The organism is Malaciobacter mytili LMG 24559, assembly GCF_003346775.1.
In the GTDB taxonomy this organism is placed as follows: Bacteria; Campylobacterota; Campylobacteria; order Campylobacterales; family Arcobacteraceae; genus Malaciobacter; species Malaciobacter mytili.
Window position 1 is genome coordinate 1,729,056 of the sequence record NZ_CP031219.1, and the last position, 230,686, is coordinate 1,959,741.

Consider the following 230,686-nt stretch of genomic DNA (forward strand, 5'->3'; position numbering starts at 1 on the left):
TATTTTTAAGCTATCTATATTTATTTCTTGAAAATATTTTAATAGTGAAGGTAGCTTTTTTATATTTGTTTTTAAATCTTCTATTGAGTTATTTACTTGAGATTTTTTAGACTCGTATTTTAGCTGTTTTATATCTACAATAAGTTTTTTATCAAATTTAATATACAATTTCGAAACTGAAACTTCACCAAAAGAGATTGAATCAATTTTTATGCCAGAAAATAAGAAAAAAACAAATGCAAAAACAAAACAGACAAGTAGAGTAAAAAAAACTTTAATTTTATTTGACATTACTGAACTTATCCTTGTCTTATCTATAATTATACTTTTTTATTTAAGTCTACCCTTAAGTACTACAAGAGTAATTTTTATACCTAAAGGCTCAACTAATAGTATTATAACATATTTAGATAAATCAGGTTATGAATTAAATATTATAGATAGTATATATCTTCGTTTTTTAGGTTATCCTCAAAGTGGATGGATAGATATAAAACAAAACTATTTAACTAAAGCTGATTTTTTATATAAAATTACAACTTCAAAAGCTGCACTTAAAAATATAACATTAATTCCAGGGGAAACTGCTTATATTTTTTTAGATGATATTGCCCAAAAAATGAATCTTTCAAGACAAAAGCTTCAAAATATTTATGAGAAATATGCCTATAAAGAAGATGGTAATATATTAGCAGATACCTATTCTTTACCATATGGTATGAAAGAAGACCATTTACTTTTTTATTTATTTTCAAATACAAATAAACAGTATGAAGAAATCTCAAAAAAAATCTTTGGAGAATATGATAAAAAAAGATGGTATTACTATATTACTTTAGCTTCTGTAATTCAAAAAGAAGCTGCAAATGAAAAAGAGATGCCAATAGTTTCAAGTGTTATTCATAATAGATTAAAAAAAGGTATGAAATTACAAATGGATGGAACATTAAACTATGGAAAATATTCTCATATAAAAATAACAGCTCAAAGGATTAGAGAAGATAATACTTCTTATAATACTTATAAAACTAATGGTTTACCAGACAATCCAGTTTGTGCTGTTAATATTGCTGCTATTAAAGCAGCAATTTTTCCAGCTAAAACAGATTACTTATATTTTGTAAAAAATGAAAAAACAGGGTTACACACTTTTTCAAAAACATATAAAGAACATATTACAAATATCAACATAAATAGAATTATTAAAAAAAATTTAAATAATAAAACAAAAGAAAAAACAGAAGAAATTAAAAAGAAAAGTGAGAGTAAAAATAGCTTAACAAGCCCAAAAAATGAAGCTTCTGTCTTTCCTGATGAAAATAAAAAAACAAATTCTTCTTCTATTAAATCTCTTTGGGAAAATGTTAAATAATTTTTGTGAAATTATGAAACAAAACTGTTATTCTCTTAAAATAGCAATCCATTTTTAAAAGCTATCAAATAAACAAATGTTATTATTATTTACATTTGAATTTGGTTAATTTAACCCAAATAAATTGAACTAAAACTTGAGGAAGAAACATGACACAACAAAAATCACAGATAATCTATACAAAAGTTGATGAAGCGCCAGCATTGGCTACATATTCTTTTTTACCTATAATTAAAGCTTTTACAAAAAGCTCTAATATTGAAATGGTTTCAAAAGATATTTCATTAGCAGGTAGAATTATCGCAAATTTCCCTGAAAACTTAACAGATGAGCAAAAAATTGAAGACCATTTAGCTCTATTAGGGGAATTAACACAAGATCCAAATGCAAATATTATTAAATTACCAAATATTTCTGCATCAATTCCACAATTAAAAGCTGCAATTGCTGAGTTACAATCAAAAGGTTACAACGTACCAAATTATGACGAATCAGAAGAAATTACTGCAAGATATGCAAAAATCTTAGGTAGTGCAGTTAATCCAGTATTAAGAGAAGGAAACTCAGATAGAAGAGCTCCAGGAGCTGTTAAAAACTATGCAAAAAACAATCCTCATAGAATGGGTGAATGGAAAAAAGATTCAAAGACTGATGTAGCACATATGAATGCAAATGATTTTTATGGTTCTGAAGTTTCAACAACATTAGAAAATGAAGATAACTTTAAAATTACTTTTGTAGATAATGCAGGAAATGAAACTGTATTAAAAGCTTCTTTACCATTAGAAAAAGGTGAAGTAGTAGATGCAACAACTATGTCAGCTAAAGCTTTACAAGAGTTCTATCAAGCATCTATTGATGAAGCTAAAGAAAAAGATGTATTATTATCTTTACACTTAAAAGCTACAATGATGAAAGTTTCAGATCCAATTATGTTTGGATTTGCAGTAAAAGTATTTTTTAAAGAACTAATTGAAAAACACGGAGCATTATTTGATGAGTTAGGAATTAACTTTAATAATGGTTTAGGTGATTTATATGCTAACTTAGACAAAGTAGATGCTGCTAAAAAAGCTGAAATTGAAGCTGATATTGCTGCTATTTATGAAAAACAACCAAGATTAGCTATGGTAAACTCTGCAAAAGGAATTACTAACTTACATGTTCCTTCAGATGTAATTATTGATGCTTCTATGCCAGCTATGATTAAAGGTGGTGGTAAAATGTGGAATGCTAATGATAAAGAAGAAGATACATTAGCAATGATTCCAGATAGATGTTATGCAACAACTTACCAAGCAGTTATTGATGATTGTAAAGAAAATGGTGCATTAGATCCAAGAACTATGGGAAGCGTACCAAATGTTGGATTAATGGCTAAAAAAGCTGAAGAGTATGGAAGCCATGATAAAACTTTCCAAGCAAAAGCTGATGGACAAATTAAAGTTACTAATAAAGCTGGAGAAGTTGTATTTAGCTTTGATGTTGAAAATGGTGATATTTTCAGAATGTGCCAAACTAAAGATGAACCAATTAAAGATTGGGTTAAATTAGCAGTAAATAGAGCAAGATTATCAAATACTCCTGCAATTTTCTGGTTAGATGAAAATAGAGGTCATGATGCAGAACTTATTAAAAAAGTAAAAGAATACTTAAAAGAGTATGATTTAACAGGACTTGATATTTCTATTATGTCTCCACTTGATGCTACTAAAAAATCTTTAGAAAGAATGAGAAAAAGTTTAGATACTATTTCTGTAACAGGAAATGTATTAAGAGATTATAATACTGACTTATTTCCTATTTTAGAGCTTGGAACATCAGCAAAAATGTTATCAATCGTTCCATTAATGAATGGTGGAGGATTATTTGAAACTGGTGCAGGAGGTTCTGCTCCTAAACACGTACAACAATTTGTTGAAGAGTCTTATTTAAGATGGGATTCATTAGGTGAATTTATGGCTTTAGCTGCTTCTTTCGAACACTTAGCAAACACTCAAAATAATGAAAAAGCTAGAGTTTTAGCTACAACTTTAGATAAAGCTACTGGAACATTCTTAGAAAATGACAAATCACCAGCTAGAAAATTAGGTTCAATAGATAATAGAGGAAGTCACTTCTATTTAACTTTATATTGGGCAGAAGAATTAGCTGCACAAAATGATGATGCACAATTAAAAGCACAATTTGAGCCAGTTGCAAAAGCTTTAGCACAAAATGAAGAAAAAATAGTTGCTGAGTTAGTGGCTGGACATGGTAAAGCTTCTGATATTGGTGGATACTATTTACCAGATGATGAAAAAGCAAGTATTGCTTTAAGACCATCTGCTACATTTAACTCAATTATTGATTCTATATAATTTTTCAATAATTACTAACTTTTAAAGGGGAAAAAGTTTTTTACTTTTTCCCCTTTTTTCTTTACATTACTTCAAGAACTAAAGTGCTATAATTGCCCAAACTTAATATAAGTAAATCAAATATTACAACTACAAAGGAATAAAATGAAAAAGACTTTTGAAGTACATAATGTAAAATGTGGTGGTTGTGCAAATACTTTAATAAATTCATTAAAAGAAGAGTTTGGAGAAATTGAAGTTAATTTAGATGTTCATCCAAGACAAATTACTCTTGATATACAAGAGACAAAAGAAGAAGATCTTAAAATTAAACTTAGAAGTTTAGGTTATCCTTTAACAAGTGATGAATTAAGTGGTTTTGAAAAGGCTACAACAACAGCAAAAAGTTTTGTGTCTTGTGCTATAGGAAAATTTAACGTAGCAACAAATAAGAAATAAAAAAGTAGCAATTTAAAATTGCTACTTCTAAATTATTTTAAATAAGCTGCAAGTGGAGCTAAAGCTTGTTTTTTCTCTTCTTCACTCATAGTACCATCTAAAGCACCCTCTTTTACATTTCCTTTTGCAACTTCAAGAATACTACCATCTTCATTTACTAAATAAGCTATATATGAAGTTTTTGCATTATCTGTAACTGCTAATGCATTTACCATATTTCCTTCAAAATCATAAATCATTGGAATATTAGTTTCAGCATTTAATTCTTCAAGTTTTGAAGGAATAAACATCTTTTTTACAAACCAAGGAGCACTTGAAATATTTGCTACCATAACATAAGCTATATCCATTTCATAAAATTTTGGTAAATCTTTTACAACAGCTAATGAATCATGATTTCCCACAACTATTAAAGTCTTAGCTTTCTCTTCAAAAAGTTCATCTCTTGCAATTTTTGTATCTTTACCTACTAGTTCAAACTCTTGTGGTAAATTTTCAACTTTTAAAGAAGAACTATTCACAACTACTTGTTTATCAGAAGCTGGTTTTTCAGCCGTTGCATAAACAATAATTCCAAAAGCTATAATCCCTAAAACAATTAGTTTTAATATATTTTTCATCATTACATCCTAAATATTTTTGAAAATTCTAGCTTATTTTTATTAACCATTATTTAACTTATATTTTTTAACCCATCTTTTAAACAATCTATTAGAAATAATATTTTCATCTAACTTTTTATTATTAATTATACTTTCCACTAATTCATTGGCTAAATAAGGAGATAATACAAATCCTCGTCCCCCAACTCCATTTAAAATATATAAATTTTCTAGCATTAATAATTTATCATCAGTAATAAAACTTCCATTTACTAAGTGGGGATATTTTTCAATTGTTGCTTTTGAATCTACTAATTTTCCTACCATTGGAAAATAATCAACACTACAAGCCCTAGCTCCTATTTTTATATCTACAACTTCTACATCATTTAATTTAATAATATCATTTCCTAAATTTATTAGTTTTTGAGAATCTTTTGAAGTAATATCATTGGTATAACATTTAGCACAACTATTTATATTTACACTATCTATACAATAATCACAAATTTCTTTATCACAGTTAAATCTATGATGGGTAGCCCCAAGAGAAAGTAAATACTTTCCATCATCAAAAGTTTTTGTAACTAAAGATACAGAACACTCTTTATGATAATTTATATTATTAAAAGTTGAAGTTTTTATATCTATTTTTTGTCCCCAAACAGCTCTAATATTAAAATACTTTTCTTCTATAAGTTTTGTATTTGCTCCTGTTGTAAGAATTAGATTTTTTGCTTTAATTTCATTATTGATAATCCAACTTTTTTTTGCATCTTGTTGTAAATCTTCAACTTTATAATTCATAAGTTTTTCGCACTCTTTAGTAAGCAATTTACAAACTAAATTTGGAGTAATTTGAGAACCAATTTTAAAAAAATATCCTTCATTTAACTCTTCATATTCAAAATCAATATAAGGTTTATAGCTTTCAAATTTTTCTTTATCTTCTTCATTTTTAGGGATTCTACAAACTCCACAATTATTTAAAACATCTTCTTCTAAATTTTTATAAAATTGTGTTGAAAAGTTTAAAGAAGTAGTTACTAAATCTTTAAACTCATTTGGTTTTCCAAGAAGTGGAGATAAAAAAGCTCCTGCTGCACCACTTGCACCTAAACAAGACTTTTTATTTTTATCAAGTAATAGTATAGATTTTGAATATTGCTTAAGAAAATAAGCGACACAACATCCAGCAATACCTGCACCAACTATCACATAATCATACTCTTTATACATTTTTTTCAATCTCCTCTAAGAGTTGATAATTTGGTCGCCAATAACCTCTTCCACCTCTTAAACTTACACATTTATACTCTTTAAATTTATTTTTATAATAATTTAATCTTTCTTTAGTAGTTTTTCCTGTATCACAATAAAATACAAAAACTGTTCCCTTAGGCATGGTATTCATTTCAAAAGGATTATAAGTAATAGTTTCAATATTACAAAGAGGTTTTAAGATAGTATCAATTAAAATAACTTTTATACCTTGTTTTTCTAATATTTTTGTATATTTATATAACTCTTCTTGTGTCCATTCCTCTTTTTCAAACATTTTCATACCTATTTAACTATTTTTTGGATAAAATTTATTATCTAAGATAGAATAATTACAAAATAAGGCTTAAAAATATGAATATATTAATTGCAGATGATTCAAAAATGGCAAGAAAAATAGTAATTAAGACTTTAAATGATTTATTAGTAGATAAAAAATTTGATATTTATGAAGCTTGTAATGGAGAAGAAGCATTACAAATATATATAAATAATAATATAAACATAGTATTTTTAGACTTAACTATGCCCGTAATGGATGGATTTGAAGCATTAAAAAGAATAAAAGAATATGATAAAAGTGCTAAAATTGTAGTGGTGTCTGCTGATATTCAAAAAGTTTCAATGGATAAGGTTAGAGAACTTGGAGCAATCGATTTTATCAAAAAACCTATTAATTGTGATAAAGTAAAACTTATATTAAATAAGATATTTAACTAAGTAGTTAGAAAATGAATATAAAAGAAATTTTAAATGAAGATGAAAAAGACTGTTTACAAGAACTAATGAATATAGCATATGGTTCTGCAACAGCGGCTATTACAGAAATTCTTGATGCTTTTGCAACTTTAAGTATTCCTAAAATAGAGATAATAAAAACAAAAGAATTAAAAGATTATTTAAGTAAAGAAGTGTGTTTGGATTCTGCTCATTTTGTTTGTATGCAACAAATAAATGGTGTAATTGCAGGAGAAAACCTTTTTGTTATTGATAAAGAATCAGCTTATAATATAGCTTTAAAATTTGGTTTAGAAGAAGATGAAATTACAAATAATGAATTAAGTGATATTATACTTGAAATTACAAATATCCTATCTTCATCTACTATTAGTAAACTTGCTGAAGATATGCACGTATCAGTATCTTTTTCTCCACCAGATGTAAAAATTCTTGATACAATTTCAAAACTAGATAATCAATTTATTGAAAAATATCAAAATGTAATTATTATCTCTACAAGATTAAAGTTTGAAGATTTAGATATTGATGGGGAATTACTTATATTAACTACTGATAAATCAATAGATTATATAAAAAAAATAATAAATAAAATACTAGAAGAGTTATAAGATGGCTTTTAAAAAATTTGATTTTATTTGTAATACTGTTGATAACGGGGTAATTATACTAGATAAAGAACTTAATGTTTACTTTTGGAATAACTGGCTAGAGTCAAGAACAAATATAAAAGCAGATGAAATTATAAAAAACAATCTAATAGACTTTTTTCCAGAAATAAATAAAAAAACTTTACAAAGAAAAATCAAAGCTTCATTAGCCTTAAATTCTTCTACTTTTTATCATACAGGGATAAATAAATATTTACTTACTATTGAGCTTAGTAAAGTTACAAATAAAGTATTTGACAATATGCAACAAGGTGTTACAATTACTCCTTATGATAAAGAAAAAGGTTTAGTTGTTTTATATATCTATGATAATACTTTATTATGTGAAATAAACTATGAATTAGAAAAAACAAAAAACCATTTAGAAGACTCTTTGGAAGAGATAAATCTTATTTTAAATGCAACTCTTGAAGCTATTTTTTTATTTGAAAATGATAAATGTGTAAATGCTAATAAAATCGCTTTAGACCTTTTTAATTATAGTTCAAAAGAGGAAATTATAAATAAAGAAATAAGTGAATTTATAAATAAAGATTCACTAAAAAATCTAAAATATTTAGATGATAAAGCTATTGAAACTATTATGTCAACAAAAGAAAAAAATAAATTTCCTGCATTAATTAAAATAAAAGATACAAAACTAAAAAATAAACACTTTAAAATCCTAACAGTTGTAAATTTAACAGAATTAAAAGAAAAAGATAAACTTCTTTTAGAACAAACAAAAATGGCTGCATTAGGAGAAATGATAGGAAATATTGCCCATCAATGGAGACAACCTTTAAGCACAATTAGTACAGCAGCTAGTGGTATAAAAATGCATAAAGAATTAGATATTTTAACAGATAATATTTTTGATGAATCTATTGAAGCAATTATTAGAAATTCAAAACATTTATCTCAAACAATTGATGATTTTAGAGACTTTTTAAGAGGTGATAAAAAGAAAGTTAAATTTGATATAAAAGAAAATTTACTTAAAAATATTCTAATTTTAGAAGGAATGTTAAAAAATCAATCAATTGAATTAATAATTACTTGTAATGAAAGTATTGTTATAAAAAGTTTTCCAAATGAACTAACACAAGCTTTTTTAAATATTATAAATAACTCAAAAGATGCTTTTTTAGACAAAGAAATAGATATAAATGAAAGATTTATTTTTATTGATATATATGTAAAAAGAAACAAAGTAATTATCGAAGTAAAAGATAATGCAGATGGTATTAAAGAAGATATAATTGATAAAATTTTTGAGCCTTATTTTACTACAAAACATAAAGATGTTGGTACTGGACTTGGACTTTATATGACACATCAATTAATTGAAATAAGCATGCATGGTAAAATCTATGCAAAAAACATTGAATATAACTATAAAAATAAAACTTATAAAGGTGCAAACTTTATAATTGAGCTTCCTCTTTAAGCATACTGTAGTCAATCATGCTAAAACCTTTCTTTAAACTTGATTGACTTTGACTCAACTTTATGATATAATAATATCAAAATACAAACAATTATATTGGAGAATTTATGGCAAAAAGTTTATATGAAACACTTGAGGTTTCAGATAAAGCAACAATGGATGAAATTAAAAAAGCATATAGAAAACTAGCAAGAAAATACCATCCAGATGTTAATAAAGATCCTCAAGCAGAAGAGAAATTTAAAGAAATAAATGCAGCTTATGAAGTATTAAGCGACCCTAAGAAAAAACAACAATATGATCAATATGGAGATTCAATGTTTGGAGGGCAAAATTTCCATGATTTTGCAAGAGGTCAAGCAGGCTCTGGAATTGATTTAGATGAAATATTAAGACAAATGTTTGGTCAAAGTGGAGGTTTTGCTGGAGGTTTTTCTAGTGCCTTTGGTCAAAATGGTTTTGGAAGTAGCGGTTTTGGTGGATATGAAGAACCCGACCTGGATATGAATGCACAAATTACTATTGCGTTTGATGTATCTATTTTAGGAGGGAAACAACATATATCTATTAATAATGAGTCTTTTGATATTAAAATTCCAGAAGGAATTAAAGATGGACAAAAAATTAGAGCAAAAGGTAAAGGAAAAGCTTTAGGTTCTAAAAGAGGTGATTTGATTATTAAAGTAAATGTTGCTTCTAGTCCTGAATATGAAAGAGAAGATGATACTTTAATCAAAACTTTTGATATTTCACTAAGAACTGCTTTATTTGGTGGAAAAGTTGAAATAAAAACTATTCATAAAACAATAACTTTAAAAGTTCCACAAAATACTAAACAAAATCAAAAGTTTAGAGTTAAAGAGCTTGGAGTTTTAAATAGAAGCACAAATATAAAAGGTGATCTTTATCTAAAAGCAAATATTGTATTACCTAAAATAGAAGAGTTAGATGAAGATTTAGTTGAGATGTTACAAGAAAAACTACCAAAGGATTAATATGAAAAATAATGCTTATAATGAGCCTGTTTATCTAATCTCAGCTGTAGCACAAATACTTAATATACATCCACAAACATTAAGACAATATGAAAGGGAGGGTTTAATTAAACCTTCTCGTACAAATGGTAAAATAAGATTATATTCACAAAAAGATATAGACCATATAAAATATGTATTAACCCTAACAAGAGAATTAGGAATAAATCTTGCAGGAGTTGATTTAATTTTAAGGCTTAATAATAAAATAGAAAAACTAGAAGAAGATATTGATAAGTATAAAAAAAGATTAAGAGAAGCTAATAGATTTGGGGTAGTTCCTGATTCAAAAGCCTTAGTAATTAAAAAAAGCTCTTATGATATTGTAATATTTGAAGAGTAAAACTACTCTTCATCTATTTTATAAGTGATATTGAACTACGTAGTCTCTCATTAAAGGTGGAATATCTAAATAGTTTTCATCATTTACTGATAAATTAACTTTAGTTGTCTCAGGTTTATTATCTTCTAAATCATCATTCATATCATTTTTAGACTCAAATCCTGTTGCTACAATAGTAATTTTAACTTCATCTTTTTCTAAAGTACTATCTGATGTTGTACCAAAAATAATCTCTGCATTTGAGTCAATATTATCATGAATTGAACCCATAACATTATTAATAGCAAATAGTGAAACTTGAGGGTGAATATTAAAGTGAATTAAAATACCCTTTGCCCCACTTAAGGATACTTTATCTAAAAGTGGTGAATCAATAGCATCTTCTAAAGCTCTTTGAGCAGCATCTTCACCCTTAGCTTTACCAATCCCCATCAATGCCATACCTTTATGCTGCATAATTGTTTTAACATCAGCAAAGTCAGTATTTATATCTGAATTTCCAGGATTTAAGATAACTTCACTCATTCCATTAACTGCTTGATATAAAATATTGTCAATTATTTTAAAGGCATCTTTCATACCTACATTTTCATCAATAATATCCAATAATCTATCATTAGGAACAACAATTATAGAATCACTTACTTTTTTAAGTTCTTCAAGACCAAGATTTGCCAACCCTGCTCTTTTTTTACCTTCCCAAGTAAAAGGTTTTGTTACAACAGAAACTGTTAAGGCCCCTACTTCTTTTGCAGCTTTTGCAATAATTGCAGCAGCTCCTGTTCCTGTACCTCCACCAAGTCCAGCAGCAATAAATATAATATCCGTACCTTTTAGGGCATTTTTTATATCTTCATAACTTTCAACTGCTGAATCTCTACCAACTTCAGGTTTCATTCCAGCACCTAATCCTTTAGTTAGTTTTACACCAAGTTGGATTTTTTTAGGTGCTTTTGAAATATTTAAAACTTGCAAATCTGTATTTGCAGCAATTAAATCAATTTTGTGAGTTCCTTCTTGTATCATGTGGTTTATCATATTACAACCACCTCCACCAACTCCAATTACTGAAATTTTTGCTATATTATCTCCAATTGTTTGATTAGGCATTTCCACTGTAATATCATCCACATTAAATAAACTATCCATTAAAACCACTCCGAAACTTTGCTCCAGAATCTAGACATACCTTTACCTTTATCTTTTTTAGATAATGTTGGTAATTTTGTAGTATCTTCTTTTTCTAAAGTATTAGTTGTTTTCTCTTTTACTTTTTCATCTTTAACAATAATCTTTTCTTCTTTTACTATAGATGTAACAATAGGTTCTTCTTTTTTAATAGCTTTTTTAATTAAATTCTTATTTGAATCTAACTCATAAGTTCTATTATCATTTAAAGAATAAAATAGCAAACCAACAATAGTTGACATTGTTGGATCATCAAAATTCATATATCCATTTTTTATATTAATAGGATTTGAAATTTTAACAGGAGTATTTTCAAAAACTTTCATTGCTAGTTCTTTAATACCTGATAGCTGACTCATTCCACCAGTTATTACAATTCCAGCACCAATATTCTCTTGTATTCCACTTTGTTTTAGCTTATTTCTAATAAGGACAAGTATCTCTTCAACTCTTGCATGAATAATTGTTTGAATATGCTCTAAAGAGACTTCCGAAGTATTTTGTTCATCACCAATTCTTGGAATTTTAACTTTTTTTATAGCTAAATCATCATTTTCATTTATTTTTAAAAGATTTCCATATTTTACTTTAAGCATCTCTGCAGCATTAGGAGGAGTATGTAACATTACAGATAAATCATTTGTAATGTGATTAGAACCAACAGGGATGAAACCATTAAAAATAATGGCACTTCCCTTATAAGAGACAAACTCCGTAGTAGTTCCTCCTATATTTATAACTGTAGAACCAAATTTATTTTGTTGCTCATCAAGTAAAGAAATAGCACTTGCATATCCATCTAATACAAAATTAGTAAGTTCAATCCCAGCTGATTTTAAAGCAGATTTTATATTAGTTAAAGCAGTTCTTTTTGCAGTAACAATATAAACTGATACTTCAAGTCTTGAACCATTCATATTTAAAGGGTTTTCAACATCTTTTGAATCATCTACTTTAAAGAAAATAGGAAGTACATGAACCACTTCATATTCTGGAATAATAGTTGCATTATATAAAGCCATTTGCATAACTTGATTTATTTCAGTTTCAGTAATAAGTCCATTTGGAACATTAACTGAACCTAAACTTCTTAATCCTTTTGTATATGCTCCTGAGATTGATACAACTGAAGAATCAATTACTTCTGCTGTACTTCCTCTTGCTATATTAACTGCATTTTTAATAGCTTTTGAAGCCACTTCAATATTAGTAATTGACCCTTTATTTATACCTTCACTTTTACTTGTTCCTGTACCTAATATATTAATCTTACCATCTAAATTATTCTTAGCAATTACTGCAGTTATACTTGAAGAACCAATATCAATAGCTAAAAGAGTCTTACTGCTCAATGATTATTCCTTTGTACCTAATGAAGATTGAATTTCATATCTATCTTCTAAACTTTTTATTAGATTTGTCATCAACTCTGTATTTTGTAGATTTTCAAGTGTTCTTCTTACACTTTCATCTCTTTTTGAATCATATGCTGAAAATCTTGAATCATTAATTTTATAAAGTACCACTTTATTTCCTAAATTAATCTCTCCAAGTTTATTATTTACACTAAATAATTGGTTAAAGAATTGTGCTGCTTCCATTTGGTTTAAACCTTCTATATTAGAAACAGAACTTCTGTTTACCCAACCTATATTCTTACCTTTAAAATTAGCTAACTCTTTCTTAGATAGTGCTTTTAATTTTAAAGATTTTGCATTATTTATAAAATCTTTTGTTACATTTTCTTTTGCTTGTTCAAAACTTAACTCTTTTGGAGGAAGTTTCTTATTAAGCTTAACAATAACATACTCATTTTTAATTAAAAACGGTTTAAATAAAGTTCCTTCTTTTGAACTAATTATATCATTATTATTTTCACCAAAAGATAAGTCAGTTTGGAAAATAATAGAGTTTTTAGAAAATTTCTTTTCATCTTTTTTATATTTAATATATTCTTTTAATGCAATTTTTTTTGTTTCTTGTAAATCTAAAGCTAATTTAACATCATCTAAAGCTTCTTCAAAAGTTTTGATTGTATCATCAGTATTTCTATAATCACTTTTAAATTTTTCATAATAATCTTTTAATTCTTCTTGTGAGTATTCACCTTTTTTTAAAGCAATAACTTCATAATCAATATCATAAGAGTTTTCTGACATATAATTCAATTTATTTTCTGACCAATATTTTTTAATTTCTTCTAAAGAGTTTGATACTTCAATATTATTAATATCTAAAACTTTTACATCAATATTATCTTCTAAAAATAGTAATTCATTTAAAGCTTTTACTTCATTTTCATTTGCTTTTAATTGAAATAATTCTTCAACTTTTTGTAATAAAATATTTCTTTTTAAAGAGTTTTCAAATTCACTTACTGTTGTACCATTTCTATTTAAAACTTTTATATAAGTATCTTTATCAAATTTTCCATCTTTAATAAAAGCTTCATATTTAACTAATTCTTTTGCAATATCTTCATTAGTTACACTTAAGCCTAATTCATCACCATAAGATAAAATAAGATTTTTTTCAATAGCCATTTTATAAGCTACATCTTTTAGTTTTAACTTATCAGCCATTTCTTGATTAAACTCTTTTCCAAAGATTTGTGCGTATTGTTCATAAAGAGTTGAATATTCTCTTTGATATTCATCAATTGTAATAGTTCTGTCTCCAACAACTGCTACTGCTCCACCTGACTTACCAAAGTCATAGCTTCCCCAACCAACAAATCCTGCACCAACAAATGCTATTGTACTAATCCAAATAGTACTAACTAGCCATTTTTTGTGTCTTTGCATCCAAGTTAACATATAATATATTCCTCTAAATTTTTTATAAATATATTACATAAAAGTTGCTTTTAGTTATGTTAAATGCTAATTTGCATTAAATCATTTATAACAGATTCTCGTTTAGTTGTCTCTATTCTTTTACATGCACTTTTAAAAGCATCATCTTCACCTACAATATAACACATTTTTTTTGCTCTTGTAATTGCTGTATATAAAAGTTTAGTATTATGCATAATATAGTGAGAAAAACTCATAGGAATTAAAGCATTTTCATATTCCATTCCTTGAGTTTTATGTATTGTTAAACAATAAGCTAATGATAAAAGAGAGTTTAATTCATCAAAATCATAAAAAACAACCATATCATCATTTGGATATAAAACAATACACTTTTTTTCTTCAAAATCAAGTTTTATAATAAGTCCTAATTGACCATTAAAAACCCTTCTTTCAATAAAATCAATAGAGTTTGATTTATACATACTCATTGTTTGACATTTCATATTTTCATTTTTAATATGAATTACCTTATCACTTAATTTATATTCATAAAGTTTTGCTTTATAAGATTGTTCTCTTGAACTATTAAATAATCTTTGAAGCTGAATATTTAGATTTTCTACTCCTAAAAGCCCACCTTTCATAGGAGTAATAACTTGAAATAAAATCAAGGCTTTTGAAATATCTTTTTGTTTTATTAAAGTATAAAAAGAAGCAATAAAAGAAGCTGAAATATTTAAAATATTATGCAAAATCATATCAGAATTTTCTAATCTTAAAGAGGCAAAATCATTTGAAGAAACTGAGTTTTTTAAAGCATAATAATTATTTATAGAAACATCTATAAATTTAAAATCCTCATAATCTTCTTTATATTCAGGTACTTCTCCTTGCCTAATATCATTTGCAATAACAGCAATTGCTTGATTTTCATTTTGTCTATAAATTTTTGTAAGTTTACAAATAGAAGCTAACTCGTATTTAATAGCATCAGAAAGTATATTCCCTGCTCCAATTGCAGGTAATTGCCCATCATCACCAACTATTATAAAAATCGTATCATCACTAATTTTTGAAATTATTTGATAAAAAGTTACAGAGTTTACCATAGAAGCTTCATCTAAAAGTATAACTTTATAAGGGAAAAAATCTTTCTCTTTATGTTTTACTAATAAAGATTGAATTGTTGAACTTGTATAGCCTGTTGTATCTGATATTCTTTGGCTTGCAATTCCACTTAATGCAATAGTAATAATATCGTCAAAACCAACTATTTCTTCAAGAAGCTCTAAAATTGCCCTACTTGAAGTTGATTTTCCAGTACCTGCATATCCTATTAAAAAAAGTGTATTTTGTCCATCATTTATAAGTTCAACTGCTTTTTTTTGCTCTTGACTTAATTTAAAGCCTAAAGTCTGTTCTTTTCTTAAAAGATATTCATCTAAATTTGCAACAATTTTCCTAAAAAGTCTTTCATCTTTTCTTCTTTTAAAAAACTCTAAAATTCTCTTTTCAGCATAATAAAGCATTGAAGGAGCAATTCTATTTTCACTTGTTACAAAAAGTTCTTCTTTTGCTAACATTTGAACAATACAATCTTCATATAAAAGTTCTTGATTATTAAATCTTAAAGCTTCATCTAAAAGCCTGTATAAATGGTACTTATCAATAGATGAATTTCCATTGTTATCACAAAATTCTCTTAAAGTATAATTTAAACAAGCCATTATTCTAAACTCTGATTTTTCATCAATTCCTAATGATTTTGCTATTTCATCTGCTTTTTTAAATCCAATTCCTTTTATATTTATTAAAATATATGGATTTTCTTTTATTTTTTCTATTAGGTTTTCTACTTCAGAAAAGTTAGAATAAATCTTAGTAATTAAAGTAGAAGTAACTCCATATTTAGATAAAAAACTTCCTAATTCTCTTAAATGTTGAAATTTCTGCCAAGAAGCTACAATAGTATTTAGTTTTTTCTCTTTTATCCCCTTAAACTCAAGTAGTTTTTCAGGAGTTTCATTTAAGATTTTTATTAACTCTTCTTCTTCATATTTATCAAGTAACTCTTTTGCAAATTTTTGACCAATACCTTTTACAATTTTAGTAAGAAAGAAAAAAAGTTCTGCTTCTTTTATCTCTAAAGTATCAAAAACAAACTGTATTCCATACTTTTTATGAGTTACCCAATTACCAGTCATAACTATCTCTTCACCAACAATTTTTTCTATATCAGTATCAAAATAAACGCCACAAACTCTTTGATTATTTTCTAAAACTGCTGTGATAAATTTTGTTTCTTCATTTTTATAAAAAACTTTTTTTAATACTCCTGATAACTTAAACCTTTTTTCTTCTTCCATTAGTATCCATCATTATATTTATGTTTTTTATGCTTATCTTTTTTATAGTTTTTATTGTTTTTTTCTTTTTGTAGTAAATTTGCATCTTTAAGTAAAGTTGCTCTTTCATCTTCAAAAGAAGAAGAGTGTTCTTGAGTGTAATACATAGTTTTATTAATAAAATCTTTTAATTGAGTTAAATAGTTTGAGTGAAGTTCAACAGCACTTACCCTATTCATATCTTCATAATTTTTTTTAGTTCTTTGTATAAATAACTGCTTATCAAAATTTTCTAATTTTAATAAAGAAAGAGTTCTATTAAAAAATTTTTCTAAAACTCTTATATATCTTATTCGTTGTTGTTTTTCATGCATTATGCTAATAACTTTACAATTTTTTCTTTTGGTCTTGCAATAACAGCACTTCCATTTTTTATTACAATTGGTCTTTCAATTAATTTTGGATATTGTGCCATTGCTTTAATAAGTTCAGTTTCACTTGCATCTTTTAAATTTAGTTCTTTGAAAAGCTCTTCTTTGCTTCTAACTAAATCTTTTGCTGATATTCCTAACATAAGTAAAATCTCTTTTATCTCTTTTTCATTTGGTTGAGACTCAAGATATTTTACAATTTTAATATCTAACTTTCTCTCTTCTAAAAAACTTAAAGCATCTCTTGATTTTGAACATCTTGGATTGTGCCAAATTGTCACATCTTGCATATAAATCCTTTGTTAAATTTTAAAAGATTATACCAAAAAAAATTTTATACAATATAAATTATTTCATTTTGAAATATTTTAAAAGTTTGGAAGAAGGTCATTTAAGCCTTCTAAACCCAGCTCTTTTAAGTCTAAATGTATTTGTCCCATTTTCTTTGTCCTATTATTTGTAATAATTGGAGCAAAAGTATTTAAACTATTTTCACTAGTAGCAGATTGTAAGACAAAAACATAGTATATTGAGATTTCTTCTATATTTTGTATATCAAGCTTAGTTTTAAACTCTTGAGGTAATTCAAAATTTAAAGCTTTTAAAGCTCCAAAACTCATTAGTCTAATAGTACTATTTGTCTCAACTCCTTTTATTATTGAAAAAAAATCATCCATTTTTTCAAAAATAAAACTCTTTTCCTCTTCAAATCCATCAATAGTAACTACAACTTCATATTCCATAAGTTTTGCCTTTTTATAAAGTTAAAGCATTTTACAAAAACAAATTGTATAAGTCAATTTGATAAAAGAAGATAATTTTATGATATACTTAATTTTATGTTAATAGGAAATAGTAATACACTTTTAAATATACTTTTACCAAACCAAGATAATAAAGTGCTAAAAGAGGTACTTAAAGAAGCAGATAATAAAGAATTAACTAATATGCTTAAAAATAATACTTCTATGAAAGAGGTATTAAAAAATCTTTTTGAAGATATTAAAAGTGGAAATAAAAGTAATGAAACTATTCAAAATATTTTAAAAAATTCTTCTATATTTAAGGATTTAGGCAGTTTTACAGCAACTTTAAAAACCTTAGTATCCCAATTACAAAATGATGAAAAACTTTCTAAATTTAAACCCTTATTAGAATCATTTTTAACTCAAATTGATAATTTAGATGAAAATACCTTAAAAGATTTAATAGGGAAATCAGGAGTATTTTTAGAATCAAAAATTCTAGAAAAAGCTACAAATTCAAACTTACCACCAAAAGTAAATGAATTATTAAATCAAATAAAAAATATACTTCAAAAGATAAATACTCCTGAAGCAAAACAGATTAATGAATTAATTGATAAATTAGTTTCAACGCCAAATCAAACACCAAATCAAATTCAAACAGATATAAAAAGTGTAATAAATCTTTTGCAAAATATCTCAAAAAATTTAACACAAGATAATACACAAAATTTAAATATTTTAACAAATCAACTAAAAAGTATTACACAAGAAGCTCAATTAGTTGAATCAAAACTTCAAAATACTTTTACAAATGATAGTATTAAAAACCTAGTAGAGCAAATAAAATCTCAATTATCTTTAAATAAAAATTTTGAAGCTACAAATTTACTAAGAACTATAAATACTTTACCAAACAATGATTTTAGCCAACTTGAAACAAAACAAGCTTTACAAAATATACTAATGAATTTAGATTTCCAAGCCCCAAGTATAAAAACACCAACAATTGAATTTTTAACTACAAAATTACAAGAGTTAATTCAAACTCCACAAAATTCAAATATAAATTTAAATGATGAGAAATCTCAAATTTTAAATCAAACAAAACAAATACTTTTTCAATTAAAAAGTGAAGTTTTATCAAATAAAGCAATAGAACCAAATAAGCTTTTATCTCAAATAGATAATCTTTTAAATATGAAAGATATGTTTTTAGAAGAAGCAAAACTTGAACCTAAAAATATTTTGCAACAATTTTTAAATAGTAATGAATTAAAAAATAGTTCTTCATTAAATTCAAATATTTCTAATTTAGTAAATCAATTAAAAAATCTAACAGATGAAATAGGTACTTTAGAAAATAAAATACAAAATAATCAGCCAATTTTAAATGAAAAACCTGCTTTATTAACTCAAATAAAAGAGAATTTAAATCTTTTAAAAAATGAACTTTTATTTACAAATACAATACAAACAAAAGTTTTAAATCAAGTAATTGACAAGCTGTTAAATATACAAAATCTTTTCGATAAAATAGAGCTTCCAACAGATTTTAAAATGTTGCAAGTTCAAAATAATAACATCTCCTCATTTCAAAGTAATTTTGCATCTAATATTAATAGTTTACTTTTAAATTTAAAGGAAAATATTACAAATATTTCTTCAAATCCTAATGCAACAAATCTTCAAAATGAGATTTTAAAAACAGTAGATAAAATAGAAGATATTATTAAACAAGGAGTTCTTACAACTACAAGTTTATCAAAACCTGATAACTCTATTTTACAAGAAGATATGAAAAGCGTACTTTTACAAATGCAAGATATGATTCCAGATAAAAATAGTGAAACTTCAAAAGCTGTGGATAAACTTCTATTTCAAGTGGATTATTATCAACTTCTTTCCCTAACTTCAAATTCAAATTATGTTTATCTTCCTTTTTTATGGGATATGCTAGAAGATGGTTCTATTTCAATGAAAAAAACAAATGAAAAGAAGTTTTACTGTGAGATAAATTTAACACTTAAAGATTATGGACAAACACAGTTACTTTTAGGACTATATGATAAAAATAAACTCGATTTAACAATCTTTGCCTCAAGAGACAGTTTTAAAAAATTAATAAGAGAAAATTTAACATCTTTAAAACAATCATTAAATGCTGCTGGGCTTATCCCTATGGATATAAAATTAATTGATTTAAAGAAAAATGAAGAAAAAAAACAAGAAGTTAAAAGTATCTATGAACAAAATAGTAATTTTGGCTTTGGGGTTGATATAAGGGCTTAAAATGGAAAAAAAATTTATTCAAAAAGCAGCAGCCTTAAAATATGATATACAAAATGACAATGCTCCAAAATTAGTTGCAAAAGGGGAAGCCCAAATTGCTAAAAATATAATAAAAATTGCACAAGATAATAATCTTCCTATTAAAAAAGATGAAGATTTAATTGAATTACTATCAAAACTAGATATTGATAAAGAGATTCCTGCTAGTATGTATAAAGCAGTTGCTGAAATTTTTAGCTTTATTTATAAACTAACAAATCAACCTAAAAAAGATTAGAGCTAGAACCTAAAATTAAGAGTTTTTATATTATAATCTTCGAACTTTTAAAGAAGAAAATGCCTAATGAAGAAAACCATATTTGATAATTTATTAACTGTTATTTTAGTATTTATTTTTCCTATTTTAATAAACTTTTTATCATCTATTTATTTTAATCCAGTATTTTTAATTGGTATTTTATTTTTAACTTTTATAAATATTTTGAAAAAAGAGTTTTATTACAGTGCCTTTTTTTTAGCACTAGGTATATTTTTTATAGAGTTAAATAATGGATTTAAACCTTTTAGTTTAATTCTTCTTAGCTTTTTTATTTATGCTTTTATTGTACCTTATATAAAAAGAGTTGTTTCATATAGTCAATTAAATGATTACTTATATATTTTGATTTTCTATTTTGGATTTACACTTTTATATATAGCAAATAATAGCTATTCCCATGAACTTCTTTTTACAATTTTTATAAATATTGTTATTGATTTTATTATTGTTGGACTTATGATATGAGAAGATTAAATTTTATACTTATTTTTATTGCTATTTTGATGATTGTTTTACTTGCAAGAATATACTTTTTAAGTATTAAATCAAATACTTATTATGAAGAATTATCAAAACAAAACTATATTAAAAGAGTTTATATTGCTCCATCAAGAGGGATTATTGAAGATAGAAATGGTATTCCTTTAGCTATTAATAATCTTGGATTTTCTATAACTATAAAACCTCATTTACGTTCTTATAAAAATAAAGATAAATTACTAGAAATTATAGATTTTATTACAAAACATTTTCCAGAATATGATAAAGATGAATTATTAAAAAAATATAAAAGATTAGATTCTGCATATAAGCATGATTATGTTCAATTAATAGATTATATAGCATATGATGATTTTTTCTCAAAATTTACACTATTTAATTCAATAGAAGATATAAAAGTAGAACCAGCTGTAAAAAGGTATTATCCATATCATAATATAGCTTCTCATGTTATTGGGTATGTGGGAAAATCTTCTAAAAAAGATATAGAAGAGAATGAACTTTCTAAATATAGTGGAATAGTTGGAAAAAATGGTTTAGAAAAATATTATAATAAAAAACTTCAAGGGGAGCTTGGATATAAAGATGTAAAAGTAAATGCTTTAAATAAAGAATTGGAAATTTTAGAAGAGAAAAAACCTAAAGAAGATAATACTTTAAAAACTACAATAGATATAGAACTTCAAAAATATATTCAAGATAATTTCAATCATAAAAGTGGTGCTGTAATTGTTATGAATGCCCAAAATGGTGAACTTTTAGCAGCGGCATCTTTTCCTGAATATGATAATAATATTTTTGTTGGAGGAATTACTCAAAAAGAGTGGGATGCTATGAGAAATAGCTTTGATCATCCATTTACAAATAAACTTGTAAATGGTTTATATCCTCCAGGTTCTGTTCATAAAATGGGTGTAGCTTTAGCTTTATTAGAAAATGGTATTCAACCTGATTATACAGTTTATTGTAATGGTGAACTTCAAATAGGAAATAGAAAATTTAGATGTTGGAAAACAACAGGACATGGAACTGTTAATTTTAGAAAAGCATTAAGAGAAAGTTGTGATGATTTCTTTTATAAAGCAAGCTTAAAAGTTGGTATAAGTAAAATTGCAAATACTTTAGAAAAATATGGATTTGGACAAGAAACGGGAGTTGATCAAATCAATGAATTTATAGGTGTAAATCCAAGTAAAGAGTGGAAAAAAGAAAGATATAACCAACCTTGGTATATAGGAGAGACAGTAATTACTTCTATTGGTCAAGGATATACTTTAGTAACTCCAATGCAAGTTGCTAGATATACTGCTTTTTTAGCAACAGGAAAACTTCCTAAACCACATTTTTATAAAGATAATTATGAAGAACCTGTTGAAATACCAACAAAACCAAGATATTTAAGAATTATAAGAAATGGTATGTATGATGTGGCAAATGAAGAATTGGGTACTGCTTCAAAACATATTAAATCAAAAATTAAAATTGCAGCAAAAACAGGAACTGCACAAGTTATTTCTATTCCTCAATCTGAAAAGAAAAGAATGAAAGAGAGTGAATTGGAATATTACCATAGATCTCATGCTTGGTTAAATACTTATGGTCCATTTGATGACCCACAGTATGTAGTTGTTGCTTTAGTTGAACATGGAGGACATGGAGGTTCAGCAGCAGGTCCTATGGTAACAAAAATCTATAATAAGTTACATGAGTTAGGTTATATTAAAAAATAAGCCTTTAATTGATTTTTAGTTATTATTTTACCATTAAAAAAAGGATATATTTTTGAAATTTTTTGCATATTTATTATTTTTTACTTCATTTTTATTTGCAGCTGATACACCACCTGTTGTAAATCTCTCTGTTGCAGCACTTGAAGAACCTGCACAGTTTGTAAGAACTATAAATATAGCAATTATTTTAGGATTATTAGTATTAGCTCCTACTTTACTTTTAATGGCTACAAGTTTTACAAGACTTTTAATTGTTTTTTCACTATTAAAACAAGCCTTAGGATTACAACAAACTCCTCCTTCTCAAGTAATTGTATCAATGGCTTTAATCCTAACTATTTTTATTATGGAACCCTATGCAAAAAAATCATGGAATGAAGCAATAGTTCCTTATATGGATGAAAAAATAGGATATGAAGAGGCTTTTGAAAAAGGAACTAAACCTTTTAAAGAGTTTATGATAAAAAATACAAGAGAATCTGATTTGGGATTATTTTATAGAATAAAAAAACAAGAAAATCCTAAAAATATTGATGATGTTCCATTAACACTTTTAATGCCTGCTTTTATTGTAAGTGAATTAAGAACTGCCTTTGAAATAGGTTTTTTAATATTTTTACCCTTTTTAGTTATTGATATTATTGTATCTTCTATTCTTATGAGTTTAGGTATGATGATGCTTCCACCTGTAATGATCTCCTTACCTATAAAACTAATCTTTTTTATTGTAATTGATGGTTGGTTTTTAATAATAGGAAATCTAGCCCAATCCTTTAAATAGTCTTTTAAGTATAAAAGTATAAATATAATTCTTATTTTTATATAATTTTGCTATTATTTTATAGCTAAACAATTAAAAAGGAATTAAAATGAAAAGAAGTATTTTAAAAATATTAAGTTCAAGTTTATTTGCTATTTTTATCCTTACAGGATGCGGAATAAATAAAGTATATAATGTACCCTCTAAAACTTTCAAAGAAAAACCAGAAAACCAAACTGTTTACAATGCTATTATTAAAGCAGGAGAGTATTTAGGTTGGAATATGAAACAAGTTGATAATAATACAATTATTGGAAATCTTGTAATTAGAGAACATATTGCAAAAATACAAATAACTTATGATAAAAACTCTTACAATATAAAGCTTTTAGAAGCACAGAATTTAAATTATGATAAAAGTAATAATACTATTCATAATAACTACAATGGTTGGATAAGAAACTTAGAAAACCAAATTGATTCTAAATTGATAGTTTTAAAAATGAATGAAAAATTAAAAATAGAAGAACAACTTGCCGCTAATTATAAAAAAGATCAAATGCCAGCAGGAAATAATAAATATAAACCAATTTATGATGTGGAAAATAAAAGCATAAATAAAAAATATGAAAATATTCAACAAATAAGCCAAAAAATACTTAATGTTGGAGATAAAACAAATTGGGTTATGTCTAAACAAAAAGAGGGATTTATTTTGGCAAAAGTTGTAAGAAGAGTTCATACTGCAATAGTTAGAATTGATTATACTTTAGACTCTTATAGTATTAAATATATTACAAGTACAAACTTAGGTGCAGATACACATTATAATATTCATAATAACTATAATATTTGGATAAAAGAGTTAGAAGAAGGAATAGATTTTACTTTAAATAACTAAAGCTAGAAGAGTTTTCTTCTAGCCTTATAAATCATATACCATAGCAATTTCATTACAAACAGGAAAATGCTTACATCTAATACAGTCTGCCCATATTTTATGTTCTGGAATATCTTCTTTATCTATAACTTTAAAACCTAAGCTTTCAAAGAAACCTTGTTCATAAGTTAGTGATAAGATTTGTTCCAATCCTAGTTTCTTACCTTCTTCAATACAGTGTTCTACTAATTGTTTACCAAGTTTTAAACCTCTATACTCTTTACCTACAATTAAACTTCTAACTTCTGATAATCTAATTGAATGTATATGCAAAGCTGTAAAACCTGCAATTTTTCCATCTACACTTACAACAGTGTATGACCTAATTGTATTGGCCATCTCATCTTCTGTTCTTAAAAGAATTTTTCCACTTTCAACTTCAGGTTTTACTAAAGCTTGCATTTGTTTAATATGCGATACATTTGGTTTAAAAAACTTGATTTCCAAATAGATGCTCCGTTATTGCATTTTGTAAAGAGTCCATACCTTTTTTCTTTAAATTTGAAATAAAAATACCATTAGGATACTCTCTTTTTAATTTTGCTAAATCATTTTGTTTTAATTTATCTGTTTTTGTAAAAGCGTGTATAATAATTTGGTCACCTCTTTTAATACTTGATAAAAATTCATCAACATTTTTATCAATATCTAAAGAAGGATGCCTAGAATCAATTAAATGAACAAATATTTGTAAACAAGGTCTTTGCTCTAAATAATTAGTTAAGTTTCTATTCCAATCTTTTTTTAAGCCTTTAGATACTTTTGCATATCCAAAACCTGGTAAATCAACAAACCTTGCAAATAAATAAGGCATTTCTTCATTTGAAGTTTTAAATTTAATATTAAAATAGTTTATTAACTGAGTTTTCCCAGGAGTAGAAGAAGATTTTGCCAAACCTTTTCTATTTGTTAAAGTATTTAATAATGAAGATTTACCAACATTACTTCTTCCTAAAAATGCAACTTCAGCCACATTGGGATCAGGAGAGTCAGCTATACTTTGAGCTGACTGCAAAAATGTTGCATCAACTATTTTCATTATTTATCAGCCTTTGCACTATCTTTATTATTATCTAAATTTATAATAAATCTAACGGGCTTATCTTCAGTTCCACTAACTTTTGCTTCACCTGTTGTTTGGTTTATAAAGATTTTATCTCCATAGATTTTTCTATCTTCTACTTTTTCTTTTATATATCCATTTCCAATAATCTCATATTCTTCTTTATTTGGATAATATATTACTTTATTACCTTTTCCTTCATACTCTTTATCTTTTGAAATAATATCAAAAGAGACATTTCCAATGGCTATATATTTTAAAGGTACTCTTTTTTCTGAATCTTTTGAAGACATATAGACTTCTAATCTATCCGCATCTAATTTATCTTTAGCTTTTCTAAGTTTAACATCTCCTGTAAAAATAGAAATTCCTTTTGCATCATTTGCTTCAAATTTTTTAGCATCTATAACTAATTTTTCTTGTGCAAAAAGCATTGAAGAAGCTACTAAACTTAATAAAAAATATTTCATATCTATCCTTAATTTTTTGTTATATCAATTTCAAAATGAGAGTTCTTTGATTTCATAATCTCATTATTCATATCTAAATATAAATTTGTTCCATTTAATTTATGATTATAATATGTACCACTAAAATATATTGTATTTCTTGCTATTTTTGTTTTATCATTATAAAAAAGTTCTTGAGTATTTAAAGTCATAAAATTATCTCTTCTAAATTTTACATTATTAATAAAAGTAAACTCTTCTTTTTGCTTTATAATAACATCTGCACTTACATAATCAGTTGCATTTTTTACTTTTTTATCATTTGCTTTTAGTATAAAATTACCTTCATACATAATATCTTTAGTTTCAAATCTTGAAGCTTTTTTTGAATTAACTATTTTTGTAACAGTCTGCTCATTTAAAGTATACATTGTAGAATTATTAAAACTTACAAGAGGTATTTCTTTTTTATTTTCTTTATCTTGTATATTAGCTATTGGTACAAAATATATTAATGTAGAGATTAATAAAATAGCATAAATAAAAGATTTTATAACCATGCTTTTAAAAACTCCTCTTCTAAATTATCTTTTTTTATAATATATTCTATCATTTCTCTTACTGCACCATTTCCACCACTATTTTTACAAACAACATCAACAAACTCTTTTAAATAATGAGTTCCATTTGAAGGAGTAAAAGATAAATTTACTTTTTTTAACATTTTATAATCATTTAAATCATCACCTATAGCTGCAACTTGATCCCAAGTTAAATTCTCTTTTTTTAAAATTTCTTCTAAAATCTCATCTTTATTATGTACTTTTTGATAAAGATGGTTTATTTGTAAATCTTGTGCTCTTTGTTCTACTATTTTAGATGTTCTTCCTGTAATAATTGCAGCTTTTTTACCAAGTTTTTTAGTCCAAGTTGCAATTGCAAGCCCATCAGATACATCAAAAGATTTTAACTCATCTCCACTATTAGTATAAGTTATTTTTCCATCAGTTAATGTACCATCAACATCTAAAACAAGTAGTTCTATCATAAAACACCTTTTGTACTAGGTATTCCTAATTTTTCATTTGGTATTAAAGCTCTTCTTAAAGCTACAGCAACTGATTTAAAAGCAGCTTCTAAGATATGATGTTTATTTTTTCCTCTTTCATACACAATATGACAAGTAAGACCTGCATTTGTTATAAAAGCATGAAAAAACTCTTCAGCTAATTCAACATCAAATTCCCCTACTTTCCCACTTAGATTTATATCATAAACTAAAAAAGGTCTATTACTTAAATCAAGGGCACATGTAACTGCTGCTTCATCCATAACAACTGTTGCATTACCATATCTTTCCACAGCTTTTATAGGAAAAATTGCTTGTTTTAATGCCTTACCTAAAACAATACCACAATCCTCCACACTATGATGAAAATCTATATGCAAATCACCTTCACATATAAGCTCAATATCAATACCACTATGTTTTGAAAGAGCCTCTAACATATGATCAAAAAAACCAATACCAGTTTTTATATTTGATTTACCTACACCCTCTACATTAAGCTTGCATTTTATATCTGTTTCTTTTGTTTTTCTATTAAATTCAACCATCTTCATTCCTATTGTGCAATTATCATAGCACCATTAATTCCAAGTTTAGCTTTAAAGTCATTAGCCTCTTCCTCACTTCTAAACCCACTTACCCAAACTCTATTTATAGGTGCATTTTCAAAATATCCCTCTTTTATAATAACATTATAGTTATTTCCAATAATATTTTCAAATTTTCTTTTTGTAATTTGAGCACCTTCAATTCTTCTAAATGCTCCTACTTGTACATAATATTTACCAACACTCATAACTTCATTTTTCTCTATTGAAGTTTTTGCAATTTTACCGTGGAAACCTAAAACTGTTATTTTTACTTTTGCTGTTCCATTTTTCACCATATCAATAGCATGTGCTGCTTTATTTGAAAGGTCAATAATTCTTCCAGTAACAAAAGGTCCCCTATCATTTATTCTTACAACTATTGATCTTCCATTCTCAAGATTATCTACTTTTACCATTGTATTCATTGGTAAAGTTTTATGTGCTGCTGTCATAGCATACATATTATATATCTCTCCATTTGAAGTCTTTTTAGCATGAAAATTTGGCCCATACCAAGAGGCAATTCCTCTTTGTTCATCTGCAACTTTTGCCAATGTGGGATAATACCACTTTCCAGAAATTTGATAAGGTCTCATCGTAGCTCTATGCATAGCTTGCGAATTTTTCATTTCTTGAGGAGGAATTTTTTTATAACTTCCACCACCATAACTATAACTACTATATTTAGAAGAACATCCTGCTAAAAAGCCACCAACTAAAAAAGTAGTTACTACTATAGAATACTTTGAAAAACTATTTTTTAATAACAATTTTATCTCCAATACCTATTAAATTTGTTCTAAGTTTATTATCAGTTTTTAACTTACTTAGATTGATATTATATCTTTTAGCAATAGAATAAAGAGTCTCTCCATTTTTTACTTGATGAATAATTTTACTCTCTTCTTTTCTAAGTTTTGCCACTTTTAAAACTTCATTTTTCCCACTTTTTGCAGTAATTGGAATAATAAGTTTTTGATTTAAAGATAAAAAATTTGTATTTAATTTATTAAAGTCTTTAATTACATTATATGAAATATTATATTTTTTTCCTATTTTTAAAAGTGAATCGCCACTTTTTACAACATGAACCATATATCTACTATCTTTAATTAAGTCTTTATTTGCTTGAAATCTTGCAAGTCTACTATAAGGAATATAAATATCATAATTTTTTTCATAAGGAGGAATAATTTGTAGCTTTAAATGTTTATTTAAAGCCTTTAATTCTTCATAATTAAGACCAACTGCACTTGAAATAGATTGTAAATGTAAACCACCTTTTACACTAATAGTAGCAACAGAAGAAGTAGCTCCAATATTTAAAAGGTGTGCATTATCATTTTCTGTAATAAAACTTTGATTATTCATCATACCAAGAGCAATAATCTTTCTAATATACATTCTACTTTCACTAGGAATATATTGTCTTGTAATATTATTTTGTTCAGTTAAAAAATCATCAATATCAAGAGAAATACCCCATTGTTTAACTTCTTTATAAATTCTATTAATTTTATAAAAACGTTCATTTCCATTTTGATATGCTGCAATTGTTTTTCTAAACTCTTTAATTTTTTCACTTTTTTCTTGTTTTGGATATAGTTTTACATATTTATCAATAGTAGCTCTTGTAATTGCTTCTATTACTCTACCTTCACCACAGTTATATGCAAGTGCAGCTAAATACCATTTTCCAAATCTATGATGTAAAGACCTTAAATATTTAGTTGCAGCTTTTGTAGATTTAACTAAATCCATTCTTTCATCAACATATAAATTATTATCTAAACCAAAAGTTTTCCCTGTTTCTGACATAAATTGCCAAATACCTATTGCTTTAACATTTGATTTTGCATCAATTGTAAAATCAGATTCAGCCATTGCCATATATAAAAAAACTGAAGGTATTTTTTCTTCTCTTAAAATCTTTTTTATTTTTGGAACAAACAGTGAAGCATCACTTAGTTTTTTTACATAATTATTTTGATTATGCTCTTTTAAAAGATTATTATATGTTCTTTGAAGTTTGTAATCAGTAATAAAAGACGATTTAATATCAAGTTCTTCAAGTATTTGTAAATCTCTTTGACTATAATTAGTACCTATAAGCGAAGCAAACGAATAAGTAATTGTTAATAATAAAAATATAGCTATTTTATTCAAAAAATTTATCCTATTTTATAAAATAGCTAATATTTTATCTAAATAATATTAGATAATGGCTTAAATAAATTTACAGCATTTTTAGTAGTTAATTTTTTAACCTCCTCAATATCCATTTCAAGGAGTTCAGAGATTTTTTCTACAACAAAAGTTGTATATGCTGGTTCATTTCTTTCTCCCCTATGAGGATGGGGTGTAAGATAAGGACCATCTGTTTCAACTACAAGTTTTTCTTGTGGTATTTTATTTAATACTTGTACAAGTTTTCTTGCATTTTTAAAAGTTAGAACTCCACCTATTCCAAAATAAAAATTCTCTTTTGCTAAGCTTAATAGTTGTTCATCTGCATTATAGCAGTGTAAAACACCACCAACTTCCTTAGCATTATAATCTAATAATATTTTTTTTGAATCATTTGAAGCATCACGAATATGCACAATTAAAGGTTTTTTAACTTTTTTTGCAAATTCTATTTGTGCAATAAAAACCTCTTTTTGTTTTCTTATATTTTCATATTTTTCTTCTTCCTCTAAAGGAAGTCTATAATAATCTAATCCACATTCACCAATTGCAATACACTTTGGGTGAGTAGCATATTTTTCCAATATTTCATTATCAAAATATTCTATATCATAAGGGTGAACGCCAACTGCAAAAAAAACCTCATCATATCTTTCAGCCAATTCAACAGCTTTTGGTAAATCTCTTGGATCAGCACCTGGTATAACAAAACCTTTTACATTTGCATTTAAAGCATTAGATATTACTATATCTACATCATCTTGATATTGTTCATTATCAAGATGACAGTGAGTATCAATGATTATGATAGGAATCTCTTTTCAACTAGATTTATAATACCATTAATGTCTTGAATATCTTCACCCTTAATCCAAGCATCAATACCAAAGTTTTTAAAAGCATCATAATCACTATCATCATCGATTATTGCAATTGATACAAATTTTTCTTTACAAGAATCATGTTTGTTTTCTTCAAAATCAAATATTGAATTTATATCTAAAATGGCAATATCTGCTTTTTCACTAATTCCACTATGGAAATGCTCAACAACATGTTTACTATCTATAAGTGAACTATCTACATTACAAAAAGTTACAATATTCATAATTGCTCCCTATTTTCTATCTTGGATTTATTTTAGCAAATTAAAAATTAAAATATTACAAGATATATCTTGCAGTATCTTCATTCTCTACAATCTCATCAAGTTTTTGCTCAACTAGCTCTTTTGTTACAACTATAGTTTCACCACTTTTTTCATCTGCATCAAAACTTATATCTTCTATAACTTTTTCAATAACAGTATGTAGTCTTCGTGCACCTATATCTTCTGTTTTTTCATTTGCAGTAACTGAATATTTGGCAAAAGCTTTAATGGCTTCATCATCAAACTCTAAATTTACACCTTCAACTTCTAATAATGCTTTATATTGTCTAAGTAGTGAATTTTTAGTATTTGTTAATATTTTATAAAGTGCTTCTTCATCAAGAGAACTTAATTCAACTCTTAAAGGAAATCTTCCTTGTAATTCTGGAAGTAAGTCACTTGGTTTACTAACATGAAAAGCCCCAGCAGCAATAAATAAAATATGATCAGTTTTTACTTGACCAAATTTTGTTTGTACAGAACTTCCTTCTACAATTGGAAGTAAATCTCTTTGTACTCCTTCTTTTGAAGGGTCTTGATTTTGAGTTTTAGAGCTTGTTGCAATTTTATCTATTTCATCTAAGAAAATAATTCCACCATTTTCACTTCTTTTAATTGCTTCAATTTTAATAGCTTCATGGTCAAGTAATTTTTCACTTGCACTTGCTTTTAATAATATCTTAGCATCTTTAATAGTTACTTCTTTTTTAATTTTTTCTTTATTTAAGCCACCAAGCATTTTTGAAAGACTCTCTTGCATAGAAGTCATATCAAGAGGAAGTGAAGAATCAATTATTTCCACATGGGTTTTCTTAGGAACCTCAATTTCAATTTTTTTATCATCTAACTGACCACTTAATAACTTCTCTTCCATTTTATTATATGTTTTAATAAATGACTCTTTTGCAGTTTCTGTTGCACCCTCAGGTAGAGGTGGTACAAGTTTTTCAATAATTTGTCTATTTACTTCTTCATCAATTTTATCTACAATTTTTTCTTCAAACTCTTTAGTAACTAAGTTTATTGATTCATAAACTAAATCTCTAATCATAGACTCAACATCTCTTCCAACAAATCCAACTTCAGTATATTTACTAGCTTCTACTTTTACAAAAGGTAATCCCATCATTTTTGCTAATCTTCTAGCAATTTCAGTTTTACCTACCCCTGTACTTCCAATCATTAGAATATTTTTAGGCATTATTTCTTCTTGAAGAACAGGTTCAACTCTCATTCTTCTATATCTATTTCTTAAAGCTAAAGCAATAGTTTTTTTAGCATCATTTTGCCCAATAATATAATCATCTAAATATTCAACTATTTGTTTAGGAGTTAAATCCATATTATTCCTCTATTTTTAATATTTTAATATTTTGATTTGTATATATACATAATTCACCTGCTATCATTAATGACTCTTTTACTAATGCTTCAGGTTCTAAGTTTGAATGCTTATCAAGTGCCCTTGCAGCAGAAATTGCAAAATTTCCACCACTTCCAATTGAAGCTATTTTCCCATCTTCTGGTTCAACAACATCTCCTGTTCCACTTAAAATAAAAATATGTTCTTTATTTAAAACAATCATCATAGCTTCTAATCTTCTTAGAACTTTATCTTTTCTCCAAGCTTTAGAAAAAGCAATAACAGCTTTAAGCAAATCACCCTTTGTTGTTTGTAGATGTTCTTCAAACATATCAAAAAGATTAAAAGCATCTGCTGTACTTCCTGCAAATCCAGCTAAAATTTTTCCATTATATAAAGTTCTAATTTTTGTAGCATTACCTTTTAAAACAGAGTTTCCAAAAGTAACTTGACCATCACCACCAATTACTGCTTGGTTTTCACCTTTATAAGCTAATATCGTAGTTGCTTCAAACATCTATTTTACTCTTCAATAATATCTATTTTTAAAGTTGCATGAACTGCATGTCCTAATTTACAATCAACTTCAAAAATACCTGGTGTTTTAATTTTTTTATCTAATGTAATATGTTTTTTATCTAATTCTATATCAAACTGAGATTTTAAAGCCTCACTAATTTCTTTATTAGTAACTGAACCAATTAAATGTCCATTTGCTCCAATTTTATGTTTGATTGTAAGTTTTGTTGAGTTTATAGTTTCTGCTAAAGTTTTAGCTTCTTCTATTTCTAAAGCTTCTTGCTCTTTTGCTTTTCTTTCTTGAGCTTCATATTTTTTTAATACTTCATTTGTAGCGTGTAAAGCAAGACCTTTTCCTATTAAAAAGTTTTTCCCATATCCGTCTTTTACTTCTTTTACTTCTCCAGCTTTTCCTAAGCCTTTTACATCTTTAATTAATAATACTTTCACAATAACTCCAATTTTTGTTTAATTGGTGGTTATTGTACAATAATTAGTTTAAAGTGAAAATTAATGCGCTCTAGCTTGCTAAATCTAGAGCATTAGGCAAATTTTGTCTAATATTCCTTTTTTTAACATAATTATTAAGTCCTATATGATTATTATAACCAAGTAATTTTGCTATTTTTCTAACTGATAAACCAACAGATAATAGCTCTTCAATTTTCTCTCTTTGATTATCAAATTTAGATTTTTGAATTGTACCTTTTGGTTTTCCTAAACTTGCACCTTCTAATTTTTTTGCAGTTAAAGCCTCTTTTGTTCGAATACTCATTAAATCTTTTTCAAGTTTTAAAGTCATAGAAATTACACCTAAAATCATTTGAGTTAGCATATCATTATCATCTATTAAATCAAGATTTTGACTAACAACAATTATTCTAATTTTATTACTAAGTAAAAACTTAACTATCTCTAAAATCGTCTCAATTGTTCTTCCAAAAACTGTTAAATCTGAAACTAATAATGTTGATTTATTTTGACAGTTTTTTAAAAAATCCAATATATTTTTTTCATCATTTGGAGTATTTATTTCTATTTCAATTGATTGGTATATTTTAATATTTTGTCTTTTGATATATTCATTAATCACTTCAACTTGATGAGTAGTATATTCCTCATAATTCCTATTTATTCGAATAAAACTAAAAATTTTAGACATTAAAAATCCTTTAACAATAAGTAGTATTATAACTAAATAGTTTAGACATCTTGTTATAATTATATTATTTAATATTATACGAAATGTTAATATGTTTTTTATAAATAATAGCTTAATTTTTATTTTCAGTATTACCATTTTTTCAATCTTTTGATTTTTTTGTTATACAACTATTGCTTATACATTTTGAAAAGTTTGAAAAAGGAAAGCCTTATTCCTCTATTTAAGAAAATTATTTTTTCATTTTTTGATTTGCTCTAAAGTATTTTTTAGCTATTATCTATATTTAAAATTTACTAATCTAAAAAGGATTTTGTATTGAAATTAATTGTTGCAATTACTGGAGCAAGTGGAGCAAGTTTAGCTTTGAAATTTATAAATAAACTTCCAAGTGAAATTGAACTTTTTCTAGTTGCTTCACAAAGTGCAAAAACTGCTTTAAAATTAGAAGAAAATATCTCTTTAAATAAATATTTTGAAGATAAAAAAAATATAAAAATATTTAAAGATAATGATATTGCAGCTTCTATTGCTTCTGGTTCTTTTGGAGTTGATAAAATGATAATACTCCCTTGTTCAATGAATACCTTAGCAAAATGCTCAGTTGGAATATCTGATTCATTAATCACTAGAGCTTTTACAGTTATGCTTAAACAAAAAAAAGATGTAATTTTAGCCCCAAGAGAGATGCCATACAATACTATCAATTTAGAAAATATGTATAAATTATCTCAACTTGGAGTAATAATTGCACCTCCTATTTTAGGTTATTATTCAAATCAACAATCATTAGAAGAGATGGAAAACTTTCTAATAGGTAAATGGTTTGATTTATTAGAAATTAAAAATAATTTATATAAAAGATGGGAATAGCTTATGGATAAGAAAGTTGATACAAATAATATAGCTTCATATAAAAAAGCTATATACAGTGGAACATTTGATCCAATTACAAATGGCCATATGGATATTGTAAGAAGAGCTTCAAATATTTTTGATGAAGTTATTATTGCAGTAGCAAAAAGTGAAAGAAAAAGTCCTATGTTCTCCCATGAACAAAGAGTAAAATTTGCACAAGAGGCAACTAAAAATATGCCTGGTGTAAAAGTAATAGGATTTGATACTTTATTAGTTGAGCTTGCAACTTCTATGAAAATAAATACAATTATTAGAGGATTAAGAGCAGTTAGTGATTTTGAATATGAATTACAAATGGGGTATGCAAACTCTTCAATTAATAAAAATTTAGAAACACTTTATTTAATGCCAACTTTGGAAAATGCCTTTGTAAGTTCTACAATTGTAAGGGAACTTATTTTATTTAATGGAAGCTTTTGCCATCTTGTACCAAAAGAAGTTTTAAAATGTATGTAGTAATTGAAGGAATTGATACGGCTGGAAAATCTACTCAATTAGAAATTTTAGCTAAAAAATATAAAGAGGCAATTTTTACAAAAGAGCCTGGTGGAACACAAATTGGAATAAAGCTTAGACAGATGGCTTTAGAAGGTGAAGCAAAATCAAAACTTGCTGAAATGTTTCTTTTTTTAGCAGATCGAGCAGAACATATATATGAAGTAATTTTAGCAAATAAAGATAAGATGGTTATCTCTGATAGATCAATGATCTCAGGAATTGCCTATGCAAAAAATTTATCTTTACAAACAGTAATAGATTTAAATCTAATTGCAACAAATAATACTTTACCAACCCATGTAATTTTATTAAAACTTTCAAAAGAAGAGTTGCAAAATAGATTATCTAAAAAAGAGCATGATTCAATTGAAGCAAGAGGGATTGATTATCTTCTTGAAATTCAAAATAGAATGGAAGAAACAATAAAAAAATTAAATTTAAATTATAGATTTATAGATGCTAGTTTAAGCATTGAAGATATTTCAAAAGATATAGAGGATTTTTTAAATGAGTAATATACAAAGTTTAAGAGGTATGAAAGATATATTAGCAAATGATAGTAAATTATTTACATACTTTTGTGAGAATGCTTCTAAAATTGCAAAAAATTATGGATTTGAATATATAGAAACACCAATATTAGAAGAGACAGCTTTATTTAAAAGAAGTGTGGGTGAGAGTTCTGATATTGTAAATAAAGAGATGTATCAATTTATAGATAAAGGTGACAATGATGTTTGCCTAAGACCGGAGGGGACTGCTGGAGTAGTTAGAAGTTTTATTCAAAATAAATTTGATAAAGCAGGTGGAATAAAAAGATGGTACTACTATGGTCCTATGTTTAGATATGAAAGACCTCAAAAAGGAAGATTAAGAGAGTTCCACCAATTTGGAGCAGAAGTATTTGGTGTAAGTAGTGTTTATGAAGATGCAAATATTATAATGATGATAAAAGATATTTTAGATTTCTTTGGTATCTCATTTAGCTTAAAATTAAACTCTCTTGGTTGTAAAGAGTGTATGCCAACTTATAAAGAAAATTTGGTAACTCATTTAAGCAGTTTCAAAACAGAACTTTGTGAAGATTGCAACAGAAGAATTGAAACAAACCCTATTAGAGTATTAGACTGTAAAAATGAAAAGTGTCAATCTCTTTTACAAAATGCACCTAAAATAACAAATAATCTATGTGCTTCTTGTGATAGTGATTTTGAAAAATTAAAAGAGATTTTAGATTTTAATAAAGTTTCATATGAGATTGATTCAAATTTAGTTAGAGGTTTAGATTACTACTCAAAAACTGCATTTGAATTTGTAAGTAATGAAATTGGTGCTCAAAGTGCAATTGCAGGTGGAGGAAGATACGATAGACTTGTTGAGTTCTTAGGTGGAAAATCAACTGCTGGAATTGGATTTGCTATTGGAATTGAAAGATTACTTGAACTTGTAAAAATAAAAGAAGAAGCAGAAGATATTTACTATATTGGTGCTTTAAGTGAAAAAGCTTTAAATCAAGTAATGAAAGTGGCAAATATTAAAAGAAAAACAAACTTGACTTTTATTGAATATACTTCAAGAGGTTTTGCAAAACATTTTACAAATGCTGAAAAAGTAGGTGCAAATGTAGTAGTTCTAATTGGAGAAGATGAGTTAAATGATAATACAGTGTATGTTAAGAACTTAACTACAAAAATTGAAAATAAAATTAATATTGAGGATTTATAAATTGGATACTTTTGGTATAGATATATGGAGTGATAATAACTTTTTTATTGAAGATGGGTTACTTAAAATTAATTATAAAAGTAAACCCTCACTAATCTCATTAGTTAAAAATATAAGAAAACAAAATTATAAAGGACCTTTACTTTTTAGGTTCCCTCACCTAATAGAAAAGCAAATAAATAGACTTTTTGATACATATAACAAAGCAATAAAAGAAAACTCTTATAATGGAACTTTTAATGCAGTATTCCCTTTAAAGGTTAATCAATTCCCTACTTTTGTTCAACCTTTAATAAAATCTGGACAAAAACATAATTATGGATTAGAAGCTGGAAGTAAAGCTGAACTTTTTATTGCTATGACATATAATAAAAATGCACCTATTACAGTAAATGGTTTTAAAGATAAAGAGATGATTCATTTAGGCTTTATTGCTAAAAAAATGGGACATAATATAACTTTAATTATTGAAGGATTAAATGAACTTGAAACTATAGTTCAAGTAGCAAAAGAGACAAACCTTCCATGCCCAAGTATTGGTTTAAGAGTTAGACTATTTAATAGTGGAAGTGGAGCATGGGCAAAATCAGGGGGAATTGATTCTAAATTTGGATTAAGTTCAACTGAGATTTTAGAAGCTTATGAGATGTTAGAAAATAATAATCTTTGTGAATATCTAACTATGATTCATTTTCATATTGGTTCTGCTATGAATACTATTAAGCCTTTAAAAAATGCACTAAAAGAATCAGGGCATATTTATGCTGAACTTAAAAATCTTGGTGCAAAAAATCTACAAGCAATTAATATTGGTGGTGGATTAGCAATTGAATATTCTCAATTTAATAGAACAATTAACTACTCTTTACAAGAGTTTGCAAATGATGTTGTATTTACACTTAAAAATATTGCAAGACAAAAAAATGTTGAAGAACCAAATATTTTCACAGAATCAGGAAGATTTATCTCAGCTTCAAGTGCTGTTTTAATTGCACCTGTTTTAGAGCTATTTTCTGCTGAATATGAAGCTGAACACTTAAGACTAAAAGATGTAAATCCTCCTTTAATTGAAGAGTTAAATGATTTATATAAAGATATGAAAAAAAGAACAGCATTGGAATATATGCACGATAGTATTGACCACTTAGAGTCATTATTAAAGCTATTTGATTTAGGATATATTGATTTAACAGATAGATCAAATGCAGAAATTTTAGCAAATCTAATTATTAAAAAAGCTATCTCATTTTTAGAAGTTGATGATTATGAGGAGTTAAAAAGAATAGATAATAAAATTCAAGAAAAATATCTATTAAATTTTTCTATTTTCCAATCTCTTCCTGATTTTTGGGGAATTGACCAAGAGTTTCCAATTATGCCAATAACTCATCTAAATAAAAAACCTACAAGAAGTGCTTCTTTATGGGATATTACTTGTGATAGTGATGGAGAAATAGAATTTAATCCAAATAAACCTTTATATTTACATGATGTGGATTTAAATAAAGAGGATTATTTCTTAGGTTTCTTCCAAGTTGGAGCATATCAAGATGTTTTAGGTATGAAACATAACCTATTCTCTCATCCAACAGAAGTAAATGTAAACTTTGATAAAAATGGTGAAGTTAAACTTGAACAAATTATTGAATCACAAAAAATTATAGATATATTAGAAGATATTGATTATGATACTAATGAAATTAAATCAATTTTAAATTCAAAATTAGATGATAAAGAAACTTATGAAATTTTAGAAAAATATTTAAATGATAATTCATATCTAAAAACAACTTGGAGTTAAATATGCATGATACACAAGAAGAGGAATTATCTCTTTGGCAATTAATAAAAGAAGATTTTACAGTTCCAAAAAAAAATGACCCAGCATTAAACTCAACGCTGGAGTTATTTTTTAACTACCCAGGAGTTTGGGCAATAATAAATTATAGAGTAGCAAATGCTTTATACAAAAAGAATTTTAAAAGATTATCAAGAATAATAAGTGGAATTTCTACTTTTTTAACTAAAACAGATATTCATCCAGGATGTCAAATAGGAAGAAGAGTATTTATAGACCATGCAATTGGAGTTGTAATTGGAGAGACTGCAATTGTTGAAAATGATGTGCTTATCTACCAAGGAGTAACACTAGGTGGAGTTTCTTTAAATAAAGGGAAAAGACATCCTACAATTAAATCAAATTGTGTAATTGGTAGTGGAGCAAAGGTTTTAGGAAATATTACTATTGGAAAAAACTCAAGAATAGGAGCAAACTCTGTAGTAATTTGCGATGTTCCAAAAAATTGTACAGCAGTAGGAGTACCTGCAAAAATCATTAAAAGAGATGATAAAAAATGCAAATTATCTCATGATGATTTACCAGATATTAATAAAGAGATGTTTGATTATCTTCTAAAAAGAGTAGCAGTATTAGAAAATGCAGTTAAAAAATATGAAGGTATAGATTTAAGTAGTGAAGATAAAGAACTTGAAGAGATTTATGAAAGATTTATTCAAGCAATGAACTCAATAAAAAAATGATTATTGAACTTTTATTTTTAGGACTTATTACAGGATTTATTTCTGGGTTCTTTGGAGTTGGTGGAGGAATGATATTAGTTCCTTTACTTATCTTTATTGGCTTTACAATGAAAGAAGCTATTGCTATTTCTATAATGCAAATGGTTTTTAGTTCAATCTTTGGAAGCTTTTTAAACCTTAAAAAAAGTCTTGATGTTCTAAAAGATGGGATATTTATTGGATTGGGTGGAACTATTGGTGGATTATTTAGTGGATATATTATCTCTAATGTATCCAATTTATCTTTACAATATTTATTTATTGCCATAGTTGTTTTTTCAATTGTACGAATCTTTTTTTCTCCTGCTGAACCAAAAGAAGAACCAAAAAAACAAAATATACTTTTATTAATGTTTATTGGTTTTATTATCGGGCTTATTGCAATGAGTATTGGAGTTGGTGGCTCAATTATGCTAACACCTATTTTAGTTGGATTTATGAATTATAGTTTAAAAAAAGCAACTTCACTAGGTCTATTTTTTGTAGTTTTTTCATCAATTGCAGGGTTTAGTTCACTTTCATATCATGGTCAAATGTTATATGAAGAAGGATTTTATGTGGGAATTGCTTCTTTAGTGGGAGTATATTTTGGAATAAAAGCTAAGAATTTAATACATTCGAACTCTTATAAAAAATATATTCTTTTCTTAAATCTTTCTGTTTTAATCTTAATGATAAGTAAAACCTTTTAAAATTTAGTTATTTTTTTGTAACATATTAAAGAAATAAATACAAAAAAAGGGTTTACTATGAAAAGTAATTTTATTAGATTATTAAAAGAAAACTCTTCAAATCTTATTTATGAATGGAATCCTAAAACAAAAGAACTTATTTGGCATACAAAAAATAAGTTCTTTTCAATAAATAATCCCAATTCTTCAAACTTTGAAAATTTATTTGCTCAAATAATTTTAGAAGATAAAAAACTCTTTTCTTTTAATAAACTTGAAAATAAAAAAGACTATATAGAATTTACTTTTCATATTTTTGATAAAAATAATAAATCAAAATCTTTTATGGATAAATCAACAAAAATTATTTTAAATAATGAAGAGGTTTATATTGGAAGTATTGAAGAGTTAGCATTTAATAAAACTCAACTTAAAATTAATAATATTCTAAACTCAATTGATGACTTGATTTTTTATAAAAATTTAAATTTCGAATATATAGAGTGTAATGATGCCTTTTGTAAATTTGTAAATTTAGAAAAAAAAGAGCTTCTAGGTAAAAAAGATAAAGATTTTATAAATAAAGAACTAGCACATTTTATTAACTCATTTGATAAAGAGCTTTTAAAAACAGGGAAAACTCAATGTTATGAGTTTTGGATAAAAAATCATAAAAATCAAAAAAGATATATTCAAACAAAAAAAATCTTATTACTAAATGAAAATAACAAACCCTTTGCTATTTTTGCAATTGCTAGGGATTTAACAGATAAAATCAAAAATCAAAAACTTCTTGAAGATAGTAAAAAAAGTTATATACAACTTTTTGAAGCAAATAAAGTTCCTGTACTATTTATAGATCCAAAAGATGGAAAAATTTTAGATGCAAATAAAGCTGCTTTGAATTTTTATGGATATAGTTTAGAAGAGATAAAAAAGATTTTTATTTCTAATATAAATACTTTATCAAAAGAAGAGATTCAATATGAAATGAAATTAGCAAAAGAAGAAAAAAGAGATAGCTTTTTATTTAGACATAAATTAAAATCAAATGAAATTAAAGATGTGGAGGTTTTTTCAGGACCATTAGAATATGAAAACAAAAAAATTCTTTATTCAATTATTCATGATGTAACAAATAAAGTCAAAGTACAAAAGGCTTTAAGACAAGCAAATACAATCTATCAAAATACAAAAGAAGGTATTTTTATTACTAATTTACAAGGAGATATTCTTTCTGCCAATAAAGCTTTTACAGATATTACAGGCTATACAAAAGAGGAAATATTAGGTAAAAATCCAAAGTTTTTAAAATCAAATAAACATCCAATTTCATTTTATAAAGAACTTTGGGAAGAGATAAATAAAAATGGATATTGGGAAGGTGAAATTATAAATAAAAATAAAAATGGCAAATGTTACCCCCAATGGCTAACTATTAATACAGTATATGATTTAGATAATGAACCTATTAATTATATTGCTGTATTTAGTGATTTTACAAAATTAAAAGAGCAAGAAAAGCTTTTAAGAGAAAAAGACCATATTATGTTTCAACAATCAAAAATGGCTTCAATGGGAGAAATGTTAAGAAATATTGCACACCAATGGAGACAACCTTTAAGTGTTATTAGCTCTTCTGCTTCTGGGTTAAAATTAAAACATGAATTGGAAATTTTACATCAAGAAGAGATACCAGAATTTTGTGATGGGATATTAAAATCTTCAAAATATCTTTCTGATACAATTGATGATTTTACTGATTTTTTTAAAAATCAAAATCAAAAAGCAAATTTTAGTATTAAAGATGCTATACAAAGGGCTATTATACTTTCAAGTGCTTCTTTAAAAAATAATGATATTGAACTAAAAACACAAATTGAAGAAGTAAGTATATATGGTGTTGAAAATGAATTTGTACAAGTTCTTTTAAATTTAATAAATAATGCAAAAGATGCTTTAAAAAATATTAAAATAGAAAATAAAACAATAACTATAAAATCACTAATTGAAAAAAATCTTTTAAAAATATCTATAAAAGATAATGCAGGAGGTGTTCCTTTAAAATTTATTGATAAGATTTTTGAACCTTATTTTACAACAAAAGATAAATTACAAGGAACAGGAATAGGACTTTATATGTCTCAAGAAATAATAACAAACCATTTAAATGGAACAATTAAAGTTCTTAATTATAAAAATAAAGAGCAAAAAGGTGCTGAATTTATAATAGAGATTCCCCTATAGCCCTACTTTTAAATCTCAATTCTTTATTATATATTAGTTTCATTTTTATTTGGTATAATAGGCGTTTTTAAAATTAAAATAAGATGGACTATTTATGCAAGATTCAATCAAAATATATAACGCAAAAGAAAATAACTTAAAAAATATAAATTTAGAAATTCCAAAAAATAAACTAATTGTTTTTACTGGATTATCAGGTTCAGGAAAATCAACTCTTGCTTTTGATACTTTATATGCAGAAGGGCAAAGAAGATATATAGAATCACTATCTGCTTATGCCAGACAGTTTTTAGATAAAGTAGGAAAACCTGATGTGGAAAGAATAGAAGGTTTAACTCCAGCAATTGCAATTGATCAAAAAACAACTTCTAAAAATCCAAGATCAACAGTTGGTACTATTACAGAAGTTTATGATTACTTTAGACTTTTATATGCAAGAGTTGGAAAACAACATTGTCATCAATGTGGACAACCAATTTCACAAATGAGTTCTTCTGATGTTATTGAACAAGTTTTATCTTTGCCAAATGAAGCAAAAATAGTAATACTAGCCCCACTTATAAATAGAAAAAAAGGAACTTTTGCTGATTTATTAGAAAGCCTTAGAAATAAAGGTTATGTAAGAGCTATGATTGATGGAGTTATGGTAAGACTTGATGAAGAGATTGAATTAGAAAAAAATAAAATGCATACAATTAAAATAGTTGTAGATAGGGTTGTAGTAAAAGAAGAAAATAGAGATAGAATTGCCCAAGATGTTGAAAAAGCCTTAAAAGAGAGTTTTGGAGAGTTAGAAGTTGAAGTTTTAAACCATGAAGAAGTTGAATGTGAAAAACATATACACTATTCAGAACATATGGCCTGCTTTGATTGTAAAATCTCTTTTGAACCACTTGAACCTTTAAGTTTTTCTTTTAACTCACCAAAAGGTGCTTGCCCTTCTTGTGATGGTTTAGGGATAAGATATACATTAGATATGAAGAAAATTATAGATGAAGATCTAAGTATTAAAGATGGAGCAATAAAAATAATCTATGGATTTAATAAAGGTTACTATTTTAAAATGCTTACTGCTTTTTGTGAAGCTTCCAATATTGATATGAATAAACCATTTTGTGAATTAGAATCACATGAAAGAAAAGCTATTTTACACGGTGGAGTTGAAGATGCACAATTCACATGGAAAAGACATAAGCTTACTAGAAAATGGGAAGGTATTGTAAAAATCGCATATAATATGGTTAAAGATGAAAAAGATATGGCTGATTATATGACAGAAAAAACTTGTGACTCATGTAATGGTAATAGATTAAAGCCCTCTTCATTAAGTGTAAGTGTTGCTAAAAAAACAATTGCAGATATTATAAACTTACCAATTGAAGATGCCCATGCTTTTTTCCAAGATGAAAAAAACTTTAGCTACTTTAATGAAAGAAATAAAATGATAGCTGCACCTATTTTAAAAGAGATAAAAGAAAGAATCTTCTTTTTATATGATGTGGGCTTAGGATATATAACTTTAGGAAGAGATGCTAGAACTATTTCAGGAGGAGAAGCACAAAGAATTAGAGTTGCTTCACAAATTGGCTCAGGATTAACAGGAGTAATGTATGTATTAGATGAACCTTCAATTGGTTTACATGAAAGAGATACTACAAAATTAATTAAAACTTTAAAAGCACTACAAGAAAAAGGAAATACTGTAATTGTAGTTGAACATGATAAAGAGACAATAAAAGAAGCAGATTATATTGTAGATATTGGACCAAAAGCTGGAAAATATGGGGGAGAGATTGTTTTTGCTGGAACTTTAAAACAGATGTTAAAAGCAAATACATTAACTGCTCAATATGTATCAGGAAAAAAACAAATCTCTTATTTACATAATAGACCTCAAGAGGATTTTATTGAAATAAAAAATGTAAATATTAATAATATTAAAAATCTTGATGTACAAATTCCTCTTAGAAATTTATGTTCAATTACAGGAGTTAGTGGTAGTGGAAAATCTTCATTGATTTTACAAACGCTTCTTCCTGTGGCAAAAGAGTTATTAAATCATGCAAGAAAAGTAAAAAAAGTTGATGGAGTAGAAATTACAGGTCTTGAAAATCTAGATAAAGTTATTTATTTAGACCAAAGCCCTATTGGAAGAACTCCAAGAAGTAATCCAGCGACATATACAGGACTTATGGATGAAATAAGAACTCTATTTTCTAAAACAAAAGAAGCAAGTTTAAGAGGATATAAAGTAGGAAGATTCTCATTTAATGTAAAAGGTGGAAGATGTGAGAAGTGTCAAGGAGAAGGTGAAATAAAAATTGAAATGCACTTCTTACCAGATATTATGGTTAAATGTGATGAATGTCATGGAAAAAGATACAATAAGCAAACTTTAGAAATTTTATATAAAGGCAAAAGTATTGCAGATGTTCTTGATATGAGTGTAGATGAAGCTTTAGATTTCTTTGCAAAAGTTCCAAAAGTTTATGCAAAACTTAAAACATTAAGTGATGTGGGATTAGGATATATTACCCTTGGACAAAATGCAGTAACTTTAAGTGGTGGAGAAGCTCAAAGAATTAAATTAAGTAAAGAGTTAAGTAAAAAAGATACAGGAAATACTTTATATGTTTTAGATGAACCAACAACAGGATTACATTTTGCTGATGTTGATAGACTTACAAAAGTTTTACATCATTTAGTAGAAGTTGGAAACTCTGTTCTTGTAATTGAACACAACTTAGATATTATTAAAAACTCTGATTGGATTATTGATATAGGACCAGAAGGTGGAAGTAAAGGTGGAAAAATAATAGCACAAGGAACACCAGAAGAGTTAGCAAGAACACATAAACAAACAAACTCATATACAGGTTACTATTTAGATAAAGAGATTAATGGAAGCAATTGATAAGTTTATAAAAGCTATTGAAGAGCATAATTTTATACAAGCACATGAACTTTTAGAGGAAGATTGGAAAGAGTATAAAAAACAAGGCTTAAAAAAAGAAGCAAAAGCTTTACAAGGCCTTATAAATGCTGCAACTGCCCTTGCACTTTTTTATAATAAAAAAAGGCCTGAGGGCTTTAAAAAAGTTTGGCCTGTTTATATAAAATATAAACCTCTTTTAAAGCAGGTTTCTTTTAAAAATATGCCAAAATACTATTATGCTTCTATATTATTAGAAGAGAAAAAAGAAGAGCTGATTAATTTTTAAGAAATTTCAGCTACTTCATGTTGTGATTTTAATAAATAGGCTTTTAATCTCATCATTTCATCAGTTGGGTATTGATTTTCAGCTTCTCCTCTAATTGCTCTTACAAAAAATTCATTTGAATTATTATTAAATCCAAAATTAAAATTTGTTAAAGTATATTCAATGAAATTACTTTTTGCACTATTTTCAACTTTAGAAACTTTTGTAGTTTCTTCTGCTTTTAAAATCTCATTATTTATAAAACTAGATGATTCTTTTCCTTCAACTACTTTCGAACTATCATTTGAAGGTTGCACTTTTTGAATCTTTTGTGCTTGTTCATTTACATAAACATCTAGTTTTGGTACAACTCCATATTCCATAACAACCTCCTTTTTAAAAGTTTCTATATTAAAATTATATAAAATTATTATAAGCTTTGTCAAATATTTTGTTTTAAAGTTTTTTTTAGATATGATGTGGCGTGTTTTTCTGAAAACTACAAGCAACACAAATTATAACTATCAAAGGAGTATTTATTGGAAGATAGTTCCCAGAGGTGCAATTTAATTACAGGTGAGAAAAAATGGAACTTTTAATTATTCTATTTTTTATTGTAATTGGTACGTCATTCCTATGTTCAGTTTTAGAATCAGTGATTCTATCAACAACAATTTCTTATATTTCTGTTTTGGAAGAAAAAGATCCAACAACAGGGAAATTGCTTAAAAAACTAAAATCAGATATTGATATTTCTATTGCGTCAATTCTTATTATTAATACAATTGCAAATACTCTTGGAGCAACTGCTATTGGAGTACAAGCGCAAAATGTATTTGAAGGTCATGCCACAATAGTAATGATAATATCAATAATTCTAACATTTATGATTCTTTTCTTTGCAGAGATTATTCCAAAAACAATTGGTGCAGTATATTGGAAACAATTAGCATCTATTGCAGCAAGACTAATCAATATATTTGTATTTATAACATATCCAATAATTGTTATAACTCAATTTGTTACAAAGAAAATATCAAAAAACTCTACAAATAATGATTTCTTTTCAAGAGAAGAGTTAATACACTCTACACTTTTAAGTGAAGAAGAAGGAGTTATTGGAGATTTAGAATCAGATATTATAGAAAATACATTAACATTAAATGGAGTTAAAGTAAAAGATATTTTAACACCAAGGTCTGTTATGTATGCTGTACCTAAAGATATTGCTATAAAAGATATTTTAGAAGATAAAAGAACTTTTAAATTTTCAAGAGTACCAGTATATGATGGAACTATTGACAATATCGTTGGGGTAGTTTTAACAAAAAAACTGTTCAAACAAGCTATAAAAGATAAAAATGTTTCAGTAGAAAATATTATGACTCCGGTATTTACTCTAAATGAGAATATACCAGTTGCAAAAGCATTAAATAAATTTATTCAGAAAAAAGAGCATATGTTTATCGTTCTTGATAATTATGACCAAACTGAAGGTTTAGTTACACTTGAAGATTGTATTGAAACTTTATTAGGTTTAGAAATTATGGATGAACTTGATACTATTGCGGATATGAGAAAATTAGCTATAAATAAAATGAAAGCTAAAAGAAAAGAAAAAGGGAATAAAGAGGGGAAATAATCCTTTCTCTTTATTCTGAAATTTCTACCCTATTCTTCCCTTTATTTTTTGCTTTATATAAAGTCTTATCAACTCTAATAAAAAATTCATCTTTTGTCTCATTATCTTTTAATGTAGCAATAGAAACACTAACTGTTAATTCTTTTTTTATTATGTTTCTAATTTGCTTATTTTCTTTAATTACAACTCTTATATTATCAGCAATTTTAAATAAATTATCATTAGAAGTTTCATTTAAAAGAATAATAAATTCTTCTCCTCCCCATCTAGCAATAAAATCATCTTTTCTAAGAGTTGCTTTTAAAATCTTTGAAACTATAATAAGTATTTCATCTCCTATTTTATGTCCATAAGTATCATTTATAAATTTAAAATCATCAATATCAAGTAAAATAATACTAAATTTATTGTTTTTTTCTATAAGCTTTACAAATTCTATATCAAAAATATTTCTATTATATAAACTTATTAATTTATCAATTTTTGCAAACTCTTCTAGATTTTTTTGATAAGTAAAAAAGTAAAAATAAGTAAATATTAAAATAACCACTACTACACTAAAAGCAATTAAAATCTCTGAAAATAGATTTTCATTAAGTTTTTTTAGAAAATCTTTTTCTTTTGTTTCAACAAATAAAAACAAATCTAATTCATCTATATATCTAATATTTAAATAATAGTTTTCATCCTCAAAAACATACTCATAAAACTCTTTATTCCCCAAAGAAGCATTATCAATAATCTCTTTTAATTTTGCAATTTTACTAACTTTTATTTTCTCTTTATCATTACTACTTAATACTACTTCATATTTGCTATTTACAAAATAAATATCATGTTTATACTTTTTTTTATACTGTTTTAATAAATTTGCAACATGATTTGTCTCTAATCCAACACCAGTTACTCCTAAAAAATTTCCATTTTTATCAATAATTTTAAAGTTTGTAAAAATTGTTAAAGCATCATTATTTGCTAAACTTAAATCTATATTTGATTCATAATCACTATGGGAAGCCTTAACCCTATAAAACCAAATATCCCTTTCATTTGAAGCACTTACATATTTTAAAATACCTTTTGAATAATAATAAGCCTTTGTTTTTTCAGAAACTAAAAAACTAATAGAAGCTTGGTATTTTTTTTCTATCATTTCTAAATAATCTTTTATATTATTTATATTTTTTTCGCCATCAATAATCCAATTTTTTAAAAAAGTATCATTTGACATAAAAGAAGAAATTAAATTTGGTTTTATTAAATCTCTTTGAATTTCAGAATAGATATTATCACTACTTAAAGGTAGAGATTTATGTTTAACCTCTTCTTTTGTAATCTCTGCTGCAATTTTATAACTACTATATGAAGTAAAACAAAAACCAAAAAAAAGTAATAGAATTGTAGAAAGAATCATAGTTTGTTTATTTAACATAAAAGTGTCCAATTTAAAATAAATTTTTATAAGTATACTTTATTATTATAAAATCTTTTAAATTTTTAAAGATATAATCAAAATAAAAAGAGAAAAAATGCTAAATAATTTCCTGAAATCTTTTAAAAGTGTAGTCTTATCTACAATTGATGAAAATGATTTTCCTTTTACAAGTTATGCACCTTATATAAAAGTACATAACAAATATTACTTTTATCTAAGCAATATGGCAAAACATTCACATAATCTAAAAAAAACTCAAAAAGTTTCACTATTTTTTATAGAAGATGAACAAAAAACTGAAAATATTTTCGCAAGAAAAAGAGTAGTTTTTCAAGCAAGAGTAGAAGTTATTTCAAAAGATATACTTTTATACAAAGAGGTATTAGATAAATTTGAAAAGCTTGATAATACTATTGCAACTTTAAGAAAAATGAGTGATTTTAATCTATATGAAGCAGAGGTTTTTTATGGAGAAGCTGTTTTTGGGTTTGGAAAAGCTTATGAAATAAAAGGGAAAAATTTTGATGAGTTAATTGCAAAAAAAGCAACAGGACATAAATAGATTAGCTTACGGAGCTAATCTATCTATTTGCCATTTATTATCTTCTTTTAAAGTATAAACAAATCTATCATGCAACCTATGCTTTGCACCTTGCCAAAACTCAATCTTTTGAGGTTTTAAAATATACCCTCCCCAAAAAGAAGGAAAAGGTATCTCCCCTTTTACAAATTTACTTTTTATCTCATTGAATTTTGCTTCTAGAACTGACCTTGAGCTTATAACTTGACTTTGTTGTGATACCCAAGCCCCTATTTGACTCCCTTTAGGGCGAGAAAGAAAATATTTTAAAGATTTTGTTGAAGAAATTCTTTCAATTACTCCTTCAATTTTTACTTGTCTTTCTAAACCTAACCAAGCAAAATGAATTGCTGCTTTTGGGTTTTGTTCTAGTTGTTTTGCTTTTACACTTTCATAATTTGAAAAAAATACAAAACCACTCTCATCAAAAAACTTTAATAATACAGTCCTAATTGAAGGCATCATATCCTCTCCCACTGTTGCTAAACTCATAGCATTTGGCTCAATTAAATCTGCACTCATTGCTTGTTCAAACCACTTTTCAAACTGCTTTATAGGATTGTCATCTAAATCCTTTCTTCGTAAACCTTGATTTACATACTCTTCTCTCATAGAACTTAAGTCCACGAAAATCTCCTAAAGTAAATTTTCAATCTGTTTTTCTAAACTTTCAGGTGTTGTAGAAGGAGCAAATCTCTCCACTATTTTTCCTTGTTTATTAACTAAAAATTTTGTAAAATTCCATTTTATTGCCTCTGTTCCCAATACTCCAGAAGCTTCTTGTTTTAAAAGTTTATATAAATCATGTGTATTTTCTCCATTTACTTCAACTTTTGAAAACATTGGAAAAGTTACATCATATGTTAAAGAACAAAACTCTTTTATTTTTTGTTCATCTTCTGGTTCTTGATTCATAAACTGATTGCAAGGGAAACCTAAAACTACAAAATCTTTAGTTTTATATTTTTTATAAAGTTTTTCTAAACCTTCATATTGAGAAGTAAAGCCACAAAAACTTGCAACATTTACAATAAGTAAAACTTTATTTTTATATTCACTCATTTTTATAGTTTTACCTTCAATTGTTTTAACTTCAATATCATATATACTTTGCATATTCTCTCCTAATAAAGAAGATAAAAATATTAAGAAAATAACTATTATTTTCATATTTTTCCTTCTAAAATATTTTTTGTTACTTTATGACGAAAATCAAACATCTTTTCTAAATCACTTTGAATAAAACTACTAAAAATCCTTCCAATAAATCCAAAAGGAAGTTCATATCTTACCACATCTTTAAGTAAAACTTTATTACCTCTTTTTTCAAAGATATGTTGATGTTCCCAAAATTTAAATGGAGATTTTAAAGCTTCATCTATAAATAACTTTGGATATTCTATTTTTTTTATACGAATAATCCATAAAAAGCTTAAAAAGTTTTTTGTAGTTTTTAAACTAATTACTTGTCCCTCTTTAGGCTGAATATTTTTTGTTAATAAAGTTGCTTTTATATTACTAGGAGTTATTTTTAAAAGATTATTTGTATCCATATGAAAAGCAAATAATTCTTCTAACGTTGTATTTATATAAGTTTCTTTTGTAAATGTTTTCATAAATACTCCTTTTTATTTAATTATAACTAGTAAAGAAGTATTTATATATAGTTTTTTTGTCAGTTAATTTCGTTTATTAAACTTTGTAATTACACTTTTTATTTGTAATTCATTTGCCAATGAATATGCACTATTACCTAAAGTGTCATTTTCATAAATATTTGCACCATTTTTTAGTAAGTAATCAATACAATGCAATTTATTATATAAAACTGCATAAATTAATCCTGTTGCATTTATCTCATCTAAAAAGTTCAAATCAAGTCCACAATTTTTCAAAGTCTTTAACATCTTTACATCATCATTATAAATAGCAAAATGAACTGCTGATAAAGTTGGAGTTACATAAGTATTAATATAATTTTTTATTAAAAGTCTTACTGCTTCATGATTTTTAAATTTAATTGCCCAATATAAAGCATTTCTTCCTTTTTTATCTCTAATATTAATATTAACTCCTAAAGAAATAAGAGAGTTTATATTTTCATTATAGGCTATTGATTCAAAAAGTACGCACCAGCCATCTTTATCTTGATAATTAATATCTAACCCACTAAAAAGAAGTTTTTTTAGTGAAAAACTTTTATTTAAAGATTTATTCTCAATAAAAAAATTTGTACTCATAATATGACCTTTTTATTAAACTAAAAAAATCATAGCAAAAACAAACTTAAAATTAATTGATAATAGTTATCAAAATTAATTTTTGCTTTTAAATTTATTTAAATACTCTTGTATCTCTTCTTTCATTGTATTTTTATACCCATTTAAAGAAGTATAAATAAAAAATACTGATTGGGCCATAAAGAAATAAAAACCATTTGAATATCCCACATATACATATAAAACATCTGCAAGAAAAAATAAAATAAAAGCATACGATCTTCTTATATGACTATGACTTGATAATAAAAAGTTCCCAATAATTGCCATTGAAGCAGCACAAGTATCAATAGGTAAGATTTCAAATTCAATTGATGTAATTGATTTAAAATAAAATGCGATTAATAAAATAAGCACATAAATTAAAGTTATAAAAGCTAAGATTCTAAAATCTCTTTTAGGATTTAAAGACTTTTTTATAACTCCTAAAAAAGCACCAGCATAAAAGAATAGTAATTGCATAATCATAGGAATTTTTCCCTCAAAAAGGAAAAAAGCAAATAAGCAAAGATTTGCACATAAAAAGCTAATAAAGGCTAGATACAAAGGTCTTTGGTTATCTTTTGTACTTAAAGACATTAAATATGCCCCTAAAATAGAAAATACCGCACCAAAAGCCTCAAGAAATACCATTTAAACTCCAAATTTTTTGTCTATTATAATAGCTTTTAATAAAAGCAATATAAAACCTATATTTTGATTACTTTTTAATTACATTGAAGTAATTATGCCCTCTTGAAGTTTTTTACTTATATTATTTATATTTTTAATAAGAAGTCTATGTTCTGGTTTAAATATTTTTGCAATAAATCTTGTCTCTTTATTTGTAAAGCCCTCTGGGTCTTTATCTTCAACTTGTAATTTATCATCTAAAAAAAACACTCTTTTTAATTTATAGTTTGTATGTCTTACATAATAAACTATTGCAAATTTTTTCTGATTTATCTTTTCAATAGTAACAATTACTCTATTTTCTTTTATACTCTCTTTATATGGAACAATTTGTTTAAAATCTTTTATTTGTATATAACCAATATAAAGTTTTGTAAAAACATCAAAATATAAAGATAGTTTATAAGTTCTAAAAAAATTCAAATCTACTGCATGAGTTTTATGAGACCTACTTTTTAATAAAATCCACTCTAAAGTTTGAAAATATGAAAACTTTTTATAATTAACATTTATTGCTTCAATATACTTTTCTTCTGTGTATTTAATTAGTTTTCCATGATTGGTATTTTTAAAAATCAAATCTTTAAGAAGTTTATCATCATTAAAATCTTTTGTTATCCAAATAGTACAATAATCAGGAAATCTACTTATTCCTGTTGAACCCTCTGTTAAAACTATCAAAGCTTTTATTTGAAGATTTGGAAATAGAATTTTTAAAAGTGCTGATTTTTTAAAAAGTCTTTTATTTAAACCTGCTGTTTTTTTTGATTTACTCATTTCTACAAAATAAATACTATCTTTTGTAAAAAATAAAGCATCAAATTCACTTATATCTTTATAAACAGATTTATAAACAATTTGCGCACCTTTATCTATTAGTAACCCATTTTTTTTAAAAATATTATTTTTATTTTGATGGGGACCTTTTAAAACAAAACTAGTAATATTTTCATTTTCTTTAGCATATCTTAGTAAATGTTCATAGATGATATTTTCAAAAACTTCTCCTTTAAAACTATGATAAGCTGCACTTTCATAAGATTCTTCTTTTAAGTTTTTATTTTCATCGTAAAGTAGTGTTAAATTTTTATTATCATATTTATAAAAAAATAGATTATCTTTTATATAATTTAAATCTAAATTTTTTATCTCGTTGCTAATTTTAAATTCTTGCAAAATTCTATTTTAGTATCTTCTGATACGTTTTTTCCTTTTATAATTTTTATGATTATAGCTAAAGGGGAGTTGATTGTAAAGTAAAAAGTTAAAAAAGAGGACAAAAATCCTCTTTTTTAATTAGAATGCTTCTATTATAGCACCTTGGTATTTAGTTCTTATAAATGTTTTAATTTCTTCTGAATTAATAGCTTTATTTAAAGCTTGAATATAAGGTTTATTTTCATTTCCAGCTTTAACTGAAACAATATTTGCATAAGGAGAATCTTTTGATTCAATTGCTAAAGCATCTTTTAATGGATTTAAATTTGATAATAAAGCATAGTTTGTATTAATAACTGCTGCTGTTACTTCATCTAATACTCTTGGTAATTGTGGAGCATCTAACTCTTCAATTTTTAAATTTTTTGGATTATCTAAAATATCTTTTGCAGTTTTTAATTCAACATCTTTAAATGTTAAAAGCCCTTCTCTTTGTAAAATATCTAAAGCTCTACTTTCATTTGTAGGGTCATTTGGAACAGCAATTGTATCACCATCTTTAATATCTTTTAAAGATTTGATTTTACTTGAATAAACACCCATTGGCTCTAAATGAACATTTACAGTTTTAACTATATGAGTATTTTTATTTTTATTAAACTCATCCATATATGGCACGTGTTGGAAGAAGTTAGCATCTAATTCACCCTCTTCTACTGCAATATTTGGAGTTACATAATCAGTAAATTCTACTATTTCTAGTGTATATCCCTCTTTTGCTAAGATTTTTTTTACTTCTTGTAAAATTTCAGCATGTGGAATTGGAGTTGCCCCAACTTTAATAACTGTTTTTTCTTGTTCTTTTGGTTTTTCATTATCAGAACAAGCACCTAAAAATAATGCAACAAGTGCAACTAAAACAATCTTAAAAATGTTTTTCATTTATATCCTTTCTTATTTTTTAGTAATTTTATATAAATAGTCACCTAAACTTTGAAAAATCTGTACAAGCACTATTAAAATTAAAACTGTATATAGCATAATATCCGTTTGAAATCTATAATATCCAAACTTAATAGCCACATCTCCTAATCCACCTCCACCAACAGCACCAGCCATTGCAGAGAAACCAATAACAGTAATCAAAGTCAAAGTTATGGCTGAAATAATACCAGGTAATGCTTCAACTAACATTATTTTAAAAACTATTTGAAAATTTCCAGCTCCAAATGATTTTGCAGCTTCAATCACTCCATTATCTACCTCTTTTAATGCACTTTCAATTAATCTTGCAATAAAAGGTGCTGCACCAATAGTTAAAGGAATTATAGCAGCAGTAGTTCCAATACTTTTCCCCACAATTAGCTTTGTTAAAGGGAAAAGAACAATCATAAGTATAATAAAGGGAAATGACCTTAAAGTGTTTATTACCACATCTAAAACTCTATAAAGTTTAATATTTTCCATAAGTCCATCTTTTTGAGTCAAAATAAGAACTATTGCAGTAAAAAAACCAATAATAACAGCTAAAAGCGTAGAAACTAAACTCATATATAAAGTTTCACCAATTGCTGGCAGTAAAATATCCATCATTTTAAAATCTCCCAAGTAATAGCTCTATTTTCCAAATATTTACAAACAATTTCTTTTTGTTCTTCTTTTATATTTATAACCATATTTCCAATAATATGAGTATTTATCTCTTCTAGTTTACCCCATACAATACTAAAATCAATATCAAGTTCTCTTGCCATTGAAGTAATTAGTGATTGATAAGCATTATCTTTTGGAAAATATAGCTTAATATTAACACCCTCTTTTGGTACAACTTCTTCTTCTCCTAAGAAGTGTTTCATTTTCTCATCAGGTTTTAAAAATAAATCTTCTGTTACATCAAGACCTATAATATTACCATGCTCAAGAAGTAAAGCTTTTTGAGCTATTTGTTTTACAACTTCCATCTCGTGAGTAACTAGAATAATTGTAATATTTAACTGCTTATTAATCTTTTTTAAAAGATTTAATATTGAAGTAGTTGTATTTGGATCAAGTGCAGAAGTTGCTTCATCTGAAAGTAAAATTTCAGGGTCTAAAGTTAAAGCTCTTGCTATTGCAACTCTTTGTTTTTGACCTCCACTTAACTCTTTTGGATAAGAATTAACTTTACTTTCTAAACCAACAAGTTCTAAAAGATTTAAAACTTTTTTCTCTATTTCATCTTTAGAGTATCCCCAAAGTTCCATAGGTAAAGAAACATTTTCAAATACTGTTTTTCTTTGAAGAAGTGAAAAATGTTGAAATATCATTCCAATATTTTTTCTAAACTCTCTTAACTTTAATTTTGTTAAGTTTTTAACCTCTTTTTTATTTACTAAAAGTGAGCCTTCATGGTAATCTTCCAGTCCATTTATACATCTTAAAAGTGTAGATTTACCTGCTCCACTATGCCCAACAATAGCAAAAATATCACCTTTATCAATAGAAAGATTGATATTATTTAATACTTTTATTTGCCCATAGTATTTATTTAAATTTTTTATCTCTATCAAAAGTAAACCTTATAATATTTTTAACTGAATATAATATTAAAATACTACTAATAAAACCCTTTAATAAAAACTTTTAGAAATTTTTCAATAACTAAATGCTTATTTTATACTCAAAAATTTACTTAATCTAAATTTACTAAAAATTTTAATAATATTTAAAACAAAAAGGCTTTTTATGAAAAAAAATATCTTAATTACTGGCTGTAGCTCAGGCTTGGGACTTGCACTTACTAATTTATATTTACAAAAAGGTTATAAGGTATTTGGTCTTTCAAGAAAAAAACCTCCAATAGAAAATAAAGATTTTGAATTTAAACAAATTGATTTATCAAAGACTTTAAAAATTAAAAAACTTTTAGAAGAATATTTACTAAATATTAAAGAGTTTGAATTAGTATATTTAAATGCAGGAATATTAGGTGAGATAAAAACCCTTGATTTATTAAGTTTAGATGAAATGAAAGAGGTTTTTGAAATAAATGTTTTTGCAAATAAAGAAATACTTGATATTTTAGCAAAATGTAAAGTAGAAAAAATATTAGCAATTTCATCAGGAGCTTCAATAAATGGCTCAAAAGGTTGGGCTTCTTATAGTTTATCAAAAGCTGGAATTAATATGCTTATTAATTTATATGCAAAAGAGTTAATAAACACTAAACTTTATGCAATTGCCCCTGGAGTAATAAAAACACCAATGACAGATTATATTAGATTTGAAATTGATGAAGAGATTTTTCCTTCTGCAAAAAGATTAAAAGAAGGTGAAATACAAACACCAAAAGAGGCTGCACAAAGAGTTGATAAAACTTTAGAAAAACTTGAAACTATTCCTAGTGGTAGTTTTATTGATGTTCGAAAAATTTAACAAAAGAGAGTTTCTCTTTTGTTAATTAGTGATTATTTTGTTTTTTAATTTTTTTAATATTAATTAACATTGCAATTGATACAACCAATGCAATACAGAAAAACCCTGCAAAAACATAAAGCGTTTGAGCATAACTTCCTGTCATATCTTTTACATTTGAAATAATTAGTGGTCCAACAAGTCCAGCAGCTGCCCAAGCTGTTAAAATATACCCATGAATAGCACCTAATTCTTTTGTTCCAAAAATATCTCCAATATAAGCTGGTATTGAAGCAAAACCTCCACCATAACAAGACATTATAAAATATAAAATAATTTGAAATAAGATAAGCTCACTAATACTAGGTAATGCATAAAAAGCTATTGCTTGTGTTGCAAAAAAGATAATATAAACAACTGGTCTAGTTAAAAAATCAGAAATACTAGCCCAAAAGATTCTTCCTGCCCCATTAAATACTCCCATAAGACCAACAGCAGCAGCTGCTGCTAAAGCACTCATACCCATTGCTTCTTGTAATAAAGGAGAAGCTACTCCAATAATTGCAATTCCACAAGTAACATTTATAAAAAGCATAATCCAAAGACCATAAAATCTAGGAGTTTTAACTGCTTCATTTAATCCCATAGAAGATAAATCTTTTTTAAGTTTTTTCTTTCCACTTTCTAATTTTTTCTTAAATTTTTTTGGCATATAACCTTCTTGAGGTTTTTCTAAATAAATTGCAGATAAAAACATAATTACAAAGTAAACTGCCCCAAGAATAAAAAAAGTATTTGCAATACCAACAGAACCTATTAAAAGTTTAATTGCAGGCCCTGAAATTGCTGAAGCAAATCCAAATCCCATAATAGCTAAACCTGTAGCCATTCCTCTTTTATCAGGAAACCATTTTACTAAAGTTGAAACAGGAGAGATATAACCTATTCCTAAACCACAACCACCTAAAACTCCATAAAAAAAGTATAAAAGAAGTTTTGATTCCATTAAAATAGCAAGTCCTGAACCTGCTGTTCCAATACCAAAAGCAAAAGCTGCAATAGTTGCAGAAACTCTAGGACCATTTTTTTCTACAAATTTACCCATAAGTGCAGCTGATAATCCAAGAAAGAAAATAGCTATACTAAAAGCAATAGTTACATCTGTTAAATTCCAATTCATCTGTTGTTGGATTGGATTTACATATACACTCCAAGCGTAAACAGAACCGATACAAATATGAACTCCAACAGCAGCTAAAGCCATAAGCCAACGATTTTTTTCCATATATATTTCCCCATGATTTGTGTGTGTAAAATAAATGCGGATTTTATCATAAGAAGAATAAAATCCCTATTTTATATAACTTTTAATTATAATTTATTATATAGAAAAAGTTTTGGAAAAAATTCCCACAATAAATCCAATATTTACTCCAATTGCAATAAGTCTATTGTTTTTATATCTTAAACTTGGAGCTATATCTTGAAAAATAAGATATAAAATTCCACCACTTGCAAAAAGCATTAAAGCAGAAGTTATATTTTGATTTGAAGATAATAAGTAGTATCCTAAAAGTGAAAAAATCACACCTACAAAACTTAATAAAAAAAGTATCAATAAAGTTTTTTTTATAGAAAATCTTGATTTTCTAAGTTCTAAATAAGAGTTAAAAGCTTCAGGAAAGTTTTGCAATCCTATAAATAATGCCAATATAATTCCTATTTTATAATCATATGCAAAAAGAGCTCCTAAGGCTATGGATTCTGGAATAAAGTCTAAAAGCATAGCCATTATTTGTGCTATATTTCCAGCTTTACTTTGTATATAACCATCAATTAAATAAAAAATTATTCCCCCAAATAAAAAAAGAGTAATAGCCAATAAAACTGATGTTTTTTCTAAACCTTGAGGAACTAAAACAAAAGAGATTGCACTTAACATAATTCCCGTACCAAAAGCTATAAAAAAATGAACTATTTCATCTTTTAAAAAACCTTTTTTAAAGTTTTTTTCAAAAAATAAAGAAAAAAGTCCACCTAAAAAAACAGTAATACCAGAAAGAAGAGAATAAAAAATAATTGAAGAAATAATACTCATATACTATAACCTTAAAAATTATTTTAAGATTATAGCATATTAAAATAAGTTAAGACTTTGAAGCACAACAAGCAGTAAATAAAACATCTGTTGAAGAGTTTAGTGCTGTCTCCATTGAATCTTGAACTACTCCAATAACAAACCCAATTGCCACAACTTGAAGTGCAATATCATTAGTAATTCCAAATAATGAGCAAGCTAAAGGTATTAAAAGAAGTGAACCACCAGCAACACCAGAAGCCCCACACGCAGCTAATGAAGCAATAACACTTAATAGCAATGCAGTAAAAATATCTACATTTATACCTAAAGTATGAACTGTTGCTAAAGTTAAAATAGTAATTGTAACTGCTGCTCCTGCCATATTTGTTGTTGCACCTAAAGGAATAGATACAGAATAAGTATTTTCATCTAAATTTAACTTTTTACATAAATTCATATTTACAGGTATATTTGCAGCACTACTTCTTGTAAAAAAAGCAGTAATTGCACTTTCTTTTATACAAATAAATAATAAAGGGAAAGGGTTTTTCTTAGTTTTAATAAATACAATTAAAGGATTTATTACAAAAAGCATAAAAAGCATTGTTCCAACTAATAAAACCAAAATTCTTCCATAACTTAAAAGTGAAGCCATACCTGTTTTTGCAAAAGTATCGGCAACCAAACCAAAAATCCCAAAAGGTGCAAGTCTTATTATAAACTGTACGATTTTTGTAACACCTGTTGAAACATCAAAAAATACTTTTTTAGTTTCAGCACTACTATAGTGCATGGCAATACCAAGTCCAATTGCCCAAGCCAAAATTCCCATAAAATTTCCAGTTAATAAAGCATGTACAGGATTATCTACAATATTAAAAAGAACTCCTTGAAGTACACTTACCACACTATCTGGGGGATTTAAAGGTTCATTTGCTTTTAGTAAAACTAAAGTTGTAGGAAATAAGTAACTAACAATGATAGAAACAAAAGCAGCTAAAAAAGTACCAACTAAATATAAAAATATAATTGGTTTTATATTTGTTTGAACACCCATTTCTTTAGTTGCAATTGCAGTTGAAACTAAAATAAAAACCAAAATAGGAGCAATTGCTTTTAATGCATCAACAAATAATTTTCCTAAAATTGAAACACTAGAAGCAACCTCTTTAAAAAAAGCTCCAACAATAACACCTAATACAATTCCCACTGAAATTTGTAGTACCAAATTTCCATTGAAATATCTACTAACTAAACTATTTTTATTCATGAACATCCTATTAAAAAAGAGAGTATAACAAATTTTTATCTTAAATTAAAAATTTTTGAAACTATTTACTAATTTTTATATTTAAGCTAAAATTTTATAATGAAACCAAAATGTAATAATTAAATTGTAAGATTTCAATATATCAACAATATAAAAAGGAGGAAAAAATGTTAAAAGCTAGTTTATCATTAGTTGCAATTAGTACAATGTTTTGTATTTATGCAAGTATAACTTTATTTAAAGAATATATTTTAACTTCAAATACAAATATAGCCTCATAAGCTGTTATGAGGCTATAAAGAAGGAATAAATTTCTTTTTAAATAATTCTTTATCTTTTAAAAATAAATCTACACAACTTTCACAAATACAGCTTTTTTCTTTAAAAAAAGAGCTCAAAGAGATTAATTCTTTAGGAATATTTTTATTCTTGCACCAGCAGCTATTTATATTTAAACTATTACAGTTATTGTGTTTTTTACAAAAAGGACAAAACAATTTATCTTCTTTTAAATATCATATTTTTTAAACTTTTTTCTTCATTATTTGAAGGATAATTTTCTAAATTTGGTATTCTTTGTATAAATTCAAACTCTTTTGCAAATTCAGTAAAAATATTTTTAATAAAATTTGTATCTAATTCAGGGGCATTTAAAGCACTTAAAATTATAGAATCTTTAGTTGTTAATTCTTCTAATCTTTTTATAATTTTTTCATAATCTTTTGAAGCTGCAAAACTTCCCTTTTGAAAAGAAGGGGGATCTATTACAATAATATCATAAGGAGCATATTTTTTTATTCTACTCCATGATTTTAATATATTATAAGGCAAAAACTTAACTTTTTTGGTATCTAAATCATTTAGGTGATGGTTTATTCTTCCTATTGTTAAAGCATTTTTTGCCATATCTACATTTATAACCTCTTTTGCTCCACCTTTTATAGCACAAACACTAAAAGCACAAGTATAAGAAAATAGATTTAAAACTTTTTTATCTTTTGAATTATTTAAAATATATTCTCTTCCATTTTTCATATCAGCAAAAAAACCTATATTTTTATTATAGAAATTTATAGAATATTTTAAACCATTTTCAACTAAATAATTTTCTTGTTTTAACTTTCCTTTTAAAACCTCATTTTCACCATTATTTAAATATCTTCTTTGAAGAATTAAAACTTCAAAACCATATTTTTCATAAATTTCATCTAATAAAATAAGTAATTGCTCTTCTAAATTCTTTTGTATTTCTTCAAAAAACACAATAAATAAAATTTTATCAATTGAATCTACAGTTAAAAAATTAAATTTTTCATAAAAGTTACCTCTTCCATGGAAAACTCTTTTAAATTCATTTGTTTTATTTTCAAGATTTTTTTCTATAATTTCTTTTAGTTTTTCCATTTACTCTTCTTTAAAATTATATTTTTCTATTTTTATAATTTCATATTCAAAAATCTCTTCATTTATAGAAAATTCAACCTCTTGAAAAACTTTTTTTCCCATTAGTTCCCTTCCTAAAGGAGATTTATTTGAAATTTGATTTTTATTTGGATTTGTTTCATATGTTCCAACAATTATAAACTCTTTTTGCACTTGTGTATTTAAATCAACTAAAGTTACTTTTGAACCAAAATTTACCCTATCATGGGGAATTTCATCAATATTAACAACCTCACTATTTTGAATAATTTTATCTAAAAATCTTAATCGTTTATCTATATTTCTTATTTGTTCTTTTGCACTTATATATTCAGCATTTTCACTTCTATCACCAAATTGTGCAGCAATTTCTTTTTCTTTAACCCAAAAAGGTTTTTCAACTTTTAAAAGATGATTAAATTCATCTAAAAAATTTTTATATCCATATATCGTTATTAAATCTTTTTTCATTTTGCAATTGTATCAAATATGCATAAAAAATGGTTTTAATAACTTATGGTTAAGTTGTAAAAAGCTAAGATATTTACAAAAAAAGGTTTTAAATGTCTAATAATAGTAAAATAAATGAAATATATGAAAAAATAAAAGAACTTGAAGAAGATTTAAAAAAAGAGTATGAAAAAAATAAAGAAAATTTTCATTTTCAAAAAGCTTTTAATAAATTTCAATTTGATACTGAATATATAAAAGAATATAAAAGCAAAGTTATTAATTCATTTAAATATCTTTGGAAAGAAAGAATAAGTATTATTTTAACAATACCAATTATTTGGTCAGTTCTTATTCCTGCTTTTTTATTAGATATTTTTGTTAGTTTATATCAAGCAATTTGTTTTCCAATATATAAAATCCCAAAAGTAAAAAGAAAAGATTATATTATAATAGATAGATATAATTTATTTTATTTAAATAAAATACAACAAATAAACTGTTTATACTGTGAATATTTTAATGGTCTAATAGGATATGTAAGAGAAGTTGCAGGAAGAACAGAACAATATTGGTGTCCTATTAAACATGCAGAAAAAATGAAAGATACACACTCTAGATATAAAAACTTTTTTGATTATGGTGATGCAAAAGCTTATCAAGAAGAAGTAGATATTATTAGAGAAGATTTTAATGATTTAAAAAAGTAAAACAATGAATAAACTAAGATTTAATTTAGAAGATATTTCCCAAATTATAATAGGCTCTTTTGCTTTATGTGTTCCTATCTCTTTTTCACAAGAGGCTTGGGAGATTGCAAAAACTCTACCAAATTTAAATCTATTTTTATTGATATTATTAACTTTGTTTTTTTTAGGATTTTATTCTTATCAAAGTATTTTCCAAACAAATATAAAAAAAAGAATTCCTATTTTTATTTTTAGAATTTTTATAGCTTATTTTATAACTATTATTGTAGTGGGTTTAACTTTACTTGCATTGGATAAACTTCCACTTTTAACAGATGCCTATCTTGCTATTAAAAGAGTAATAATTATTTCAATGCCAGCTTCAATTGGAGCAATAATTGTGGATAGTTTGGATAAAGAGTAGAGATTTTTTCTCTACTTCATATCCTCAAGAGCATCATTTAAATTTTTATAAATAGTTATATTTTCAAAAACCTTTGTTTTATCAACCATTTTAATTTTATCAAGATGCCTTTGTTTTAAAACTAATGAAATCTCAATTTCCAAATCTTTTAATTTTAAAATTAATTCTTCTAAAGTAAAAATAGCCGAAATATCCATAAAAGGTACATGTGTACAGTTTATTATCATCTTTTTTGTATCAAGTAATTTATTTATTTCTTCTTCATAAAAAGAAGCCGAACCAAAGAAAAAAGCCCCATCTATATCTAAAACTCTAATATTTTCAAATATTAAATCACTATTTTCTTTCTTTGCTTGTGTAATAGTTAGTTTTGCTTCTTTTGAAATTCTATAAACAATTAAAATAGAAGCAAGAGTTATCCCCACTCCAACAGCCATAATTAAATCTACAAAAACTGTAAGTAAAAAAACAATAATCATTACAATAAGATCATTTTTAGGTGCATTTTTTATAACTCTTAAAAATTTATAATCTAAAATATCTATTCCAACTTTCATTAAAATCCCAGCAAGTACAGCTAAAGGAATTTGAGAAGCAATTGGTGCTAAAAAAAGTGCAATGATTAAAAGAGTTAAAGAGTGTATCATTCCTGAAAATTTTGTTTGTCCACCACTTTTAACATTTATTACTGTTCTCATAGTTGCTCCAGCCCCAGGAACTCCACCAACTAAAGCAACTAAACTATTACCAAGTCCTTGCCCAATTAATTCTTTATTTGAATTATGTTTTGTTTTAGTAATAGAATCAGCAACCAAAGAAGTAAGTAAAGTATCAATTGTTCCAAGTAAAGCTAAAGTAATAGCTAAAACTAAAATATCCCTACTTTTTTCAAATTCAAAAGAAGGAATACTAAAAGAAGGTAAAGAGCTAGGTATTTCTCCAATTGTACTAACATTAAAGTTTAGAACAACACTTAAAATAGTCATTAAAACCAAAGCTAATAAAGCAGGAGGAAAAACTCTTGCTATACTTTTTGGAGTAATAAACATTATTGTTAAAGTTAATGTAGATAAAATTAAAGCTTCAAAATTTAAATTACTTAAAGAAGAGGGGAACAAATATAAAGTATTTATTACTGAATTTTGAGACTCCAAGCCTATAAAAGGATTTAATTGTAAAATGATAATAATAATACCAATTCCACTCATAAAACCAGAAATTACAGGATAAGGAATATATTTTACATATTTTCCAACTTTTAATACTCCAAATAAAATTTGAAAAATACCTGCAAGTAAAACTACACTCATTACTGCATTTATATCATTTGAAAAAAGAGCAACAGCACTTGCAAAAACTATCGTCATAGGTCCTGTTGGTCCAGAAATTTGAGAAGGTGTACCTCCAAATAAAGAAGCAAAAAAACCTAAAATTATCGCACCATAAAGTCCAGCAACTGCCCCTGCACCACTTGCAACCCCAAAAGCTAAAGCTAAAGGCAAAGCTATAACTGCTGCTGTAATACCACCAAAGAAATCACCTTTAAAAGAAGACAAGACTATTCCTTTATATAATGTTTTTAAAAGCAATTAATAAGTAGAGCTTATCAATTTTTAGTTTTAGTCTACTCCTTTTTTCCTTATAAATATGTTTATTATTGTGGTTTATAGCTTTTTTTATAAATAAGTGATGCTTATATATTCTATTTTTATATTTAATCCAAAATCTATTTTTATCATAAAGAATAAAAAAAATTTCTTTATGTTTAAACTTTAGATATTTTTTCTTTTTTTTAAACTCAATAGTTACTTTATATAAATTTTTATCAATTTTTTTAATATTACTACTATTAAAAATATATTTACCATTGGCAAAACCTGCTATTTTATTTAGTTTTATATAACCATCAACTATATAAAAAGGATTATTAAAACTTTGTATTTGTTTATAAGTAAAAGAAGTAGAACTTTCACTAAAACCAAAAGTGAAAATAAAAATAAAAACTAAAAAGTATTTTTTCATTTAAAATCCTTTTTTATTTGATAGAATGATTTTTACTAAAAGAAGTGAAATAATTGTAAAAGCAACAAAAACTAAACAAAATATTTGTAAAATTATTTATAAAAGGATAAAAGATGAAAGAGTTTGATTTAATTATTATTGGAGCAGGAAGAGCAAGCAACCTTGCAGCAAAAGCTGGAAAACTTGGACTTAAAGTTGCACTTATTGAAAAATCTTCTTTAGGAGGAACTTGCCCAAATAGAGGTTGTGTTCCCTCAAAACTTCTAATTGGGTATGCAAATAAAATAAGAGAGATTAAAGAGTCTAAAACACATTTTATTAAATCAAAAATTGAACATATAGATATAGAAAAAATTTTTAAAGAAACAAATAAATATATAGACTCAATAGATGAAAATTATCAAAAAAAATTTAATGAAAATGTAATTATTTTTAGAGGTGAAGGAAAATTTATTGCAAATAAAATAGTTGAAGTAAATAATGAAAAATTAACAGCACCAACTATAATAATAGCCACAGGAACTAGACCTGCAAAAGTACCATATGAAAAAGCTTGGAGTAGTGATAATATTTTCCCTTTAAAAGATAAAATCCCAAATTCTATTACAATCGTGGGAGCTGGGTTTATCGCTTGTGAACTTACAAACTTTTTTGATGCGATTGGAATAAAAACAAAACAACTAGTAAGAAGCAATACTTTACTTTCAAATGAAGATGAAGAAATTTCTTCAATTTTTAAAGAAGAATATTGTAAAAATATTGATGTTGAATTTGAGACAAATATAAAAGAAGTAAAATACCAAAATGAAAAATTTTATATTACTTTAGAAAAAAATGATGGAACAATAAAAGAACATATAAGTGAAGCTTTACTTTATGCCACAGGAAGAGTATCAAATGCTGATAAGTTAGGCCTTGAAAATACAGATATTGAACTTAATAAAAAAGGTTTTATAAAAAGAGATGAGTTTTTTCAAACAAAAGTAAAAGGAGTATATGTAGTAGGAGATGCAAGTGGAGAGCATATGCTTCAACACGCAGCTGCCTATGAAATAAATCATTTAAGTAAAATACTTTTTGAAAATGAAAAAGAGCCTTTAAAATTTAAATATATGCCCCATGCAGTATTTTCATTTCCTGAAATTGCAAGTGTAGGTTTAACTGAGCAAAAAGCAAAAGAACTTAATATTAATTATATAACAACCACTACAAATTGGCTTGCAAGTGCAAAAGCACTATCTTTAAAAATAAAATATCCAAGAACAAAATTTATTTTAAATCCTAAAACTTATGAAATATTAGGGTGTCATTTAATAGGTTTTGAAAGTGCAACTATGATACATCAAGTTTTAGCAATTATGCATATAAACAATGATATTAGACATTTAAAAGAGATGTTATATATACATCCAGCTTTAAGTGAAGCACTACTGCCAGCAGCAGTTGAAGCAGTTGCAAAGATACAAGAGTATAAAAAGAGTCACAAGAAGTGACTCTTTAAGATTATTTAGCTAAATTTTCAGCTACAAAATCCCAATTTACTAATTTCCAGAAGTTTTCTAAATATGCAGGTCTTGCATTTCTACAGTCGATATAATATGCATGTTCCCAAACATCACATGTTAAAAGAGGAGTTAATTCTTCTGTAATTGGTGTTGCTGCATTTGATGTTGAAACAATTGATAATTTTCCAGCATTATCTTTTACTAACCACGCCCAACCTGAACCAAAGTGTCCAATTGCTTTATTTGTAAATTCAGTTTTAAAGTTCTCTACTGAACCAAAGTTTTCCACTAAAGCTGCTTCAACTTCACTTGAAATTTCAGTTTGTTTAGGAGATAAACTATTCCAGAAAAAATCATGGTTAAATACTTGTGCAGCATTGTTAAAAACTCCGCCTTCTGATTCTTTAATGATTTCAACTAATGATAGATTTTCAAATTTAGTACCTGCAATTAATTCATTTAATTTATTTACATATGTTTGATGATGTTTTCCATAGTGAAACTCTAAAGTCTCTTTTGACATTAAAGGTGCTAAAGCATCTAATTCATAAGGTAAAGTCATTAATACATGTTTCATAATTTATCCTTTTTTATAATAATTTTGTTTTTGTAAAGTAAGAATACTCCGATTTATTTAAAATATATATTATGGATACAAACTAATTTTTTATTTAAGACAAAATTTGTCTTATTTATAACTTTAAGTAACATTTTAAAACCAATATAAAGGATAATGTCTATTTTTACTAATATTATTATAAGTTACTCCCACAAGTATTAAAATAATTGCGCCCAAAGCTGTTGGAAAAATTAAATAATCCCAATTTGCTTGCATTATAAATACAATTAAAGGATTTGAACCAGCAGGAGGATGAACTGTTCTTGTTAATAACATTAAAGAACTAGCACTAGCAAGAGCTAAGGCCATACTCCACCAATAATCCCCAACCAAATGAAAAAATGCTAAACCAACAAAAGTAGAAATAAGATGCCCAAATAAGATATTTCTTGGTTGAGAAAAAGGACTTTTGGGAAAACCAAAAAGTAAAACACAAGTTGCTCCAAAAGAACCCATAACAAAAATATTATTATAACTATTTGTTAAATAACCAACTATTGCTATTGCAATAAAACCACCAAAAAATACAAAAAAAACTTCTAAATAAGAACTTTTTGCAGGTAAAGGTTCTCTTAAACCTTTTATTTTTTTTAAATAATTCATAGTTTTCCTTTTATTCAAACAAACGATTGTTTGGTAAATATATAAAAAAATTTTAAACTTTTTCTTTTAATTTTTTTCCAATTTCTAAATAGCTTGAAGTATTATCAGTTAAATTCATCATAATTATTGCACCTTGTAAAGCACAAATATATTCATAAGAAAAAAAATTTGCTTTATCTTTATCTAATTTTTCATTTAAAATTTGATAAATTGAATCTTGCCATTTTTTAAAATATAAAGTTATTATAGTTTTAAACTCACTATTTTGTCTTGAAACCTCTGAAGCTAAATTTCCAAGTAAACATCCACCTTCACTCTTTAAAAAATACTCATCTGTTTTTGTTACAATCTTTTCTAACTTCTCTTTTGTAGTTATATTCTCATCTTTTATTATAAAAATATTTTTTTCAAAAAACTCATCAATATATTTTAAAGCTTCAAGTCCAATCTCTTCTTTATTTTTAAAATGATGATAAATACTTCCTTTTATTAAACCACAGGCTTTTCCTATATCTGCCATTGAAGTATTGTAATAACCTTTAGTTTTAAAAAGTTTTATTGCTTCAAGAAGTATCTCTTCTTTACTAGTCTTTTTTATTGCCATATATTTTCCCAAACGATTGTTTGGTAAAATTTTATCTTATTTAAATTTTTTTGTCAAATAACTTTATAAAAAGATAAGTAAACTTTTATACAATAAGAAAAAAATAAAGGTTTCTAATGAATTTTGATAAGCTATATAAAGGAAAATTAGTAAAAAGATATAAAAGATTTTTAGCAGATATTATACTTGAAGATGGACAAGAAATAATTGCGCATGTACCAAACAGTGGTGCAATGACCTCTTGTATTGAGCCAAATTGTGATGTTTGGGTAAGTTTTCATAATATTGCTACTAGAAAATTAAAATATACTTTAGAACTTACACAAATAAAAGAAAATTTAATCTGCACAAATACTAATATTGCTAATAAAATTGCAATTGAAGCTATAAAAAACAATATCATAAAAGAGTTACAAGGTTATAAAAGTATAAAACCAGAACAAAAATATGGACAAAATAGTAGAATTGATATTTTATTAGAAAATGAAAATGAAAAATGTTATGTTGAAATAAAAAGTGTAAGTTTAAAAATTCAAAAAGATTTAGCTTTTCCTGATGCGGTAACATCAAGGGGAACTAAACATCTAAATGAACTAATACAGATGGTAAAAGATGGGCATAGAGCTGTAATGTTATATATAATTCAAAGAACTGATAAAGCAGACTTTAGAATTGCAAAGGAAATAGACCCAAAATATTATGATACTTTTAAAGAAGCAATAAAACAAGGAGTTGAAGTATTAGTTTATCAATCATATATTTCACACAAAGAGATTTATATAAGTAAAAGTATTAATTTTTAGATAAGTTATCCTTATAAAATAGTTTTAATTTTACATAAGTTATAATTATGAAAAATTTATAATTAGGATTTATAATGTTTGATAAAATTAGAAAATTTTGCAGACCATTTAGAATTGTATTAGGTTTAGCGCTTATTGCAATTGGATTTATTTTTGAAAATCCTTGGTTTTATCTTGGAATTATTCCATTGATTGTGGGAGTATTGGATTTTTGTCCTTTATGTACAATAACAAAAAAATGTTCAATAAAAAACTAAAGGGTATTTACTCTTTAGTTTTTTAAAGATAAAACTTTATAAATATTTCCATTATCCGTAGAAAAATATAAATCACCCTTACTATTTTGAACTAGGCTTCTAATCCTTTCTTTTAACTCTTTAAATACTCTTTTTTCTTCAATAATTTTAAAATCATTATCTATTTTTATAAGATTTAGATGAGTCATTATTAAGGCACTTGAAAAAAGGTATCCTTCAAACTCTTTAAATTTTTTACCATTATATACAAGTAAAGAACTAGGTGCAATAGAAGGAGTAAAAACTACTATTGGTTCTGCAACTCCTTCTTTTGAATTCCCCTCTCCTACTTGTATAGGTGCCCAATACTCTTTTCCATAAGATACAATTGGCCAGCCGTAATTACTTGCTTTTTTTATAATATTTATCTCATCTCCACCTTTTGGACCATGTTCATTTGAAAAAAGAACTTCTCTTTTTTTATCATAAAAAAGTCCTTGGGGATTTCTATGTCCATAACTATAAATCTCTGCTAGTGCATTTTTATTTTTAATAAATGGATTTGATAAAGGAATTGTTCCATCAAGATTTAATCTTAAAATTTTTCCAGAATGTGTTCTTAGATTTTGTGAATTATTTCTAATTCCCCTATCTCCAATGGAAAAATAAAGATAATTTTTATTATCAAAAGCTATTCTACTTCCAAAATGCCTAGTAGTAGAAGAATAAGAGTTTGTAACTAAAATATCTTTTAATTCCTGCAAACTATCATTTTCAAAAGTAGCTTTTGCCAATGTTGTAAGTCCAATATCTTTCTCATTTTTTACATAAGTAAAAAAAACTGTTTTATCTTTTTTAAAATTTGGAGAAACCTTTATATCCAAAAGTCCACCTTGTCCTTTTGTATATAAATTATTTAGTTGTTTTATAACTTTTAATTTTTTTGTATTTAAATCTAAAAGTGCAATTTGCCCACTTTTAAAACTTAAAATTAATTTTTTATCATCTAAAAAATCCATACCCCAAACAATTGATTTTGTATTAAGAACTTTTTCAACATTTGAAGCATTTAAAATAGTAAAAAAAATAAAACAGCCTATAAAAACTAATTTTTTCATCTTGTTACTTTACATTTTCTTTTTTTATTTTACAATTAAGTTATAAAAAATAGTTTAACAGTAATAAAATAAAATTTATATAAACATTTAGGATTAATTATAAATATTCTAACTTTTAAACATCTGTTTTTTTGTAAATTTTGTAGCTATTGCTTCGTAAGGATTATCTGGCCAATAATGTTTGGGATACTTTCCTTTTAGCTCTTTTTTTACTTCTTCATAAGAGTTTTTCCAAAAACTATTTAAATCATAAGTAAGTTGAATAGGTCTAAAAGCTGGAGATAAAAGCTCTATTTGCAAATCAACTTTTCCATTAAGTAGTTTTATGCACTCAAAAGTTCCAAAAAGTTCTTGTATTTTTACTGAAAGTTTTGGCTTTTCTTTTATAGAGTAATCAATTGGTATTTTAAAGCCATTTGAAGTTATAAAAAAAGCAGGTGCTAAATCATCTAATTTTTTTTGTTGTTCCCAAGTTAGAGTATTTAATAAAATATTATAAAGTTCAAACTTTTTAAAATCCTCTATATTTTTCATCTCTTGCATATAAATACCAAGCCAACTCTCAAGACTATTTAAAAGCTTTTCTTCTTCAAAAATATCAAAACCTAAACTATTATCATAAAAATTTATAAATTGAGCTCTTTGTTTTAAAGTAATAGCTTTTTTATCCCAATTTAAAAGCTCTAATCCCTCTTGTCTTAAAACTTCTAAATATAAATCTTGAAGATTTTCATTCTTATTTATTTGTGTTGGTTTTATACTAAGTTCTAAATTTAAAAACTCTTTTTTTATCCTTGCTAAAATCTTTTTATTTTCCTTATCATAAGAGATAACTCTATTTTCTTTAATATAAGAAGAAAAGTAAGTTTCTATTTGCTTATACTCTATTTTTATAGCTTCATTTATAAAAGAGTCTTGTTCTTTTGCACTAAGCTTTAATACAATCAAATACTCTTCATTAAACAAATAACTTTGTTTATTTAAAATAGCACCTTTATTATTGCTTAATTTATATTTTGTATTATCTTTTGCTCTTTGTTTTGCTAATCTATCAGGATAAGCAAATAAAGCTAAAACCCCTAAAAAATCATATGTAAACTTCTGTTTTTCTACTTTTTGAACTCTTTTTAGTTTTTCAAAATAAAACTGTGCTTCTTTTAAAAGCTCTTTTTCAAAACTACTTAACAAGCTTTTTTCATACAAAGTAATAAAACTACTTAAAATATCACTATTTAAGCTATTTGCACTTAATAAAGCTACTAAAAGGCAAGCTTCATAAGCAAAACCTAATTTATTTGCCTTTAATATCATATAAGCAAATCTTGGATGAATTCCTAAACTAATAGCTTTTTTCCCAAAATCTGTAATTTTAAAATTATTATCTATCATATTTAGTTCAACTAAAAGTTCTTTAGCATCTTCAATTAAATGTAAGCTTGGAGTATCAAGCCATCTTAAATCAGAAAAATCATCAACTCCCCAAGTGGCTAACTCTAAAATAACTTGAGTTAAATCTGCTCTTAAAATCTCAGGCTTTGTACTTTCTTGTAAGATTTTTTTATTATGCCACAGTCTATAACAAACTGCATTTTCTAATCGTCCAGCTCTTCCTGCTCTTTGAATTGCAGCTTGTTTTGAAATAAATACTACTTCTAAGTGATTTAAACCTGTATTACTATTATAAAAAGAAAGCTTTTCTAATCCAGTATCAATTACTACGGTAACTCCTTGTATAGTTAAGGAAGTTTGAGCCACATTTGTAGCTAAAATAACTTTTCTTTTATTTTGTTTTTCTATTGCTAAATCTTGTTTTTGTTTGCTTAGATTTGAATATAAAGGTAAAACTAAAACCTCATCATTTAAAGATAAACTATTTAAAATTTCATTAATCTCTTTTACTCCAGCTAAAAAAACTAAAATATCACCTTTATTTTCAACTAAAGCTTTTTTAATTGTTTTTATAACTAAACTATTAAAAGTTGCAATATCTACTTTAATATTATCTTCTAAATAGAGATTTTTTACCTCAAAACTTCTACCTTTAGAAGTAATTATAGGTGCATTATTTAAAAAAGAAGAAAGCTCTAAGCTATTTAAAGTAGCTGACATAATAAGTAGTTTTAAATCTGCTCTTAAAAACTCTTGCACTTGCAAAGAAAAAGCTAATGCCAAATCACTATTTATATTTCTTTCATGAAACTCATCAAAGATAATTAAAGCAATTTCCTCTAAAGCTTGGTCTTGTTGAATCATTCTAATTAAAACTGCTTCTGTTACAACTAAAATCTTTGTTTTTTTAGAATACATACTATCTAGTTTTACTTTATAACCAACAGTTTCTCCAACTTCTTCATTTAGCCCTTTTGCTAATTGTTTTGCAACAACTCTTGCAGCAACTCTTCTTGGTTCTAAAAGAATAATTTTTTTATCTTTTATATAACTTTCATTTAAAAGTTCTAAAGGTACTACTGTACTTTTCCCTGCACCTGTTGCAGCTTCTAATATAGCAATATTATTATTTTGTAATTTTAGTTTTAAATCTTGTATAACTTCATATATTGGTAACTTATTCATTGGTGTAATTATACTTTAAAAAACTTCACGATTAATTTATCTATATTTTTTATTTAGCTAATATTTCATTTTAATAAAAGGAGTAATATGGCTCAAGCAACTGCAAGACATATTTTAGTAAATACAGAAAAACTGGCAAGAAAGATAAAAAAAGAGATAAATAATAAAGAAATATCTTTTGAAAAAGCAGCAAAAAAGTTTTCTAAATGTCCTTCTGGAAAAAGAGGTGGAGAATTAGGAATGTTTAAAAAAGGTGATATGGTAAAAGAGTTTGATGAAATAGTATTCTCAAAACAGTTAAATATAATCCACGGACCAATTAAAACTCAATTTGGATTTCACCTAATAGAAATAACAGGAAGAATCTAAAGATTCTTCTTATTTAAATTTTAAACAATCTTCCTTTTCAACCGAATAGTTAAATAAAGGCCTATGATTTGTATCTGTATAGAAGTATTTTAAAACCACATTTTTATTTACGATCATATAATTTAATAACTCTGTATAACAAACCATTTTAGAATCTTGTTCAAATAAAGCTACTTTAAACTCTTCTTTTTTAGTATCCCAAATTTCTTTTAATCTAGGATGTTCTAAATTTAAAGTTTTATAATATTGCACACTCTTACCAAAAGCAATTGATTTTATAACTGTAGTTACTGCATCTAAAGTTATTGGTAAAGACTTTGAAGTTTCACTTGCAAGAAGTCTAGAAAACTCTTCAGCACTCATATTTTTTATTTGCTGCATTTGAATTTCATTATTATTGTTCATTCCCGCATTTAAAATAACTGCAAAAAATAGCAAACTGTAGATTAATTTTTTCATATTTTTCCTTTATATCATTTTCAAAGCCGATTCTTCTAAATCCATAGCTATTTTAGGAGTTATTAGATTTTCCCAATATGCTTTTCTTTCTTCTAATTCTTCTTGAAAATGCAACTGCATTCTTATATCAAAAAACTCATCATTCATAATTTTTTGTTGATAAACTTCAAATGTCTTTTCTGTTAAATCACTATTTTTTGTCATAAAATCTTTTAAAGAGTGTAGAAAAGCGTTTAATTTAATATTATCTTCAAATATCTCTTCAAACTCTTTTTCTTCATAAAAAGTATTTATTAGTTTTACAATAATATTTAAAATATTTTCAATATCAATATCTAATTGTAACTCTTGTAGTTTTAAAGCCATTTCATCTTTATCAAAACAACTATCTTTTACCAAAATACCTAAAGCTATCTGATAGTAAATTTGATATTTTGCGATTGATTCAACTAAATTAGTTTTTTTAAATTTTTGTTTTATTAGTTCATTTTTTTTCATAAAGATATTTTATTTAATAAAAGCTTAGTTTATCTACCACATTACTGTGGTACATAAACTAATACATCAGAAGATAAACTTTTCATAAGAAAAGATGTTTTAGAACCAAAAAAGAAAGAGTTTGCAGTTTTTACACCTCTTGAGCCTAAAACCACTAAATCACTATCTTCTTTATTTGCTAAATCTAATAATACTTCATTAAAAGACCCAGCCTCCTCTACTACTTCTATATGGGGAACTTTAACTTTTGTTTTAAAGTTTTCTATTTGTTCTTCTTTATGTTTTTTTGCTTCTTCTAAATATACATTATTATCAGCTTCTATATTATAATAAGTCAATGCAAAATCACTTATTTTTTTACTTACATGAATTAGTTTAAAATTTGCATCATCAAAAAACTCTTTTGAGAACTCTATACTTTTTTTAGATACTTTTGATAAATCTGTAAAAGCTAAGACACTTTTATACTCTTCCACATATAGATTTTTTACTATAAGTACAGGTAAGTTACTTTTTTGTGAAATATTATGAGCATTTGAACCTAATATTTTACTTTTTAAGTTCTCTTTTGAATATGCCCCTATTATTATAAGTATAGCTTTTAAATCTTTTGCCTCTTTTACAATAACTTTAGCAGGATCACCACTTTTTACAAAAATAGTACAATCAATATTTTGTTTATTTAATTTTTTTACATCTTCTTTTATTTTTTCTTTTGTTTTTTTAATAATTTCTTTTTTATCTTTTAATTTATCAAACCAAGGAATATCAATACAATGAATAATATTTAAATGCACTTTTTTTGATTTTGCTAGACAAAAAGCTCTTTTTAAAACCTCATTCGCCATTATAGAAGTATCAATTGCAACAACTATATTTTTTACTTTAGACATGTTTCCCTCCAAAAAATAATTATACAATTAAACTATATCATTTTAGTATAAATAGATTTTTAACAAGAAATAATTTTTATCAATAAAACTAATACTTTTGCTTTTTGTTGATTAATATCAATGAAATAAAATTTCTTTTTAAATATATTTACAAAAAAAGGAGTTATTATTACTTTTTCAATTATTCATCTTATTCATTTTTTTGCAGTATTTATTTATGGTGGTTTTTTATTTGTTGATAATCTATTTTTATCAAAGATTTCTCAAACTTTAAGTAAAGAAGAGAGTATAAAAGCAAGAGAAGCAATTATGTTTCATGTGAGAAAAGTAGTACCTTGGGCACTTATTGTTGCTGTTATTACAGGAATATATCTAATAATACAAGTTTTTGGACCTATTAAAGAAGAAGGCTTATCAAACTTTCAAATACTTCTTAGTATAAAGGCTTTTTTAGGCTTATGGCTAGGAATTAGAGGTTTTAATCAAAAGATTTTTAAAATAAATCCTTTTTTATTTAAAGGTCATATTTTTCCATTCGTTTGTGTTATTATCATTATTTTTATTTCACAAATTATGTATATTATATAAAAAAGAGAAACCTCTTTTTTATATTTTGCATTTTTTATAAGCTTGAAGTTTAAAAAGATTGTCTTTTTGTTTATAAACCTCATCTATTTTTGATTTTTCATCAGTATGGTTATCAATTGCAAACCATAAAGGTGGAAAGAGTACAGTAGAGATATAACCAATTGTTTGATCTTTTACTCTAGTAGATTTTATTTTAGAAATATTTGTTTCATTAATCTTATCTAATTGTTCTAACTGTACTTTTATCTCTTGACAATCTAATTGTAAAAGTTTAGAAGTAAAATCATCTTTTGATAATTTATTTTTACTATCTACTGAACTATAATCTTTTGGTAAAGAAGGAGCATTTTTTGCACATCCAGATAATAAAAGTATTATTATAAGTAAGCCTACTTTACTTAATAAATTTAATTGCTCTACCTTTTGCATTTAAGCTTCCCCAACTAAATAAAGATACTCCAACTGTACCATATCTTACAAATATTACCGCATCAGCACCAATTTTTGCAGCCTCTTCTTTTAATTTCTTATTTGCATCTTCTTGTGTAGGGTCTTTATGAAATAGTGTAGTTTTATTTACATCTACACTTAACTCAGCTAAAACATTATATTGTTTATCTGTGATATCCCCTTGTGTTAAAACGATGCTTTCTTGATTTGTTGCTTCTTTAACCTCTATATTTTTATTTAGTTGAACATTTGAACTTGACCAAGTTGAACAACCAGTAAATAAAAATAAAGCTAATACAACTCCAGCAAATAACTTAACTGTTTTCATAGAATCTCCTAATAATAATTTTATTAATTATTAAATAATACAATAATTATCTAAAAATTTAATTAAGGATTATATAATTTAGATATTTAATTTTGACTTTTATTTGACCTTTTTTAATTTTCTAACCACATTTTTATATATTTGCTTAAAAGTTCTGGCTCTTCTAAAGGAATATTATGACTATATCCTTCTCTATTAAATAGCTTTATATGAGGATGTTTTAATTCTTCTAATTTTTTAATTGAAGCATGATTTAATAACCTATCTTTTGTACTATAATAGTAGTAAATAGGAAATTCTAACTCTTTTAGTTCTTCATGCAAATCTTTTCTATAAAATGTACTTTTAAGTTGATATACATAGTTTTCTTCCCCTAAAGAGGTAAACATATCCACAATAGTATCAACTAGCTGTGTATCATTTTGATTTTTTTCTTCAAGTAAAGAAATAGCCTTTTCATAAGGTAAAGAAAAAAAACCTTTCTTTTCTATCTCTTTTAGTTTTATTTCTCTTCTTACTATTTCAATAGGATGACTTGCACTAGGACTTCCAGCTAAATTAAAAACTCTTTTTATTCTATGGGGATTTTTAATTGCATAATAAGTAGCAATATAACTTCCTAAAGAAAATCCTAAAAGATTTACTTTTTCTTCTTTAAAATATTTTTCAATAATAAGGTTTATCTCTTCAAAATCATAGCTTTTAGGAAGTGGTATATGGATTAATTCATAACTATCTTCTAAATAAGGTTTTAATCTTTCCCATAATCTTTCATCTGTCATAAGTCCAGGTAGTAAATAAATCTTTTCTTTTTTCATTTTATATATTAATATATCCTTCTAAATATTGTACAGCTTTACCTAAAAGTAATACTCTATGCTTTTGAATTTTACAAATTAGAACTCCAGTTCTTTTTGAAGCTTGAAGAGCAATTAAAGTATCTTTATTTAATCTCTCTTGCCAAAAAGGAGCAAGTCCTGTATGAATAGAACCTGTAACTGGATCTTCTTCACCTCCATTTGCAGGCCAAAAATATCTTGAAATAAAATCATACTCTTTATTTTGTGCTTTTGCAGTAACTACCACATCATAAGGAACAAGTTTTTCTAACTCTTCTTTTAAATAACTTACTTCTAATACTTCATTTTCATTTTCATATATGGCAAAATAAGCTTGATTATTTAAATATACTTCTTTTGGTTTAATAGATAAACCATTTAAAAGTTCTTTTGGTATTAACTCTAATTTTGAAGGCTTTCTATTTGGAAAGTTCATTTGAATATAATCATCTTTTTCTAAAGTTACTTCAAATTCACCTATTGCTTTTGCATAAAACTTTAAAGAATTTAATTGTTTATTTTCATTAAATAAAATAAAAGCACTTGCTAAAGTTGCATGACCACAAAAGTCTATTTCAGTTATAGGAGAAAACCATCTTATATTAAAAACTCTATTTTCATCTTCTACTAAAAAAGCAGTTTCTGATAAGTTGTTTTCTATTGCAATATTTTGCATTGTTTCTTCACTTAACCACTCTTTTAAAATTATTACTGCTGCTTGATTTCCTTTAAAAAGTTCATTAGTAAAAGCATCAACAATATTAATTTTTAATTTCATTTATTCTTCCTTGTTTTTAAACCCTTCAGTAGCTATTATTTCAAGATATAAAGTTTCTGCTTTTTGTATAGAAGCTTCATCTATGGCTTTAGTAATCTCAGAATATGCAATTGTTTTTGGTTCTTCATTATTTATTGAACTTTTACATTCAAACTTCCAAAAATCTGCTTCTTGGGGTAAAGCTTTTTTCTTTTCTCTTTTAATATATTTTCTAACTTCATGTTTTATTGCTTCAATAATTCTATCAGGATGTCTTTTCCCATCTTCTAATTTAAATGTTTTTTTCAATATTTCCTCTTTCTAATAATTTAATCTTTGAAAGTTTACCCAAATTTTACTGCTTTTAAAAACAGGCTTTATTGAACTTTTGATAAAATTGCAAAAAAAAGGAATTTTTTGAATAAACCTAAAAATCTTTTCATCTTAACTTTTATTGCAATTTTTACAATATATCTATATATTTTTGGTCAAATAAAAACACTTGAATTAATAAAAGAACAATATCTTTTTATCTTAGTTCTTTTTTCACTTACTATTCTTTTAATATATTTTAAAATTAAACTAAAAGGCTATGAGATTGTAAATTTTAATGCAAATAATCAACTTTCATTAAAATCAGCAATACTATTTTTTCTTCTTTTTCAAGTAATTGATTATTATAATGAAGAGGGTTTTATAGGGATGATTTCACAGTGGTTTTTATATTGGATTATGGGAGTTATTGCCCTACTTTTGATGGAAAATATAAATTATTATAAAAACTATAAAATAAGGCAAAGATTAAAATAATATTTTTACTTCTTTATATGTGGTTGGCTACTTAAAAATCTATCTATATTTTCATCTTTTAGTCTATCAAAAATCAACTCTAAGTGAACTAAGACTCTATTAATATCTTTTTCACTTTCATCTAATTCATTAAAAATCTTTTTTATATTTAAAATATAAATATCTTTACTTAATTCATAAGCATTTTCTGTCCATTCAGAAACTATTATATTTGCACCTCTTTTTTCAATATCTTTAATTAATTTTTCTTTATTAATTTTTATCATATAAATCCTTATTTTAATTTATTAAGTTTATCGATAAAAAGTCACAGTTTATGTCACAAGAAAAAATAGAAAATAAAAGTAAAGTTTATTAAAAGATTTTTTTAGTAAGGGTTTACCCAGTCAAAAAAGACTGAGTAAATTATATAAAGTTAATAATAACTTTCTTATTCCCATTCAATAGTTGCAGGTGGTTTAGATGAAATATCATATACAACTCTATTAATTCCATCTACTTCATTGATAATTCTTCTTGAAATTGTTTCTAAAATATCATGAGGAATATGTGCAAATGTTGCTGTCATACCATCAGTTGCTTCTACAATTCTAACGCAAACTGTATTATCATAAGTTCTATTATCTCCCATAACTCCTACAGATTTTACATTTAATAATACTGTAAAAGCTTGCCAAGTTTTATCATAATATCCAGTAGCATGTAATACATCAAGCATAATAGTATCAGCTTTTCTTAGTATTTCTAAATCAGCTTTATTTACATCTCCCATAATTCTAATAGCAAGTCCAGGACCAGGGAAAGGATGTCTTCCAATCATATCTTTTGGAAGTCCAAGTTCTAAACCTAAAATTCTAACTTCATCTTTAAAGATTTCTCTTAGAGGCTCAATTAATTCAAAAGTCATCCAATCTGGCAATCCACCAACATTGTGATGTGATTTAATAGTTTTTGAAGGTCCTTTTACAGATACTGATTCAATAACATCAGTATATAAAGTACCTTGTGCTAAAAACTCAATACCATCGTGTTTTTTAGCTTCAATATCAAATACTTCAATAAAAGTTTCACCAATAATTTTTCTTTTTGTTTCAGGATCAGTTACACCTTCTAATTTTTTTAAGAAGATTTCAGAAGCATCAACAGTAATTAAATTAACACCTCTACTTTTAAACATAGCTTCAACTTGTTCTCTTTCATTTGCTCTTAATAATCCATGATCAACAAAAACAGGAATTAACTGATCACCAATTGCTTCTGCTAAAAGTGTAGCTACAACAGAAGAATCTACTCCTCCTGATACTCCACATAATACTTTTTTATTTCCTACTTTTTCTTGGATTTTTTTAATTTGCTCTTTTGCAAATGATCCCATATTCCAAGTTGATTCACAACCACAAATATATTTTGCAAAGTTTTTAAGTAATTTAGAACCTTGCTCTGAATGGTAAACTTCTGGGTGAAATTGGAAAGCATAAATTCTTTTTTCCATATTTGCAATAGCTGCATATGGAGAGTTCTCACTTGTTGCTATTTTTTCAAAACCTTCTGGGATATTTTCTACTCTATCACCATGAGACATCCATACAATTTGACCATCAGTTGTATCTTTAAAGATATCACTTTCTTTTTCAAAAGATAATTTTGCTTTACCATATTCATGGTGATCAGCTGGAATTACACTTCCACCAAAGTGTTGAGAGATAAGTTGCATACCATAGCAGATACCTAAAATTGGAAGACCTAATTGAAAGATTTCTTCATCTGGATGATAAGAATCTTTTGCATACACTGAAGCTGGTCCACCAGAAAGAATAATACCTTTAGGAGTTCTAGCCTTAATATCTTCAATTTTTTCATTATATGGAACTATTTCACTATATACACCTGACTCTCTTAGTTTTCTTGCAATAATTTGAGTATACTGACTACCAAAATCTAATACAACAATTGGTACATGTTTCATATATTATTTTCCTTAGTTTTTTCACGTTAGAAGTGATTAGATATTTTAATTTAATAAAATATAATATCTAAAAAGTGGTAAAAATTTAGTTAAGTAAATAGTAAAGTGTTAAGAATTTTCTTTTTCTTGAAGATTAGACTTTCCACAATTTGGGCATGGATTACCTATATTAGAATAACACGCATAACAAAATCTAGCATCACAATTTTCGCAAGTGTGTTTACAGTGTTTGCAAACAAAAACTCTTTCTCTTTTTATTTTTCTTTTTTTCTTTTTAAAAATCCAGCTAAACATTAAAATCCTTTATAACAATAAATTTATTTTAGTAGAAAAAAAAGAAAAAAGATTAGATATAAATCAAGTTTTAAAAGTTTTTAAAAAGAATAAAAAAAGGCTACCCAAAGGTAGCCTTTTTAAAGTCACAAATTATGAACCATAATGGCTAATTTGTAATACTTCATATTGGATATACCAAATTGAAATTGATACAATATATCCAATTAAAATTGTCCATGCATATTTCATATGAGAGTTAAATGTATATATACCATGTAATTTACCCATTACTCCAACACCTGCTGCACTACCAAAAGAGATTAACGATCCCCCAACCCCTGCAGTAAGCGTTACAAGCATCCATTGGTCTAATCCCATTTGAGGATTAGCTTTTAAAACAGCAGACATAACAGGAACATTATCAACAATCGCAGATAAGAATCCTACTCCAATATTTGACCAAGTAGGTCCTAATACATCTGGACTATATACATGAGAAGCTAATGCTAACCATCCAATAAAATATAATCCTCCAACTGCTGCTAAAATACCAAAGAAGAACATTAGTGTGTTGTTTTCAATTTTTGCCATTGAATGAAAGATATTAAAGTGTTCTTTACCATGTCTTCTATTAAGTCCATAAGAGTAAACTTTTAGTAAAGATAAACCAAACATCATACCCCACATAGCAGGTAAATGTAAAACTTGATGAGACATTACAGCACAAAAGATTGTAAATACTCCAAGTCCCATTACAACTTTTGCACCTTCAGCCATAACTGGAACTTCTTCTTTTGAAGCATCAAATTCAGGTTTTTCAGTAGGAACAAATTTTGATAATAAAAATGCAGTAATTAAATATCCACCAATTGCAGCTGGGAATAAATATAAGAAGTCTGTAAATACTCCCTTACCTGCTGTCCATGCCATAAGTGTAGTAATATCACCAAATGGAGACCAAGCACCACCAGCATTTGCAGCAACAACAATATTAATTGCACCTGGAACTAAAAAGTCTTTTCTTTTCTTTTCAATAGTAATTAAAACTGTTGATAAAATAAGTGCAGTTGTTAAGTTGTCAGCAATTGGAGATAAAAAGAAAGCAATAAAACCAGTTACCCAGAATAATTTTCTATACGAATATCCTTTAGTTACTAAATTGTACTTTAATTTATCAAATACATTCATATGAATTAAAGATTCAATATATGTCATAGCAACAAATAAGAAGAAGAAAATTTCAGCAATTTCTAAAATTAAATGTTGTGCTTGAACATGAACTAAATCCATATCTAAATCGTTTATTGCATAATATAAAGCAATTAAAATAAAGATAAATGTTCCAATAAATAAAGCAGGTTTAGCCTTATCAATCTCATACTTTTCCTCTGCTGCAACAAAATAATATCCAATCACAAATATTATTAATGATGCAAACCCAATCCATGTCATCGTTAAATCTGGAATCTCTGAAGTAGCTGAACCACCTGATGCAAACGCAGCTACAGAACACAGAAGAAATGACAATAAAACTTTAAACATTAACTCTCCTTGATGTTTTACTTAACTAAATATAATTTAGTTTTTAATGTTTGTAATTAAATTTTGCCGTAAACAGCCTTAAAAATAACAAATATTCTTAGGGCTATTTACGGCTTTTTTCGTAATTTATAATATAATATAATTTTATAGTTAAGCCTCATTTCTAATTAAGAAATGTGCTCCCAAAGATTCTTTTCTATTTATTGCTGCTTCTAGTATAGCTTTTGCTGTTAAAAGTCTTAAATATAAAAGTCTTCCAACTTCTTGCTGTAAATACTCTTCTATTGTTTTTAAAGATTGTTTTAATTTATCTTCTTCTCTAACTATTGCAGCAGTATCCCACATTATTCTTCTTAGATTATCCTTTATAGGTTTATCTATTTCTTGATTTCTTATATAGGATTTTATCTTGTTCGTATAATTTTCATGTGATATTTTAAAATTATTTTGCAGTGAATGTTCAACTGCTAATTTAGAGAAAACAACACCTTCTAATAAAGAATTAGAAGCTAATCTATTTGCACCATGTACACCTGTACAAGCAGCTTCACCAATAGCATATAAGTTTTTCATACCTAAAACTTTTCCATCTGTATCAGTTGGAATTCCACCCATTGTATAGTGAAAAGCAGGTGAAATAGGAACTCTTTCAAAAGGTAATTCAAAACCTAAATCTTTTAAATTAGCATAAATATTAGGAAATCTTTTTTTGAAGAAATTTTTTTCAAAACTTTCAAAAGATAAAAATATACCTTTTTTATGTTTTTTTGCATAATCAAAGATAGCACGACTTACAACATCTCTAGGAGCTAATTCCCCATCTTTATGATAATCAAATAAAAATCTTTTATTATCTTCATCAACAATATAAGCACCCTCTCCTCTTAAAGCTTCACTCAAAAGAGGTTTTCTAGCAAAATGAGTACCTTTTACAACAGTAGGATGAAATTGAAGCATTTCCATATCTTTTAATTTGATACCTTTTTCAATACAAATACCTTGAACTTCACCAGCAATTGCAGTTGAATTTGTATGATATTTATATAAAGAACCAACTCCACCACTTGCTATAATAGTATTATGTGCATAGACAGTTTTTTGTTTTGTTTCACTAGTAAAAAATTGAGCTCCATAACAAATTCCATCTTTTATTAAAAGGTCTGAAACCACAGCTTCTGTTAGCATTTCATGAGGGAATTGTTCTATTAAAAACATATGTATCATTCGACCTGTTGCATCACCATCAGCATGCAAAATCCTACTTCTAGAGTGTGCAGCTTCTTTTGTAAAAGCTAAATTGCCTTTGGCATTTAAATCGAATTTTAAACCTGCTTGAATTAAATCATGAATAGAACTTAAAGAGTTTTTACTTAGTATTTCAACAGCTTTTTTATCATTATAATCAACACCAGCTGTCATTGTATCTTGTATATGAACTGCAATATCTTCTTCATCAACTGCAGTTGCTATACCACCTTGAGCCCAAAAAGTATTGCACTCCCAAGGTGATTTTTTGCATAAAAGCAAAACTTTTTTATCTTTTGGGAGTAGCCTTGCTGCATTTAATCCAGCAACACCCGAACCAATAATCAAATAATCATATACTTGCATTATTTGCTTGCTTCTTTTTTACTATCTACATAAACTGGATCAGCTTTATATCCACATCCACTTAAAAATAATAGAAAACCTGCTATAATTGCAATATGAAAAATATGTCTACAATTCTTAATCATCTTAAACAACATCCTGATTTTAGGAAAATTAATACTAATGAAAAAATTCAAAGGTTTATAAATATATTACCTATGAAATTGAAAAAAGGCATAAAATTCGCCTATATAAGAAACGAAATTTTATTTTTTGTATTAACTCATCCTATTTATAAAATGGAGTTCGAGTATAACAAAGCTTTAATAAAATCACTATTAAATAATGCACATATGACCAATATAAATGATTTTAAATTTTTTGTAACAAATAAAATAGAAAAAAAGCAAGAAAAACCAAAAGAAAATGAGCTATATAAAGAGCGTTCTTATGGGATATTTAAAAACCATATCGAAAATAAAAAACTACATACCTTATTAGAAGAGATTAGAGACCTTATAAAAAACTCTTAAGAGTCTCTTCTCTTTTTTTATAATCACTACAATATTTATATACTAAATTCCAAAAATCTTTTGAATGATTTTTATATTTTATATGTGCCAATTCATGAATAACCACATACTCAATAACTTCTAAAGGAAACTTTACTAATAAAGTATTGAAATTTAAACCATTTTTAAAGTTACATGAGCCCCAAGTTCTTTTGTTTTTTCTATATTTTATAGAAGTTGGGAAAAGTTGCATAAGTTGTGAACACTCTTGTAAAATAGGCGGAATAATTTTTTTTGCTTCAAAGGCATAAAATTTATCTAAATCTCTATTATCTAAATTTTTATGTTTAACACCAAGATAATAAAATTCATCACTATTTAAAGGCTGTTTTGAAAAACTATTTAAATGTTTTTCTATCCAAGATGCTTTTCTTGCAATTAATTCTTTTGCATCAAAAATATCAAAATAATTATTAGCACGAATTTGTATCATTTTATTATTAACAATCCTTATGTAGCAGTTTTTAAGTCCTCTTTTTTTTTCTAATTTAACGGTTACTATTTTATTATTAATATTTGTTTCAAATTCCAAGCTATTCCTTAAGTTTTTTTTAGTTAAAATCCCACATTATATTACCCATATAATGTTAACATAATGAAAATTATTTAGAGGATAAAAGCAAATGAAAATTGCCCAAAGAATGGAGAACTTATCTCCGTCGGTAACAATGGCTATTACTGCTTTAGGGAGAGAACTAAAAGCACAAGGTAGAGACATTTTAAGTTTTAGTGCAGGGGAACCTGATTTTGATACACCAGAAATAATTAAATTAGCTGCTGTAAATGCTGTTAATGCTGGTCACACAAAGTATACGGCTGTAGAGGGTATCGTAACAACTAAACAAGCAATTATCAATAAACTAAAAAAAGACCATGGTCTAGAATATAATTTAGAGCATATTGTTATTAGTAATGGAGCAAAGCATTCATTATTTAATCTTTTTCAACTTTTATTAGATGAAGGAGATGAAGTTATTATTCCTGCTCCTTATTGGGTAACTTATCCAGAGCAAGTAAAATACTCAGGTGGAGTTCCAGTTTTTATTGATACAGATGATTCAACAGAATTTAAAATTTCAGCTGAACAATTAAAAGCTGCAATTACACCAAAAACAAAAGCTATTCTTTTAAATACACCTTCAAATCCAACTGGTGCTGTTTATACAAAAAAAGAGCTAACTGCTATTGGAAAAGTATTAGAAGGTACTGATATTTTAGTATTATCTGATGAAATGTATGAAAAAATCATTTTTGATGGAAAACCATTTACAGCAGCTGCATCTGTAAGTGAAGATATGTATCAAAGAACAGTTACTATCAATGGATTAAGTAAAGCAGTAGCTATGACAGGATGGAGATTTGGATATATTGCAACTCCAAAAATTGAAATCGTAAAAGCTATGATTAAGTTACAAGGTCAAGTAACTTCAAATATCAACTCTATTACTCAATATGCAGCAATTCCTGCATTAAATGGTGATGCAGATGCAGATATTGAAAAAATGAGAGTAGAATTTGAAAAAAGAAGAAATGTAGCTGTTAAAGCTATCAATGAGATAAAAGGTTTATCTTGTGTTAAACCTAAAGGTGCTTTTTATCTATTTATTAATATTAAAGAAATTACTAATAATTCAGTTACATTTTGTGAACAACTTCTTGAGCAAGAAGGTGTTGCTGTTGTTCCAGGACTTGCTTTTGGAATGGAAGGATACTTTAGATTCTCATTTGCAACAGACCTTGAAAGTATTGAAAAAGGAATTGCAAGAATCAAAAAATTCGTAGAAAAAAACTAATTCTATGACACTACAAAAAAAGGCTACGCTTATTTCTTCAAGCGTAGCTGCACTTTTAACACTAATCAAATTAATTATTGGTATTGCTAGTGGTTCAGTGGCAGTTTTGGCTTCTGCTATTGATTCTATTTTAGATATGTTTGTATCTATCTTTAACTATTTTGCTATTTCAAATGCTGAAAAACCAGCTGATAAAACATTTAATTATGGAAGAGGAAAGATTGAGGCATTAGCTTCTGTAATTGAAGGAACTATTATTACAATTTCAGGGCTGTTTTTATTATATCAAGCAGTAAAAAAAGCTCTTACAAATGAAGTATCACAATATTTAGATATTTCATTAATGGTAATGGGTATCTCTTTAGTTATTACTATTTCATTAGTTTTATATTTAAATTATGTGGCTAAAAAAACAAATAGTATGGTTATAAAAGCTGATGCACTACATTATAAAACAGATGTATATACAAATATTGCTGTTTTAATTTCACTTGTATTAGTAAATCTTACAGGATATGAAATAGTTGATATAATAGTTGGTGGGTTTATTGCTTTATTTATTATTTATTCAGCATATGAGCTTATAAGAGATGGTATTTTAATACTATTAGATAGAGCTGTTGAAGATGAAATAGTTTTAAAAATTGAAAAAATAATTAATTCAAATGAAAGAATAAATACCTATCATTTATTAAAAACAAGAGAAGCTGCAAATCAAACTTTTGTAGAAGTACATTTAGTATTTGATTGTCTAATTACACTTATGGAAGCACATAAAGTAAGTGATAAAATAGAAAATGAAATAAAAAAACTAGATGAAAAAAGAGACTGGGTTATAAATATTCATATGGATCCATATGATGATTTTAAATTAAATAAGGAGAAATAGTGAAAAAGATCTTACTTTCAATAATGATTATGTTTTCAACTATTTTTGCTGTAGATTTTAGTCAAGACACTTTATACAAAGCTGATATTGACTCACAAACAGCCTACAATTTACAGCAAAAAGGTGCAATTTTAATTGATGTTCGAACAAAAAGAGAGTTTGAATTTGCACATCCAAAAGATGCAATAAATATTCCAATTTTTTATGAAAAATTTGGACAAAGAGTTTTAAATAAAGATTTTGTGGAACAAGTAGATTATTTAGTTAAATCAAATATGGAAAAAGAAATAATCTTAATTTGTAGAAGTGGTTCTAGAACTAAATTTGCTGCTAATATTTTAGGTCAAGAAGGCTTTTCAAATATATATAATATAAAAAATGGTTTTGCTTATGACTGGAGCAAAACACAACTACCTATTTCAAAATAAAAGCAAGCCATAAGGCCTGCTTTTTTATGCTACTTGCCAAGTATTTGATACAAGATTAATAAGCTCACTATTATTTGTAACCTCTCGACGATTTGTTATATCAATACCATTATTATTGGCAAAAGAAGTCATATTTTGAATAAGTACTTCAATATCGCTATTTGTCAAATAGTTTCCATTTGATAATTCAAATCTTTCAATACGATTTTCAGATATTTTTTGATTTTTAACTATTATTCTATCCCAAGAATTATTAATTATTAAATCATTGTCATTCCAATGAAATATGATATTTTCATGCTTTACAGTATTTCCAAATAAAATTTTATCATTACCACTACTGTCAAAGATAGTATCTCTATCATCCCATCTTTCAAAGATATATGTATCATTTCCTTCTCCACCAGTTACAATATCATTTCCTGTACGAACTCTTGTTAATGAAGTTGAAATTACATCATCATTTGAAGTATCCATTATCTATCTTATTTCTTCTTGATTAAGTGTTGTTCCATTATCAATAATATTTTAGAATTCATATTTACAACTTTTTGTTTAAATTCTATTGAAATAAATTTTAAAGAATAATAAAATAAAATATTTGATTATTTAATATAGGATTGTTTAGTATTAGTAAAGTAGGAGAAATTCTCCTACTTTATTAGCTATTTCTAACAATATTAACCGCTTTTACTAAGTTTTCTAAACTTAATTTAACTTCTGGCCATTTTCTAGTTTTTAAGCCACAATCTGGATTTATCCATAATTGCTCTTTTGGTAGAACTTCAAGTAAAGCTTTTATTTGTTCAACCATCTCTTCTACACTAGGAACTCTAGGAGAGTGAATATCATAAATCCCAGGCCCTACTTCTTGCTTATATCCTACTTCTTTAAAAATTTTTAAAAGTCTATTTCCACTTCTTGCAGTTTCAATAGAAATAACATCAGCATCCATAGCTTCAATAGTTTTTATAATATCATTAAACTCACTATAACACATATGTGTATGTATTTGAGTATCAATTTTTGCACTACTAACACTTAATCTAAAATTTTCAACTGCCCATTTTTCATATATTTTAATATTTTCTTTTCTTAAAGGGTATCCTTCTTTAAATGCAGCTTCATCAACTTGAATCATCTTAATACCTGCATTTTGTAAATCATCAACCTCTTTTGATATTGCTAATGCTATTTGTTTAGCAACTTCATTTCTTGGTTTATCATCTCTAACAAAAGACCAATTTAATATTGTAACTGGTCCTGTTAGCATCCCTTTTACTACTTTAGAAGTTTTGCTTTGAGCAAAAGTTAGCCATTGTACACTCATAGGTTTTTGCCTACTTACATCACCAAAAATAAGAGGTGGTTTTACACATCTACTTCCATAAGATTGCACCCAAGCATTTTTTGTAAAGGCAAAACCTTCAAGTAATTCTCCAAAATATTCCACCATATCATTTCTTTCTGGCTCACCATGAACTAATACATCTAAACCAATACTCTCTTGAAAAGCTATACAATCACTTATATACTCTTTGATTTTTTCTTCATAAACTTCTTTTGAGATTATATTATTTTTAAAATCTCTTCTTACTTGGCGAATTTCTGCTGTTTGAGGAAAAGAACCAATAGTTGTAGTAGCTAAATTTTCATATTTGAAAAACTCTCTTTGAGCTTTGATTCTTTTTTCAAATTTCTCTTCTCTTTGTAATTTTGTAAGAGTTTTTAACTCCTCTTGCACAGTTTTATTATGAATTTTTAAAGAGTTTTTTCGTTTTTCATTGTCCTCTTCATTTCTTTTTATATAAGCTTTATCTTCTAAAGATAATTCTTCTTTAAAAAATATTTTTGAAACTATTTTTAACTCTTCAAGTTTTTCTCTTGCAAAACTTAGCCAAGATTTTATCTCTTTATCTAAAGCTGTTTCATACTCCAAAGAAAAAGGAACATGCAATAAAGAGCAAGAAGTAGATACTAAAATATTGTTTTTATCAATTGTAGTTGCTATTTTTTCTAAAAGTTCTACTTTTTTTCTTAGATTACTTTTCCAAATATTTCTTCCATCAATAATTCCTGCTATTAAAACTTTATTTGAAGTTTTTATCTCTTCTAAAACTTCAAAATTTTTCTCACCATAAATAAAGTCTAAGCCTATTGCCCAAATTGGAGTATTTACTAAAATTTTTGTTGCTTCATTTGAATGTTCAAAATAAGTTATCACTGCTATTTTTACTTTAGAAGATATTGAAGCTAATTTTTCATAAGTTGGCTTTAGTAAAGATAAAAGTTTTGGTTCTACATCTTTTACAAAAATTGGCTCTTCTAGTTGTAAAATTATCTCTTCATCTAAAGTGCTTATTTCTTCTAAAAGCTTTGCATACTCTTCTACAAGTCTATTAATATGCATAAAAACATCACTATTATCTACAGTTTTTGATAAAGCCAAATATGTTATTGGCCCTATTAAATTGATTTTTGGTGTTATTCCTAACTCTTTAGCCTCTTTATATTCTTGTATAATTTTTTTACTATTTAAAGTAAAATTACTCTGTTTTGAAAGTTCAGGAACAATATAGTGATAATTTGTATTAAACCATTTTGTCATTTGCATAGCAACAGCCTCTTTTGTTCCCCTTGCCATTGCAAAATATAATTCTTCATCTTTTAAATGCTGAAATCTTTTTGGTATTGCTCCAAATAAAATTGTAGTATCTAACATATTGTCATAATATGAAAAATCATTTGAAGAGATATATTGAACCTTTGTACTTTTTTGATAAGCCCAATGTCTTTTTTTTAACTCTTTTGATACAAATTCAACTTCTAAGAAGTCAATTTCACCCAACCAATACTGCTCTAAAACTTTTTTAAGTTCTCTTTTTTCTCCAATTCTTGGAAATCCTATTACATAATTTTTAGACATTACTCTATCCTTTTGTATTTTAATAATTTGTATGATTTTTATAGTTTTATTTATGGAAAATTAAAATAGTGGGGGATGAGTTCCTGTTCTTCTAAAGGCAAAGAAAGTACAATAGAAGGGACATCTTGGAATAAATTTAAATAGTGCGACTGCTAAACGTGTCTTTCTTCTAAAGACACAATCACAATGACAAGGTTTATTTGAAATTAAAGTAATAAGTGTTTCTTGTAAAAGTGTGGGAGGATCTTCCTCTTTTGCTTCTTCTTCATTACTAAAATTAAAATTTATGTGAGTTTTATATATAGTAGCAGCACTATGTAATTTTGGTGCAACAGCATATGCTAAAATTGAAGATAATGAAAAATATCTTTTACCAAAACCACGAGGTGTTCTCACAATACTACTCCTATTAAAATTTTAAGGATTATAACTAAAAAAAATTAAAAATATAAAGATTATTTATGTTTTTTTACAAAAAAGAGTAATTATTTACTCTTTTTTGCTTTTGCATTTGGAAGATCTGTAATAGTACCTTCATAAATCTCTGCTGCCATTCCAACAGATTCATGTAATGTAGGATGTGCATGAATTGTAAGAGCAATATCTTCTGCATCACAATCCATCTCTAAAGCAAGTGTAATTTCACCTAATAACTCCCCTGCATTATCTCCAACTAAAGCTCCACCTATTAAAGTATGGTCTTCTTTTTTGAAAATTAATTTAGTCATTCCATTTTCACTTACATCACTTGCAAGTGCTCTTCCTGAAGCAGACCAAGGGAAAGTTGCCACTTCATAATCAATTCCAGCTTCTTTAGCTTCTTTTTCAGTCATACCAACCCAAGCAATTTCTGGGAAGGTATAAGCAATAGAAGGGATAACTTTTGGTTCAAAATAGTGTTTTTTACCAGCAATTACTTCTGCTGCCACATGGGCTTCATGTACACCTTTATGAGCTAGCATTGGTTGCCCAACAATATCCCCAACTGCAAAGATATTATCTACATTTGTTCTCATTTGTTTATCAACTTCAATAATTCCCCAATTATTAACATTTACGCCAGCATTTTCTAAACCTAAAAGTTTACCATTTGCTGCTCTCCCAATTGCTACTAAAACAGCATCATAAACAACAGGTTCAGTTGAAACACCCTCACCTTCCATAGATACATAAATTCCATCTTCTTTTGCTTCAACTTTAGTAACTTTAGTATTTAACATAATATTAAATCTATCTTTATTTGCTTTTGTATAAGCTTTGATTACATCTTTATCAGCAACAGGAACCAATTGATCTTGCATTTCAACCACATCTATAGTTGAACCTAGTTTTTGATAAACTGTTCCCATTTCAAGCCCAATAATACCACCACCCATAATTAGTAGTTTTTTTGGAACTTCTTTTAGTCTTAAAGCATCAGTTGAATCCCAAATTCTAGGGTCATGATGAGGAATAAAAGGTAATTCTATTGGTCTTGAACCAGCTGCAATAATTGCATTGTCAAAATTTACAATAGTCTCTTCTTGCTCATTTTTAACAACTACACTATTTTTATTTAAAAAAGTAGCAACACCTTGAACTACTTTTACTTTTCTCATCTTAGCCATTGCACCTAAACCGTCAGTTAGTTTTTTAACTACACCGTTTTTATAATCTGCAATTTTTGCTAAATCAATTTGTGGTTTTGAAAAAACAACCCCATGATGAGAGATATGTTCACTCTCTTCAATAACTTTTGCCACATGTAAAAGAGCTTTTGAAGGAATACATCCAACATTTAAACATACACCACCTAAAGTATTGTGTTTTTCAACTAATACTACTTCAAACCCTAAATCTGCACTTCTAAAAGCAGCAGAGTACCCAGCAGGCCCTGCTCCTATAACTAAAACTTGTGCTTTAATCTCATTACTCATAATTTACCTCTTATAAAAGCAATAATCTAATATCGCTTAATAATGTTGCTAATGTTGTTGTAAACCTTGCTGCCTCTGCTCCATCAATAACCCTATGGTCATAAGATAATGATAATGGAAGCATTAATCTTGGTTCAAATTTCTCACCATCCCATTTTGGTTTTATTTCAGATTTAGATAATCCTAAAATAGCAACTTCTGGCGCATTAATAATTGGAGTAAATTTAGTTCCTCCTATACCACCAAGACTTGAGATTGTAAAACAAGCACCTTGCATATCTTCAAGTTTTAATTTTCCATCTCTTGCTTTTAGTGAAATCTCTTTTAATTCAGTTGATAACTCTTCAAAACCTTTTTTATCCACATTTTTAATAACAGGAACAACTAAACCATTTGGTGTATCAACTGCAACTGCAATATTGATATATTTTTTATAAATAATACTTTGTCCATCTGCACTTAATGATGAATTAAAGTTTGGATGTATTTGTAAAGCTTTTGCAACTGCTTTTAAAGCAAATACAAGTGGAGAAATTTTCACATCACTATTTTTCTTAGCAAAAACTGTATTTTGAGTTTTTCTAAACTCTTCAAGTTCTGTAATATCTGCTTCATCAAATTGAGTAACATGAGGTATTCCAACCCAGTTTCTATGTAAACTTGGACCTGATATTTTTTGAATTCTACTTAATTCAACAGTTTCTATTTCTCCAAATTTAGAAAAATCAATTGGTTTTAATTCAGGTAAATTAAATCCAAGAGAAGTACCATTTGAAGCTTGTGCAGCTGCTGGTTTTGAAAGTTGTTCTTTTATAAATAGTCTAACATCTTCTTTTAAGATTCTATTTTTTCTACCACTTCCTTTTACTTTAGCTAAATCAACACCAAACTCCCTTGCAATTCTTCTAACAGAAGGAGAAGCATAAACTTTTGAAGAAGCTGAAAACTCTTCATTGCTAACTTCAACAACTTTTGATTCCACTTTTTCTTCTACTTGTTCTTCTACTTTTAAAGAAGGGGCAGGCGTTTGTGCTTTAATTGTAGGTGCAACTTTAGTTTCAACTGCAACTTGTTTTTCAATTTTTGCTATTAAAGCTCCACTTTTTACTTTATCACCAGCATTAACTAAAAGTTCTTTTACTTTTCCATTAAAAGGTGCAGGAACATCCATTGTAGCTTTTTCTGTTTCTAAAGTGATAAGTCCATCTTCTTCATTTACCTCATCACCAACACTTACAATAATTTCAATAACATCAACTTCACCATCTTGTCCTAAATCAGGTACAAAAACATCTTCAATTTGTGTTACTAACTCTTGAGAAGCTGTTTTTTCAACTTCAACAGTTTCTTCTTTAACTTCTTGTTTTTCTACTGGCGCTTCTACTTCTTTTACTTCTTCTTTTGTTTCAACAGCAGGTGCTTCTTCTGCCCCTGCTTTTTTCATAGTACAAACTACTGTACCTTCTGTAATTTTATCACCAGCTTTAACATTTAATGACTCAATAGTTCCAGAAAAACTTGCTGGAATATCCATAGAGGCTTTTTCTGTTTCAACTACGATTATTGCCTCTTCTTCTTCAATAAAATCACCAACATTTACACAAATTTCTATAACTTCTACTGCATCTCCACCAACATCAGGTAGTTTGATTTCTTCTATACTCATTATTTCACCTTACGCTTTTAATGGGTTAATTTTTTCTGTATTTATATTAAATTTCTTAATTGTATCAATTAATACAGACTTATCTAGTTTTCCTTTCTCAACTAATTGAGAAATTGTTGTAAACACTATAAAATTAGCATCAACTTCAAAGTGTGCTCTTAAATTATCTCTACTATCAGATCTACCAAATCCATCAGTACCTAAAGTTTTATAGTTTCCTTTTACATAAGCTCTAATTTGCTCAGAATATAATTTCATATAATCTGTTGCAGAAACTACAATATTATTATCATTTTCACCTAAAACTTGAGTTATAAAAGGTACTTTATTCTCATCATTTGGATGTAACATATTATATCTTTCTACATCTTGTGCTTCTCTTGTTAATTCATTAAATGAAGTTACAGAGTAAACTTCTGAAGAAATACCATAATCATTTGCTAAAATTTGTGAAGCAGTTCTTACTTGCTCTAAAATAGAACCACAACCTAATAATTTTACATCAAAGTTATTTTTAGCTTCTGTAGTTTCTAATTTATAGATACCTTTAATAATACCCTCTTCTACACCTTTTGGCATTGCTGGTTGTTTATAGTTTTCATTCATTGTTGTTAAGTAATAGAAAATATTTTCTTGTTTTTCACCATACATTCTTTCTATACCATTTTGAACAATTACTGCTAATTCATATCCATAAGTTGGGTCATAAGAGATACAATTTGGAATTGTATTAGCTAAAATATGACTATGTCCATCTTGATGTTGTAAACCTTCTCCATTTAATGTAGTTCTTCCTGATGTTCCACCAACTAAGAAACCTCTTGCTTGTAAATCACCTGCTGCCCATGCCATATCTCCAATTCTTTGGAATCCAAACATTGAGTAGTAAATATAAAATGGAATCATTGGACAATCATTTACAGAATATGAAGTTGCTGCTGCTACCCATGAACCCATAGCACCTAACTCATTAATTCCTTCTTGAAGAACTTGTCCTTTTTTATCCTCTTTATAATATGCAACTTGGTCTCTATCTTGAGGAACATACTTTTGTCCTTCATGTGCATAAATACCAATTTGTCTAAACATACCTTCCATACCAAAAGTTCTAGCTTCATCAGGAACAATAGGAACAATTCTTTTTCCAATACCTTTATCTTTTACAAGTGCATTTAAGATTCTTACAAATACCATAGTTGTAGAAACTTCTCTATCACCACTTCCTTCTAAAATAGCTTCAAAAGCATTTAATGCAGGAATTTGAAGTTTTGCAGAGAACTCTTTTCTTCTTTGAGGAACATAACCACCTAAAGCTGCTCTTCTTTCTCTTAGATATTGCATCTCTTCACTATCTTCAGCAGGTTTATAATATGGTAAAGTTTTTAACTCTTCATCTGAAATTGGTATATCAAATCTATCTCTAAATTTTTTCAGTGTATCAAAATCAATCTTTTTAACACCATGAGCAATATTTTTACCTTCAGCTGCATCACCCATTCCATAACCTTTAACTGTCTTAGCTAAGATTACTGTTGGTCTTCCTTTAGTTTCATTTGCTCTTTTATATGCTGCATAAACTTTCACAGGGTCGTGTCCACCTCTATTTAATCTCCAGATTTCATCATCACCCATATTTGCAACTAATTCTTTTGTTTCTTCATATTTATTAAAGAAGTGCTCTCTTGTATAAGCTCCACCTTTTTGTTTATAGTTTTGGTATTCACCATCAACTGTTTCTTCCATAAGCTCTACAAGTTTACCTGTTTTATCTTTTTCTAATAAAGGATCCCAATATCTTCCCCAGATTACTTTTATAACTTCCCATCCAGCACCTCTAAAACCACCTTCAAGTTCTTGGATAATTTTTCCATTTCCTCTAACTGGTCCATCTAGTCTTTGTAAGTTACAATTGATTACGAAAATTAAGTTATCTAAACCTTCTCTTCCTGCTAGGTTAATTGCTCCAAGAGATTCTGGCTCATCACATTCACCATCTCCCATAAAACAATAGATTTTTTGTTTGCTACAATCTTTAATTCCTCTATCTGTTAGATATTTTAAAAATCTAGCTTGATAAATTGCTTGAATTGGTCCAAGTCCCATTGAAACAGTTGGGAATTGCCAATAATCAGGCATAAGTTTTGGGTGTGGATAAGAAGATAATCCTTTTCCATCAACTTCTTGTCTAAAGTTATCCATTTGTTCTTCAGTAATTCTACCTTCTACAAATGATCTTGCATAAATTCCAGGAGCTATGTGACCTTGGAAATAGATTAAATCTCCACCATCATTATCATTTGGTGCTTTAAAAAAGTGATTAAATCCCACATCATATAATGTTGCAGAAGATGCAAATGATGCAATATGTCCACCTAACTCTAAGTCTTTTTTAGAAGCTCTTAGAACCATTGTTTGTGCATTCCATCTAATAATTGATCTAATTTTTCTTTCTAATAATAAGTTTGCAGGCATTTTTGGTTCTTGATGCACAGGGATTGTATTTAAATATGCTGTTGTAGCTGTATATGGTAAGTGTGCACCATTTCTTCTAGCTTTTTCAATCAATTTTTCAAGTAAAAAGTGTGCTCTTTCTTTACCTTCTTCTTCAATAATTGTTTGAAGGGCATCAAGCCACTCTTGCGTTTCGCTAGGGTCAATATCTTTTAAATTTGTATCTGACATACATAACTCCTTTTTAAATTTTTTCGATTCTTAATATACGGTTAGCAAATAATATTAAAATAATACTCTAATTAACTTATTTAATTGTTATTTGAATAAAGTAGCACATAAATATAAGAAATCTTCTTCAAAAATGAAAAAAATTGGAAAAAAGTTTTCTTTTGTAAATTTAGTTACGGTTTTTTTTTAAGTTTATTTTTATATTGTAACTAAATTGCCCACTTTTCTTAAATATAATTAAGTTTTAGACTATATTTATGTAATTCTTATGTAATAACTAACCTATAAAATTAATTTTTGTTTAATTTTTTAGATTAAAGCGCTTATATTAATGCATTTCGCTTCAATAAAAGTTATAATTTTACCGAAAAAGAATTTATTAATTCATTGAAAACTTAAAAATTAAAAATAGTAGTTATGATTAAAAATAAAAAATTTAGATTGATTGTTTCTAATAAACAAAATGCAAAAGTTAATATGAGTATAGATAAAGCTTTAGCAAGTTGTTTTAAAGAAAATGACTTACCTATTTTGCGTCTTTATACTTGGGAAAACTCTTTTACTGTGGGTTTATCACAGAAATGTGAAGACTATAAAGAGTTTATAAATGAGTATAAAAACAACTGTGCCAAAAGAATTACTGGTGGTGGAGTTTTATTTCATGGACATGACTTATCATATAGTCTTGTTTTACCAAGTAATGATTTTGAAGGTTTAAGTGTAAAACAAAGTTATGAAAGAATTTGTCAGTTTCTTTTAACTTTTTATAAAAACTTAGGATTAGAAGCAGCTTTTGCAAAAGATTTACCAAGTGTACAACTTAGTAAACATGAATTTTGTCAAATAGGTTATGAAGCTTATGATATTTTAGTAAATGGTACTAAAATAGGTGGAAATGCTCAAAAAAGAGCAAAAAAAATGATATTTCAACATGGTTCTATTCCTATATATGGATTAAATAATAAAAAAAGAGTTGGAAGTAGTTTAGAAGAGTTTAATATAAATATGGACTTTGAAGAAGCTACAAAAAGAGTAATTGAAGCTTTTAAAGAAAGTTTTGATGTTGAGTTTTTAAACTCTTCTTTAAATAGTATAGAGAGTGAAAAACTTACAAAAATATTAGAGGAATAAGATGACAGCAGTACAAAAAGTAGATTTTAAAAAACCTCAATGGCTTAGAAAAAGATTAGTTCCTACAGCTCAAAAAGAGATGGAAGCATTACTTGGTGAACATGGATTGCATACTATTTGTCAAGAGGCAAAATGTCCAAATATTAGTGAATGTTATGCAAAGAAAAATGCTACATTTTTAATCCTTGGAAATATCTGTACTAGAAGATGTACTTACTGTAATGTTCATACAGGTAAACCAACAGAAGTTGATTTAACTGAGATTGATGGAGTTACAACTTCTGTATTAAAACTTGGATTAAAATTTGTTGTTATTACAAGCCCAGCAAGGGATGACTTAGAAGATGGTGGAGCAAACCAATTTTATAGAGTAACTAAAAATATAATTGAAAAGTCTCCAGGAACACAAGTGGAGATTTTAATACCTGATTTTAAAGCAAATGAAGAGTCTTTACAAAAAGTTGTAGATAGTGGTGCAGTAATTATTGGACATAATGTAGAAACTGTTCCTTCACTATATCACATAAGAAGAAATGCTTCTTATGAAAGATCATTATATGTGTTAAAAAGATTAAAAGAGCTAGGAAAAGATAAAATCAAAACAAAAAGTGCTCTTATGGTAGGACTTGGAGAAACAGAAGAAGAGATGGTACAAGTATTTAAAGACCTAATTGCAGTAGGATGTAAATTCTTAAGTATAGGTCAATATCTTGCTCCATCTGGAGATTATGAAAAAGTTGTTGAGTTCGTAAAACCAGAACAGTTTGCAAGATATAAACAACTTGCTTTAGATTTAGGGTTTGAGTTTGTACATAGTACTCCGTACGCAAGAAGTTCATACTTAGCCCATGAATATTTATCAAATAATAAAAATATATGAAAGGATTATACTTGAAAAATAGAGTTGGAATAATTGGTGTAGGAAATGTTGGTGCAACATTAGCTTTTAATTTAGCTTCAAAAAATATTTGTAATGAGATTGTTTTAAAAGATTTAAGAGAAAATATTGTTGAGGCTATGGCGTTAGATATTTCACAAGCTGCAAATGCTGCTAAATCAAAAACTATTGTTAAATTTGCTCATAATGCAGAAGAGTTTTGTGATTGTAATGTTATTGTAATTACTGCGGGAATCCCTAGAAAACCTGGTATGAGTAGAGATGATTTACTTTTAACAAATGCGAAAATCATGACTTCTGTTATGAATGATATAACAAAATATAACCCAAATGCAATTTATATTATTGTATCAAATCCACTTGATGCTATGGTTTACACTGCACTAAAAGCTGCAAATTTAGATAAAAATAAAGTATTGGGAATGGCTGGTATTTTAGATAGTGCTAGAATGAGTCACTTTATTCAAGAAAAACTTGGATATGCAGAAGGTGAAATTGAAGCTTCTGTTATGGGTGGACATGGAGATGATATGGTTCCATTGGCAAATTATTCAACAGTTTCAGGAAAACCTTTAGATAAAGTTTTAAATAATGATGAAATTGAAGAAATTATTACTAAAACTAGACACGGTGGAGCACAAATTGTAAAATTACTTGAAACAGGTTCAGCTTACTATGCACCTGCATATTCAACTTCATTAATGGTTGAAGCCATTTTAAATGATAATAAAAAAGTTTATCCTTGTGCAGTTATGTTAGAGGGTGAATATGGATATGAAAATATCGTTGCAGGTGTACCTGTAAGACTTGGTAAAAATGGTGTAGAAGAAGTAATTGAACTTAAACTAGATGAAAAACAAAATGCTGAATTTGCAAAATCTATAGCTTCTGTAAAAGAGTTAGTAAATACTTTAGAAGAAAAATTCTTCGCTTAATAAAAGTTACACTTTAAGTGTAGCTTTTATAGATCAAAAGAGATAAGAAACTCTAAACCTCTTAATTCTTTATTTTTATATATAAAATTTTTATTTTTACAAGTAATTGAAGAATTTCTAAACTCTCTATTTAAAATAGTTTTTATCATATACAGCCCTATTCCTGAAGCTTTATCGCCTTTTGTTGTAAATTTATAATCAAAAATCTTTTTTAAATATTCATTGTTTATTCCACCTGCATTGTCTTTAATAAGAAAATAAAATTTATTTTCTTCAACAAAAGAATCAATAAAAATATAGTTTTTCTCATTATTTGTATTATCAATAGCATCTATTGAATTATTCATTAAAATTAGGACTATTTGAATAAATAATTGTTTATAAGAAAAGATTGATTTATTATAATTTTCCATAACTAATTCAATATTACTATTTTTCAATTTGGATGAGAGTAAAAATGAGGCATTATTAAATATCTCTTCCATTAAAAAGTTTTCTTTTTCATTTTTGTTATTAAAAAAGCATTTAAAAGTATTAATAACTGAATTTAGATATTTTGCACTTTTTTCTATATACTCAATACAAAGCATATAGTCTTCATCACTTAAAGAATCTAACTCATTTTTTAATTTTATACCACTTGTAGTTGTAAGTATCAAAGAGATTGGAGTTTTCCATTGATGTAAAATATCTTCTATCATCTCTCCAAGTTGAATATACTTTTCTAAGTCTTTATTTAAAAGTATATTTCTATCTGAATAGATATTTTCTATATTTTTTATAATTAATAAATATAAATTTTTATCATTCTTATCTATATATAAAGTAGGTAAACATTTAGAAAGCATAACATCACCACTTTTCTTTTTATACTTTAAAATAATACTGCTATTTGGCTCATTTGTAATTTCAATGAATTTTTCATTTAATTCATCTACATTATTTATACTTTCATCAATTTTCCAAATTTTTTTATATAAAATTTCTTCTTTTTTATATTCAAGCATTTGACAAAGCATTTTATTTGCATAAAGAATATCACCATATTCATCTACACATAAACAACCATAAGATAAATCATCTATTAAAATAGGTAAAGAATTAATAATTTTTTTCATAATTTTTTCCTTTTATCAATTGTAGCTTAAAAAAACTTAATTAAAATAATATTTATTATTATATTTTGTATTTTTTTACAGATTTGTACATTTTGATACATTTTTTTATTATTTTAAATTATTTATTTACCTATTTTTTTTAGTATACTTCAAAGAGAAATCTTTTTTTGATAATTTCTTAATATATATATCTTAAAACAAATGATTTTTCTATCCTTTTTTAAAATTTAATAGAATACTTTTTTATAATTAAAGTTTTATTCTTTTTATTTATATTTAAAAATAAACAAAAACTTCTATTTTATCAAATAATAAAAAATTATTTTTAATATAAATTTTTTTTAAAACATATATATTACTACACAATTAAAAGTTTATCAGATATTACCATAGGGTATTATTAAATATTACCTAATAGTAATATTATTCCCTTAAAATTATTAAGGAGACAGATGTTTATTTCTGAATTTACAGAAGAAGAATCTGAAAAATTTCATCAAAATATTTCAAAAAATATAAGAAAAATAAGAAAAGAAAAAAAACTAACTCAACTAGATGTCAGTTTAGCTCTTGGCTTTTCTAATCCTTCATTTATAACAAATGCTGAATCAGAAAAATCAAAAAAAAAATTTAATCTAAATCAACTATATAAACTCTCAATAATATTTAATGTGGACATTTGTGAATTTTTTAGAAAATAGCTATATTATTAGGAATTAACACATTTTTAGATAAACTGTAAGATATAAATAAAACTATATTTTTTTACCTTATAAGGAAATCTTAAAAATACATGGCACTAATAGACCTACAAAACATAAATAAACAATACGATACAAAAGTAATATTAAAAGATGTAAATTTTACATTAACACCCGGTCAAAGGATTGCTGTTATCGGGCAAAATGGGCAAGGAAAATCAACTTTATTAAAAGTAATTACAGGAGAAGTTGAGCCTGATATTGGAGAAAAATCAATTGATAAATCAGTAAAAATAGAGATGCTTGCACAACAACCAAAATTTGAAGCAAATCTTACTGTAAGACAAGCAATTGAAAAACAATTAACAGAACTAAATCAAGCAAGAACAAGATATGAAGAGCTAACACATCAGCTTGCAACTGACTATGAAAATGAAGATTTATTAAGAGAACAAAGTGAATTAGCAACATTTATTGACTTTCACAATGCTTGGGACTTAGACAATATGATAGAAAGAGTTCTAAAAGAGTTTAAGCTTAAAGAGTTTGAAAACAAAGATGTAAACTTACTTAGTGGGGGTGAGCAAAGAAGAGTAAGCTTAGCTGGACTTTTACTTAAAAAACCTGATATTTTACTTTTAGATGAGCCTACAAACCACCTTGATGTTTATATGGTAGAGTTTTTAGAAAGTCTTTTAATCAAAAATAACTTTACATTACTATTTATTTCTCATGATAGATATTTTATTGATAATATTGCTACAAGTATAGTAGAAATAGAAGATGGAACACTTAGAAAATTTAATGGTGGATATAGTGATTATCTAAGACAAAAAGAGGAGATTTTAGCCTCTATGCAAAAAGACCATGAAAATCTTTTAAGGCTTGTAAAAAGAGAAGCTCATTGGATGCAAAGAGGAATTACAGCAAGAAGAAAAAGAAATGAAAGAAGAAAAGCTGAATACTTTGAATTAAAGAAAAAAGCAAAAACAAATCCTGCTCAAATAAAAAAGATGACAGTAGAACTACAAAGGGAACAAAAGTCTTTTAATAATACAACAGGTGAAACTAAAAATAAAAGAAAAATGCTTTTTGAACTTGATAAAATCACTAAATCTTTAGGAGATAAGCTTTTAATAAAAGATTTTACTGTTAGAATCTTACAAAAAGATGTGATTGCAATTGTTGGGCCAAATGGTACAGGTAAATCAACAATGCTAAAGCTTTTCACAGAAAAACTAAAAATTGATTCAGGAAACTTTAAAAAAGGAGACTTTTCAATTGGATATTTTGACCAACATAGAGAAATGCTAGATGATTCAAAAACGCTGATTGAAACTTTTTGTCCAAATGGTGGAGATAGAGTAGTTTTAGATGATGGAAGAAATATGCATGTTTTTGGGTATTTGAAAAATTTTTTATTTCCAAAAGAGTATTTAGATAAAAAAGTAGGTGTTTTAAGTGGAGGAGAAAAAAACAGAGTTGCTTTAGCTCTTTTATTTACAAAAAACTACGATTGTCTAATTTTAGATGAGCCTACAAATGATTTAGATATTCCTACAATTAATATTCTTGAAGAGTACTTACAAAACTTCCAAGGTGCACTTATATTTGTAAGCCACGATAGATACTTTGTAGATAAAATTGCAACTAAACTTTTTGTATTTAAAGGTATTAATGGGATAGTTGAAGAGAGTTTTCAACCATATACTGAATATCTAGAAATAGAAAAAGAGATAAAAGATCTTATGGAATTTGAAAAAGAGTTAGAAAAAGAGACTAATAACTCAAACAATGAAAAGAAACAGCAAAAAAAACAAACTAAATTAAGCTATAAAGACCAAAGACAATACGATAGCTTACCAGAAGAAATAGAAAAACTTGAAGAAAAAATAGAAGAATTAAGAGCTTGCTTAGCAAATCCTGCTTGTTATGAAATAAGAGGAATAGTGGCAACTTCTAAGGAACTTGAAGAGGTAGAAGCTATATATGAGACTAAAGTAGAAAGGTTCTTAGAACTAGAAGAGTTAATAGAAAGCTTTAATGCATAAATGGCTATAATTAGATAAAAAATAAGGATTTATATGAGTTTAAAAGAGCAATTAAAAGAAGATTTAAAAGATGCAATGAGAGCAAAAGATTTAGTAAAAAGAGACTCTATTAGAGCTATAAATACAATGATTAAACAAGTTGAAGTTGATGAAAGAAAAGATTTAAATGATGAAGACATTTTAAAGCTAATTCAAAAAGGTATTAAACAAAGAGAAGAAGCAGCAGTTCAATACAAAGATGCAAATAGAGAAGACCTTGAAAGTAAAGAATTAGAGCAAGTTGAAGTATTTAGAAGTTATTTACCAAAACAATTATCAGATGAAGAACTAGAAAATGCAATGAAAGAAATCATTACTGAAGTTGGTGCATCATCAGTTAAAGATATGGGAAAAGTAATGGGTGTTGCTACTAAGAAATTTGCAGGTGTTGCAGATGGAAAAAGAATTAATGAAATGGTAAAAAAATTACTAGCTTAATATAAATAAGGAAGATTATGCCTGCGGATATAAAAGATATAGCAAAAGATACAATTAGAAATCTTTTTGCAAAAAATATACTTCCTACACCAAATGAATATCATAAAGAGTTTTGCAATGTTGCAAAAACATATGACTTAAATATAAAAGAGTGTAAACAATTTAAAGAACTAATAAGTAAATTAAATGAAGAAGAACAAAAAGAGATAAAAGATAAAAATATCACTACTTTTGAAGATATGATACCTATTTTATTAAATAGAGTAGCAACAAAAAATCTTAAAACTTTAACTTCTTTATTTCAAGAATCAGTAACACCTTCAATTTCTATTGGATTAGATGAAAGCTTAACAAAATTCTCTGTAAAAATCGGAAATTCTCCTGCATTACTTTTTGAAGAAGATATTCAAAAAGAGATGCAAAGTTTTATTACAAAAAGGTTTGAAGCAGACCAAAAAATAGTAAAACAAAAAACTGCAGAAATTGCAAAACTTGTAACACTAATGGGACAATATTTAAATGATGCAATTTCTAGTAGTGGAAATAGTGGAGATGAAGTTTCTAGTATAAAAGATGAAATAAAAGCTATAAATCTAACTGAAAATGGACTTGAAGAGCTTACAAACTTACAAAGCAAACTTATAAGTGCGGCTATGTCTATTGAAAATGAAATGCATCAAGTAGAAGAAAAACTATCTTCTGGTAAAACTCATGTGGAAGAGCTTGAAGCAAAAGTTAAAAAGCTTGAAGAAGAGCTTGATAAATCAAAAAAAGAGAGTATAAAAGACCACTTAACTGGTGTTCTTACAAGAAAAGCTTTTGAATATGAAGCAAATAAAGTTGAAAAAAACTATGAAAGAAATAGCACACAATATGCAATAGTATTTTTTGATATAGACCATTTTAAAGCTATAAATGATACATATGGACATGCAGGTGGAGATATGATACTTTCAACTTTTGGGAAAATCTTAAGTAAATATACTAGAGAATTAGATATTGTAGGAAGATATGGTGGTGAAGAGTTTGTTGCAATAATTCACTTTAACCTAAAAAGAGAACTTCTAAAATACCTAAAAAGAATAAAAAGTATTGTTACAGAAAATAATTTTGTTTATGGGAAATATAAAATAAGAATAACTTTCTCAGCTGGAGTTACTATTAGAAATGACCATACTTCATTTGATAGTGCTTTACAAAAGGCAGATATGCTTCTATATGAAGCAAAAGAAGCTGGAAGAAATAAGATTATATTAGAAGACCATACAATAATATAAATAAGTAAATTACTTATTTATATTTTGATACATTCCTTAACATTTTTTGAAATAATTAAAAAATAATATATTTTTCCATTGTTATCCCCATTTTTTTTTACTAAAATAGTTCTGAGAAAAATCCAAATGAGCTAGAATGAAAAAAACAAAATTCTATATAAAAATAAGGCCTACAATATCTTTTATATTGATTGCACTTATTAGTTCAGTAATTGTTGTAACTCTTTCTTTAAATTACTACTTTTCTAAGGAACTTGCCTTTAGTGCCACAAAGGAGAAATTTGACCAAATTTCTCAAAAAGTTGAACAAAAAGTTAAAGAAACAGATAAAAGAAATAATGACATTATCTCTATCTTTGAACTGTATAAAGCCTCTGAAGAAACTGCTTTAAAAAATAAAAGACATCCCCTCCTTCCACTTTTAACTACCACTTTAAATAATAATCCTTATATTTATGCTTTATATGTGGGAAATAAAAATGGAAATTTTTATGAGGTAATAAATCTTGAAATTAGTAAAAAACTAGAAGAAAAATATAAAAAACAAAAAGATGAAAGATGGCTTATTATTAAAATATATGAGGAAGAGGGAAAAAGAGTTCAATATGAAGAGTTTTTAAATAAAAATCTTGAACAAGTAAGAAGTATAAAAAAAGAAGCAATTTATAATCCAAGTTTAAGACCTTGGTTTCTTGAAGCACTTAAAAATAATGATATTATAAAAACAAAACCATATATGTACATAAATTTAGAAGCTAAAGGGATAACTTACGCTAAAGCTATAAAAAATAGCAATAGTGTCTTTGGGATTGATATTTCTTTGGAAAGTATTAATAATTTTCTAAGTAATCAAGTAGATTCAAAAAGTCAATTATTTTTATTTAAAAATACTCAAGAGTTAATTGCTTCTATAAATTATAGCTTTAAAAAGAATGAAAATCCAAATTTATTCCCTTATAAAGAGATTTTAAAAGTTTTAAATAAACAAAAAGTTCTAAAAGAAAATATTATAAAAATTGATAATATAGAATATTTTTTATATTTTTCAAAAATTGATTCAAAATATAGTGAAAAGGAGGATTTAGTAATCTTAACTCCTATTGAAAATATTATGTATTCTTTTACAAAAAAAATATATTACTCTTTTTTTATAACTATTGTGATTTTAACTTTTACCATACCTTTAATTTGGTATTCAACAAAAATCTTGGTTAATCCTATTCATAAACTAGCAAAAGAAAATGAAAAAATCATAAATAGAAATTTTGAGAAAGTAGAAAATATCAATACCAATATAAAAGAGCTACATGAGTTATCTAATTCTTTAGTTAATATGTCAAATTCTTTAAAAGAGTATGAAAATAAACAAAAAGAGCTTATGGATTCTTTTATAAAACTTCTTGCAAATGCTATTGATGCGAAGTCAAAATATACAGGAGGACATTGTGAAAGAGTACCTATTTTAACAATGCTTTTAGCAAAAAAAGCAAGTGAGTGTAAAGAGGGAATATTTAAAGAATTTGAATTAAAAAATGAAGAAGAAAAAAGAGAATTAAGTGTTGCTGCATGGTTGCATGACTGTGGAAAAATAACTACACCTGAATATGTAGTAGATAAAGCTACAAAGTTAGAAACAATTTATAATAGAATTCATGAAATAAGAACAAGATTTGAAGTAATACATAGAGATATTACTATTAAAATGTATGAAAATATTTTAAATGGGGCTAATGAAACTAAAGAAAAACAAAAAGCAAAACTAGAACAAGAAGAGTTAATAAAAGAGTTTGAAGCTATTGCAAAGGCAAATATTGGCTCTGAGTTTATGACCGATGAAGATATAGAAAAAATAAAAGAGATTTCAAAAAGAACTTGGATAAGAAATTTTGATAATACAATAGGTTTATCAAATGAAGAAAAACAAAGATTAGTATCTATTCAAACACCAAAAATAGAAAATCTTTTAAGTGATAAACTTGAGCATCTTATAAAAAGAGATCCTTCACAAATAAAAGAGTATGATAAATATAATTTTAAAATAGAAGTACCTGAATATTTATATAATTTAGGAGAGATATATAACCTTACTATAAAAAAGGGGACTTTAAATACTGAAGAGAGATTTAAGATTAATGAACATATGGCTATGACTATCATTATGTTAGAACAGCTTCCTTTTCCTGAAGGATTAAAAAAAGTTCCAGAATATGCAGGTGCTCACCATGAAACACTAATAGGCACAGGTTATCCTAGAAAATTAACAAAAGAACAAATGTCAATTCCAGCTAGAATAATGGCAGTTGCAGATATTTTTGAAGCACTAACAGCTTCAGATAGACCATATAAAGATGCAAAAACTTTAAGCGAGTCAATTAAAATCTTAAACTTTATGGCAAAAGATAAACATATAGATGAAGATATTTTTAAACTATTTTTAACTTCAGGGGCATATAAAGAGTATGCTTTAAAATATCTAAAAAAAGAACAAATTGATGAAGTTGATATTTCAAAATATATTTGAAATATCAACTCTTTTTATCAAATTCCTTTGGAATAGAAAAATAAAAACCTTGAGAATACTTTATACCTAAACTTTTAACTTTTTCATAGATTTCTTTATTACATACATACTCTGCAATAACTTCTATATTTGCTTCTTTTGCAAACTGTACAATACTTTTCACAAGTAAAAAGGCGATTTTATCATCTAAAATCTTTTTAATAATTGTTCCATCAATTTTAATAAAATCACTATTTACTTCAGCAAGATAAATAAAGTTTGAATATCCACTTCCAAAATCATCAATATATATTTTATATCCCAATTGTTTTAATAATAAAATATTTTCTTTAGAATCTTTACAATTAATTAAATCTTCACTTTCTGATATTTCAATACCTAATCTATTTGAGATATTTGGTTTTGAAGCAAATCTTTTTAAAATATCTAAAACTGAATCATTTACAATATCTTGTGGATTTAAATTAACATTAATCATAATATTTGGTTCTTCTAAAAGTTTTTCAAAACAGATTTTTAAAACTCTTTTAGAGATATTTCTTAGTAAAAAAGTTCCTTTAATTACAGGTAAAATCTTATCAGGAGTAACAATATTTCCATTTTTATCAACTATTCTTAAAAGTGCTTCATATTGAGTATATTTTTCTTCTTCATCATTTACAATTTTTTGATAATAACAAATAACTCTTTTTTCTTCAATTGCTTCTTTTATCTCATTTATTGATAATAAACCATTATTATCATCAAATCTTTTATTTGTTTCATCATAGATTTGAATATTGTTTCTTCCTTTATTTTTTGCATTGTATAAAGCAATATCAGCAAGTTTAAAAGCTTGAGAAAAAGTTCTTGATTTATTTGGTTCTAAATTTACTCCAATTGAAACACTAACTTCTAAAACATCTTTTTTTGAAATATGGATTTTACTTTTTTGAATATTTGTAAAAATTCTTTCTATTACATTTAAAGCTATAAATCTATCTTCTCTTTTAACTTTTGCTAAGATTAAAAACTCTTCTCCACCATATCTTATTACAATATCTTCTTTTGCTCTAATTGAAGATAAAATAATATGAGAAATTTGTCTTAAAACCTTATCTCCTATATCATGTCCATAAGTATCATTTATCACTTTAAAATGGTCAATATCAATTGCACCAATTATATATTGGTCCAAATTTATAAAGGTTTCAAGTTCATGTAAATAGTTTCTATTATAAACATTTGTAAGCCTATCAATATAAGCACTTCTTTTTACAGATAAATATTTAATAGCTTGAATAATTAATACAATTAAAAAAAGTATTAAAATAGAGATAATTCCAATAATTCCATTTTTCATTAGTGTGATGATTTTATTTATCTCATCAAGCTTTTCTACAGAGAAATCTACAGCAAAAACCAACTCCACATTATCATTATTTAAAATAGGAACTAAATATGTTATTGATAATTGTTTTAGATATTTATTCTTAATTAAAGTAGGTTTTTTTGTAGTATAGATACTTAGCCATTTTTCATTATCTATGTCAAATTTTTGATTTATAAAAGCTTTATTTTCAGATTTTGCTCCATCTACTAAAAATCTAAAAACTCCTCTTTCATCTTTATACAAAAGATATACATACTTTATATTTTGAGTGATTAAAGCTTCTAGTTTTTCTTCTATATCTTTTTGTAAGGCTTCATTTTCTTTTATTTGAACATTATAACTTTTAGTCTTGTCTAACTGCCTATTTATAGTCTCTGCACTATTTTTAATAATAGAAATCACATCAGTAGTTGAGATTTCTACCATCTTCTTTTGAATAGTATTTTCAAGTTTTACAGTACCATACAATAAAAAAAGCAGTATAAAAGAAGCTACTACAACAAAAAAGATTAAAAACAATGAATTTTTAAAGAAAAAAACTTTTTTCATTAAAAATCCTCTATAAATTTTTGATAATTTTTTGGAAGAGAAATTTTTCTACTTTCTAATCTATTTTTAATAAAAACTATATTTGGTCTACTTTTAGTCCAGAAAAATGCACCAAAAAATTCCTCATTATTTAGTAATTTTTTATAATTGTTAGTAAAAAAATATTTATTTTTACCTTTACAAGGAACAAATGATTTATTTACTTTTTTTATAAAAACAAAATCTGAACTTTCACAAGTTTCACTTAACTTGAAAAATTTTGAATAAATTGATTTTTCATCTTCTGAAATATTTGGTATATATAATTTTATTTCTTCATTTTTAGAAATAAGTGAAGCAATATTGAAGATAATCTTTGCTTCTAATTCTATCTCTTTATTATATTTATTTACTAAAAAAGTATATTGACTTGATAAAACAGATGAAATAAGGATAAATAATAAAACTAATACTTTCATTAGAATACCCACTTCATAGAGATATTAAAAGCTCTACCATAATCTTCAAATGCAAAATCACTTCCAGGGAAACCATCTTTGTATAAAGATTGTGTTGATTTATCCAACACATTCATAGCTTTTGCACTAAATGATAAATCTTTTGTATAGTTATATGTAACACCAAAACTTAAATCAAAACTACTAGGAACTCTTACATCAAGGTATCTATATGAGTTTTTATATATTAAAGAAGTAAAATATTCAAATTTACCACTTTTGCTCATATATTTTAAATATCCACCTTTATTTGAATTATTTAAAGTTTCACTTAGCTTTGTTGTGTAGTAATTAAATTCTAATTTTTTATTATTTGAGAATAGATATTCATATAAAAATATTAAACCTTTTGTTTTTATAGTATGGTCAATATTTACAAAACCAACAGGTGTTAAATATACAAAATCTTCAATCTTTACATCATTGTATTTTAATCTACTCTTTGATTTTTCAGTAGTAAATACCCCTTCAATACTAAAAATCTTATATTTTTGAGAGTCTAAATAAATATCTTTTTTATCTACAAAATCAATATTATAAAAAGAAGGAGGAAGATAAGTTTTTGTATAAAATGTTTTTAATCCAAAGTTTTCAAAAGGAGTATAAATAAGCCCTACTCTATATAACTCTTCAGTTGTATCTTCTAAATAACCACTTCTTTGGTATCTATCAATTTTTGCATTTGTAATAAATGTCATATTGTCATTGAAATTATATTTATCTTGAAAAAGTAAAGAATATACCCTTTCTTGGTCAAAATCATGAAATTTACCTTGGTCTATCTCTTGATTTAAAAAATTTACTGTTTTTCTATTTTTTACTTTGTATTTTTTATTTGAAAAGTTAAAACCAAAAAGTAGTGAATTGTTTTCATATTCATAAGTTTTTGATAAATGCGCTTGCAATTTAGTAAATTTTAGATTTTCTTTAAACTCTTTTGGTAAAGTTTGTCCCATCTTAGTCAAATCTATTACTGGAACTAAACCTATGCCTTGGTCATTTTTTTCTGAATATTCTCTTTCATTTATATCAAAAGAAACTGAAGCCTTTAAAGACTCATCAGCTAAAAATTTTTTAGAAATATCTATAAATAAATCTTTTGATACAATTTCACCATCATTGGGAACAACATCCAAAGAAAGTCCCATAAAGTTGTCTTTTTTTACATCAGCATAACCAATATTGATATTTGTTGTATCGTTGTTTATATCAAAATATAAATATCTTCTTTTTGCATTATTTTGTAATGTTTGATTTTTATAAGTATCACTATCATAAATATTGCTATTTTTTACATAAGCTAAATATGACCATCCATTTTCAAAAACTTGAGAATGTATTAAAGACTGTTCATTTGAGCCTCTTTTTGAAAAGTCAGTTTGTAAAGTATTTCCATTTTCTTTGTAGGCTTTTTTAGTATAAATTCTAATAAAATAAATTCCTGTATCATTACCTAAAGAAAAAGAGCTTTCTCCATAATAAACTTCTATATAATCAACTATATCTAAAGGCAAATCTCCCCAAGATAAAAAAGGTGATTGAGTATGAACAGAAGAGATTTCATGGTCATTTATAAAAAACCTTACAAAACCACCAACTGTTGTCTTAGAGCCAGGAAGAGAGATACTTGGAACTCCATATCTATTTTGATTGTAATTTAATAAAGGTAATTCTTTTAAAATATCACTTAGTTTTGTATATTGCATAAGTTTAATATCTTTTTGAGAATAGATAAAAACATGTCCTAGATTTTCATCTACTGTTTTCAAAGACTCTTCACTACTATCTTGATAGTTTTCCAATAATGAGTCAATAGAAGTATTTGCAAATACACTATTTATAACAATAAAGAAAATGAATATAATTTTTTTCATCTAATACCTAATTTATAATTATTACAGTCTATATTATGTCATATCTTAACTAATAAATATAAAGAAATTAAGATATATTTTATACAAAATTATTAATTTAAGTTAATTATATTATTCTAAAGTCACTGAAAAGTCATTTAAAGTAATTTTTTTATAAAATAGCTTATAAAATTGGGTTTTTAAAGTTATTTAATATAAGCAAGTAAAGTAAAATTACTTGCTTATAAGGCTTTATCTTTTGTAATATGCAGTTATTGTTGATTTTTCTATTGTGTGTTGATTTATATAATAGCCTACTATTGCTGGAGTTGTATCTTTTGTTAAACCTAGTTTTTCCACATCAAGTGCATAGATTGTAAATTCATATTTGTGAGCTTTATCTCCAATTGGTGGACAAGCCCCTCCAAACCCTACTTTACCATAATCAGTAACACTTTGCACAATCTCTTTTGATTCTTTATTTCCAAAGCTTTCTTTTAACTCTTTTTTATCTTTTGGAATATCAAAAACAATCCAATGCCACCATCCTGAACCAGTAGGTGCATCGGGGTCATACATAGTAATAGCAAAAGATTTTGTCTTCTTTGGTGGATTTTCCCATGAAAGTTTAGGTGAAATATTTTCACCAGTACATCCAAAGCCATTAAAAACTTGCTTTATTCCCAATTGACCAGAGATTGTTTCACTTTTTAAAGTAAAACCTTGCGAAAATAAAAACGAACTACTTAAAACTAATACACTTAATGCTTTTTTCATTATTTCTCCTTTTTTTATAGTTTATAAAAAAAAGAAGATTTAAGCTATTGGAAAATATTTATTTTTTGTTGTTTTTTAACTGAGTTGGTGTTTGGCTATAATATTTTTTAAAAGTTTGAATAAACCAAGAAAGATTATCAAAGCCAGTTTGAATACAAACTTCACTTACATTCATATTTGTACTTTCAAGTAAAACTTTTGCTTTTTCTAATCTCTTTATAACTTGCCATTTTTTAGGAGTCATTTTAAAAACTTCTTTAAATTTTTTTCGAAATGAAACTTCTGGCATATTGAATTTATACGCTAAATCTAAAATATTATCTTCATATGTGAAATTTTTTTCTACTTCAATTTTAAAATAATTACTTTTATAAATAGAAGCTAAAAGGTTTATAAACTGTTCTTTTGAAGAACTATTTAAGATATTTAAAAAGGCTTCTTCTAACTTTAGTTTTATTAGCTCTTCTTTATTTTTTATATCTTTTAAAAAGTAGTTTTTTGTTGTATCTATTAAGTTTTCAAATTCAAAAGAACTATCTATTTTTAGGATATTTATCTCTTTTAAACTTTCATTTTTAAATGAAATATTATATTTTTTAATAAAATCTAATAAAAGACTATCTTCATATAAAAAAAGTAGCGATTCATAATACTCATCTAAAATCTCTGACATAATATAATTACCACTTCTTAAAAAAAGTATAGAGTCTTTATTTACTTGAATACTACTATTTTCAAAATGTAATAATTTTGTGCCTTTTATAACAAAAATTATAATATTGTTTTTAATATATACTTCATTTTTTATTTGGGGCTCTTTTTGAATATAATTGCAAAAAGATAAATTTTTAAATTTTATTAAATTTGGCTCTAAACATAAAGGCAACTCAATTTTCATACATCTTCCTAAACTACTCTAAACTATATGTCAAAATATTTTTTTATTATACTAGATATAAAATCAAATATCTAAATAAATGTTTTTTTGTGTGTTATTTAATTTTTTATAAAATAAATTATAGAATTCTTTCTTTTTAATTATTATTTCTTTTAAAAAAGTAAAATATTTACTCTAATTAAATAATAGCTTATCTATTGCCAAAAAATTATCAAATATGCATCAATTTAATTTAGATGTCTAAATAATGTCACTTAAGCCTTTGTAAAGTTATATGCAAATAGTATTAGAATATATTAATTTTCTTATGTTAGCTTTATAGTTAATAATATCAAATTACATAATTATTTTACTTTTAATAACAAAGGTTTTAGATGAAAAAGATATTGTCATTAGATTTAGGGATTACGTCAGTAGGTTATTCAATTTTAGATGAATTAGGAAATAATAAATATTCATTAATAGACTATGGAGTATTTATGTTTGATTCTCCATATGACAAAGATGGTAACTCTAAAAAATCAATACATGGTCAAAATACATCAACTAAAAAACTTTATAATCTAAAAAAAGAAAGGAAAAAAAATCTTGCACAACTTTTTGAAGATTTTAATTTAGATAAAAAAGATGATTTATTAAATCAAGAAAAGAAAAATTTATTTATAAATAAATGGGAACTAAGAGCTAAAAAAGTTTTTGAAGAAAAACTAACATATCAAGAATTATTTTCAGTTTTGTATTTAATTGCAAAACATAGAGGGTACAAATCTCTTGATACAGATGATTTACTTGAAGAATTTTGTGAAAAATTGGGATTAAATCAAGAAAATAAAAAAGAAAAAAAAGATGATGAGAAAGGCAAAATAAAACAGGCTCTAAAAACTATTGAAAATTTTAAAGTACAATTTCCTCAAAAAACGATACCTCAAATTATTTATGAAATTGAAATCCAAAAAGAAAACCCAACTTTTAGAAACCATGATAATTATAATTATATGATAAGACGAGAATATATAAATGAAGAGATTAAAACACTTATTTTGTCTCAAGAAAAATTTGGTCTATTTGATACTACTTTTGATACAAAACTTTTTATAGATAAGCTGATTAAAATAATAGATAATCAAAAAGATTCATCAAATGATTTATCACTATTTGCAAATTGCGAATATTTTAAAGAAGAAAAAGTTGCACATCAATTTTCACTCCTAGCTGATATTTATAAAATGTATCAAGCAATATCAAACATTACTTTTAATTCAAAGCCAAGTATTAAAATTTCTAAAGAACAAATAAAACAAATTGCAGAAAATTTTTTTGATAGACTAAAAAATGGAAAAAATATTTCAGATATAAAATATAAAGAAATAAGAAAAATATTAAAACTTGATGATAATATTAAAATTTTTGATAAAGAAGATAGTTATAAGTTAAAAGATAAAGTTCAAGATAATACTATAACAAAATTTCATTTTATTAATAATCTTTCCAAATATGATAAAAACTTTATTATTAATATTTTAAATAAATCTAATAAATATGAAATTATGAAAGAAATTTTTGATGTTTTAAGAGATGAAAAACAGCCAAAACCAATTTATGAAAAATTAAGTGTAGTATTTTCAAAATACAATCTAGTAAACGATGAATCTATAAAAAATAAAATAATCTTAGAACTAATAAAAAATAAAGTAGGTAAAAGCCTAAATATTTCCCATCTAGCTATGATAAATATAATTCCATTTTTTGAAGAAGGATTAACACTTGATGAGATTAAACAGAAATTAAATTTTAGTAGAGAAGAAGATTATTTATCATTTAAAAAAGGAATTAAGTATCTAAGTATTACTCAATTTGAAAAAGATGATAATTTAGAAATAAATAATCACCCAGTTAAATATGTAGTAAGTGCAGTATTAAGACTCATAAAACATCTTCATTCAATATATGGAATATTTGATGAAATAAGAGTTGAAAGTACAAGAGAACTAAGCCTTAATGAAGAATCAAGAAAAAATATCGATAGAGCCAATAGAGAAAATGAAGCAAAAATCAAAAATATTTTAGAAAATGAACAATATCAAGAAAAAGCTAAAGAGTATGGCAAAAATCTAGAAAAATATGTAAAAAAAATCATAATGTGGGAAGAACAAAATTTTATATGTCCATATTGCCAAACGAATAAAAGAGCAATTAGCTTTGAACAAATTATTAAAAATGAAGTAGATATAGACCATATTGTACCTCGAAGTTTAGGTGGACTTAGTGTAAAGCATAATTTGGTTTTAGTGCATAAAGATTGTAATGTTTCAAAATCTAACCAATTACCTTATAATTATTTAAAAAATAAAGAACAATATGAAAAAATAGTAGAAGATTTATTTTCTCAACATAAAATTTCATGGAAAAAAAGAAAAAATTTACTAGCAACAAATCTTGATGAAGTTTATAAAGATACTTTTGAAAGTAAACCTTTAAGAGCTACAAGTTATATAGAAGCTTTAACTGCACAAATTTTAAAAAGATATTATCCATTTCAAAACCAAACAAAAAATTCTATGGAAATAAGACATATTCAAGGTAGAGCAACTTCAAATATTAGAAAACTTTTAAATGTAAAAACAAAAGTCAGAGATACAAATATTCATCATGCAATTGATGCTATTTTAATTGGACTTACAAATAAATCTTGGCTTCAAAAACTCTCAAATACTTTTAGAGAAAATTTGGATGTAATTGATGATATGGCAAGAGAAAATATCAAAAAAACAATACCTCTTATTGAAGGGATTGAACCAAAAGAATTAATAGAAACAATAGAAGATAATTACAATATTTATGGTGAAGACTCAGTTTTTTATAAAGATATTTTTGGAAAAACAAAAGTTGTAAATTTTTGGGTATCTAAAAAACCCATGGTTTCAAAAATTCATAAAGATACTATTTATAGTAAAAAAGAAAATGATTTTTATACAGTAAAAGAAAATATTTTAAATAAATTTACTTCTTTGAAAATAACAAATACCACAAAACCAGACAAATTTTTTGAAGATTTTAAGAAAAATATATTAGAAAAAATGTATGTTTATATTACTAATCCAAATGATGTTATTTGTAAGATTGTAAAACATAGAGCAGATGAAATCAAAACACTATTGAACTCTTTTGAAAATATAGATAAAAAAGACAAAGAAGCACTTAGTGTTGCAAAACAAAAGCTTGATGAACTTATACATAAACCTTTATTGGATAATAACAACAAACCAATAAGAAAAGTTAAGTTTTATCAAAAAAATTTAACAGGTTTTGATGTAAGAGGAGGATTAGCTACAAAAGAGAAAACATTTATAGGATTTAAAGCTACTTTAGAAAATAATAAATTATCTTATAAAAGAATTGATTTATCAACTGCAAAAAAAATAAATAATAAGTTTGTAGTAGATAGTGATAATAGTTTTAAAGCTTTTAAAAATGATATTATATTTTTTATTTTTGCAAATGATAGCTATAAAGGTGGTAAAATTGTAAGTTTTTTAGAAGATAAAAAAATGGCTTCTTTTTCAAATCCTAGATTTCCTGCAAGTATAGGAAATCAACCTCACTTTTTTTTAACATTATTTAATGGTAAACCAAATAGTCATAAACAACATTATATAAATAAAGCTATTGGAATAATAAAATTAAATTTAGATGTTTTAGGCAATATTAAATCTTTACAAACAATTGGAAATATAGAAAGTGAGCTTTATACTTTTTTAAAAGGAATTAAAAATGGGATGGAAAGTAGTACATTTAACAAAAACTTGTAAAATAAAAGTAAAAGATGAAAATCTTTTGCTTTGTTTTAAGGAAGAAAGTAATTTAGAAGAAAATATAAAAGTGAGTATAAATGATATAGATTTTATACTTTTTGATAGTACAAAATTTTCTATAACTGGAAAAGCTATTGAATTATTAAATAAAAAAGGAGTTGCAACTCTTTTTATAGATGAAGAATTTCATCCCTCTTCTATTCTTATTCCATATCATACACATACACTTTTAACAGAAATGGCAAATATTCAAATATCAATAACTCAAGAATTTAAAGCTAAAGCTTGGCAAAATATCATAAAATCAAAAATTTCAAATCAATCAATAACTTTAAAATATTGGAATAAAAAAGAGTTTAATGAACTTGAAAGTTTAAGTAAAAAAGTTCAATTATTTGATAGCAATAATGATGAAGCACAAAGTGCTAGAATTTATTGGAAGTCACTTTTTGAAAATAAAACATTTAGACGAGAACAAGGAAGCGAAGATATTATAAATAGTATGCTTAATTATTCATATGCCATACTAAGAGCCACAATGGCAAGAAGTTTAAGTGTATCAGGGTTTTTACCTGTATTTGGAATTTGGCATCAAAATAGATACAATGCTTTTAATCTTGTAGATGATTTAATAGAACCTTTTAGGGCTTTTTGTGATTTACATATAAAAATACTACTAAATACTAAGTATTCTCAAAGTTTATACTTAAATATACCTATAAAAAGAGATTTAGTAAAACTATTGACTTTAGAATGTGTAAAAATAAATGGTGGAATATCAACACTAAGTAAAGCAATTGAAATATTTGTAAAAAATTATAAAAGAGCAGTTCTAAAAGATGATATATCATTAATTGTATTTCCAAGTATAAACGAGGATTTATTTAAAAATGAGTGCTTTTAAAACTATGTGGTTAATGATAATGTTTGATTTACCAACTAAAACAAAAAAAGATAGAAAGCGTTATAACTGGTTTCATGATGAACTTGAAAAAGAAGGTTTTATGATGTTGCAATATTCAATTTATGGTAAAATCTTTAGTTCTCCAGAAGCAGCAAGTTATGGAAGAAAAAGAATAAAAGAATTTATAAACAAAAATATAAAGAAAGGAAATATAAGAATGCTTATGTTTACAGATAAGCAATTTGCAAATATGGAAGTAATAATTGGACAAAAATCAGAAGAAGAGAAAAATGAACCAATACAATTATTATTGTTTTAATTTTAAATAAAAAGGGAGATAGAAAAACTATCTCCTAAAATCAACTACTATTAAAGTAGTCTTAGTTTAATACCCCTATTAAACTACTATGTGTTACAATTTATAAGTAGAATTTTATATTTTACTTGCTTAAAGTTTTATTATTAAAAAAAAATTAATAAAATCATAAATTTTTTAAATATTTTATCGGTTTTAATGCCCCTATAAACTACTATGCGTTACAATTGAACACAATATCACAAAAGATGAAATATAGTTTTAATGCCCCTATAAACTACTATGCGTTACAATACTGATAGTTTTTAATAACTGAAATATTTCGTTTTAATGCCCCTATAAACTACTATGCGTTACAATATTTACCTAAGTTTAAATATAGTGAAGCCTGTTTTAATGTCCCTATAAACTACTATGCGTTACAATTTTCAGCTTCTAAAGTCTCTTCAACTTCTTGTTTTAATACCCCTATAAACTACTATGCGTTACAATAATCGTGAAATGTTTTTTCGACAAAATATTGTTTTAATACCCCTATAAACTACTATGCGTTACAATCATCTTTATCAAGTGGCTTTTCTAGCCATTGTTTTAATACCCCTATAAACTACTATGCGTTACAATTGTGCATAACATAGCTTTGATTTACTGTGTGTTTTAATACCCCTATAAACTACTATGCGTTACAATAGTGTGTTTCACAAGCTCATCAATCATAGTGTTTTAATACCCCTATAAACTACTATGCGTTACAATTCCCTAAATCAGAATTAGAAAACTTTTCTAGTTTTAATACCCCTATAAACTACTATGCGTTACAATATTAATCAAATTTTCGTTGTCTAAGTTTAGGTTTTAATACCCCTATAAACTACTATGCGTTACAATTAAACCTAAATAGCCTAATCCAGCCTCTTTGTTTTAATACCCCTATAAACTACTATGCGTTACAATTGATTCTTGGGGGAAATGACAAAGAGATTGGTTTTAATACCCCTATAAACTACTATGCGTTACAATCTAAGCTTCACGATACAACTATTACAGCTAGTTTTAATACCCCTATAAACTACTATGCGTTACAATAATCAAAATAAAATGATGGGAGAAATTAGTGTTTTAATACCCCTATAAACTACTATGCGTTACAATAAAAATTGATTAAGTACATTTATAAAATTTGTTTTAATACCCCTATAAACTACTATGCGTTACAATAACTCAATTCTAAACCATATGGTCTTTGTTGTTTTAATACCCCTATAAACTACTATGCGTTACAATCAAAAGTTATGCAAATACAAGATTGATATTGTTTTAATACCCCTATAAACTACTATGCGTTACAATTGATGCTTCAACAAATGGTGATGCAATCTCAGTTTTAATACCCCTATAAACTACTATGCGTTACAATACCAAGATATAGAAATAGTGTATGAAAACTGTTTTAATACCCCTATAAACTACTATGCGTTACAATCGAAATAATTGTGAATAGCTATTGTTTTCTGTTTTAATACCCCTATAAACTACTATGCGTTACAATTAGCATTATCAAGGATACCAGAAACACTCTGTTTTAATACCCCTATAAACTACTATGCGTTACAATAATCAATATAAGGAGTACTCAAGAATGAGTGTTTTAATACCCCTATAAACTACTATGCGTTACAATTTTGATTTATGAGGTATGGCAAAGACTTTAGTTTTAATACCCCTATAAACTACTATGCGTTACAATAGCAAAAGCAAATGCAGAACAATCTATCTCGTTTTAATACCCCTATAAACTACTATACATTATGTTTTTATAAAATAAAGTATTTAAATTAGTGTTAGATTATTTTCTCCTGCCCAATTCTATAAAGAGCAAAATCATATTTTATAGGGTCGTTGTTATCAAACTCTTTTAGTTTTTCAGTCACTAAAAGTGCTGATTTTAAATCATAAGTTTTTCTATTTAGAAGTCCTAGTTTTTGTGAAACTTGAAAGGTATGAGTATCTAAAGGCAAGATTAAATCACTCTTATTTATGCCACTCCATAAACCTAAATCTAAGCTATCATTTCTTACCATCCATCTTAAAAACATATTCCATCTTTTATATGGAGCATTTCCTATTTCTTTTATATTATTATTTTTATCTCTTTTAAAAGCAGATGAGACTAAAAAAGTAAAGCCTTGAGAGTTATAATTTGAAACTTCATAAATCTTTTTTATAAGAAAATCAATACCTTCTAAAACATTATTTTCTTTTTTATAAGCAGATAAAAAAAGATTATTTAAACTATCCATTTGTTTTAATCTTTTAAAAGTTTTAAAAATAGTTTTTATATCTTCACTATTTTGAAACCTATAATAAAAACTATCTAAAGCTTTATTTATTTCTTGTTCACTTTGCTCTAAAAGGGAAAAATCCAAACTATCTAAAAACTTTACTATTAAAGAAGCCTTACCATATGCAAAAAGTGCACATAAAAGTATTATATACTCATCTTTATATCTACTTGCAACTAAAAGAGGGTCTGGTTTATCATATGTAAGTTCACAATCTTGATTTCTAGTACATACTTCATTATCTAAAAGTTCTTTTATATTCATTCTTTTCTAACCTAAAATTATTGATTTGGTATAATAGCAACAATTAAAAAAAAAGAGCGTTAAATGAAATTTGAAAATCTAAAAGAATTAATACAAAAAAGCAGATGCACAAGAAGATTTAAACCAAAAGAAATATCTATAAAAGAGTTAGAAGAGCTTGTAGATTTGGCAAGAGTAACTTCAAGTGCAAAAAATATGCAACCATTAAAATATATCTTAGTTACAAAAAAAGAGTTTGTAAAGCAACTTTCACAAACAGCCTTATGGGCTACACATCTTACAAACTGGACACAAAGTGAAGAGGAAAGACCTAGTGCTTACATTATTATGCTAAATGACAAAACAATAGATGGCTTTGCGATGTTTGATGCAGGGGTATCTTTTGAAGCTATAAGTTTAGGTGCAAAAGCAAAAGAGTTAAGTGTTTGTGCTTTGGCTTCCATAAACAAAGAAGTTTGTAAAGAGTTATTTAATCTTCCAGAACATTTAGAGGTTTTAATAGGTATTGCCATAGGAGAAGCAAAAGAGAAGATAAAACTTGTAAAAGTTGAAAATAACAATACAAACTATTATAGAGATGAAGAAGATATACATTGTGTTCCTAAAAGAGATTTAGAAGAGTTAATCATAGGAAAATACAAATGAAAAATATTTTAATAACAGGTTGTTCTTCTGGAATAGGATTTGAAACTGCAAAAGTTTTAAAAGAAGCAGGATTTAAAGTCTATGCAACAGCAAGAAAAGAAGAAGATGTAGAAAGATTAAAAGAGTTAGGTTTTATCTCATACTTACTTGATGTTACAAAAAAAGAGCAAATTAGTGAAGTTTTAGAACTAATTTTAAAAGAAGATAAAAAACTAGATGCAGTTTTTAATAATGCCGGATTTGGACAACCAGGCGCTGTTGAAGATATAAGTTCTGAAGTTTTAAAACAGCAGTTTGAGACAAATTTATTTGGTTTACATGAAGTTACTTTTCAAACAATGAAAATCTTTAGAAAACAAGGCTATGGTAAGATTATACAACATAGTTCAGTCTTAGGAATAATCTCTTTAAAATTTAGAGGAGCATACAATGCAAGTAAATATGCTATTGAAGGACTTGCAGATACTTTAAGACAAGAAGTTATGGGAAGTGATATAACTATAAGTACTATAAATACTGGGCCTGTTACTTCTAAATTTAGAGAAAATGCCTTAAAAAATTTTAGAAAAAATATAGATATTGAAAATAGTTATTTTACAACAACATATAAAAATGAATTAAAACAAAGACTTGAAACTACTGAAGATAAAGCACTATTTAATCTTCCTGCAACTTCCGTTGCTAAGGTTGTTTTACAAATAATGAATAGCAAAAAACCAAAGCCTAGATATTATATAACAAAAGCTACGCATATTTTGGGTTTTGCAAAAAGAGTATTAAGTACAAGTTTACTAGATAAGCTTTTAAATAAAATATAGCACTAATTTTTAGTGCTATTATTAAAAAAAATAGACTTCATTAAAAGGAATAGCTTTTGAGTAATAAAACCCTTGGATTATATCTATTTTTATACTCTTTAAAAAATCAACATCCTCTTTTGTCTCTACCCCTTCACTAATAAGTGTATAATTTAAATGTTGACACATTTTTGCAATATCTTTATATAAAATTTTACCTTTTGAGGTAGTTATATTATCCAATAAGGTTTTATCTAGTTTTATAATATTTGCAGGCAAGATATGTAAATATTGCAAAGAAGAAAAGCCTGTACCAAAGTCATCAATACTAATAGCAAAACCATTAGCTTTTAATTTCAATATATTTTTCATAAACTTACAGTGTTCACTTGCAAAAGTTCTTTCTAGGATTTCTATTTCAACATTTTTATTTTTAAGTTTTCTAATTATTTTATTTATAATATATTCATTACTAATAGATTCAGGAGATAAATTTATACTAATTCTTGGGAAAAATGATTTTTTATGCCATTTTTCTAAATCTTGCAAAACTTGATTTATAACCCATAAATCAATTACAAAATTATAGCCTGCCTTTTCAATTTGTGAGATAAAGTATGGTCCTACAATTTTATTATCTTTGGTTTTAAACCTTAAAAGAGCTTCAAAGCCATAACATTGATCATTTTTAATATCTATTTTAGGTTGATAATACAACAATAAATCACCAGAAATTAAATCTTCTACCATTTTATGTGTATTTGATTTTTCTTTTATTATTTCTGCTTGTGTTTTAAAAAAACTTATCTCTTCTATAATATCTACTTGATCTTTTATATTAAATTTCTCTTTTAGTTTTTTTGTATTATTATTTAATTCTTGAGATTGGTCATAGAGCTTTAAAAAAGGTAAATATACAAATACACCAACTATTAAATTAAATAATTGTAAAAAAACAAATATGTATGATTGCGCATTCCCTAACAAATATCCACTTACAAAAATAGGAGTAGTCCAAGATAAAATATAGTCACTTTCAGGAATAGCAAAAAAAGAAAAAACTAAATATGAAGTAAAAAAGTTAATAATAGGAAGAAGTAAAAAAGGTATTAATAATGTAAAATTCATAATAATTGGTAAACCAAATAATAGTATTTCATTTATATTAAAAATTGCAAAAGGAAATGAGATAAATGATATTTTTCTATTATGATGATTTTTTGATTTAAGTATTATTGCAATAATTAAAGATAAAGTTGAACCAGCTCCACCAAATACCAAAAAACTATAAATAAAAGTTTCAGATGTTAAATTTTGAAAAATTTCTTGTTGAGAATAAGATAAATCAGCAAAAATATTATAAATATGAGTTCCATGAATACCTGTAAGCCACCAAATAATATGTGTTGTAATAACTTGTATAAAAGTCTTAATTTCAATTGAAAAATTTTCAGTTATAGAAAGAAAAAACTTTTCAAGTATTATTTGTAAAAATTCACTTATATAAGGGATTAGAAAAGTTAAAAAAAGATAGACTATTAAAATTGGAATTAAAGAATTAACTACAATTTTTAACTGATTACTAATAATATAATTTTCTTTAATTATTTTAAGACTTTTTATTTTATATAAATAGATATATAAATATGTACTTATTATAGGAATAAAAAAAGCATATATTTCCATATGATGATTATAGTAAAGCTGATTATTCTCTATAACCCAAGCAAATTTTATAAAAACTAGTAAAGAAATACAAATACTAATAAATCTACTTATATGATAATTATTTGCCAAATAATAAGATATTGCAATTATTAAAAAAATAGGGAAAAGATATGAAAAAGTATTTGAAATATGAAGAAAAGATTTTATTACTATATTATTTGTATTTGCATCTATATTAAAAACATTAATAAATAATATACCTAAAGAAGAAATAATATAAAAAGGTACAATATCTAAAAAGGCTTCCTTTAATGAAAGATGTAATAAGTTATTTGAAATTTTCATTTTTTTCCTTTTACTTGGAAAAGAATAACATAAAAAAATAAATTATTAATTAATTATTTAATTTAGTATAGTTTAAAAAAAAGGGGAACAAAAGTTCCCCTTAATATTAAGCTTCTGTATTTAAAAATGGTTTTCCATAAAATCTTATAGTTAAAGCTATTACAAGTAAACCAATAGGTAATAAAATTGTAGCAGAGTATCCTAAAGCAGCAGGAATAAATCCAAAAACAATAGAAACTACACCTACAAATAAGGCATAAGGTAATTGAGTTGATATGTGATCCATATGGTCACAACTTGCCCCCATTGAAGATAAAATAGATGTATCAGAAATAGGAGAACAATGATCTCCAAAAATAGCACCTGTTAAAACTGCCCCAATATTTAAGATAATATAATCACTTAAAGCAGTTGGTTCTAATCCCACATGAATACCAATTGCATTTGCTAAAGGAATTGTTAGAGGCATAAGGATTCCCATTGTTCCATAAGAAGTACCAGTAGAAAAAGAGATAACTGAACCTAAAATAAAAATAATTGAAGGTAAAATAAACTGAGGTGTACTATCAGATAATAAAGAAACTAAATATGTAGAAGTTCCTAAATCTTTTATTACAGAAGAAATAGACCAAGCTAAGATTAGAATTACTGCTGTAATAACTAAAGCCTTAACTCCAAATACCCAAGTTTCTAAAGCTTCATTTAAATCAAATATTTTTTGTTGCATACCCATACCAATAGCTACAATTGAAGCAAATAAAGCAGCTTCAAAAAGAACAATAGAAGCATCAGCAGCACCAAAACAATCCCTAATAGAACTAAATGAGTATGGATTTGCTTCAACAGCTTTTAAAGCTTCACCTTCAAGTGAATGTAAACCATTGAAATAAAATCCAATAAAAGCAACAATAATTAAAACAGAAATAGGAATAATTGCATTCCACATTGAATATTCTACATTTTTTTTAGGAGCCATAGTAGAAGATTCTTGATTTAAGTGTTCTTCTTGTCTTTTGTGTTTTGATACTTTTCCTGTTGAAGCAGCTCTAATAGCAGCTGTTCTCATAGGACCAAATTCTCTTAAAAAATATGCTGAGAAAAATACAAATGCTAACATTAAAATATTGTAAAATCTATAAGGAATAGTCTCAACAAAAATAGCATAAGCATTTATTTCTGGTTGCCCTATCATACTATAAGCATCTTTAATTAAAGAGATTTCATAACCAATCCAAGTAGAAATAAGAGCAATACCAGCAATAGGAGCAGCAGTAGCATCAATAACAAAAGCAAGTTTTTCCCTTGCAATTCTTAGCTTATCAGTTACAGGTCTCATAATAGGACCAATAATTAATGAGTTTGCATAATCATCAAAAAAGATAAAAAATCCCATTAACCAAGTATAAATCTGTGCACTTGCAGGAGATTTCGCCTTAGTAGCAAGCTTTTGTGCAATAGCTCTTGGCCCTCCCATTTTTGTAATAACTGCTATTAATCCTCCAATAGTTAAAACTTGAAGAATAATTCCCGCATTCCAAGAGTCGGCCATTGAACCAATCATTTTTCTAACCACATCTACAAAAGCACCTGCAAATGCAACAAATACACTACCATCAACAATATTTACCATAAATGTTCCAGTAAAAATCCCCATAAATAAAGAGAAAATTACATTTCTCGTAATAAAAGCTAAAACAATTGCAACTAAAGGAGGAAGAAGGGTTAAACTTCCAAAAAGTTCTGCATTTGCTTTAGCATCTGCTAGTAACATTAGGGGTAAAAACGTTACAAACAGTAAACTTTTAGCTAATCTATTCAAAATAAAAACTCCACATAAAAAATTTCTAGATTTTAGCATAAAAATCATTTAATAATAATTTATAAGTTACAGTTTGTTATATGGATACTTTAATTTTACTAAATCTCAAATTAGCTACTATTGATAAAAATATTTTATTAAAGCAAAAAGCTATTAAAGTATATGAAAGAAGACTAATTTATTGAATATCTTTTGCATTTGCTTTTTGTTGGATAAAATCTGAGATTTGAATTAAACAAAAAGTAATTAAAAATATCATTAATCCTGGGAAAAAACTAACCCACCAAGCAATATCTATTACAGCCCTTCCATCACTTAATAAGCTCCCCCATGACATATTTGGTGGATTTATCCCAAGTCCTAAAAAAGAAAGTCCAGACTCAGCTAAAATTGCTCCTCCAACAGAAAAAGTAAAAGACATAAGAAAAATAGGTGCTAAAAGTGGAGCAAAATATTTAAATATTATTTTAAAGTTTGAAACATTTGCAAGTTTTAAAACCTTGATATAAGGTTTATTTGAAATGGCAAAACTCTCACTTCTAATAAGTCTAGCCATACTCATCCAGCCTGTTATAGAAATAACAATAATCAAAATAACAGAAGAAGCTTGAATATATGATACCAAAGCTAAAAGTAAAAAGAATGTGGGAAAAGTTAAAAATAAATCAATTAAAATAGTAATTGTTTTATCTATTTTACCTTTAAAAAACCCTGCATTAATACCTATAAAAAGTCCTATAATTGAACTAATAACAGCAGATAAAAAACCTATAATTAAAGAAGTTTGTCCACCTTGTAAAACTCTTGCTAAAACATCTCTTCCCAATCTATCAGTACCTAAAGGATGAGCAAGGGAAGGAGAGGATAAAATAGCATTTGGATTTAAATCATAAGGTGATACTGTATAAAAAAGTGGCATTAAAAAGATAATTAATACTAAACTAATAATTAAATATAACGCCACTTTAAACATAATTCTTAACTTTTATATTTATAATAAGATAGTGAACTTTTACCAAACTTTTTAGTTTTATATAAGGCAAACTTTCCAAGCTCTTCTGGTATCTCTAAAGTACTTACATGTTCAAAAGTAATTAAAAAAACATTGTCATTTTCTATTTTTCTTACAATTTCAAATGATTTTTCATAAATATCTTCCATTCCATCTCTATAATCAAAAGGAGGATCAATATAAATAACTAACTCATCACTTGAATTTTTTAAACTATTTAAAATAATAGGCAATTGAGTAAAAGTATCCCCATAAAAAGTCTGGCATTTTTCATTTTCTATTGCTTTACAATTTCTTGTTAAAATATTATATGAATTTTTATCAATCTCAACAAAATATGCCCTTTTTACACCTCTACTTACAGCTTCTAGACCAATACTTCCACTTCCTGCAAAAGCTTCAACAAAAAGCTTATCACAAACATCAAATTGCAAAACATTAAAAAAAGACTCTTTTAATCTTGCTTTTGAACTTCTTGTTACTTCTAAAGAAGGTAGCTCAATTTTTTTACCTTTATATTTTCCTGCAATTATTTGTGTAGTTAATATTTTTTTTTTCATAATTTTTAAAACTTTTTTTTGATTTGATAAATGAAATTATAATACTTTATTGTTAAACTCACGTTAATAATCAATTAATTAAGGTTAAGAAAGATGTATTATAATTTCAAAAAAATAAGGAGGAATTATGAAACAAAATAAAAAACTCTCTGTAAGACTTAGAGAGTGGCATAGGGATTTAGGGTATTTAGTAATAGGAATAACTATTATTTATTCATTATCAGGAATTGTTTTATCTTTTAGAGATTTACATTTATTTGAAAAAGAGTATGTTTTAAATGCAAAAATAGAAAAAAATCTTCAAAAAGAGCAATTAAAAGATAAAATTATTTCTGTATATGCACAAAATGAGCAAAAAAAACAGTTACCTACACATATTGTTAAAAAATCAGTTTTAGATAACTTTGAAGAATTAGAAGAGAATAATGAATTTATCAAATATCAAATTTCAAGAAAAAAAGATATGAAATTTATAACATATTATAAAAACTCAGGGGAGCTTATCTACTCAATTAGTGGTTATCCTTCATTTATACAAGTTTTTATAGATTCACATAAATCTTCAAGTAAAGATAGATGGTCATATTTAGCTTTAGCTTATTCTGTTATACTATTTTTCTTAGCAATATCAGCTATTTTTATGGTAAAAGGAAAATATGGGTTTAAACAAAGGGGTGTTTATTTAACTTTAGCAGGTATTGGATTAGTAGTATTATTTTTATATATTTAATCTTATGCTTTCGCATAAGATTAAATATTATCTAGCATAACTTTCAGCTCTTATTTCTCTAATTACATTTACTTTAATTTCACCAGGATATTGAACTTTTGCTTCAATATCTTGAGCAATTTCATTTGCTAATAGAACTGCTTCATCATCATTTACTAACTCAGCTTTTACTATAACTCTAACTTCTCTTCCTGCATTAATAGCAAAGGCATTTAAAACTCCTGTTTTACTTGTAGAGATGTTTTCAACTTCTTCTACTCTTTTTAAGAAGCTTTCTAATACTTCTCTTCTAGCCCCTGGTCTTGCTGCACTTAAAGCATCAGCTGCACATACAGCTGCACTTTCTACATTTATAGGTTCTTCATGTCCATGATGAGCATAAATAGCATTTATAACTGTGTCACTTTCATCATATCTTCTACACATTTCAGCACCTAAGTGTACATGTGAGCCTGGCATTTCATGAGTTAATGCTTTTCCTATATCATGTAAAAGACCAGCTCGTCTTGCTAAAATAGGATCTCCTCCCATTTGAGCTGCTAAAAGTCCAGCTAAATGAGCCACTTCTAAAGTATGTTTTAAAGCATTTTGCCCATAAGAAGCCCTATATCTTAATCTTCCAACAAGTTTTATAAGTTCTGGATGCATTGAACCAATACCTAGTTCTAATACAACATCTTCACCCTCTTTTTGGATATTTTTATCAAACTCTGCTTTAACTTTTTTATAAATTTCTTCAATTCTTGCAGGTTGTATTCTTCCATCTTCTAATAACTCTTCAATAGTTTTAGTAGCAATTGCTCTTCTATATAGGTTAAAAGATGAAATTGTAATTGTATTTGGTGTATCATCAATAATAATATCAACACCTAAAAGCATCTCTAATGCTTTTATATTTCTTCCTTCTTTACCAATAATCTTCCCCTTAGTCTCCTCATCACTTAATGGTAAGTTATTAATAAGTCTTTCTGCTGCAAATTCTCCTGCATACCTAGTAACAGCTTGAGATAACATATTATTTATCTCTTCTTTAGATTTTTGTTCAGCAGCTTTATATTTTTTTCTAAAAATTGATGCAATTTGAGCCCTACTATCCTCTTTTACTTTTTCAAGCATAAGCTCTTTTGCTTCTTCAATAGTAAGCCCAGAAGCATTTTCTAAAACTTTTATAGCTTTAGCAATTTTTTCTTCATAAGTTTTTTGTTGTCTTTTTAATCCATCTTTAATAGTGGTAATTTTTTGATTTTTTTCTACTATTTCAGCTTTTTGTTCTTTTATAATTCTTAATTCTGATTCAAGATGTTTATTTAACTCTTTTTCCTTTTTCTCTATTTGAAAAAGCATCTCATCATACTCTTTTTTTGCCGTCCTAAACTCTTTATCATAATCTCTTTTAGCCTTAATTTGAGCATCTTTTAAAATTACTTCTGCTTCATGCTCAATTATTTTAGCTTTAGCTTTTGCTTGCTCGATTAAGATATCAAATTTTGCACTATATAACTTTTTAACTATTAGTATACTAATCAATGAACTTAGTAGTGCAGTTATAACACCAACTAAAATTGATTCCATCATTAATTCCATATTCAAAACCTTAATTTGTAATTATATAATCAGCTTGAATATCGTAATCATTAGATAATATTTTTGACGTTTTACAAAGTTTAAGTTGAGTAAAAATTATAGTAGGAGAATAATTTAATCTGTAAAAAAACCTATCATACATACCTTTTCCAAACCCTATTCTTTTGCATAGTCCATCTACTCCTACAACAGGAACTATTGCTAAATCAATCTTTTTAGGTTTTAAAGTTGAGTAATTAGGTTCTTTTATACCAAATTTTTTCCTTTTTAATGGTAATCTATACTTTACACTTTTAAAACTATCCCCTATCATAAATGGAACATAAACTTCACACTCCCTCTCTTTGCGAAGTTTATTTATCAATGGTTTTACATCTACTTCCATTCCCATTGGAATATATAAAAGTACACTTTTTGGTTTGTACTCTTTTATAAATTTATATAATTTTATTACTACTTTTTTGTCTTTATATAACTTTGAAAAACGACTTTCAAATTCTAATCTTTTAATACACGATTTTCTAAAATCACGTTTGTGACTCTCTTCCATATTTAAGCCTTACTTGGATAAAATTCATACCCAGCAAATAATTTTACCAAAAGGAATTAAAATGCAGTTTAAGAAAATAGCATTTCTTTCAATTTTATTAACACTTTTTATTACTGGTTGTAGTGATTCAAAAGTTGAAGAGGAAGGTAAAACTACTGCTGAAAAGATACAAAGAAAAACAGAATTTAATTTACAAAAGCTTGATGGAACTACTATAACAGTTAAAAAACAAGAAGAAAACCTTATTTTTATGGGCTTAGAAAATAAAGTGATTTTACTAAACTTCTTTACAACTTGGTGTCCACCTTGTAAAGCTGAAATACCTCATTTAAATAATTTAAAAGATAAATATCCAAATGATATAGAAATTATTGCAGTTAGTTTAGCGCAAGAAGATGGCAATCTTCCTACAAATGATATTTTACAAACATTTAAAGAAGAATTTAATATTAAATACCAACTTGTAAATAGTGCAGAAAATTATGAACTTGCAAAAGAAATGGGAGGAATAAGAACAATTCCTACTATGTTTTTATTTAACCCAAAGGGTGAATTAAAGCAAAAATATATTGGTATAGTTCCAGAAGAGATGTTAGAGACTGATATTAATAAAGAACTTGGGAAAAAGTAATGTTTAATTTTTTTAAAAAGAAAAAAGAAGAACCAAAAATTGAAGAAGAAGCTTTAATACAAGAAGAATTAAAGCCAATTGAAAAAACAGAACAAAAGCCTGTTTTAGAAGAAAAAATTATAGAAGAAGTTAAGCCAAAAGAAGAGAAAAAAAGTTTCTTTTCAAAGGCTTTAGAAAAAACTTTTGCAAATATTAAAGCAGTTGTTCCTCAAAAAAAAGAGAAAATTAGTTTTGAGGATATTGAAGAGCTTTTAATAGAAGCTGATGTTGAGTATGAAATTATAGAAAAAGCCATGGATGGACTACCTGAACTAATTACAAGAAAACAGTTAAGACATAGACTTGTAATGCTTTTTGAACATGCTCCAAATGTTGATATGTCAAATCTTCCAAAACCTTTTGTAAGACTTATTATTGGAGTTAATGGAGCTGGGAAGACTACAACTATTGCAAAATTAGCAAATAAAAGTAAAAAAGAAGGTAAAAGTGTAGTATTAGGTGCTGGAGATACTTTTAGAGCAGCAGCTATTGAACAACTTGCAACTTGGGCAGAAAAAATTGATGTTCCTATTATAAAAACAAGACAAGGGCATGATCCAAGTGCAGTTGCATTTGATACTATTTCTTCAGCAGTTGCTAAAAATATTGATAATGTAATTATTGATACAGCAGGAAGATTACAAACACAAACAAATTTAAATAATGAACTTAAAAAAATAGTTAAAGTTTGTAGTAAAGCAATGGAAGGCGCACCACATCAAAAACTACTTATTATTGATGGGACACAAGGAAACTCTGCAATTGCACAAGCAAAAGCTTTCAATGAAATGGTACAAGTTGATGGTATTATTGTAACAAAGCTTGATGGAACTGCAAAAGGTGGAGCTTTATTTTCTATTTCAAATCAATTAGAGCTTCCAATTTTTTATGTGGGAGTTGGAGAAAAACAAGAGGACTTAATAGAGTTTAGTCCTGATGAATTTGTTGATAGCTTATTAGACGAAATTTATACTTCTGATAAATAATTCTAAAAAAGAGGTGAACTTTGAGCTATTTAAACTCAAAAACAAATAAATATTTATTTGTAATTTTATTAATCACCTCTTTTTTTATTGCTTTTATTTTCTATTTACTTACAAATTTAAATAATAGTGATAAACTTTTAAATAGACTTGAAAATGCCTTAACAACTACTAAAAATCTCTTTGAAGAACAAAAAAGATATGCTTTATCTTTATCTATTTTATTATCAGAAGATAAAGAACTAATAGAAAGTTTTATAAAAAATAATAGAGAAGCAACTTTTGAAATTGTAAATAAAAAAATAGATACTTTAAAGCAATTACAAAATAGTAATTTTGAAGTTCAAATACATAATATAAATCTAACTACTTATTTAAGAAGCTGGGATTTAAGTATAAAAGATATTCCTTTAGAGTCTTTTAGACAAGGCTTAGTAAAAGTAAAAGAGAGTAAAAAACCACTTGTTTCAATTGAACTTGGAAAAAGATTAAATATTAAAGCTATCTCGCCACTAATAAAAGATGAAAAATTTATAGGTTCTCTTGAAACAATTATTGATTTTAAATATTTATCAAATGAATTAAAACAAAAAGGATATAAGCTTTTTGTACTTTTAGATAAAAAATATCTAAATATAGCAACTGATCTTAAAAACAATGAAACAATTGCAAATTTTGTAATAGTAAATGACTCTTCAAAAATAATATTTGAGAATTTGGATTTAAAAAATTTAAATGATTATGGCTATGTTTCAAATGATAAATACTCTTTTGCATATTTTTCATATTATGATTTAAATGGAAATTTTTTAGGATATATTTTTACAGCAATTGAAAATAAAAATCATCTAAATTTCAATAATTCTTATGATTATGAAACACTAACTTCAACATCAAAGGTACAAATAAAATGAGATTATTATTACTAGAAGATGATTTAGACTATAAAATCAGTATTAAAGAGTATTTAGAATCAATTGATTATATTGTAGATGATTTTGATAATGGAGAAGATGCTTTAAGTGCCATTTATGAAAATAAATACCACCTATTGATTTTAGATATAAGAGTTCCTAAACTTAATGGTTATGAATTAGTAAAAATATTAAGACAAAACAATGACAACACCCCTGTAATTTATATTACTTCTTTAACAGATATAAATAACCTAAGTCTTGGATATGAACTTGGATGTAATGATTATATAAAAAAACCTTTTTCTCCTAAAGAACTAAAATATAGAATAGAGCAATTAATAAAGCTATTTTACTCAAATGACAATAGTAATAAAATTGAATTAAAGCCTGATTTTATCTATGATGTTTTAAAAACAGAACTATATAAAAATGAAAAACTAATTCCTCTTACAAAAAAAGAAGCAGAAGTTGTTTTTTGTTTAATTTCTAATAAAAATCAATTTATAAGCATAGATAAACTTCGAACTGAAGTTTGGGAAGATAGATATATTTGTGAAGCAGATATTAGGGTTTGTATAAAAAAAATAAGAGATAAAACCTCAAAAGATTTTATATTAAATCAAAGAGGTGTAGGATATAAAATTGATAGAAAAGAGTAAAAACTTTATACTAAAAATTTCACTTTTTTATACTATTTTATTTTTTGTATTTATAGCAATACCTACATATTTTTATACTAACTTAGAACTTCAAAACTATAAAAATAATCAAGATAGACTTTTAATAGAGTATGCACAAAAAACACAAAGGGCTATTTATGATTTTAATAATTCTAAAAGTGATACTTTTAATTTCCCAAAATCTTTTAAATTTGAAGCTATTTTACTTACAAAACATAATAAAATTATCTATAAAACTAAAAATTTAAAAGTAAAACAAAACATAGAAAAATTAACCCTAAGAGTTGAACTTTCACCAAATAGATTAGAAGCAAAATATTTAATTATCTCTAAAAATATCTCATATAAAGAGATATATCTTAAGATATTGATTTTAGCTTTAAGTATTACTTTATTTATTTTTATTTCCATATATCTAATAATAAAAGCTAGTATTGAACCATATAAAAAAGCAAATGAATATTTAGATGCTTTTTTCAATGATGCTATGCATGAATTAAAAACTCCATTGGGAGTAATTCAACTAAATTTAGAAGTTTTAGAAGAAAAACAGCCTGAAACAAAAGAGATAAAGCGTTCTATGAATGCTGTAAAAAATCTTTTTTTAGTTTATGAAGATATTGAGTATTTAATAAAACAAAAAAGTGTTCAATATAATAAAGAAAAAATAGATTTTTCTTCTTTTTTATCTCAAAGAGTAGATCAATTTGAAAGTCTAACTCTTACTAAAAATTTAAAATTTGACTTAAATATTCAAAATAATATACAAATTAATATAAATAGAACACATTTACAAAGAGTTATAGATAATACCATCTCAAATGCAATAAAATACTCTTTTAAAGATAGTATAATTACTATAAAATTAGAAAAAATAGAAGAAGATAAAATTAGTTTTAGTGTAAATAATTTTGGAGAAACTATAAAAAACAAAAAAACAATTTTTAATAGATACTATAAAGAAAACCACATAAAAGGGGGCTTTGGTATAGGTTTAAATATTGTAAAAAATATTTGTGAACAAAATCAAATAGAAATACTTTTATCTTCAAATGAAAAAGAAGGAACTACTTTCCAATATATATTCTTAATTTAATCTTAAATTGATACACTAAAAGTAAACATAAAAGTAACTTTATATTTATATAATACTTTATCATTTTAAAGGAGCAATTATGAATACAAAAAAAATCATCTGTATCTCTGCACTTATCTCACTTTTTTCTTCTTATACATTTGCATTTGATGGAAAAGAGTTACAAAAAAGAAGTGATAGAGGATTTGAAAAACCTAAAATGGAATATAAAGTTCCAGATATAAAAGATTTACCAGATAATGAATATGGTAAATTGGTAAAATATGGTAAAGAATTAATAGTTCATACATATAAATATATTGGTCCAGAAGTTGAAAATCCAGCTATGAGATATGCAGGGAATAATAACTCATGTCAAAACTGTCACCTAGATGCAGGTACAAAAAAATTCTCAGCACCATTTGTTGGAACATTTGGAGAATTTCCACAATATAGACCAAGAGAAGATGCCATTGGAACATTAACAGCTAGAATCAATGGTTGTATGCAAAGAAGTATGAATGGATACCCTCTTCCAGCTCAAAGTAAAGAGATGAAAGCTATGGAAGCATATATGCATTGGTTAAGTCAAGGTTATCCTGTTGGTGGAGCTAAAGTTGAAGGTAGAGGTTTAGCAAAAATTGATAGAAAAATGATTAAACAAAATAAAGCTGATGTTGAAAATGGGCAAAAAGTTTATGCTCAACATTGTGCCTCTTGCCATGGTGTAAATGGTGAAGGTGTAAAAAATGAAGGTAGAGCAAATGGTTATATGTTCCCTGCACTATGGGGTACAACAGATACTTATAATAAAGGAGCAGGAATGTATAGAGTTTTAAAAGCTGCTGATTTTATAAAAAGTAATATGCCTTTAGGTGCAACAAAAGAAAATCCTATTTTAACAGATAAAGAAGCATATGATGTGGCAGCATATATGAACCAAGATAGTCACTATAGACCAGAAAAAATCAATAGAACATCTGACTTCCCAGATGATAAAGTAAAAGCTCCAGATGTATATAGACCAAATATAGAATCAAAAGAGCATCAATTTGGACCATTTGGTAAAATTATTAAATAAGAGGGAAATTCCTCTTATTTAAAAAAGTTATCTATATCTTCTAAAACCTCTTCAAAATTCTCAAAAGAGTGATTTCCACCCTCTTGTACAATAGCTTTTGAATTTGGAAGTTTTTCTAAAGCCTGTTTATAATCTAATACCTCATCACCTGTTTGTAATAAAAGTAAAAAGTTATTTTGATTTTCTATAGTTTTTACTTCAAACTCTTTTAAACTATTTAAATGTGAAGTTGTTGATTCAAAAGTAGATAAATCATAATAATTTGTAGCCATTCCAACTTTTTCTAAAGTTTTATATGGATAAATAGCAGGATTTATTAAAACTGCTTTTAAATTATATTTATTTGCCAAATATATACTATAAAATCCTCCCAATGAAGATCCCATTAAATAAACTTTTTCTTCTTTTTTTATAAGTAATTTTATTAATTGTTCTAAGGTATCAATGGCTAAAGAAGGAACATAAGATAAAGAAGGAAGAATAATCTCTTCTTTATACTTATTTCTTAAAATTGAAGCTTTTCCTCCAAAACCACTACTTCCAAATCCATGAATATAAATTATCATTTTTTCTTCTCCTTTTTATTTTTTTGAAGCATAAAAGTTGCTATTGAAGTAATTATAATACCAGGGATAACAATAGTTTCAATATTTTTGCCATCTATTAAATAAAGTAAAATAGCAACGGCTATTGGATTTAAATAAATATAAGACATCACTTTTGTAGGACCTAAGATAACTGTACTTCTTTGGTATAAAAATAAAGTAATTATTGTTGTACCTATTATTAAATAAAGCATATTATATACTAAAGTTCCCTCAACTAAATGCCAATTTAAGGGTTGTTGAAAAATTAACATTCCAATTCCCATCCAAATAGCACCTCCAATTAGTGTACAAAAAACTAAAACAAAAGGATTATCATTTTTATATAAAAGTTTTATTGAAATTGAATAACAACACATTGAAAAAGAAGCAATTATAAAAATATAATCTCCACTATTTAAAGAAAAAGAAAAAAGTAACTCTAAATTTGCTTTAAAAATTACCCAAAGAGTTCCTACTAGCCCTATAATATATACAAATAATTTATTAACTCCAATTTTTTCTTTAAAAATTATTAAAGCCATAATTGCTGTCATTAAAGGAACTAAAGTATAAAGAGTACCTGTATTTAAAACCGTAGTAGTTTTAAGTGCCTCAAACATTCCCATAAAATAAAGTGAATAAAATAGACTAATTCCCATAGCTCTTGGCATTGTAGAAACTATTTTACTTCTAAATGATTTTTTAATTAAAATAAATGGTGCAAAAATTAAAACAGAACCTACAAATCTTAAAAGAGTTAAAGATAAAGGATTAACTGTTTGTACTAATTTTTCAGAAGCTAAAAAAGACCCTCCTACTAAAAAAGTTGCTATTAATACATATATATGTGCTTGTAAATCTAATGTTTTCAAAAATTTCCTTTATTTTTTTGCAAATTGTAATAAATAAAATTTGCTTTGTCATTTACATATGTTCATAGATTTTCTAATTCTACTTAATTGTGTAGGAGTTATTCCCAAATGGGATGCTATATGATGCTGTGCAACTCTATTTTCAATATTTGGATATTTTTTTATAAAATTCAAATATCTTTTTGTAGCATCATCAACAGCAAAAGAGATTTCAACTTTTTCTTTTTCAATTATCCAATTTTTTTCAATATATTTAATATAAAAGTTTTTTAAATCCTCTTTTTTATTTATTAAAGCTTTATACTCTTTAAAATCAATATCAATAACAATACTATCTTCTAAAGCTTCTATACATAAATATGAGTTTTCTTCTGTTAATAAAGAGACAACAGAAGCAGAAAAAAAATTCTCACAAAAAAGATTTTTATTATAAGTATTTGCCTTTTCATCTAAAAAATAAGTTCTTAATAAACCTTTGCAAATAAAATGTATAAATTTTGCTTTATCTCCTAATAAAAGTAAATTTTCACCCTTTTTTACTTTTTTTAAATAACAAAAGTTTTTAAACTCTTCAAAAGTTTCATCACTTATGAAAGAATAGCTATTTATTGCTGTTCTTAACTGTAAAAAGTAGGTTTGATTATTCACTTATTATCTCCATAAAAAATGGATAATAACGAAAAAGCTATAAAAAAACTCTTGTATAGCTTTTCTTTAACATTTATTTAATTTTATCTCTTCTTTTTGTTTTTTTGTTAATTTCTCAACCACAAGATTATAAGACTCATTTATCATCTCTTTGATAATTTTATTATCTATACTTTTATCTAAAATAATAGTATTCCAATATTTTTTATTCATATGATAACCTTCAATAACACTTGAATATATCTCCCTATATGCAAGGGCATCATTTGGATCACATTTTAAGTTTATTCTTATAAGTCCTTCTTCAATCCAATAAAGTGCAAACATTTTATTTTTTACTTTAAAAACAGTTATTTCTTCACCAAAAGGAAACTCTTTTTTTGAACAAGGCTTTGATAATAAAAATTTATCTAAAGATTTTTTTTGCATTTTTAACTCTTTATATACTCTAAAAGATTTTCAAAAGCTGCTTTAAAATATAGCTCATAATTACTCTTTTCTACATATCCTAAATGGGGAGTACAAAGGACATTTTCCAAACTTAATAAAGGTTCATTTTCAATAGTTGCAGGCTCAATATCAAAAACATCAACTATTGCTCTTTTTGTTTTATTATTATTTAATTCATTAAATAAAGCATTTTTTTCAACCAATGCAGCTCTACTTATATTTACAAATAAACTATCAGCTTTCATTAGCTCTAAGTCCTCTTTTTTAACACACTCAAAAGTTTCTTGAGTTAATTTTAAATGCAAAGTAATAATATCACAAGAAGAGAAAAACTCTTTTTTGCACCCTACACTTTCAAAGCCATCTTCTTTGGCTTTAAGTTGTGAAGTTTTACTTCCATACACAACTACTTGCATATTAAAAGCTTTTGCATATTTTGCAATTTGTTGCCCAATTTTACCATATCCCCAAATACCAATTCTTTGATTATTTAAAACTTTTCCCAATCCAAAAGAGTTTGAACTTTGCCAAATATTATTTGATAAGTTATTTGAATATTGCAAAATATTTCTTGAAGAGTTCATTATTAAAGCCCAACATAATTCAGCAGGAGCAATACTAGAGCCTACTCCTTCAAGTACACTAATTTTATATTCTTCACATAACTTTAAATTTAAATGATTACTAATTTTTCCCGTTTGACTTATTACTTTTAAATTGGGAAGATTTAATAAAAGATTTTTTGTTATTGTTGTTCTTTCTCTTATTAATACTAAAGCCTGCACATCTTTTAGTTTATCAATTAGTTCCACTTCACTATATGTTTTAGTAAGAATTTTCACTTGATGCTTTTTTAATAAAGAAAAACAATCTAAAGTTTTAACCACATCTTGATAATCATCTAAAATTGCAATTTTCATAAAGTTTCCTAATTTTTTAATAAGTATATTATAAAAAAAGCTTTTTAAATATAAATCTTTCATATTGCTATATTTTTTTAAACCTAATAAAAATTTCAATATAATTGCTTTATTAATTATGTAGGATTTATTATGGCAAAGAAAAATAAGACTCTTTTTGAATGTCAGCATTGTGGAGAGCAAAGTACAAAATGGCTTGGAAAATGTCCAAATTGTGGAGGTTGGGATAGTTTTATAGAATTAAATCAAGAACAACAAGAGACTTTAAAAAGAACTACACAATTAGTTTCAACAACTTCAAAAGCAAAACCAATTACTCAAATACAGCAAGATGATATTTCAAGATTTTCTTCAAATAATAGTGAATTTGATTTGGTTTTAGGTGGAGGGATTGTTCCTGGAAGCTTAACTTTAATTGGAGGAAGTCCAGGAGTTGGAAAATCAACTTTATTATTAAAAGTTGCAGGCTCTATTGCATCAAGTGGTAAAAAAGTATTATATGTTTCAGGAGAAGAGAGTGCTGGACAAATAAAACTAAGAGCAAATAGACTTGAAGCAAATAATGAAAATCTATTTTTATTAAGTGAAATAAAACTTGAAGAGATAATGGATGAATTTTTAAGACAAGATTATGAAGTGGCTATTATAGACTCAATTCAAACTATTTACTCTGGCACATTAACTTCAGCTCCAGGAAGTGTATCTCAAGTAAGAGAGATAACTTTTGAGCTTATGAGAAAAGCAAAAGATAGTGATATAGCTATGTTTATTATTGGACATATTACAAAAGATGGAAGTATTGCAGGTCCAAGAGTATTGGAACATATGGTGGATACTGTTTTATACTTTGAAGGAGAAGCAAGTAGAGAAATAAGAATGTTAAGAGGCTTTAAAAATAGATTTGGTTCTACTTCTGAAATTGGTATTTTTGAAATGACAAATGAAGGCTTAGTAAGTGCAAAAGATATAGCTTCTAAATTCTTTGATAGAACAAAAGCACAAAGTGGTTCTGCTTTAACTGTAGCTATGGAAGGAAGTCGTGCTTTAATTTTAGAAGTTCAAGCTTTAGTTACAGAAAGTACATACCCAAACCCAAAAAGAAGTGCAACAGGCTTTGATGTAAATAGATTAAATATGCTTTTAGCACTACTTGAAAAGAAAATTGATTTGCCATTAAATCATTATGATGTATTTGTAAATATAAGTGGTGGTATTAAAATAAAAGAGAGTTCTGCTGATTTAGCTGTAATTGCAAGTATTATAAGCTCTTTTAGAGATAGACCCTTATCAAAAGAATCAGCTTTTATTGGTGAAGTATCTTTAACAGGAGAAATAAAAGATGTTTACTCTATTGACATAAGATTAAAAGAAGCACAAGCACAAGGTATAAAAAAAGCAATTTGTGCCCAAAAACCAAATACTAAACTTGATATAAAAGTTTTTGCAGTTGATGAAGTTACTAAAATGTTGGAGCTTTTTTAGTTTAGCTTAAAATATGTTTGTTTTTGTTATTATTTCGCAAAATATATGTTAGGGAAAATATGATAGATTTAGACAATAAAGTAGATTTTGATATTGATTTACAACTTGTTGAAACAATAACTAAAGAATTGACAAATAAAGAAGTTGAACTTATTATTACAAATAATAAAGAGATTCAAGAGTTAAATAAAGAACATAGGCAAAAAGATAAGCCAACTGATGTTCTTAGCTTTCCTTTAGAGTTCGATATGCCAAGTATGCCACTTGGTTCAATCGTAATTTCAAAAGATTTTGTTGAAGAGAAAGCAAAAGAGTATAATCACTCTTTTCATGATGAGTTTGCTCTTTTATATATTCATGGTCTTTTACACCTTTTAGGTTATGACCATGAGATAGATAATGGTGAGCAAAGACAAAAAGAAGAAGAACTTATTACTAAATATAATCTTCCAAAAAGTTTGATTATTAGGAATTCATAATTATGGATATTTTAATATTTATAATTTCAATGAGTGCTTTAATTTATGGAGCTGATTTTATAATTCAGCAAAGTGAGAAAATTGCACTACATTATAATATCTCTCATTTTGTAATTGGAGCAACATTAGTAGCTATTGGTACAAGTTTACCTGAAATGGCTGTTTCAATGTCTGCTTCACTTAAAGGAAGTGGGGATATTGCAGTTGCAAATGTAATTGGTAGCACTATTTTTAATATTTCACTTGTTTTAGGTTGTGTATTTTTAATAGCAAAAAAAATCTCACCTAATAGAGATTTATTTGCAAAAGACTCAGCTTGGTCACTTTTCCCTATTTTAATCTTTATTCTTATGGCAATAGATGGTAAATTAAATGCTATTGATGGTGTTTTATTTTTATTTTTAATGGCTGGTTATTTATTGTTTTTAATTGGTTCAAACCAAATAGATGAAGTGGATGAAGAACTTGCAAAAGAAAAATTTCAATGGACTAAAACTTTAGTTTTATTAATAGTAGGTTTTTTATTTGTTGTAGTAGGAGCAGATTTTGCAATAGAAAGTGCTTCAAATATAGCAAGAAATTTTGGTATTAGTGAGTGGGTAATTGGTCTATTTTTAGTTGCTTTTGGGACAAGTTTACCTGAACTTACAATTTCAATTAAGTCTGCACTTAAAAATAATGCTGATTTAGCAATTGGAAATATTATTGGTTCTAATGTGGCAAATTTTACTGTGGTTTTAGGATTAAGTTCAATTTTAAATGATTTAAATGTAAATTTAAGAGAAAATATTTTTGATATTAGTGCAGCAGTGATAGTTTCAGTAATGCTTGTATTTATAACTGCAAATAAATTATATAATAAATCAGCAGGTATTGCCTTACTTGTAATACTTGGTCTTGTAATACAAAATAGTCTAGCCTAAGCTAAACTATTTTGAACAATCTGGGCAAATCCCAGTAAAAACTACGCTTGTTTCTTTAATAGTATAATTTTTAGAAGAGATTGCTTCTTTTAATAAACTTGAAGTATCAAGTTCAATATCCTCTATTTTTCCACAAGATGAACATACTAAATGAGAATGTTCTTCTTTTACTAATTCATAAACTGATTTTGCATTTGGTATTTTTACTTCATTTAAAAATACTTTTTCAATCATTGCATTTACATTTTTATAAATAGTTGCAAGAGAAATAGATGGAAATTTTGATAAAAGTTTTTTATATAAATCATCTATATTCATATGACCATTCATATATAGCTCTTCTACAATTGCCACTCTTTGTGGAGTAACTTTTAAATCATACTCTTTAAGTAAAGTTGTATAATTCATCATATTTTTCTACCTTTTACCTTTCGTGAAATAATACTATATATATCTTTATTTTTCCTACATTTTTCAATTATTGAAAGTTTAATTAAAAAAAATAAAATTTTTACTAAGTATTAAAAACTATTAGGGGAAAATTATTTTCCTTTAAGAAATAAAAGATTATAATTCTCTAAAGAAAAAAATTATCCAAAGGAAAAGAAAATGAAAAATTCAATTTTACAATTAAAAGTTATCCAAGCAAGTTCGTTAGTAATGTTTACTAAAATCCATAATTACCACTGGAACATCAAAGGTATGCAGTTTTTTCCAATTCATGAAATGACTGAAAAGATTTATGAACAATTTAGCACATTATATGATGATGCAGCAGAAAGAATATTACAATTAGGTGAAAAACCTTTAGTATTATTAGATGAGATTAAAAGTACTTCAGTAATTAAAGAAGATTCAAAAACAGATTTTGATGCAAAATATGTTTTAGAAAATATTTTAAATGATTTTGAAACTTTATTAAAAGAGTTTAAAGTTTTATCAAAAACTGCTTGTGAAAATGAAGATAATACAACAGTGGCTTTTGCAGATGAAAAAGTAGCTCATTTAGAAAAAAATATTTGGATGATTAAAGCTTCTTTAGCATAATGTCTATTTTCATTTAAGTTTTATTGCCATATAATAGCTATGGAAAATATTTTTCCATAGCTTTAAATTACAGGAGTAAAAATGAGACAATACGAATCATATAAATGTAATACATGTGGTAATGTTGTAGAAGTACAAAAAGTTGGTGGTGGTGAATTGCATTGCTGTGGTCAAAAGATGGAAATGATTACAGAAAATTTAACTGCTGTTAATCTTATGAAGGCTTTTGCTGGTGAATCTATGGCAAGAAACAAATATGAGTATTTTGCTAAAATAGCTCAAAAAGAGGGATATAGAGATATAGCTGACCACTTCCAAAGAGCTGCAAACAATGAAAAAATGCACGCTAAACTTGAATTAAAAGCTTACAATCAACTAATTTACGATAAAGAGTTTGGAAATACTTTAGAAAATCTTGCAATTGCAAGAGATGGTGAAAACTATGAAAATGTAACTATGTATCCAGATTTTGCAAGAATTGCAAAAGATGAGGGATATAGAGAGATTTCTAAAATGTTACAAATGATTGGAAATATTGAAGTTGAACATGAAAATATGTATAAAAGACTACTTGAAAGACTAGAATCTGGAAAAGAGTTTGAAAGCGATGAAGAAGAAGAGTGGATTTGTGAAGTATGTGGTCATGTACATAGAGGTAAAAAAGCTTTAAAAGTTTGCCCTGTTTGTAAACATCCGCAAGAATACCAATCAAGAATGAATACTATAAAGTAGAGTTTTTTCTCTACTTTTTTTAAAGCTATGAAAAAATATCTACTTTTATTTATTTTTTTTACTACTTTACTCTTTTCAAAAGAGTTTAGTGTAACTTCATATAATGTAGAAAATTTTTTTGATTTAAACTATGATAAAACTGAATATGAAGAGTATATCCCAAATAGTAAATCAAATTGGAATAAAAGTACATATAATAAAAAAATAGAAAATATTGCAAAAGTTTTAAAAGAACTTGATAGTTCAATTATTGCTTTACAAGAAATAGAATCAAAACTTATTTTAAAAGATTTACAAAGAAAACTTCCTAAATATAAATATATTACTTTTGTAAAATACCCAAATAGTAGTGTGGGATTAGGATTTTTAAGTAAAATAAAAATACTTCATAATAATCAAATAAAAGTTAGATTTCAAGATAAAACTTTTAGACCCATACTTGAAACAACCTTTATTTTTGACAAAATAAAATTTAAAATTTTTAATAATCATTGGCCTTCTAAAAAATCAAAAGAGAGCTATAGAATAAAGTATGCTTATGCTTTATTAAATGCAATTAAAGAACTACCAAAAGATTATGATTATATTATCTTAGGTGATTTTAACTCAAATTATAATGAAAAAGAGACTTTAAAATTTGATAAACTTTTAAATGATAGTTCTGCTATTACAGGAATTAATGATATATTAAATACAACTATTAAAAAAGAGTTTATAAATAAAAGTTCTATTTTAGAACAAAAACAAAGAGCACATTATAATTTATGGTTTGAACTTAAATATCAAGATAGATTTTCTTATAAATTTAAAGGACAAAATAGTACTCCTGATAATATTATTTTACCTATTAGTATGTTTGATAAAAAAAATATTTCATATATAAATAACTCTTTTAAGGTTTTTAAACCACCTTATTTATATGATAATAAAAAAATCAATAGGTGGCAAATAAAAAATGGTATTCATAAAAAAGTTGGTTTTTCTGACCACTTACCAATAAGTGCCTCTTTTAAAATCTCAAACTTTGAAAAAATTGAACAAAACTATTCAAAAATTAGTGATTTATATAAAACCTCACAGTTAGAACAAGAGTTTGATTTAAAACAAGCAGTTGTAATTTACAAAAACAAAGATAGTGCCATAATTAAACAAGAAGATAATAGAGCAATTTTTATTTATAAAGCACCCTATCTTAAACTAGCTTATAGTTATGATTTAAGAGTTAAAAGTATAAATGAATTTTTTGGATTAAAACAAATAGAAAACTTTTCTACAATAAAAGTTAATAAAAAAATCAAAGAATTAAATCCTTATTATTTAAAAGTTGAAGATATAAATAATTTTGAAGATTTAAAATATCAAAATGAAGTTTTAGTAAATTTTGAAGCTTTATATAAAGATAAAAAATTAGAATTTAATAATCAAAAAATAAAAGTATATTTTAAAAATCATATTCCAAAAGATAATAAAAGAATTTTTGTAAAAAAAGCACATATTGCTTACTTTAAACAATATGTACAGTTAATTATTTATTCAAAAGAGGATTTTGAAATAATAAATTAAGAGTTTTTAGCTTTTTTAATATCTTGTGTATATTTATATTCAATAAAATTATAAACATTTGCATCTTTATTTTTTGATAAAAATAAAAACATCTCAAAAAGTCTAAATCCAACTCTAAAAAAACCTGTAAAAGGTAAAAAATAAGCTATTATTGCCATTTGCTTATGATAAGGATAGTATTTATCATACTCTTTTTTTAACTCTTCTAAAGCCAAGCTTTGCTCTTTTAATTTTGCAACTTCATTAGTTCTTACAACAGAAAAAACAACTACTATATTTATAAAAAGCATTAAAATATTTGCTAACCAACCTAAAATAAATATCTCTTCGTAACTCAAAAAAACAATCCTTTACTTTTTTTTATATTATACAATAATATCTTTGAACCTATAAAGCAACATTTAGGTAATATATCAAAATGTTAATTAAATCAATTTTTACAAACAGTAGTGGTATTTTAGTCTCTAGAATCTTAGGTTTTATAAGAGACTTATTAACAGCTTCTATTTTAGGGGCAAATATATATAGTGATATTTTCTTTGTGGCTTTTAAACTTCCAAACCTTTTTAGAAGAATTTTTGCAGAAGGAGCTTTTACTCAGGCTTTTATTCCAGCTTATGCAAAGTCTAAACGTAAAATTAGATTCTCTTCAATGGTATTTTTGCAACTTTTAGGATTTTTAATAGTTTTATCTTTATTGGTAAGTTTATTTTCAACTTTAGTTACAAAAGTAATTGCCGTTGGATTTGATGCAAAAACTATTGATTTAGCTGCACCTCTTGTGGCAATAAATTTTTACTATTTACCTTTAATATTTATTGTAACTTTTATGGCTGCCCTACTTCAATATAAGCACCATTTTGCAACAACAGCTTATTCCACAGCTTTACTTAACTTAGCTTTAATAGCAGCTTTACTAATCTCTAAAGATTTTGAAAAATATGAAATTACTTATTATCTTTCTTATGGGGTAATTGTAGGTGGAATTTTACAAGTTTTAGCGCATCTTTATGCAATAAAAAATAAGAATTTATTAAAAATTTTTACTTTTAGAAGAGAAAAAAAAAGAGAATCTAGCTTTTATAAAAGATTTTTTGAAGCAACTTTAGGAAGTTCAACTTCTCATATTTCAGCCTTTTTAGATACTTGGCTTGCTTCTTTTTTAGTTAGTGGTTCAATTTCATATTTATATTATGCAAATAGGGTTTTTCAGCTTCCTTTAGCACTTTTTGCAATAGCAACTTCTATTGCACTTTTTCCAATGATAGCAAAAGCTATTAAAAATAAAGATGAACAAAGAGCCTTATATTTATTAAGAAAATCAACAATAATTTTATTTTCAATATTAAGTATTTCAACAGCCATTGGCATAATTTTTGATGATTTTATTATTTGGCTTTTATTTCAAAGAGGTGCTTTTGATGCAGTTGATACACAAAATACTGCACTTATTTTATCTATGTATTTAATAGGACTTCTTCCTTTTGGATTAGCAAAAATATTTTCACTTTGGCTATATTCATATGAAAAACAGTTTATTGCAGCTAAGATTTCTATGAAAGCATTAGCTTGGAATATAGTTTTTTCATTAGCTTTTATTATTCCTTTTGAAGCAGCAGGACTTGCTTTTGCAAGTACTTTAAGTGGCTTTATACTCTTTTATTTAACAATCAAAGAATTTGGATTACAAAAGTTTATCAATCTTTTTAAAAACAAAAGTTTGATATAATCACAACTTCGAATTTATAAATAGGATTTATATGAAAGATTTTTTTAAACAGTACATTCCATATTACAAAGATTATAAGCTTAAATTTTTCTATGCTTTTATAGGGATGGCACTAGTTGCTGGAGGTACTTCAGGAGCAGCTTATGTTGTAAAACCTCTGCTTGATGAAATTTTTATTGCAAAAGATTTAACTAAACTTTATACTATTCCTGCATTGGTTATTGGTTTATATTTTGCAAAAGGCTTAGGTAAATATGTACAAGCATATTATATCTCTTTTATTGGACAAGATATTATTAGAAAAGTTAGAGATAAACTTTTAAAACATACTTTAACTTTAGATATAGAGTTTTTTCAAAAAAAACATGGTGGAGAATTAATCTCTAGAATTACAAATGATATTAATAAAATTCAATCTGCTGTATCAAGTCAAATAGCTGAATTTATAAAAGAATTTCTTACTATTTTTGCACTTATTTTTGTTGTTATTTATCAAAGTGCAGAGATGGCTTTTTATGGGCTTATAGTTATGCCTTTAGCTATCTTCCCACTTTCAAGATTAGCAAAAAAAATGAAAAAGTTATCATTTGATTCACAAGAAAAAATCTCAAATATTACTACACATTTAAGTGAAACTTTTAATAATATTGAAATAATTAAAGCAAATTCAACAGAACAAATTGAAACTGAAAAGTTTGAAGATCATAATAAAAAATATTTTCATGTATCAATAAAAGCTGTTAAAACAAATGAATTAGTTTCTCCAATAATGGAGACTTTAGGTGCTTTAGCTATTGCAACAGTTATTATACTTGGAGGGACAAAAGTTATTGAAGGAGAACTTACAGTTGGAGAGTTTTTCTCTTTTATGACAGCTTTATTTATGCTTTATACTCCTATAAAAACTATCTCTTCTTTATATAATAAAATGCAAGGTGCTTTAGCTGCAAATGAAAGAATCAATGAACTATTTAGTGTTAAAAGTAATATTATTTCTGGAAATGAAAAATTAAATGAAGATATTAAAGAGATAACTTTTAATGATATTTGTTTAAATTATGATGAAATTCCAGCTTTAAAAAATATTAATTTACATATTAAAAAAGGTGAAACACTAGCTCTTGTAGGGGATAGTGGGGGAGGAAAATCCTCTTTAGTAAACTTAATTATTAGATTTTATGATGCCCATAAAGGTGAAATAAAATTTAATAACCATAATATTAGAGATATAGATATAAAATCTTTAAGAGATATTGTTTCAATTGTAACTCAACGGGTATATATTTTCAATGATACTGTTTGTGCAAATATTGCCTATGGACAAGAAATTAATGAACAAAAAGTTATTGAAGCACTTAAACAAGCCCATGCTTATGACTTTGTAAATAGTATGGAAAAGGGAATTCACACTAAACTTGATGAGTTTGGAACAAATTTAAGTGGTGGACAAAGACAAAGAATAGCAATAGCAAGAGCTTTATATAAAAACCCACAAATTCTAATTTTAGATGAAGCCACATCTGCTCTTGATAATGAAAGTGAATCAATTATTTCAGAAGTAATTGATGAAATTAGTAAAGATAAAATAACATTTATAATTGCCCATAGATTAAGTACAATTAAACATGCAACAAATATTGCTGTATTTAAAAAGGGTCAAATAGTTTGTATTGGAAATGAACAAAAACTTAAAAATGAGTGTGAAGAGTACAAAAGACTTCACAACTTAGCAAACATTTAAACTAACCTAGTTTAAATGTTTTTTAATAACAATTTACTAAAACTACATATTAAAACAAAAATTTAATCTAATTTAGATAAAATATTAAAATTTTAAAAAAGGTAACATTTTGTTTAACTATAAAAATTTAAAGAAAATACTATTTTTATTTCAACCAGAAACAGCACATCATCTTGCAGAACTTGGATTAAGAGCTTTACCAAACTGTAGAATGCTTACAAACTATATGGTAAATAAAAATTTTGTAAATGATGAAAGACTTACGCAAGAGATTTTTAATGTTAAATTTATTAATCCTATTGGGTTAGCAGCTGGTTTTGATAAAAATTCAACTATGGTAAAAGCTATGCCAGCACTTGGTTTTGGTTATACAGAAATTGGAACAATGACTCCAAGACCTCAAGATGGAAATGCTAAACCTAGAATGTTTAGATACCCAAAAGCTAATTCAGTACAAAATGCTATGGGATTTAATAATGAAGGTGCCCACGCAGTTTTAAAAAACCTAAAAAAAGTTTATCCTTTTGTTTTACCAATTGGAGTAAATATAGGTAAAAATAAAACAACACCTGAAGAGTATGCTTTAAATGATTATAAAATGTTAATTAAAAAATTTGAGCAAACAAGTGATTATCTAGTAATAAATATTTCTAGTCCAAATACACCAAATCTTAGAGATTTACAAAATGAAGAGTTTATTACAGCTTTATTTAATATGGCAAAAGAGCTAACTAATAAACCAATTTTATTAAAAATTGCTCCAGATATGCAAGTTGATACAGCAATACAGTTATGTAAAACTGCTGTAAATGCAGGAGCAGCAGGGATTATTGCAACAAATACAACAATTGATTATAACTTACTTCCAGGATGCCAAAATTTTGGAGGATTAAGTGGAGAAGTTTTAAGAGAAAAATCTTATGAACTATTTAAAGAAATAGCAAAAGAGTTGTTTGGTAAAACTTTACTTATCTCTGTTGGAGGAATAAGTAATGCTCAAGAAGCATATAGAAGACTAAAAGCTGGAGCAACTTTAGTTCAAGCATACTCTGGAATGATTTTTGAAGGACCTTCTATGGTTAGAAAGATAAATGAAGGTATCTTAGAACTTATGGAAAAAGATGGATATTCACATATTAGTGAAGTAATTGGAGCAGATTTAAAATAATAAAGGTGAAAAATGCAAATATTTAAAAATTTTATATTAAGTGCGTTGTTTTTCACTATTTTTGCAGGAGAACTAATGAGTAGTAATAGCTTACCAAAATATTATACAAAAACTTTAGAAAATAACTTACAAATAGTGGCTATTCCTATGGATAATGGCTCAAATGTAATCTCAACAGATATTTTCTATAAAGTTGGAAGTAAAGATGAAAAAATGGGTAAAAGTGGAATAGCTCATATGTTAGAACATCTTAACTTTAAATCAACAAAGAATCTAAAAGCTGGTGAGTTTGATGAAATAGTAAAAGGTTTTGGGGGAGTAAATAATGCTAGTACAAGCTTTGATTATACTCACTACTTTATAAAATCAAGTTCTAAAAATATGGAAAAATCTTTAGAACTTTTTGCAGAACTTATGCAAAATCTTACATTAAAAGATGAAGAGTTTCAACCAGAGCGTGATGTAGTTGCAGAAGAAAGAAGATGGAGAACAGACAATAATCCTATGGGATATATGCAATTTAGATTATTTAATAACGCATATATCTACCATCCTTATCATTGGACTCCAATTGGATTTATGAATGATATTAAAAATTGGACTATTGAAGATATTAAAGATTTTCATAGCACTTTTTATCAACCAAAAAATGCTATTGTTGTAGTGGCTGGAGATATAACAAAAGAAGAAGTTTTTGAAAAGACTGAAAAATATTTTAAAGATATTAAAAACACAAAAGAAATAGTAAGACAAACTTATACGGTTGAGCCAAAACAAGATGGGGAAAAAAGAGTAGTTATAAAAAGAGATACTCAAGTTGAGATGCTAACAATAGCTTATCATATTCCAAATTTTGAACATAAAGACCAAGTAGCACTTAGTGCTTTAACAGAACTTTTAAGTTCAGGAAAAAGTTCACTTTTACAAAAAGTATTAGTTGATGAGAAAAAAATGGTAAACTCAATTTATGCTTATAATGTTGAGCTAAAAGATCCAGGATTGTTTCTTTTTTCAGCAGTTTGTAATGAAGGTGTTAAAGCTAAAGATGTTGAAGAAGAAATTTTAAAAATTATAAAAGATATAAAAAGTGGGAATATTAGCAAAAAAGATATTGAAAAAATAAAAATCAATACAAAAGCTGATTTTATATTTTCACTAGAAAGTTCAACTTCAGTGGCTTCACTATTAGGAAGCTATTTTGTAAGAGATAATATTAAACCTCTTTTTGAATATGAAGAGAGTATTGAGAAGTTAAAGAAAAAAGACCTTGTTGCTGTTGCAAAAAAATATCTAATAAAAGATAATTCAACAACAGTAATTTTAAAAAAGGCCCAAAAAAATTAAAATTATAAGAGTTAGACAAATAAAATCGTAAATTTATAAAGGATTGTTCAATGCAAAATATTATTGGTGCAATGACTGCACTTATTACCCCATTTAAAAATGGAAAAGTAGATACAGCAAAATACGAAGAATTAATTAAAAGACAAATTGCACAAGGAATAGATGTTGTTGTTCCAGTGGGAACTACGGGAGAGAGTGCAACTTTATCTCATGAAGAGCATAGAGAGTGTATAGAAATAGCTGTTGCAACTTGTAAGGGTAGTAATGTAAAAGTTATTGCAGGAGCAGGTTCAAATGCTACACATGAAGCAATAGGAATTGCACAACATGCTCAAAAAGTTGGAGCAGATGGACTTTTATCTGTTGCGCCATATTATAATAAACCAACACAAGAAGGTCTTTATCAACACTATAAAGCTATTGCAAGTTCAGTAGAGATTCCATTTATGATATATAATGTACCAGGAAGAACAGGTGTGGATATTGAAGCTGATACTGCCATTAGATTATTTGATGATGTATCAAATATCTATGCAATAAAAGAAGCAACTGGTTCTTTAGAAAGAGCTATTGAACTTAGTTCAAAAAGACCAGAATTTTGTGTAATTTCAGGTGATGATGCTATTGATTTCCCTATGTTAGCAAATGGTGGAAAAGGGATAATCTCAGTTACAGCAAACTTACTACCAAATTACAAAAGTAAATTAGTTCATAGTGTATTTAATAAAGATTTTGAAACTGCAAAAAAAATAAATGATGATTTATATGCTATAAATAAAGCACTTTTTGTGGAAAGTAATCCAATTCCTATAAAAGCTGCTATGTATCTTGCAGGATTAATTAGCACACTAGAATATAGATTACCATTGACTCCTCCAAGTAGAGAGACAATGAGAAAATTAGAAGATGTATTAAAAGGTTATGAGGTAATTAAATAATGAATGAGTTTATGAAGGGTAAAACATTAGTAATTTCAGGTGGTACTAAAGGTATAGGAAAAGCGTGTGTTTATAGATTTGCACAAGAGGGTGTAAATATTGCTTTTACATATAATTCAAATGCCGAAGTTGCACAAGAAATTGCAGATGAAGTAGAGAGAGAATTTGGCGTAAAATGTAGATGTTATGCATTTAATATTTTAGAACCAGAAAAATATAAAGAGTTATTTGAAGAGATTGATAAGGATTTCGATAGAGTTGATTTCTTTATTTCAAATGCTATGATTTATGGAAGAGCAGTAGTTGGTGGTTATGGTAGATTTATGAAACTAAAACCAAAAGGTTTAAATAATATCTATACTGCAACTGTAAATGCTTTTGTATGTGGTTCACAACAAGCTGCAAAAAGAATGGAAAAAGTTGGTGGTGGAGCAATTGTTAGTTTAAGTTCTACTGGAAACTTAGTATATATTGAAAACTATGCAGGACATGGTACAAATAAAGCTGCTGTTGAAGCTATGGTTAGATATGCAGCAACTGAGTTAGGACAAATGGGAATTAGAGTAAATGCTGTAAGTGGTGGACCTATTGATACAGATGCTTTAAAAGCATTTACAAACTATGAAGAAGTTAGAGATAAAACAGCAGAATTATCTCCATTAAATAGAATGGGACAACCTGATGATTTAGCAAGTGCATGCTATTTCTTATGTACAAAAGAAGCTTCATGGGTAACAGGTCACACGCTAATCGTTGATGGCGGGACAACGTTTAAATAATTTATGTTAAATTTACCAAATATATTAGCACTTTTTAGAATAGCATTAGCTCCACTAATGCTATGGTTTTTAGTAGATAGAGAAAATATTATTTTCTCTTCTTGGCACCCTACTTGGCTTGATTATTTTGCCGGTCTAATCTTTGTTATTGCTTCAGTTACAGACTTCTTTGATGGATATATTGCACGAAAATGGAATCAAATAACAAAACTTGGAGCAATATTAGATCCGCTTGCTGATAAAATGCTTATGTTAGCTGGATTTTTAGGGCTTATGATAATAGATAGAGCCTCTTCTTGGGCTGTATTTTTAATCTTATCAAGAGAATTTTTTATTACTGGGCTTAGGGTTGTTGCAGCAGATGAAGGCAAAAATGTTGCTTCAACAATGGCAGGAAAAATAAAAACTGTAGTTCAAATGATAGCAATTGGTTTTTTAATTATGAATTGGCCTTTTGCAACTGAGCTTTTATGGTTAGCGGTTATACTTACACTTTACTCTGGTTATGAGTATTTAAGAGATTATTACAAAAATTAATTGGAGTTTATATTGGGTACTATTACTTTTTTAATTGTATTATCTATACTTGTATTTATTCATGAGCTTGGGCATTTTTTAGCAGCAAGATATTTTGGTGTTACTGTTCATGTTTTTTCTATAGGTTTTGGTAAAAAGCTATTTTCAAAAACTTGGAAAGGTACAGAATGGAGATTTGCACTAATCCCTTTAGGTGGATATGTAAAAATGAAAGGACAAGATGATACTAAGCCAGGTCTTATTGAAGATGGAAAAGATTCATACAATAATATAAAGCCTTGGCAAAGAATAGTTATTCTTTTTGCGGGTCCTTTTGCAAACTTTATACTTGCAGCAGTTATTTACTTTGCAATTGCTATTTTAGGAGCTACTTCATTAGCTCCAACAATTGGAAATGTAATAGAAAACTCACCAGCTGCAAAAGCTGGACTTGCTGTAAATGATAAAATTATTAGAATAAATGATACAGAAATAAAAACTTGGGAAGAGATAGGTAAAACTATTACTCAAACGCAAGGTGCTTTAAAATTTTATGTACAAAGAGGTAATAAAGTTCAAGCTTTTATAATCAAACCTCAAGTTTCAGATTCTGAAAATATATTTAGAGAAAAGATTAAAAAAAGAATGATTGGAATTGCTCCTGCACCTAAACTTGTAACAATAAATCATTCACCAATAGAGGCTATTTCATATGCTTATGATAAAACAATAGAATCTTCAAAAATGATTTTTTTAGGAGTTCAAAAACTTATTCAAGGAATAATTCCTAGCAGTGAAATTGGTGGAGTTATAACAATAGGAAAAGTTATTTCAGATGCAAGTGAATCTAGTTTTATTGCTCTTCTTGCAATTACTGCACTTATTTCTGTAAACTTAGGAGTATTAAATCTTCTTCCAATTCCAGCACTTGATGGTGGACATATTATGTTTAATTTATATGAAATTATTGCAAGAAGAAAACCAAGTGATAGAGTATTTATGTATTTAACAATAACTGGATGGGTTATTTTAGGTTCATTAATGTTACTTGGAATTTACAATGATATAAATAGAATTTTTTTAAAAGAGTAGAGAATGAATAAAGAAAAAGCACTAGAAAATTTAGATAAATTAATTGCTGATGTGGAAGATGCAAGACTTCAACTTTCAGAACATCATATTGTAAAAATTATTGGTATTAGTAAATATAGTACTAGTGAAGATGTGGCAACTTTGTATTCTGCAGGACAAAGAGCTTTTGGAGAAAATAAAGTTCAAGATTTAAAAGAAAAAATGAACACTTTAGAAGAACTACCTTTAGAGTGGCATTTTGTAGGAAGACTTCAAAAAAATAAAATTAATAATCTAATTGATTTAAAACCTACACTAATGCAAAGTCTTGATAGCTTAGATTTAGCACAAGAATTAAATAAAAAATTAGAAGCAAAAAATCAAAAGATGAATTGTTTACTTCAGATTAACTCTGCAAAAGAAGAGAGTAAAGCTGGTGTTATGCCAGAAGTTGCAGTAAAAATTTATAAAGAAATTTTAGAAACTTGTCCTTATATTAAATTAAAAGGTGTAATGAGTATTGGTGCTCATGTGGAAGATAAAGAAGTAATTGAAAAAAGTTTTAATACTACAAAAACTATCTTTGATGAACTAAAACCTTTTGGTGCAAAATATTGTTCTATGGGAATGAGTGGGGATTTTAAACTTGCAATTAAATGTGGTTCTAATATGATTAGAGTAGGTTCAACTTTATTTAAATAGTTTTATATTGGTATATTAGTTTATTTTCTAATATACCAATTTTACTCTACTTTTTTACATAATTTTCTAATTTTTGCCTTACCTTTTAAAGCTTCAATTACTTCAACTTCTTCATCTTGTTCAAAACTTTCATTTGAATCTATATTCCAATATACAGCATTATAAAATACTTTTTTATTTATAATAATACCTATATTTTTATCTAAAGAAGAGTTATTATCTTTTTTTAGCATAAAAAATAATATTAAAATTACAATAAATGTAGTAATTATTAAATTCAAAATATTTCCATTTATATTATATGAATCAGCAATTGCTTCTACCATTTTAAATCCTAGTAATTAAATTTAAAATAAAACATAATTAAATTAATTATTTATTTTATTATAATAAATTTAGACTTTAAATATAGAATTTTTATTGATTTATCTCAATTTTTCTTACTTTTAGTTCTAAAAATACATAAGAGTTGTGTTTTATTATAAGTAATTTAGAATTTATCTTTTAAAATCACACTAAATATTAAAGGAGTTATTATGAAAAAATTTACTATTTCATTGCTTTTAGCAACATCTGCACTATTTGCTCATCAAATTACAGCAAAAAAAGATGTTAATGGTACATATAAAGCACAGTTTTGGGCACATGGAGAATTTCAAAAATTTGAAGCAAGACAATTAAAAGGTGCAAGTGCTTATGATATTAATAATAAAGAGATTAAAACTGGTATTGATTACTCAAAAGATACTACACTTTTAACTGCTAAAAAACCAGCAATGATTACTTTAGCTTTTGATGCTGGCTATTGGGTTGAAGGAGATAAAGGTTATGAAAATATTGAGCCTTCAAAATATAAAGGTATAGTTTATAATACTTTAAAAAGTGTTAAATATGGAAAAAGATATTTTGAATGGAGTGATGCATTTTTAAAACCAACAGGAATGAAAATGGAGATTATTCCTCTTATTAATCCTTTTACAATTAAAAAAGGAGATAAACTTCCAGTATTAGTTTTAAAAGATGGAGAAGCTTTTGAAAATGCTAGTTTTGAAACTTCTGATTATGGAGATTTGGATATTAAAACAAATAAATATGGAATTGCGAATATTCCTGTTAAAAACTCTGGATTACAAATTATTGCAGCGGTTTATTATGCTGATGAAATAAGTGATAATAATGCAAATAAAATCACTATTCAAAGTAGTATTTCATTTGAAGTAAAATAAGATGATTAAAGCAATTATTACTACACTAATTTTAAGTTTAAGTGCCTTTGCACACGGAATATATTATGATTTAATTGAAGGTGCAATTGCAGTTAGAATTACTGCACCAAATAATGTACCAATTAGCAATGCAAAAGTAACAATATATGCCCCAGAGGCATCTCTTGCTTTTGTAGAAGGAAGAAGTGATATAAATGGAAACTTTGCTTTTTTACCTGATTCAAGGGGTATATGGAAAGTTTTAATAAATGCAGATAGTGACCATGGCGGGCATTTAAAAGAGTTTACTATAAATATAGATGATAAGTTTAAAATTAAAGATTTTGAAAAACCACCTTATGAAAGATACCTTACAATTATTAGTGTATTAGGTCTTTTATTTGGGATTTTTGGAATTTTTGCTATGGTAAAAAGTAGAAAAGATACAATCAAATGATTGTATCTTATTCTATAATCTCTTCATTATGTAACTCTAAAAATTCACTTTTTTCAATAATTTCTTCACTAAAGTATTCTAATTTTGTCTCAACTGCTTCAAGATTTTTAAATTTTGCTATATGAAAAATAGCATCTCCTTCTTGAACTAGAGGAATTTCTGACTTTCCTATAATTACTCCATCAAATGGAGCTTTTACAGTTATATTTGCTTGTGTATCTTCTATTGGGTCATCAATAAGTGCTATTATTTCATCTTTTACAACAGTATCACCAAGAGCTTTTATTGTTCTTAATATACCACTTTCCCCTGCTCTAACCCATTGACTACTTCTTGTAATAATAGGAAGCTTTTTTGCTTTTCTTTTTGCTAAAGGAAGCATATCTAAGTCCCTTAAAACATTGATTATTCCTTTAACCCCTATTCTAATACAAGTCTCATCAAATCGTAAAGCTTCCCCTGCTTCATATAATAAAACTCTTATACCTTTTTCTTGCGCAACTTCTCTTAAAGAACCATCTCTTAACTCTGAGTGTAAAATAACAGGAGCTTCAAAGGCTTTTGCTAAGCTATATGATAATTCATCTTTAATATTTGTTCTAATTTGTGGAAGATTTGATTTATGAATTGAAGCTGTATGCAAATCAATACCAAAATCACATACACTTACAACTTCATTGAAAAATATTTTTGCAACTCTACTTGCAAGTGAGCCTCTATTTGTACCAGGAAAAGACCTATTTAAATCCCTTCTATCTGGCATATATCTTGATTGAGTCATTGTTCCATATACATTTACTATTGGAACTAAAATTAAAGTACCTCTTAATCTTTTTAAAATACTTAATTTTCTTAATCTTCTAATAATTTCTATACCATTTAATTCATCACCGTGTATTGCAGCACTTACAAAAACAGTAGGCCCATCTTTTTTCCCTCTTATTATATGTAAAGGAAGATGAGTAGGAGTATTATATAATTTAGGTAACTCTATATTTAAAGTTACCCTTGAACCTCTTAAGATTTTTTGTCCACCTAAAATAAAAGGAGCAACTGCCATTTAATTATGCTCCTATATTATCTTTTTTAATTTTTCTTTTTTTCGTTTTTGGATGAGGATCTTTTACATTTCTTTCAATAAAATCCATAATTTTCCCTGCAATATCAAGCTTTGTAGAAGTCTCTATTCCTTCAAGACCTGGAGAAGAGTTTACTTCCATTACTAAAGGACCTCTATTTGAAGGTATCATATCAACTCCACATACTCCAAGTCCCATTGCTTTTGCAGCAGCTAAAGCAGTAGCTTTTTCTTTTCTACTTAAAGTATGAGCAACAGCTGTTCCACCTTGATGTAAGTTTGACCTAAAATCACCTTCAGCACCTTGTCTTTTCATAGCACCAACAATCTCTCCACCTACAACTAAAACTCTAATATCAGCACCATTTGCCTCTTCAATAAACTCTTGAACAAGTAAATTTACATCCATACCATAAAAAGCATCAAGTACAGATTTTGCGGCTTTTTCACTCTCTACTAAAACAACACCTACACCTTGAGTACCTTCTAATATTTTTAAAACTAAAGGTGCTCCACCACTTAATTCTATTACATCTTTTGCACTTGATTCATTTGAAGCAAAAACAGTCTTAGGCATATCAATAGAATTCTTTGATAAAATTTGTAAACTTCTAAGTTTATCTCTACTTCTTTTTATTGCTAAACTTCCTGTAACAGTAAAGACATCCATCATCTCAAAATGTCTAACCATAGCAGTTCCATAAAAAGTTCTACTTGCACCAATTCTTGGGATAATTGCATCTGGTCTTGGTAACTCTTCACCTAAATAGTTGATTTTAAGTTCACCCTTCATAATTTCAATACTACATTTTAAATAATCAATAACTCTTACTTCCCAACCTCTTTGCTCACCTGCTTGAACTAATCTTTTTGTTGAATATAATTTTGGGTCTCTTGACAGTATATATACTCTCATTTTTTGATTTCCTTTAGTCAAATATTGTCTTTAATATATAATTATATTCAAAAAAACAAGATTTTGTATTAAAGAAATTTTTTTCTTTTAAAAGTTCCATTTTATGAGCATATAAAGCAAATATTTTTTATAAGATTTTTATTTTTTTATTTTATAATATAAGGTAAGTAGGAAAAAGTAAGATAGAAAAAATAAATGTCTATCTCACTTTTTATAATAATGCAAAGCTTTAAATAAATCTTATACTTCTAAAGCTTTTTTAAATTTAGTTAATTCCTCTTCAATAGAAGGAATTCTCATAAAATGTTCTCCAATTAAGAAAGCATCAGCTCCAAGAGCATTTAATCTTTTAATAGTTTCAGTATTGCTTACTCCACTTTCTGCAACTATTATTTTTCCATTTGGTATCATAGGAATAAGTTTATCACAAAGTTGCATATCCATCTCAAAAGTATCAAGATTTCTATGATTTATTCCTACTATATTTGCCCCACATTTCATAGCTTTAGTTAAATCTTCTTTATCATGAATTTCAACCAATACTTCAAGACCTAAATGAAGTGCATAATCATATAGTTCTTTTAACTCTTTTGTACTTAATGCTTTTGCAATAAGTAAAATAAAATCAGCTCCATAAACTAAAGCTTCAACAATTTGATATTTATCAACAATAAAATCTTTTCTAAGCAATGGTGTTGGCACATATCTTCTTATTTGAGTTAGGTACTCTAAATTACCTTTAAAATAGTGTGGTTCAGTAAGAACAGAAATAGCATTTGCTCCACTATTACTATAACTTTGAGCAATTGCAAGAGGGTCAAAGTCTTCTTTTATTATACCTTTACTTGGACTAGCTTTTTTAACCTCAGCAATAATTCTAATTGGCTCTTCTTTTGTAGAAGTTAAAAACTTTTTTACATCTCTTGGAGGATATGGATTTGAAGCTAAACTTCTTCCTAATAAATCAAGAGGAAGTTCTATTTTTCTTCTTTCTAAATCCTCTTTAGTTTTTTGTATAATCTCATCTAAAATCACTTATTTACACTCCTTAATTTTATTCCAATGTATTTTAATTTCTTCTTCCTCAAGCCCAATTGCATCAACTACTTTTTTCATATTAATATAAGCTTCTTTGCACTGTTTTTTCTTATATAAACCCCAAGCAAGAGAGTCTATATATGCTACATTATTTGGCGCTTTATTTAAAGCTTTTTTTACATATTCAATACCTTTGTTTATATCCACATTATAATCAATTAATAAATATCCTAAAAAGTTTTGATATACATGATTATCTAAAATTATTAAGGCATCTTCAAATTTTTGTATTACAGATTTTAATATTTTCTTTTTATCTTTTGCTGTTTCAAATTCTAAAATAGCAATTTGAGCTAAAAGGTCGATATTTCCACTACTTTTATATAATTTATTTAAAAGTTCTAAGGCTTTTGTTTTATCATCTTTTTTTTGGTATAAAGATAAAAGTTTATATTCATCAATATCATTTTTTTCTAAAAATTTAATAGCATCATCTATATTTTTTTGTTCTAAATAAGCAATTAAATATTTATAAGTTCTATTCATAGAATAAAAATCACCACTGTTTTTATATTCAAAATATGCTTTTTTTAATACAGAGATTATTCCATCAATATTTTTTTGTTCTTGATAAAAAGAGAAAAGTTTAGTACAAACTCCACCTTCACAACCATATAATCTAATATGTGTTTCTAAATATGAAATAGCTTTTTCTTTTTTATTTAAATATGAATATAAAACATCCACAAGATTTGTTAGTGTTGCACCATTTATACTTGATAAATAAGCACTTTCAAAATACTCTTCTGCTTTTTTATACTCTTGTCTTTCAAAATATATATTTGCCACAAGTTCATAGTTTTCTGAATTATTAAAAACTTCCAATAATTTTAAAGCACTTTTTAAAGCTTCATCTAACTCTTCAAGTTTTAATAAAGATATAGTATAAAATCTTAAAATAAACTCATAAGATTTATCTTCTTCATCCATATATTTTAAACTATATTTTTTTACATCTTCATATTTTGATAACTGCATTGAGATAATTAAAAATCTTTCTAAATACTCATATCTATTAGTTTTTTCAAATAGTACCAAATATAAATCTTTTGCAAAAGCAAAATCTCTATTCTTTTCATGTTCTAAAGCATAAAGGATATATTGGTCTTCTGCATCAAATAGCTTAATATCTTTTCTTTGAAGATTTTTATTTCCTATACAAGAGGCAAATAACAATGGTAAGAGTAAAATTATAAAGGTTTTATAGCTGGGCACTCTTTGTAAACCTCTTCTTCATTATTTTTAAAATAGTCCCAAAAAGGGAAAGTTCTACATTGTGTAGGTCTAGCTTCATAAATCGAACATTGTCTTTTTTCCAAATCAAAAAAAGTACAAGCATAATTATTTTCTTCAATTTTTATTTCATTCAAACTATACTTATAACCTATTTTTCTTAAATATTTAACTCTAAGCTCATCTAATGTTATATTTAAATATTTACTTAATCTTTCTATTTCTTGCATATTTATCCAGATATAACCACTCTCTCCAATACAACAATTGCCTTTACAATTGCCACATTCACTTGAGTCAAAACAGTAATTGTATCCACTTTCTTTTAATATCATAAAATCTCTACTTTTATACTATGTGTTGCACATTTTTTATATATTTCTTGAACCTCTAAAGTAAACTCTTGATTTTCAAAAACAAATAAAGCAGGTAAAATTTTTGTCAAAGATTTTGAGTTTTTTCTTGCATAGACTAAAATCAAAGTTGCATCTTTATCTTTTTTTGGATGGACAAATTGTAAAGCTTCTAAATTAAATTTATATTTGTTAAGGCACAAAATTATTTCATTTATTTGCTTTACATCATAACAAAAAAAGAATTTTCCATTTTGTTTTAAAATTTTACTTGTTTTAGCTATAAACTCCTCTAAAGGCATAGAGTCATTATATCTAGCTATTTTTATATTTTCATTTTCACTTTTAATTACTTCACTATGATAAAAAGGAGGGTTTGAAACACAAATATCAAACTCTTTATCAAATTGCGTAGTTAAAAAAGAACCTTTATATAAAGTTGCTTCAATTTTATTACATCTACTATTAGTAGTAGTTAAAAACTGAAATTTTTCTTGTAATTCACATTGATTTAAATTTAATCTTGAATTATCCCTAGCAACTAAAAGACCTAAAATACCACTTCCACTTCCTATATCAAGTAACTCTCCAGATATATTTTTAAAATTTTTTAAATTCTCAATAATAAAATTATATAAAAAGTGAGTATCACTATTGTAACAATAACCGTCTTTTGGCTGATAAAGAAGCAATATTTAACCTTTTGTGTTTTTGATATTATATCTAATAAACCCAATAATAGATTTAAAAACTAATTTTTACTAAAAAATACTATACATTTCTTCTAATTCTATAGTATATTTCTTCTAACTAAAGTTATTTTTAAGTAGTCATAGCTTAAAGTTTTTTAATTGTTTATTATTAATTTTTATTATTATATTTTGCTAATTAGCTCTTATAATAATCTCAACTTATAAAGAGGATACCATGGAAAGATATAAAATACCTGAAAATACTCCTGTGTGGGTAGATGAAAGTAGATGTAAGGCCTGCGATGTATGTGTTAGTGTTTGCCCTGCTGGAGTATTGGCTATGAAGCAAGAACCTACTTCAACATTAGGTGCAATTATTACTGTGGTACATAAAGAATCATGTATTGGATGTAGTGACTGTGAGTTATCTTGCCCAGATTTTGCTATTTTTGTAGCAGATAAAAAAGATTTTAAATTTGCTAAGCTTACTAAAGAAGCACAAGATAGAGCAATTTTAATAAAAAATAACAACTATAAAATATTAAGTGCTTAAGGATAAAAAATGGCAAGAGAACTAATAGCAACAGGAAATGAGCTTGCAGCAATTGCAGCTATTGATGCAGGATGTGAATTTTTTTCAGGGTATCCAATTACTCCTTCAAGCGAAGTTATGCATACAATTTCAGACCTTTTACCAGCAAATGGTGGTGCAGCAATACAAATGGAAGATGAAATTGCAGGGATTTGTGCAGCACTTGGAGCTTCTATGAGTGGCAAAAAAGCTTTAACAGCCACAAGTGGACCGGGAATTTCTTTAAAAGCTGAAAATATAGGATTGGGCTATATTGCTGAAGTTCCATTAGTTATTATAAATGTAATGAGAGCTGGCCCTTCAACAGGACTTCCAACAAGAGTACAACAAGGTGATATTTTACAAGCAAAAGCTCCAACACATGGAGATTTTAACTCAATTACGTTATGTGCAAGTAATCTTGAAGAGTGTTATACACAAACTGTAAAAGCTTTTAATTTAGCCAATAGATTTATGCAACCTGTTTTTGTTTTACTTGATGAAACAATTGGGCATATGAGTGGAAAAGCTGTACTTCCTGATTTAGAAGAAATAAAAGCTTCATTAGTTGAAAGAAGAGTTTTTCAAGGCTCTAAAGAAGAGTATAAGCCATATGATGTAGCTTTTGATGAACCTGCTATTTTAAATCCAATGTTTCAAGGATATAAATATCATTTTACAGGACTTCATCATGGTCCAACAGGGCATCCAACAGAAGATGCAAAAGTTTGCCAAGATTTAATTGATAGACTTTTTAATAAAGTAAATCTTCATTTAAATGAAGTACAACAATATGAAGAGTATCAAGTTGATGATGCAGATATTTTAATAATGGCTTATGGGTCTGTTGCATTATCTGTAAAAGAAGCAATAAAAAGATTAAGAGAAGAAGGGTATAAAGTTGGATTATTTAGACCAATTACTCTTTGGCCAAGCCCAGAAGAAAAAATCTATGAATATTGCCAAAAGTTTAAAAAGATTTTAGTTGTAGAGTTAAATAAAGGTCAATATATTCAAGAATTTGAAAGAATTGGTCAAAGAAGAGATTTTAAAACTTTATTTAGAGCAAATGGAAGACCAATTGCACCAATTGAAATAATTGAAAAAATCAAAGGAATGTAAGATGGCTTTTAATTATGATAAATATTTAAGAATTGATAAAATGCCTACACTTTGGTGTTGGGGTTGTGGTGATGGAGTTATCTTAAAAGCTTTGATTAGAGCTATTGAAAAAGCTGGATGGAATATGGATGATGTATGTGTAGTTTCGGGTATTGGCTGTTCAGGAAGATTTTCTTCATATATAAATTGTAATACTGTTCATACAACACATGGAAGAGCCATAGCTTATGCAACAGGGATAAAACTTGCAAATCCAACTAAACATGTGATTTGTGTAACTGGAGATGGAGATGGACTTGCAATTGGAGGAAATCATACTATTCATGGATGTAGAAGAAATATAGATTTAACACATATTGTTGTAAATAACTTTATTTATGGACTTACAAACTCTCAAACAAGTCCAACAACTCCTCAAGGAATGTGGACAGTTACAGCAAAAAGAGGAAATATAGATCCAACTTTTGATGCTTGTAATCTTGCAATTGGAGCAGGAGCAAGTTTTGTAGCAAGAGAGAGTGTTACAGAGCCTAAAAAACTTGAAAAAGTAATACAAAAAGCCTTGGAGCATAAGGGATACTCTTTTATTGATGTTTTTTCAAATTGTCATATAAATCTTGGAAGAAAAAATAAAATGGCAAATGCTATGGAAAACTTAGAATGGATTGAATCTATCACAGTTGCTAAAACTAAATTTGATAAGCTTGAAGAAGATGAAAAAATAGGAAAATTCCCAACAGGAATTTTAAAAGAAGAGCTTAAAGCTGAATATTGTGAACTTTATGAAAAAGTAAAAGAAGCACATAAAAATAAAACAACAGTAAAACTTTAGGAGTTAAAAATGGCGAAAACATTGATGAGATTTACAGGTGTTGGAGGACAAGGAGTTTTACTAGCTGGAGAGATTTTTGCTGCTGCAAAAATCAAAGCCGGAGGCTATGGACTAAAAACTGCCACATATACTTCACAAGTAAGAGGTGGTGCAACAGTTGTTGATATTACTTTAGAAGATGAACCTATTTTATATCCATATGCAAATGATGGAGAAATTGATTTTATGTTATCAGTTGCTCAAATTTCATATGATCAGTTTAAAAATGGTGTAAAAGAAGGTGGAGTAATTGTAATAGAACCAAATTTAGTAAAACCAACAAATGAAGATAAAAAAAGATTTAAAATCTATGAAATTCCAATTATTACTATTGCAAAAGAAGAGATAGGAAATGTAATTACACAATCTGTTTTAGCTTTATCAATAGCAAATTATATGACAAATGAAAGTGTAGATAATGAAATTTTAAGACAAACAATGCTTTCAAAAGTTCCACAAAAAGTACATGAAATAAATAATAAAGCTTTTGATTTGGGATTAAAATATGCCAAAGAGGCAGTATTAAAAGATTAGCCTTTTGGCTACTCTTTTATATACTTTTCAAAATCTTGTATTTTCTTCTCTAATCTAGCAGACAAATATAAATTTGAGTTTTTTAAACAAGATAAAATTAATCTAGCCTCTTTTAAATATGCTTTTTTCTTATTATTATCCCAATATGCAGGTGGTTCTTGTAAATTTGTAATTCTATCAGCAAGTTTTACCATTTGAATTTCATAAGGTTGAGTTAAAATTCTATTTAAACTATCTGCCATTTGTTCATTTTTTGCTAATTGTTTATTTTTACTTAAAGATTCAACACCTTGGGCTACTTCTAAACCAAAAGCATCAAAAACTTCATCAAAAGTAGTATTTGTATCTTCTATTACATCATGTAATAAAGCACAAGTTATTGCCAAATCAGATTTTTTTTCATCCATTTTTGATTCTACTGCTGCATGAATAACTTCCATAGCAACACTACAAAGATGAGTTAAGTAAGGTAACTCTTTTGGTGTTTTTTGCTCACCATGAGCTTTTGCAGCAAAAGTTAAAGCTTTTAAATAATTTTCTTGTGAAAACATCTATCTTCCCCTTATTTCTTTATTTATTATATTATTTGATTTAGAAAATAAAATTAAATCTTCAGTTGTTTTTACATCTTGGGGTAAATTTTTTAAAGATTCTTCTAAAATATATGTAGTGCTTAAAGCATCACTATAAGCTCGATGATGATTATCTATATTTATATTTAAAAGTTCCTTTAAAAAACCTAGCCCATATCTTTGTGCATCAATTGTTCTTCTTGCAAGGGCAATTGTACAAAGTTTTCTATTTTCTAATTTTCCTAAATCATATTTTAAAAAAGAATTAGAAATAAAATTATAATCAAACTTTATATCATGTGCCACAAAAACATCATCTGATAAAAATAATTTAAATTCTTTAAGTACATTTTGAATTCTAGGTGCATCTTCTAACATTCTTGGGGTTATATTTGTAACTTCTTGAATATATTTTGGAACATCTCTTGCATAAACTAAAGAGTCAAAACTATCTATTATTTTACCTTCTTTATATTTTACTGCACCTAGTTCTATTATTTGACCTTTATTTACATCTGAACCATTTGTTTCAATATCTACTACACAAAAAGTTTGATTATAAAAAGCTGTTTTTGATGTTTTTAAATAGATATAATCTCCTTTTAATTCTATAGGAAAACCATTTGATAATAGTAGTTCCATCTCTAATTCTGGATTATCAAAAAAAGTATCTTTAAAACCATCTAAAGTATCTAGAAATTCTTCTAGTTTCATATCATTTATATTTAGTTTTTGTGTTAATCTATCAATATTTGATAAGTTTTCTTTTGATTTTTTCTTTTTAGATTTCATTTGCTGCTTTTACAAACTCTTTCATTTTTTCTTTATCTTTTTTACCTTTTGAAGCTTCCACCCCACTGCTTACATCAATGCCATAAAAATTATAGCCTTTTAACTCTTTTAAGTTTGAAGCAGTTAAGCCACCAGCTAAGATAAGTTTTGAGCAATCAACATCTTTAAACCACTCTAAAGCTACTCTTTTGCCAGCTCCTCCAAAACCTTCAACAAAAGCATCAACTAAATAATAGTTCTCATCTAAATCTTCTAAATCCTCTTTACAGTTTGCTCTTATAACTTCAATATATTTTATATTTAAATTATCAAATTCTGTATTATCTTCATCATCTATAATTTGAGCTAATTGCATATTTGTTAAGTGGCAAATATCATTTATATGCTTTGAAGACTCATTTACAAAAAGACCAACTGTTTGAATAAAAGGAGGAAGTTTATCGACAATTTCTTTTGCTTTTTTTACTTCAATATACCTAGGACTTTTTTCATAAAAAACAAAACCTAAAGCATCTGCACCTGCATTTATCGCATCAAGTGCATCTTCTAAATTAGTAATTCCACAAATTTTAATTCTCATATGACAACTTTAATTGATTTTTTCGGATTATATCATTTTATATTTAATTTTAACTATTTTTCATATCTTGACTGACTTTTTTTTTAAATGTATAATTGTATTAAGGTAAGTGTCTTTTTAAAGGATTACAAATGGATAATTTTAAAATATTAATTGTTGATGATAATAAATTAAATATTTATTCATTAAAACTTTTAATTGAAGATAACTTTGATAATTTAGATATTTATGAAGCTTTAAGTGTAAAAGAAGCTTTTAAGATAATTGATACACAAAATATTCATTTAATTTTAAGTGATATTCAAATGCCCCAAATGGATGGCTTTGAATTTATAGAAAAATTACACTCTTTTGATAAGTATAAAAATATTCCTATTATTTTTATTACTGGTATTTATAATGATTCAAAATATTTAAAAAAAGGGTATAAATTAGGAGCTATTGATTATATTACAAAACCAATTGATGATGAAATTCTTACTTTAAAACTAAATAGTTATATGCAATTATTAAAAAAAGCCTCTAATGAAGAAAATGAGTATAAAAATCTATTAGAAGATATGAAAAGAGAAGATAAAAAAGATGAAATATTAGAAAATCTTTATAAATAAGAGGTAATACCTCTTATTATATTTGTAAACTTTTTATAGCTTTTGAATAATCATCACTTCCAAAAACATAACTTCCAGCAACAACCACATCTACACCTGCTTGTTTAAGTTCAGCAATATTTTTATCATTTACTCCACCATCAACTTCAATAAGACAATTTGGATTTCTTTTATTGATAAGTTCTTTTAGCTTTTTTGCTTTTTCAACAACACTTGGAATAAATTTTTGTCCACCAAATCCAGGATTAACAGACATTAATAAAACCATATGTAAATCTTCAAGTAGATATTCAATACTTTCAGGAGTTGAATGAGGGTTTAATACAATTGCAGGTTTAATTCCATAATCTTTTATTTTTTGAATAAGCCTATGAGGATGTTTCTCACTTTCAATATGAAAAGAGATATATTCTGGTTTACATGGAGCAAATAAATCCACAAAAAAAGTATTATTTTCAACCATTAGATGTATATCTAAAGGTTTTGTTGCAGCCTTTGCCACAGGATTTACTACAACTGGTCCAATTGTCATATTTGGAACAAAATGACCATCCATTACATCAACATGAATTAAATCACAACCACCATCACATATAGCTTTTATCTCTTCATCAAGTTTTCCAAAATTTGCAGATAGTATAGAAGGTGCTACAAGCATCAAATAACCTTTAATAATTAATTTTTGGGGATTATAACATTGTTTTTCTTGAAAAACTATTTTAAAAAATTATAGCTTTTCAAATTTAGGATTCCACTGCAACCACTCCTCTTGTACATCATCATATAAAGGAAATTTTGACATTTGTTTTGCTCTTTGTTTATATTGCGTTGGAGTTACTAAAGAAATACCACCAGTTAATAATGTCTCTAAAGTCTCTGTTGAAATTTTTACACCTAAAAGGCTAATTTTCATACCAAAAGCAGTAGCATTATAAAAAATAGAATTCTCCCTTACTAAGTTTTTAAACTCTTTATCAATATATAATTGCAATTGAACATTTGTACCATCTTTTGAAAGCTTATATTTTTCCACAACTCCAATTTGAAGTTGTCTATAAAATACAGGCGAATTTTCTTTTAATGAGCTTTTTCGTTTTGCATTTACAACTATTCTTAAGCCATCATTATTAAATCTTTTTTCATTATAAATCTCTTCTAGGTTTTTATAAAAAGGGAAATTATAAAATTTATTGACTTTTTTTGCTTCTTCATTTAAAGTAATAAATGAAATACCACCTTTTACTAACCTATCTAAAGGTTGAGTATTTATATTTAATTTACTTAATGAGAAGTCTATATTTAAACTATCTAAAGCATAAAATTTTGTACTTTCATTTATAAAATTAGCAAAGTTTTCAAATACAAAAATCTCAACATCAATTTTTGAAGTTTTTTCATTGTAAATTTTAGAAAGCACCTTACCAGCTTCTACTCCTTTAAAATAGATATTATTTGAAGTAGCTATTAAATTTGCATCATCTAAACTAATAGTAAATCTTTTTGCTTTTTGTTGTAGATATTTTTCTTCTAACATCTGTTTATAACTTGAAAAAAGTTCAAATCTATTTATAGTTCTTTTAGTCTTTAAATTTGGTGTTTCAAAAGCTATTGAAGAGTTAATAAAACCATTTAAAGGAGCTGTTTTAAAAGAGATATTATCAATATTTGCATTTATTTCAATGGGAGATTGAGCATAAAAAATTGAACTATCATTAACTAAATATTTATACTCTTTAAAAATTTCTGCTTCAACTCTTAACTCATCACTATTTTTAAATAATTTTTTATTTTTTACTTTACCTACTTCTATATTTTTAAAGTATATTGGTGCATTTTCAGAAATATTTATACTATCTTTGGTTTTTAAAACTATATTATAAACACTTTTTGCAATTGATTTATCATTTAAAGTATATATATCATCCACTTTACTTAATTTATTTGTAGTTTTAGTAACTTTTATATAATTACCCTTTACAAGAGTAGATAAACCTTCAATATTTTCCAATGAAAAGCTAGGTTTTACTAACTCAAAATAAGGTTTATACTCTAAAATAGAACTAAACTCTTTTTTTAGTTTTATAAAAATATAGCCTATTTTTTCATTTGGTAAATATTTTAAATCATCAACAAAACCTATTTCAATTCCATTATAAAAAACTTTACTAAACTCAACTTCTAAATTATGTCCTTGATTAGACTGTAAAACTAAATAATCTTTTAAATAAGCAATTTCATCTTTACTATCATATAACTCAAATACTTTTTTTGTATTTTTTAGACCCTCTTCTTGTGAATTTGAATCAAATTGTATTCCCCCAGCAATAAGAGAAGCTAAAGTATCAATTTTAAATCTAATTCCTGATAGAGTTGCTTTTAAATCCACTCCACTTATATTCCAAAAATTACTACTTTGTTTAACTAAACTTTTATATTTATCTTCTATAAAAATAGTATATAAAATATCATTTTTTACTAAATTCTTTTTTACTATTTTTCCAACTACAAAACTTTTATATAAAACCGGAGCACCTACTTCTAAACTGCCTTTTGAAGATTTTAAAGTTAAAAAAAGTCCCTCTTCAAAATAATCAATAGGTTTTTCATTACTTGCTTGAAAAATATATCTTTTAGGTAACTTTTTTATCTCTTCTACACTTTTAACTTTAGGCATAGCTTCTATATATATACCACTTAAAATAGTATTTAATCCTGAGATTTCAGTAATAGTTGCTTTTGGTTCAACTTTCCAAAACATTGTGCCTTTTCTTGTAACTAAGTCAAGAGCTTGTTTATGAACTGATATTTTTACTAAAAACTTATCAATATTATTTATATCAACTTCAATACTAGAAATAACTCCTATTTTAATACCTTTATATTTTAAAGGTGTTTTTCCTGATACAAGTCCTTCTGCATTATCAAAATAAATACTTATTTCTTCACCTTGTTCATCAAAATGTTTATATACCATTATAGAAGAGATAAGTAAGGCTATAAAAGGTAATAGCCAAATAATAAATACAATTTTTTTACTTTTTTTTACACTCTCATATTTAATTTCTTCATTCATACTAATCCTTATCCCATAATTGTCTTGTATCAAAACTCTCCGTTGCAAGCATCGTCATTACTACAACAATAGTAAAAGCAACAGCAGCAAGCCCTGCACTAATATTTGATAAATTTTCAAACTGTACCATAACTATCATCAAAGCAACAACAAAAATATCTAACATAGACCATTTGCCAATAAATTTTATAATTCTATAATATCTAGTTGCATTTCTTGCAAGTTCTATTTTATTGTATTTTGTAATATATAATAAATAAAGTAATACTGCTAATTTAAATATAGGAACAGCGATACTAGCTACAAAAATTACAAAAGCTATTAAATAGGATTTTGTTTGAAAAAAATAAACTATTCCATCAAAAATAGTATTTGCTTCAATTACTCCTAAAGTTGTCACATACATCATGGGAAGCAAGTTTGCTGGTACTAAAAAAATAATAGCTATTATGCTAAAACTTAGAGTTTTAAGTAAAGAGTATTCATCTCTTTGTTTTAATTTACTATTGCATCTTGGACAAATTTTTACATCAATAGTTGATACCTTTGAACAATGGGAACATAATACCAATCCTAAATCTTTATCACTTTTGTAATTCATCATCATTCCATACATCATAAGGATTAAATAAAGACATAGTTAAAAACATCATTATTAAAAAGCCTAAAAAGAAATAAAAGCCTAAGCCTATACTTAAAGTTGCCATTTTTTGAAGTTTAATAATAGAGACAATAATACTTATCATATAAACTTCAGCCATTTGCCACTCTAAAAGATGCTCATAAAATTTTAAAGGTTTAGAGACAAATCTTGCATCTTTTCCTAATTTTAAAGGTATTAAAATAGATAAGATTAATATTAACATACAAAAAGGAGTAATTACCCCAATAAAAGTTATTAATATTGAAATAGCCGTATAGCCATTGCTAAAAAATATTAGAAGTGTCTCCACTAAAGTAGTAGTTTGCTTTAATTCCAAAATTTCTAAACTTAATAATGGTAAAAAAATAGCTGGAAAAAAAAGAATTATTGAAGTTATTGCAAAAAGTAAAACAACTTGATAATCCTGCCCAAATCTATACACTATTGCATTACATCTTGGACAATGAAATTGATGTTTATAATCTACTTTTGGCTTATTTAATACTAAGCCACAATCTTTGCAAATTGTAATGTTCTCTAAGTTTTCAGACAATAACATTCCTTCTTTTAATATAACATACTATATTATAATAATCATAAAAATAATTTAAATGTAACCTTTGAGTACAATATAAAAAAAAGGCTTAATATGACTATTTTAAAGCAATTACTTCTAAGTATCTCAATCATCTCTCTTATTGTATTATTTTCTGGTTGTCAAGAAAGTAAAAAGGAAGAAAAGCCGGCTGTAAATATAACACCTATTAAAGTAAAAGTACATACATTAAAAAAACAAACCTATCCAATTTGGGTTGATTTTTCAGGAAAAACTGAAGCTTTTAAAAATGTTTCTATTACTTCAAGAGTAACAGGAGAACTTCAAAAACGATATTTTGAAGCAGGACAAACTGTTAAAAAAGATCAACTTTTATTTAAAATTGATGATAGTAAATATAAAAGTATAGTTGAGCAAAAAAATGCTACTTTACAAAAAGATAAAGCAAGTTTAAATCTTGCAATAGCAAATGTAAATAGATATGAGCCATTAGTAAAAAAAGGGCTTGCACCAAAAGAAAAACTTGATCAATTAATAGCTGAACAAAAGCAGTTAAAAGCTGTTGTTGATGCTGATATTGCAGCACTTAAACAAGCAAAATTAGATGTGGATTATACTCAAATCAAAGCAACTATTGATGGAGTTATTGGAAAACCTTTAGTAGATATAGGAAATATGATAAATGCTTCAAATACTGTTTTAGCAAAAATTGTCCAAAGTAATCCTTTATATGTAAACTTTAATCCAAGCAGTGATGAAGTAGCACTTATAAAAAGGTATAGTTCTCAAAAAGATTCTCCTGTTGAAGTTATACAAACAGAAAATAGCTATAAAACAGTAAAAGCAAAAGGATATGTGGATTTTATAGATAATGTTACAAATGAAACTACTGGAACAGTAGCTATGAGAGCCATAATTAATAATAATGAAAAATTACTTTTCCCTGGAACTTTTGTAGAAATAAGATTATTTATAACAGATAAAATAGAAATAATTGCAGTAAATCCAAATAATCTAGGACAAAATCAACTGGGTTCTTATGTTTTAATAGTAAATGATAAAAACCAAATAGAAACTAGACAAGTAGAAATTAAATTTAGCAATAATAATTTAGTAATTATAGAAAGTGGATTAAAAGAAGGAGATAAAGTTGTTGTAAGTGATATAACAAAACTAAGAAATAGTTTAGTTGTAGAACCAATAGAAGTAGAAAATCCAATAAAAAAGTAGGATAAGTTATGTTTTCAATTTTATTTATTAATCGTCCTATTTTTGCAAAAGTTATCTCTATTTTTATTGTTATTGTAGGACTTATTTCTTTATATTTATTACCAATTGCACAATTCCCTCAAATGACTCCACCAACAATTCAAGTTAGTGCAAAATATACTGGAGGAAGTGCCCAAGTTGTTGAAACTTCTGTTACAACACCTATTGAAGAACAATTAAATGGTGTTGAAGGAATGATATATATGGATTCAACTTCTTCTTCGGATGGAGTTTCAACAATAAACTTATATTTTAAATCTGGATATGATTTAAATGTTGCAGCTATTGATGTACAAAATAGAGTAACTTTAGCCATGCCTGTTTTACCTGAATCAGTAAAACAGCAAGGAGTTACAACTAAGAAAAAATCAACTTCAATGGTACAAATTCTAACTGTAAAATCTTCAAATCCTATGCATGATGCACTTTTTTTATCAAACTTTGCAAGTATTAATATAGCAGAAGAGTTAAAAAGAATAGATGGAGTAGGAGATGTACAAAATTTAGGGGAGAGAAAGTATTCTATGAGAATCTGGATAAATCCAGATAAACTTTCAAACCTTGGTATTTCAATCAATGAAGTAACAGCTGCAATTAAAGAACAAAATTTACAAGCTGCACTTGGAACAGTTGGAAGTAGTCCAAATAACTCTTCAAATAAATTTCAATATACCCTTACTTCAAAAACAAAACTTGTATCTGCAAAAGAGTTTGAAGATGTAATTATTAGACAAAATAGTGATGGAAGTAAGGTAAGAATAAAAGATATTGCAAGGGTAGAATTAGGTGCTGAAAATTACAGTTGGTCAGCAAAATTAAATAATAAGCCAACAGCAGCTTTAGGGATATATCAACTTCCAGAAGCAAATGCTTTAGATGTAGCAACAAAAGTAAATGAAAAAATTCAAGAATTAAAAGATAGATTTCCACAAGGAGTTGTTGTTGAAGCTTCATATGATACTACAAAGTTTGTGGAAGTTTCTATTGAAGAAGTTATACAAACACTATTTGAAGCCTTATTACTTGTACTTTTTGTAGTTTATATTTTTTTACAATCACTTAGAACAACTATTATCCCTGCAATTGCTATTCCCGTATCTTTAATAGGTACTTTTGCCCTACTTTTAGCTTTAGATTTTTCAATAAATACCTTAACTTTATTTGGATTAATTTTAGCTATTGGGATAGTTGTGGATGATGCTATTATTGTAGTTGAAAATGTGGAAGCAAACTTAGAGAAAAATCCAAATATGACTATAAAAGAAGCAACTACTAAAGCAATGAAAGAAGTATTTACACCTATTGTTTCTACAACACTAGTATTACTTGCTGTATTTATACCTGTTACTTTTATCCCTGGAATTTCAGGAGCTTTATATAAACAATTTGCAACTACAATTTCTTTTTCAGTAATAATTTCTGCAATAAATGCCTTAACTTTATCACCTGCACTTTGTGTAACACTTTTAAAGAAAACAAAATCTCATACACAAGAACATAAAAAGAATTTTATTTTTGAAAAATTTGATAATGCTTTAGATAGTTTTAAAAATGTATATAAAGTAATTTTAGAAAAACTTATTAAATATTGGAAAATAGTAATTTTAGTTTATTTTCTACTTTTAGGTGCTACTTATTTTGCTTTTAAACTTTTACCAACAGGGTTTCTTCCAGATGAAGACCAAGGTACATTAGTAGCTTCTATTTCTCTTCAAGCAGGAACAACTTTAAATAAAACAGAAAATACAACAGATAAAATTGTTGAAATTATGAAAGAGACAAAAGGGGTTAGAGATGTTTTATCAGTTGCAGGGTTTAACCTTATTACAGGAGCATTAGATTCTTCAACGGCTACGGTTTTCTTAGTATTAGAAGATTGGGAAAAAAGAACTACAAAAGAGACTTCTATTAATTCAATCATAGCTAGTATAAACCAAAAAGCAAATACTCAAATAGAAAATGCAAATGTAAAAGTATTTAATATGCCATCAATCCCTGGTCTTTCAGCTGTTGGTGGATTTGAAGTAAAACTTCAAAATTTACAAGCAATGAATATAAAAGAGTTTGAACAAAAAGCCCAAGAATTTATAAAAAGATTAAATGAAGAAAAATCTATTATGATGGCTTATACTACTTTTAATAGTAATTATCCTCAATATTATATTGATATAAATAGAGATAAAGTATCTGCATTAAACTTAAAATTAAATGATGTATTTGCAGTTTTACAAACATATCTTGGTTCTTTATATATCAATGACTTTAATAAATTTGGAAAAACTTATAGGGTATTTATTCAAGCTGATGAAAATTATAGAAATGAAAAAAACTCTATAAATAACTATTTTGTAAAAAATTCTAAAGGGGATATAGTTCCTTTAAGTACAATTGTAGAAATAAAAAGAACAAGTGGAGTTAATACTATCACTCACTTTAACTCTTATCAAAGTATTTCAATAAATGGAGTTCATAATGCAAAAGAAGGATATAGTTCAGGAGATGCAATAAAAACTATTGAAAAACTAGCAAAAGAGACTTTGGATTCTGAAATAGGATATGAATTTGCAGGTTTAAGTTTACAAGAAAAAGAAGCAGGAAATGCAGCAACTTATATTTTTGCTTTATCTATTTTAATGGTATTTTTATTTTTAGCTGCACAATATGAATCTTGGATGATGCCACTTATGATAATGATACCAATTCCAGCAGTTATGTTTGGTGCTTTAGGTGCAAATGTTATAGCAGACTTATTAAATGATACTTATACCCAAATTGGACTTGTACTTTTAATTGCAATGTCTTGCAAAAATGCCATATTGATTATTGAATTTGCAAAAGAGCTAAGAGAAAAAGGAGAAAGTATAATAGAAAGTGCTATGAATGCTTCTTTATTAAGACTTAGAGCAATTTTAATGACTATTTTTGCATTTTTATTGGGAATATTGCCTTTAGTATTTGCAAGTGGAGCAGGAGCTGCTTCTAGACAATCATTAGGAACAGCAGTATTTGGAGGTATGGTAATGTCAACAATTTTAACTTTATTTTTAACTCCTGTACTTTTTGTAATACTTCAAAGATTAAGAGAAAGGAAAAATAATGCATAAATTAAAAAAGTTATCAATTATTAGTTGTTTCGCACTTTTTATATCTACAAGTTTTGCAAAGGATTTAAATTTAGAAGAATTAATTACTATTGCTTTAAAAAATAATACAAATATAGAATTATCAAAACAACAAGCAAATATAAAAAAAGAACAAGTAAATAAAACAACTTCTTCTTATCTACCAAATATGTCTTTAAATGCCTCAGCCTCTCAAAAAGAGATTGAACAAAATAATGTAAAAGTTGATGACAATGTAAATAGTATAGGTATAAATGCAAATCAACTTATTTATGATTTTGGAAAAACAACAAGTAATATATCTTCTTCAAAATATAGTTATAATGAAGCACAAAATGATTTAAGAGCTACTATTTCAAAGACTATTTTAGAAGTAACATCAACTTATTATGATATTTTAAATAAATATCAACAAATTGAAGTTGCAAAAGAAGCAGTAAAACTTGATGAGCTACAACTAAATCAAGCACAAGAGTATTTTAAAGCAGGAGTTAGAACAAAAATTGATGTAACAAATGCAAAACTAAAATTATCAAACTCTAAATTAAAACTTATTCAAGCAAAATATAATCTAAAAACTGCAAATACAAAACTTATTTCTATTTTAGGGAAAGATTTAGATTCTAATATAAATATAAAATTTCATAATCAAAAAATAGTAACTTTAGTAGAAAGTACAAAATATAAAGACTACTCTTTAGAAAATCTAATAAGTTTAGGATTGGAAAAAAGAGAAGAAATAAAAAAATATAAAGCAAAAATTGAAGCAAATAGAGAACTTTTAGATGTAAGTAAAGCTGAATATTTACCAAGAGTTGATTTAGATGCAACTTATAATAATAGTGACTCAGATAAGATAACTTCAGAAGATTTGGAACAATCTTCTATTTCTTTAAATTTAAAATGGAACTTTTTTACAGGATTTTCAACAGTGGCAGATAATAAAATCTCTTTATCTAAATTAAGTAGCTCAAAAAAAGAACTACAACAACAAATTTTAGATATAAAACAAGAAATAACAGCTGCTCATTTAAATGTAAAAGAGAGTATTGATAGTTTAAATATTGGTTTATTAAATGTAAATTTGGCAACTGAAAATCTAAACTTAGCAAATGAAAGATATAAAGCTGGATTAAATGACTTAATAGAATTAAATGATGCAAAACTTGAATATACACAAGCAAAAAGCTCTTTAGTAAATATCTATTATTCTTATCTTTCTAATTTAGCAAAGCTTAAATATTCTATTGGATTAATAAATGAAGAGATATAAACAAGCATTAATAATTTTGTTTTTTTCAACTTCATTATTTGCAAATAATATAAATAGCTTGTATGAACAGGCTTTAGAATATGAAAAAAACCAACAATACAAAGAGGCTATGGAAATTTATAAAAAAATAGCCAATTTAAATAAACCTCAAAAAAAAATTGAAGAATCAATAAGTTTTAAACAAACAAAAAAAGATTCAAATACAAAAAAAGATTTTACAAGTTTAAAAAGTAAATTTTTCAATAAATATCTTGATAAAATTGAAGATAAAGAGACTTCAAATACTTTAGAACAAGTAATTATTAGAGACTTTGGTTTATACCCTTATAAAACTACATATTTACTTCCTGTTACTTATGATACAAAAGAAAAAGATAATAGAAGTCAATATGAAACAAAATTTCAATTAAGTTTTGAAAAACCATTAACATATAATATATTTGGTTTAAATGAGACTATCTCTTTTGCTTATACTCAAAAATCATATTGGCAAACTTCAAGAGAATCAGCACCTTTTAGAGAATCAAATTATCAACCTGAATTTTTTGTAACAATTCCATATAAAAATGATAATTCGTCATTAAAAGGGTATAAAATTTCATTCTTACATGAATCAAATGGACAAGCAGAAGAGAAATCAAGGTCTTGGAATAGAGTATATTTAGAAAGTTATTTTCAATACTCAAATCTTTTTTTAATTCCAAGAATTTGGTATAGAATACCAGAAAAAACTAGTAATGATGATAATAAAGATATAGAAAAATATCTAGGTTTTGGGGATTTGACTTTTTTTTATCCATATAAAAAACATACTTTTGAATTAAAACTTAGAAATAATCTTAGATTAAATAAAGATAATAAAGGAGCAGTTGAGTTTAACTGGAGTTTTCCTCTTCCAAGCTTTCTTAATATTGCAAATAGTTTTGGATATTTTCAAGTTTTTAGTGGCTATGGAGATAGTTTAATTGATTATGATAAAGAGATAAACAAAATAGGTTTAGGAATAGCTTTTACAAGATAATCATCTTAAAGTAGAAACTTTTTGTATAGTTTTTGTTTCTACTTTAAAATCATTAATTACTTCATCATAATAACTAATTTGTATTTTTGCATTTTCTTCTATTTTCCCATCAATAAAATCAAAAGTTATTATATTTTCTTCACTTGCAAAATCTGCTTTTTCATTTTCATATAAAACAACAAATCTATTGTCAGATACCTTATCCCAAAAGAGACCTACTTTTTTTTGACTTTTATTAATCTCTAAATAATTTCTATTGTTTTGGTCTTCAATAAAAGAAAAAGTATTATTTTCATCTTTTATAAAAATAGTCTTATTTTTTATCATTGAAACATCATAAAGTTCTATTACTTTACTTATTAAATTATATAGTTTAAATAAAGAATCATTAGTTTGAAGAAATATCTGATTATTTTCAATTGTAAACTTCCATATTTCATCTTCTACATTTAAAGTAGTATTTTTTGCTAAAGTGTACTTAGAAGTTTTCTCTTTTTTTATAAACTCCCCTTTATTATTGTAAAGACTTAATTCTATTTCATTTTTTTTAGTATTAATAAAAAACTTTAAAATCTTATCTTTTTCAAAAGGAGTATAAAACTCAGTATCAACTTTTAAAAATTTATCACTAAATGATAAAGTTTTAGTTGTAATTGAGTTTACATACGAATGAGCTTGCATTTCAAGATGACTATTTATAATATCTATATAATTTATATCTTTTAAATTATTTGAATAAAGACTATTTTTTATATTTGAAACTTCTTTTTTTAGATCTTCATTTGTAATAGTCTCAAAAGTTTTTCCATCTTTTAAAGAAAAAGATATTGCATAAGTAAGAAAAAGTGCATTTATATCTTTTATTTCTGAAGAGATTTTTTTCAATTCATTTATATCTGAAATTTCAAAAATCTTAGCAAGTTTTTCATATTCTTCTTGCAGTTTTGCTTCAAAATTTTCTGAATCCTTTACTTTTTGTGAAATATAAATCGAAATAAAAGTAACTAAATTACTATAAGTTTTAATTTTTTCAGTGATTAAAACATCAATCTCATCATCATATTTTTTATTATTGTTTATATCAAAATATGTATTTTTATTTGGAATTATACTTATAGGATAAAAGAACTCTTTATTAAAAAAATATCTATTTTCCTCTTTTTTTGTATTTTTAGAGCCCTTATTATCAACTAAGCTTGCATTATAAATTTTATCTGTTATTATAACTTTTTCTTCTTTTTTGCCACACCCTACAATTAAAAATAAAGCTCCTAAAAATAAATATATAACTCTCATAATTTTTCCATTTTAAAATAATTTTATTTATTATAACATTATATATTTTAAATGTAAAATTTTTTATTTTTTTATTTTTCTTTTAAAGCTTCATCTTTATATCTAATCATAGGAGAAATAATATATTCTATTAGTCTTCTTTTTCCTATTTTTATATCAACACTACAAGTCATACCAGGTTTTAAAGTTACATATTTATCATCGATTTTCATCTTATTTGTACTAAGTTCTACAATAATAGGATAAACTTCTCCTAAATTCTCATCTAAAATTGAAGATTTTTCTATATTTGTAATAACTCCTTGAATATATCCATATTTAGTAAATTTAAAACTATCAATTTTTACTTTTACTTTTTGTCCTACACTTATAAAACCAATATCTCTATTTAAAACTTTTGCTTCAACTTCTAAAGGTGATTTTTCAGGAATAATTTCCATTATAACTTCACCAGATTGTAAAACTTTTCCTTCTGTAATATTTTTTAGATTGTAAATTTCACCATTTTGAGGAGCAATAATTGTTTTTATTTGTAATAAATAATCACTTCTTTGTAAATCAGGAATTAGACTTTCTATTTCATTTGATACCTCAGAATATTTTTTTATATATTCTTCTAAAGTATTACTTTTAAACTGGGACAACTCTTTTTTTGCTATTTTTAATTGAGTATTTAATTTACTTTTTTCTTCTTTTTTAATTTTAATATTTTGTTGTCTTTCTATATACTCTTTTTCTAAATCTTTTAAAATGATTTCTGATTCTAATCCTTTAGAAACTAACGATTTCATTTGTGTTAATTTATATTCAATATAAGGTAATATTTTTAACTGTTTTTGAAATTCTGCCTCTATCATTTTCTTTTCAAAACTTATTTTTTCTATTTTCATTTTTAAAGATGAAACTTCTGTATCAAAAGAAAAAATGCTACTTTCTAATTCAGAATTAATTCTTTTTAAAAAAGAAGATAAAAGCTCCTTTGTCTCTATTTTATCAACTTTAGTTTCTTCTTTTATATAATCAATTAAAGCTTTATAATAAAGTTTTTTAGATAAAGCTATTTGATACTTAATTTTAATTCCATTATTATCAATAGTTTCCATATTATCTTGAAACTCAAGTAAAATTTCACCTTTTTTTACTCTTTGTCCATTTTTTACAAAAACTTTTTTTACTATACTTGTTTCTTTGGGTTGAATATATATCATTCTAGAACTAGGAATTGTTTTTCCTTGAGAAGGAGCTATTACATCAACTTGACTTAGGCTTAACCATAAAATCAAACAAAGAAAAAAAGAACCTATTAAAAAAGGTATTATCCATAATGACTTAGAAAATTTAGAAGATAAAATACTATCTAATCCTGATAAAAACTCTATGTTATCTTTTTTCATTTTATCTCACTTAATATATTTTGGGCTTTACATAAATTTGCAAAATACCCTTTAGAATTTTTTAATAACTCCTCTTTTGTCCCCTCTTCTATTATATTTCCATTATATAAAGAGATGATTTTATCTACTATTTTTAATACAGAAACCCTATGAGAAATAATAAAAACTGTTCTATTATCACAAATCTTTTTTAAATTTTGTTGGATTATCATTTCTGATTCAAAATCTATTGCACTTGTTGCTTCATCAAAAATCAAAATACTAGGATTATTTATCAATGCTCTTGCAATTGCTATTCTTTGCCTTTGTCCTGTTGAAATTAGATTTCCTCTCTCTCCAACAATGGTATCATATGCATTTGGTAACTCTTTGATAAATTCTATTGCTCCACTTAGTTCACAAACTCTTTGTATATCTTCCATAGTTGCCAAAGGATTAGCAAGTAAGATATTATCTTTAATACTTTTATTTAAAAGTAAATTATCTTGCATTACCACTCCTATTTGTCTTCTAAGCCAATTAGGATCAATTGTAGCAATATCTAAAGCATCTATTTTTATTTTTCCACTACTTGGAGAATATAATCTTTGTAAAAGTCTTGTAAAAGTTGTTTTTCCAGAGCCTGATCTTCCTACTATTCCTATAATTTCTCCTTGTTTTATTTGTAAATTTATATTATTTAATACTAAATTAGAATGTTCAAAATATTTAAATGAAACATTTTCAAAAATAACCTCTCCTTTTAAAGTAGGTAAACTTTTATTTATAGAGTTTATAGAAATCTCTTCTTTTGTATTAAATATCTCTCTTACTCTTTTTGTAGAGATTTTCACTTGATAAATTTGTTGTAAGGTTTGTGCAATTCTTTGAGCAGGAGCCATTATCCTTCCTACTAGCATATTAAAAGCAATTAATTGCCCTGCTGTCATATTTCCATCAAGTACACTTAAAGCCCCTATCCATAGACATACCGCAATTGTTAATTTATTTATAAAAGCTGCAATTTGAGAAATATTTCCAGAAATATCATCTGTTCTTGTGTTATATTTAGTTTGTTTTGCCAAATGTTCTTCATAATCTCTTCTAATTGTAGGTTCTATTGACATAGATTTAATAGTTTCAATAGAAGAGATACAATCAAATAAATATGATTGGGAATCTGTTGAAAGTTCTAATTTCTTTTTCAATCTTTCTTTTAAAATAGGATTTGCTACCCCATATAATATAAAGATTATAATAATAGCAATAAGTACAAAAAGAGTTAGTAGTGGAGAAAATAAAAACATTATAATTAAAAAAATCAATCCAAATGGAAAATCAATAAATGAAGTCAATAAGTTTGAACTTATAAAATTTCTTATATATTCTATTTCTTTAAATCTTGCAACTGTATCTCCTGATTGTTTATTCCCATAAAAACTTAAAGGCAAAGAAGTAAGATGCCTAAAAAACTTTGAAACTAAAGTAATATCAACAATAGCTGTCATATGACTAAGAAGATGTTTTCTTGAATAAGAAATAATAAAATCAAAAATTGAAATTATAAATAATCCTATAATTAATACCTCCAATGTACTTCTACCACTAGAACTAAATACTTTGTCAATAATAATCATAGTAAATAAAGGAGTAATTAATGCAAATAATTGGATTATAAAAGCTGCAAAAAGAACATGATAAACTAATCTATTTTGTTTAAAAAAGGATTTAATAAACCATCCTAAACCAAAGTTTGAAATAGAATCAATTTCATTTACATTATCTTTCTTAGCAAATAAAATTATCGATCCATCATATATATTTTCAAATTTTTGTTTATCCAATTGAACTTTTTGTGAAGTTTCAAAATCATATATAGTATAAATATTATCTTTAATTGAAAAAAGTAAAGAATATTGATTATCTTTAAGTTTTACTACACAAGGAAGAGGATTTTTATATATTTTTTCTATTCCTGCATTTATTTTTTTTACTTTAAATCCATAATATTCCGAAGCAACATAAAAAAGATCTTGTTCTTCTATTTTTTTAGAAGTTCCACTTTTATGAATAACATCTTCATAATTGATTTCATTATTTTGTATTCTTGTTAATAATAAAAAACAATGAACTAAACTATTTTGTATTTGTACTTTTTCATTCATATAAAAATCCATTTACTTTTTCTAAAAACTCATTATCTAAGCTACTTGTATACTGCTTTAAACTTGCATACTCCAAAATAAAAAGATATTTAAATTCTGTAAATTTATTTAACTTTTCATAATACTTATTTTCCTCATCTAGTAAATCAATTATTGATTTAGTTCCTAAATTAAATCGCTCTCTCATTCCATCTAAAGAAAACTTTTTTGACTTTAAAATTTCAGGATATGATTTGATAATTTTGAAATAAGAGGTTATTTTATTTATTTTATTTTTCAAATTTTGCTTTGTTTCTTTTAAAAGTTTATTAAAAACTAATGTTTCAATTATTGTTGAAATTTTTGATTGCTCATAGTTTCTTACATCATAAAAGCCATTAAAAAGATTGATTCGTAATAAAAAAATAAGATTTTTTTCATTATCTATTCCTGGAACATTGTTCATTTCATACTCGTAATTAAGGCTTAATGTTGGTTCAAATTTACTAAAAGATAATTCTTTTTTAATTTTAGTTTGTATAACTTTTAACTTTTGTATTTTTATATCAATATTATCATCTATTTTATTTTCTTGATTTTTTAGATTTAAAAAATTTACTTTTTCTAAATTAATATTCTTTTTAATCTCAATATTTTCAATACCTGTTAATTTTTCTAGATATGATTTACTTAAATTAAAATCCAGTTCTAAGCTTAATTTTTGAGTTAGAAGTTCATCTTTTTGAGCTTTTGATTCCAAATAGTCTGCTTTTGAAATAAATCCAGATTTATATTTATATTTTGCCCTTTGAAGTATTTTTTCCAATCTTTTTAATTTTTGATTTGCTAAATCTATTTGTTTTGCTTTAAAAAGAGTTTCAAAATAGTATTTAATAACCTCAAACATAAGTTTTTGTTTTTCTTGTGTTTGAGTTAAAATACTTTGAGAGAAATCATTACTTTTAATCTTATAATCGAGATATTTACTTCTATCATAAATTACTTGATCAATATTTAATACAATATCTCTTCTATATTTTCTTCTTTCTTCTTCAATACCATCAACAATAACGGGAAATTCATTTTTTCTTATATATTTTCCATCAATTCTAACTTGTGGATAAAAGGAAGAAAGAGACTTATCTACTTCTTTATTTTTTATCTTATTTTCAAATTGTGAAATTTGATAATCCTCATTTATTGCAAAGGCAAGATTATAAACTTCTTTTAAATCATAAGTTTTTGAATATAAAAAAAATACAAAGAAAAATAAAACAATTATAACTTTCATAGAAGATTATTCCCTATTTTCAGTTATTATTTTTCTATTTCCATCTTTATCTACACTTTGATATTTAAACTTTTTACCTTTAAAAGAAGAGTTTTTTAACTCTTCTAACATTTTATCTCCTCCCCCAAGAGGAGCAATTAAATCAATAATCCATAAATTATCACCACTATTCCAATCATCAAGTCCGAGTTTTCCTACACCTAATTGCAATCTTTTATCAACTTCGTCATTTACATAAGCCCACAGTATCAATCCTACTGGTTTATTATCTTTATCTTTATATAATCTAAATTGCTCTTTCATTAATGGTGGAAGAAGCAACCATTCTAAATCTGCTACAAAAAAACTCAATCTATGTGCATTTGAATTTAATACTACCAATAATGCCTCACCTAAAACCTCAGTTAATTTTGCTCTCATTTCAAAAGTTTTATTTTCCATTTTTATCCTTTAAAAAATTTCATTTTCATAAATAGTCTCATCATTATTATTAAAATCCTCTACTATTTCATTTTGTATATTTATATTTGATTGACTTGCTAATTCTTCTGTTAGTTTTATTGCTTGTTTTAATATAAGTATATCTTCTTCACTCATCTTATCTTTTGTCATTGTTGTATCTATATATGTTGCTGCTATTTCGTTTATTTCATTATTTTTTGTTTCATAAGTTGCATAGGCTTCGATTAGTTCTTCTTTCTCTTTTGTTTGATCAATAGTTAAATTTATTTTTAAGATATTACTCTCTTCTATTTTTACAAACTCATTATTAGATACTAATCCATCTTCATTTTTATCTTGCCACAAGGCAAAGTTCTCCCATTCATTATCATTTTTATCAAATACTCCATCTTTATTTGTATCAAACCCTTTACTTAAGGCTTCTATATCATTTGTAGTATCTTCAAAAAGAACTCTCCAATCTGTTTCTAATTTACTATCTATAGTTCCACTTTTATTATAATCCCAAACAAGTACAGCATCATCTTTTCCAACACCATCTAATACTTCATTATGTTTTTCATAATATTTTTGAACAAATTCTATTCCATCTCCATCCAAATCTAAAACTATTGGGTCTCTTTTTATATATTTATAGTTTATTCCTGTATGTACAAAAAGATTTTTTACATTTTCTCCTGTTAAAAAATCTCCTTCATCACTGATTTTTGCAACAAAGCTTTTCATCTCAAAAACTCTATCTCCTTTTTTCTTCCAATAACTTCCACTATAATCAAAATAAAACTCTCCATCTTCTTCTACTGTTCTTCCATTAATATTTGTAGCACCTGAAACATTTAAAGCATAATATTTCTCTCCTCTATAAAAAGATGTTACAAAAGCTAAATTTGAAACAACACTTACACTTAAAGCATCAAGATTTGAATCCACATCATCAACAACAATTTTTCCTTTTCCAGTATTTAAACTATTTCTATTAAAATAAGAAGAGATTAAAATAGGTGCATCATTTACAGGGGTTACATTAACTTCAACAAAGGCTGTGCTTTGATTACCATCTTTATCTTCAACTATATATTCAAAGCCTGCTTTTCCTTTATAAAGTGCAGAGTTTCTATCAAAGGTATTATCAATAGAGCTATTATAATGTTCATCAGGATTAAAATTTATTGTGCCATTTTTATTTAAAGTAGCTGTTCCATTTAAAGAGTTTTTAATACCTACTATTTTTAAAGTATCATTTGCTTTTATAGAAAAATCATTTGAAAGTAAATTTTGTATTGTTATGGTTAAAGCAGTATCTTCTGTAGCAAAAACTTTATCATCAAATACAAAAGCAGAGTTCTTTTTTACATCATCAATATATACATTAAAATCATCAAATTGTAAAGTTGAGATATTTTTAAGTTCATTTATTCCTGTTTGAGTAATAACTGATGCAGAACTATTAAAGTTTGTAATTATATTTTTTACTTCTTTTCCATTAAAGTATTCAATTAATTTTCCATTATAAACAACAGTATCATTTCCAGCTTGTCCATCAATAGTATCATTACCTTCTGTTGCATAAAAGATATTAGTTTCATTATTTCCAACTATATTATCATCATAAGAAGAACCTACTACATTTTCAAAATTAGAGATAGTATCATTTGTAGCATATGCTTTTGATACAGTATTTGTACTTAGGTTTATATTTATTCCTTGATTACTATTTGAGTAATCAATAGTATCTATTCCTTCACCTCCATCTAAAATATCTTTTCCACTTGAAGCAAAGATAGTATCATTTCCACTACCACCTATAATAGTAATATCACTATTTGCACTATTTTTAATGATACTATTTCCACTTCCTAAGATTATCTCTTCTGCATTTGTTGAAGTTACATCAAAAACTATATCTTGTGTATCATCTATATAAATCTTATCATATCCACTACCCATATCTATAAAATCTCCACTTTGAGATTTTAAATCAGAAGCATCTATATAAGCTATATCATCTCCACCTTTAGCAAAATAAGTATCAGTTCCTTTATTACCTCTTATAATATCATTACCATCACTACCTATAATATTATCATTGCCTTGTGAGCCTATAAACTTTTCAATATTTGTTAAGCCCATATCAAAATTAATACCTCTTACATCATCAACTATAACAGTATCATATCCTTCACCACCATTAACTACTTCAACCAATAAGTTTTCACTTTGAAAATCTTCATAATCTACAACTATAGTATCATTTCCACTACCTGCATCTATTCTATCTGCACCTTTTCCACCTTCAATATAATCATTTCCACTTCCTGCAAAAATTGTATCATTTCCCTGTTTTGCAAGGATAATATCATTATTATCTTCACTATAAATTGTATCATCACCCTTTGAAGAATCTATATAATCATTTCCTGTAGTTTCAATATTTTCTAAAGTTATATTTAAAGAGCTACTTTTTAAAATAGTTTCTATATTCTCTTCTTTTACTATATTTGCAACTACATTTAAAGTTAAGTTTTCATTATTTACAGAGGGGTAAGTAAGAAGAATTTTTCCATCAAAATCTTGGGTATTTATATATAAACTTCCATTTTTAAAAATCCCTTTATTTGAAGTAGTATTTGAAGGTAAATTATCAATTTTTAAAACTATTAATTCATCATTATTTAAAATACTTTTATCAATATTTAATTCTATTAAAGCTTTTGTATCTGTGCTTATAGTATCTGAATAAATAGTATCATTTCCACCTTTTGAATAAATCTTATCATTTCCTCCACCACTATTTATATTATCACTAGCATCTGTATAATTTAAAGTTTGAGAAGCTAAAGTATTAGAAGTGATTTCTACTTTATTTATATGAAAGTATGGAAGGTCATTATCTAAAGCACTAAGAGTTATATTTTTTTCTACTACTTCTTTATTTGTATTTGTACTACTAATAGCTTTTATATTTAAAGATAGTTCATCACTACTTAAATTTTCTATTTTCAAATCTTCTAAATCTTGTTTTGTTAAAGTATAGCTTCCATCTTTATTTAAACTTCCTTTATTTAAAGAAGAACCGTTAGGAAGATTTGTTATTAATAAACTTAAAGTTTCACTATTATCATTATCTAGTAAAGAAGCATCTATACTAAGAAAAGCTTGATTATCTTTTATAAAACTATTTTGTACATTTAATATAGGTTTATCAATAATTTCATTTATTGTTATACTAAGGTTTTTAGACACTTCTGCTCTACTTGTCCCTCCATCTTCACTTATTGATTTTATTTGTAAATTTAATTTTCCAGAAAAGTTTTCAGGAGCAATAAAAGCTAATTTTTTTATATCTTTTTCATCTATTATCCAAGTATTTTCTTTTTTCTCTCCTGCATTTAACTCTATATTATTGGGGATCCCTCTTATTTCTAATTTTAGATTTTCACTTCCATCTAAATCTTGCAGTTTTGAAGATAGATTTAAAAATATTAAGTCATCTTCATTTGCAGTTATATCATTTAATTCTAAAATACTCTTATCTGCAACAGGTGTAATTTCTACAGGAAGATTTACTTCTATCTCACTTTTTCTTAGTGTATTATCTGGTTCAACTATTACTGAAGTAATTCCAATATTAAAATTACCTGAATAATTTAAAGGTGAATATAATTGTAAATTATCTAATTGACTTGTAGATATTTTCCAAGTTGTATCATTTAGCTTTTCACCGCTATTTAAGCTAAATTCTGAAGGTATTTTTAACTCTAAATAAAAATTTTGAGAAGCTCTTAGATTTCTTGTATTTACATCTATATCAAGTAAAGCTACTTCATCTTCATTTACTTTTACTGGATTTACAGTTATATTTACACTTGTAGGAATTGATTCTATATCAACTTTTATATAACCAATACTTTCTTCTTTATGTGCATTTTTCTTTTCTGTTGTTATAGCTTTTACTTTTAATTCAAAATCTTCTAAGCTATTAAATTCAGGTCTTATTTTCAAACCTTCTAATTCTTCTACTGTTAAATGCCAATTACCTTCACTATCTTTTAATCCTTTATTTAAAACTGCATTTAAAGGAACTTGTTCTATTACTATTTCTAAAGTTTCACTTCCATCTGTATCTGTTAATGAACTTTTTATATCAAGTGGTATAAAACTATTTTGATACCCTTTTGTATCTGATACTTCCAAATTTGCAAAATCTGCTTCTGATTGAATTCTTACTTCTACATCTTTTGAGGTAAATGTTTGATGAGTATTTTCTGCTTCTGTTGTAACTGCTGTTACTTTTAAAGTAAAGTTTTCATCACTATTTTCGACTAAATTTATACTTAACTCTTCTAATTGCGTAGGTAAAAGTTTCCAAGAACCATCACTTTGTTCTTCTCCTGCTGTTAAGCTTGTCCCTTGGGGCAATCCTTCTATTAGGTAATATAAGCTTTCACTTCCATCTTTATCTATAAACTCTGAAGCAATATCTATATAAGCAAACCCTGGATCTTCTGTTACACTTACTACACAATCCATCCCACTAGTAGTTTTTTGAAAAAGATTTAATTCTACATTATCTGCAACTGCATTAACTTTTACTTCTAATTCTTTTGAGATTTGAGCAATACTATTATTTTCATTTTCTTTTGTAAGTGCTGTTACTTTTATAGTAAAGTCTGTTGCATCATGTGTTTTTGGTGTAATTGTAAGAAAATTTAAATCTTTCGCTTCTAGATGCCATATTCCATTTTCATCTTTTTCTCCTTTATTTAAAGTAGCATCACTTGGAATATTTTCTATTTTTATACTTAAAACTTCACTTCCATCTATATCAACTAAAGCTGATTTTATATCTAAATTTATAGCAGTATCTTCATCTCCTTGTGTATTTGTTACTTCTAAAATAGCAGTATCTGCTACAGCATTTACTATTACTTTTAACTCTTCACTTATAGTTGCTATACTATTATTTTCACTCTCAATTGCATAAGCAGTTACTTTTATAGTAAAGTCTTCATCACTATGAAGTTGTGTAGTTAATTCTAAACCTTTTAATTCATCTTTTGTTAGATACCATATTCCATCACTATCTTTTTTCCCTTTATTTAAAGTAGCATCTTTAGGAATATTTTCCAAAGAAATAAGAAGTCTTTCTTTTCCATCTACTCCATCTAATGTATCTACTAAAGAACTATTTATATTTATAGGCAAAATAGTATCTTCTAAAATCTCTTTTTCACTATCTTCTAAAGACAAGTTTGGTGTATCTGCAACTGCAATAATTGTGATTTTTTCACTTATTTGTGTAGTTATTATTCTTCCATTTGTATCTCTAACTATTGCTTTTATACTTATTGTAAAATCATCAGAATTATCTTTTTGAGGAATCAAAGATAAATTAACTAAATCATTTTGAGTTAAATACCAATTACCATCTACTCTTTTTTCTCCTGAACTTAGGTTAAACCCTTCAGGTAAGCCTTCAAATATAACTTCTAAAGAACTATCAGCATTTGGGTTTGATATATCAAAATCAAAAAATATTTCATCTTCATTTATTATTGTTTTATTTAGTTTTACTAAAGCTGAAGTTAAAGGTTCTAAGTCTTTTATTGTTTGTACTTCTATTTTTCTTTGTACTTCTTCTTGTATATCTTTCTTTTGAAAAATAACTTCATCTTGAAAAGAAATATTATTTAAAAAACTTTGAGTAGAGCTATTATTTGTTTCTCTTAAGATAGTTGTTTTATCATCTAAAGAGTTTTCATTAGTATTTAATATCGTAGTATTATCATCACTTATTTCCTCTTTTTGTTTTAAAGTCTTTTTTTTATACTCTTTTATTAATAAAATATCTTTATATAAAGGGCTTTGTGTTTCTACAATAGGGATAACCAAACTATTATTTTCACTATTTATACTCTCCAAACCTTTTAATGAAGCTGGGTCATCACTTAAATAGCTTATTTCATCACTTGAAGACTCTTTTGTTTGGGCCACTGCCACTGTTCCTATCATAACAGCTGTTGCTATTGATGAGGCTTGAGAAGTTGGATTATTTTCATTTAAAACATTCTCTTCTTCAACTATCTCTTCTTCTTTTTTAAATTCAGCTTTTTTTATTAGTTGTTTATTTAAATAATCCACTTCAAAAACTACATTTTTAAAAGCTATCTCTTCTATATCAACTAAAGTATCTAAAATCTTTTTATCATTTGATTTTACTAAAATAGTATTATTATTTAAAAACATAACTTGATAGTTTTCAAAATTATCTTTATATTCAACAGTATCTTTACCACTTCCTGCATATATTATATTTTTACCAGCAGTAGTATTTATATAATCATTACCATCACCTAAGATTACTACATCATCACCCTCACCTGCATAAACTTTATTATTTCCCTTTATTGAAACAATATAATCATCTCCTTTTCCTGCATAAACAATATCATTACCAGCACCCAAAGAGATATTATCAGCTCCATCATTAGCAAAAACTATATTATTTTCATCATTTGTTACTATTACATCATTATTTTGTGAGCCTTTTACTCCCTCTATATTTATATATTTATCATTTTCATTTGAGTAGTTATTTTTTAAATTTACAACAGAAGAGTTTTCACTATTAGTATAATCTACTAAATCAACTCCTTCTCCTCCATCTAAGGTATCACTTCCACCTTTTCCTTCTAAAATATCATTACCACTATTTCCTATTAAAGTATTATCTTTATCATCTCCTACTAAAATATCATCAAAATTTGAACCCTTAAGATTTTCTACATTTTTTAAAGTATCACCATCATCATTATTATTAGAATTTAAACTTGCATATACACCACTTTTTGAGTTTTCATAAGAAACACTATCAATACCTAATCCTGTATCAATATTTTTTTTACCATCTTGTACAAGAATATAGTCATCTCCACTACCTGTAACAATTGTATCATTACCTTTTGATGAAACAATTAGATTATCTCCATAATATGCGGTAATCTTATCATCTAAAGAAGTATCCAAATAGATATTTTTATCTTCAAATTCATTTACATATTTAGCTAAAGCTTCATCTTCTAAAAGTAGAGTTTTAAAAGCTTCATTTACATCTATTTTTCCACCATTTTCTTCTACTTTTATCAATTCAAGTAAGGCTTGAAGGTTCACTTTTGTTCCATTTGGCAGGTCTATATGTGTATTTGTTTTATCCCATTTTTCCCAGTTTGAAATTACAAACTCTTTTGAGTTTTCTTGTGCTTTTTGTGCTTCTAAATCCTTATCAAAAGTAGTAATTATTAATTTACCTTCTTTTAATTCAAACTGCAAATCATTTAAACTTTTTCCAGCAAAAGAAAAAGCATCTTCACTTATAGTAAAGTTTTCATAAGGATTAGGAATATTTGCAAGTTCTAATAACTCTTCAAATCTTTTTGCAAAAATTTCTACTTTTTCTAAAAAGCTATATTTTAAAGCTTTAGGATTTTTTAGAAACTCTTCATAAGATTGGGCTTTTACATTTACATCTAAACTATTTGTATAGTTTAAATATCCTAAATTTAAGTCATATCCTAACTCTTTTAAAATCTCTAATGCCTCTTCTTTTGATGGTTCATTAATATTTATTTCATCTTCTTTATTTAAAGCAAGTACACTTTCACTTTCTTCTTTTAGATAAATATTTATCATTTTTTTAGCTATTTGATTTAGATAGTCATTTACATCCACATCTAATAATTCATCATTTTCTTTATGTATCTCATAATTATATTTTGCTATTTCACTATTTAGTTTATTAAAATCTTCACTATAATGTTGCTCTTCTAATCTCAACTCTTCAGCAATAGAAAATACCTCTTGCCAATGTATTGCTTCTATTTCTTTATAGTGCTTATTATTAAATTCTAAAATTGCAGTTGCTTTTTCTTCTTTTATTTGTTCAATTTGCTCTTTTTGTAAAGCAATCTCTTCTTCATAGATATTTTTTTGAGTTTGAAGGTTTAGCATTTTTTGTTGTTTTTTTAAAGATAAATTACCCTCTTTTTGTCTTTCTTGATACTCTTCTAGTTGTTTATTTACTTTTTCTAAAGCTATTTGATTTTCTTGTAGTTTTTTATTTACTTCTTCTATCTTTTCATCAAAACTTTTTTCTAATTGCTCTTTTTGTGTATAGTAGTTTTGTATATCTTCATTTGTTACTTCTTTTAGTATCTCATCCACATATGTTTTATAGTTTTTAAAACTATATTTTTTTAAAAATTCATCAAGAACTCTATTTTTTTCAGTTTCATCTTCTAGTTTTGATATTTGATGGTACTCTTCATTTATCTCTTGAAGTATTTTTTTATCTGTGATTATTTTTCCATTACTATCTATGATAATATTTACTTCATTTTTATAATCACTATATTCTTGAGCAATTTTTATATTTTTATACAATAAATCCAAATCTACTCTTCCACTTTCATCATCTGGATTTCCTTCTAAAAACTTCTCATTTGTTCTATGCATTGCTCTTAGGATATAAGGGTTCCCATTTTCTACATTTATAAATGGTATTTCAACACTTAAAGCATGTGCCATTGTCTCTTTTGCAGTACTAAAACTTCCTTTATAACCATTTATAAATATTTTTTTCTTAAATTGACTGATATTTATATCTGGCATTAAACTAGCATCTACTAGTTGTCCTCCTGGTAAATTAAAGATATTTGTTAATTGTTGTGCAAATGAATTACCTATATTTATCATAGCTTCTTCATTTCCACCATCATCACTATCACTAAAGACTAGATTATAAGTTTGTGTCTCTTCATCAAACTCCAGTTTTGCTTCTGCTGTTGGAGGTGGTGGTGTCCCTCCAAATAATCCTCCTAGTAAACTACCTACTATTACTCCTATTATGGCTCCAATTAACGCACCTATTGGACCAGCAGCAGAACCAAAAGTTGCAAATTGTGAAGCAAGTGCACCACCTGTCGTTGCCATTGTAGTACCAGCCATTGCACCTATTGCACTACCAATAGAAGCCCCCATTGATTCTTCTTTTGTATCTATCCAACTCTCTGCAATTGCATATCCTATTTTTGAACCAATAAATCCACCTATTGCACTAGCAAAATCAAAATTTATACTCTGTCCAGTTGCAAAATTTGTTATAGCAGTAGAGGCTGCATATGAAAGTGTAAAATCAGCAAGGTCACCTATAAGTGTCCCATCCATACCTAAAATATCTGAAATATTATCATTTTTTGCAAAGTATGAAGATAAGGCAAAAGAGACAACTGAACCTGCCAAATTTTTCCAAGAAGAGGCTCCCACATCTTTAACTGCTATATCGTTATTATAAGTAGCTAAATCAGCTATTACTCCTACACTTGTACCTACAACTATTTTATCTATATTTGAAAAATCACTATTATTTGCGATTATTAAACTTCCTATTTGATTTATCGCTGTTTTTCCAACATCATTCCAAGTTGCAACTGGTCTTACTTCTGTATCTTTTTGTATAGAAATTGTTTGTTCATTTGTATCTAGATTATGTTCATATACTAAATCTTTTGTTGTAAAGTATTTAGAAGTAGTTCCATCTTCATTGGGAACTTCTGCCACATAGTTCCCATCTTGTGTTTGCATTAGCTTTACAGTACCATAAGCACTTGAAATATATTTTGCATCACCTTTTGGCATGATTAGTGATTGTCCTGCTAAGATTTTTCCACTACCATCTAAACTATTTACAAAAGCAATATTTTCTTTTTTTAAATTTGTATTATTAAAGCTATCTAAATTTATATCTTGTTTTGCCACTAGTGAGCTTACTTCGAAATTACCATTTTCCAATCTTTTATAAGAAATATCTACTTTATCTTCAAACCCATATGAGTCAAAATAGTATCCATCTTTATTTGCAATAATTACTCTATCTTCAAAGTTTACATTTATAGAACCATCACTATTTATTTCATAAGCTCCCTTTTCATTAAAACCATCAGTAAAAGTAGCATAGGTTACTTTAGACCCATCAGAGTTTGGTACAATAAAGATATGATTCCCATCTTGCGTTGTATATTGTGCTATTTCTCCATATCCACCCTCTATTTCTTGTTTTGATATTGGTACTTGGAAGTTAATATTTTTTGAAACGGTATCACCATTTAGATGATTGAACTCTTTTAGTTCTTCTTTTGAAAAGTCTGTATATTTTGCTAGTTTTTCTATTTCTACATTATCTTTTTTTATCTCTATATTTTCTAATACTTTTTTCCCATCTTGCATTTTATATGAAATCTCAAATTCATCTGTTGATACCTCTTTTTGATACATTATTCCTTTACTATCTTTTTCCCATACTTCATATATTCCATCTTGTGTGAAAGTTATCTTATTTGGGTTTGTTTTATCTCCATAGATTAATAAATCACTATTTTCATCATATGTTATATTTGTTTTATTATTATTTTCATCTGGCACTCTAAGTGTAAAGGTATCATCAGGGTTTTTAAATAGTTTTATTACTCCATTTTCACTTTCTATTTCTACTGCTTTTTCTTTGGGAACTAAAACTTTATACCCTACTGGCAAGTTTTTTGCGTCTTCTAATGTTAAATTATTATATTCTAGTAATTCTATTGAAGAAAAAGGAGTATTTTGAGCGATATGGGAAATTGTTTGACCTTCTTTTAAAGATATTACCTGGTCATTTAAAATATAGTTACCATTATCTATTGAAGGAATATTTTTTTCAAAAATTGGAGTTTCTATTGAATTTGATATTTGCGTATCAATTACTGCTTCACTATTTTCATTGAAACTTAATTTTGTTACTTTATTTTCTCCCATATTATATTCTGTTGTATTTGTATCTTTTGAAATAATTTGTTTTGTTGGAGTAATTATTGTCTTTCCATTTGCAAAAGCTTCTCTTAGTTCTGCTTCATCCACATAGCCATTTGCTATTGCTAAATCTTTTAATGGCAAATTACTATTTGTTTTTTGTCTTAATAAAACATCAAGTTGTGTATTTGGATGAATATTAGAGTTTGAATCATATACTAGTTCATAATTAGTGTCTGATATATTTTTTACTATTACACCTTCTGCTACATTACTACTATCTTTTACTTCTATATTACCTATTCCTAATTTTTGTGTTGTTACACTTCCATCTGCATTTACTCTATTATATATTTGTTCATTTCCATCAATTTCTAAAAGAGAATAATCTTCTGCATTATAATAAAATACTTTTGTTTTACCCGAGTTATCTTCTACTATGATTTTTTGATTACCTTTATCATCTGTAAATACTGTCACTCCCTCATTTACATCGGGCTTATTTGGTATTGCTATTTTTGTTCCATCTTGGATATTATTATAATCATCTTCTTTTACTTTTAAATTATTATAATCAAGCAGTTGTTTTTCTGTAAGACCATTTTTTTGAGCTATTTGAGACAAACTATTATTTTCATCTATTATTTCATTATTCTCATAGTTTATTGTACTTTTTAAATTTTCAGCTTTTCTTGTATATAAATCTTTTGTTAGTTCATTTATATGCTTATTCCATACTGGTGTATTTTGGGGATAAACTCCACTTTGAACCATATTATTATAAGCTTCAAGATTACTTTCTTTTAACTGCTCAAATCTTTGAGTTTCTAAATCATATGTAGACTGAAAATCTTGGGCATAATTATAGACTTTTTCTGTAAAGGCTCCTGCATCTATCCCTGCTTTATCCAATGCATAACCTATTCCTATTCCTGCAGCAAATCCAAAAAAAACTACTCCAAAGGCTGGAATACCAAATAGAGCTGTTATAGGAGCTAAGCTTGAAACAAGTGCAATACCAGCAGCACCCTCTGCAAAATCTTGTAAAAGAGTTCCTGATATATGAGCAATATTATCATCTACACTTTTTGAATTATCCCATTCTAAGACAGCAGTTACTGCACCTGCTTTGGTATTAGTAAATAGTTTAGTAATATTTGGGATATCTTTTGCATCTATATGATTATTTTTTTCAAGATGTTCAGTTAGCATTTCTACTGCTACATCAGGTGTGGCTATTGCAATTTTAAAAAGCTTTTCAGAATTAGAAGAGTCTGTAATATCCATAGAGTCATTTTTTATTATAGTATTACTATTATTTTCAGTACTATTGTTTTCTTTAGTGCTATTATCACTATCCTCTTTTTGTGCTGTTATACCAATTTGAAATTCCAATGTATCTTGCTTTTTTTCCATTTTACACCTCTTTTACTATTTTGCTGGTAATAAAATTAATCTTTGTTCTATTTCATCAATATTTATATTTAAATATTTTTGAATATACTCCTTTACTTTACTTTGTTCTTCCAAACTTAATAAACCATAGGCTATTCCACCAAATTTTTCATCTTTATTATTTATAAATACAAAATTTATTATGGAAATTTTTTGATAGGGGATATATAAACTTAAAAATGACAATATAATACTAGGTATAAAAAAAAATGTTAGTAAATATAATTTTTTTAATCCCTCTAAATGTTCTCCTTTTCCACAAAGAAAATTAAATTTTAGTTTATACATCTTTTTTATATCTTTTAAAATTATTGAAGTTTTATTTGATGAGATTAAAATATATGTTGGATAAAATTTTATAGTTTTTCTTTTTTGGACTAATACGTAAAATAGAAGTTTTAATATACAATAAACATAATATGGTATAGTAAGCATTACTGTTAATCTTCCTAATCTTCCACTATCAAATATCTTTTCTAAACTATAGTCATACAAATAAAATACAACTAATAATAAACTACTACCTAAAACAACCATAAACATTTGTGTTATTAAATATATTTTATCTTCTATCTCAAATAGAAAATCATTAGATACTATTTCTTCTTTATTCATATATTCTCTCTTTTTAATAAATAATAACTCAATACATTATTATTACACTTCTCTAATTTAACTCCCTTTATTCTTAAAGTTTACTTAAAAATAACCTTATATATTATTTGATTTGTGTGTATTTATTTTAATAATCGTTATTATTTAATAAAGCCAAAGGGGAAATAGTAATTGGTTTGATTGTTTTTTATAAAAGTAATTTTTAAGAATTTTTTTTAAAATTATGCAATATTAGTTTTTATTTATACTTTTTTATTTATAAAATCTATATTTTTTTAAACACATTAGTAATTAAGTTTATTGTTTAGTTTTTTTAAAGCCAATATAATCATCAGTTTTTTACCTCTTTTAGTTAAAAGAGCTTATTATGCTACCTTTATTTCATCATAAAATCTATTATTAAATTTTATATTTTTTTCTAGTTCAAGGCTTGAAGATAAAATTTTATATGAGTTTACTTTTGTAAATGAATAAAAATTTTTTCTTTGTAACGATGAAATAGGTAAAAAGCTAATTTTTAATAATAGATTTTTAGGAACGTGAGGTATATTTTTTAAATTTATATGATTATTTTTTTCAAGATGTTCAGTTAGCATTTCTACTGCTACATCAGGTGTGGCTATTGCAATTTTAAAAAGCTTTTCAGAATTAGAAGAGTCTGTAATATCCATAGAGTCATTTTTTATTATAGTATTACTATTGTTTTCAGTACTATTGTTTTCTTTAGTGCTATTATCACTATCCTCTTTTTGTGCTGTTATACCAATTTGAAATTCCAATGTATCTTGCTTTTTTTCCATTTTACACCTCACTTACAATACTTAAGTTAAAAAGACTAATTTTTGTTCTATTTCATCAATATTTATATTTAAATATTTTTCAAAATACAATGTAACTTTGCGTTGCTCTTTTTCATTCATTAATCTATATCCAATTCCTGCAAATCTTTCATTTTTATTATTTGTAAACATTAAATTATCAATATACTTTTTTTTGTATAAAATCAATGCACAACATAAAAGTAAAAACCATCCAATTAAGACAAATGGTAGAGCAAATAAATACAACAACTTTTTACTCTTTGATGCACTATTTTTTTTACTTAAACCAATTAATAGATTCAATTTTACTTTATATATCTTTTTTATATCTTTTAAAATTATTGATGTATTATTTGATAGTAAAATATATGTTGGATAAAATTTTATAGTTTTTCTTTTTTGTATTAAAATATAATATAAAGTTTTTATAATATAGTATATGTACATAGGGATACTAAATACTATTACTAATCTTCCTAATCTTCCACTATCAAATATCTTTTCTAAATTATAATTATATGAAGACAATAATAACAATAATAAAGTACTACCTAAAATAACTATAAATATTTGTGTTATTAAATATATTTTATCTTCTATCTCAAATAGAAAATCATTAGATACTATTTCTTCTTTATTCATATATTCTCTCTTTTTAATAAATAATAACTCAATACATTATTATTACACTTCTGTAATTTAACTCCCATTATTCTTAAAGTTTACTTAAAAATAATTTATTTTATTGTCTAATCAAAGGTAGATAATATAGATAGTTACTAATTGTTTTTTATAAAAGTAATTTTTAAAAAATTTAAAAAGTTTTTATATATTTTCTAAAAGTAGAAGTTTAAAAATTAGTAGTTTTTATTTCTTCTACTTTTTCTAACACTTCTTATCCAAAGTATATTTACACTATACATAGAGATAAAAGCAGAAAAAACACCTAAAGTAAAAGCTCCTATCCATAAACATAAAGCTATTTGGTCAAAATTTTCATACATTGAATCAAAACTAAACTCAATAGCAGAAGAAGGTTGAAAGATAAGTTTTCCTAACTGATATTCAAAATAAAAAAGAGGTGGCATAGTCAAAGGATTGCTTATAAATATTAAAAGAAAACTAATTGGCAGATTTGCATTAAAAACTATTGCTAAAAGTGTTGCTAAAACCATTTGAAATGGCATAGGAAGACAAGCTACAAAAATACCTATAAATACACCAAGAATAACTTTTCTTCTTGAAAGACTCCAAAGCCCCTTTTTATATAAAAGATTTCCAAAGATTTTTAAAAACTTTTGTTCTTGTATCTTTTGATGTGTTGGTAGTATCTTTTTTAGCTTTTTTCTTGGCAAAAGCATCCTTTTTTTGGTTTATGAATTGTATCAAAAAAAAAGTAATATTTATTTATAAAGAAAACTAATATATAAAATTTATACTTTTTATATCCAGCTTATTTTATGATTAGAAAAAGGAGATAAAATGCAAAAACTATGTAAAATAAAAAAAAGTGACTATGAATCTTTTAAAGAAGAGATAATTAAAAATATAAAAAAACCTAAATTTTATTGTAAAAAGTGTTTTAGGGTTGCTAAAACAAAAAAACTTTTATGTAGTGCTGAAACACTTAAAATGTAAGCTATTTTTATACTATTATCTTCTTTATTCTTTTTAAACTTGTAACTCTTCTAAATACTCTATAATATCTAAAGGCTCTTTTTGTTTTTTGGCAATTTCTAAGCAAAGCTTTACATCAGCATTATATTTGATAAAAAGTTTAGCTTTTTCATCATCTGCTTCTTTTGGTTTCTTTTTAGTTGCTACAAATCCTACTTGTCTCTCCCCTATAAAATCCATAGTTTTTACATACATTAATAAAGCCGGTTCTATTTGCATATGATAGTTTATATCAAAGTTCATAGAAGTAAGAGTTTCTAGCATCTCTTCAAAGATTTTATTATGTAAGTTTACTTCTAAAAGTTGATGTAAAACTGTAAAATTAAACTTATTTACTTTATTAACTTCTAGTTTTCCTGTTTTATAAAGCATATTTATAAAATATTGGTCTTTTTGAAGAATTGCATAATATAAAGGTAAATATCCAGCATCACAAGGAAGATTTATATTGGCATTAAGATTTAATAAAGTATCAAAAATCTCCCTATAATTTGAAGAAATAGAGTAGATTAAAGCACTTGCTCCTGCTTTACTTACTATATTTATATTTGCCCCTGCTTCTACTAAATCAGCAATAATTTTACTTTTTGTAGTTTCAAATCTAAAGTTTAAATCATAACTATATTTTCCAAGAACTGCTTGATGAATAGCTGTTTCATTATTTTCATTTAGATTATTAACATCTGCTTTATATTTTATAAGCTCTTTTACCACTTGTGTAGTTCCCACATATGCGGCACACATTAAAGGAGTCATTTGTTTATTATCAAACTGCTCAAGACTAACTCCTAAGTCTAATAGAGTTTGTACAGTTTGTACTCTTTGTAAAGTATCTATATTTTGATAATTTGATATAGCTTTATGTAAAGCAGGAGAGTTATCAAAACCTCCAACAATATGGATATTTGCACCTTTATTAACTAAATATTTTAAAGCTTTTGGCAAGCAATTCATAGCTGCACCTAAAAAGATATCCGTATCAAGATTGTTTTTATACAAAATATCAAAAGGTTGTTTTTGCCAACAATACTCTAAATATTCAACAGCAACCTCATCATTTTTTAAATGATTTTGAAGTATTGTATGTATAGGCATTTCATTAAAACTTAAACTAATAGGTTTAATTAAACTTCCCCCATATTCATAAAATAAATCATAAAGTTCTTTATTTATTTTATTAAGATTTACTGCTTGTACAAAAATACTACTCTCTTTTGGAAGGCTTTTATTTTTATGAGATAATTTAACAGTAGCATTTATATCTGCACCATTTTGCAATAAAGCTTTTATTATTTTAAAGTATCTATTTTGAGTATTTACATTTGAAGCTAGTTTTACTGTTTGAAGTAGTAGCGTAGCTTCATATGTTTGTTTATATTCATCTTCAAAAGTATAATATCTATTTATATTAGGGTCTGTTTGTATAAGTCTAGTTACTAACTCTAAAGAAAAATAGCTATGAAAAACTTCTAAAAGAATTGGGTGTGTTTCATTGTAAGCTTTAAACTCTTTATAGGTATCTAAAAGATATTCAATCATATGTTCAAGAAGATACTCTAAAGCTAAGGCTAAAACTGTTGCATTTGAGTTTGCTTTTTTATAATAATTTTTTCTTTCATAATAAGGATTTATTGCAATAATCTTTTTTAAAAGTTCATCTTTTGAAAGATTTTTTATAGCAAAATATATAGACTCTTCATCACTAATATAAATCTCTTTATTATCTAAAATATACTGCAAAATTCGAAGCTCATTTTCTAAAATAAAAATAGTGAAAAAAGAGACAAACTCTTCTTCAACTTTTTCTGTATAAGATACTTTTGTATTTAAATCAAGTTTATAAGTTAGTAAAAGTTGGAAAATTTCCCTTTTTTTAGCAATAGTATTTAAAGTAGCATTTTCTTTATAAAAATAGTTTATTACACCTTCATTTAATTTATCTACAAAGTTTACATCAGCATTATATTCTAAAAGTAACTCTATTAAAGGAAGATTATAATTAGTAATAGCATAAAATAAAGCAGAAAAACCATTATATTCTATCTTTGCACCATTTTCAAGTAAAAATTTAACTACACTTAAATCCTTACCTATAAATAAGTCTTTTGTTAAAAGATATAAGACATTGTTTTTATCTTCTGGAGTAGTTTCTATATTTGCACCTTTAGCCAAGGCACTTGTTAGTAGTTGTATTTTACTTTTTTCATCAATTCTTGCATTTATAGATATTTGATAAACTATATCTATATTAGTTAAATCTTTACTTTGTTCTATATAATTTTGAATATTTAAAGAGGGTAATAAAGATAAAAACTCAGAAATATCTCTATTTTCTTTATTGATTTCAGTTGCTATATCTTCTAAGTCTTTTACACTTAACATTTTTTTTATTTGATGAGGATATTCACTAAAATCTGCACCTAAAATAATTAGTTCTTTTAAAGACCTATTATCTCCTTTTGTAATTGCTTGTTTTATTAAAGAGTCCCCTTGCGTATCTTTAAGTGTTAAGTCAAGTTTATTTAATCTTTTTAGAAGATGTAGAGTTTTAGCTTTTAAAGTTGGCTCTAAAGAGCTATATATAAGCCTACAAACAAAAGGAGTATTTTCTTCTTCATTTAAAGGACAACCAGCTTCAATAAGTGCTTCAATTATAGGGTATTCTCTTTTATTTATTAAAGCATATTCCAAAGGAGTATAATTATCAAAAAAACTATCAGTATAACTATCCATAGGAACATCAAGTTCAATTAAAAGTTTTATAAACTCTAAAGGGCAACTACTTATTGCCATTGCCATAACTTTAGTTTCTCCAGAAGTTATCTTATATCCATACTCTATAAAAGTTTTTAAAACCTTAGTATCTTTTGAAAGTATAAGAGTACTTATAGCTGTACTTCCATTAGTAGCTTTTGCATCTTCAAAATCACTTCCAAGTTCAAATAAATACTTAATAACCTCTATTTTTTTATTTATTGTGGCATAGTATAGAGGTCTTCTAAAAGACTCATCTTCTTGTCTAAAGTTTGTTTTATCAAGTTTTGTTTTTATTACATCTAAAGAGTTTGTTTTTATAAGCTCTTCAATACTTTCATCTTTTTGAAAAAACTCTTTTGTTGTTTCAAAAAGAGTTTCTTCTTCTTTTTTTTCTTGCTTATTTCCAAATAATTTATCTAAAAATGACATTATATTCTACTTTTTAAATACTCAATAGCTTCAGAAGGGACTCCCTCAATATTTTCTAAAGTATTTAAAGCAACTTGAATATCACAACCTAAAGAGATTAGTTCATCTGATACATCTTTAAAACCTGCATATACTGCTAAAGTTAAAGCATTTTCTCCATTTGGAAGTCTTTCATTTATATTAGCTTTATTTTCAACTAGCTCTCTTATCATTTGTATTCTTAAATCTTGTTCTATATCTATATTACTATAAACCGTCCAATGAAGAGGAGTAAACCCTTGTGAGTCTTTTATATTAAAATCAGGGAAAAACTCTTTTAAAATATCAATAGCTTTAAAATTTGCATAATAACCTGCTGTATGAAGAAGAGTAAAGCCCCCTGCTCCATTTGTTAGAGGAACCTTCTTTTCAATAAAGTATTTAAGCATTTTTAAGCCCATTGAAGTATCACTTCTTATTACAGCACTAAAATGTATAGATTCATTGTTATTATCAACTATATCAAGTTTTATTTTTTTATTACTCATAAGTCTATTTACATAATAAATATCCCCATAAGCAATTGCTACCATAAGAGGTGTTCTTCCTAACATATCTAAAGCATTTAAATCTAAATCTAATTGAAGTAAAGTATTAAAAATATCTTTTTTATCTCTTATAATACTTAAATGTAAAGCAGGAAGAACTTCATTTGAAGATTGATTTAAATCTGCCCCGGTATCTTTTAATACTGCTAAGATTTTTGATCTTACTAAATTTGAGTTTTCTTTATCATCATAAGCTTTAACCTCCCCTAAAATGGCCCTATGTACTGCACTTTCTCCTGCTTCATTAAAGAAATTTGGGTTTGCTTTAGCCTCTAATAAAACCCTAACACTTTCAAAACATCCATAATTTGCAGCACTCATAAGTGGTGTAAACTGCTCTGAGTCTATTTGTTCTATATCACAACCAGCTTCTATTAAAACTTTAACAGTTTTGGCTCTTAGCATTGGATTTGTATTATCATAGTTTGAAATAGCTTTATGTAAAGCAGGAGAATTATCAAAACCTCCAATAACATGAACATTTGCTCCATGGTCTATTAACCATTTTATAGTTTTTGGTCTATTCATCATAGCTGCACCTAAAAGAATATCTGTATCAAAAACATTTTTATGTTCAAAATCTACTTTAAAACCTTTTTCTTTAAAAAACTCTAAATATTCAATACAAGACTCATCTGAAACTTGTCCAAATCTATTGATTAAAGAGTGCATTTGCGATTCATTTAAATTTGCTGTTGGTTTATATGGATCAAAACCACTTTCTAGGAAAAACTCTAATACTTTTGGCTCAAAAACATTATTTAAAGCTTGTTGAACTAAAATACCAACATTATCTAAATTACTTTTTGTTGCTTCAAGTCTTGTTAAAGAAGCATAAATATCAGCATTGTATTTAACTAACTCTCTTAAAATTTCAACTCTTTGTTCTTGTGTTAAATACTCATGACAACTTCTTAAAAATCTTATAAGTGTTGTTTCTGAATGTGGGTCATCAGAAAAAACATAATATAGTCTATTTAAATCAGGGTCAATACTAATTACTCTTTTTATAGTATTAATACTAAACTTAGAATAAATAGCCTTTATTACTAAAGAAACCAGTTCCCCATAAGATTTCACATCACTATAAGTATCTAAAATATGATTTACTAATTCTTCTTTTTCATTATCAATAGCCAGTTCTAAAATTCCAGAATCATAATATTTTTCTTTTATTTTGCTATATTTTTCATTTTCAAATATTACATATGGATTATATGCAATAATTTTCTTAGCTACATTAATATCTATATCTCTTGTTATTGCATATCTTATTACTGTATCATTTATCTCTATATTAGGAAACTTTTCTAAAACATACTCTACAAATTCACTCTCTGATATATCAATAATAGCCTCAATTGCAGGTGTATAATTTGAACCAGAGTTTTGATAATGAGAAAGCTTAATATTCATATCTAAACCATTTTCTATTAGAAGTTCAAACATTTTTATCTTTTCTTGCACATTATTAAACTTTGCTTTTGGAGATATAATAAAGTTTATAGCTGTATTATCAAAATAATTTACAAAATTTACATCTGCACCTTTATTTAGTAAATGTTTTACTAAAGATATATCATTTTCCATAATAGCAGTAAATAAAGCAGAAAAACCATTATCTTCAATTTTTGCACCATTATCTAATAAAAAATCTAAATATAAAGTATTTTTTCCTATATCAAAATGAGAAGTAAAAGTATATAAAACATTTGTAGGATGGTCTGAAGTTGTAAGTTCATTTATATTTGCACCTTTTTCAAGGGCAATTTTAGCTAATTGTATTTTTTGTTTATCATGAAGCATAGTGCTTTTTGTAATAGAAAGAAGTATGCCATTTATATTATTTGTATTTAAGATATACTCTTTAAAAGTATCAAAATCTAAAATTTCTAAAATATACTTAGGATTATTTATTGGATATTTTAAGATATGAGAAGATAACTCTTTTACTTTTTTCTCTCCCATAAATGTTAAAAGATTACTTGCAACAGAGTTTACACAAGCACCAAGTTTAATAACCTCAGCTAAAAGCTCAAAATCTCTTTTATTAAATAGTTTTGATGAAAGATGTAGCTCACTTTCATCTTCATTTATATCAAAATCATACTCTTTTACTAAAAGCTCAAGAAGTTTTACTTTTGTTTTAAAATCTATATTTTCTGAATCTGCAATCTCATGAATAAGATACTTTTTCCCCTCTGGTATATTTGTTCCAAAATTTTCAAAAATATATTTAAAAGTTTCAAAAGAACTAGCTGTTTTTATTGCCATTTCTAAAGGGCTTTGCCCATATTCATAAATTGTACTTGCACCAATACTTCTCATATAATCAAGCATTTCTATACTAGCATTTACTTTTATTAGATGAGAAATTATTGAATTACCCTCAAGTGTTTCTTCTAAGTTTGCCCCATTTTCAATTAGAAATTTTGTTACATTTAAGCTTGAATGATTTAATGCAAATACCAAAGGTGTTTTAAAATCTTCATCTTCTTTATTAATATCTTCTATATTTAGTAAAGCAGTAACTTTTTTTAGGTTATCGTTTTTTATTGCTTCTACTAAAGTATCATCTTGAGAATGGCTTTCCAATTTTAGAAATTTTTTAAGAAATGACATAAAAATCCTTTTATATTTTTTAAATAATAATTTTATAATTTAATTGTATGTTATCTACTTTTTTATGAATATAAAATTATTTCAATCTTAAATTTTTATAAAGATATTATTTATGCTTTAGTAAATTATTAATACATTTTGCCATTTATTAAGAACTTTATAGTATTATAAAAGAAAGAAAATAGTAGTGAAGATAAATGATTGTTAATTTTTTTATAAATATTCTTACTTTTTTTATAACAAAGGTTTTCCCTATTTTTGCACTTATAGTTGCATATATACACGCCTTAGTAACTTTTTCTAGATTTCCTATTTTAGAATTTATAGCAAAAAAGAAATTAAACAAAATCTTAAAAAACCATTTTCCTAAAGTTAGCTTATCTTCTATAAGAAGAACTACAGATAGTGGAATAATAAAATCATATTATGAATTTGATATAGTTTTAAAAAAAGATGATGAATATTATACATTTTATCAAATGGATTATAAAGACTTTACAGCTGAAAATTTAAACCCAACTCCAAATGATGAGATGATAAAAGAAAAACTAAATACACTTTTAAAAAAGCTAAACAACTCTTTGCAATATGAAATTATATATATAGAACAAAGTTTTAATTTTACTAGTAATGATTATATAAAAAACGCATTTAATGTAACAATTGTTGATAAAAATATAAATGAACTAATGAATATGAGAAGTTTATATATGCATCAAATAAAACCTCAATATATAAAAGAATGGTTAAAAAGTGAGTTATTTGAGCAGTGGTTTAGAGACTCTTTTAAAAAGAAATTTGGAAGTTTTGATACAAAACTAATAGATTTAAAAATAAAAATAGATAAGATTTTTAAAGAAGAATTTCCTTTTAGCCCCTATAAACTAATTGTACTAGAACATGAAAGCAACTCTTTAGAAGGTGATATTAGACTATTTTTTCAAGATACAAGAGATAAAAAGAATAAAATAATAAAAGAAAAAGTAATCAACTCAACTAACATTAATAAAGATAGTTTTGAATCATGGTTTAAAGATGGTACTTACTAAAATTAACTCTTCATATAGATTAAAAATCCAACTAATAAAACAATATTTGTAATAATCAAAGCAGTAACGGCAGTCAAGATAAAGATTTCATAAAACTTTTTCATTTTTTCTTCTTTGAATAATATTTTATATTATTAATTAGACAATAATATATATTAAACTTATCTTAATAAATAAGTTTTATAGTTATTTTTGATAAAGACTTGACAAAAATATAAAACATATGTTAGAATTTTCATATGAAACAAATATCATATGAAAGGTTTTAGATATGAAAAAGACATTTAAAGTAAATAATATAGCTTGCGCAAATTGTGCAAATTTGATTAAAGCATCTTTAGAGGAAAATTTTGGGGAAATTTTAGTAAATCTAGAAAAAGAACCAAGAGAAGTAACTCTTGAAATTGAAAATGAAAAAAAAGAAGTAGAATTTAAAGCTGAGATAAAAGAACTTGGATTTGAAGTTATTGAGAAATAAAATGGAAAATCAAAAAAAGAAAGAATTGATTCGTTCATGTTGCGAAGGAATAAGTTATATCTTTGATATAAGAAAGATTTTACCAGATGACGATAAATTAGTTGAGATATCAAATATTTTTAAAGCATTAGGTGATCCTACAAGAGTTAAGATTTTATATGCATTGTTAAAGTATGAAATTTGTGTAGGAGAGATAGCAAATCTATTAGAAATACCTCAATCTCATGTTTCTCATCAATTACGAATTTTAAAAAAATTTGATATTGTTGATTTTGAGAAAGATAAAAAAATGTCATTTTATTATATTAAAGATGAAAAGATTCGTGAGCTTTTAAATCTAATATTAAAAGAGAAATAGCTATGTCAAAAGAAAAAATAAATTTAAATATTTCAGGAATGACTTGTGTAAATTGTTCAAATGGAATTAAAAAGTTTTTAAATAAAGTAGAAGGTGTTGAAAGTTCACAAGTTAGTTTTGCTTCTAGTGAAGGTGAATTTGTTATTGATACAAATAAAATCTCAAAAGAGAAGCTTATTGAAAAAATTGAACTACTAGGATATGCAGTAGAAGAAGATTTAAAACATCTTGAAGAAGCACAATTTTTAGCTTTTAAGAAATTGAAAAATCTTTTTACAATTTCTATCTTGCTTACTACTATTATCTTTATTTTAGTATTTACACAAATAGTAGAAGAGTCTATTAAAAAATATCTTATTTTTGTAATTGCTTCAATTATACAATTTTATTGTGGTAGTAGATTTTATAAACTTTCATATAAAGCAATAGCCAATAAAAACTATGATATGAATGTATTAGTTGCATTAGGAACAAGTGCAGCTTATTTTTACTCTACTTTAGTAGTATTTATGCCAAATCTTTTTCCTGAGTATTTAAAGTTTTTATATTTTGATGGGGCTGCTGTTATTATAAGTTTTGTTTTATTAGGAAGATACCTAGAAGAAAGGTCAAAACAAAAAGCAAGTGATTTTTTAAAAAAACTTATGACTTTAACACCAGAATTTGCAAATACTATTTTAGATGATGGAAATATTAAATCAGTTAAGATAAATGAATTAAAAATTGGAAATAAAGTATTAGTTAAATCAGGTGAAAAAATTGCAACTGATGGGAAAATTATAAAAGGAAAAGCAGATATTGATACTTCTATGATTACAGGAGAGTCTATGCCTGTTTTTAAACAAGAAGGTGATGAAGTTTTATCTGGTACTTTAAATACAAATGGAATAATTACTATTGAAGTATTAAAACTTTCAAAAGATACAACACTTTCAAAAATTATAACTTTATTAAAATCTGCTCAAAGTAAACAAATCCCTATAAGTAGATTTGCAGATAAAATTGCCAATATTTTTGTACCTACTGTTATATTTTTATCAATATTAACTTTTATAATTTGGTCACTACTAGGAGATGTACAAAATGCAATTTTAGCAAGTATTAGTGTACTTATTATCTCTTGTCCTTGTGCCTTAGGGTTAGCAACACCTATTGCTATTGTAAGCTCTGTTAGTAAAGGTGCAAAAGAGGGAATTCTTATTAAAAATCCAGAAATTTTAGAGATAATTAAAGAGATAAAATTTGCTGTATTTGATAAAACTGGAACTTTAACAAAAGGAGAAATAAGCGTAACTAATACAAATATCAATAAAGAATATTTGCCTTTAATAGGTTCAGTTGAAAAACTAAGTGAGCACCCTATTTCAAAAGCTATTGTTAATTATATAGCTAATGAAAATATAAAGATGAATCTTGAAATAGATGAGATAAATATAGAAATAGGAAAAGGAATAAAAGCTAAAGTTGGTAAAGATACTATTCTTTTAGGAAATAAAAAATTACTTGAAGAAAATAATATAGAATTATTAGATAATCATATTGATATTTATAAAAAAGAGTTAGAAAAAGCAAATGGGGTAATTCTTGTGGCTATAAATGGACAAACTGTTGGCTCTTTTTCTTTAGAAGATAAATTAAAAGATGAAGCATATGAACTTATATCTAATCTTAAAAAAATCAATATTAAACCTATTTTATTAACAGGTGATAATAAAATCACAGCTTTAAAAATTGCAAATGAATTAAATATAACAGAAGTATATAGTGAAGTTATTCCAACTGAAAAATATGAAGTTATTAAAAAATTGCAAGAAGAAGGAAAAGTTATGTTTGTGGGAGATGGGATAAATGATGCCCCTTCAATCAAACAAGCAAATATAGGAGTAACTTTAAATTCAGGTGCAGATATAAGTAAAGATGCCGGAGATATTATTTTAATAAATAATGAACTTTTATCAGTAAGTAAAAGTATAAATCTTTCTATTGAAACAATAAAGATAATTAAACAAAATCTCTTTTGGGCATTTATTTATAATGCATTAGGAATACCAATTGCAGCAGGAATTTTATATCCACTTTGGGGTATTATGCTAACACCTATGTATGCAGGGATTGCTATGAGTTTTAGCTCTGTTACAGTGGTATTGAATTCATTACGATTAAAATTTAAAAAATTGTAAGTTTTATATAAAGATTATTTTAAAATTGTTTTCTTTTTTTATCTAAAAACCAATAAAAAGAGAACATTAAACCAGGAGTTTTAGCCTTTGTTTCATCATAGATAAACTTTTTAAATTCATTAAAAGGTATAAAAATAGTTTCTATTTGCTCATCATGAATTCCCCCTCCATTATGAGTCTTCATAGAATCATCTATTAAAGCAAAATATAGACTTTGGCAACCTCCACTTACACCCACATTTGTGTAAAAAGAAGTTACTCTTTCTATATTTTTTAATGGTACATCATATCCACACTCTTCATCTATTTCTTCTTTTACTATTACTTCTAAATCTTTATCTTTATCTACAATTCCTGCACAAAGTTCATAAGTAAAAGCTTTTGATTTATCATTTAAATATACAGGTGGACGAAACTGTTTTACAAGTAAAAAAGCATCTTTTTTTTCATGATATAATAAAACAGCAACTGAATCAAAACTTTTCACAGCTTCCCAACTTTTTTTTACTCCATCTTGTTCATATGTTATTTTAACAGGGTGGACAAATTTTGTATCTTCAAGGGCTTGTGTTTTAAAGTTTGTAATTATGCTTTTCATATATTTTCTTTATTAAGTTTTGCTTATTTTAGTTATTTTTGACTAAAAAACATTTTAAAATAAACTTTAGATATGTTACAATCTATGATTATTTGAAAGGAACTATAAAAATGAAGCTAATTTATGCTGGACTGAAACCTATTATTAATGAATATGGAATCTATTTTAAAGATGGAAAAGAAGATAAATATATATATCTTAGCTTTGCTATTGAAATTTTAAATGCTTTAAATCACGAATATGAAAAAGATAAAAAATATTCTTGCGACCTTCAAAAAACAAATATTCAAACAAATCAAATAATAGATACTCTTACAACTTTTTACCCAAATTTACAAGAGATTGTACAAAAAAAAATCAATAGTTATATTACTCATTTGGACTATGAAAAAGAATCTGTAGAAAATCATCTTTTATTATCTGATATTGAAAAAGATGTATATTTAAATAATTTACAGATTATGAGAGAGTATAAAATACAAAGGGCAACTAATAAAATATTTTATTTTCTTTGTATTAAAGCAATAACAAAGTTAATAATAAAAAATCAAATTAAAGAGATTGATACTCCTTTTACTGAAAAATTTTGGCATATTTTAAAATCTATACAAGGTAAACTTTTTCAAAATAAAATAAAAACAGATTTAAAAATACTAAATATTAATAATACTTTAATTTCAAAGCTATATATTAATATCTACTAAAAAAGAGTTTTTAACTCTTTTTTAAGACACTTTTACAGATGAAAAATCAACTATAAAAGTTGAGCCTTTATTCTCTTTTGAATTTAAATCAAGATGAAGGTTATACTCTTTTACTATTCTTTTAACAATATCAAGACCTATTCCAAAACCACCTTCTGTATTTGCTCCTCTTTTATATCTTTTAAAAATCTCTTTTTGCTCTTTTTTACTAATACCTATACCAAAATCTTGTACAGTTAAAACTCCTTGTTTTAAAGTAACTACTATTTTAGAGTTTGTATAGCTATATTTAATAGCATTGGAAATTAGATTATTTACCACTTTTTGAATTTTATTTTTATCAACTTTTATTTTACAAGGTTCAACAATTGATTCTATCATTATATTTTTTGTAATAGAAATATCATTAAAATACTCCACACTATGACTTATTAGTTCACTTAAACAAAACTCTTCTTCTATACTTTCATCAATATCACTAAAAGCAGAAAAGTGAATATCATTATATAGTTGTGAGATTTGCTTAGAACTACTTACAATATATTTCATCATCTTATCTGGATCTTTACCTTTTTTAAGCATAGCAACAGAGGTCATAAGTACAGAAATAGGAGTATTTAACTCATGGGCAGAATCTTTTATAAACTTATCCATATGTTCTACTTTTTCTCTTACAGGTTTTAATAAAAGTTTTGCAAGTAAATAAGCAATAAATCCCACAAAAATTGAACTTAATATAAGCACCATTACCATTATAACTTTTAGCTTTCCTTTATCTTGTATTCCATTACAAGTCTGTATAGCAATATATTTTATAGGAATATCTTTTTCATCTAAATGGTCAATATAGTACGCAAAGTTATTTGTCTCATATATCTCTTTTGAAAAGGTAATTTCACTAATATTAAACATATTTGAAAATAATATATTTTTATCTTTATCAAAAAGTGCATATTGAATATTTTTATCTTTTAAATTTATTGGCATTAATTCAGTTTTATTCATATAGGCATTTAAGATATTTGCTTTTATCTCATTTGCCGCATTTGACATTTGCATATTACAATGTTCAGTAACTGATTTTAACTCATTTTTATAATAAAAAGAAAGAAGTAATCCTATAAGTAAAATTATAGAACCTACATAAATAGATAGAAAACTAATAAGTGCTTTTTTTTCATTATTGTTCAAATTTATACCCTATTCCTCTTATAGTTTTTATTTTATCTTTTCCTAACAGTTCTCTTATATTTTTAATATATACTCTAATAGTTGCATCTGTTGGCATCTCTTCATATGTCCATACATTTTGAAGTAACTCTTCACTTGAGATAACTCTATTTTTATGAGTATAAAAGTATTTTAATATATCTCTTTCTTTTAAGGCTAATTTTTTAACGTTTCCACAAATATTTAACTCACATAAATGTGGAGAAAAACTTATCTCTTCATTAAAAACAATTTCATCTTTTTGCTCTATTAAAAAGATTTTGCAAAGTTTTATTATTCTTTGGTCTAATTCTTCTAAATCAAAAGGTTTTTTTATATAATCATCAACTCCCATCTCAAAAGACTCTTTTAAATGCTTTGTATCTTGATAGGCAGTTAAAATTATAATTGGAGTATTATCTTTATAATCATGTCTTAAAGTTTTTAAAACCTCTAAACCAGAAAGTACAGGAGTATTTATATCTAAAAGGGCTAAATCAACTTTATTATCTATCAAATACTCTAAAGCCTCTTGTCCATTTGTTTTTAAAACTACTTCATAGCCTTTGTCTTCTAAATGAAAACTTAATAAATCACTTAATGCACTATCATCTTCTAAAAGCAATACTTTCATAACACTCCTTTTTTTTATTATATAAAAAGTTTGTTTATTTAATGTGTACTTACATTTATCAATTATAATTTTTATTTGGTAAATTTTTTTTTACCATTTAATTCACTTTTTATTATTATTTTATTAAAATTTTAACTTAGACTTGTGGTACAAGTAGTGTTTAAAAATTACTCTTTTTTATTATTAATTAAACACATCTCTCAAATTTCCAACTCCTTTGGAGAAAAAAAATCTATGAAAAATTATAAGATGATTATTGATGCACAAAAATGTGTAGGGTGTCACGCTTGTGAAGTTGCCTGTAAACAAGAATTTAAAGCACCTTTGGGATATTTTAGAACAGTAACTTTATATCTTGATACGGGAATTTTCCCAAAAGTAAAAAGAGAATTTTTACCTTTAATGTGTAGGCAATGCGAAGATGCACATTGTTTAAAAGCCTGTGATAAAAATGCTATTTCTAAAGTAAATGGAATAGTAAAAATTGATGAAAGTAAGTGTGATGGCTGCGGAGATTGTGTTAGTGCTTGCTCTATTGGAGCTGTTTATATTAATCCTTTTTCAAAAATTGCTGAAAAATGTAATTTGTGTGAACATAGACTAGAAATTGGTTTAAAAACTGCCTGTGAAGCAACTTGTGTTGCAAATGCTATTACTATTATTACAAATGAAGATGAAATTCCTAAAAATGCAATAGGATTTAAAAATCATCCAGAAGATAAACCCTCTACGCTTCATATTGGAGCAAATGAAAAGATGAAAAAGAAACTACAACAAGGTAGAAGCTTTTCACCATTAAATTATGAAATATATACTTGGGCGGAATAATATGAATAGAAGAGACTTTTTAAAAAATGGTGCAATAACAATTGCAGCTTTAAAATTAGGAGAAGTTATATCTTTATCTCCTACAAAATTAAATGCTAGTGAAATTAAAACTTTTCAAGAATTTAAAACTTTAGCAAAAAATATAAAAGGTATAGAAAGAATTCCTAGTGTTTGTTTAAACTGTTCAACAATATGTGGAATGACAGTTTTAGTAAAAGACAATGAAATTTTAGGTGTTGAGGGTAATCCTCTTGATCCAAATAGCCAAGGTAAACTTTGTGCAAAAGCCCATGGAGGAGTAAATGCTGTTGAATATCCAGAAAGAATTGTTTACCCTTTAAAAAGAGTTGGAAAAAGAGGTGATGGCTTATGGAAAAGAATCACAATGCAAGAAGCTTATGAACTTATGGCTTCAAAAATAAAAAAATGTATAGAAGATAAAAAACCTGAAGAGATTGTATTTCATGGTGGAAGAAATAAGATGGGAGATATTACAGGAAGATTTATGGATGCAGTAGGCTCTCCTGTAATTTTAAATCATAGAGCACTATGTTCTTCAAATAAAAGAGCTGCAAATTACACTACTATTGGGGATACAAGTTGGGAAACTATTGATGCAATTAGATGTAAATATTTTTTAAACTTTGGTTCTAATTTTCTTGAAAGTCATCAAGGTGGTTTTGCTTTAATGAAAAGATTTATTGAAGCAAAAAGTAATGGAGCAAAGCTTGTAACTTTTGATACAAGACTATCTAATACTGCAGGAAAAAGTGATGAATGGTTTGCTCCATATCCTTCAAGTGAGGGTGCAATTGCACTTGCTATGGCAAATGTAATTATAAATGAAAAACTTTATAATAAAAATTTTATAAAAGAATGGTGCAATATAAGTTTAAAAGAGTTAAAAGAATTAGTAAAACCATATACTGTTGAATTTGCACAAGAACAAAGTGGTATTAATGCAGAAGATATTAAAAGATTAGCTATTGAGTTTGCAAAAGCTGCTCCAAATTGTGCAGCTTTTACAAATAGAGGTTCACAAGCTCATTATAATGGCTTACATAATGATAGAGCTGTTGTTATACTAAATGCATTAGTTGGAAGTGTGGGAAAAGAAGGTGGTTATGCTTATGGAGGTTCTAAAAACAAAGGACACAAATCATTTCCTATGCCAGAACCTATTCCACCAAAGCCTTTATTTAGTACTGATTTAGAAGACCCTAAATTATACCCTTTTGCAAATAAATGGCAAAAAATGAGAGTTAGTGAATTGGTTTATGATAAAATTAAAACAAAAAAACATAATATTCAAGTTTATATGTCATATACTATTTCTTCTCCTCAAACTTGGCCTGAAGGTCCACAAACAGCTGTGGAAGTTTTAAAAGATGAAAAGCTTATTGCCTTTCATGTGTGTTCAGATGTGGTTTATTCAGAAATGGCACATTACTCAGATTTAATTTTACCTGATGCAACTTATTTTGAAAGATATACAATAGAAGGAAGAAATGCCTATGAACTAATTCCATATTTTGTTCTAAGACAACCTGCTGTAAAACCACCATATGATTGTGAAAATTTTGCAGATACACTAATTAAAGTTGCTAAAAAAATAGGTCAGCCTGTTTCACAATATTTTAAATTTGATTCATATGAAGAGTTTATAAAACTAAGATTTTCAAAATTACCACAAAAAGAAGGATTAAGTGGTTTTGATTATATGAAAAAATATGGAGTATGGATAGAAGATAAACCTAAAAACTATGAACCATATAATATTGAGCTAAATGAAGCACAATTAAAAAATAGTTTTATTGAAAATAATATTATTTATATAAATAAAAAAAATAAAAAAGAGGCTATTGGTATAGTAAAAGATGGGAAAAAAGTAAGAGGATTTAAAACTCCTTCAAGAAAGTTTGAAATTTGCTCAAATGATATTATAAATGAAGCAAAAAAACTTGGAGAAAAAGATGATGGATTCCCTCATTTTAAAATGCCAAAATCATTAAAAGAGAAAAAAGAAGATGAACTTATTTTAACTACTTTTAAATGGAATGTTCATACTCAAGCAAGAACAACTCCACAAAAATATTTAACAGAAATTGTTCATGATAATCCTGTTTGGATTAATACACAAACAGCTAAAAAATATAAAATAAAAAATGGCGATATTATAAAAATAACTACTTATAGACCTAAAGAAGGATATAAAGCCTCACAAAATGAAATTGTAGGAACTATGAAAATAAAAGCTTTTGTAACACAAGGTATTCATCCAGAAGTAATTGCTATTAGTAACTCTTTAGGAATGAATTATGCAGGAAGAATAGCAAAAGGAAGAAATGGTTTAAAAGAGAATTTAAAAGCTTATCCAGAGTATGAAGATTTAGATTTAAATGGCAATATTTGGTGGGATAAAAGATTTGGGGGAAGTGGAAATGGATTTAACCCAAATATGGTAATACCTGTAAATCCTGCACCTCTTGCAGGTATGCAATCATGGAATGATACTATTTGTAAAATAGAGAAAGTATAAAAGTGGGAATCCACTTTTATACTATAAATTTTATTAAAAAAAACCCACCTACACTTAACCAAATAAAAAGAATAGTTGCTAAAACAATAGGTTTTATTCCCACTTCAAAAAATGTTTTAAAATTTGTTTTTATTCCTAATGCCATCATAGCCATAGCCAAACAAAAAGTATCTACTTCATTTATATTATCTACTATTGTTTTAGGTACAAAATTAAATGAATTAAAAAAAGCAACTCCTATAAAAAATATAGCAAACCAAGGTATTGTTATTTTACTTTTTTGTTTATTTGTACTTGTTTTTACTAAAAAAAGCATAAGCAATACTAAAAAAGGTGCTATTAACATCACTCTTATCATTTTAACTACTACAGCATTATTTTCTATTGTTTCATTTGATATACTATTTGAAGCTCCTACCACATGTGCTACTTCATGTAAAGTTCCTCCAATATAAATAGCCATTTCATTTGGAAGTAAATTTAAAAAATCTATACTATATAAATATGGATATAAAAACATAGCAAAAGTTCCAAATAAAACCACAGTTGAAACAGCAACTGAACTTTTATATGCTTTGTTTTTTAAAACTGCTTCAGTTGCTAAAATAGCAGCTGCTCCACAAATAGCGCTTCCAACACTTGTGAGAATAGTTATTTCTTTATCAAGCTTTAAAACTTTAATTCCAATAAAATATCCTAAAATAAAAGTTGAACAAACTACTATTATAGCCACTATAAAAGCCTGCCATCCTAGTTGAAAAATCTCATTAAAAGTAAGTCTAAATCCATAAAAAACAATAGCAATTCTAAGTAAAGTTTTTGTGGCAAAAGCAAAAGAGTTATCAAAATTTGAACTTATTTTTATTTTTAAAATATTTGTAAAAATCATACCAATTAAAATAGCTACTATTAAAAAAGAAAAACCTAAATTTTTAACACTATCTAATAAAGAGATATATTTTGCAAATAGTGTAAAAAATCCTAAAAGAGCTAATCCTACATAAAAATTTTTATCTTTTATATACTCTTTCATTCATATTCCTTTATATTTTTTGAAATTATATAGCTTAGTTTTTGATTTGTAAAATTAATTATTTTTGTTATAATGATAAATATTTTTTATAAGGATTTATATGTTTACCCTAAAAGAGTTAGAAATATTTTTTAAAACTTGTGAAAATCCTCATATTTCAAACCTTGCAAAAGAAATAAACCTGACTCAAGCTGCTATTTCAATTTGCCTAAACTCCCTAGAAAAAAAACTAGGAGAAAAACTTTTTGATAGAATAGGAAAAAAACTTGTCTTAAATGAAAGGGGAAGAACTTTTAAAAATTTAAGTATAAAGCCCTATTTAGAGCTAATAAATCTAAAAGAGAGTTTTTGTAATGAAAAATTAAAAGGTGAATTAAAAATTGCTTCAAGTAAAACTTTTAATAGTATAAATCTTTCACTTTTTATATATGATTTTATTTCAAAACATGAAGTAAATATTACAAAATATTCTGAAAATACAAAAGAAATTTTAAAGGAAATTTTAGACTCAAAAATAGATATTGGTTTTGTGGAAAAAGATTTTGAAGACTCAAATTTAGTAAAAGAAAAACTAGCAAATGACTCTTTAATTATAGTAACAAGCAATAAAGAGCTTGCTAAAAAAGAGTATTATATTGACCAACTATATAAATATAAATGGATTTTAAGAGAAAAAGGTTCAGGAACAAGAGAGATTTTTTTAAGTAACCTAAAATACTTAGAAGAGTTTAAAATCACAATGGAAATCTCAAATTTTGAAGAAATAAAAAATATTTTACTTAAAAATAGTGATACTATTACTTGTATTTCAAAACTTGCAGTGCAAGAAGAGCTTAAAGAAAAAAAACTCTTTGAAATTAAAACAAAAAATTTAAAATTTAATAGGGAGTTATATTTAGTTTATCATAAAGACAAATTTCAAAGTAAACTCTTTTTAGAGTTTACTTCATATATAAAAGAGTGTTTTAAAAGATATTTCTAATTATTTTTTAAATGCTTTTGTTTTGCATTTACATTAATACCAAAATAATCAAGTAATTTTAATTGAATAATTATATAAACAACACAAGTTATAAAAGATATAATTGTTCCTAATAATACTCCTAAAGTTGGATAAGTAAAGTGTATACTTACACAAAAAATCACAATACTGCTAAGTCCAGAAGGAGTATTTTTAAGTATTGTTCTTGCTTGATTGCTACTATGATGAAAATGTACTATAATAAGTAAAGGAAACATCATACTTGGAAATGCTGAAAATATACCTGCAATATTTACAGGGGCAATTTTTGGTATAGAAGTTACAAATAAAAATAGTACAACAGTTAAAATCGTCCTAAAAAATAAATCTTTAAATGTAATTTTAGTATTAATTATTTTTGCATTATCTGGTTGTCTTGCAAAATATAGTGTAGCTAAAGTAATAATTGTAATTACAGCAATTGGAGTAAATACAATATGAATAGGAACATAAGCTAAGATAAATGCAGCTACTAAATAAAACATAAAAGAGACTACAATACTTACAAAAATATCAAATTTTCTTTTATAAAAAGTACTAATATAATAACCTATTATAAAAGATAAAAGTGCTAATAATCCATGAATATTATATAAAGAGGCTTCAACAGCATAATCAATACCTTGTTCTATTGAAAAAAAGATTAATACTATCATTGTACCTAAAGGAAGTCCTGATAAAATACCAGAAAGTTTTGCACTTACTTTTTCAGCAATAATAGAAAGAGTAATTACAATAATTACAGCAGTTACAGCTTTGATAATAAGAAGTTCCATACGTTCAACTTTATTTGGAATTAAACGCGAATAATACCACTAAAAGCTTAATTAATTAATAAAGAAAAAAACAGAAGTTTTTTCTTTATTTATCTAAAGTTATCAAATACTAAAGGAGCCTTTAATTCTAGGCTTTTTAGATGTCTCATAACAGCTTGTAAATCATCAATATTTTTTCCACTTACTCTTATTTCATCACCTTGATTTACAGCAGTTACTTTTAGTTTTAGTTTTTTTATCTCATTTTGAATAGTTTTTGCTTCTTCTTTTTCAATTGAATCAATAATTTTATATGTAAATTTTTTATTTCCACCACTTGCATCTTCTGTTTTTAACTCTTCAAGTGAATTTAAAGAAATTCCTCTTTTATTCATTTTTGAAAGTAAAATATCTTTAATTGCATCAATTTTACTATCACTTGCACTTACTAAAGTAAGAGTTTTTGCAGTTTGATTTAAATCTATTTCTTTTTTAATTCCTTTAAAATCATATCTATTTTCAACTTCTTTTTGAGCTTGAATTACTGCGTTTTTCATCTCTTGCATATCAAGTTTTGCAGATATATCAAAAAAATGTTCTTTTGCTTTTGCCATTTTTATCCTTTGTATTTTTTTAAAGTAATTTTAAAATTTGCACCTTTATATTCAATGTTATCAATACTTATTAAACTATTTTCAACTTCAATAGTTGCTTGTACTTTTTCTAAGATTGATTTACACATATAAAGACCTAGACCTGTGCCTTTGTCTTTTGATTTTGTAGTAAAATAAGGTTCAAATATTTTAGTAATAATTTGAGGTGAAACTCCACCAGCATAATCTTTTATTTCGATTATTATATCATTATTAACACTATGTAAAAATAAATCAATAGTTTTTATCTTACAATTTTTTTCTAAAATTATATCTCTTGCATTATTAAAAAGATTAATAAGCACTTGAATAAGCTCATTTTTATATCCCAAAGTTAGATATTTTTTATCTTCCATATTAAGATTAATAATTACATTATTAAATTTAAATATTCCTTCAATAAATGAAATTGCTAAATTAATAGCCTCTTTTACACTATAAACTTCTTTTTCTTTTTGCATAAAAAAGTTTCTAAACTCTTCCATTGTAGAGGCCATATGTTCTATTTGTTTTTTTATAGCTAAAGTATCTTCTTCTAAAATTTTATTATCAACTTGGTCTAATTTTAATCTTAACTCTATTCCAATATTTATTAAACTAATATGATTTAAAGGCTGTTTCCATTGATGAATAATTAAAGATAACATTTCACCAAATGCTGCCATTTTACTATTTTGTATTAAAAGAATATCTTTTTGTCTATTTTTTGATACTTCTTCTTTAACTTTCTCTTCTAAATGTTCATTTATAAGTTTTAGCTCTTTTGTTTTTTCTTCAACTTTTTCTTCTAATTTTTTATTTAAACTTTTTAGTTGTCTATTTACACTTATAGCCTCTTTTACTCTTCGAATAGAGTAAAAAATAAAGAAGAAACCAAATAAAATAAAAAGTAATAAAACTTCATCTAATTCATAATCTTCGTGTAGTTTTAAAAAATCTATTACTATTTCAAAAGCATCAATTATAGAAAGAACAATCCAAAGAATTATAGTTATTATAAAAATAATAACTAAATCTTTAATAGATGAAAGTTTTTTTATCAAAAATTATCCTTTATATTTTTTTAAAGTGATTTTAAAACTAGCCCCTTTATATTCAATATTTTCATATATAGTTAAACTATTTTTAACTTCAATAGTTGCATCAACTTTTTCTAAAATTGATTTACACATATAAAGTCCTAAACCTGTACCTTTATCTTCAGCTTTAGTAGTAAAATATGGTTCAAAAATTTTAGAAATTATCTCAACAGGAATTCCTCCTGCATAATCTTTAATAGTTATAATTATATTATCATCTATCTCTTGTAAAGTTAAATCAATAATTTTTACTTTACAATTTTTCTCTTTTATAATATCTCTTGCATTATTTAAAATATTTATTAAAACTTGAATAAGTTCATTTTCATATCCTAAAGTTTGTAAAGATTTATCATGGGCTTCATATTTTATAAAAACCCCTAAAGATTTAAAAATATCATTTATTAAATTAATTGTTTTATTTATTGCCTTATCAACAGGATAAACAGCTTTTTGTTTATTTTTAAAGAAATCTCTAAAATCTTCCATTGTTGTGGACATTAACTCAATTTGTTTTTTAATACCTTCATTGTCTTTTTGTAAATCTTCATTTACATTTTGATTTAGTTTTAATCTTAATTCTATTCCAGAATTAATCATACTTATAGCATTTAAAGGCTGTTTCCATTGATGAATAATCATAGAAATCATCTCTCCAATACTTGCCATTTTACTTTGTTGAACTAACTGCATATCTTTTTGTCTATTTTTTGATACTTCTTCTTTAACTTTCTCTTCTAAATGCTCATTTATAAGTTTTAGCTCTTTTGTTTTCTCTTCAACTTTTTCTTCTAAGTGTTCATTTAATTCATTTTGTTTAACTATTAGATTTTTAATTTTTGAAGCCATATTATTAAATGATTTTTCAAGTCTACCAATTTCATCATTTGAATGTACTTCTATTCTATAATCTAACTCATTATTGGCAAATTTTTGAGTACCAATTAAAAGTTTTTCTATTTTTGCAGTAATATAATTTGACATCCAAACAGCAATTGCTATTACTAAAACAACCATTATAAAAGTTACTATTGTAAGTTCATTAATAAGTGCTTTAATAAAAGATTTTATTTCAAAATCATTTTCATCAACAATTTCTTTCATATGCTCTGTTTGAACATTTAAAATCTTAGTAACATTTCTTTTTGTATTATCAGCAGCTGCATGAAATTCATCAACATTTGCACCAATTGTTACAAATCCAAAACCTCTTTTACTATTTGCATACTTCCCTGTATAATATGGGATTGCTGCGGCAGTTGTTAGTTTCCATACCTTGCTCCAATAGATTATAAAAGAACCATATCCTCCATTTTCAGTTACTTGCATCCACCCTTGACATTGAGGTGCAAAATTTAAATATCTACAATCTAATCCTACATTCCCCTCTTCTTTTATCTGCTTTATATTTGGTTTTTTCTTTAAGCTTTGTTCTTCAAATTGTGGATAATCTTTTAAAAACTCATTTATATCTTTTTTTGAATTATAAAATTTCTCTGCCACATCACTACTTAGCCAGGGCATCTGTTTTTTTCCTGTTTGTTTATCGTAACCTACAATAAAGTAATCTCTTGCATGAGAGATATTTTTTCCTTCATAATCCCACATAAAAGCATAATTCCCTACACTTGCATCTGCTATATCTTGTACTGGATTTTTTCCTGTTGGATCCACTGTATCTGTAAATTGCATTATATGTTTATGGTCCAATGCCACACTTACATATCCTACTTTCTTTTCTGCTTTATACACTGGTGTTACAAATCTTACTATCCCTTCAAACTCTTTTCCTACTGGATTCTCTTTCCCCGCATAAGCATATCTCTCTGGTTCAAACTCTATTCCTGCTTTTTTTGCACTCTCTTTTGTAAATCTCCCTATTATTTTTGTTTTTAAACTCTCCCCTATTACATCACTTACATATATCTCTTCTTTTTTTAGCTTATTTATCTCTTTATAATACTCTTCTGAGTTTACATATGTATTTGTCTTTTTTGATATATCTTTTAACTTTTTATCTATTTGTGAAATCTTATATATCTCTTGACCTTTTAAATCAAAATATGTTATCTCTTTATATATTGGTATTACTCTTCTTTTTAAATTTATTGGGTCTGTATAATTAAACTCTTTTTCATTATCTTTTAATAACGCATTTGTCTTTTCTCTTTTTAAACTTTTTATACTCTCATTTACTTTCCAGCTTGAGCTTTTTTCATCATAATAGTATTTCCCATGCTCTATTACTTCCCTTTGTTTACTATTATAAAAATCTTCTATTATTTTTTGATTTAGATTTAGTTTTGATAAAAATAAAATATCTTTATCTCTTTCATATAAAAAGTTAGCCACATTTTTTGCTATTTCATATGAAAGTCGCTCTATTGCTAACTGAGATTTCTTATCTAGATTTTTGACACTATCTTCAATTGATTCATTTGCTGTATTTAAAATAATCTCTTTACTTTGATTAAATAAAAATTTTGTACTGCTTCTTAAATATTCATCAAGTTTTAAAACACCTTCATAAGAAATATAAGCAATAAGCAATAATGGGATTACTTTAATTAAAATAAACAATAAAATAAGTTTTGTTTTGATAGTGATATTCTTCATAAGCCAAACCTTGAAAATAATTAACACATATTATACATAAAAGAAATTAAATGGGTTATCAAATCTATAAGAAAAGTGTAATTTTTTAGTTATTTTATCTGCTTTTATAATTCTATTATTTAAATTATCCGTATTTTGGTACTCTTTAATAGAGTATAAACTATTTGCTTCTATATTTTTATATAATTTTTCCTTTGTAGGATGTAGTTTTGCACATAAATTAAAAGTGTCATATATACTATTGTTTAGTATAGTCTCAATTGCACTTATCACATCATCTCTATGAACAAAATTTACTTTTTTATTTTTATCTTTTAAAATTTTATTATGGAAATACTTAATAGGAATTCTATCATATCCCATAAGTCCTGCACACCTTAAAATACTTAGATTTGATAAGTTTTTACGTAAAAACTCTTCTATTTGAAAAGCTTGTATATTTCCACAATTTTCTAAAGATAAAATAAACTCTTCATCAAAAGTTTTATTTTCATTTGGGTAAATTGAAGTGGTGCTTATTAGAATAACTTTTGAAAGTTTTGATAAATCAAAAGATAAAAGATGTTTTAAAAACTCTAAGGGAAGCTTTGAAGTTGGAATACAAATAATTAAAATTTCACACTCTAAAAAAGAAGTTAAATCTTGCTTTTTTAAACTATCTATTAAAAAAGCATTAAATCCTTCTTTATTAAAAAGTTCATATTTGTCTTTTGAAGTTGTAGAAGCATTTATTTTATAGTTTTTTATTTTAAGATGAGTAGCTAAGCTAAAGCCTAACCAACCACATCCTAAAATAGAAACCCTCATCAACTTATGCTCTTGGTTTTGGCAAAATAAGATTTAAGAAAATTCCAATAATTGCACCAAGTCCAATTCCAGAGAAACCTACTCCACCAAAATTAAAAGTCATTCCTCCAATAGAAAATACCAAAATCATTGAAACAATAATCATATTTCTAGGACAAGATAAATCACTTTTTTCTTTTACTAAAGTTGAAATACCAATAGAAGCAATAATACCAAATAATAACAACATTATTCCTCCCATAACAGGTACAGGAATAGTTGCAAGTAACCCACCTAATTTTCCAATAAAAGCTAAAGCAATTGCACTAATTGCAGTCCAAGTCATAATTGCAGGATTATAAGCTTTTGTAACTGTAACTGCACCTGTTACTTCTGAATATGTAGTATTTGGTGGTCCACCAAAAAGTGAAGCAATTGAAGTTGCAAGGCCATCTCCAAGTAAAGTATTTTTTAAGCCTGGTTTTTTTAAATAATTCTCTTTTGTTACATTTGAAATAGCTAACATATCTCCAATATGTTCAATCGCAGGAGCAATAGCAATAGGTAAAATAAAAATAATTGCTTGCCAATTAAATTGGGGAGCTACAAAGTTTGGCATTGCAAACCAAGGTGCATCAAAAACTGGTTTAAAATCAATTATTCCATAATATAAAGCTATAAGATACCCAATTATAATTCCACCTAAAATAGGAACTAATTTAAATATACCTTTTCCTAATAATGAAATAAAAACTGTTGTTAATAAAGCAACCATTGAAATTATCATTGCTTGTTCCATTGGTACTAATTGTATAGCTCCGTCACCTGTTTTTCCCATAGCCATATTAACAGCAACAGGAGATAAAATAAGACCAATAGAGATAATTACAGGTCCAACAACAACAGGAGGAAGAAGTTTATGTAAAAAGTTATCCCCTTTTAATCTTATTAAGAAACTTAAAACTATATACAATAAACCAGCTGCAACAAGTCCAGACATAGTTGCGGCAATTCCCCATGTTTTAACTCCATGAGAAATAGGAGCAATAAAAGCAAAAGAAGATGCTAAAAAAATAGGAGGAATATTACCTCTATTTACAAATTGGAAAACTAATGTTCCAATTCCCGCCGTAAATAAGGCAACATTTGGGTCAAGTCCTGTTAAAATTGGAACTAAAACCAAAGCTCCAAAAGCAACAAATAAAAATTGGACACCTAAAATTGAATCTTTGAGTCGAAAGTTGTAATCTGTGGGTTTCATATATCCTCTTGTGTATAAAATGAAAAAAATAATAACAAAGTTTCAATTAATAACGAGTAAATTATATAAGGCTTTTTTAGATACAATTGCAAGTTTGAATAAAAAATTTAGGATATCTTATGTACAAAGAAAGCACTAATGTAGTGGTAAAACATCTAGTAAATAGACTAAGAGATGTAAGAACTGCTTCAAATGAATTTAGATTAACAATTGAAGAAATTTCAAGAATGATTGCTTCTGAAGCCTTAGAAAATTTCCCAACAATTACTACAAATATAAATACTTGGCAAGGACCTCTTGATGTGGAGATGCTTGAAGTTCAAAAAATAGTATTAGTTCCTATTTTAAGAGCTGGAGAGCCTATGCTAACAGGAATTTTAAAAACTTTACCATATGCAAAAAGTGGATTTTTAGCAATGAAAAGAGATGAAAAAACTTCTTTAAGTAAGTTATTTTATGAAAATATTCCAAATTTAGAAGATAAGACTGTTTTATTGCTTGACCCGATGGTTGCAACAGGTGGTTCTTTAATTGATGCAATTACATACTTAAAAGAAAAAGGTGCTAAAAAAATCCTAAGTTTAAATGTATTAGGTTCACCTTATGGAGTACAAAAAGTACAAGAAGCTCATCCTGATGTTGATATTTATATTGCACAAATTGATGAAAGATTAGATGAAAATAATTATATAAGACCAGGTCTTGGAGATGCTGGAGATAGAGCATTTAATACAAGTCATTAAATAATAAGGATTACTCCTTATTATTTTTAAGCTCTTTTATCTCTTCTTTTAAAGATTTTATCTCTTCAAGTAAAATATCAAGCTTTTTACTATCTGCGTGTATCTCTTCTTTCATATCAGCTTCATTTAGTTTTTGCATTTCTCCAATAATAACTGCCACAAATAAATTAAAAAATACAAATGCTGCAATAATAACAAATGAGACAAAATATGCCCAAGCCCAAGGGTAAACCTCCATTGCTTCATACATAACATCTGTCCAATCTTCAAAAGTTAAAACCCTAAATAAAGTTAGCATTGAAACTAAGAAGTCTGTCCATAATCCAGATGGTAATTTTGCAAAGAAAAAGTTTCCAATAATTGCATAAATATAAAAAATAATAAACATTAAAATTACAATATCAATAATTGAAGGTATTGCTTTTATTAGCATATCAATTATTGCTTTTAATTCAGGTCTTGCTGTAAATAATCTTAGAACTCTAAAAATTCTAAGTAACCTTGCAACAGCTGCATAACCAGAAGACTCTAAAGGAAGTAATGTAATTACAACAATAGTAAAATCAAAAAGATTCCACCCATTTTTAAAGAAATTAATAAATTTCTTTTCTGCAACCATTTTAATAGCAATTTCAAAAATAAAATAGATAGTTACAAAACTATCAGCAAATTGTAAAAATAAAGAGTAATGTGTCTCCACATCACCAATAGTTTTAAATCCTAAAACAGAAGCATAGGCAATAATAATAAGAGTTGTTAAATTTGAAAACCATCTAGCATCTCTTATTTGTTCAATCTTTTCAATCAATCAATTCTCCTTAATCTTTATAAATTGCATAAGCTACCATTAGCCATGCGATAATCATTAATGTTCCACCAATAGGCGTGATTGCACCTAAAATTGGCATATTTAGTATTACTAAAAGATATAGTGAAAAACTAAAAATAATAGTTCCCATTAAAATAAGCCAAGAAGCTATTACTAGTTTTTTAGAAGTTGGCTTTAAAAACATCATAAAAGAAGTTGCAAAAAGCCCAAGAGTATTATAAAAATGATATTCTACTCCTGTATTATATGTAGTAAGCATTGAAGGCTCAACTATATTTTTAAGCCCATGTGCGCCAAAA

223 protein-coding genes and 1 CRISPR repeat array (2 of these 224 only partly in view) are annotated in these 230,686 nt (G+C 26.0%); of the genes, 95 read left to right on the forward strand and 128 right to left on the reverse strand.

Translation table 11 applies throughout. The features are described from left to right. Window positions 1-168, reverse strand: partial view of a YhdP family protein gene (locus AMYT_RS08455; protein ID WP_162919491.1) — the 5' end (the start) only. It extends 2,598 nt beyond the left edge of the window; only the first 168 of its 2,766 coding nucleotides appear in the window; it begins with the start codon at window positions 166-168; the stop codon falls past the left edge of the window. Between the two features lie 43 nt (window positions 169-211). On the opposite strand from AMYT_RS08455, the gene mltG reads away from it, so the two are divergent. The 3 genes from mltG (at window position 212) to AMYT_RS08470 (ending at window position 4,170) form a co-directional block, all read left to right on the forward strand. Then, the gene (mltG, locus tag AMYT_RS08460; protein ID WP_114842115.1) at window positions 212-1,372 is read left to right on the forward strand and encodes an endolytic transglycosylase MltG; all 1,161 of its coding nucleotides are present in this window, start codon (window positions 212-214) and stop codon (window positions 1,370-1,372) included. 149 nt (window positions 1,373-1,521) lie between these two features. Further along, the gene (locus AMYT_RS08465) at window positions 1,522-3,732 is read left to right on the forward strand and encodes an NADP-dependent isocitrate dehydrogenase (RefSeq protein WP_114842116.1); all 2,211 of its coding nucleotides are present in this window, start codon (window positions 1,522-1,524) and stop codon (window positions 3,730-3,732) included. A 144-nt stretch (window positions 3,733-3,876) separates the two neighbouring features. After that, window positions 3,877-4,170 (forward strand): heavy-metal-associated domain-containing protein, encoded by a 294-nt coding sequence (locus AMYT_RS08470; protein ID WP_114842117.1) that lies wholly within the window; start codon window positions 3,877-3,879, stop codon window positions 4,168-4,170. Window positions 4,171-4,202: 32 nt separating this feature from the next. On the opposite strand, the gene AMYT_RS08475 is transcribed toward AMYT_RS08470, so the two are convergent. From AMYT_RS08475 to AMYT_RS08485, 3 genes are read right to left on the reverse strand one after another with little or no spacing between them, the layout of a single operon-like run. After that, entirely contained in the window at window positions 4,203-4,790 is a 588-nt protein-coding gene (locus AMYT_RS08475) for a hypothetical protein (RefSeq protein ID WP_114842118.1), read from the reverse strand. A 42-nt stretch (window positions 4,791-4,832) separates the two neighbouring features. Then, window positions 4,833-6,011, reverse strand: a complete 1,179-nt coding sequence (locus AMYT_RS08480; protein ID WP_114842119.1) for an FAD-dependent oxidoreductase — start codon at window positions 6,009-6,011, stop codon at window positions 4,833-4,835. Next, a complete protein-coding gene (locus AMYT_RS08485) occupies window positions 6,004-6,330 on the reverse strand; it encodes a hypothetical protein (protein WP_114842120.1) in 327 nt (108 codons plus the stop codon). Before AMYT_RS08485 ends, AMYT_RS08480 begins: the two co-directional genes overlap by 8 nt. Before the next feature lie 77 nt (window positions 6,331-6,407). Between AMYT_RS08485 and AMYT_RS08490 the strand changes: the two genes are divergently transcribed. The 5 genes from AMYT_RS08490 (at window position 6,408) to AMYT_RS08510 (ending at window position 10,268) form a co-directional block, all read left to right on the forward strand. Further along, on the forward strand, window positions 6,408-6,773 hold the full coding sequence (locus AMYT_RS08490; protein ID WP_114842121.1) for a response regulator: 366 nt from the start codon (window positions 6,408-6,410) through the stop codon (window positions 6,771-6,773). A gap of 11 nt (window positions 6,774-6,784) precedes the next feature. Then, window positions 6,785-7,402, forward strand: coding sequence for a chemotaxis protein CheX (locus AMYT_RS08495; RefSeq protein WP_114842122.1), 618 nt, complete (start codon window positions 6,785-6,787; stop codon window positions 7,400-7,402). A 1-nt stretch (window position 7,403) separates the two neighbouring features. Beyond that, the gene (locus AMYT_RS08500) at window positions 7,404-8,891 is read left to right on the forward strand and encodes a PAS domain-containing sensor histidine kinase (RefSeq protein ID WP_114842123.1); all 1,488 of its coding nucleotides are present in this window, start codon (window positions 7,404-7,406) and stop codon (window positions 8,889-8,891) included. A 107-nt stretch (window positions 8,892-8,998) separates the two neighbouring features. Then, window positions 8,999-9,886 carry a DnaJ C-terminal domain-containing protein gene (locus AMYT_RS08505; protein WP_114842124.1) on the forward strand — a complete coding sequence of 296 codons (888 nt, stop codon included), beginning with the start codon at window positions 8,999-9,001 and terminating at the stop codon, window positions 9,884-9,886. Window position 9,887: 1 nt separating this feature from the next. Next, complete coding sequence (locus AMYT_RS08510) at window positions 9,888-10,268, forward strand: heat shock protein transcriptional repressor HspR (protein ID WP_114842125.1); 381 nt, start codon at window positions 9,888-9,890, stop codon at window positions 10,266-10,268. Window positions 10,269-10,286: 18 nt separating this feature from the next. Here the strand turns inward: AMYT_RS08510 and ftsZ are convergent, their stop codons facing one another. The 7 genes from ftsZ to fliW all read right to left on the reverse strand — a co-directional run bounded on the left by ftsZ (window position 10,287) and on the right by fliW (window position 17,773). Next, on the reverse strand, window positions 10,287-11,417 hold the full coding sequence (gene ftsZ / locus AMYT_RS08515) for a cell division protein FtsZ (RefSeq protein ID WP_114843172.1): 1,131 nt from the start codon (window positions 11,415-11,417) through the stop codon (window positions 10,287-10,289). After that, entirely contained in the window at window positions 11,417-12,808 is a 1,392-nt protein-coding gene (gene ftsA, locus AMYT_RS08520; RefSeq protein WP_114842126.1) for a cell division protein FtsA, read from the reverse strand. Before ftsA ends, ftsZ begins: the two co-directional genes overlap by 1 nt. Before the next feature lie 3 nt (window positions 12,809-12,811). Next, window positions 12,812-14,272: a peptidylprolyl isomerase gene (locus AMYT_RS08525; RefSeq protein ID WP_114842127.1), complete on the reverse strand. Its 1,461-nt coding sequence runs from the start codon at window positions 14,270-14,272 to the stop codon at window positions 12,812-12,814. Between the two features lie 59 nt (window positions 14,273-14,331). Next, window positions 14,332-16,620, reverse strand: a complete 2,289-nt coding sequence (locus AMYT_RS08530) for an AAA family ATPase (RefSeq protein ID WP_114842128.1) — start codon at window positions 16,618-16,620, stop codon at window positions 14,332-14,334. Next, window positions 16,620-16,973: a hypothetical protein gene (locus tag AMYT_RS08535; protein ID WP_114842129.1), complete on the reverse strand. Its 354-nt coding sequence runs from the start codon at window positions 16,971-16,973 to the stop codon at window positions 16,620-16,622. The genes AMYT_RS08530 and AMYT_RS08535 overlap by 1 nt, the downstream gene beginning before the upstream one ends. Beyond that, entirely contained in the window at window positions 16,973-17,320 is a 348-nt protein-coding gene (arsC, locus tag AMYT_RS08540) for an arsenate reductase (glutaredoxin) (RefSeq protein ID WP_114842130.1), read from the reverse strand. Before arsC ends, AMYT_RS08535 begins: the two co-directional genes overlap by 1 nt. 78 nt (window positions 17,321-17,398) lie before the next feature. Continuing rightward, the gene (fliW, locus tag AMYT_RS08545; protein WP_114842131.1) at window positions 17,399-17,773 is read right to left on the reverse strand and encodes a flagellar assembly protein FliW; all 375 of its coding nucleotides are present in this window, start codon (window positions 17,771-17,773) and stop codon (window positions 17,399-17,401) included. Between the two features lie 96 nt (window positions 17,774-17,869). On the opposite strand from fliW, the gene fliK reads away from it, so the two are divergent. The 6 genes from fliK (at window position 17,870) to AMYT_RS08575 (ending at window position 24,279) form a co-directional block, all read left to right on the forward strand. Beyond that, complete coding sequence (fliK, locus tag AMYT_RS08550; RefSeq protein WP_114842132.1) at window positions 17,870-20,068, forward strand: flagellar hook-length control protein FliK; 2,199 nt, start codon at window positions 17,870-17,872, stop codon at window positions 20,066-20,068. Window position 20,069: 1 nt separating this feature from the next. Next, window positions 20,070-20,345 carry an EscU/YscU/HrcU family type III secretion system export apparatus switch protein gene (locus AMYT_RS08555; RefSeq protein WP_114842133.1) on the forward strand — a complete coding sequence of 92 codons (276 nt, stop codon included), beginning with the start codon at window positions 20,070-20,072 and terminating at the stop codon, window positions 20,343-20,345. Between the two features lie 66 nt (window positions 20,346-20,411). Further along, window positions 20,412-20,852: a hypothetical protein gene (locus AMYT_RS08560; protein WP_114842134.1), complete on the forward strand. Its 441-nt coding sequence runs from the start codon at window positions 20,412-20,414 to the stop codon at window positions 20,850-20,852. Further along, on the forward strand, window positions 20,849-22,618 hold the full coding sequence (gene mrdA, locus AMYT_RS08565; protein WP_114842135.1) for a penicillin-binding protein 2: 1,770 nt from the start codon (window positions 20,849-20,851) through the stop codon (window positions 22,616-22,618). Before AMYT_RS08560 ends, mrdA begins: the two co-directional genes overlap by 4 nt. 52 nt (window positions 22,619-22,670) lie before the next feature. Then, on the forward strand, window positions 22,671-23,399 hold the full coding sequence (gene fliP, locus AMYT_RS08570; RefSeq protein WP_114842136.1) for a flagellar type III secretion system pore protein FliP: 729 nt from the start codon (window positions 22,671-22,673) through the stop codon (window positions 23,397-23,399). An 88-nt stretch (window positions 23,400-23,487) separates the two neighbouring features. Further along, window positions 23,488-24,279 (forward strand): hypothetical protein, encoded by a 792-nt coding sequence (locus AMYT_RS08575; RefSeq protein WP_114842137.1) that lies wholly within the window; start codon window positions 23,488-23,490, stop codon window positions 24,277-24,279. Between the two features lie 24 nt (window positions 24,280-24,303). On the opposite strand, the gene AMYT_RS08580 is transcribed toward AMYT_RS08575, so the two are convergent. From AMYT_RS08580 to AMYT_RS08645, 14 genes are all read right to left on the reverse strand, one after another. Next, entirely contained in the window at window positions 24,304-24,765 is a 462-nt protein-coding gene (locus tag AMYT_RS08580; protein WP_114842138.1) for an N-acetyltransferase, read from the reverse strand. Beyond that, a complete protein-coding gene (gene yihA, locus AMYT_RS08585; protein ID WP_114842139.1) occupies window positions 24,746-25,357 on the reverse strand; it encodes a ribosome biogenesis GTP-binding protein YihA/YsxC in 612 nt (203 codons plus the stop codon). The genes AMYT_RS08580 and yihA overlap by 20 nt, the downstream gene beginning before the upstream one ends. After that, window positions 25,357-25,851, reverse strand: a complete 495-nt coding sequence (gene lptA / locus AMYT_RS08590) for a lipopolysaccharide transport periplasmic protein LptA (RefSeq protein ID WP_114842140.1) — start codon at window positions 25,849-25,851, stop codon at window positions 25,357-25,359. Before lptA ends, yihA begins: the two co-directional genes overlap by 1 nt. Window positions 25,852-25,859: 8 nt before the next feature. Next, entirely contained in the window at window positions 25,860-26,390 is a 531-nt protein-coding gene (locus tag AMYT_RS08595) for a hypothetical protein (protein ID WP_114842141.1), read from the reverse strand. Further along, window positions 26,381-26,878: a KdsC family phosphatase gene (locus AMYT_RS08600; protein ID WP_114842142.1), complete on the reverse strand. Its 498-nt coding sequence runs from the start codon at window positions 26,876-26,878 to the stop codon at window positions 26,381-26,383. Before AMYT_RS08600 ends, AMYT_RS08595 begins: the two co-directional genes overlap by 10 nt. Then, entirely contained in the window at window positions 26,875-27,447 is a 573-nt protein-coding gene (gene hisB, locus AMYT_RS08605; protein ID WP_114842143.1) for an imidazoleglycerol-phosphate dehydratase HisB, read from the reverse strand. The genes AMYT_RS08600 and hisB overlap by 4 nt, the downstream gene beginning before the upstream one ends. 8 nt (window positions 27,448-27,455) lie before the next feature. Beyond that, entirely contained in the window at window positions 27,456-28,259 is an 804-nt protein-coding gene (locus AMYT_RS08610) for a septal ring lytic transglycosylase RlpA family protein (RefSeq protein WP_322934299.1), read from the reverse strand. Further along, window positions 28,243-29,655 carry a lytic transglycosylase domain-containing protein gene (locus tag AMYT_RS08615; RefSeq protein WP_114842144.1) on the reverse strand — a complete coding sequence of 471 codons (1,413 nt, stop codon included), beginning with the start codon at window positions 29,653-29,655 and terminating at the stop codon, window positions 28,243-28,245. The genes AMYT_RS08610 and AMYT_RS08615 overlap by 17 nt, the downstream gene beginning before the upstream one ends. Window positions 29,656-29,693: 38 nt before the next feature. Further along, window positions 29,694-30,482, reverse strand: a complete 789-nt coding sequence (locus tag AMYT_RS08620; protein WP_114842145.1) for a TatD family hydrolase — start codon at window positions 30,480-30,482, stop codon at window positions 29,694-29,696. Then, window positions 30,479-30,784 (reverse strand): hypothetical protein, encoded by a 306-nt coding sequence (locus tag AMYT_RS08625; protein WP_114842146.1) that lies wholly within the window; start codon window positions 30,782-30,784, stop codon window positions 30,479-30,481. The genes AMYT_RS08620 and AMYT_RS08625 overlap by 4 nt, the downstream gene beginning before the upstream one ends. Before the next feature lie 55 nt (window positions 30,785-30,839). After that, window positions 30,840-32,168: an HslU--HslV peptidase ATPase subunit gene (gene hslU, locus AMYT_RS08630; protein ID WP_114842147.1), complete on the reverse strand. Its 1,329-nt coding sequence runs from the start codon at window positions 32,166-32,168 to the stop codon at window positions 30,840-30,842. 1 nt (window position 32,169) lies between these two features. Continuing rightward, window positions 32,170-32,706, reverse strand: a complete 537-nt coding sequence (gene hslV / locus AMYT_RS08635) for an ATP-dependent protease subunit HslV (RefSeq protein WP_114842148.1) — start codon at window positions 32,704-32,706, stop codon at window positions 32,170-32,172. A 5-nt stretch (window positions 32,707-32,711) separates the two neighbouring features. Further along, a complete protein-coding gene (gene rplI, locus AMYT_RS08640; protein ID WP_114842149.1) occupies window positions 32,712-33,158 on the reverse strand; it encodes a 50S ribosomal protein L9 in 447 nt (148 codons plus the stop codon). 70 nt (window positions 33,159-33,228) lie between these two features. After that, the gene (locus AMYT_RS08645) at window positions 33,229-33,870 is read right to left on the reverse strand and encodes a recombinase family protein (protein ID WP_114842150.1); all 642 of its coding nucleotides are present in this window, start codon (window positions 33,868-33,870) and stop codon (window positions 33,229-33,231) included. Between the two features lie 318 nt (window positions 33,871-34,188). Here AMYT_RS08645 and AMYT_RS08650 point away from each other — a divergent pair, with 318 nt between their 5' ends. The 10 genes from AMYT_RS08650 (at window position 34,189) to AMYT_RS08695 (ending at window position 45,730) form a co-directional block, all read left to right on the forward strand. Then, window positions 34,189-34,743: a UbiX family flavin prenyltransferase gene (locus tag AMYT_RS08650; protein WP_114842151.1), complete on the forward strand. Its 555-nt coding sequence runs from the start codon at window positions 34,189-34,191 to the stop codon at window positions 34,741-34,743. 3 nt (window positions 34,744-34,746) lie between these two features. After that, window positions 34,747-35,244 (forward strand): pantetheine-phosphate adenylyltransferase, encoded by a 498-nt coding sequence (gene coaD / locus AMYT_RS08655; RefSeq protein WP_114842152.1) that lies wholly within the window; start codon window positions 34,747-34,749, stop codon window positions 35,242-35,244. Next, window positions 35,235-35,801 carry a dTMP kinase gene (gene tmk, locus AMYT_RS08660; RefSeq protein ID WP_114842153.1) on the forward strand — a complete coding sequence of 189 codons (567 nt, stop codon included), beginning with the start codon at window positions 35,235-35,237 and terminating at the stop codon, window positions 35,799-35,801. Before coaD ends, tmk begins: the two co-directional genes overlap by 10 nt. Continuing rightward, complete coding sequence (gene hisS, locus AMYT_RS08665) at window positions 35,794-37,011, forward strand: histidine--tRNA ligase (RefSeq protein WP_114842154.1); 1,218 nt, start codon at window positions 35,794-35,796, stop codon at window positions 37,009-37,011. Before tmk ends, hisS begins: the two co-directional genes overlap by 8 nt. 1 nt (window position 37,012) lies before the next feature. Continuing rightward, the gene (gene speA / locus AMYT_RS08670) at window positions 37,013-38,812 is read left to right on the forward strand and encodes a biosynthetic arginine decarboxylase (protein ID WP_114842155.1); all 1,800 of its coding nucleotides are present in this window, start codon (window positions 37,013-37,015) and stop codon (window positions 38,810-38,812) included. 2 nt (window positions 38,813-38,814) lie between these two features. After that, window positions 38,815-39,552 carry a serine O-acetyltransferase gene (gene cysE, locus AMYT_RS08675; RefSeq protein WP_114842156.1) on the forward strand — a complete coding sequence of 246 codons (738 nt, stop codon included), beginning with the start codon at window positions 38,815-38,817 and terminating at the stop codon, window positions 39,550-39,552. Further along, entirely contained in the window at window positions 39,549-40,283 is a 735-nt protein-coding gene (locus AMYT_RS08680; protein ID WP_114842157.1) for a sulfite exporter TauE/SafE family protein, read from the forward strand. The genes cysE and AMYT_RS08680 overlap by 4 nt, the downstream gene beginning before the upstream one ends. A gap of 57 nt (window positions 40,284-40,340) precedes the next feature. Beyond that, complete coding sequence (locus AMYT_RS08685; protein WP_114842158.1) at window positions 40,341-42,509, forward strand: sensor histidine kinase; 2,169 nt, start codon at window positions 40,341-40,343, stop codon at window positions 42,507-42,509. A gap of 94 nt (window positions 42,510-42,603) precedes the next feature. After that, on the forward strand, window positions 42,604-45,423 hold the full coding sequence (gene uvrA / locus AMYT_RS08690; RefSeq protein ID WP_114842159.1) for an excinuclease ABC subunit UvrA: 2,820 nt from the start codon (window positions 42,604-42,606) through the stop codon (window positions 45,421-45,423). Continuing rightward, complete coding sequence (locus AMYT_RS08695; protein ID WP_114842160.1) at window positions 45,410-45,730, forward strand: DUF309 domain-containing protein; 321 nt, start codon at window positions 45,410-45,412, stop codon at window positions 45,728-45,730. Before uvrA ends, AMYT_RS08695 begins: the two co-directional genes overlap by 14 nt. Here the strand turns inward: AMYT_RS08695 and AMYT_RS08700 are convergent. After that, window positions 45,727-46,092 carry a hypothetical protein gene (locus AMYT_RS08700; RefSeq protein ID WP_114842161.1) on the reverse strand — a complete coding sequence of 122 codons (366 nt, stop codon included), beginning with the start codon at window positions 46,090-46,092 and terminating at the stop codon, window positions 45,727-45,729. The two genes, AMYT_RS08695 and AMYT_RS08700, sit on opposite strands and share 4 nt — an antisense overlap. Before the next feature lie 203 nt (window positions 46,093-46,295). Between AMYT_RS08700 and AMYT_RS08705 the strand changes: the two genes are divergently transcribed. Continuing rightward, window positions 46,296-47,351 carry a hemolysin family protein gene (locus AMYT_RS08705; protein WP_114842162.1) on the forward strand — a complete coding sequence of 352 codons (1,056 nt, stop codon included), beginning with the start codon at window positions 46,296-46,298 and terminating at the stop codon, window positions 47,349-47,351. Window positions 47,352-47,361: 10 nt separating this feature from the next. On the opposite strand, the gene AMYT_RS08710 is transcribed toward AMYT_RS08705, so the two are convergent. Continuing rightward, window positions 47,362-48,783, reverse strand: coding sequence for a GGDEF domain-containing protein (locus AMYT_RS08710; RefSeq protein ID WP_114842163.1), 1,422 nt, complete (start codon window positions 48,781-48,783; stop codon window positions 47,362-47,364). 97 nt (window positions 48,784-48,880) lie between these two features. On the opposite strand from AMYT_RS08710, the gene AMYT_RS08715 reads away from it, so the two are divergent. After that, the gene (locus AMYT_RS08715) at window positions 48,881-49,348 is read left to right on the forward strand and encodes a HugZ family pyridoxamine 5'-phosphate oxidase (RefSeq protein ID WP_114842164.1); all 468 of its coding nucleotides are present in this window, start codon (window positions 48,881-48,883) and stop codon (window positions 49,346-49,348) included. 6 nt (window positions 49,349-49,354) lie between these two features. Here the strand turns inward: AMYT_RS08715 and pdxH are convergent, their stop codons facing one another. The 9 genes from pdxH to AMYT_RS08760 all read right to left on the reverse strand — a co-directional run bounded on the left by pdxH (window position 49,355) and on the right by AMYT_RS08760 (window position 56,024). Continuing rightward, entirely contained in the window at window positions 49,355-49,993 is a 639-nt protein-coding gene (gene pdxH, locus AMYT_RS08720) for a pyridoxamine 5'-phosphate oxidase (protein ID WP_114842165.1), read from the reverse strand. A 9-nt stretch (window positions 49,994-50,002) separates the two neighbouring features. Next, on the reverse strand, window positions 50,003-50,536 hold the full coding sequence (locus tag AMYT_RS08725; protein ID WP_322934300.1) for a glutathione peroxidase: 534 nt from the start codon (window positions 50,534-50,536) through the stop codon (window positions 50,003-50,005). Continuing rightward, window positions 50,533-50,982, reverse strand: a complete 450-nt coding sequence (locus AMYT_RS08730; protein ID WP_114842166.1) for an SRPBCC family protein — start codon at window positions 50,980-50,982, stop codon at window positions 50,533-50,535. Before AMYT_RS08730 ends, AMYT_RS08725 begins: the two co-directional genes overlap by 4 nt. Before the next feature lie 63 nt (window positions 50,983-51,045). Then, window positions 51,046-51,606, reverse strand: a complete 561-nt coding sequence (locus tag AMYT_RS08735) for an ankyrin repeat domain-containing protein (protein ID WP_114842167.1) — start codon at window positions 51,604-51,606, stop codon at window positions 51,046-51,048. Window positions 51,607-51,681: 75 nt separating this feature from the next. Further along, on the reverse strand, window positions 51,682-52,278 hold the full coding sequence (locus AMYT_RS08740) for a hypothetical protein (protein WP_114842168.1): 597 nt from the start codon (window positions 52,276-52,278) through the stop codon (window positions 51,682-51,684). Window positions 52,279-52,356: 78 nt separating this feature from the next. Further along, window positions 52,357-53,493, reverse strand: a complete 1,137-nt coding sequence (locus AMYT_RS08745) for a hypothetical protein (RefSeq protein WP_114842169.1) — start codon at window positions 53,491-53,493, stop codon at window positions 52,357-52,359. A 120-nt stretch (window positions 53,494-53,613) separates the two neighbouring features. Then, window positions 53,614-54,417 (reverse strand): MetQ/NlpA family ABC transporter substrate-binding protein, encoded by an 804-nt coding sequence (locus AMYT_RS08750; protein ID WP_162919492.1) that lies wholly within the window; start codon window positions 54,415-54,417, stop codon window positions 53,614-53,616. 12 nt (window positions 54,418-54,429) lie between these two features. Continuing rightward, window positions 54,430-55,068 carry a methionine ABC transporter permease gene (locus AMYT_RS08755; RefSeq protein ID WP_114843176.1) on the reverse strand — a complete coding sequence of 213 codons (639 nt, stop codon included), beginning with the start codon at window positions 55,066-55,068 and terminating at the stop codon, window positions 54,430-54,432. Then, window positions 55,065-56,024: a methionine ABC transporter ATP-binding protein gene (locus AMYT_RS08760; RefSeq protein WP_114842170.1), complete on the reverse strand. Its 960-nt coding sequence runs from the start codon at window positions 56,022-56,024 to the stop codon at window positions 55,065-55,067. Before AMYT_RS08760 ends, AMYT_RS08755 begins: the two co-directional genes overlap by 4 nt. Window positions 56,025-56,199: 175 nt before the next feature. On the opposite strand from AMYT_RS08760, the gene AMYT_RS08765 reads away from it, so the two are divergent. Next, window positions 56,200-56,889, forward strand: a complete 690-nt coding sequence (locus AMYT_RS08765) for an SDR family NAD(P)-dependent oxidoreductase (RefSeq protein ID WP_114842171.1) — start codon at window positions 56,200-56,202, stop codon at window positions 56,887-56,889. 25 nt (window positions 56,890-56,914) lie between these two features. Here the strand turns inward: AMYT_RS08765 and AMYT_RS08770 are convergent, their stop codons facing one another. From AMYT_RS08770 to AMYT_RS08795, 6 genes are all read right to left on the reverse strand, one after another. After that, the gene (locus tag AMYT_RS08770) at window positions 56,915-58,153 is read right to left on the reverse strand and encodes an L-lactate MFS transporter (RefSeq protein ID WP_114842172.1); all 1,239 of its coding nucleotides are present in this window, start codon (window positions 58,151-58,153) and stop codon (window positions 56,915-56,917) included. 96 nt (window positions 58,154-58,249) lie between these two features. Continuing rightward, window positions 58,250-58,966, reverse strand: coding sequence for a ZIP family metal transporter (locus AMYT_RS08775; protein ID WP_191287662.1), 717 nt, complete (start codon window positions 58,964-58,966; stop codon window positions 58,250-58,252). A 49-nt stretch (window positions 58,967-59,015) separates the two neighbouring features. Continuing rightward, a complete protein-coding gene (sstT, locus tag AMYT_RS08780; protein WP_114842173.1) occupies window positions 59,016-60,218 on the reverse strand; it encodes a serine/threonine transporter SstT in 1,203 nt (400 codons plus the stop codon). Window positions 60,219-60,511: 293 nt separating this feature from the next. Next, window positions 60,512-60,715: a cysteine-rich CWC family protein gene (locus tag AMYT_RS15250; protein WP_114842174.1), complete on the reverse strand. Its 204-nt coding sequence runs from the start codon at window positions 60,713-60,715 to the stop codon at window positions 60,512-60,514. A 1-nt stretch (window position 60,716) separates the two neighbouring features. Next, the gene (locus tag AMYT_RS08790; RefSeq protein ID WP_114842175.1) at window positions 60,717-61,622 is read right to left on the reverse strand and encodes a class I SAM-dependent methyltransferase; all 906 of its coding nucleotides are present in this window, start codon (window positions 61,620-61,622) and stop codon (window positions 60,717-60,719) included. Continuing rightward, window positions 61,623-62,111, reverse strand: coding sequence for a GreA/GreB family elongation factor (locus AMYT_RS08795; RefSeq protein ID WP_114842176.1), 489 nt, complete (start codon window positions 62,109-62,111; stop codon window positions 61,623-61,625). Between the two features lie 92 nt (window positions 62,112-62,203). On the opposite strand from AMYT_RS08795, the gene AMYT_RS08800 reads away from it, so the two are divergent. Together AMYT_RS08800 and AMYT_RS08805 are read left to right on the forward strand one after the other, a co-directional pair. Further along, complete coding sequence (locus AMYT_RS08800; protein WP_114842177.1) at window positions 62,204-62,800, forward strand: hypothetical protein; 597 nt, start codon at window positions 62,204-62,206, stop codon at window positions 62,798-62,800. 4 nt (window positions 62,801-62,804) lie between these two features. Continuing rightward, window positions 62,805-63,203 (forward strand): DUF2391 family protein, encoded by a 399-nt coding sequence (locus AMYT_RS08805; RefSeq protein ID WP_114842178.1) that lies wholly within the window; start codon window positions 62,805-62,807, stop codon window positions 63,201-63,203. Window positions 63,204-63,214: 11 nt separating this feature from the next. Here the strand turns inward: AMYT_RS08805 and AMYT_RS08810 are convergent, their stop codons facing one another. Beyond that, a complete protein-coding gene (locus tag AMYT_RS08810; RefSeq protein WP_114842179.1) occupies window positions 63,215-64,759 on the reverse strand; it encodes a SulP family inorganic anion transporter in 1,545 nt (514 codons plus the stop codon). Window positions 64,760-64,769: 10 nt separating this feature from the next. After that, a complete protein-coding gene (locus tag AMYT_RS08815; RefSeq protein ID WP_114842180.1) occupies window positions 64,770-65,225 on the reverse strand; it encodes a hypothetical protein in 456 nt (151 codons plus the stop codon). Between the two features lie 113 nt (window positions 65,226-65,338). Here AMYT_RS08815 and AMYT_RS08820 point away from each other — a divergent pair, with 113 nt between their 5' ends. Continuing rightward, complete coding sequence (locus tag AMYT_RS08820) at window positions 65,339-66,718, forward strand: dihydrolipoyl dehydrogenase family protein (protein ID WP_114842181.1); 1,380 nt, start codon at window positions 65,339-65,341, stop codon at window positions 66,716-66,718. Between the two features lie 10 nt (window positions 66,719-66,728). Here the strand turns inward: AMYT_RS08820 and AMYT_RS08825 are convergent, their stop codons facing one another. The 3 genes from AMYT_RS08825 to AMYT_RS08835 all read right to left on the reverse strand — a co-directional run bounded on the left by AMYT_RS08825 (window position 66,729) and on the right by AMYT_RS08835 (window position 68,556). Further along, on the reverse strand, window positions 66,729-67,307 hold the full coding sequence (locus AMYT_RS08825; RefSeq protein ID WP_114842182.1) for a superoxide dismutase: 579 nt from the start codon (window positions 67,305-67,307) through the stop codon (window positions 66,729-66,731). Between the two features lie 135 nt (window positions 67,308-67,442). Then, window positions 67,443-67,952 (reverse strand): HPP family protein, encoded by a 510-nt coding sequence (locus AMYT_RS08830; RefSeq protein WP_114842183.1) that lies wholly within the window; start codon window positions 67,950-67,952, stop codon window positions 67,443-67,445. Window positions 67,953-68,004: 52 nt separating this feature from the next. Beyond that, window positions 68,005-68,556, reverse strand: a complete 552-nt coding sequence (locus AMYT_RS08835; RefSeq protein WP_114842184.1) for a TetR/AcrR family transcriptional regulator — start codon at window positions 68,554-68,556, stop codon at window positions 68,005-68,007. Between the two features lie 116 nt (window positions 68,557-68,672). Here AMYT_RS08835 and sfsA point away from each other — a divergent pair, with 116 nt between their 5' ends. Together sfsA and AMYT_RS08845 are read left to right on the forward strand one after the other, a co-directional pair. Continuing rightward, a complete protein-coding gene (gene sfsA, locus AMYT_RS08840) occupies window positions 68,673-69,359 on the forward strand; it encodes a DNA/RNA nuclease SfsA (RefSeq protein WP_114842185.1) in 687 nt (228 codons plus the stop codon). 74 nt (window positions 69,360-69,433) lie between these two features. Then, complete coding sequence (locus AMYT_RS08845; protein WP_114842186.1) at window positions 69,434-69,616, forward strand: YgaP family membrane protein; 183 nt, start codon at window positions 69,434-69,436, stop codon at window positions 69,614-69,616. A gap of 14 nt (window positions 69,617-69,630) precedes the next feature. On the opposite strand, the gene AMYT_RS08850 is transcribed toward AMYT_RS08845, so the two are convergent. Continuing rightward, a complete protein-coding gene (locus AMYT_RS08850) occupies window positions 69,631-70,713 on the reverse strand; it encodes a PQQ-dependent sugar dehydrogenase (RefSeq protein ID WP_114842187.1) in 1,083 nt (360 codons plus the stop codon). A 108-nt stretch (window positions 70,714-70,821) separates the two neighbouring features. Then, window positions 70,822-73,287 (reverse strand): ATP-dependent helicase HrpB, encoded by a 2,466-nt coding sequence (gene hrpB / locus AMYT_RS08855; RefSeq protein WP_114842188.1) that lies wholly within the window; start codon window positions 73,285-73,287, stop codon window positions 70,822-70,824. A 60-nt stretch (window positions 73,288-73,347) separates the two neighbouring features. Here hrpB and AMYT_RS08860 point away from each other — a divergent pair, with 60 nt between their 5' ends. Next, entirely contained in the window at window positions 73,348-73,656 is a 309-nt protein-coding gene (locus AMYT_RS08860; RefSeq protein ID WP_265936034.1) for a peptidylprolyl isomerase, read from the forward strand. 9 nt (window positions 73,657-73,665) lie between these two features. Here the strand turns inward: AMYT_RS08860 and AMYT_RS08865 are convergent, their stop codons facing one another. Genes AMYT_RS08865 through AMYT_RS08875 form a run of 3 tightly spaced genes read right to left on the reverse strand, consistent with a single transcriptional unit; the run spans window position 73,666 to window position 75,506 of the window. Further along, window positions 73,666-74,115: a hypothetical protein gene (locus AMYT_RS08865; protein WP_114842190.1), complete on the reverse strand. Its 450-nt coding sequence runs from the start codon at window positions 74,113-74,115 to the stop codon at window positions 73,666-73,668. A gap of 9 nt (window positions 74,116-74,124) precedes the next feature. Further along, window positions 74,125-74,613 carry a hypothetical protein gene (locus AMYT_RS08870; RefSeq protein ID WP_114842191.1) on the reverse strand — a complete coding sequence of 163 codons (489 nt, stop codon included), beginning with the start codon at window positions 74,611-74,613 and terminating at the stop codon, window positions 74,125-74,127. Window positions 74,614-74,654: 41 nt separating this feature from the next. Continuing rightward, window positions 74,655-75,506 (reverse strand): universal stress protein, encoded by an 852-nt coding sequence (locus AMYT_RS08875; RefSeq protein ID WP_114842192.1) that lies wholly within the window; start codon window positions 75,504-75,506, stop codon window positions 74,655-74,657. 309 nt (window positions 75,507-75,815) lie between these two features. Here AMYT_RS08875 and AMYT_RS08880 point away from each other — a divergent pair, with 309 nt between their 5' ends. Further along, entirely contained in the window at window positions 75,816-76,094 is a 279-nt protein-coding gene (locus tag AMYT_RS08880) for a hypothetical protein (protein ID WP_228197852.1), read from the forward strand. An 18-nt stretch (window positions 76,095-76,112) separates the two neighbouring features. Here AMYT_RS08880 and AMYT_RS08885 read toward each other — a convergent pair whose 3' ends face one another. From AMYT_RS08885 to AMYT_RS08905, 5 genes are all read right to left on the reverse strand, one after another. Then, entirely contained in the window at window positions 76,113-76,523 is a 411-nt protein-coding gene (locus AMYT_RS08885; RefSeq protein WP_114842194.1) for a hypothetical protein, read from the reverse strand. Beyond that, complete coding sequence (locus tag AMYT_RS08890; RefSeq protein WP_114842195.1) at window positions 76,489-76,872, reverse strand: hypothetical protein; 384 nt, start codon at window positions 76,870-76,872, stop codon at window positions 76,489-76,491. The genes AMYT_RS08885 and AMYT_RS08890 overlap by 35 nt, the downstream gene beginning before the upstream one ends. Window positions 76,873-76,985: 113 nt before the next feature. Then, window positions 76,986-77,690 carry an alpha/beta fold hydrolase gene (locus AMYT_RS08895; RefSeq protein WP_114842196.1) on the reverse strand — a complete coding sequence of 235 codons (705 nt, stop codon included), beginning with the start codon at window positions 77,688-77,690 and terminating at the stop codon, window positions 76,986-76,988. A gap of 1 nt (window position 77,691) precedes the next feature. Continuing rightward, the gene (locus AMYT_RS08900; RefSeq protein WP_114842197.1) at window positions 77,692-78,489 is read right to left on the reverse strand and encodes a PhzF family phenazine biosynthesis protein; all 798 of its coding nucleotides are present in this window, start codon (window positions 78,487-78,489) and stop codon (window positions 77,692-77,694) included. Continuing rightward, a complete protein-coding gene (locus AMYT_RS08905) occupies window positions 78,490-78,777 on the reverse strand; it encodes a DUF6172 family protein (RefSeq protein WP_114842198.1) in 288 nt (95 codons plus the stop codon). Between the two features lie 108 nt (window positions 78,778-78,885). On the opposite strand from AMYT_RS08905, the gene AMYT_RS08910 reads away from it, so the two are divergent. Further along, window positions 78,886-79,278 carry a hypothetical protein gene (locus tag AMYT_RS08910; RefSeq protein ID WP_114842199.1) on the forward strand — a complete coding sequence of 131 codons (393 nt, stop codon included), beginning with the start codon at window positions 78,886-78,888 and terminating at the stop codon, window positions 79,276-79,278. A 5-nt stretch (window positions 79,279-79,283) separates the two neighbouring features. Here AMYT_RS08910 and AMYT_RS08915 read toward each other — a convergent pair whose 3' ends face one another. From AMYT_RS08915 to AMYT_RS15145, 6 genes are all read right to left on the reverse strand, one after another. Continuing rightward, window positions 79,284-79,544: a hypothetical protein gene (locus AMYT_RS08915; protein ID WP_114842200.1), complete on the reverse strand. Its 261-nt coding sequence runs from the start codon at window positions 79,542-79,544 to the stop codon at window positions 79,284-79,286. 164 nt (window positions 79,545-79,708) lie between these two features. Beyond that, window positions 79,709-81,244 (reverse strand): glutamine-hydrolyzing GMP synthase, encoded by a 1,536-nt coding sequence (gene guaA, locus AMYT_RS08920; RefSeq protein WP_114842201.1) that lies wholly within the window; start codon window positions 81,242-81,244, stop codon window positions 79,709-79,711. A gap of 108 nt (window positions 81,245-81,352) precedes the next feature. Beyond that, window positions 81,353-81,538 (reverse strand): hypothetical protein, encoded by a 186-nt coding sequence (locus AMYT_RS08925; RefSeq protein ID WP_114842202.1) that lies wholly within the window; start codon window positions 81,536-81,538, stop codon window positions 81,353-81,355. A gap of 132 nt (window positions 81,539-81,670) precedes the next feature. Continuing rightward, window positions 81,671-83,062 carry a sodium:proton antiporter NhaD gene (gene nhaD / locus AMYT_RS08930; RefSeq protein ID WP_114842203.1) on the reverse strand — a complete coding sequence of 464 codons (1,392 nt, stop codon included), beginning with the start codon at window positions 83,060-83,062 and terminating at the stop codon, window positions 81,671-81,673. Between the two features lie 150 nt (window positions 83,063-83,212). Next, window positions 83,213-84,673: an L-aspartate oxidase gene (gene nadB, locus AMYT_RS08935; RefSeq protein ID WP_114842204.1), complete on the reverse strand. Its 1,461-nt coding sequence runs from the start codon at window positions 84,671-84,673 to the stop codon at window positions 83,213-83,215. After that, a complete protein-coding gene (locus AMYT_RS15145; protein WP_265936021.1) occupies window positions 84,673-84,798 on the reverse strand; it encodes a hypothetical protein in 126 nt (41 codons plus the stop codon). Before AMYT_RS15145 ends, nadB begins: the two co-directional genes overlap by 1 nt. Window positions 84,799-84,951: 153 nt before the next feature. On the opposite strand from AMYT_RS15145, the gene AMYT_RS15080 reads away from it, so the two are divergent. Then, window positions 84,952-85,185: a hypothetical protein gene (locus tag AMYT_RS15080; RefSeq protein ID WP_228197853.1), complete on the forward strand. Its 234-nt coding sequence runs from the start codon at window positions 84,952-84,954 to the stop codon at window positions 85,183-85,185. On the opposite strand, the gene AMYT_RS08945 is transcribed toward AMYT_RS15080, so the two are convergent. Continuing rightward, entirely contained in the window at window positions 85,169-85,657 is a 489-nt protein-coding gene (locus AMYT_RS08945) for a M48 family metallopeptidase (protein WP_265936022.1), read from the reverse strand. The two genes, AMYT_RS15080 and AMYT_RS08945, sit on opposite strands and share 17 nt — an antisense overlap. A gap of 190 nt (window positions 85,658-85,847) precedes the next feature. On the opposite strand from AMYT_RS08945, the gene AMYT_RS08950 reads away from it, so the two are divergent. The 3 genes from AMYT_RS08950 to AMYT_RS08960 are packed head-to-tail and all read left to right on the forward strand — an operon-like array spanning window position 85,848 to window position 88,334. Then, entirely contained in the window at window positions 85,848-87,017 is a 1,170-nt protein-coding gene (locus AMYT_RS08950) for a pyridoxal phosphate-dependent aminotransferase (protein WP_114842207.1), read from the forward strand. Window positions 87,018-87,021: 4 nt separating this feature from the next. Next, entirely contained in the window at window positions 87,022-87,906 is an 885-nt protein-coding gene (locus AMYT_RS08955; RefSeq protein WP_114842208.1) for a cation diffusion facilitator family transporter, read from the forward strand. Beyond that, a complete protein-coding gene (locus AMYT_RS08960; protein WP_114842209.1) occupies window positions 87,906-88,334 on the forward strand; it encodes a rhodanese-like domain-containing protein in 429 nt (142 codons plus the stop codon). The genes AMYT_RS08955 and AMYT_RS08960 overlap by 1 nt, the downstream gene beginning before the upstream one ends. A 24-nt stretch (window positions 88,335-88,358) precedes the next feature. Here the strand turns inward: AMYT_RS08960 and AMYT_RS08965 are convergent, their stop codons facing one another. From AMYT_RS08965 to aceE, 6 genes are all read right to left on the reverse strand, one after another. Next, entirely contained in the window at window positions 88,359-88,811 is a 453-nt protein-coding gene (locus AMYT_RS08965; protein ID WP_114842210.1) for a hypothetical protein, read from the reverse strand. 184 nt (window positions 88,812-88,995) lie between these two features. Further along, window positions 88,996-91,260: a 5-methyltetrahydropteroyltriglutamate--homocysteine S-methyltransferase gene (gene metE, locus AMYT_RS08970; RefSeq protein ID WP_114842211.1), complete on the reverse strand. Its 2,265-nt coding sequence runs from the start codon at window positions 91,258-91,260 to the stop codon at window positions 88,996-88,998. Window positions 91,261-91,320: 60 nt separating this feature from the next. Next, the gene (locus AMYT_RS08975) at window positions 91,321-91,656 is read right to left on the reverse strand and encodes a hypothetical protein (protein WP_114842212.1); all 336 of its coding nucleotides are present in this window, start codon (window positions 91,654-91,656) and stop codon (window positions 91,321-91,323) included. Window positions 91,657-91,745: 89 nt separating this feature from the next. Further along, a complete protein-coding gene (gene lpdA, locus AMYT_RS08980) occupies window positions 91,746-93,176 on the reverse strand; it encodes a dihydrolipoyl dehydrogenase (RefSeq protein WP_114842213.1) in 1,431 nt (476 codons plus the stop codon). 10 nt (window positions 93,177-93,186) lie between these two features. Next, on the reverse strand, window positions 93,187-94,842 hold the full coding sequence (gene aceF, locus AMYT_RS08985) for a dihydrolipoyllysine-residue acetyltransferase (RefSeq protein ID WP_228197854.1): 1,656 nt from the start codon (window positions 94,840-94,842) through the stop codon (window positions 93,187-93,189). A 9-nt stretch (window positions 94,843-94,851) separates the two neighbouring features. Beyond that, entirely contained in the window at window positions 94,852-97,524 is a 2,673-nt protein-coding gene (gene aceE, locus AMYT_RS08990; RefSeq protein ID WP_114842215.1) for a pyruvate dehydrogenase (acetyl-transferring), homodimeric type, read from the reverse strand. Between the two features lie 417 nt (window positions 97,525-97,941). On the opposite strand from aceE, the gene AMYT_RS08995 reads away from it, so the two are divergent. From AMYT_RS08995 to AMYT_RS09005, 3 genes are read left to right on the forward strand one after another with little or no spacing between them, the layout of a single operon-like run. Beyond that, window positions 97,942-98,655, forward strand: a complete 714-nt coding sequence (locus tag AMYT_RS08995; protein ID WP_114842216.1) for a lipoate--protein ligase family protein — start codon at window positions 97,942-97,944, stop codon at window positions 98,653-98,655. 1 nt (window position 98,656) lies between these two features. Further along, window positions 98,657-99,535, forward strand: a complete 879-nt coding sequence (gene lipA / locus AMYT_RS09000; RefSeq protein ID WP_114842217.1) for a lipoyl synthase — start codon at window positions 98,657-98,659, stop codon at window positions 99,533-99,535. Between the two features lie 11 nt (window positions 99,536-99,546). Further along, the gene (locus AMYT_RS09005) at window positions 99,547-100,488 is read left to right on the forward strand and encodes a malate dehydrogenase (protein WP_114842218.1); all 942 of its coding nucleotides are present in this window, start codon (window positions 99,547-99,549) and stop codon (window positions 100,486-100,488) included. A 26-nt stretch (window positions 100,489-100,514) separates the two neighbouring features. Here the strand turns inward: AMYT_RS09005 and AMYT_RS09010 are convergent, their stop codons facing one another. Then, window positions 100,515-101,606, reverse strand: a complete 1,092-nt coding sequence (locus AMYT_RS09010; protein ID WP_114842219.1) for a sensor histidine kinase — start codon at window positions 101,604-101,606, stop codon at window positions 100,515-100,517. Window positions 101,607-102,058: 452 nt separating this feature from the next. On the opposite strand from AMYT_RS09010, the gene AMYT_RS09015 reads away from it, so the two are divergent. The 5 genes from AMYT_RS09015 to AMYT_RS09035 all read left to right on the forward strand — a co-directional run bounded on the left by AMYT_RS09015 (window position 102,059) and on the right by AMYT_RS09035 (window position 108,633). Continuing rightward, window positions 102,059-102,307, forward strand: coding sequence for a helix-turn-helix domain-containing protein (locus AMYT_RS09015; RefSeq protein ID WP_114842220.1), 249 nt, complete (start codon window positions 102,059-102,061; stop codon window positions 102,305-102,307). 92 nt (window positions 102,308-102,399) lie between these two features. Continuing rightward, window positions 102,400-104,358: a ribosomal protection-like ABC-F family protein gene (gene abc-f, locus AMYT_RS09020; RefSeq protein ID WP_114842221.1), complete on the forward strand. Its 1,959-nt coding sequence runs from the start codon at window positions 102,400-102,402 to the stop codon at window positions 104,356-104,358. A 33-nt stretch (window positions 104,359-104,391) separates the two neighbouring features. Beyond that, window positions 104,392-104,835, forward strand: coding sequence for a GatB/YqeY domain-containing protein (locus tag AMYT_RS09025; RefSeq protein WP_114842222.1), 444 nt, complete (start codon window positions 104,392-104,394; stop codon window positions 104,833-104,835). Window positions 104,836-104,852: 17 nt separating this feature from the next. Continuing rightward, window positions 104,853-106,112, forward strand: a complete 1,260-nt coding sequence (locus AMYT_RS09030) for a GGDEF domain-containing protein (protein WP_114842223.1) — start codon at window positions 104,853-104,855, stop codon at window positions 106,110-106,112. Between the two features lie 136 nt (window positions 106,113-106,248). Then, window positions 106,249-108,633, forward strand: a complete 2,385-nt coding sequence (locus AMYT_RS09035; RefSeq protein WP_114842224.1) for an HD domain-containing phosphohydrolase — start codon at window positions 106,249-106,251, stop codon at window positions 108,631-108,633. A gap of 4 nt (window positions 108,634-108,637) precedes the next feature. Here AMYT_RS09035 and AMYT_RS09040 read toward each other — a convergent pair whose 3' ends face one another. From AMYT_RS09040 to AMYT_RS09060, 5 genes are all read right to left on the reverse strand, one after another. Then, complete coding sequence (locus AMYT_RS09040) at window positions 108,638-110,554, reverse strand: EAL domain-containing protein (RefSeq protein ID WP_114842225.1); 1,917 nt, start codon at window positions 110,552-110,554, stop codon at window positions 108,638-108,640. Beyond that, complete coding sequence (locus AMYT_RS09045; RefSeq protein ID WP_114842226.1) at window positions 110,554-111,012, reverse strand: hypothetical protein; 459 nt, start codon at window positions 111,010-111,012, stop codon at window positions 110,554-110,556. The genes AMYT_RS09040 and AMYT_RS09045 overlap by 1 nt, the downstream gene beginning before the upstream one ends. Next, window positions 111,012-112,925 carry a TonB-dependent receptor plug domain-containing protein gene (locus AMYT_RS09050; protein WP_114842227.1) on the reverse strand — a complete coding sequence of 638 codons (1,914 nt, stop codon included), beginning with the start codon at window positions 112,923-112,925 and terminating at the stop codon, window positions 111,012-111,014. The genes AMYT_RS09045 and AMYT_RS09050 overlap by 1 nt, the downstream gene beginning before the upstream one ends. Before the next feature lie 231 nt (window positions 112,926-113,156). Continuing rightward, entirely contained in the window at window positions 113,157-113,681 is a 525-nt protein-coding gene (locus AMYT_RS09055; protein WP_114842228.1) for a YbhB/YbcL family Raf kinase inhibitor-like protein, read from the reverse strand. 58 nt (window positions 113,682-113,739) lie between these two features. After that, window positions 113,740-114,579 (reverse strand): helix-turn-helix domain-containing protein, encoded by an 840-nt coding sequence (locus AMYT_RS09060; protein WP_114842229.1) that lies wholly within the window; start codon window positions 114,577-114,579, stop codon window positions 113,740-113,742. 374 nt (window positions 114,580-114,953) lie between these two features. On the opposite strand from AMYT_RS09060, the gene cas9 reads away from it, so the two are divergent. From cas9 to cas2, 3 genes are read left to right on the forward strand one after another with little or no spacing between them, the layout of a single operon-like run. Next, the gene (gene cas9, locus AMYT_RS09065) at window positions 114,954-118,388 is read left to right on the forward strand and encodes a type II CRISPR RNA-guided endonuclease Cas9 (RefSeq protein ID WP_114842230.1); all 3,435 of its coding nucleotides are present in this window, start codon (window positions 114,954-114,956) and stop codon (window positions 118,386-118,388) included. Then, window positions 118,351-119,295, forward strand: a complete 945-nt coding sequence (gene cas1, locus AMYT_RS09070; protein ID WP_114842231.1) for a type II CRISPR-associated endonuclease Cas1 — start codon at window positions 118,351-118,353, stop codon at window positions 119,293-119,295. The genes cas9 and cas1 overlap by 38 nt, the downstream gene beginning before the upstream one ends. Further along, window positions 119,282-119,614, forward strand: a complete 333-nt coding sequence (gene cas2, locus AMYT_RS09075; protein ID WP_114842232.1) for a CRISPR-associated endonuclease Cas2 — start codon at window positions 119,282-119,284, stop codon at window positions 119,612-119,614. The genes cas1 and cas2 overlap by 14 nt, the downstream gene beginning before the upstream one ends. Before the next feature lie 189 nt (window positions 119,615-119,803). Further along, window positions 119,804-121,424: a CRISPR direct-repeat array (repeat unit 36 nt; unit sequence GTTTTAATACCCCTATAAACTACTATGCGTTACAAT). A gap of 28 nt (window positions 121,425-121,452) precedes the next feature. Here cas2 and AMYT_RS09080 read toward each other — a convergent pair. Continuing rightward, window positions 121,453-122,217, reverse strand: a complete 765-nt coding sequence (locus tag AMYT_RS09080) for a TIGR02757 family protein (RefSeq protein WP_114842233.1) — start codon at window positions 122,215-122,217, stop codon at window positions 121,453-121,455. A gap of 63 nt (window positions 122,218-122,280) precedes the next feature. On the opposite strand from AMYT_RS09080, the gene AMYT_RS09085 reads away from it, so the two are divergent. Beyond that, the gene (locus tag AMYT_RS09085) at window positions 122,281-122,862 is read left to right on the forward strand and encodes a nitroreductase family protein (protein ID WP_114842234.1); all 582 of its coding nucleotides are present in this window, start codon (window positions 122,281-122,283) and stop codon (window positions 122,860-122,862) included. After that, a complete protein-coding gene (locus AMYT_RS09090) occupies window positions 122,859-123,680 on the forward strand; it encodes an SDR family NAD(P)-dependent oxidoreductase (RefSeq protein WP_114842235.1) in 822 nt (273 codons plus the stop codon). The genes AMYT_RS09085 and AMYT_RS09090 overlap by 4 nt, the downstream gene beginning before the upstream one ends. A 21-nt stretch (window positions 123,681-123,701) precedes the next feature. On the opposite strand, the gene AMYT_RS09095 is transcribed toward AMYT_RS09090, so the two are convergent. The 4 genes from AMYT_RS09095 to rsmD all read right to left on the reverse strand — a co-directional run bounded on the left by AMYT_RS09095 (window position 123,702) and on the right by rsmD (window position 129,063). Then, complete coding sequence (locus AMYT_RS09095) at window positions 123,702-125,672, reverse strand: EAL domain-containing protein (RefSeq protein ID WP_114842236.1); 1,971 nt, start codon at window positions 125,670-125,672, stop codon at window positions 123,702-123,704. Between the two features lie 106 nt (window positions 125,673-125,778). Then, window positions 125,779-127,443, reverse strand: a complete 1,665-nt coding sequence (locus AMYT_RS09100; protein ID WP_228197855.1) for a Na+/H+ antiporter NhaC family protein — start codon at window positions 127,441-127,443, stop codon at window positions 125,779-125,781. Window positions 127,444-127,669: 226 nt separating this feature from the next. After that, on the reverse strand, window positions 127,670-128,464 hold the full coding sequence (locus AMYT_RS09105; RefSeq protein WP_114842238.1) for an ABC transporter permease: 795 nt from the start codon (window positions 128,462-128,464) through the stop codon (window positions 127,670-127,672). A 5-nt stretch (window positions 128,465-128,469) separates the two neighbouring features. Next, window positions 128,470-129,063: a 16S rRNA (guanine(966)-N(2))-methyltransferase RsmD gene (rsmD, locus tag AMYT_RS09110; RefSeq protein ID WP_114842239.1), complete on the reverse strand. Its 594-nt coding sequence runs from the start codon at window positions 129,061-129,063 to the stop codon at window positions 128,470-128,472. A 127-nt stretch (window positions 129,064-129,190) separates the two neighbouring features. Here rsmD and AMYT_RS09115 point away from each other — a divergent pair, with 127 nt between their 5' ends. After that, on the forward strand, window positions 129,191-129,793 hold the full coding sequence (locus AMYT_RS09115) for a hypothetical protein (RefSeq protein WP_114842240.1): 603 nt from the start codon (window positions 129,191-129,193) through the stop codon (window positions 129,791-129,793). Window positions 129,794-129,820: 27 nt separating this feature from the next. Here the strand turns inward: AMYT_RS09115 and rny are convergent, their stop codons facing one another. Further along, on the reverse strand, window positions 129,821-131,365 hold the full coding sequence (rny, locus tag AMYT_RS09120; RefSeq protein ID WP_114843178.1) for a ribonuclease Y: 1,545 nt from the start codon (window positions 131,363-131,365) through the stop codon (window positions 129,821-129,823). Between the two features lie 22 nt (window positions 131,366-131,387). Continuing rightward, window positions 131,388-131,927 carry a 5-formyltetrahydrofolate cyclo-ligase gene (locus AMYT_RS09125; protein WP_114842241.1) on the reverse strand — a complete coding sequence of 180 codons (540 nt, stop codon included), beginning with the start codon at window positions 131,925-131,927 and terminating at the stop codon, window positions 131,388-131,390. Between the two features lie 61 nt (window positions 131,928-131,988). On the opposite strand from AMYT_RS09125, the gene AMYT_RS09130 reads away from it, so the two are divergent. From AMYT_RS09130 to AMYT_RS09155, 6 genes are all read left to right on the forward strand, one after another. Next, window positions 131,989-132,558, forward strand: a complete 570-nt coding sequence (locus tag AMYT_RS09130; protein WP_114842242.1) for a TlpA family protein disulfide reductase — start codon at window positions 131,989-131,991, stop codon at window positions 132,556-132,558. Continuing rightward, window positions 132,558-133,583 (forward strand): signal recognition particle-docking protein FtsY, encoded by a 1,026-nt coding sequence (ftsY, locus tag AMYT_RS09135; RefSeq protein WP_114842243.1) that lies wholly within the window; start codon window positions 132,558-132,560, stop codon window positions 133,581-133,583. Before AMYT_RS09130 ends, ftsY begins: the two co-directional genes overlap by 1 nt. Before the next feature lie 20 nt (window positions 133,584-133,603). Further along, a complete protein-coding gene (locus AMYT_RS09140; RefSeq protein WP_114842244.1) occupies window positions 133,604-134,494 on the forward strand; it encodes a cache domain-containing protein in 891 nt (296 codons plus the stop codon). Beyond that, window positions 134,491-135,156 (forward strand): response regulator transcription factor, encoded by a 666-nt coding sequence (locus tag AMYT_RS09145; protein WP_114842245.1) that lies wholly within the window; start codon window positions 134,491-134,493, stop codon window positions 135,154-135,156. Before AMYT_RS09140 ends, AMYT_RS09145 begins: the two co-directional genes overlap by 4 nt. Beyond that, entirely contained in the window at window positions 135,140-136,273 is a 1,134-nt protein-coding gene (locus tag AMYT_RS09150) for a sensor histidine kinase (RefSeq protein ID WP_114842246.1), read from the forward strand. Before AMYT_RS09145 ends, AMYT_RS09150 begins: the two co-directional genes overlap by 17 nt. A 79-nt stretch (window positions 136,274-136,352) precedes the next feature. Next, window positions 136,353-137,333, forward strand: a complete 981-nt coding sequence (locus tag AMYT_RS09155; RefSeq protein WP_114842247.1) for a c-type cytochrome — start codon at window positions 136,353-136,355, stop codon at window positions 137,331-137,333. A 14-nt stretch (window positions 137,334-137,347) separates the two neighbouring features. On the opposite strand, the gene AMYT_RS09160 is transcribed toward AMYT_RS09155, so the two are convergent. From AMYT_RS09160 to AMYT_RS09180, 5 genes are all read right to left on the reverse strand, one after another. Then, window positions 137,348-137,899: a YqiA/YcfP family alpha/beta fold hydrolase gene (locus AMYT_RS09160; RefSeq protein ID WP_114842248.1), complete on the reverse strand. Its 552-nt coding sequence runs from the start codon at window positions 137,897-137,899 to the stop codon at window positions 137,348-137,350. After that, a complete protein-coding gene (locus AMYT_RS09165; protein ID WP_114842249.1) occupies window positions 137,896-138,792 on the reverse strand; it encodes a DMT family transporter in 897 nt (298 codons plus the stop codon). The genes AMYT_RS09160 and AMYT_RS09165 overlap by 4 nt, the downstream gene beginning before the upstream one ends. A gap of 48 nt (window positions 138,793-138,840) precedes the next feature. Continuing rightward, a complete protein-coding gene (locus AMYT_RS09170) occupies window positions 138,841-139,440 on the reverse strand; it encodes a Crp/Fnr family transcriptional regulator (protein WP_114842250.1) in 600 nt (199 codons plus the stop codon). Window positions 139,441-139,506: 66 nt separating this feature from the next. Then, a complete protein-coding gene (locus AMYT_RS09175; RefSeq protein ID WP_114842251.1) occupies window positions 139,507-139,869 on the reverse strand; it encodes an MmcQ/YjbR family DNA-binding protein in 363 nt (120 codons plus the stop codon). A gap of 2 nt (window positions 139,870-139,871) precedes the next feature. Then, entirely contained in the window at window positions 139,872-140,810 is a 939-nt protein-coding gene (locus tag AMYT_RS09180) for a D-2-hydroxyacid dehydrogenase family protein (RefSeq protein WP_114843179.1), read from the reverse strand. A gap of 132 nt (window positions 140,811-140,942) precedes the next feature. On the opposite strand from AMYT_RS09180, the gene radA reads away from it, so the two are divergent. The 3 genes from radA to AMYT_RS09195 are packed head-to-tail and all read left to right on the forward strand — an operon-like array spanning window position 140,943 to window position 143,694. After that, window positions 140,943-142,292 (forward strand): DNA repair protein RadA, encoded by a 1,350-nt coding sequence (gene radA, locus AMYT_RS09185; RefSeq protein ID WP_114842252.1) that lies wholly within the window; start codon window positions 140,943-140,945, stop codon window positions 142,290-142,292. A 59-nt stretch (window positions 142,293-142,351) separates the two neighbouring features. Next, window positions 142,352-142,771, forward strand: coding sequence for an rRNA maturation RNase YbeY (gene ybeY / locus AMYT_RS09190; protein ID WP_114842253.1), 420 nt, complete (start codon window positions 142,352-142,354; stop codon window positions 142,769-142,771). A 2-nt stretch (window positions 142,772-142,773) separates the two neighbouring features. Further along, complete coding sequence (locus tag AMYT_RS09195) at window positions 142,774-143,694, forward strand: calcium/sodium antiporter (RefSeq protein ID WP_114842254.1); 921 nt, start codon at window positions 142,774-142,776, stop codon at window positions 143,692-143,694. 6 nt (window positions 143,695-143,700) lie between these two features. On the opposite strand, the gene AMYT_RS09200 is transcribed toward AMYT_RS09195, so the two are convergent. Next, window positions 143,701-144,105, reverse strand: a complete 405-nt coding sequence (locus AMYT_RS09200) for a Fur family transcriptional regulator (RefSeq protein WP_114842255.1) — start codon at window positions 144,103-144,105, stop codon at window positions 143,701-143,703. A 198-nt stretch (window positions 144,106-144,303) separates the two neighbouring features. Between AMYT_RS09200 and AMYT_RS09205 the strand changes: the two genes are divergently transcribed. The 3 genes from AMYT_RS09205 (at window position 144,304) to AMYT_RS09215 (ending at window position 147,036) form a co-directional block, all read left to right on the forward strand. Further along, a complete protein-coding gene (locus AMYT_RS09205; protein ID WP_114842256.1) occupies window positions 144,304-144,741 on the forward strand; it encodes a Dps family protein in 438 nt (145 codons plus the stop codon). 81 nt (window positions 144,742-144,822) lie between these two features. Then, entirely contained in the window at window positions 144,823-145,473 is a 651-nt protein-coding gene (locus tag AMYT_RS09210; protein WP_114842257.1) for a ferritin family protein, read from the forward strand. A 27-nt stretch (window positions 145,474-145,500) separates the two neighbouring features. Continuing rightward, window positions 145,501-147,036 (forward strand): endonuclease/exonuclease/phosphatase family protein, encoded by a 1,536-nt coding sequence (locus tag AMYT_RS09215; RefSeq protein WP_114842258.1) that lies wholly within the window; start codon window positions 145,501-145,503, stop codon window positions 147,034-147,036. Here AMYT_RS09215 and AMYT_RS09220 read toward each other — a convergent pair. After that, the gene (locus AMYT_RS09220) at window positions 147,033-147,374 is read right to left on the reverse strand and encodes a hypothetical protein (protein WP_114842259.1); all 342 of its coding nucleotides are present in this window, start codon (window positions 147,372-147,374) and stop codon (window positions 147,033-147,035) included. The genes AMYT_RS09215 and AMYT_RS09220 overlap by 4 nt on opposite strands. An 80-nt stretch (window positions 147,375-147,454) precedes the next feature. Between AMYT_RS09220 and murJ the strand changes: the two genes are divergently transcribed. From murJ to AMYT_RS09265, 9 genes are all read left to right on the forward strand, one after another. Next, window positions 147,455-148,765 carry a murein biosynthesis integral membrane protein MurJ gene (murJ, locus tag AMYT_RS09225; protein ID WP_114842260.1) on the forward strand — a complete coding sequence of 437 codons (1,311 nt, stop codon included), beginning with the start codon at window positions 147,455-147,457 and terminating at the stop codon, window positions 148,763-148,765. Between the two features lie 31 nt (window positions 148,766-148,796). Further along, window positions 148,797-150,506, forward strand: a complete 1,710-nt coding sequence (locus tag AMYT_RS09230) for an ABC transporter ATP-binding protein (protein ID WP_114842261.1) — start codon at window positions 148,797-148,799, stop codon at window positions 150,504-150,506. Between the two features lie 109 nt (window positions 150,507-150,615). Then, window positions 150,616-151,674, forward strand: a complete 1,059-nt coding sequence (locus tag AMYT_RS09235; RefSeq protein ID WP_114842262.1) for a quinone-dependent dihydroorotate dehydrogenase — start codon at window positions 150,616-150,618, stop codon at window positions 151,672-151,674. A 12-nt stretch (window positions 151,675-151,686) separates the two neighbouring features. Beyond that, the gene (locus AMYT_RS09240; protein WP_114842263.1) at window positions 151,687-153,018 is read left to right on the forward strand and encodes a M16 family metallopeptidase; all 1,332 of its coding nucleotides are present in this window, start codon (window positions 151,687-151,689) and stop codon (window positions 153,016-153,018) included. Window positions 153,019-153,068: 50 nt separating this feature from the next. Then, window positions 153,069-153,956, forward strand: a complete 888-nt coding sequence (gene dapA, locus AMYT_RS09245; protein ID WP_114842264.1) for a 4-hydroxy-tetrahydrodipicolinate synthase — start codon at window positions 153,069-153,071, stop codon at window positions 153,954-153,956. Continuing rightward, entirely contained in the window at window positions 153,956-154,735 is a 780-nt protein-coding gene (locus AMYT_RS09250; protein ID WP_114842265.1) for an enoyl-ACP reductase, read from the forward strand. Before dapA ends, AMYT_RS09250 begins: the two co-directional genes overlap by 1 nt. 3 nt (window positions 154,736-154,738) lie before the next feature. Then, a complete protein-coding gene (pgsA, locus tag AMYT_RS09255; protein ID WP_114842266.1) occupies window positions 154,739-155,272 on the forward strand; it encodes a CDP-diacylglycerol--glycerol-3-phosphate 3-phosphatidyltransferase in 534 nt (177 codons plus the stop codon). A 12-nt stretch (window positions 155,273-155,284) separates the two neighbouring features. Next, window positions 155,285-156,343 (forward strand): RIP metalloprotease RseP, encoded by a 1,059-nt coding sequence (rseP, locus tag AMYT_RS09260; protein ID WP_114842267.1) that lies wholly within the window; start codon window positions 155,285-155,287, stop codon window positions 156,341-156,343. A 3-nt stretch (window positions 156,344-156,346) separates the two neighbouring features. After that, a complete protein-coding gene (locus AMYT_RS09265; RefSeq protein WP_114842268.1) occupies window positions 156,347-157,024 on the forward strand; it encodes a YggS family pyridoxal phosphate-dependent enzyme in 678 nt (225 codons plus the stop codon). A gap of 41 nt (window positions 157,025-157,065) precedes the next feature. Here AMYT_RS09265 and AMYT_RS09270 read toward each other — a convergent pair whose 3' ends face one another. Further along, window positions 157,066-157,350, reverse strand: a complete 285-nt coding sequence (locus tag AMYT_RS09270) for a hypothetical protein (RefSeq protein WP_114842269.1) — start codon at window positions 157,348-157,350, stop codon at window positions 157,066-157,068. Window positions 157,351-157,560: 210 nt separating this feature from the next. Between AMYT_RS09270 and AMYT_RS09275 the strand changes: the two genes are divergently transcribed. After that, entirely contained in the window at window positions 157,561-158,250 is a 690-nt protein-coding gene (locus AMYT_RS09275; RefSeq protein WP_114842270.1) for a DUF4198 domain-containing protein, read from the forward strand. A 1-nt stretch (window position 158,251) separates the two neighbouring features. Continuing rightward, the gene (locus AMYT_RS09280) at window positions 158,252-158,686 is read left to right on the forward strand and encodes a carboxypeptidase-like regulatory domain-containing protein (protein WP_114842271.1); all 435 of its coding nucleotides are present in this window, start codon (window positions 158,252-158,254) and stop codon (window positions 158,684-158,686) included. Window positions 158,687-158,693: 7 nt separating this feature from the next. On the opposite strand, the gene AMYT_RS09285 is transcribed toward AMYT_RS09280, so the two are convergent. The 6 genes from AMYT_RS09285 to AMYT_RS09310 all read right to left on the reverse strand — a co-directional run bounded on the left by AMYT_RS09285 (window position 158,694) and on the right by AMYT_RS09310 (window position 164,056). Then, window positions 158,694-159,746, reverse strand: a complete 1,053-nt coding sequence (locus AMYT_RS09285; RefSeq protein WP_114842272.1) for a succinylglutamate desuccinylase/aspartoacylase family protein — start codon at window positions 159,744-159,746, stop codon at window positions 158,694-158,696. Between the two features lie 4 nt (window positions 159,747-159,750). Next, window positions 159,751-160,680, reverse strand: coding sequence for a 30S ribosomal protein S6--L-glutamate ligase (rimK, locus tag AMYT_RS09290; RefSeq protein WP_114842273.1), 930 nt, complete (start codon window positions 160,678-160,680; stop codon window positions 159,751-159,753). Between the two features lie 240 nt (window positions 160,681-160,920). Continuing rightward, entirely contained in the window at window positions 160,921-161,715 is a 795-nt protein-coding gene (gene trpC, locus AMYT_RS09295) for an indole-3-glycerol phosphate synthase TrpC (protein WP_114842274.1), read from the reverse strand. Beyond that, window positions 161,716-162,954: a tetratricopeptide repeat protein gene (locus AMYT_RS09300; RefSeq protein WP_162919493.1), complete on the reverse strand. Its 1,239-nt coding sequence runs from the start codon at window positions 162,952-162,954 to the stop codon at window positions 161,716-161,718. 14 nt (window positions 162,955-162,968) lie between these two features. After that, complete coding sequence (locus tag AMYT_RS09305; protein ID WP_114842276.1) at window positions 162,969-163,346, reverse strand: YkgJ family cysteine cluster protein; 378 nt, start codon at window positions 163,344-163,346, stop codon at window positions 162,969-162,971. Beyond that, window positions 163,343-164,056 carry a tRNA1(Val) (adenine(37)-N6)-methyltransferase gene (locus tag AMYT_RS09310; protein ID WP_114842277.1) on the reverse strand — a complete coding sequence of 238 codons (714 nt, stop codon included), beginning with the start codon at window positions 164,054-164,056 and terminating at the stop codon, window positions 163,343-163,345. The genes AMYT_RS09305 and AMYT_RS09310 overlap by 4 nt, the downstream gene beginning before the upstream one ends. Before the next feature lie 235 nt (window positions 164,057-164,291). Here AMYT_RS09310 and AMYT_RS09315 point away from each other — a divergent pair, with 235 nt between their 5' ends. The 4 genes from AMYT_RS09315 to AMYT_RS09330 are packed head-to-tail and all read left to right on the forward strand — an operon-like array spanning window position 164,292 to window position 167,154. Continuing rightward, on the forward strand, window positions 164,292-164,609 hold the full coding sequence (locus AMYT_RS09315; protein ID WP_114842278.1) for a 4Fe-4S binding protein: 318 nt from the start codon (window positions 164,292-164,294) through the stop codon (window positions 164,607-164,609). A gap of 9 nt (window positions 164,610-164,618) precedes the next feature. Continuing rightward, window positions 164,619-165,749 (forward strand): 2-oxoglutarate synthase subunit alpha, encoded by a 1,131-nt coding sequence (locus AMYT_RS09320; protein WP_114842279.1) that lies wholly within the window; start codon window positions 164,619-164,621, stop codon window positions 165,747-165,749. Between the two features lies 1 nt (window position 165,750). Continuing rightward, complete coding sequence (locus AMYT_RS09325; protein WP_114842280.1) at window positions 165,751-166,581, forward strand: 2-oxoglutarate ferredoxin oxidoreductase subunit beta; 831 nt, start codon at window positions 165,751-165,753, stop codon at window positions 166,579-166,581. Window positions 166,582-166,590: 9 nt separating this feature from the next. Next, on the forward strand, window positions 166,591-167,154 hold the full coding sequence (locus AMYT_RS09330) for a 2-oxoacid:acceptor oxidoreductase family protein (protein ID WP_114842281.1): 564 nt from the start codon (window positions 166,591-166,593) through the stop codon (window positions 167,152-167,154). Between the two features lie 8 nt (window positions 167,155-167,162). On the opposite strand, the gene AMYT_RS09335 is transcribed toward AMYT_RS09330, so the two are convergent. Genes AMYT_RS09335 through AMYT_RS09345 form a run of 3 tightly spaced genes read right to left on the reverse strand, consistent with a single transcriptional unit; the run spans window position 167,163 to window position 169,098 of the window. Continuing rightward, on the reverse strand, window positions 167,163-167,705 hold the full coding sequence (locus tag AMYT_RS09335; protein ID WP_114842282.1) for an HD domain-containing protein: 543 nt from the start codon (window positions 167,703-167,705) through the stop codon (window positions 167,163-167,165). Continuing rightward, entirely contained in the window at window positions 167,706-168,518 is an 813-nt protein-coding gene (locus tag AMYT_RS09340; protein ID WP_114842283.1) for a 3'-5' exonuclease, read from the reverse strand. Next, entirely contained in the window at window positions 168,508-169,098 is a 591-nt protein-coding gene (locus AMYT_RS09345) for a phosphoribosylanthranilate isomerase (protein WP_114842284.1), read from the reverse strand. Before AMYT_RS09345 ends, AMYT_RS09340 begins: the two co-directional genes overlap by 11 nt. Window positions 169,099-169,229: 131 nt before the next feature. Between AMYT_RS09345 and AMYT_RS09350 the strand changes: the two genes are divergently transcribed. After that, complete coding sequence (locus AMYT_RS09350; protein WP_114842285.1) at window positions 169,230-169,709, forward strand: response regulator; 480 nt, start codon at window positions 169,230-169,232, stop codon at window positions 169,707-169,709. Between the two features lie 16 nt (window positions 169,710-169,725). On the opposite strand, the gene rpe is transcribed toward AMYT_RS09350, so the two are convergent. From rpe to AMYT_RS09370, 4 genes are all read right to left on the reverse strand, one after another. Next, complete coding sequence (gene rpe / locus AMYT_RS09355; RefSeq protein ID WP_114842286.1) at window positions 169,726-170,367, reverse strand: ribulose-phosphate 3-epimerase; 642 nt, start codon at window positions 170,365-170,367, stop codon at window positions 169,726-169,728. A gap of 69 nt (window positions 170,368-170,436) precedes the next feature. Continuing rightward, window positions 170,437-172,782, reverse strand: a complete 2,346-nt coding sequence (locus tag AMYT_RS09360) for an MlaD family protein (RefSeq protein ID WP_114842287.1) — start codon at window positions 172,780-172,782, stop codon at window positions 170,437-170,439. 1 nt (window position 172,783) lies between these two features. Next, window positions 172,784-173,383 (reverse strand): paraquat-inducible protein A, encoded by a 600-nt coding sequence (locus tag AMYT_RS09365; RefSeq protein ID WP_162919494.1) that lies wholly within the window; start codon window positions 173,381-173,383, stop codon window positions 172,784-172,786. After that, complete coding sequence (locus AMYT_RS09370; RefSeq protein ID WP_162919495.1) at window positions 173,367-173,978, reverse strand: paraquat-inducible protein A; 612 nt, start codon at window positions 173,976-173,978, stop codon at window positions 173,367-173,369. Before AMYT_RS09370 ends, AMYT_RS09365 begins: the two co-directional genes overlap by 17 nt. 96 nt (window positions 173,979-174,074) lie before the next feature. Here AMYT_RS09370 and AMYT_RS09375 point away from each other — a divergent pair, with 96 nt between their 5' ends. Genes AMYT_RS09375 through AMYT_RS09390 form a run of 4 tightly spaced genes read left to right on the forward strand, consistent with a single transcriptional unit; the run spans window position 174,075 to window position 180,666 of the window. After that, the gene (locus AMYT_RS09375) at window positions 174,075-175,211 is read left to right on the forward strand and encodes an efflux RND transporter periplasmic adaptor subunit (protein ID WP_114842290.1); all 1,137 of its coding nucleotides are present in this window, start codon (window positions 174,075-174,077) and stop codon (window positions 175,209-175,211) included. 8 nt (window positions 175,212-175,219) lie between these two features. Then, the gene (locus AMYT_RS09380) at window positions 175,220-178,354 is read left to right on the forward strand and encodes an efflux RND transporter permease subunit (protein WP_114842291.1); all 3,135 of its coding nucleotides are present in this window, start codon (window positions 175,220-175,222) and stop codon (window positions 178,352-178,354) included. After that, window positions 178,347-179,645, forward strand: coding sequence for a TolC family protein (locus AMYT_RS09385; protein WP_114842292.1), 1,299 nt, complete (start codon window positions 178,347-178,349; stop codon window positions 179,643-179,645). Before AMYT_RS09380 ends, AMYT_RS09385 begins: the two co-directional genes overlap by 8 nt. Further along, window positions 179,632-180,666, forward strand: coding sequence for a phospholipase A (locus AMYT_RS09390; protein WP_114842293.1), 1,035 nt, complete (start codon window positions 179,632-179,634; stop codon window positions 180,664-180,666). Before AMYT_RS09385 ends, AMYT_RS09390 begins: the two co-directional genes overlap by 14 nt. Here AMYT_RS09390 and AMYT_RS09395 read toward each other — a convergent pair whose 3' ends face one another. The 10 genes from AMYT_RS09395 to AMYT_RS09440 all read right to left on the reverse strand — a co-directional run bounded on the left by AMYT_RS09395 (window position 180,667) and on the right by AMYT_RS09440 (window position 202,317). Further along, window positions 180,667-181,962 (reverse strand): hypothetical protein, encoded by a 1,296-nt coding sequence (locus AMYT_RS09395; protein ID WP_114842294.1) that lies wholly within the window; start codon window positions 181,960-181,962, stop codon window positions 180,667-180,669. Between the two features lie 71 nt (window positions 181,963-182,033). Further along, window positions 182,034-183,356 carry an HlyD family type I secretion periplasmic adaptor subunit gene (locus AMYT_RS09400; protein ID WP_114842295.1) on the reverse strand — a complete coding sequence of 441 codons (1,323 nt, stop codon included), beginning with the start codon at window positions 183,354-183,356 and terminating at the stop codon, window positions 182,034-182,036. Beyond that, window positions 183,353-185,500 carry a peptidase domain-containing ABC transporter gene (locus AMYT_RS09405; RefSeq protein WP_162919496.1) on the reverse strand — a complete coding sequence of 716 codons (2,148 nt, stop codon included), beginning with the start codon at window positions 185,498-185,500 and terminating at the stop codon, window positions 183,353-183,355. The genes AMYT_RS09400 and AMYT_RS09405 overlap by 4 nt, the downstream gene beginning before the upstream one ends. Beyond that, window positions 185,493-186,770, reverse strand: coding sequence for a TolC family protein (locus AMYT_RS09410; protein ID WP_114842297.1), 1,278 nt, complete (start codon window positions 186,768-186,770; stop codon window positions 185,493-185,495). Before AMYT_RS09410 ends, AMYT_RS09405 begins: the two co-directional genes overlap by 8 nt. Window positions 186,771-186,776: 6 nt before the next feature. Continuing rightward, window positions 186,777-187,211: a toxin-activating lysine-acyltransferase gene (locus tag AMYT_RS09415; protein WP_114842298.1), complete on the reverse strand. Its 435-nt coding sequence runs from the start codon at window positions 187,209-187,211 to the stop codon at window positions 186,777-186,779. A gap of 9 nt (window positions 187,212-187,220) precedes the next feature. Continuing rightward, window positions 187,221-199,487, reverse strand: a complete 12,267-nt coding sequence (locus tag AMYT_RS09420; RefSeq protein ID WP_114842299.1) for an Ig-like domain-containing protein — start codon at window positions 199,485-199,487, stop codon at window positions 187,221-187,223. A gap of 15 nt (window positions 199,488-199,502) precedes the next feature. Further along, a complete protein-coding gene (locus AMYT_RS09425; protein WP_114842300.1) occupies window positions 199,503-200,141 on the reverse strand; it encodes a hypothetical protein in 639 nt (212 codons plus the stop codon). 365 nt (window positions 200,142-200,506) lie between these two features. Then, window positions 200,507-200,941: a hypothetical protein gene (locus tag AMYT_RS09430; RefSeq protein WP_114842301.1), complete on the reverse strand. Its 435-nt coding sequence runs from the start codon at window positions 200,939-200,941 to the stop codon at window positions 200,507-200,509. Between the two features lie 21 nt (window positions 200,942-200,962). Continuing rightward, window positions 200,963-201,604: a hypothetical protein gene (locus tag AMYT_RS09435; RefSeq protein ID WP_114842302.1), complete on the reverse strand. Its 642-nt coding sequence runs from the start codon at window positions 201,602-201,604 to the stop codon at window positions 200,963-200,965. Window positions 201,605-201,819: 215 nt separating this feature from the next. After that, window positions 201,820-202,317 carry a DUF2062 domain-containing protein gene (locus tag AMYT_RS09440; RefSeq protein WP_162919497.1) on the reverse strand — a complete coding sequence of 166 codons (498 nt, stop codon included), beginning with the start codon at window positions 202,315-202,317 and terminating at the stop codon, window positions 201,820-201,822. Between the two features lie 127 nt (window positions 202,318-202,444). Between AMYT_RS09440 and AMYT_RS14970 the strand changes: the two genes are divergently transcribed. Then, window positions 202,445-202,600, forward strand: coding sequence for a hypothetical protein (locus AMYT_RS14970; RefSeq protein WP_162919498.1), 156 nt, complete (start codon window positions 202,445-202,447; stop codon window positions 202,598-202,600). Window positions 202,601-202,633: 33 nt separating this feature from the next. Here AMYT_RS14970 and AMYT_RS09445 read toward each other — a convergent pair whose 3' ends face one another. Then, entirely contained in the window at window positions 202,634-205,825 is a 3,192-nt protein-coding gene (locus tag AMYT_RS09445; protein WP_114842304.1) for an ankyrin repeat domain-containing protein, read from the reverse strand. Then, window positions 205,825-209,034, reverse strand: a complete 3,210-nt coding sequence (locus tag AMYT_RS09450) for an ankyrin repeat domain-containing protein (protein ID WP_114842305.1) — start codon at window positions 209,032-209,034, stop codon at window positions 205,825-205,827. Before AMYT_RS09450 ends, AMYT_RS09445 begins: the two co-directional genes overlap by 1 nt. A gap of 197 nt (window positions 209,035-209,231) precedes the next feature. Between AMYT_RS09450 and AMYT_RS09455 the strand changes: the two genes are divergently transcribed. The 4 genes from AMYT_RS09455 (at window position 209,232) to AMYT_RS09470 (ending at window position 213,099) form a co-directional block, all read left to right on the forward strand. Next, a complete protein-coding gene (locus tag AMYT_RS09455; RefSeq protein ID WP_114842306.1) occupies window positions 209,232-210,083 on the forward strand; it encodes a hypothetical protein in 852 nt (283 codons plus the stop codon). Between the two features lie 271 nt (window positions 210,084-210,354). Further along, window positions 210,355-210,561, forward strand: coding sequence for a heavy-metal-associated domain-containing protein (locus AMYT_RS09460; protein ID WP_114842307.1), 207 nt, complete (start codon window positions 210,355-210,357; stop codon window positions 210,559-210,561). Further along, a complete protein-coding gene (locus tag AMYT_RS09465) occupies window positions 210,542-210,919 on the forward strand; it encodes an ArsR/SmtB family transcription factor (protein ID WP_114842308.1) in 378 nt (125 codons plus the stop codon). The genes AMYT_RS09460 and AMYT_RS09465 overlap by 20 nt, the downstream gene beginning before the upstream one ends. A 2-nt stretch (window positions 210,920-210,921) precedes the next feature. Further along, window positions 210,922-213,099: a heavy metal translocating P-type ATPase gene (locus AMYT_RS09470; RefSeq protein ID WP_114842309.1), complete on the forward strand. Its 2,178-nt coding sequence runs from the start codon at window positions 210,922-210,924 to the stop codon at window positions 213,097-213,099. A 19-nt stretch (window positions 213,100-213,118) separates the two neighbouring features. Here the strand turns inward: AMYT_RS09470 and AMYT_RS09475 are convergent, their stop codons facing one another. Then, the gene (locus AMYT_RS09475) at window positions 213,119-213,697 is read right to left on the reverse strand and encodes an NUDIX domain-containing protein (protein ID WP_114842310.1); all 579 of its coding nucleotides are present in this window, start codon (window positions 213,695-213,697) and stop codon (window positions 213,119-213,121) included. A gap of 110 nt (window positions 213,698-213,807) precedes the next feature. On the opposite strand from AMYT_RS09475, the gene AMYT_RS09480 reads away from it, so the two are divergent. After that, window positions 213,808-214,401 (forward strand): hypothetical protein, encoded by a 594-nt coding sequence (locus tag AMYT_RS09480; RefSeq protein WP_114842311.1) that lies wholly within the window; start codon window positions 213,808-213,810, stop codon window positions 214,399-214,401. A 21-nt stretch (window positions 214,402-214,422) separates the two neighbouring features. Here AMYT_RS09480 and AMYT_RS09485 read toward each other — a convergent pair whose 3' ends face one another. Both AMYT_RS09485 and AMYT_RS09490 read right to left on the reverse strand, forming a co-directional pair. Continuing rightward, window positions 214,423-215,592 (reverse strand): sensor histidine kinase, encoded by a 1,170-nt coding sequence (locus AMYT_RS09485; protein ID WP_114842312.1) that lies wholly within the window; start codon window positions 215,590-215,592, stop codon window positions 214,423-214,425. Next, on the reverse strand, window positions 215,582-216,244 hold the full coding sequence (locus tag AMYT_RS09490; protein ID WP_114842313.1) for a response regulator transcription factor: 663 nt from the start codon (window positions 216,242-216,244) through the stop codon (window positions 215,582-215,584). Before AMYT_RS09490 ends, AMYT_RS09485 begins: the two co-directional genes overlap by 11 nt. Window positions 216,245-216,478: 234 nt before the next feature. Here AMYT_RS09490 and AMYT_RS09495 point away from each other — a divergent pair, with 234 nt between their 5' ends. Continuing rightward, the gene (locus AMYT_RS09495) at window positions 216,479-217,072 is read left to right on the forward strand and encodes a 4Fe-4S dicluster domain-containing protein (RefSeq protein WP_114842314.1); all 594 of its coding nucleotides are present in this window, start codon (window positions 216,479-216,481) and stop codon (window positions 217,070-217,072) included. Window position 217,073: 1 nt separating this feature from the next. Continuing rightward, the gene (locus AMYT_RS09500) at window positions 217,074-219,611 is read left to right on the forward strand and encodes a molybdopterin-containing oxidoreductase family protein (protein WP_162919499.1); all 2,538 of its coding nucleotides are present in this window, start codon (window positions 217,074-217,076) and stop codon (window positions 219,609-219,611) included. Between the two features lie 16 nt (window positions 219,612-219,627). Here the strand turns inward: AMYT_RS09500 and AMYT_RS09505 are convergent, their stop codons facing one another. Beyond that, entirely contained in the window at window positions 219,628-220,644 is a 1,017-nt protein-coding gene (locus tag AMYT_RS09505; RefSeq protein ID WP_114842316.1) for a YeiH family protein, read from the reverse strand. A gap of 100 nt (window positions 220,645-220,744) precedes the next feature. Here AMYT_RS09505 and AMYT_RS09510 point away from each other — a divergent pair, with 100 nt between their 5' ends. Then, window positions 220,745-221,626 (forward strand): LysR family transcriptional regulator, encoded by an 882-nt coding sequence (locus AMYT_RS09510; RefSeq protein WP_114842317.1) that lies wholly within the window; start codon window positions 220,745-220,747, stop codon window positions 221,624-221,626. Here AMYT_RS09510 and AMYT_RS09515 read toward each other — a convergent pair. The 6 genes from AMYT_RS09515 to AMYT_RS09540 form a co-directional block, all read right to left on the reverse strand. After that, window positions 221,623-222,441 (reverse strand): hypothetical protein, encoded by an 819-nt coding sequence (locus AMYT_RS09515; RefSeq protein WP_228197856.1) that lies wholly within the window; start codon window positions 222,439-222,441, stop codon window positions 221,623-221,625. The two genes, AMYT_RS09510 and AMYT_RS09515, sit on opposite strands and share 4 nt — an antisense overlap. Window positions 222,442-222,530: 89 nt before the next feature. Beyond that, complete coding sequence (locus AMYT_RS09520) at window positions 222,531-223,034, reverse strand: YajQ family cyclic di-GMP-binding protein (protein WP_114842318.1); 504 nt, start codon at window positions 223,032-223,034, stop codon at window positions 222,531-222,533. Between the two features lie 2 nt (window positions 223,035-223,036). Then, window positions 223,037-224,116, reverse strand: coding sequence for a sensor histidine kinase (locus tag AMYT_RS09525; RefSeq protein WP_114842319.1), 1,080 nt, complete (start codon window positions 224,114-224,116; stop codon window positions 223,037-223,039). Window positions 224,117-224,119: 3 nt separating this feature from the next. Beyond that, entirely contained in the window at window positions 224,120-226,768 is a 2,649-nt protein-coding gene (locus tag AMYT_RS09530; RefSeq protein ID WP_114842320.1) for a sensor histidine kinase, read from the reverse strand. Between the two features lie 30 nt (window positions 226,769-226,798). After that, window positions 226,799-227,578, reverse strand: coding sequence for a Rossmann-fold NAD(P)-binding domain-containing protein (locus tag AMYT_RS09535; RefSeq protein ID WP_114842321.1), 780 nt, complete (start codon window positions 227,576-227,578; stop codon window positions 226,799-226,801). A 1-nt stretch (window position 227,579) separates the two neighbouring features. Continuing rightward, the gene (locus tag AMYT_RS09540) at window positions 227,580-228,815 is read right to left on the reverse strand and encodes a uracil-xanthine permease family protein (protein ID WP_114842322.1); all 1,236 of its coding nucleotides are present in this window, start codon (window positions 228,813-228,815) and stop codon (window positions 227,580-227,582) included. A gap of 119 nt (window positions 228,816-228,934) precedes the next feature. On the opposite strand from AMYT_RS09540, the gene upp reads away from it, so the two are divergent. Further along, window positions 228,935-229,558, forward strand: a complete 624-nt coding sequence (gene upp, locus AMYT_RS09545; protein WP_114842323.1) for a uracil phosphoribosyltransferase — start codon at window positions 228,935-228,937, stop codon at window positions 229,556-229,558. A 10-nt stretch (window positions 229,559-229,568) separates the two neighbouring features. Here upp and AMYT_RS09550 read toward each other — a convergent pair whose 3' ends face one another. Both AMYT_RS09550 and AMYT_RS09555 read right to left on the reverse strand, forming a co-directional pair. Then, a complete protein-coding gene (locus tag AMYT_RS09550) occupies window positions 229,569-230,366 on the reverse strand; it encodes an ion transporter (protein WP_114842324.1) in 798 nt (265 codons plus the stop codon). A 10-nt stretch (window positions 230,367-230,376) separates the two neighbouring features. Continuing rightward, window positions 230,377-230,686 carry the 3' portion of a DUF423 domain-containing protein gene (locus AMYT_RS09555; protein ID WP_114842325.1) on the reverse strand. It continues 77 nt past the right edge of the window, so 310 of the gene's 387 nt are visible here — the last part of the coding sequence; its start codon lies off the right edge, out of view — the gene reads right to left on this strand; the stop codon is at window positions 230,377-230,379.

Excerpts from the sequence above, each read along its gene's own strand:
- mltG (WP_114842115.1), top strand. The coding sequence starts at position 212 with ATGCCAGAAAATAAGAAAAAAACAAATGCAAAAACAAAACAGACAAGT.
- AMYT_RS08465 (WP_114842116.1), top strand. The coding sequence starts at position 1,522 with ATGACACAACAAAAATCACAGATAATCTATACAAAAGTTGATGAAGCG.
- AMYT_RS08470 (WP_114842117.1), top strand. The coding sequence starts at position 3,877 with ATGAAAAAGACTTTTGAAGTACATAATGTAAAATGTGGTGGTTGTGCA.
- AMYT_RS08475 (WP_114842118.1), bottom strand. The coding sequence starts at position 4,790 with ATGAAAAATATATTAAAACTAATTGTTTTAGGGATTATAGCTTTTGGA.
- AMYT_RS08480 (WP_114842119.1), bottom strand. The coding sequence starts at position 6,011 with ATGTATAAAGAGTATGATTATGTGATAGTTGGTGCAGGTATTGCTGGA.
- AMYT_RS08485 (WP_114842120.1), bottom strand. The coding sequence starts at position 6,330 with ATGTTTGAAAAAGAGGAATGGACACAAGAAGAGTTATATAAATATACA.
- AMYT_RS08490 (WP_114842121.1), top strand. The coding sequence starts at position 6,408 with ATGAATATATTAATTGCAGATGATTCAAAAATGGCAAGAAAAATAGTA.
- AMYT_RS08495 (WP_114842122.1), top strand. The coding sequence starts at position 6,785 with ATGAATATAAAAGAAATTTTAAATGAAGATGAAAAAGACTGTTTACAA.
- AMYT_RS08500 (WP_114842123.1), top strand. The coding sequence starts at position 7,404 with ATGGCTTTTAAAAAATTTGATTTTATTTGTAATACTGTTGATAACGGG.
- AMYT_RS08505 (WP_114842124.1), top strand. The coding sequence starts at position 8,999 with ATGGCAAAAAGTTTATATGAAACACTTGAGGTTTCAGATAAAGCAACA.
- AMYT_RS08510 (WP_114842125.1), top strand. The coding sequence starts at position 9,888 with ATGAAAAATAATGCTTATAATGAGCCTGTTTATCTAATCTCAGCTGTA.
- ftsZ (WP_114843172.1), bottom strand. The coding sequence starts at position 11,417 with ATGGATAGTTTATTTAATGTGGATGATATTACAGTGGAAATGCCTAAT.
- AMYT_RS08525 (WP_114842127.1), bottom strand. The coding sequence starts at position 14,272 with ATGTTAACTTGGATGCAAAGACACAAAAAATGGCTAGTTAGTACTATT.
- AMYT_RS08530 (WP_114842128.1), bottom strand. The coding sequence starts at position 16,620 with ATGGAAGAAGAAAAAAGGTTTAAGTTATCAGGAGTATTAAAAAAAGTT.
- AMYT_RS08535 (WP_114842129.1), bottom strand. The coding sequence starts at position 16,973 with ATGCATGAAAAACAACAACGAATAAGATATATAAGAGTTTTAGAAAAA.
- arsC (WP_114842130.1), bottom strand. The coding sequence starts at position 17,320 with ATGCAAGATGTGACAATTTGGCACAATCCAAGATGTTCAAAATCAAGA.
- fliW (WP_114842131.1), bottom strand. The coding sequence starts at position 17,773 with ATGGAATATGAAGTTGTAGTTACTATTGATGGATTTGAAGAGGAAAAG.
- fliK (WP_114842132.1), top strand. The coding sequence starts at position 17,870 with ATGTTAATAGGAAATAGTAATACACTTTTAAATATACTTTTACCAAAC.
- AMYT_RS08555 (WP_114842133.1), top strand. The coding sequence starts at position 20,070 with ATGGAAAAAAAATTTATTCAAAAAGCAGCAGCCTTAAAATATGATATA.
- AMYT_RS08560 (WP_114842134.1), top strand. The coding sequence starts at position 20,412 with ATGAAGAAAACCATATTTGATAATTTATTAACTGTTATTTTAGTATTT.
- mrdA (WP_114842135.1), top strand. The coding sequence starts at position 20,849 with ATGAGAAGATTAAATTTTATACTTATTTTTATTGCTATTTTGATGATT.
- AMYT_RS08575 (WP_114842137.1), top strand. The coding sequence starts at position 23,488 with ATGAAAAGAAGTATTTTAAAAATATTAAGTTCAAGTTTATTTGCTATT.
- yihA (WP_114842139.1), bottom strand. The coding sequence starts at position 25,357 with ATGAAAATAGTTGATGCAACATTTTTGCAGTCAGCTCAAAGTATAGCT.
- lptA (WP_114842140.1), bottom strand. The coding sequence starts at position 25,851 with ATGAAATATTTTTTATTAAGTTTAGTAGCTTCTTCAATGCTTTTTGCA.
- AMYT_RS08595 (WP_114842141.1), bottom strand. The coding sequence starts at position 26,390 with ATGGTTATAAAATCTTTTATTTATGCTATTTTATTAATCTCTACATTA.
- AMYT_RS08600 (WP_114842142.1), bottom strand. The coding sequence starts at position 26,878 with ATGATAGAACTACTTGTTTTAGATGTTGATGGTACATTAACTGATGGA.
- hisB (WP_114842143.1), bottom strand. The coding sequence starts at position 27,447 with ATGGTTGAATTTAATAGAAAAACAAAAGAAACAGATATAAAATGCAAG.
- AMYT_RS08625 (WP_114842146.1), bottom strand. The coding sequence starts at position 30,784 with ATGAATATTGTAACTTTTTGTAATGTAGATAGTTCACTTATAGATAGT.
- hslU (WP_114842147.1), bottom strand. The coding sequence starts at position 32,168 with ATGGATTTAACTCCTAAACAAATAGTTGAATATTTAGATGATTATATT.
- hslV (WP_114842148.1), bottom strand. The coding sequence starts at position 32,706 with ATGTTTGAAGCAACTACGATATTAGCTTATAAAGGTGAAAACCAAGCA.
- AMYT_RS08645 (WP_114842150.1), bottom strand. The coding sequence starts at position 33,870 with ATGTCTAAAATTTTTAGTTTTATTCGAATAAATAGGAATTATGAGGAA.
- coaD (WP_114842152.1), top strand. The coding sequence starts at position 34,747 with ATGGATAAGAAAGTTGATACAAATAATATAGCTTCATATAAAAAAGCT.
- tmk (WP_114842153.1), top strand. The coding sequence starts at position 35,235 with ATGTATGTAGTAATTGAAGGAATTGATACGGCTGGAAAATCTACTCAA.
- hisS (WP_114842154.1), top strand. The coding sequence starts at position 35,794 with ATGAGTAATATACAAAGTTTAAGAGGTATGAAAGATATATTAGCAAAT.
- cysE (WP_114842156.1), top strand. The coding sequence starts at position 38,815 with ATGCATGATACACAAGAAGAGGAATTATCTCTTTGGCAATTAATAAAA.
- AMYT_RS08680 (WP_114842157.1), top strand. The coding sequence starts at position 39,549 with ATGATTATTGAACTTTTATTTTTAGGACTTATTACAGGATTTATTTCT.
- AMYT_RS08685 (WP_114842158.1), top strand. The coding sequence starts at position 40,341 with ATGAAAAGTAATTTTATTAGATTATTAAAAGAAAACTCTTCAAATCTT.
- uvrA (WP_114842159.1), top strand. The coding sequence starts at position 42,604 with ATGCAAGATTCAATCAAAATATATAACGCAAAAGAAAATAACTTAAAA.
- AMYT_RS08695 (WP_114842160.1), top strand. The coding sequence starts at position 45,410 with ATGGAAGCAATTGATAAGTTTATAAAAGCTATTGAAGAGCATAATTTT.
- AMYT_RS08700 (WP_114842161.1), bottom strand. The coding sequence starts at position 46,092 with ATGGAATATGGAGTTGTACCAAAACTAGATGTTTATGTAAATGAACAA.
- AMYT_RS08705 (WP_114842162.1), top strand. The coding sequence starts at position 46,296 with ATGGAACTTTTAATTATTCTATTTTTTATTGTAATTGGTACGTCATTC.
- AMYT_RS08710 (WP_114842163.1), bottom strand. The coding sequence starts at position 48,783 with ATGTTAAATAAACAAACTATGATTCTTTCTACAATTCTATTACTTTTT.
- AMYT_RS08715 (WP_114842164.1), top strand. The coding sequence starts at position 48,881 with ATGCTAAATAATTTCCTGAAATCTTTTAAAAGTGTAGTCTTATCTACA.
- AMYT_RS08725 (WP_322934300.1), bottom strand. The coding sequence starts at position 50,536 with ATGAAAATAATAGTTATTTTCTTAATATTTTTATCTTCTTTATTAGGA.
- AMYT_RS08730 (WP_114842166.1), bottom strand. The coding sequence starts at position 50,982 with ATGAAAACATTTACAAAAGAAACTTATATAAATACAACGTTAGAAGAA.
- AMYT_RS08735 (WP_114842167.1), bottom strand. The coding sequence starts at position 51,606 with ATGAGTACAAATTTTTTTATTGAGAATAAATCTTTAAATAAAAGTTTT.
- AMYT_RS08740 (WP_114842168.1), bottom strand. The coding sequence starts at position 52,278 with ATGGTATTTCTTGAGGCTTTTGGTGCGGTATTTTCTATTTTAGGGGCA.
- AMYT_RS08750 (WP_162919492.1), bottom strand. The coding sequence starts at position 54,417 with ATGAAAAACATTTTTAAGATTGTTTTAGTTGCACTTGTTGCATTATTT.
- AMYT_RS08755 (WP_114843176.1), bottom strand. The coding sequence starts at position 55,068 with ATGATGGATATTTTACTGCCAGCAATTGGTGAAACTTTATATATGAGT.
- AMYT_RS08765 (WP_114842171.1), top strand. The coding sequence starts at position 56,200 with ATGAAAAAAAATATCTTAATTACTGGCTGTAGCTCAGGCTTGGGACTT.
- AMYT_RS08770 (WP_114842172.1), bottom strand. The coding sequence starts at position 58,153 with ATGGAAAAAAATCGTTGGCTTATGGCTTTAGCTGCTGTTGGAGTTCAT.
- AMYT_RS08775 (WP_191287662.1), bottom strand. The coding sequence starts at position 58,966 with ATGAGTATTATTTCTTCAATTATTTTTTATTCTCTTCTTTCTGGTATT.
- sstT (WP_114842173.1), bottom strand. The coding sequence starts at position 60,218 with ATGAATAAAAATAGTTTAGTTAGTAGATATTTCAATGGAAATTTGGTA.
- AMYT_RS08790 (WP_114842175.1), bottom strand. The coding sequence starts at position 61,622 with ATGGAAAAACTAAAAGAAATTATAGAAAAAAATCTTGAAAATAAAACA.
- AMYT_RS08795 (WP_114842176.1), bottom strand. The coding sequence starts at position 62,111 with ATGAAAAAAGATTTAATAACGATATATGGATATAAAAATTTTTTAGAT.
- AMYT_RS08800 (WP_114842177.1), top strand. The coding sequence starts at position 62,204 with ATGTCTAATAATAGTAAAATAAATGAAATATATGAAAAAATAAAAGAA.
- AMYT_RS08805 (WP_114842178.1), top strand. The coding sequence starts at position 62,805 with ATGAATAAACTAAGATTTAATTTAGAAGATATTTCCCAAATTATAATA.
- AMYT_RS08815 (WP_114842180.1), bottom strand. The coding sequence starts at position 65,225 with ATGAAAAAATACTTTTTAGTTTTTATTTTTATTTTCACTTTTGGTTTT.
- AMYT_RS08820 (WP_114842181.1), top strand. The coding sequence starts at position 65,339 with ATGAAAGAGTTTGATTTAATTATTATTGGAGCAGGAAGAGCAAGCAAC.
- AMYT_RS08825 (WP_114842182.1), bottom strand. The coding sequence starts at position 67,307 with ATGAAACATGTATTAATGACTTTACCTTATGAATTAGATGCTTTAGCA.
- AMYT_RS08830 (WP_114842183.1), bottom strand. The coding sequence starts at position 67,952 with ATGAATTATTTAAAAAAAATAAAAGGTTTAAGAGAACCTTTACCTGCA.
- AMYT_RS08835 (WP_114842184.1), bottom strand. The coding sequence starts at position 68,556 with ATGGCAATAAAAAAGACTAGTAAAGAAGAGATACTTCTTGAAGCAATA.
- sfsA (WP_114842185.1), top strand. The coding sequence starts at position 68,673 with ATGAATTTTGATAAGCTATATAAAGGAAAATTAGTAAAAAGATATAAA.
- AMYT_RS08845 (WP_114842186.1), top strand. The coding sequence starts at position 69,434 with ATGTTTGATAAAATTAGAAAATTTTGCAGACCATTTAGAATTGTATTA.
- AMYT_RS08850 (WP_114842187.1), bottom strand. The coding sequence starts at position 70,713 with ATGAAAAAATTAGTTTTTATAGGCTGTTTTATTTTTTTTACTATTTTA.
- hrpB (WP_114842188.1), bottom strand. The coding sequence starts at position 73,287 with ATGAATAAGTTACCAATATATGAAGTTATACAAGATTTAAAACTAAAA.
- AMYT_RS08865 (WP_114842190.1), bottom strand. The coding sequence starts at position 74,115 with ATGAAAAAATTAATCTACAGTTTGCTATTTTTTGCAGTTATTTTAAAT.
- AMYT_RS08870 (WP_114842191.1), bottom strand. The coding sequence starts at position 74,613 with ATGAAAAAAAATGAACTAATAAAACAAAAATTTAAAAAAACTAATTTA.
- AMYT_RS08875 (WP_114842192.1), bottom strand. The coding sequence starts at position 75,506 with ATGTCTAAAGTAAAAAATATAGTTGTTGCAATTGATACTTCTATAATG.
- AMYT_RS08880 (WP_228197852.1), top strand. The coding sequence starts at position 75,816 with ATGTTTCATGTGAGAAAAGTAGTACCTTGGGCACTTATTGTTGCTGTT.
- AMYT_RS08885 (WP_114842194.1), bottom strand. The coding sequence starts at position 76,523 with ATGCAAAAGGTAGAGCAATTAAATTTATTAAGTAAAGTAGGCTTACTT.
- AMYT_RS08890 (WP_114842195.1), bottom strand. The coding sequence starts at position 76,872 with ATGAAAACAGTTAAGTTATTTGCTGGAGTTGTATTAGCTTTATTTTTA.
- AMYT_RS08895 (WP_114842196.1), bottom strand. The coding sequence starts at position 77,690 with ATGAAAAAAGAAAAGATTTATTTACTACCTGGACTTATGACAGATGAA.
- AMYT_RS08900 (WP_114842197.1), bottom strand. The coding sequence starts at position 78,489 with ATGAAATTAAAAATTAATATTGTTGATGCTTTTACTAATGAACTTTTT.
- AMYT_RS08915 (WP_114842200.1), bottom strand. The coding sequence starts at position 79,544 with ATGATAAAAATTAATAAAGAAAAATTAATTAAAGATATTGAAAAAAGA.
- guaA (WP_114842201.1), bottom strand. The coding sequence starts at position 81,244 with ATGAAACATGTACCAATTGTTGTATTAGATTTTGGTAGTCAGTATACT.
- AMYT_RS08925 (WP_114842202.1), bottom strand. The coding sequence starts at position 81,538 with ATGTTTAGCTGGATTTTTAAAAAGAAAAAAAGAAAAATAAAAAGAGAA.
- nhaD (WP_114842203.1), bottom strand. The coding sequence starts at position 83,062 with ATGTTTAAAGTTTTATTGTCATTTCTTCTGTGTTCTGTAGCTGCGTTT.
- nadB (WP_114842204.1), bottom strand. The coding sequence starts at position 84,673 with ATGCAAGTATATGATTATTTGATTATTGGTTCGGGTGTTGCTGGATTA.
- AMYT_RS15145 (WP_265936021.1), bottom strand. The coding sequence starts at position 84,798 with ATGATTAAGAATTGTAGACATATTTTTCATATTGCAATTATAGCAGGT.
- AMYT_RS15080 (WP_228197853.1), top strand. The coding sequence starts at position 84,952 with ATGGAGTTCGAGTATAACAAAGCTTTAATAAAATCACTATTAAATAAT.
- AMYT_RS08945 (WP_265936022.1), bottom strand. The coding sequence starts at position 85,657 with ATGATACAAATTCGTGCTAATAATTATTTTGATATTTTTGATGCAAAA.
- AMYT_RS08950 (WP_114842207.1), top strand. The coding sequence starts at position 85,848 with ATGAAAATTGCCCAAAGAATGGAGAACTTATCTCCGTCGGTAACAATG.
- AMYT_RS08955 (WP_114842208.1), top strand. The coding sequence starts at position 87,022 with ATGACACTACAAAAAAAGGCTACGCTTATTTCTTCAAGCGTAGCTGCA.
- AMYT_RS08965 (WP_114842210.1), bottom strand. The coding sequence starts at position 88,811 with ATGGATACTTCAAATGATGATGTAATTTCAACTTCATTAACAAGAGTT.
- metE (WP_114842211.1), bottom strand. The coding sequence starts at position 91,260 with ATGTCTAAAAATTATGTAATAGGATTTCCAAGAATTGGAGAAAAAAGA.
- lpdA (WP_114842213.1), bottom strand. The coding sequence starts at position 93,176 with ATGAGTAATGAGATTAAAGCACAAGTTTTAGTTATAGGAGCAGGGCCT.
- aceF (WP_228197854.1), bottom strand. The coding sequence starts at position 94,842 with ATGAGTATAGAAGAAATCAAACTACCTGATGTTGGTGGAGATGCAGTA.
- aceE (WP_114842215.1), bottom strand. The coding sequence starts at position 97,524 with ATGTCAGATACAAATTTAAAAGATATTGACCCTAGCGAAACGCAAGAG.
- AMYT_RS08995 (WP_114842216.1), top strand. The coding sequence starts at position 97,942 with ATGATTAAAAATAAAAAATTTAGATTGATTGTTTCTAATAAACAAAAT.
- lipA (WP_114842217.1), top strand. The coding sequence starts at position 98,657 with ATGACAGCAGTACAAAAAGTAGATTTTAAAAAACCTCAATGGCTTAGA.
- AMYT_RS09010 (WP_114842219.1), bottom strand. The coding sequence starts at position 101,606 with ATGAAAAAAATTATTAATTCTTTACCTATTTTAATAGATGATTTATCT.
- AMYT_RS09015 (WP_114842220.1), top strand. The coding sequence starts at position 102,059 with ATGTTTATTTCTGAATTTACAGAAGAAGAATCTGAAAAATTTCATCAA.
- abc-f (WP_114842221.1), top strand. The coding sequence starts at position 102,400 with ATGGCACTAATAGACCTACAAAACATAAATAAACAATACGATACAAAA.
- AMYT_RS09025 (WP_114842222.1), top strand. The coding sequence starts at position 104,392 with ATGAGTTTAAAAGAGCAATTAAAAGAAGATTTAAAAGATGCAATGAGA.
- AMYT_RS09030 (WP_114842223.1), top strand. The coding sequence starts at position 104,853 with ATGCCTGCGGATATAAAAGATATAGCAAAAGATACAATTAGAAATCTT.
- AMYT_RS09035 (WP_114842224.1), top strand. The coding sequence starts at position 106,249 with ATGAAAAAAACAAAATTCTATATAAAAATAAGGCCTACAATATCTTTT.
- AMYT_RS09040 (WP_114842225.1), bottom strand. The coding sequence starts at position 110,554 with ATGAAAAAAGTTTTTTTCTTTAAAAATTCATTGTTTTTAATCTTTTTT.
- AMYT_RS09045 (WP_114842226.1), bottom strand. The coding sequence starts at position 111,012 with ATGAAAGTATTAGTTTTATTATTTATCCTTATTTCATCTGTTTTATCA.
- AMYT_RS09050 (WP_114842227.1), bottom strand. The coding sequence starts at position 112,925 with ATGAAAAAAATTATATTCATTTTCTTTATTGTTATAAATAGTGTATTT.
- AMYT_RS09055 (WP_114842228.1), bottom strand. The coding sequence starts at position 113,681 with ATGAAAAAAGCATTAAGTGTATTAGTTTTAAGTAGTTCGTTTTTATTT.
- AMYT_RS09060 (WP_114842229.1), bottom strand. The coding sequence starts at position 114,579 with ATGAAAATTGAGTTGCCTTTATGTTTAGAGCCAAATTTAATAAAATTT.
- cas9 (WP_114842230.1), top strand. The coding sequence starts at position 114,954 with ATGAAAAAGATATTGTCATTAGATTTAGGGATTACGTCAGTAGGTTAT.
- cas1 (WP_114842231.1), top strand. The coding sequence starts at position 118,351 with ATGGGATGGAAAGTAGTACATTTAACAAAAACTTGTAAAATAAAAGTA.
- cas2 (WP_114842232.1), top strand. The coding sequence starts at position 119,282 with ATGAGTGCTTTTAAAACTATGTGGTTAATGATAATGTTTGATTTACCA.
- AMYT_RS09080 (WP_114842233.1), bottom strand. The coding sequence starts at position 122,217 with ATGAATATAAAAGAACTTTTAGATAATGAAGTATGTACTAGAAATCAA.
- AMYT_RS09085 (WP_114842234.1), top strand. The coding sequence starts at position 122,281 with ATGAAATTTGAAAATCTAAAAGAATTAATACAAAAAAGCAGATGCACA.
- AMYT_RS09090 (WP_114842235.1), top strand. The coding sequence starts at position 122,859 with ATGAAAAATATTTTAATAACAGGTTGTTCTTCTGGAATAGGATTTGAA.
- AMYT_RS09095 (WP_114842236.1), bottom strand. The coding sequence starts at position 125,672 with ATGAAAATTTCAAATAACTTATTACATCTTTCATTAAAGGAAGCCTTT.
- AMYT_RS09100 (WP_228197855.1), bottom strand. The coding sequence starts at position 127,443 with ATGTTACTAGCAGATGCTAAAGCAAATGCAGAACTTTTTGGAAGTTTA.
- AMYT_RS09105 (WP_114842238.1), bottom strand. The coding sequence starts at position 128,464 with ATGTTTAAAGTGGCGTTATATTTAATTATTAGTTTAGTATTAATTATC.
- rsmD (WP_114842239.1), bottom strand. The coding sequence starts at position 129,063 with ATGAAAAAAAAAATATTAACTACACAAATAATTGCAGGAAAATATAAA.
- AMYT_RS09115 (WP_114842240.1), top strand. The coding sequence starts at position 129,191 with ATGAAACAAAATAAAAAACTCTCTGTAAGACTTAGAGAGTGGCATAGG.
- rny (WP_114843178.1), bottom strand. The coding sequence starts at position 131,365 with ATGGAATCAATTTTAGTTGGTGTTATAACTGCACTACTAAGTTCATTG.
- AMYT_RS09125 (WP_114842241.1), bottom strand. The coding sequence starts at position 131,927 with ATGGAAGAGAGTCACAAACGTGATTTTAGAAAATCGTGTATTAAAAGA.
- AMYT_RS09130 (WP_114842242.1), top strand. The coding sequence starts at position 131,989 with ATGCAGTTTAAGAAAATAGCATTTCTTTCAATTTTATTAACACTTTTT.
- ftsY (WP_114842243.1), top strand. The coding sequence starts at position 132,558 with ATGTTTAATTTTTTTAAAAAGAAAAAAGAAGAACCAAAAATTGAAGAA.
- AMYT_RS09145 (WP_114842245.1), top strand. The coding sequence starts at position 134,491 with ATGAGATTATTATTACTAGAAGATGATTTAGACTATAAAATCAGTATT.
- AMYT_RS09155 (WP_114842247.1), top strand. The coding sequence starts at position 136,353 with ATGAATACAAAAAAAATCATCTGTATCTCTGCACTTATCTCACTTTTT.
- AMYT_RS09160 (WP_114842248.1), bottom strand. The coding sequence starts at position 137,899 with ATGATAATTTATATTCATGGATTTGGAAGTAGTGGTTTTGGAGGAAAA.
- AMYT_RS09175 (WP_114842251.1), bottom strand. The coding sequence starts at position 139,869 with ATGCAAAAAAAATCTTTAGATAAATTTTTATTATCAAAGCCTTGTTCA.
- AMYT_RS09180 (WP_114843179.1), bottom strand. The coding sequence starts at position 140,810 with ATGAAAATTGCAATTTTAGATGATTATCAAGATGTGGTTAAAACTTTA.
- radA (WP_114842252.1), top strand. The coding sequence starts at position 140,943 with ATGGCAAAGAAAAATAAGACTCTTTTTGAATGTCAGCATTGTGGAGAG.
- ybeY (WP_114842253.1), top strand. The coding sequence starts at position 142,352 with ATGATAGATTTAGACAATAAAGTAGATTTTGATATTGATTTACAACTT.
- AMYT_RS09195 (WP_114842254.1), top strand. The coding sequence starts at position 142,774 with ATGGATATTTTAATATTTATAATTTCAATGAGTGCTTTAATTTATGGA.
- AMYT_RS09200 (WP_114842255.1), bottom strand. The coding sequence starts at position 144,105 with ATGATGAATTATACAACTTTACTTAAAGAGTATGATTTAAAAGTTACT.
- AMYT_RS09205 (WP_114842256.1), top strand. The coding sequence starts at position 144,304 with ATGAAAAATTCAATTTTACAATTAAAAGTTATCCAAGCAAGTTCGTTA.
- AMYT_RS09210 (WP_114842257.1), top strand. The coding sequence starts at position 144,823 with ATGAGACAATACGAATCATATAAATGTAATACATGTGGTAATGTTGTA.
- AMYT_RS09215 (WP_114842258.1), top strand. The coding sequence starts at position 145,501 with ATGAAAAAATATCTACTTTTATTTATTTTTTTTACTACTTTACTCTTT.
- murJ (WP_114842260.1), top strand. The coding sequence starts at position 147,455 with ATGTTAATTAAATCAATTTTTACAAACAGTAGTGGTATTTTAGTCTCT.
- AMYT_RS09230 (WP_114842261.1), top strand. The coding sequence starts at position 148,797 with ATGAAAGATTTTTTTAAACAGTACATTCCATATTACAAAGATTATAAG.
- AMYT_RS09240 (WP_114842263.1), top strand. The coding sequence starts at position 151,687 with ATGCAAATATTTAAAAATTTTATATTAAGTGCGTTGTTTTTCACTATT.
- dapA (WP_114842264.1), top strand. The coding sequence starts at position 153,069 with ATGCAAAATATTATTGGTGCAATGACTGCACTTATTACCCCATTTAAA.
- AMYT_RS09250 (WP_114842265.1), top strand. The coding sequence starts at position 153,956 with ATGAATGAGTTTATGAAGGGTAAAACATTAGTAATTTCAGGTGGTACT.
- pgsA (WP_114842266.1), top strand. The coding sequence starts at position 154,739 with ATGTTAAATTTACCAAATATATTAGCACTTTTTAGAATAGCATTAGCT.
- AMYT_RS09265 (WP_114842268.1), top strand. The coding sequence starts at position 156,347 with ATGAATAAAGAAAAAGCACTAGAAAATTTAGATAAATTAATTGCTGAT.
- AMYT_RS09270 (WP_114842269.1), bottom strand. The coding sequence starts at position 157,350 with ATGGTAGAAGCAATTGCTGATTCATATAATATAAATGGAAATATTTTG.
- AMYT_RS09275 (WP_114842270.1), top strand. The coding sequence starts at position 157,561 with ATGAAAAAATTTACTATTTCATTGCTTTTAGCAACATCTGCACTATTT.
- AMYT_RS09280 (WP_114842271.1), top strand. The coding sequence starts at position 158,252 with ATGATTAAAGCAATTATTACTACACTAATTTTAAGTTTAAGTGCCTTT.
- AMYT_RS09285 (WP_114842272.1), bottom strand. The coding sequence starts at position 159,746 with ATGGCAGTTGCTCCTTTTATTTTAGGTGGACAAAAAATCTTAAGAGGT.
- rimK (WP_114842273.1), bottom strand. The coding sequence starts at position 160,680 with ATGAGAGTATATATACTGTCAAGAGACCCAAAATTATATTCAACAAAA.
- AMYT_RS09305 (WP_114842276.1), bottom strand. The coding sequence starts at position 163,346 with ATGATATTAAAAGAAAGTGGATACAATTACTGTTTTGACTCAAGTGAA.
- AMYT_RS09315 (WP_114842278.1), top strand. The coding sequence starts at position 164,292 with ATGGAAAGATATAAAATACCTGAAAATACTCCTGTGTGGGTAGATGAA.
- AMYT_RS09320 (WP_114842279.1), top strand. The coding sequence starts at position 164,619 with ATGGCAAGAGAACTAATAGCAACAGGAAATGAGCTTGCAGCAATTGCA.
- AMYT_RS09325 (WP_114842280.1), top strand. The coding sequence starts at position 165,751 with ATGGCTTTTAATTATGATAAATATTTAAGAATTGATAAAATGCCTACA.
- AMYT_RS09330 (WP_114842281.1), top strand. The coding sequence starts at position 166,591 with ATGGCGAAAACATTGATGAGATTTACAGGTGTTGGAGGACAAGGAGTT.
- AMYT_RS09335 (WP_114842282.1), bottom strand. The coding sequence starts at position 167,705 with ATGTTTTCACAAGAAAATTATTTAAAAGCTTTAACTTTTGCTGCAAAA.
- AMYT_RS09340 (WP_114842283.1), bottom strand. The coding sequence starts at position 168,518 with ATGAAATCTAAAAAGAAAAAATCAAAAGAAAACTTATCAAATATTGAT.
- AMYT_RS09345 (WP_114842284.1), bottom strand. The coding sequence starts at position 169,098 with ATGAGAATTAAAATTTGTGGAATTACTAATTTAGAAGATGCACTTGAT.
- AMYT_RS09350 (WP_114842285.1), top strand. The coding sequence starts at position 169,230 with ATGGATAATTTTAAAATATTAATTGTTGATGATAATAAATTAAATATT.
- rpe (WP_114842286.1), bottom strand. The coding sequence starts at position 170,367 with ATGCTTGTAGCACCTTCTATACTATCTGCAAATTTTGGAAAACTTGAT.
- AMYT_RS09360 (WP_114842287.1), bottom strand. The coding sequence starts at position 172,782 with ATGAATGAAGAAATTAAATATGAGAGTGTAAAAAAAAGTAAAAAAATT.
- AMYT_RS09365 (WP_162919494.1), bottom strand. The coding sequence starts at position 173,383 with ATGAATTACAAAAGTGATAAAGATTTAGGATTGGTATTATGTTCCCAT.
- AMYT_RS09375 (WP_114842290.1), top strand. The coding sequence starts at position 174,075 with ATGACTATTTTAAAGCAATTACTTCTAAGTATCTCAATCATCTCTCTT.
- AMYT_RS09380 (WP_114842291.1), top strand. The coding sequence starts at position 175,220 with ATGTTTTCAATTTTATTTATTAATCGTCCTATTTTTGCAAAAGTTATC.
- AMYT_RS09385 (WP_114842292.1), top strand. The coding sequence starts at position 178,347 with ATGCATAAATTAAAAAAGTTATCAATTATTAGTTGTTTCGCACTTTTT.
- AMYT_RS09390 (WP_114842293.1), top strand. The coding sequence starts at position 179,632 with ATGAAGAGATATAAACAAGCATTAATAATTTTGTTTTTTTCAACTTCA.
- AMYT_RS09395 (WP_114842294.1), bottom strand. The coding sequence starts at position 181,962 with ATGAGAGTTATATATTTATTTTTAGGAGCTTTATTTTTAATTGTAGGG.
- AMYT_RS09400 (WP_114842295.1), bottom strand. The coding sequence starts at position 183,356 with ATGAAAAAAGATAACATAGAGTTTTTATCAGGATTAGATAGTATTTTA.
- AMYT_RS09405 (WP_162919496.1), bottom strand. The coding sequence starts at position 185,500 with ATGAATGAAAAAGTACAAATACAAAATAGTTTAGTTCATTGTTTTTTA.
- AMYT_RS09410 (WP_114842297.1), bottom strand. The coding sequence starts at position 186,770 with ATGAAAGTTATAATTGTTTTATTTTTCTTTGTATTTTTTTTATATTCA.
- AMYT_RS09415 (WP_114842298.1), bottom strand. The coding sequence starts at position 187,211 with ATGGAAAATAAAACTTTTGAAATGAGAGCAAAATTAACTGAGGTTTTA.
- AMYT_RS09420 (WP_114842299.1), bottom strand. The coding sequence starts at position 199,487 with ATGGAAAAAAAGCAAGATACATTGGAATTTCAAATTGGTATAACAGCA.
- AMYT_RS09425 (WP_114842300.1), bottom strand. The coding sequence starts at position 200,141 with ATGAATAAAGAAGAAATAGTATCTAATGATTTTCTATTTGAGATAGAA.
- AMYT_RS09430 (WP_114842301.1), bottom strand. The coding sequence starts at position 200,941 with ATGGAAAAAAAGCAAGATACATTGGAATTTCAAATTGGTATAACAGCA.
- AMYT_RS09435 (WP_114842302.1), bottom strand. The coding sequence starts at position 201,604 with ATGAATAAAGAAGAAATAGTATCTAATGATTTTCTATTTGAGATAGAA.
- AMYT_RS14970 (WP_162919498.1), top strand. The coding sequence starts at position 202,445 with ATGCAAAAACTATGTAAAATAAAAAAAAGTGACTATGAATCTTTTAAA.
- AMYT_RS09445 (WP_114842304.1), bottom strand. The coding sequence starts at position 205,825 with ATGTCATTTTTAGATAAATTATTTGGAAATAAGCAAGAAAAAAAAGAA.
- AMYT_RS09450 (WP_114842305.1), bottom strand. The coding sequence starts at position 209,034 with ATGTCATTTCTTAAAAAATTTCTAAAATTGGAAAGCCATTCTCAAGAT.
- AMYT_RS09455 (WP_114842306.1), top strand. The coding sequence starts at position 209,232 with ATGATTGTTAATTTTTTTATAAATATTCTTACTTTTTTTATAACAAAG.
- AMYT_RS09460 (WP_114842307.1), top strand. The coding sequence starts at position 210,355 with ATGAAAAAGACATTTAAAGTAAATAATATAGCTTGCGCAAATTGTGCA.
- AMYT_RS09470 (WP_114842309.1), top strand. The coding sequence starts at position 210,922 with ATGTCAAAAGAAAAAATAAATTTAAATATTTCAGGAATGACTTGTGTA.
- AMYT_RS09475 (WP_114842310.1), bottom strand. The coding sequence starts at position 213,697 with ATGAAAAGCATAATTACAAACTTTAAAACACAAGCCCTTGAAGATACA.
- AMYT_RS09480 (WP_114842311.1), top strand. The coding sequence starts at position 213,808 with ATGAAGCTAATTTATGCTGGACTGAAACCTATTATTAATGAATATGGA.
- AMYT_RS09490 (WP_114842313.1), bottom strand. The coding sequence starts at position 216,244 with ATGAAAGTATTGCTTTTAGAAGATGATAGTGCATTAAGTGATTTATTA.
- AMYT_RS09495 (WP_114842314.1), top strand. The coding sequence starts at position 216,479 with ATGAAAAATTATAAGATGATTATTGATGCACAAAAATGTGTAGGGTGT.
- AMYT_RS09500 (WP_162919499.1), top strand. The coding sequence starts at position 217,074 with ATGAATAGAAGAGACTTTTTAAAAAATGGTGCAATAACAATTGCAGCT.
- AMYT_RS09505 (WP_114842316.1), bottom strand. The coding sequence starts at position 220,644 with ATGAAAGAGTATATAAAAGATAAAAATTTTTATGTAGGATTAGCTCTT.
- AMYT_RS09510 (WP_114842317.1), top strand. The coding sequence starts at position 220,745 with ATGTTTACCCTAAAAGAGTTAGAAATATTTTTTAAAACTTGTGAAAAT.
- AMYT_RS09515 (WP_228197856.1), bottom strand. The coding sequence starts at position 222,441 with ATGGAACTTCTTATTATCAAAGCTGTAACTGCTGTAATTATTGTAATT.
- AMYT_RS09520 (WP_114842318.1), bottom strand. The coding sequence starts at position 223,034 with ATGGCAAAAGCAAAAGAACATTTTTTTGATATATCTGCAAAACTTGAT.
- AMYT_RS09530 (WP_114842320.1), bottom strand. The coding sequence starts at position 226,768 with ATGAAGAATATCACTATCAAAACAAAACTTATTTTATTGTTTATTTTA.
- AMYT_RS09540 (WP_114842322.1), bottom strand. The coding sequence starts at position 228,815 with ATGAAACCCACAGATTACAACTTTCGACTCAAAGATTCAATTTTAGGT.
- upp (WP_114842323.1), top strand. The coding sequence starts at position 228,935 with ATGTACAAAGAAAGCACTAATGTAGTGGTAAAACATCTAGTAAATAGA.